The organism is Pseudomonas sp. M30-35, assembly GCF_002163625.1.
GTDB lineage: Bacteria > Pseudomonadota > Gammaproteobacteria > Pseudomonadales > Pseudomonadaceae > Aquipseudomonas.
Genome location: NZ_CP020892.1, coordinates 4,367,291 through 4,597,976 on the forward strand (window position 1 = coordinate 4,367,291; position 230,686 = coordinate 4,597,976).

Genomic DNA, 230,686 nt, shown 5'->3' on the forward strand with positions numbered 1-230,686 from the left:
ACTTCAGCAAGCCACCTTGCTGGATCGGCTTGCGGTTACTCCAGGCTTCATTAGCCAGCAGTTTTTGTTCGGCTTCGATATCAACAAAGCGCGCACCCTTGATGCGACTGGCAACGCCGCGGAAGCTCATGTTGACCACTTCATCGGACAAGCCAACCGCTTCAAACAACTGCGCACCGCGATACGAGGCAACCGTCGAAATACCCATCTTCGAGAGGATCTTCAACAGGCCTTTGGAGATGCCTTTACGGTAGTGTTTGAACACTTCATAAAGATCGCCGAGGACTTCACCGGTGCGGATCAGATCACCCAGCACTTCGTAAGCCAGGAACGGATAAACCGCCGAAGCACCGAAGCCGAGCAACACCGCATAGTGGTGCGGGTCACGTGCGGTGGCTGTCTCGACCAGTATGTTGCAGTCGCAACGCAGGCCTTTCTCGGTCAGACGATGGTGCACCGCACCAACGACTAAAGAGGCATGCGCCGGCAATTTACCCGGTGCAATGTTGCGGTCACTGAGCACCAGCAACACTTTACCTGAGCGCACGGCTTCTTCTGCCTGGTCAGCCATATTGCTGACAGCAGCCTCTAAGCCGATGCTTTCGTCATAGTTCATGTCGATGAAATGACGTTCAAAACCTGGGCTATCCAGGTTCATCAAGGTGCGCCACTTGGCTGGCGAGATGACTGGCGAGCTAAGGATTACGCGAGTGGCGTGCTCTGGCGACTCTTCGAAGATATTACGCTCGGCACCGAGGCAAATCTCCAGCGACATCACAATCGCTTCGCGCAGTGGATCAATCGGCGGATTGGTGACCTGCGCGAACTGCTGACGGAAGTAGTCATACGTCGAGCGTACGCGCTGCGACAATACCGCCATTGGCGTGTCATCGCCCATCGAGCCAACAGCTTCCTGGCCTTGCTCACCGAGCGGGCGCAGGACTTGGTCGCGCTCCTCAAAGGTCACCTGATACATTTTCATGTATTGCTTCAGGCGATCCGCCGAATAGAAGTCTGAACCATGGTCGTGGTCGTCCATGGTTGCTTGAACCCGCAAACCGCTCTTACGCAACCATTGCTTGTATGGGTGACGTGATTTCAAGCGATTGTCGATGTCTTCGGCATTAAGCACCTGACCGGTCTCGGTATCGACCGCCAGAACCTGGCCCGGGCCGACACGCCCTTTGGCAATGACGTCTTCAGGTTTGTAATCCCACACACCGATTTCCGATGCGAGGGTGATATAGCCATTCGAGGTGGTCACCCACCGAGCCGGACGCAGACCATTACGGTCAAGCAAGCACACGGCATAGCGGCCATCGGTCAGCACCACGCCAGCCGGGCCATCCCAGGGTTCCATGTGCATGGAGTTGTATTCATAGAACGCGCGCAAATCGGCGTCCATGGTTTCAACGTTCTGCCACGCAGGTGGAATAATCATGCGCACGCCGCGGAACAGGTCAATGCCGCCGGTGACCATCAACTCGAGCATGTTGTCCATGCTCGACGAGTCCGAGCCGACGCGGTTGACCAGCGGGCCCAACTCATCAAGGTCAGGAATCAACCCATTGGCGAACTTGGTACGACGCGCCTGCGCCCAGTTACGGTTGCCGGTAATGGTGTTGATTTCGCCGTTGTGCGCCAAGAAGCGGAACGGCTGCGCCAATGGCCATTTCGGCAGCGTGTTGGTTGAGAAACGCTGGTGGAAGACGCAGATAGCCGTCTGCAAACGCTCATCACCCAGGTCTGGGTAGAACTGTTGCAGGTCAGCGGGCATCATCAAACCTTTATAGATGATGGTCTTGTGCGAGAAGCTGCAGATGTAGTGCTCGCTATCATTCGCGTTGCTGACCGAGGAGCGGCGGCGTGCGCAGAACAGCTTGATCGCAAACTGTTGATCGCTGAACCCCTCACCGCCAATGAACACCTGCTCGATCTGCGGCAGGCGCTCAAGAGCCAGCCTGCCCAATACGCTGGTGTCGACCGGCACTTTGCGCCAGCCAATCAGACTCAGGCCTGCGGCCAGAATCTCTTTATTCATATTCTCGCGAGCAGCGTCGGCTTTAGCCGAGTCTTGGTTTAGAAAAACCATGCCGACGGCGTACTGCTCAGGCAGCTCAACAGACAACTGCTCCTGGGCAATAGCCCGCAGGAACGCGTCAGGCTTCTGCATCAACAGACCACAGCCATCGCCAGTCTTACCGTCAGCGTTGATCCCACCACGGTGGGTCATGCATGTCAGGGCTTCGATAGCAGTCTGGAGCAGGTGATGGCTAGCCTCGCCCTGCATATGGGCAATCAGGCCGAAGCCGCAGTTATCCTTGAACTCATCAGGACGGTACAAACCTGCTTTCATAGGGACTCTCACCAGGCGGCCTCCTTTTTTAGGGAGGTAATTGCTTTCTAATTCAACAACTTACCGTACGCACAGGGCATTGCTCCAGCTTTGCGCAGGCAAAAGGGTGGTCATTGTACATAGCCGATCGGATCGTCACAAATTTTAGTGACGATCTAATGCAATCATATGTCGCGAAAACGATGTTTTAGACCAGACAGTCGTGCTAACGACTGTCTGGTCATACCGATCTAAGCCGCGTGACTAACGAGCTTGAGCGATTTCCAGCTTGATACTGGCAAACGTACGCGGCCAGGGTTTACCCGCCTGTACCTTCGCCGACATTTTACTAATGGCGGCTTTTGCTGCGTCCGCTGTGGCAAAACTACCATAGGTTACGACGTACAGTGGCTTCCCCTGGTAGAGTTTCTTGAAGTAGTGATACTCGCTGCCATTCTCACTGACAAAAGCCTTAGCATTGCTTTCAGCACTGGTTCCCACTACTTGCAAGGTGTAGCGCGACCCGGCCTGATCGGCATACCAACCCGTAACATTTGCCGGTTTTGCTGCAGGCGTTGCCGCTTCTGGCTTAGGTGCAGGCTTGGCGGCCTCTGCTGTTTTCACCGGGGTAACAGGTACAGCAGGGGGCACTTGCTCACGGGTATCGACTAATAAGCGCGGATTAGCTTCCGGGGTTGGCGTGGCGACCGCTTCATCTTTCGGCTCTGCCGGTGTCTCAGCCTCTTGCGCCTGGTTATTGCTCACAGCATCAGCCGATTGTGCCTCGCCACCGAGAGGCAATGGTTTTGGTTCGCCTGAACCGGCAAATTCAATGGCCGGTGCGCCAGGGTCACCGCTCTGTGTAGCAGTCTCAGTTGCTGGCTCGGTCACCGGCGACTGTGGCTGAACATTTTCTGCTGGCGCCTGGGCCTGACCCTCTGGCATTGCAGGCTTGTCACGCCCTTGCATCATCCAGGCAACCAATACACCAACAACAACGACAGCCAATGCCAACATGTGCTTACGCGGCATGTTGAACGAGAACCCAGAGCTCTTGCCTGCAGTACGCTTGGCCTGCATGGCATCGACCAGTACTTCACGCGCGGCCAGATTAATCGCACCCGGCCAGCCTTCGGATTGCTCATAAATAGTCGTGAGCTGCTCCTCCGTGAAGACCTCTAGCCCTTGCGCTGCACCTTCCAAGCGCAGTGCAAGGTACTCGCGCGTTTCTTCTTCGGTGTAAGGCTGCAATTCAATGACGTGGAAGCACTCTTCGCCATCCGCAACCTGATCAAAGCGTGGCAGCATTGCAGTTTCAGCGAACAGAAACACATGCGGGCGCCCTTCTGGACCGCCAGCAGCCAAGGTCACCAAGTTGCGCAAGTCGCCGTCACTGAGCTGCTCAGCATCATCAACCAGCACATAGACTTCTTGACCGGTGATGGCCAACTGGCCGATTTGCGCCAAAATAGACTGCATATCAGGCTGGGCAACTTGCAGGCCTTGAGCGACCTGACGTAACACGCCCATGCCTTCACCGGCATTTTGCGTGACAACTACGCTCAGCACCGCCTGCTTATTGGTGCTGGCAACCAGCGCTTGACGCAAAAGCGTCTTACCACTGCCTTCCGGGCCACTGACGGCGAGCAGCAACTGGCTATAACGCGCCAAATGATGCAACTGCCCGAGCACGGGCTTGCGCTGCGCCGGGAAGAACTTGAAGCCTGGCACCCGCGCTGCAAATGGGTCATGGCTAAATTGGTAATGGTCGAGGAACGCCTCGTCAGCGTGCAAACTAGTCATGGGGGGCACTCTTTAATTTTTTAGCTGTTCAGCCATCGCTGCATAATCGGCGCTTAGCGTGGCACTTAAAATTTCACGTGGATACTCACTGGTAATCACGGCGTCACCCATCTTCCGGAGCAACACTAACCTCAGCTGACCATCGAGTACTTTCTTATCGACAGCCATATGTTCAAGAAAGTGCTCCGGCGTCATAACTTTCGGCGGCACTACTGGTAAGCCAGCGGCCTGAAACAAGCGAATGGCTCGATCACGCTCTGCAGGCTCGATCCAGCCTAAACGCGTCGACATCTCCAGCGCCATGACAGTGCCCGCTGCAACAGCTTCACCATGCAGCCACACACCATAGCCCATGTGCGTCTCGATCGCATGGCCGAAGGTATGCCCCAAATTTAGCGTCGCTCGTAACCCAGACTCACGTTCATCGGCGGCGACTATACGCGCCTTTGCAGCACAAGAGCGCTGAATTGCTTCGGTCAAAGCGGTTTGATCCAACTCACGCAGCGCAGGCATGTTCACTTCCAGCCACTGCAGGAACGGCTCATCGCAAATCAGCCCGTACTTGATCACTTCAGCCAAGCCCGCGGAAAGTTCTCGCGGCGGCAAGGTAAGCAGGCTTTTGGTGTCAATAAGCACCGCTTGCGGCTGATAAAACGCGCCAACCATATTCTTGCCCATCGGGTGGTTGATTCCGGTTTTACCGCCCACCGACGAATCCACTTGGGACAACAAAGTGGTTGGCACCTGGATAAAGTTAACCCCACGCTGATAGCACGCTGCAGCAAAGCCTGCCATATCACCAACAACCCCGCCGCCCAGCGCAATAATCGTCGTGCGTCGATCATGCCGAGCCGTTAGCAGTCCATCGAAAATCTGTTGCAGCACTTCCCAGGTTTTGAAGGCTTCGCCATCCGGCAGAACAACCGAGGTCACGCTAAAGCCATTGAGCGCAGTTTCCAACGCCTGTAGATACAGGGGCGCGATGGTCTCATTGGTGACGATCGCCACCTGGCGACCAGCAATATGCTGGGCCAGCAATTGCGGCTGCGCAAGCAGATCTGCGCCTATATAAATAGGGTAACTACGCTCACCGAGCTCGACTTGAAGAATTTGCATGCAGCCCCCTGTCAGGAAAGGGCTCTAGGATAGCGCAGTTCTTGCTGCGCTTTAACGGGGAGGAAGCGCTTCTAGTCGCTCAAGTATCTCTTGTACGACCATTCGCGGGGGGCGTTCATCGGTTTCGATGACGATATCCGCGATTTCCCGGTACAGAGGATCACGTAAAGCGAGCAAATCGCGCAGCACTTTACCCGGATCAAGAGTACGCAACAGCGGTCGATTACGATCTCGCGCGGTCCGATTGATTTGCTGCTCAACTGAGGCATGCAAATAAACCACCCTGCCACCCTGGTGCAAAGCAGCACGATTCTCAGGACGCATGACTGCACCACCACCGGTGGCCAGCACCATGCCCTGAGACTCGCACAGTTCAACGATTACCGACTGCTCACGCTCACGAAAACCTTGCTCACCTTCAACATCAAAGATCCAGGGAATATCTGCTCCAGTGCGGTGCTCGATTTCTTTATCAGAATCTTTAAACGGTAAACGAAGCTCTTTAGCTAGCAAACGCCCGATGGTGCTTTTTCCAGCGCCCATCGGGCCAACAAGTATCAGATTTTGCACTTAATCAACGGCTCACCGCGACAGCTTGGGTGTTCATGATGCGCGGGGTGAGGAAGATCAGCAACTCAGATTTTGAGTCCTCAACGATATCACGACGGAACAGGCGGCCCAGATAAGGCAGATCGCCCAAGAAAGGTACCTTATCAACACCTTTACGCTGCTCGTTGGAGAACACACCACCAATCACAATGGTTTCGCCATCGTTAACCAAGACCTTGGCATTGACCTCATTCTTACGAATGGTTGGCGTACCGTTTACCTGGTTGGCGAAGTCCGGCTCATCCTTGTTCACTTTGACTTCCATGATAATCCGGTTGTCAGGTGTGATCTGCGGAGTCACTTCGAGCGACAGAGCAGCCTCAACGAAAGTGGTCGAGGTCGCACCGCTTGAGGAAGCTTCCTGGTATGGGATATCCGCACCCTTGAGGATTTTCGCGGTTTCTTTATCCGAGGTCACGACCTTCGGCTGCGATACAACCTCACCGTTACCGGTTTTTTCCATCGCCGAAAGCTCAAGATCAAGAATGGTGTTGTCGGTGACAAAGCCGATGCCCAGCGAGGAAGTTGCGTTAGCCACCCCCATATCGACGAAGTTACCTAACGCAGTAGCTGGGTTGCCACCCGAGCCGACGCGGTCACCACCGCTCCCGCCAACAATGAAGTTACCGTTGCCAACCTGCGCACCACGCCAGTTAACACCCAGCGATTTGTCATAGTCGACGTTCGCCTCAACAATTCGCGCTTCAATCATCACCTGACGCACAGCGACATCCAGCTGAGCGACCACACGGCGCAACTCATCGAGACGGTCTTGTGTTTGGTAGGCGATGATGCTGTTGGTGCGGTCGTCGACTGTAATAGAACCACGATCGTCAGCACTGCCGTCAGCACTGGTCACGGATTGGAACAGCTTGGCCATATCCGAGGCTTTGGCGTAGTTAACCTGAATCAACTCACGGCGCAGTGGGGCCAGCTCAGCAATTTGCTTTTGCGACTCCAACTCTTGACGCTCACGAGCAGCGATTTCATCCGCCGGAGCGACCAGCAAAACGTTACCCACTTTGCGCTTGTCCAAACCTTTGGTTTTCAGCACCAGATCCAGCGCTTGGTCCCAAGGCACATTCTGCAAGCGCAGCGTGATGTTACCGGCAACGGTGTCACTGGCAACCAAGTTGAGGTCGGTAAAGTCAGCAATCAGCTGCAGCACCGAACGCACGTCGATATCTTGGAAATTCAGCGAGAGCTTTTCACCACTGTAAGCAAACCGCTCAGTCTTACGCTTTTCCGCATCGTCTTTGGTCAACGGCTTGATACTCAGCGTCAGTTTGTTATCAGTTTGAAAAGCCAGGTAGTCATAAAAGCCGGTTGGCTCAATGACGATACTGGCTTTGTTGGCCGAAGCGGTGGCGCTGACAAACTGCACAGGGGTTGCGAAGTCTTTAACATCCAGGCGCACACGGAGCGCTTCAGGCAGCTGGGTCTTAGCAAAATCCAAACGGATTTTCCCGCCCTGCTCTTGAATATCCGGGCTCACCGAAGGGTCGGACAAGGTGATAACCACATTCCCCTCACCTTGCTCGCCACGCTGGAAGTCGATATTGCTGATAGCCTTCGACTGAGCAATATAACTTCTTGTTTGTGGCTTTTTATAAGTAGAAGCCGCTGGCGCAGGCGCTGCCGAGGCCACTGCTGAGCCCGCATTGGCACCGACCAGGACAAACAGGTTATTGCCTTCTACACGAGTGCTGTATGGCGCCAGGTTAGACAGGTTGATGATCAGACGCGTGCGATCTTTAGCCTCTACCACCGTCACGCTGCGAGCATTACCTACACCCAGCTCACGGTTTTTAGTCCCTAGCTGGTTAGACACCCCTGGAAGGTCAAGCGCAATACGCGCTGGCTGCTCGATCGTGTAACCACGCGGCGCAGCAACTGGCTCGTCGAACGTCATTTTCAGTTCAACTCGATCACCCGGCATCGCAGCTACGTCGAGCGATTCTAGATTAGCTGCCATCAGCACAGGCGAAAGCAGAACCCCCAACAAGGAGATACTTAGTCGTGTAAGGGAGCAATTCATTCTCAGGTTCCGTTTGGCAGACCGATTATTTTTTTTCATGTTCTCTCCGCTCATTTAAGAGCGCTCCTTGAGGGAGAGGCTTCGCGGCCGTTCAAGCCAGCCACCTTCACCATCGGGAACGATTTCAATCACATCGACTTTCGACTCATTGATAGCAATGATGCGTCCGTTATTTCGACCCAGGTAATCCCCGACCTTGATCCGATGAACGCCTCCTGCACCACTAACCAAGGCAAAAGTGCCGCGATCGTTGGACAACGTACCGACCATCTCGAAGACTTCAATATTGAACCCTTCAAGGAATTGTTTAACCCGCGTTTCATCAGGCTTGATTTCTTTCGAGCCTTTGGCGCGTTGAATCATTTCTATCTTCACTGGCGGCTGGAATGGGTTTCTCAGAGCCGCGGCGCTATAGGTAAAACTTTCATAGGGCTGAAACTTAGGCAGCGGCTCAATTGACCCTTTAGGTCGAGCACGCACATCATCCATATAAGCCTGCAAGTCAGAGAAATCACTGCTTGAGCCACAACCGCTAAGCGTTAATACCGTTAGTGCAACTGCTAAATGGGCGCGTTTCATTTTTGCACCCCCTTATCGTTATAACGGTAGGTTTTAGCGAGAATCGACATACGCAACTTGCTCGTTGTGTCTTTATTCGCCGGTACCAGATCAAAATCATGCAACGTGACAATACGCGGCAAACTGGCCACACCGCTGACAAACGTCGCTAAGTCGTGATACGTACCAACAACTTTAATCTGTATCGGCAACTCGATATAAAACTGTTGCGCAACTTCAGGCAGAAGTTTGATCTCTTCGAATTCAAGACCACTGCCTAAACCGGTGCGAGTAATATCTTCAAGCAAGCCAGGTACTTCAGTGTCACTTGGCAACTGTTTAAGCAGTGCGCCAAATGAGACCTCCATTTCCTTCATCTGATCTTTATATGCCTCCAGGTTTGCAGCCTGAAAAGCCTTGGATGAAAACTGCTCTTTTAGCGTGACCTCTTCTTGCTGCTTGCCGGTGAGCTGCGTTTGCAGGTCTTCCAGGTGGAATTTATAACCAAGCGCGAGTACCAAAACCATCAACAAGGCACCTGCAATCACTTTGACTGCTGCAGGCCAAGAGCCAAGGTTGTTGAGGTCAAGGTCGTTAATATCGATCTGCTTCAAACCGTCCAGCGATTCTCTCAGGCTCATTTTTTAACTTCCTCGCCATCAAGCTTCGGTTGGGTTTGCTGCACCGTCAGCTGAAACACATTCGCCTGATCAACCGCACCCGCAGTCACCGCTTTAACTTCAGTTAAATTCGGTTCGGTTAACCATTCGGAAGAATCGAGGTTGCGCATTAAATTCGAAACACGGTTATTGGATTCAGCGGCACCGACAATTGCGATGTTCTTGCCGGTCATTTTAAGCCCGGTAAAGAAAACGCCATCGGGCAGAGTTCTCACTAACTGATCAAAAACCCGTCCAATAATCGGTCGATTGCCTTGCAAGTCTTGAATGATTTTCATCCGTTCAAGTAATTGCTCGCGGCGTTTTTTCAACTCGCTGATTTCTTTGATCCGGGTGTCGAGCACAGCAATTTCTTTACGCACGAATTCATTACGCGCATTTTGCTGCTTGATAGCACCACTAAAGTACTGGTCCCCCAGAAACACCAGAGCTGCAGATACTGCCAACACACCGCCGAGAGCAACGAGGAAGCGCTGCTTGCGCTCCTCACGTAACTGCTCTCGCCACGGAAGTAAGTTGATCCGTGCCATTAGTCGAAACTCCTCATCGCCAGACCACAAGCAATCATCAGTGCAGGTGCATCACTCGCGAGCGCCCCAGCATTGACCTTGCTACTTAACGCCATATCAGCGAACGGATTGGCGACCAATGTCTGGGTGCCGATTTTCTGCTGAATCAAGCGATCGAGATCAGGAATGGAAGCCGTACCTCCGGCCAACAGGATGTAATCAACGTCGTTGTACTGACCCGCCGCGAAGAAGAATTGCAGCGAGCGAGAAACCTGCTGCACAACCGCTTGTTTGAACGGTTGCAAAACCTCGCTGTCGTAGTCATCTGGAAGACCGCCTTGTTTTTTCGCAAGACCGGCTTCTTCAACAGATAAGCCATAACGGCGCTGAATCTCTTCAGTCAGTTGCTTGCCGCCGAACATTTGCTCGCGGGTATAGATAGTCTTGCCATTATGCAGAACGCTCAACGTGGTCATCGTTGCGCCGATATCAACAACCGCTACGGTCAGGTCATCAGCGCCAGAACCGAGCTGTTCTGCGAGCAACGCAAAAGAGCGTTCGAGCGCATACGCCTCAACATCAACCACTTTGGCGGTCAGGCCTGCAAGCGCCAACGCGGCCTCACGAACCTCGACATTCTCTTTGCGGCACGCCGCGAGTAATACCTCAACACGTTCGGCATTACGCGCAGACAATCCCTGCACCTCGAAGTCAATCGCAACTTCTTCGAGCGGGTAAGGAATGTATTGATCCGCTTCGATCTTCAATTGATTCTCAAGATCATCATCAGAAAGCCCGGCTTCCATTTCGATGGTCTTGGTAATCACCGCAGACCCTGCCACTGCAACAGCAACAGTTTTAACGCCTGTCTTGGCTTTGGAAAGCACACGCGTGAGCGCTTGGCCGACCCCTTCCATCTCGGCGATGTTTTTCTCAACTACAGCATTAGGTGGGAGCGGCTCAACAGCGTAGGCCTCTACTTTGTAGCGGCCTCCTGAGCAACTCAACTCGAGGAGCTTTACCGAAGTCGAACTTATGTCGATCCCCAGCAGCGTATTCGCTTTCTTATTGAAGAGCCCTAGCACGACCGATTTCCTATTGGCATCCGTTACTTACGGACTATTTATGTTTTTCTACATTAAATAACAGTCTTGACAGAAGCGCAAATGGCTCCCAGTGGAAAAAAACGCTTATAATGTGATCGGTTTTTTCCTTTTTGCTTTGTCTTGTTCTTAACTCATTCTTTTATCTGGAAATCCAAAAATCTTGATGCGTTTGCTGAAATTCTTTGTTTGGTCCTGCGTCGCCATTTTTTGTGGCCTGTTACTCAGTTTAAGTGGGGCTTTCCTCTACCTAAGCCCGAGCCTGCCTTCTGTCGACTCTTTGCGCAGCATCCAACTGCAAATACCTTTAAGGGTATTTAGCAGTGACGGGAAGCTGATCGCTGAGTTTGGTGAAATGCGACGCTCGCCAATCGAATTTAAAGATATTCCGCCTGACTTTATTAATGCATTACTGGCTGCCGAGGACGACAACTTCGAGCACCATTATGGCGTCGACCCGAGCAGCTTGATGCGCGCTGCCACGCAAATTTTGAAAAGTGGTCAAATTCAAACCGGTGGTAGCACTATCACCATGCAGGTTGCCAAGAACTACTTTTTAACCAACGAAAGAAGCTTTTCACGGAAAATCAACGAAATCCTGCTAGCCCTGCAGATAGAACGTGAACTGAGCAAAGACGAAATTCTCGAGCTTTACGTCAACAAGATTTACCTCGGTCAGCGAGCGTACGGTATAGAAGCAGCATCACAGGTTTATTACGGCAAACCCATTGGTGAACTTAACCTTGCGCAACTGGCGATGATCGCAGGCCTGCCCAAAGCCCCGTCGCGCTACAACCCTTTAGTCAACCCGACTCGCGCCAAAGAACGCCGCGACTGGATTCTTGGCCGCCTGCACCTACTTGGCAAAATCGATGAGGAGCGCTATCAAGCCGCACTCGCCGAACCCGTCGACGCCAGTTATCACGTCGCCACGCCCGAACTTGCCGCACCTTATATTGCTGAGATGGCCCGCGCCGAAATGGTCGGCCTTTATGGCAGCGATGCCTACACAGAAGGTTTCAACGTTTTCACCACCGTTCCCAGCACCCTGCAAAATACAGCCAATGATGCGCTGCGCAGCGGGCTGCTGACCTACGACCAGCGTCACGGCTATCGCGGCCCAGAAAGCCGCCTGCCTGGCATGACCAAAGAAACCTGGCTGGCAGAACTGGCGAAAAAATCACAGTTCAGCGGGCTTGAGCCTGCAATCGTCACTCAAGTTGAGAAAAGCGGGATCCTGGTACTCACCCGCGACGGCAAAGAAGAAGCCGTCAACTGGGAAAGCATGAAGTGGGCACGCCCTTTTCTCAATACCAACAGCATGGGCCCTCGCCCTAAACAGCCAAGCGACGTTGCCCAGATCGGCGACCTTATCCGCGTACAACGCCAGGAAGATGGCAGCCTCAACTTTGTGCAAACACCTACTGCTCAAGGCGCACTGGTGTCGCTCGACCCGAAAAACGGCGCAATCCTCGCATTGGTCGGCGGCTTCTCATTCGAGCAAAGCAACTACAACCGCGCAATACAGGCGAAACGTCAACCAGGCTCAAGCTTCAAGCCTTTCGTTTACAGTGCTGCACTGGACAAAGGCTACACCGCCGCAACGCTGGTGAACGATGCACCGATTGTCTTCGCCAACAGTAGCACCGATGAAGTCTGGCGACCCAAGAACGACAACAACACCTTCCTGGGCCCAATACGCTTACGCGTCGCACTGTATAAATCGCGCAACCTGGTTTCGATCCGCCTGCTCCAAGCGATTGGCATTGAGTACGCCCGCGACTACGCAACCAAGTTCGGTTTCAACAAACAGGATCTGCCACCCAACCTGTCCCTGGCCCTCGGCACAGCCGACTTAACCCCGATGGAAATCGCTACTGGCTGGTCGGTATTTGCCAATGGCGGCTACAAGACCCAGCCGTACCTGATCCAGAAAATTGATGACCGCCACGGTAAGACCGTGTTCACCGCCAACCCGCCAACAGTGCCAAGCGTTGAACCAACTGAAGCCGAGCAAAAACAACAGCTCGCCGAGGACAATGCTGGCCAGGCAGCACCTGAAGCCCCCGCACTGGAAACAGGCATCGCGGCTCCAACCGAACTAGTCGACCCGGCGACCCCTGTCGAGCCTGCGGTTGCCAAGCGCATTATTGATGCACGCACCGCTTACATCATGACCGACATGCTTCAGGACGTGATCAAACGCGGCACTGGACGTCGCGCATTGGCGCTGGGTCGCGATGACCTGGCTGGCAAAACCGGCACCACCAATGAATCGAAAGACAGTTGGTTCTCTGGCTATAACGCGGACTATGTAACGACCGTATGGACCGGTTTTGACCAACCAGAAAGCCTGGGTCGACACGAGTTTGGCGGCACCGTTGCCCTGCCAATCTGGATGAAGTACATGGGCACCGTACTCAAAGACAAGCCAAGCAACCCACCGAAAGAGCCGCCTGGCATACTGACGCTACGCATTGATCCATTCAGTGGGCGCACTGCTTCACCGGGCACACCTGGCGCATACTTCGAGCTGTTCAAGAATGAAGATACGCCACCGTCAATGGGTGAGATCGACCCTAACCTCGGCGTTCCTGGCAGCCCCCTGCCCGCTGACGACTCAGCCCCTATAGACCTGTTCTAAACCGTCGAGCTTGCGCAAGCGAGCTCTGACATAGCCGAACAGCAGCCATTAAAAAACCCGCCGAAGCGGGTTTTTTAATGCAGAAAACTTAACCTTTAAACACATCATCCACTGACTGCAGCGGATAGTGTGCAGGATATGGCAGCGTAGCCACACCGCTTTCGATAGCCGCTTTTGCTACTGCATCAGAGATCAGGGTGATCAGGCGAGCATCCATTGGCTTCGGAATGATGTACTCGCGACCAAACGACAACTCAATACCACCATAGGCGTCGCATACGTCCTTAGGCACCGGCAGCTTGGCCAGATCACGCAGCGCAATGGCTGCGGCAATCTTCATCTCTTCGTTGATGCGTGTGGCGCGAACGTCCAGAGCGCCGCGGAAGATGAATGGGAAGCCGAGTACGTTGTTGACCTGGTTTGGATAATCAGAACGACCAGTCGCCATGATTACATCGCTGCGTGTAGCGTGTGCCAGTTCTGGCTTGATCTCTGGATCAGGGTTTGAACAAGCGAAGACGATTGGGTTTGCCGCCATACGCAGCAGGCCTTCAGGGCTGAGCAGGTTTGCACCCGACAGACCAACAAATACGTCAGCGCCATCCAGTGCGTCATCCAGCGTGCGCCTGTCAGTTTCACTAGCGAAAACTGATTTGTACTGATTAAGGTCGTCACGGCCAGCGTGGATAACACCTTTGCGGTCGATCATGTAAATGTTTTCGACCTTGGCGCCCATGCTCACCAACAGCTTCATGCATGAAATCGCAGCGGCACCAGCGCCGAGACAAACAATTTTTGCCTCTTCGACTTTCTTGCCAGCAATTTCCAGCGCATTGAGCATGCCCGCAGCCGTTACGATCGCGGTGCCGTGCTGGTCATCGTGGAAAACCGGAATATCACACTGCTCGATCAGCGCACGCTCAATTTCAAAGCACTCAGGGGCTTTGATATCTTCGAGGTTGATGCCGCCAAAGGTAATAGAGATACGCTTGACCGTATCGATAAATGCCTGCGGGCTTTCAGAGTCGACTTCAATATCGAATACGTCGATACCGGCAAAACGCTTGAACAACACACCCTTGCCTTCCATGACCGGCTTGGAAGCCAATGGACCAAGGTTACCCAAACCAAGAATTGCGGTGCCATCAGAGATTACCGCGACCAGATTACCTTTACCGGTGTACTGGTATGCCAACTCAGGATCGCGGGCAATTTCACGCACAGGCTCGGCAACACCGGGGCTGTAGGCTAGGGACAAATCACGGGCAGTTGCAGTTGGCTTGGTCAGCTCTACGCTCAGCTTACCCGGACGTGGCTGGGCATGATATTCGAGAGCGGCAGTTTTCAAATCAGACATATTGGCGTTCCGCTTTTTTGGACTGTTAAGGCAGACCGTCGAGGATACTCAAATTGTATACAGCTGCACAAGACTGTTCGGTCAGACCTAGCACTCAATACCCACACCTGCCTATCGAAGCCGTACTTGCAAGCGGTAAAAACAGACCTTTAGTCAGGACTGAAGACGCAATCAAGGCAGTACCTGCAGCATCGACTCATGCCCCAGCGTTAGCATCCAGCGAGCGTATTTATTGCTAGAAGTCGAACGCCGAGCACGATCGACCACCCAGCCACGCGCCTCAACCGCACGCCCGACCAGATCCTGCCCCTGTGCTTTGCTAAAGGCATCCGCCTGATCAACCGGCACGCGCAGCACCAGTGAGCCACCCATTTCAAGCCAAATACCACCGCGATTACGCTGTACCCGCCTAACCGTCCCACGCACTAATGCGAAGCCACCAGCGTTCAGCGCCTCAGGTGTAATAAACGGGGGATTGCGCCAGATACCGAGCTTGGCTACACGGGCTGTTTGTTCTGCTACCTGCAAACATTGGCGCTGCTCAAGGTTAGGCGCCACGGCCACCCAATAACCCAGCCCTTCGGCCAGTAACTGGGCTTCAAGGCTACGGCCTTGAGTATCGTAGACGTGCGCAAGTGTGCGTCCATAACGATCTTTGGGCTCGACGCCTACCTGCAACGCTATGCGTCCGTCGCTGGCGGCAACCAACGCACTCAGACGCCGCTTGGCCTGCTCAGCATAAGGCTCGACAGTTCGGCCCTTACCGGCCATCTCAGGTGTATTGATGCCGATCAAACGCACACTACGCCCATCAGCCAGACGCAGCGTGTCGCCATCCACCACTCGACTGACAGACACAACCGGGGCCTCACCAGCAGTAGGGCAAAGCGCCAGCGCTGGCGAAAGGTAAATCGCAAAAACAAAAAAGGCGCCCACTAGGGACGCCTTTTTTAGTTTCGAGAAGAGGACCATCTCTGGTCGCCCTTGACGATTCGGCTGCTTACTTAGCGCCGAAAACACCGAAACGCTGCTTGAAGCGGTCGATACGGCCACCAGCGTCAAGAACTTTCTGCTTACCGGTGTAGAACGGGTGGCACTCAGAGCAAACGTCGAGGCTCAGTGGCTTAGCCAGAGTCGAACGAGTTTGGATAACGTTACCGCAGCTGCAAGTAGCTTCGATAGCGACGTATTCTGGATGGATATCGGCTTTCATCGGGTATTCCTCAATAATGTGTGCCGCCACCTAACCGGATGTCAGGTACCGCACGGAACGGGTTGCGGACTATACCAGACCCTGAAACCCACGCAAGCAGTGTAAAGCACCGGCTGTCGCCTGATCACATGCTAATATTCGGCACCTTCTCACCGGGAGCCTGTGTGTGACCGACGCTATTTTGCGCCTTGCATTGCCTTCGCCACTGCGCCGGCTATTCGACTATCTACCGCCTGCTGGTGTCCCGCTGAGCACCTTGCAGCCGGGCGCACGGCTGCGCGTGCCATTTGGCAGGCGCGAGATGGTCGGCATTCTGGTTGAGGTCTGTGAGCATAGCGACATACCAGCCGACAAACTGAAACCGGCGCTGGAGCTGCTCGATCCACAATCGCCACTGCCAAGCGCATTTTTTAAGTTTTGCCTGTGGACTGCACAGTATTACCAACACAGCTTGGGCGATACCTTTAGCTGGGCACTGCCGATTTTACTGCGCCAGGGCGAGCCCGCGCAGGCGCGCCAGGAGCGTTTTTGGCTGGCGAATGACGGCGCCAGCGTCGACGACCCACGCCTCAGCCGTGCCCCGCGCCAGCGAGATGCGTTAAAAACCATCGCGCAGCACCCGCATGGAGTCGCGCACGGCTTACTCAGCCAGCTGCAACTCAATAAAGACAGCCTTGAGCTATTGCGCGAAAAAAACCTGGTCCGCGTGGAGGTGCGCCGCCATGCCGCACACCCGCGCCCGACTAACTGGCTGGCGCAGCCTGAACTGACTTTAAATGCAGAACAAAACGCAGCCACCACGGCGATTCGTTCAGGGCTCGGTAGCTTCAATACCTATTTGCTTGCAGGCGTAACCGGCAGTGGCAAAACAGAAGTCTATTTGCAGCTAATTCGCGAAACGCTGGAGGCTGGCAAACAAGCATTGATCCTGATTCCCGAGATCAACTTAGGCCCGCAAACATTGGAGCGCTTCGAGCGGCGCTTCAATGCCCGGATCGCGTTGCTGCACTCGGCCGTCAACGACCGCGACCGCCTCGATGCCTGGCTGGCGGCGCGCGATGGCGAGGCCGATATCATCATCGGCACCCGCTCAGCGTTATTCACCCCAATGAAAAATCCGGGTCTGATCATCATCGACGAAGAGCACGACGCTTCCTATAAGCAACAGGAAGGCTTGCGCTACCACGCCCGCGACTTGGCCATTGTTCGCGCTCATCAAGAAAACATCCCGATTGTGCTTGGCTCAGCCACGCCATCCCTGGAAAGCCTGCACAACGCCAATATGGGGCGCTACGCCCTGCTGCGTCTCAACCAGCGCGCGGGCAGCGCCAAGGCCCCGAAGTTTTTACGCCTCGATGTGAAGAGCTTGCCGCTCGACTCGGGAATTTCCGGCCCCATGCAGCAAGCTATTCGCAAAACCCTGGAGGCAGGCCAACAAGTTCTGGTGTTTCTCAACCGCCGCGGTTTTGCGCCGACTTTACTGTGTCATGACTGTGGCTGGTTATCCGAATGCCCACGCTGCGACGCCCGCATGACCGTGCACCAACGCACCCGTGAGTTGCGCTGCCATCACTGCGGCCACGCAGAACGCCAGCCGCACAACTGCCCGAAATGCAAAAGCGTTGACCTTCGCCCAGTTGGCGCAGGCACCGAGCGAGCTGAAGAGCGTTTGCAAATTCTTTTCCCGGACGTTCCGGTATTACGGGTCGACCGTGATAGCACTTCACGCAAAGACGCCATGACCAACCTGTTCAATACCGTCCAAAAAGGCGAGCCGTGCATCTTGGTCGGCACCCAAATGCTCGCCAAAGGTCACCACTTTCCACGGGTGACGCTAGTGGCAATCCTCGATGCGGATGGGGGGTTGTTCTCTGCGGATTTTCGCGCCAGCGAGCGCATGGCCCAGTTGATTGTTCAGGTCGCCGGGCGCGCCGGGCGTGCCGAAGAGCCGGGTAAGGTAATCATCCAAAGTCACTTGGCCGATCATCCGTTACTGGTGCAACTCACCGAGCAAGGTTACTTTGCATTCGCCGAGCAAGCCTTGAGTGAACGGCGCAGCGCGGGCTTACCGCCATTTTGTCACCTTGCCCTGCTACGCGCCGAGGCGCATAAGCCGGGTCAGGCTGAAGGTTTTCTCGATCAGGCCTGCACCGAGGCCGAGCTACAGCTTGAAGAGCTGCAGCTCAGCGGTATCGAACTATTGGGACCAGTGCCCGCGCCGATGGAGCGTCGGGCTGGGCGTTATCGTGCGCAACTACTGATTCAAAGTAATGCCCGCGCACCGCTGCACCGCCTGCTTAATAGCTGGCTCAACGCACTAGAACAAATGCCCAGCGGCCGAGCGGTGCGCTGGTCGCTGGATGTCGATCCAATAGACCTGTTCTAATCGACAAAGCTAGATTACCAGCACCAACACGCTAGGCTTTACTGGCAAGCGATCAGGGTTTTAACCACCGCTGAGTGCTTTGCCCTTGATGCGAGCCCCCCAAGCTGTCGATAATGTACAGTTTTCAACCAGTGCCTCACGCGCAGCCGCGCCAGATCGGCCGACAGAGCAGACCATGAAAGACAGCATTCGCCACCTGATCCAACAAGCCCTGACCGCCCTTATCGCTGAAGGCGTGCTGCCTGAAGGCTTGACCCCGACGATTCAGGTGGAGAACACCAAAGACAAGAGCAACGGCGACTTCGCCAGCAACATCGCCATGATGCTGGCCAAGCCTGCGCGGATGAAACCGCGTGATCTCGCTGAAAAGCTGGTTGCTGCACTCCCCGCCGACCCGCAAATCACCAAGGTCGAGATTGCCGGCCCCGGCTTTCTCAATTTTTATCAGAACAGCGCTGCACTGGCTCAGCGCCTTGAAGCCGCACTGGCAGACTCGCACCTGAATGTACGCAAAGCCGGTGCAAAGCAACGGGTTATCGTCGACTTGTCCTCGCCGAACCTGGCCAAAGAGATGCACGTGGGTCACTTGCGCTCGACCATCATTGGTGACGCGGTTGCCCGGGTGCTCGAATACCTCGGTGATGAAGTCATCCGTCAAAACCATGTGGGCGACTGGGGCACCCAGTTCGGCATGCTGCTGGCCTACATGGAAGAAAACCCTGAGGCTGCAAAAAGCGAACTGGCTGACCTTGAAGTCTTCTACCGCGCCGCGAAAAAGCGTTTCGATGATTCTGAAACCTTTGCCCATCGCGCTCGCGAGCTGGTGGTTCAACTGCAAGCCGGTGAGCCTGAATGCATGCGCCTGTGGAACCGCTTCAATGAAATCTCGCTGAGCCACTGTCAGAAAGCCTATGACCGCCTCAACGTCAAACTGACACCAGCCGATGTCCGCGGCGAAAGCGCCTACAACGACGACCTTGCCAACGTAGTCGCAGACTTGCAAAGCAAGGGCCTGCTCAGCGAAAGCGAAGGCGCCAAATGCGTTTTCCTCGACGAATTCAAAAATGCTGAAGGCAACCCACTGCCGGTGATCGTGCAGAAAGCCGGTGGCGGTTATCTGTACTCGACCACCGATCTTGCGGCCATGCGTTATCGCAGCCAGACACTGAAAGCCGATCGCGCCTTATACTTTGTCGATCAACGCCAGGCTCTGCACTTCCAGATGGCATTTGAAGTCGCGCGCCGCGCTGAGTTTGTCGCCAAAGACATGCAGCTCGAACACATGGGCTTCGGCACCATGAACGGCGCAGACGGGCGTCCCTTCAAAACCCGCGATGGCGGCACGGTAAAACTGATCGACCTGCTGGATGAGGCGGAAGAACGCGCCTACCAACTGGTCAAGACGAAAAACCCTGACACCGCCGAAGATGAACTGCGCGCGATTGCTCACGCCGTTGGGATTGGTGCAGTTAAATACGCCGACCTGTCAAAACACCGCACCAGCGACTACAGCTTCAACTTCGAATTGATGCTCAGCTTTGAAGGCAACACCGCACCTTATTTACTCTACGCCTACACCCGGGTCGCCAGCGTACTGCGCAAGCTCGGCAAATCCTTCGACGAAATCAACGGTCCACTCGACCTCCAAGCGCCACAAGAAATCGACCTGGCAGGCAAACTTGCCCAGTTTGGCGAAGTGCTCAACAGCGTCGCAGAAAAAGGCACGCCACATATTCTCTGCACCTACCTTTACGATGTTGCCGGCCTGTTCTCAAGCTTCTACGAGCACTGCCCTATCATCAACGCCGAAAGCCCTGAAACTCAACAAAGCCGCCTACGTCTGGCTGCGTTGAGCGGTCGCACACTCAAGCAAGGTCTGCAATTGCTCGGCCTCGAAACATTGGAGCGCATGTAAGTGGCAGCCCGTAAAAAACCGGCCCCTAAACGCGGAGCCAGTCGCTATAAAGCACCTGCTAAAAAACCTATTCCGGGATGGATCTGGCTCGCCTGTGGCCTGGCAATTGGCGTGTTTGTGATGTTGCTGATGAATCTCAAGCCCGGCAGTGGCGAGGTGCAACGTGACCGTGCCGAGCAGGCGCGCAATGCACAGGCAAAACAGACCAAGCCAACAACCAAACCAGAACCGGCAAAGCCCAAGTACGATTTCTACACCTTGCTGCCCGAGTCAGAAGTCATTGTGCCGTCCGAAGCTTTACCGCAAAGCAAGCCTGAACAGAAGCCGGTCACACCTGCAGAAGCGGCGAAGATTGATGCTGCACGTGCTGAGGCGGCGCTAAAAGGTGAAACGCCGCCACCGCCACCGGTGGTCGCACAAGTTGCACCGGTGACCACTCAGTTCTTCCTGCAGGCGGGTTCATTCCGACGTAAAGACGATGCTGAGAGTGTGCGCGCACAAATTACTCTGCTCGGTCAGAGCGTGCGGGTAGAGGCTGGCACCGTCAAAGACGAAACCTGGCACCGCGTTTTAGTCGGTCCATTCGCGACGCGTGAGCAACTCTCGCAGTCGCAAAAAACCTTGGCCGCCAATGGCTTCGGCAACCTGTTGTTGCAGCAGCGTAAAGCTAACTAAGCCCTTTCCATGACCGGCTCAACCTGAGCCGGTCAGCAATTTTCTGTTACGCCCTCAGCAACCATTAAGGCGAAAATCGGTGCGCCTCGGTTGAAAAGCACGATTCGCCCCCCCATTTGTTTCTACACTGGGCATTTTCGCCCTCAGCGTGGAGACTCACCCCTTGACCACAATCGTATCAGTGCGCCGCCACGGCAAAGTCGTCATGGGCGGCGACGGCCAGGTTTCTTTGGGCAACACCGTGATGAAAGGCAACGCGAAGAAAGTTCGCCGCCTGTACCACGGCCAAGTACTCGCAGGTTTTGCTGGCGCAACTGCAGACGCCTTCACCCTGTTTGAACGTTTTGAAGGCAAGTTGGAAAAACATCAGGGCCATTTGGTCCGCGCCGCTGTTGAGCTGGCGAAAGACTGGCGTACCGACCGCTCACTGAGCCGCCTCGAAGCCATGCTCGCGGTCGCTAACAAAGATGCTTCGCTGATCATTACTGGCAACGGCGATGTCGTTGAACCGGAACACGGCTTGATCGCCATGGGTTCTGGCGGTGGCTTCGCCCAAGCCGCGGCAATCGCTTTGCTGCAAAACACCGAAGACATGAGCGCTCGCGAAGTGGCCGAAAGCGCACTCAATATCGCCGCCTCAATTTGTGTATTCACCAATCAGAATTTGACTATCGAGGAACTGGACTCGGCGATTTAATCCGCCTGAGCGCCATTCGGAGCCCTTATCCATGTCCATGACACCCCGTGAAATTGTCCACGAACTGAATCGCCATATTATTGGCCAGGATGACGCCAAGCGTGCTGTTGCGATTGCCTTGCGTAACCGCTGGAGACGCATGCAGCTGCCTGCTGAGTTGCGTGCTGAAGTCACGCCCAAGAACATCTTGATGATTGGCCCGACCGGGGTCGGTAAAACAGAAATAGCCCGACGTCTGGCTAAGCTGGCTAACGCGCCATTCCTCAAGGTCGAAGCGACCAAATTCACCGAAGTGGGCTATGTCGGCCGCGATGTTGAATCGATCATTCGCGATCTGGCAGATGCCGCACTAAAAATGCTTCGCGAGCAGGAAATCATCCGCGTGCGCCACCGCGCCGAAGATGCTGCCGAAGATCGCATTCTCGATGCCCTGCTCCCACCTGCGCGTTCGGGTTTCCAAGAGGAAGCCGCTCCAGCCACTGATTCCAACACTCGCCAACTGTTTCGCAAGCGCTTGCGTGAAGGCGAGCTGGATGACAAAGAAATCGAAATCGAAATCGCAGACAGCCCAGCCGGTATCGAAATCATGACCCCTCCGGGCATGGAAGAAATGACCAACCAGCTGCAAAACCTGTTCTCGAACATGGGTAAAGGCAAAACCAAGAGCCGTAAGCTCAAAGTTAAAGATGCTTTGAAGATGGTTCGCGACGAAGAAGCGGCGCGCCTGGTTAATGAAGAAGAGCTCAAGACTCGTGCGCTGGAAGCCGTTGAACAGCACGGTATTGTTTTCATCGACGAAATCGACAAAGTCGCCAAGCGCGGCAACACCGGCGGTGCTGATGTATCGCGCGAAGGTGTGCAACGTGACTTGCTACCACTGATCGAAGGCTGCACCGTCAACACTAAACTGGGCATGGTCAAGACCGACCACATCCTGTTTATTGCCTCCGGCGCCTTCCACCTGAGCAAGCCGAGTGATCTGGTGCCAGAGCTGCAGGGTCGCCTGCCCATTCGCGTCGAACTGAAAGCCTTGAGCCCAGAAGACTTCGAGCGAATTCTCACCGAACCCCATGCATCACTGACCGAGCAATACGCAGCCCTTCTCAACACCGAAGGGCTGGGTATCGAGTTTGTCGGCGATGGTATTAAGCGTATTGCTGAGATTGCCTGGCAGGTCAACGAAAAGACCGAAAACATTGGGGCTCGTCGCCTGCACACCTTGCTTGAGCGCCTGCTCGAAGAAGTGTCGTTCAGCGCTGGCGATATAGCGGCCGAGCATACTGGCAAGCCAATCCAGATCGACGCGGCTTACGTCAACAACCACTTGGGCGAACTGGCCGAAGACGAAGATCTGTCGCGCTATATTCTCTAACTATGTCGTAGGATGGGTAATGCTTTTTTACCCACCAAACTGGCTAGACTGTAAGGGTGGATGATGCTTTTCATCCACCCTTTTGCCGACAGACAATCGAGTAAGTAACTAACACTTGGATGTTTTGATCTTGAGCACATGGTGGACAAGCTTCGCGTTGTCGCACCCTGCGCAAGACCAACGACTGCCTTTAACCATCAGCACGGCGTAAGCAATGACCATGGCGAAAATTCCCAGCGCAATCGAACTGCACAAAGCATCGAAAACCCTGACGCTGAAATACGCCGAGGACAGCTACACCTTGTCTGCCGAGTTTTTACGCGTCCATTCGCCTTCTGCAGAGGTGCAGGGACACGGCAATCCAATCCTGCAAACCGGTAAGATTAACGTCGGTTTGAGCAGCATCGAACCCGCAGGCAACTACGCACTAAAACTGTGCTTCGATGACGGCCATGACAGCGGGCTTTTCAGCTGGGACTACCTTTACCAGCTTGCCACTCGTCAGGATCAGCTCTGGTCAGACTACCTCGCAGAGCTGCAAGCCGCTGGCAAGTCACGCGACCCCAACGAGTCGATTGTGCGGCTCATGCAGTAATACCTCAGGGTACGATTTTCTGCGGCATGCTCTATATCAAGATGCCGCGCACCAAATCTGTCACTCCAGCGCCCGCAGTCAGCTATCGCTGCACAGTTAGAACGCATTTTCTAATCTCTGAAGGCATACTGCTTTTCACCCAAAGCAGTGCACGTGTGTCTTGCGCAAACGTAAAAACTCGGGTAACCAAGTAACTGGCAAGTTACCTGCATCTGGAGCATCCAGCGGCATACAGTCGTCATGTTGATTGCATACGGTAACTCGAGTCATGCCAAGCTCTTCATTATGGCCACGTGCATAATGCAATTGAGGTAGGTGTCTTAGGACAATGGAGCGTCAAATGGTTGATAAAAATAATGATGCGCTGAAGCATCAAGCTTCAGAGAACACCCTTGGGCTCAATCCCGTTGTTGGAATCCGCGGTAAAGACCTGCTCACATCGGCGCGGATGGTCCTGTCCCTTGCGCTAAAACAACCCTTACACAGTGCCAAGCATGCCGCGCACTTTGGCCTTGAGCTTAAGAACGTTATGTTTGGCCAGTCTGACTTACAGGCCGACCCCACTGACCGCCGTTTCAGCGACCCAGCCTGGAGCCAGAACCCACTCTACAAACGCTACCTGCAGACCTATTTGGCGTGGCGCAAAGAACTGCACCACTGGATCGACGAAAGTACCTTATCGCCACAAGATGCCAGCCGCGGCCATTTCGTGGTCAACCTCATGACTGAAGCCATGGCGCCAAGCAACACGCTGGCGAATCCAATGGCGGTCAAACGTTTCTTTGAGACGGGCGGCAAAAGCCTGCTCGACGGTCTCTCACACCTCGCCAAAGACATCGTCAATAACGGCGGTATGCCCAGCCAAGTTAATATGTCTGCCTTCGAGGTCGGTAAAAATCTGGCCACCACAGAAGGCGCTGTGGTCTTTCGTAATGACTTGCTCGAACTGATTCAATACTCGCCCGTCACCGAGCAAGTTCACGAGCGGCCACTGCTGGTCGTTCCGCCGCAAATCAACAAGTTCTATGTATTCGACTTGTCGACAGAAAAAAGCGTTGCGCTGTTTCTTTTGCGCAACGGCGTGCAGACCTTCGTCGTCAGTTGGCGCAACCCGACTAAAGCCCAGCGCGAGTGGGGCCTGAGCACCTATATCGAAGCGCTTAAAGAAGCGATTGATGTGGTCAGCGCCATTACCGGCAGTAAAGATATCAACATGCTTGGCGCCTGTTCTGGCGGCTTGACCACCACCTCGTTACTCGGCCATTACGCCGCATTGGGCGAGCAGAAAGTCCATGCCCTGACCTTACTGGTGAGTGTGCTCGACACCCAGCTAGATTCTCAGGTCGCGCTGTTCGCCGATGAAAAAACCCTGGAGGCCGCAAAACGTCGCTCATACCAAGCAGGCGTGCTTGAGGGCAGCGACATGGCGAAAGTATTTGCCTGGATGCGCCCCAATGACTTGATCTGGAATTATTGGGTCAACAATTACTTACTGGGTAACGAGCCGCCTGTTTTCGATATCCTGTACTGGAACAATGACACTACACGCTTGCCAGCGGCCTTGCATGGCGAGTTCATTGATATGTTCGTCACCAATCCGCTGACACGCGCGGGCGCACTTGAAGTCTGCGGCACGCCGATTGACCTTAAACAGGTTAAAAGTGATCTGTTTTGCGTTGCAGGTAGCGCTGACCACATCACTCCTTGGGAGTCTTGCTACAAGTCAGCCAAGTTATTTGGTGGCAATTGTGAGTTTGTGCTTTCGAGCAGCGGCCACATCCAGAGCATTCTCAACCCGCCTGGCAACCCCAAGTCACGCTACATGACCAATACCGAAATGCCGGATGAGGCCAAAGACTGGCAGGCAAGCGCCACCAAACACACCGACTCCTGGTGGCTGCACTGGCAACAATGGCTAGCTGAACGCTCAGGGAAGACCAAACCGGCAAAAGCCCAGCTTGGCAATAAAAAATACCCAGCGGGTGAAGCCGCACCGGGTACCTACGTACACGAACGTTAACTAACTGCGCACTGCGCACTGATGCCCGCAGCGCTATATAGCGCTGCTCATTGAAACTCAGCGAACCAGAATGATCTGGTGGCTATGAATACAGCCAGAACCGTCTTTGCCGACGGTTTAACTGATAGGGCTATGCGTATGTCGCTACCATTTGTATTTCGCACCATCGAACTGGATGGCCAGACAATCCGTACCGCGGTTCGCCCCGGTAATAGCAAGATAGCGCCGCTGCTGATCTTCAACGGCATCGGCGCCAACCTTGAGTTGGTCATGCCGTTCGTTAAAGCACTCGACCCCGAACTCGAAGTCATCGCTTTCGATGTGCCTGGGGTTGGTGGTTCATCAACACCCAGCACACCGTATCGCTTTCCCGGGCTCGCCAAACTGGCAGCGCGGATGCTCGACTACCTCGATTACGGTCAGGTCAATGTCATCGGCGTATCCTGGGGGGGCGCGCTAGCTCAGCAGTTTGCTCACGACTACCCCGAACGTTGCAAAAAACTGGTTTTGGCAGCGACGGCAGCGGGCGCAGTAATGGTTCCGGGAAAACCTAAAGTATTGCTGCGCATGGCCAGTCCTCGTCGCTATATCCAGCCCTCATACGGCGTACAAATTGCGCCAACCATCTACGGCGGTGCATTTCGCCGTGACCCGAAGCTGGCTATGGCCCATGCCAGTAAAGTGCGCTCATCAGGCAAAGTCGGTTACTACTGGCAACTGTTCGCAGGCCTGGGTTGGACCAGCATTCACTGGCTGCACAAGATTCGTCAACCCACACTGGTGCTGGCCGGTGATGACGACCCCATTATTCCGTTGATCAATATGCGGCTGCTGGCTTGGCGTATTCCAAATGCTGAGTTGCATGTGATCGATGACGGTCATCTATTTCTCGTGACCCGCGCTGAAACTGTTGCGCCGATCATCATGAAATTCCTCGACGAAGAGCGTCAACGCGCAGTCATGCATCCCGTCCCTGTTGCGACCTCAACCCATTAATCAGGTAAGCGGCAGTCATGAGACTGTCGCACTCTTGTAGTGCTTGCTGCCTATAGTTGACTCATTTAAGCGCTAGATGGTTTTTTGCCTGCAGAACTCACAGGCTCTGCAATGCAGGTTTAGCCACATTGGTACAAGCCTTGCTGCTCAATATAAAACAATGAGTCCTGGCGTCCTTGTATGCACTCATCTACTGCTTTGAAGTTGCTCAACCCAGCTCAATAGCACAGAAAAGCACACAAGGATTCGCAGCAAAATAACGACGGAGTGTTATTTCATGCCTGATAAAATTAGCAAAAGCAGCTTGCCAAGTTCGGCCAGAGCCATGAATGCGCAAAACGCTATTTCTGGCCTTCGCGGTCGCGATGTTATCTCTACATTCCGTGTTCTAGCGCTGCAAGGACTTAAACAGCCAGTACACAGTGCCAAGCATTTGCTAGCATTTGGCAGTCAGCTAGGTCGCGTGCTGGTCGGCGATACGCCGCACAAGGTCAACCCACACGACAGCCGTTTCAGTGACCCGACCTGGCACCTCAACCCCTTCTACCGCCGCAGCTTGCAAGCCTATCTGGCATGGCAAAAACAGCTGAACAGCTGGATAGATGAAAGCGCGCTGTCGGCCGATGACCGCACTCGCGCGCGCTTTGTTTCGTCGTTGTTGAGCGATGCGCTATCACCGTCCAATAGCTTGCTCAACCCACTGGCCCTGAAAGAGCTTTTCAACAGTGGCGGCAGCAGCGTTTTCAAAGGACTCAACCATCTGCTTGATGATTTGCTGAACAACGGCGGCATGCCCAGCCAAGTCAGCAAGCATGCATTTGAGGTCGGTCGGAACCTGGCAACGACGCCCGGTTCGGTGGTGTTTCGCAACGAAATGCTGGAGTTGATCCAGTACAAACCGATGAGCGAAAAGCAGTACGCCAAACCACTGCTTATCGTGCCGCCGCAGATCAACAAGTTCTATATTTTTGACCTGTCGCCTGAGAAGAGCTTCATCCAGTACGCCCTGAAAAACAACCTGCAAACCTTTGTTGTCAGCTGGCGCAACCCTGACCCACAACATCGCGAGTGGGGCCTTTCAAGCTATGTGCAAGCACTTGAAGAGGCGCTTGATGCCTGCCGCGCCATTACCGGCAGCAAAGACGTTAACCTGCTCGGTGCCTGTGCTGGTGGCTTGACCATTGCCGCGCTGCAAGGGCATTTGCAGGCTAAACGCCAACTGCGAAAAATCTCCAGCTCAACCTATATGGTCAGCCTGCTCGACAGCCAGATCGAAAGCCCGGCAATGTTATTTGCCGACGAGAAGACGCTTGAAGCAGCCAAGCGGCGCTCCTATCAACAAGGTGTACTCGATGGCCGTGACATGGCCAAGGTATTTGCCTGGATGCGGCCCAATGACTTGATCTGGAATTACTGGGTCAATAACTACTTGATGGGCAAGTTACCGCCCGCCTTCGACATCCTTTACTGGAATAACGACAACACGCGTCTGCCAGCAGCGCTGCATGGCGATTTGATCGAGTTCTTCAAGTACAACCCGTTGACCCGAGCCGGCGCCCTGGAGATTTGCGGCACGCCGATTGATATGCAGAAGGTCAACGTCGACAGCTTTAACGTCGCGGGGATCAATGACCACATCACCCCGTGGGATGCTGTCTATCGCTCGACCCTGCTGCTCGGTGGCGACCGACGCTTCATTTTGTCGAACAGCGGGCATATCCAAAGCATTCTTAACCCGCCAGGCAATCCTAAGGCTAACTTCTTCGAGAACCCCAAACTCACCTCGGACCCTCGCGCCTGGTATTACGATGCAAAAAACCAGCAAGGCAGTTGGTGGCCTCTATGGTTGGAGTGGATTCAAGCGCGCTCGGGCACTCAGCGCGAAACCATTATGGCCATTGGTGATCAGAACCACCCACTGTTGGCAGACGCGCCCGGTAATTACGTGCATGTGCGCTAGGGAGTTTCCTGGCGCACCCAGGCAACTCGCAATGCGAGCACAACCTGCTACTGGTCGAAACCGCGTGACACAGTTATCTTGAGGCCATGAGCATCAACAATAAGAAACCAGCATGAAAACTCGTGAACGGATTCTCGAATGCGCCCTGATGTTGTTCAACCAAGAGGGCGAGCCTAATGTTTCAACCCTTGAAATCGCTAACGAGCTCGGCATTAGCCCGGGCAACCTGTATTACCACTTCCACGGAAAAGAACCTTTAATCAACGAGCTCTTTGAGCGTTTTCAAGCTGAACTTGCACCTTTGCTTGACCCACCCGAAGACGCACAACTGGATGTTGAGGATTACTGGCTGTTCCTGCACTTGATTGTCGAGCGCATGGCCAACTACCGTTTTCTATTCCAGGATTTATCCAACCTGACCGGACGCCTGCCGAAAATTGCCCGCGGCATGCGCCACTGGCTTAACGCGCTCAAGCGCACGCTAGCAGCTTTGCTTGGGCGGCTCAAAGCTGAAGATCAACTGCTCAGCGACACCCAATCCCTTGGCCAACTTGTTGAGCAGATAACCCTGACACTGCTGTTCTCACTCGACTACCAACGCATCGTCGGCAATGAAGGCGAAAGCCGTTTAGTGGTCTACCAGGTGATGATGCTGGTTGCACCGCACTTGAACGCCGAGTCACGGTTTGCCGCCGAGCACCTTGCCCAGCGCTACTTGGAAAACTAGTTCGCAGATAGCAAAAAGCCCGGCACAAATGCCGGGCTTTTTGTTTAATCGCTAAACGCTTACGACTGTGTAGTAGGCGTCGCTGGAGTTGCTGCCGGTGTAGCCGCTGCTGGCGCAGCAGGTGTGGCCGGTGTAGCGGTAGCTGCGGGTTTAGCTGCAGTTGGTTTGGCTGCTGGCTTAGCCGCTGGCTTGCGCACTGCTGGCTTCTTTGCCGCTGGTTTGGCAACCGGCTTAGCAGCAGGTTTTGCAGCGGTTTTAACCGCAGGCTTAGGCGCAGGTTTCGCAGCTGCTTTAACGGCCGGTTTAGCAGCAGGCTTAGCCACAGCTTTTGCCGCAGGCTTGGCTGCCGCCTTGGCGACTGGCTTTTTCGCCGCAGGTTTAGCCGCTGCTTTTGGTGCTGGCTTAGCCGCAGTTTTAGGCGCAGGTTTGGCCGCAGGCTTAACCGATTTAACCGAAACGCCGGTGAGCTTTTCGATTTGCTTGGTCAGGCTTTCAACTTTTGCGTTAAGCGCTTTCACTTCATTGCGGCTCGGAACACCAAGACGCGAAATAGCATTGTTCAAACGCTTGTCAAAAGCCTCTTCCAGCTCGCCCCACTTGCCAATTGCCCGGCCACGTACTTCGTCGACTTTCGACTTGGCAGAACCTACACGTGAGTCAACGGAAGATTTAGCAGCACCCACTTGTTTGTCGACTTCGGTCTTGGCTTGCTTCTCAGCTTTCTCGCCATCCTTGACCAACGTATCGAACAGCTTAGTGCCGTCCTTGCTGACTTTGGAGTAGGCGCCCAAACCGGCCAGCCAAATTTGACGAGAGTAACGCTCTACGCCACCGATCCACGAACTAGCTTCTTTTTCGACTTTCTTTTTAACAGCCATCCGACTCTCCTTATTTGGTACGCGAGACGTGATCAAGCAAAGCACTCAGCTCATCCAGCTTAGCAGAGAGAACATCGATGTCCTGCTTTGACGGAATACCAATACGGTTCAGAGCGGAGGCAACACGAGTGTCGAACGCCTTCTCGATTTTGTCGAGTTGCAATTCAACTTTGCCTTTAACGCTGCTGACATTACTGCGCACATTGCTTTTCACGCTGTCGATTTGACTGTTAGCCGCATCAACTTGTTCATCCACAATTTTTTTGCCTTTCTGCTCAACACCTTCACCGGTCTTGATCAGTTCTTTCAAATACTCAACGCCTTCCTGACCGGCTTTGGCGTATGCGCCCAAACCAGCAAGCCAGATTTTACGCGCATAGATTTTGGCGTCGGTCAGCACAGTGGCGCTGTCTTCGACAACAACTTTCTTTTTGATAGCAACTTTTGACATGGTGCACCTCACTCAAAATATTTAGAGGAAACGCCCACAAAGTGCAGGCTTGAGACACACCATATCGATGAAAATTAGAAACTACATACTAAGAGCTGCAATTAATGCGCAACCCCAAACGGCTAGGCGAGATGCTTGTCCAGCACCTGCTCAATCTCGCGCTTGATCGTGCCGCTCAATGCCGAGAGCATTAAACCAAGGCTGAGTTGCACGCGGACCTGGTCCTCGCCAACCTCAATTCGACCGTCAGCGCCGCTGCGCTTGAATTCGAGCACATCACCGTTCCATTGATAACGCACGCCATATTCGTTGGATAAGCGCTCTGCAAGATATTCAGCCTTCTCCCGGGCGCCATCGCGACCCAGTGAATGTGGCCGTTGAATGTCAATTTTAGCCATTGGCTTCCTCGTGACTTTGACCCTAATGGGCCTGACTATAGCAGGCCAATTGGTCGCTCTGCTCGCGGCCATATAGCGCATGCCAAGACATAAACCATGTCGCGGGTTTAGAATGGCGCTCACTATGATTCAAGTGAGCGCAACATGAACGATCCGCGCAAGAACAGCGACAGCGAACCGACCACACACTTTGGCTTTAAAGACGTGCCGGAAAGCCAAAAGGCTGAAAAAGTCGCAGAAGTGTTCCACTCGGTGGCAGCAAAATACGACGTCATGAATGACCTGCTTTCTGGCGGCATGCACCGCCTGTGGAAGCGCTTTACCATTGAACTGTCCGGCGTTCGTGTCGGCAACAAGGTGCTCGACATCGCGGGCGGCACTGGCGACCTCACGCGCCAGTTCTCACGCTTGGTCGGCCCTACTGGCGAAGTGGTCCTGGCGGACATCAATGACTCGATGCTTAAAGTCGGCCGTGACCGCCTGCTTGATCGCGGCGTTGCTGGCAACGTCAAATTTGTTCAGGCGGACGCCGAAAAACTGCCATTCCCGGATAACCACTTTGACTGCGTGACCATCGCCTTTGGCCTGCGCAACGTGACCCATAAAGAGGACGCTCTGCGTTCGATGTTGCGGGTGCTCAAGCCGGGTGGACGCTTGTTGATTCTGGAGTTCTCCAAGCCATCAAGCGCCATGCTCTCGAAAATCTACGATCGTTACTCATTCACCTTTATGCCGCTGATGGGCAAGCTGATCACCAATGACTCGGAAAGCTACCGCTATCTGGCTGAGTCGATCCGCATGCATCCCGATCAAGACACGTTGAAGGCGATGATGGTCGATGCCGGTTTTGAGCGCACCACGTACCACAACATGACCGGTGGTATTGTCGCGCTGCACCGGGGTATCAAACCCTGATGTTGCTGAGTGGGCTACTGGCTGGTGTTGAAGCCGGCCTCAACCGGGTGCTGGCGCTGGACAGCACTGCTCTGCCGCGTCTTGAGCCTCTGGCTGGCAAGGTGATCGCAGTTGACTGTCAGGCGCCAGCATTGAGCCTGTTCATCATGCCCGACGGTGAAGGACTGATGCTTGCCGCCCACTGGGAAGGTGACGTTGATTGCCGGTTACGTGCGCCCGCATCCAGTTTGATTCGCCTGGCCACCAGCAGCGATAAAACAGCGGTGCTGCACAGCCCGGAAGTTGAGCTCGAAGGCGACAGCGCAGTATTGCTCGACCTTAGCGCCGTACTTCAAGACCTCGAACTCGACTGGGAATACGAACTGTCACGCTGGCTCGGTCCAGTCGGCAGCCAACTCCTGGGTAGCCACCTGCGCAGCCGCGCTAGCTGGACTTCGCAAACACTCGATACCTTGCGTTTGAACCTCGCCGATTATCTCAGCGAAGAATCACGCACCCTGGTTGGACAACGTGAAGCCAATGCACGCTTCACTGAACTGGATGACCTCAAGTTAGCCCTCGACCGTCTCGATGCGCGCATCGAACGTCTCGCCCAACGTAGTAAGCCCAAAGAATGAAGCTGCTCGCCGTACGTCGCTTGTTTCGAATTCTGCGTGTAATCATCCGCTATCAGCTTGATGACTTACTCTTTGCCTTACCGTTGCCGCTGTGGCTGCGCGTGCTCAGCTATGCCCTGCCGTGGCGATGGTTACCGCGCAAGGACTTGGGTCTAAGCCGCGGTGAGCGCTTACGCTTATCCCTTGAAGAACTCGGGCCAATTTTCATCAAGTTTGGCCAGCTGCTCTCCACCCGCCGCGACCTGATGCCGCTCGACGTCGCCGATGAGCTGACCAAGCTGCAAGATCAAGTACCACCGTTCGATCCTGCGCATTCCCTGGCACTTATCGAAGAGCAGCTCGGCGCCAAGGTAGCCGACACCTTTGCCCGTTTTGATCCACAGCCACTGGCATCCGCTTCAGTGGCTCAGGTTCACGCAGCTCGGCTGAAAACCGGTGAAGAAGTGGTGATCAAGGTAATCCGCCCCGGCCTCAAACCGGTGATTCGCCAAGATATCGCCTGGTTGTTCATCATCGCCAAGGTTGCTGAGAAAGCGTCTGCTGATGCTCGACGCTTGCGCCCGGTAGAAGTGGTTAGCGATTACGAGAAAACTATTTACGACGAATTGGATCTGCTGCGCGAAGCCGCGAATGCGAGTCAGCTGCGACGTAACTTTGAAGGTTCGCCCCTGCTTTATGTGCCGCAAATCTACTGGGATTATTGCCGCCCGAAAGTGCTGGTCATGGAGCGCATATACGGCATCCCTGTGACCGACCTGGCGACGTTGGCTGACCAACGCACGGACATGAAGCTTCTGGCTGAGCGTGGGGTAGAGATTTTCTTTACTCAGGTGTTCGACCACAGTTTTTTCCACGCCGACATGCACCCCGGCAATATCTTCGTCAGCACCAGCCAACCCTGGAACCCAAAGTACATTGCTATCGATTGCGGCATCATTGGCAGCCTGACCCCAGAGGATCAGGACTATTTGGCGCGTAATCTGCTGGCATTCTTCAAGCGTGACTATCGCCGCGTCGCACAATTGCACATCGACTCAGGCTGGGTTCCCGCGCAAACCAAGGTCAATGATTTCGAGGCGGCAATCCGCACCGTCTGCGAGCCTATTTTCGAGCGACCACTCAAGGATATTTCCTTCGGTCAGCTGTTGATGCGCCTGTTCCAGACCGCACGACGCTTCAATATGGAAGTCCAGCCGCAGTTGGTGCTGCTGCAAAAGACCTTGCTCAACATTGAAGGTCTCGGTCGCCAGCTTTACCCAGACCTTGACTTGTGGAGCACCGCCCAGCCATTTTTAGAGCGCTGGATGCGTGAGCGAATCAGCCCGCTGCATTTGCTACGCAATCTGCAACAACAAGCAGAGCAGGTGCCGCACCTGTCGCAGATTGCCCGCGATACACTGGAGAAGCTCAACCAGCAGCAACTTACCGTTAAAACGGTCGAGCCAAGCCATACGTGGCCCACTCGTCTGCTCGGTGGCGTACTGATTGCTGGCGCGGTTAACCAGGGTTTGCTGCTTGATCTGATCGCATGGCCGGTCTGGACAATGCTCGTGGCAGGTATTTATCTGGTACTGCGCCGATAGCCACGCCCGAGCCGTACTGGCAAACTAGAGACTCGAAAAGCCCGAATTGGGCGGAATCTGCAATGAACGATTGGCTTGATGAAATAAATTGGAACAGCGATGGTTTGGTTCCGGCGATTGCTCAGGATCATCAAAGTGGCCGTATCCTGATGATGGCCTGGATGAACCGTGAGGCACTGGCTCTGACCGCCAGCGAGAACCGCGCCATTTACTGGTCACGCTCGCGTGGCAAACTGTGGCGCAAAGGCGAGGAATCCGGTCACGTACAAAAGCTCCATGAGCTGCGTCTGGATTGCGATGCCGATGTGATCATTCTCAAAGTCGAGCAGCTCGGCGGAATCGCTTGCCATACTGGGCGTGAAAGCTGCTTCTATCGCGTATTTGAAAATGGCGCGTGGAAAACAGTCGACGCGGTCATCAAAGACCCAAAAGCAATCTATGCCGAAGGACACAGCCATGACTGACACCCTGACCCGCCTGGCTGAAGTACTTGAGTCGCGCAAAGGCGCGGCGGCAGATTCCTCGTATGTAGCAAGCCTGTATGACAAAGGTTTAAACAAGATTTTAGAGAAAGTCGGCGAAGAATCAGTTGAAACCATCCTCGCCGCGAAGGATGCTGCCATCAGTGGCGATTGCAGCGACGTAATTTACGAAACAGCCGATCTGTGGTTTCACAGCATGGTTATGCTTGCCGCCCTTGGGCAACACCCTCAAGCTGTGCTGGACGAATTGGATCGACGCTTTGGATTGTCTGGACACGCAGAAAAAGCTGCACGTTCAGAGTCCTAAACCTTATTTAAATCGGAGTAAACATCATGGGTTTCGGTGGAATTAGCATTTGGCAGCTTCTGATTATCCTGCTGATCGTAGTCATGTTGTTCGGCACCAAGCGCTTGAAAGGTGTCGGTTCTGACCTCGGCGATGCAATCAAAGGGTTCCGTAAGTCGATGGGCAATGAAGACGCGGACAAACCGCCGGTTGAGGACGAAAAAGGCCAGACCTTTGACGCTCAGGCGCGCAAGGTTGAAGACCCAACCAAGAAAGACTAAGTATTCTTTAGTCAGCTCGCTTGATCCAAACGGCCCGCCCGGATGCCGCGCAGCACTAATGCGTAGCATCTGCTGGCTGCTCACCCGCTCTCCAGCAGGTCCTGTGTTACAGGTCCAAAGAGTCAGCTCTCATGTTTGATATCGGTTTCACTGAACTGCTTTTGTGCGGACTTGTTGCACTGGTCGTGCTCGGCCCCGAGCGTTTGCCGGGCGCAGTACGTACAGCGGGCTTATGGATTGGCCGGATCAAACGCAGCTTCAACGCAATCAAAGCTGATGTTGAGCGCGAAATTGGCGCGGATGAAATTCGTCGCCAATTACACAATGAGCAGATTCTCGAGCTTGAGCGCGAAATGAAGGCGATGAAGAACGACATTCTCGCCCCAGGCAAAAGCTCAACTAAACCCACCGCCGAAACACCGCAAACGGCCACTGCCGTTGAGCCAAGCGACGCGGCTCCAGCACCCTTTGGCGAGACCCCGAGCGCAGCGCCCGAGCCAAGTTCGCCGAGTGAACCCTTGCCCGCAGCCACTCCCTCAGCCACAGAGCCCAGCACTGCTGCCAGCCAGGATAAAGCCCAACAACCATGAGCCGATTACCTGATCAAGACGATGAGATGCCACTCGTCTCGCACCTGACCGAACTGCGCACTCGCCTCCTGCGCTGCGTGGTTGCGATATTCATCCTTTTCGCTGGACTGTTTTACTTCTCGCAAGATATCTACGCGCTGGTGGCCGCACCGCTGCGCACCTACTTACCAGTTGGCGCGACGATGATCGCAACTGGGGTGGCGTCGCCGTTCCTGACACCGTTCAAGCTGACCCTGATGGTCGCACTGTTCCTCGCGATCCCGGTGATCCTGCATCAGATTTGGGGCTTTATTGCGCCCGGTCTGTACAAGCACGAAAAACGCATTGCTGTGCCGTTGCTGATTTCCAGCATCTTACTGTTCTACGGCGGTATGGCGTTCGCCTACTTCGTGGTCTTCCCGATCATGTTTGGCTTCTTCGCCAGCGTCACCCCGGAAGGGGTCGAGATGATGACGGACATAGGCCAGTACCTCGACTTTGTATTGACCCTGTTCTTCGCTTTCGGCGTAGCCTTCGAGATTCCGGTCGCGACCTTCCTGCTGATCTGGGTTGGCATTGTTGATGTGCCGACCCTGCGCAAAGGGCGGCCCTATGTGGTGGTCGGCTGCTTTGCTATCGGCATGGTTCTGACGCCGCCCGACATTTTCTCGCAAACCTTGCTCGCCGTGCCCATGTGGATGCTGTTTGAAGCAGGCCTGCTCTGCGGCGCGATGGTTAAGCGCCGCGGGGAACAAGAAGCCGAAGAACAAGCCCCCAGCGAAGCAAACGATGAAGCGGACCAGCCGCCTGCTACCAAACCGTGAACCTGCTGCTACTCGAAGACAGCGATTGTATTAGCGCCGACCAGGCCATTCTCAGCGGCCGGCGACTCAAGCACATGCAGGAAGTGCATCGCGCCGAGGCCGGTGACACGCTGCGTGTGGGGCGCATCAATGGGCTGATGGGCAATGCCCAGATTCTGCAGATGGACACGCAGCAAGCGCATATCCAGTTCGAGCTTGATCAAGCGCCGCCAGCGAAGCTGCCACTGACGCTATTGCTCGCGCTACCCCGTCCGAAAATGTTGCGCCGTGTGCTACAAACCATCAGTTCCATGGGCGTTGCCCACGTAGTGCTACTCAATAGCTACCGGGTTGAGAAAAGCTTTTGGCAGACGCCATTCCTGCAGCCAGAGGCGATTCGCGAGCAATTGATTTTAGGATTGGAACAAGCCCGCGATACGGTGCTGCCTGAGATCCGCATCGAAAAACGCTTCAAACCCTTTGTCGAAGACCATCTGGTACAGATCGTTGGCGACAGCCTGGGGCTGGTCGGACACCCCGGTGATTACCCCGCGTGCCCACGGGCGGTGGAGCGCCCAGTCACCCTCGCGATTGGCCCTGAAGGCGGCTGGATTCCTTATGAGGTCGAAAAGCTGCATGAGGCAGGCCTTGCCCCGGTGCAGCTTGGCGAGCGTATCCTGCGCGTCGAGACAGCCGTTACCGCCCTGCTCGCTCGCCTCTTTTAAGGTTGAGAGACACTTCAGTCGCCAGCCTGCGCACTGACCAATGCGCAGGCAGCAGCTTGCCGCGATACTTTGGCGATTCCTCCAATTGCACGTCTTGCGCCCGCAACGGCTCAGCACAGTGCGAGCAGACCATCAGCCCGTGCATCTGCTCGCCGCAAGCAGTATGACGATGGCGAATTGGCGCTTCATCCTCCTCGCTCATGTGCACATCACCCCAATGCACCAGCGCCATAATCGCGGGATACAGATCGCGTCCTTTAGCTGTTAGCCGATATTCCTCGCGCACAGGCCGCTGTTGATAGGCCTGTTTGCTCAACACCTGCGCTTCAACCAGCTTCTTTAGACGATCAGACAATAGATGCCGCGTCACGCCAAGGCGCTGTTCAAAGTCGTCAAAACGGCGAATGCCCATAAAACATTCGCGCAGCACCAGCAACGTCCAGCGATCGCCGACTACCGATAAGGTGCGGGCCAAGGAGCATGGTTGTTGATCAAGTTCTTCCCAGCGCATGTATTGCCTCCACCAATCCGTTACTAAGAATAGCTTGACAGGTTCCAAAATGGAACCGACTATCAAGGCAAGTTCCAAAACAGAACCCGAAGGCGGAATAACAATGACAACTCAACGCAAAGCAGTTTTGGTGGTAGGCGCTGGCGACGCGACCGGTGGCGAGATCGCTAAACGGTTTGCCCGTGAGGGCTTCGTCACCTGCGTGGCCCGACGCAATGCTGAAAAGCTGCAGCCCTTGGTCGAGAGCATTGAGCAGGCTGGCGGCACTGCCCGGGCGTTTGGCTGTGACGCCCGGATTGAAGAACAAGTGATTGAGATGTTCGCCACGATTGAGCGTGAAATAGGCCCGCTGCACGCGGTGATCTTCAACATCGGCGCCAACGTAAACTTCTCAATCACTGAAACCACCGAACGCGTCTACCGCAAGGTCTGGGAGATGGCCACGCTAGCCGGTTTTTTAACCGGCCGTGAAGCAGCCAAAGTGATGCTGCCACGCGGACAAGGCACCATCATCTTCACTGGTGCGACGGCCTCTTTACGCGGCGGCAAAGGATTCTGTGCTTTCGCCGGGGCTAAGTTTGCTTTGCGTGCACTGGCTCAAAGCATGGCCCGCGAACTCGGACCGCAAGGTATCCATGTGGCCCACCCAATTATCGACGGCGCCATCGACACTGCATTTATTCGTGAGAATTTCCCGGAGCACTACGCGCGCAAAGAGCAAGACGGCATTCTCAACCCCGAACACATCGCCGACAGCTACTGGCAATTGCATTGCCAACCGCGCGATAGCTGGACGCATGAGCTGGATTTACGGCCGTGGATGGAAACCTTTTAAAGCCGCGCGCAACAGAAAAACAATAGGAGTTACCCGATGAGTAAACAGGTTGAATTTTTCTTCGACTTTGGCAGCCCCGCGAGCTATCTAGCCTGGACCCAGTTACCGCAGATTGCAGCGCAAGCAGGTGCGCAAATTAACTGGCGGCCAATGTTACTGGGCGGCGTGTTCAAAGCCACTGGCAACAGTTCACCGATACAAGTGCCAGCCAAAGGTCGCTATATGCTGCAAGACCTCGGCCGCTTCGCTAAACGCTACGACGTCCCGCTGACGTTCAACCCAAACTTTCCGATCAACACCTTGACCTTGATGCGCGGTGCAGCCGGTTATTTGGAGGACGAGCGCTTTGAGCTGTATGTAAAAACCGTGTTTGAAGCGATGTGGGTGCAAAGAAAGGATCTTGCCGATCCGCAACAAATCGCACAGGCGTTGACCGCCGCAGGGTTCGACCCTGAAGAGTTCGTGCGACTGGTAGCCGACGAAGCAGTCAAGGAACGCTTGAAAGCCAATACCGAGGAAGCCGTCAAACGCGGCGTATTTGGTGCACCGAGCTTTTTTGTTGGCGATGAATTGTACTTCGGTCAAGACCGCCTCGACTTTGTCGCCGAGGCGTTGGCGCGCGAGCCAATCGCGACACATAGCGGCTCGTGATTGAGTTGAATTGCGCAGCGCAAAGGTATGGTCAGGCCGCCCTAGCTCAAGGGGTAAGGGCGGTCATCTAGCTTGACCGCAGGCCAGTTCGCCACAGCAATAACCTTCACTTTACAACAATGCAGTTACGAGAGATGGCCAGCATAGCAGCATCAGCAAAGCAAAAACCTGAATGGCAATGAAGGGCACGAAACTACGGAAAATTTGCTGCAGGGTAATTCCTGCTGGAGCCACAGACTTCAGGAAAAAAGCAGCGGGACCAAAGGGTGGTGACAAGAAGCTGACCTGCATGTTCATGCAAAACAGCACACCGAACCACACCGCAACATGCTGCGGATCTATGCCGCCAATCAAACCAATACCCTCGGCAGGTAGCTTCAGTACCACGGGCAGGAATACCGGCATAACCAACAGCACGATACCAACCCAGTCCATCAGCGCGCCAAGCAGCAGAAAGATCAGCATCATCACCAGAATCACACCCATGGGTGACAGCGAAAGATCAACGATGCTACTGGCAATAAAGGCCGGTCCACCGGCAATGGTATAAGCCCCAGCCAAGGTTGTTGCACCTATTGTTACCCACAAGATGCTCCCGGTGGCACGAATGGTCCGCATCAGACTGTCCCATACATGCTCCCAAGTCAGGCTGCGACGGATAATCCCCAGCAGCAGGACGGCCACAACGCCCATGCAGGCTGCCTCGGTAATACCGGTGATGCCACCATATATAGAACCCAGCACCACTCCAATGACAACCATTGGCGCGACCAGCCCGCTCCCCATTTTCCATGCCAAACGCTGTCGCTCTGCACCCATAACAAAGCGCGACAGCAACCACGACAATAGCAACAGACCAGCGGCCACAATAGTTCCGCGAGTGAGTCCTGACAGCAAAGCGGCATCGACACCGGTCGTGACACTACGCCTCGTGGCCCAGCCCAGGGCACGCCACAGCAAAAACAACCCGCTCACTACTGTGGTGAGTTTTAACAAAAAGGTCAGGAACAGCAGCCCCGTTTCTCGTCCCGGTATAGTGTCGGCAGTCACTTCCGGGAGTGGTGCCTCCTCTGGCCGCAGGCGAGTACGCACGAGGATATAAACAATGTACAGGCCCGCCAGCAAAAAACCCGGCAGAAAACTCGCAGTAAACAGCGCCTTGATTGAGGTTTCGGTGACCAGTCCATACATGATTAGGACGATTGAAGGCGGGATCATGGTACCGAGTGAACCACCAGCACAAATGGTTCCCACTGCAAGGTTCTGGTTATAACCAAGGCGCAGCATTTGCGGTAAGGCAATCAGCCCTAACAGCACGATCTCGCCACCGATAATACCTGACATAGCCGCCATAATGACGGCCATGATGCAGGTCACAACAGCAATCCCGCCACGTGTTCGGCTGAGCCATGCGTTCAATGAGCTGTACATTTCCGAGGCAATTCCGGTTCGCTCAAACAGGTTCGCCATGAATATGAACAGGGGGATCGATATCAATACATAGTCTGTTAACAAGCCATAAATACGCTGACTCAGAATGTTCAGCGGACCACTGCCAAAATGCATAAAGACGCTGTCACCGAACTTGAGAAACAGCACCAGTACAGCCAGTGAGGCTGATGCAAAACCCAGTGGCATACCAATGGCCAACAGAATAAATATACCTGCCAGCAAAATCAGGGAAATCGTCTGGATATCCAACATACGCTATCTCTCCAGGCTCTGGTTGCTATCAACAGCACGGCCAGGACCCGGTGCATTCCAGTCAACCACAAGGTTGATAAATGACTGAACTGCAATCAGCACAATAATGAGCGCAAGCAAAGGCAATAGTGTTGCGGGAATCGGTGGATTGAAGCTGGTACCGAAGCGTTCCCAGTTGGAGAGTTTGCGTTGCACGTCGTTAAAACATCCCCAGACAAATGCACTGGCAAATAACCCCAAGCACAGACTGCTCACGATGTCACAGCACCTGCGCAACGATGGACGCAAGGCGCTGTGCAGGATGTCAATACGGATATGAATTCGCTGTTGCTGAGCGTAGAAGCCCACCAGTAGAAACACCAACCCAGCGATCCACAGGGACAACTCATTGGCCCATAAAGTAGGTGCGGCAAAGATATAACGCACTACCACTTCATATGCCATGACCACAGCCAGAGTCATGATAAGAACCATCGAGATCCTGCCAGCAAACAGGCCGATACGATCAAACCAAGTCTGCACAGGTAACTCGCCCTCGATCGGGGTAACGAACAGCACCCCAAGTACAAAACCAAGACAGGCTAAAATAAGAACTGAAACGTCAAACCAACCTGCAGCTTGATATGTATTACCAAGCCCTAGTCCTGCAAGGTTGAACAGAAGCAGGTAACTGGGAAAATTCCAGACACAATAGCTGGCTGCAGAAACAAAACTCAATGGCCAGAAAACAGCATTGAACACGGGCAACTCCTTGTCATTTTTATAATTAGCGTCGCGCTTAACGGTGCCATTTGGCCCATACAGGATTACCCCGAACCAGCACACCACCTTGTTAGCGCATACATATCCACTGCACAGACCACTCCTTACTTCCGTTCCTTGTTTAAGCAAAGAGCGGCGCCACAATCCGCAAATACCAGTAGTCGTACCAAAGCATGATTAATCAGGTACCCATTGGCTGACCTTGTCCCTTTAGGCGTACGCTGGTACGCAAATGGATTGCTAGAATTTCCCGTAGCGCAGGTAGGCTTGTTGCGGATCAGTGCCATCCATAATTGCTGTTCGCACTTTGTTCTCGGTCTGCATCGCAGCTACCGAAGCCTCGGTAACCTGTGCAATCTGGTTTTTTGGCACGCGTACCAAACCATCAACATCACCAAGCAGGTAATCACCAGGCTGTATCGTCACATCACCGATAATTACTGGGACATCAAAGCCTGCTGGTAACCAACGGCCAACCACATCGCGAGGGGTGTGGAATCGGCGCCAGACCTGAAATTCGATCTTCTCCAGAAAACTGCTATCGCGAATCCCGCCATCGATCACGCACCCCAGAACGCCGTTTTTCTGCAACGTCTCGGCGGAAAGTTCACCCATATGGGACACCTCATTGTCATTCGGTTGAGACACCCAAATGTGTCCCGGCTTTGCTTTGGATAGCAAACCGGTCCATTGCAGCAAGGTCTCATGCGCATCGGCGGTTTCATCAACCCGCCCCTCGATCGTGAAGACTGGCCCACACAGAACCTGGCCTTTAATCAACGGACGCAAGGTACGCGGTAAAGTGAAATTTCGCAGTCCCATCGCACGCATCACATCGTGCACAACTCCCGTGTAGCAAGTCGCCAATTGTTTTGTGTAGTGCTCCATATGCCCCTCTTTAGCTCTGCCTCCGGCTCTAAGCCGATCTGTATTTTTTATAACACCTATTTTTTATTTACGAAATCTTTTTTCACCAGTAAGATAATTTGCTAATACGAATTGCACCTGTCCAGCTCAAGGATTGCGTTAGGAGCAACTGATGACTGAGAAAAAACCGCAGCAAGAAAAACCCAAAACCGACCGCTATTCAGCTCCCGCGCTGGATAAGGGTCTCGACATTATTGAATTGCTAGCGGTGTCTGACGGCCCAATTAGTCAAACCGAAATAGCGAGGACCTTGGGCAGGGGCGTTAACGAGATTTACCGCATGCTCGACACCCTGGTTCGGCGCCGATACATCGTCACGACGGGCTCAGGAGATCGTTATCAGCTCAGTTTAAAAATGCTGACGCTGGTCAATGCCTATCCACCCATGCAGCGGTTAAAGACAATTGCCGAGCCGATCATGCGCAGTTTCGCGCGCGAGGCTTATCAATCATGTCATCTGGCGGTGTGGGATGACGGCAATGTCGTGGTCGAAAACCCTGTCATATCACCGGGGGTCTGGCAGTGGTCGCTGCGCAATGGCGCACATATTGGGCTGTACAACAGTGGCTCGGGCAAAGTGCTCGCGGCGTTTCAGCCCGAGGATGTTCAGCGGCAAATGATCGAAAAGTACTGCTTAGTGGCTGGGGAGCAGCCACTCGCCACGGATGAGTTTCTGGCCAAGCTTGAGGTAATCAGGCGCCAGGGGTTTGTCCGGGAAGCCAGTATTACCGCCGAGGGAATTGTGAACATGAGCTATCCAATCCTGGACTTTTCTGGCCGGGTGATTTGCAGTCTTACCTGCCCCTTCGTCAGGCATATCGATACCACCGACGCCCCCGATGAAGACCATGTATTCGCCCTGTTTACTCGCGCTGCACAAGCGCTCACCGACCAACTAATTGGAGAACGATCCGCTTCTGAGTGAAGGAGCGTGTCAGTCAACATACCCGACTAACAACAAAAACGAAGCCGGAGTACCTATGAAGCTAAAACATACACTTGCCAGTGCCGCAACACTTATGGCCCTCGCCGGAGCGGCTCTGGCACAAACCACATTGAGCATTCAGACAGCCCAATCCGAAAGCAGTCCTACGGGTGAACTGATCGGCCAATTCAAGTCTGATATCGAGACCATGTCAGGCGGCAGCCTGAAGGTCGACATGTACTACTCGAGCGCATTGGTTGATACTGCCAGCTCATTTGATTCGGCAGCCAATGGCGTACTCAGCTGCGACTTCACTAACGCCAGCTATTTGACCGGAAAAAACCCTGCGTTTCAGTTTGCCTCAGACATGATGGGTGGCTACGACACGCCCTACCAGCAACTCTCATGGCTGTATTACGGTGGCGGAAAACAAGTACTGAACAAGCTGTACCAGAAATACGGCATGACCTTCGTCGGTTGGCACACTGGCGGTCAGGAGTCACTCAGTTCAACTCGTCCAATCAAAACCATCAAGGACTTGAAAGAGTTCAAGTTCCGCTCCCCACCGGGCATGGAGTCCGACATTTTTGCCAAACTGGGCGCCAAACCCGTGGTCATGGACTTCACCGAAATTTTCTCGGCCCTTGAAACCGGCATTATCGATGGTGCCGACGCATCCTACCTGGCGAATAACAAGAGCCTGGGCATATATGACATTGCCAAATACACGACCTTCCCTGGCTTCCATTCCATGTCGGCTGACCATCTCGCCTGCAATAGCGGTGTCTGGAACTCGCTGACCGATACCCAGCGCGCAATTATCGACACTGCCATGCAGAAACTGGCCCTGCAAGTTGCCATGCGCTCTGAGGTCGAAAACCGCAAAGTCCTCGATTCACTCACAGCCAGTGGCGTCACGGTATATGACTGGAGCACCGAAGACAGGGCAGCCTTTCGCAAGGCTGCACGTGAAACCTGGGAAGAGTGGGCGAAAAAATCACCGGAAACCAAGGCCCTGGTCGACAGTCACATTGCCCATCTCAAGCGCCTGAGACTGATAAAAGAACAATAGCGGAGCTCCGACGCATCGCATCCGTTTACCGAACAACCCTGTGGAATCAAGAATAATGAAAATCACTGCTATAGAGCATATTCTGCTCTCTGTCCCTCTCGCTCCCAACAAGACCGCTCGTTGGTCGGGCGGCGAAATGCAGGTCGCCAATGCATCGCTGGTACGCATACAAACTGACGAAGGCATTTACGGCATCGGCGACACCTACTCAGGAGGTTGGTTTTACCCCGAAGCCTCTGGCGCGGTCATTCGTCAATTCGAAACAGTCCTGATCGGTTGCGACCCGCGTAACGTTGCCCTGCTAACACGGAAGATGACTTCAGCATGCAAGTACTGGGGACGAGTAGGCGCGTCGATCAATGCCATCAGCGCAATTGAAAACGCTTTGTGGGATATCTCCGGGAAGGCTGCCGGTTTGCCGGTCTGGAAACTCATTGGCGGACTTGCCAATGAAAGCCTGAGCTATTACGCCTCAGCCGGTCTGGAGCTTCCGCAGGAATTGATGGAGGAAGAAATGCGCGGCTATGTGGCTGCCGGCATGCCTGGCGTCAAAATCCGCGTACCGACGAATATTCACCAAGCTGTAGACAAAGTCGCGAAATGCCGCGAGTTACTTGGCCCGGACATTAACCTGATGGTCGACGCCGTAATGGGCTCGCACCCTGCTCCATGGGATGTCAAAACAGCCATTAACTTCGCCAAAGCCATCGATGAATTCAACATCAGTTGGCTGGAAGAGCCCTGCGCCGCGGATGACTACGAGGGTATGGCCAGGGTCCGTTCGGCAGCCCCAATGCCTATCAGTGGTGGTGAAACACTGTTCGGGGCAACTGAATTCGGTCACCTGATGAAACATGCCAGCGTAGACATTATTCAACCGGATGCCTGCACTTCCGGGGGCATTCTTGAATGCATGCGCATCGCAGCTAATGCACAACTTTTCGGCATGGGCGTTGTTCCCCATGCTTGGGGGTCAGCGGCAACATTAATGGCCAACCTTCACTGGGCGTTTGCCGCACCCAATGTGACACTGCAGGAATACCCGACCTGGGGCTTTTCTCTGCGCGACGAGATGCTCGCCGAGCCGCTGCAGTTCAGTAATGGGCGCATCCTGCCGCCGAGTGCTCCTGGCCTTGGCGTCCAGCTATCCGACGCGCTCATGGATAAGTACCGCTGGGCCGGAGGCACTGGCGCGCACGTACGCTCAGCCTAAATCTGCTCAACCCAGCCCCCTGGTAGCTTGGAGTCACGGTTGATGGGGTATGACCATAGAAGGCGCGACCTTCAGCTTCACCCCATCGCCCCCTGATTGGGCACCCGCGACGAAGTCGAAGACCCACAGAGCCTAGCCATGTGGCTCGAGGCTGGAGGTCGACGGTCACCGCTACCAACTGGGGTCAAGCAAAACCATGATTTTCGGCGTGACCCACCAGGCTTCCTACTTGCCCCAACTTATGAGATTGCAGCCTGGAGACATCAGCAGCGCAAGCCCTCATCAGGCGGGTGTCTGGCATACGAACAGAACCAGAAAACTTATTTGGCTTAGCCGATAGCAGAATCGGCCAGGACACCAATTGGGTTGGGGTTCCAGGAAAAATCGCGTGTTTGGCCGAACAGTCCGATTTAGCGCTACAGCAGAATGAGCAGATTGTGACGTTCTGCTACAGAGCAGCAAGCGCTGAAACCGGCCTCAGGTCTCTAGCAGGAAAGTGACCGGTCCATCGTTGATCAACTGCACCTGCATATCAGCGCCAAAGCGCCCGGTGGCGACAACCGGGTGCTGGCGGCGTGCCTGCTCGAGCAACAGATCAAACAGCTCCGTAGCCATCGCTGGCGGCGCAGCAGTAGAAAAGCTCGGGCGCAGGCCGCTTTTAGTATCTGCCGCCAAGGTGAACTGCGATACCAGCAGCAAGCCGCCAGCAACATCACTCACCGAGCAGTTCATCTTGCCATCGGCATCACTAAAGACCCGGTACTTGAGCAGTTTGTGCAACATTTTGCTGACACTGGCGGGCGTATCGTGTGGCTCCACACCAACGAGTACCAGCAAACCTTGTTCAATCGCGCCAACAACTTCGCCCTCAACCGTCACTTGCGCACTGCTTACCCGCTGAATCAGTGCCTTCATGCTTCATCCGGCGCCAAATCAAGGATACGTCGTGCAACCTGATCTGTTGCCCGGACCAATGCATCGGCGATTCCGACTTCAGAGGCGGAATGGCCAGCGTCGCGGATAATCTGCAACTCACTGTTTGGCCAGTTCTGGTGCAGCTCCCAAGCGTTGTCCAGCGGGCAGATCACATCATAGCGACCGTGCACGATAACACCGGGCAGATGGGCAATCTTGTGCATGTCACGGATCAGTTGATCAGGCTCAAGGAAGCCATTGTTAACAAAGTAATGGCACTCAATGCGGGCAATTGATAAGGCCCGATGTGAGTCGCAAAAGCGGTCTACCACTTGCGGGTTTGGTCGCAGTGTCGCGGTGCGGCCCTCCCAGGTAGACCATGCCTTAGCCGCATGCATCTGGGCGATCTGGTCACTACCGGTCAGGCGCTTATGAAATGCGCGCATGAGGTCACCACGCTCCTCCTGCGGAATCGGCGCAACGTAATCCTGCCAGTAATCCGGAAACAGGCGGCTGGCACCTTCCTGATAGAACCACTGCAGTTCTTGCGGACGGCAGAGGAATATCCCGCGCAGAATTAAAGCGTGGACTCGCTCGGGATGCGCTTGAGCATAAGCCAAACCGAGAGTCGAACCCCACGAGCCACCGAATACCACCCACTTATCGATGCCCAAATGCTGGCGAATAACTTCGAGGTCAGCGACTAGATCCCAAGTGGTATTGTTCTCCACACTTGCATGCGGGGTTGAGCGCCCGCAGCCACGCTGGTCGAAGGTGACAATGCGGTACAGGTTCGGGTCAAAGAAGCGCCGACTCAGCGCATCACACCCGGCTCCCGGACCGCCATGAACAAACACTACAGGCAAACCATCCGGCGATCCGCTTTCATCCACGTAAAGCACATGCGGCGCATCCACTGCCAGCTCGTGGCGGGCGTAGGGTTTAATCTCCGGATACAACGTTTGCATGGTTAGCTCCTGAAATATTTTTTACAGTGTCATCGGCACTGGTAACAACCTTTCTGCCGAGCATCATAACCATGGAGTAGGCATCGCGTATGTCAGTAAAACTATTTGCTTTACCGCTACTGCTGGGTTTCGCCCTGCTCTTGGGTTGTGGCGCCAAAGATAGCCCACAGGCTGCACTAGACAAGGCTGTACAGCAACTACAGGACGACCTTGAAGCGAAAAAAACCAACGCGGTGCTGGACCAGTTACACCCTGAATTCGCCGCCCAGCAGCAGTTTGATCACGACTGGGCCAAGCGCACCATGACTTTATTGTTTCTACGTTACAAGAACGTCAAAGTCATGGCCCTGAGTAAAGACAGTCGAATCGATCCAACTTACAGCTCTAAAGGCTACACCGAAGCCCAAGTAGCCCTGACCGGGGCTGAAGGATTGATCCCGGATAGCGCGCGTCATTACGCAGTGAAACTTGAGTGGTGGCTTGAAGGCGATACCTGGAAGTTGGCTCGGCTGAACTGGCAATAACGCGCCCGGCGTTACGGCGGGCGCATTGTGCTTATTGTTTTGGCATCTCTGCATCCGGCGTGCGCCAGATCAGTTCCTCGGTGTCATAACCACGGTCATGCGCCACTTCAAGCAGTTTGGCGCGCTGCTCTGTGCTTAGCTCAGTGCTGCGTGACAGCAGCCACAGGTACCTGTGATTAGGGCTGCCAACCAGCGCATGCTGGTAGTCATCATCCAGATACAGCACCCAGTAATCACCCTTGGCCACACCCGGTAAGAGATCGCTAAACCAATTATCGAAGCTCACCCAGAGTTTATCGGTCTTACCCTCAACCTGAGGCACTGCTTGGCCCACGGCCTCCTGCCATTTACCTTCGGCGTCGCGGCACTTGTTAACCACGCTGACACTGCCATCAGCCTGCAGCGCGTATTCCGCCTGCGACTGCTCACAGTTGCGCTGGAAGAACATCGGCAAGCGTGCTTGCTCATACCAAGTTCCTTGGTAGCGCTCCAGGTCAACTTTATCGACGGTCTTAGGCGGCACTGCTCCAGTGCCGGAATTGGCACAGCCAGCCAACATTGCAGCCGCGCATACGCCTATAAGAATTCGCTTCATAGCTTCCTCAGTTCAGGCCTTCGCCTGAAAACATCATGACTTTATCGCCGGCGTATTGAACGCTGATAAATTGCTTTCTATCGCCCCACGTACAGCTCGACAAACCCATAGCACCCGCGCAATCAGTCGGATCACCGAGCAATGCTTCAACCTCGGCTTTAGTCATCCCAGATTTGAGTTTTGAATAGTTTTCTTGCGTGACCTTGCTGCATGCAGCAAGCAATACACAAAAACCCAGCAACGCGATATTACGCAGCGACATAACTAAAGCTCCCTATTTTCAGTGAGCTAAGATTGGCACACTCGCTCACCGTCTGTCGCATATGACGTCAGAAACGCGAGCCAGGTTCCTGCAAAAATAACTGTTCCTGTTCAGTCGAGGGACGACCCAGAACGGTGTTGCGATGGGGGAAGCGTTGAAAGCGCGCAATTATTCGCTGATGACGCTCGGCATAGTCGAGATAATCAGCGAACAATGCCTGTTCAGATGGGCTGGCCTGGGCGCGCAGTTGGGTAAATGCCGCAACCGCTTGGTCTTGTAAGCAAAGATCTTCGGCGTGTTCCAGGACCAAATAAATAAACACCCGTTGGATAGGTGCTAATTGCAGGTCAGAGCCTTGCGCAATGCCTGCTTGAACATACTGCTGAGCAAGCGCATCACCGGAATACCCTCGTGGATCATCACGAAAGATCATTCGCGGCAATTGATCAAGCAACAGAATCAGCGCCAGCCAGCCCTCGGGCTGTTTTTGCCATTCAAGCAACTGACCCGCCAATGCCTGCTCGACCCAGTCACCGAAGCGCTCTCGCGCCTCGGCATCTTGGCTGTCGCGCTTACCAAACCAAAGTTTGGAGCGCGCAGCAGCAGCCTCGACGGCACTTGTCGATGGACCAAACCACCACTCAAGCAATTCCTGCCAAGGCTGATTCACGGTTTACTTCTTATGGTAAGAGGTAACGCGCTCAACTTCTTCTTTCGAACCCAGGTAAACCGCAACACGCTGGTGTAAGGAAGTCGGCTGGATATCCATGATGCGCTGTTCGCCGTTGGTTGAGACGCCGCCAGCCTGTTCGATAATGAACGACATCGGGTTAGCTTCGTACATCAAGCGCAACTTGCCTGGTTTCTCAGGTTCACGCCCATCACGCGGGTACATAAACAAACCACCACGGGTGAGAATGCGGTGAACGTCAGCCACCATGGCCGCAATCCAACGCATGTTGTAATTCTTCTTCAACGGACCCTCTTCACCGGCCAGCAGTTCGCCCACGTAACGCTTAACCGGTTCTTCCCAGTGGCGTTGGTTGGACATATTGATGGCAAATTCCTGGGTGGTTTCAGGCACCTTGATATTGTCATGGGTCAGCACAAAGCTGCCCAGTTCGCGGTCCAGAGTGAAGCCTTTAACGCCGTTGCCCAGCGTCAGCATCAACATGGTCTGCGGGCCGTAGATCGCGTAACCGGCGGCAACCTGCTCAGTTCCCGGCTGAAGGAATGCGTCTTCGCCCAAATCGCCCTCGTCACCGTTACGCTCAGGACAACGCAGAACGGAGAAGATGGTTCCAACAGAGACGTTTACATCGATATTCGAACTGCCATCGAGCGGGTCGAAAACCAGCAAGTACGCGCCCTTCGGATAACGTCCCGGAATTTGGTAAGCGTTGTCCATTTCTTCAGATGCCATGCCCGCCAGGTGGCCGCCCCACTCGTTGGCTTCAAGCAGAATCTCGTTGGAAATAACATCGAGCTTCTTTTGCACTTCACCTTGGACGTTCTCGGTTTCCATGCTGCCTAGCACGCCGCCAAGCGCACCCTTGGACACTTGATGGCTGATCGCCTTACAAGCCCGTGCAACAACTTCAATCAGGAAGCGAAGATCAGCCGGAGTGTTGTGGCTGCGGGTTTGCTCGATCAGATAGCGACTCAGGGTAACGCGGGACATGTCAGGCTCCGAAGATAGGAAATCGCGCGCAGTTTAACCGTTTATGGGCGCCAGCGTCTTCTGCTGCCGCCCATCGGTAGTTACCAGTCCCAGGCCAGTGACAGCGCAACACCTTGCTGCTTGTTGTCGTCACTCTTGCTCAGGCTGTAAACCCCGCGCAGTGCAAGGTCGCTAGCCAGTTGCTGGCTAAAACCCAGGCTGGCACGATCGAGATTGTCGTCTGGAGTGTAGCCCTGCAATTTGTAGTCAATTCCGGGCAGGCTGTTGAGAGAAACCCGCACATCTGTACTGTCATCGTCGTACTCGGCTTCATGGGCAACTTCAGCAAACACCTGAGTCGCTTGAGTGATTGCCCAGCGGCCCTGCATACCGATGCCTAGACGCTTGGAAGTGCGGTCCTGATCACCGAAATTAAGGGCTGTGGAGCTAGCACCACTTTCGTCATAGCCATCGACCTCAATTTTTGCATAGTCCGCGCTCACAAATGGACTCAGGTGCCAGTTGCTGCCAGGCTGCGCGATGTCATAGCCGACCCGTCCCGAAAGCGCCCACAAGGTGCCGTCGGTATCGCCTTTTTCTGATCGCTCAACGCGCCCCAGTTCAATTTTGCGCTTGAGGTCGTGATAATCCAGATAACCGGCCGACACGGAAGCATCCGCCCACCAGCGGTTATGTTGATACTGAGCAAATGCGCTGCCTAGGTAACTGCGCATGTCGTAGTCGGAATCTGCGCTGCCCACCTCAAGGTTTTGCTCGTAAAGCCCCATCATCAGGCCAAAGCGCCAGCTATCATTGACTCGATAGCTGCCGCCGACGTTGAGGCTGTAGCCGTCTCCATCACCACTTGGCGAAGCCGCCTGGCTGTCAAAGTCGAGATGCTGGCCTGCGCCAGAAACAATTGCACGCCACTGCCCCACTGGCTGCCAGGCTTCCCAGTCCGCAATGTACTGGTTACGCAACTGGTCCTGGTGAGCGCGCAAGGTGCCGTGGGCCATTTCTGGCAACAGGCTGAGTTCCCAAGGCGCCGCAAGCAGCGAGTAGGCGTAATCGGCGAAGATTTCCTGAATGGCAGTGGTCGGGTGCACGCTGTCGTTGTAAATCAGCTTGCTCGGGTCCGGTGTAGCGCTATTGATGCCCCACGTCGCGTTGACATCGCCGCAATCGGCAAAGCAACTGCCGGTCAGATTTTGCGTGCTATCGAAGCCATACGCAGCAGCATTCTGCAGCACTTCGTTAAACAGTACGGGTACGTTAAGCGGAATGATTTGCGCATCGATTTGTGACAGCTGGCTGACCAACTCAGTGTTGAAATCCTGGCCAATCGCGGTAATGGTCGGCGCTAAGGCGGTGCCTGAGATAGCTGGCGTTGTGCCAACATCTGGCAGCAGCGAAACCATGATATAGCGCGCACCTGCACCTTGTAGGGCGCGCACGCTGTCGGCCAACTGAGTCGCAGCCACCTGCGGGCCAGAGCTAAAGATAGTGCCCTGTAGAAAATCGTTGCCGCCGCCATTGACGTAGAACAGCGCGTTGCGGTCGAGACTCAAGCCACGGTTTGCCAGGTCAACCAAGTAACCATCGCGAGTGCGAGTGCCTGCTACCGAGCCGCCAGCCTGGGTAATTGAGTCGTAAATTTGATCAGTGCGGTAACCGCCTACAGCCCAGTTATTGCCGTCGGCCAGACCTTGATCAGCATAAACCTGTGAAGTGGAAGGTGCTTGCGGCCCCAGACCTAACTGCTCCCCCAGCAACATAGGTGAGGTCGAGCCGTAGATTTCACCGCTGCCATTTTGATAGGTAGGACCCACCCGGTTGGTGAAGCGACGAGTCGCGCCAGCGGGGCCATCTGTATCAGCAAACTGCCCGGCATCACTTAAACTGTCACCGAATACAATCAAGTTGCTGAAGGGACCAGCACTGGTAAACGTTGAATAGCTGGCAAGCATGCACGCCACAGCGAGCGGAGTTAGGATGCGTTTCACTGGGTATTCCTTTATTTATTGTTATAGGCAGTACCAACAGCTCAAATTTAGCCAGTTTTTGCAGTGATTGCACTACTTGGTCTGACTGAATGATCCTCGCCAGTCATTATGCAAACGTCACTCACAGAAACGCGACCACTCGGTTTCGCCCCGCGCGCTTGGCTTGATACAGGGCAGCGTCAGCGACATCGAGCAACTCATCCAGACTGGAACCCTGCATCGGCCAGCATGCAATACCTGCCGACAAGGTCACCTGACGTAAACCACCACGGGTTTCCAACGGCTGCCCTGCCAGCTGTTTACAGATGATATTCAAGCGCTTAGAAGCCTCTTCAAGATCCGCCCCCGGCAACACGATAAGAAACTCTTCACCGCCGATACGAAACGCTGCATCCGAACTGCGCACGTTAAGCCGCAGGTTATCAGCCAGCGCTTTAAGCACATCATCGCCCTCAAGGTGGCCATGTTTATCGTTAAGCAGCTTGAAGTGATCGAGATCTATCAGCGCCAGTGATAATGGTTTTTGCTCACGCTGTACGCGGTCGATCTCCAGCGTAAAAAACTCTTCCAGATAGCGCCGGTTGTAGAGCCCGGTCAACGGGTCGCAAAGTGCTTGCTCACGCAGCTGTTCGTGCAAATTCGAGATAGTAAGCAACCGCTGCTCACTGACCGCCAGGGCTTCAGCCAACTGCAGCTCACTCATATGGCGCTGGGAGACATCACGCAGATAAAGCATTTGCCCCAATAGCGCGACTTCATGGCGCGTGGTGCGTTCGACCGGGCGAATGTTCAGCTCGAAATAGCGATTCAATGACGGTAAAGACAGCAACTGATTGGGTTCGCAACCCTGCGCCTGATTAAGCACCTCAGATAACTTTGCCCCTACCACTGGCCAATCCTGCAAATAACGCCCCTGCCAATCACGCTCAAGCCCTGAAAGCCTTAGCGCTGACGGATTCGCCTCAACGACTCGCAACTGCGAATCGACCACCAACACCGGATCAAACAGCGCCTCAAGTAATAAATTGCGTGCAACCGGCAACAGGTCAAACAGGCGCACCCCAACAATTAGCCAGGCAAAGGCCATCAGGGTGAACGCGAAACTGAATGGCGTCGGGTCAAAACCAAAAAGCGACATCCCCAGAAACACGTGGCTGGCGTTTGTCGCCCAAGGCACCAAAGTGAGCAATAAAAAAGCCAGGTAGTGACGTCGATAAAGGCCATTACTGTTGAGCACCGCACGGATGACAATGCCGGAGCAGAACGCCATGCAAAGATAACCGTAAGCTGTGGCCAGATAATAAACGCTGCCATGCACGTACTTGATTGGCGAACCGAACTCACTGCTGAACGGCGCTGTTTGCTCGACGTACATCAAGTGATGCCACGGATTAGTCAGCGCCAAAGCCCAGCACAGAGTGGGCACCAGAGTGAGCACCAACAGCAGCCGATTGCTCAGGCGTTGATGATTACTGTAAATGTACTGCCAGAGAAACACCGCCCAGAACGTCGGCGTCATGAGAATTCCGGGCCAGGCCATACTCGCCCAAAACATTTTGCACTCAGCGCCTTGCGCAGCCATCTCAAGGCTTGCTGCAAACATCCACCAGAGGCTGGCCAAGTGCAGCCAGATAAAACTGCTCTGCCCTGGGAAGTAGCGCTGCTGCGAAACCCAGCGTGACAGCAAGATCACCCCGAAGCACACAACACTGGTGATCAACAACTGCACAGAAAAAGACCAGTCAGACTGGTTACATGAGCTGAAAAGACTCAACGGTGCGCACTCCCAAGAGCCGGCCACGCACCGATAAACGTGCAATGAGAACAATTACGGCTAAAGACCGAGCATGCCCCACAACCGAAGATGCACAAAAGATCACCCTGAGCTAAACCAGAAGAAAATGTGGGCTACTGCTAGCCGTAAAATACTGCCTATCGCCTAGTTCAAAATCGCGCAGCAAACCGCTGAAACGCAATGCTGGGCGCAGTTTAGCAGCTAGATTAAACACCAACACGGCAGGCGCTGCTAAACTTGCACAAGACGATAATCAACCGGTCAGCAGATGTTACTTCACAAAACTGCTGACATCGCTATTATCGCCCGCCGCAACTCCCTCCTACGCTTAGCAGACCAATGAAAAACAACCTGATTGCCGCCGCCGAAATCGACCGCCTGGATACTTGGGCCAAATACACCAGTGACATGTGCCACAGCTGCAACTCCAGCTGCTGCCAACTGCCCGTCGAGGTGCGCCTCAATGACCTGATTCGCATGGGTGTGGCTGATGAGTTTGAAAAAGGCGACCCGCCACGAAACGTCGCTAAGCGCTTGCAAAAAGAAGGCATTATTGAACGCTTCAACCAGAAATCAGGCATCTTCACCCTGACACGCCTGTCAAATAATGACTGCATGTACCTGGATCGCAAATCGCGCCTGTGCACCATCTATGATGTGCGCCCGGAGACCTGCCGTAATCACCCTAAAATTGGCCCGCGCCCCGGTTACTGCGCCTATATCCCCAAGTATCACAAAACCTGAAGGGTAGCTCGTGGTACTGCAGCAATAGCAGGCCACCACAATTGAGTGGCGTCGCATCAACAGCGAGCGCACTCAGTCGGCCATCGGGCCCTTCTGGTATTCCAGTCGCTGCATGTAAACCCTAGAGTACTGAGCCAACAGGCGTCTGAGGTTCTTATCGCCGTGCTTGCTGATCCCCAATAGATTGGCTTTACCGCCTGTGCTGTCTGGACACCAAGCCAACAGACGCCGCAAAGTCACGACTGCATCCGTACGGCTTGCCATCGCCCATTTCCACCGCGAGCAGGCTGATGCCAAACTCCAGCAGAAATGGCAAGCTGACAATAGTCTCACCTGATGTTCTGGCTGGCAAAGCGATTTGGGACGGGAAACAGGCGGTATACTGGGTTACAGCATCAAAGATGGTAAATAAGATCGATCAGCCGAAGGGGTGATCTGATAAAAGCTGGTGAATACCCTGGAAGTGCCCTGATTCATTCCTATGGACTGGTAACCGTTCTGGCAAAACTCTGAAATAACATCCGGGCCTTCTGCTTTTCAACCGCGTAAAAAAATGCCGGTCACTTATGTGACCGGCATTTTGCTTTTTACAGCAGACTGCTCTGCATGTTACGACGCGGCCTGAAGCTCCAGACCTTGCTGTACCAGCAGTTCAGTGTTGCTGCCCGCAACCGTGTAGACATCATACGTCATGCCACCACTGGTTACCGAGCCCTGCTGTGCCAGGCTGCTTTCCGTCACACCTGTCAGTTCAACGTGCTCACCTGCTTCACCCGTCACCGCGAACTGCGCACTGCCGTCGTTGATGAACAGGTTCTGCTCTGCTTGGCTTATTACATCGTCCAAGGACAGCGTCAGTTTACCTTCCGCAGACTCATGCACATTGACCGAAGCCTGTGCCGCATCAGCTACTTGGGACAACAACGCAACATCTGCCGCATCCTGCACATCCATACCGGCCAGAGAATAGCTCACCGGAGCCGGAACTTCTGCACCCTGAACCTGTGTATCACCCCAAGAGAAGTTATCCACACGGATCAGGGAGTCACCGCTTTCCGGGCCGACGTTGATGGTGACATACGAGATGAACTCACCTTCAGGGGCTGTCCACGCGACGGTATTCACTTCTTTGCCTTCTGAAGCTGGAAGTTCCAGCCTGTTCAGCTCGTTACCGTCTGCATCGTAGTAATGCACAAAGCCACCCGCACCGGAGACCGCTGATGTGTCAAAGCTCACGGTATTGGTCACACCACCGAAGTCCAGACGGGTCACAGAGTCTGCCAGTAAGGCCAGCGCCTGCGTGCCGTATGATTCCGGTGCAAAGAACACGATACCTTTGCTGGTGATTTCGTTCAGATACGACCCTGCGTCACGACCACTGTCGAGGCTGGTCAGCACTAGACCGGAGGCCAACACCAGTGGCTCACCGACGATTAGTGCTGCTTTTGCTGCCGTTTCAAAGTTGTCGCTGCCCTCTGTTACCACAGAGAACTCGATCGGCGTGCTTGGTGCGCTTTCACCACCGGTTACCGGATCCACCACCACGGTGTCAATGGAGTGTGAACCGCCATCCAGCGGTGTCTCCGGTGTGAAGCTCCAAGTGCCATCAGGCTCTACCACCACAGAACCAATGGCTTCGCCATTATCGTTGATGATGACAGTGCTACCCGGCTCGGCATTACCGTCAATGGTCGGGGAGGTGTCATCAGTAGAACCGCCCGGAACAATCACACCTTTTTCCGCGCCCGCATCATCGTTAATAACGATGTCGGTCGCGGCATCAGGTACCGCTGCCGCGATGGTGAAATCAAAAGCCGCAGACGGCTCACTGCTGTTGCCGGCCGGGTCGGTGGCAACCAAGGTGATTGAATGCGCACCGTCAGCCATGGCTTCCGTCGGGGTGAACTCCCAGCTGCCGTCAGCTTTAACGACTGCAGAACCCAGTGCCACACCGCCATCGAGGATGGTGATGATGTCATTCGCGGTCTGGTTCTTACCGGAGAAGGTTGGCAGGTTATCGTCAGTCACGCCGTTCTGCTCAACAGCGCCGACCAGCGGACCGAAATCATCGGTAACCAACAGGTTGTCCGGCACGGTGACGTCAATCACGGCCGGCGGTGCGGTGTCGATGGTGAAGTCAAAGGCTGCAGACGGCTCACTGCTGTTGCCCGCCGGATCGGTGGCAACCAAGGTGATTGAATGCGCACCGTCAGCCATGGCTTCCGTCGGGGTGAACTCCCAGCTGCCGTCAGCTTTAACGACTGCAGAACCCAGTGCCACACCGCCATCGAGGATGGTGATGATGTCGCCTGTGGTCTGGTTCTTACCAGAGAAGGTTGGCAGGTTATCGTCAGTCACGCCGTTCTGCTCAACAGCGCCGACCAGCGGACCGACATCATCGGTAACCAGCAGGTTGTCCGGCACAGTGACGTCAATCACGGCCGGCGGTGCGGTGTCGATGGTGAAGTCAAAGGCTGCAGACGGCTCACTGCTGTTGCCCACTGGATCAGTGGCAACCAGGGTGATTGAATGCGCACCGTCAGCCATGGCTTCCGTCGGGGTGAACTCCCAGCTGCCGTCAGCTTTAACGACTGCAGTACCCAGCGCCACACCGCCATCGAGGATGGTGATGATGTCGCCTGCGGTCTGGTTCTTACCGGAGAAGGTTGGCAGGTTATCGTCAGTCACGCCGTTCTGCTCAACAGCGCCGACCTGCGTACCGACATCATCGGTAACCAACAGGTTGTCCGGCACGGTGACGTCAATCACGGCCGGCGGAGTGGTGTCAACGGTAAAATCGATCGAATTAGATGGCTCGCTCATATTACCGGCACTGTCCTTGACTATGGTCGAGAAGCTGTGCTCGCCATCGGGCAGCGGAGTAGCCGGCGTGAAGCTCCATTGACCACTGTCATTAGCCACAACCGAGCCAATTGCCTTGCCGTTGTCGCTGATAATTACAATAGCGCCAGGTTCAGCATCACCGGTATAAGTTGGCGTTGCATCATCTGTTGTATCGCCACTGGCGATCGGACCGACATGATCGCCCTGATTATCGTCCAACTGCTGGTTAATCGCAGTATCAGGCGGCGTGACATCATCCATATTGCTGCGGACAATCGTGATTACATAACCATCGCTGGTACTGGTATTACCTGCAGCATCGGTAGAAATCACATTAAACGTCCGGGTACCAGTAGTGTATTGACCCGGCAGGTTTGCTGTTGCCTGGTATTCCCAGAGACCATTTTCATCAGCAACTACTGAACCAATGACATGCTTATAACCATTTGCACCCGTAACACGGATAACAACAGTGCTGTTGGCCTCTGCTGTGCCACTCAGCAATGGCCTGCTGTCATCAGATACACCGCGATGTACAACATTGCCTGTTGTCAGCCCTACGTCATCTTCAACCCCGGTAATGACTGGCTTTTCAATCACGGTATCCAGGTTCAGATTGAAATCACCTGAATGAGCCGACTCGCTGGTACCGTCGGTCGTTGTGGCAGATATAAAGTGTGGACCTTCGCCACTCAGTGGTGATTCCGGGGTAAATGTCCAGACGCCATTTTCATTTGTCAGCGCTGAACCTAACAGGGTGTCGCCATCATAAATATTAACCACCGCGTTTGCATCAGCCGTACCATTGATGGTTGGAAGATCATCGTTGGTTGGTTGTTCCTCAGCTAATGGCCCTTGGACACTACCGGTATTATCAACAACCGATGTAATGATCGGTGCCGGTACGTCAAAACCAGTATTGAAGACAAATGGCAGGGCAACAATGGCAGCACCTGAACCCGGATCAGTCAGTATCACCTGAATGTTGTACTGCGCATTGTCTTCCAGACCTGTGATATCAAACGTCCAGCGACCGGTGTCGTCAACCAGTGTTGTCCCCAGGAAAAGCGTGTTTGCCCAGACTTTCAGCACCAGACCTTCACCACCAAATACTGTACCTTCAATGGTCGGAGCCAGATCGTCAGTCACACCATTGTTACCGGTGTTGCCCTGATGAACGCCAACGTCATCAACCAGATGGTCAATAACAATCAGATCTTCATTGCCGGTGTGCGGCAGTGAGTCGGACGGTGTTGCGTCTGCTGATAATGTAAAGCTGAACGGCAGTGCAATGAAAATATCGGAGCCACCCGGATCTTTCAGCAGGGTCTGGAACGTATAGTTTGTATCGTAGGCAAACTGGCCTTCTGCAGGGGTGAAAAACCATGAGCCATCGTCTGCCACAACAACCGATCCCATCTCCACGGTGTTAGCATAAATGGTTAATACCAGCCCACCACCGTTAATGACCATGCCTTGCAGCGTAGGTGTCAGGTCATCCGTCCCGCCATTATTGGGAATTTCACCCTGATCAATACCAAAATCATCGTTGACACTCACATTGCTGATGTAACCATCAGACCATGGAAGATAAGGGGGTTCCGCAAGCAGGGATACAGAAACCGGCGTCTCCTGAACATCAGCCACGTTCAACGTCTGAACAATATTATTGGTTGCTGGCACAGTCAGTAACGCAGGTGAGTTGTAGTAGTCAGCAATGATCGCAGAAGGCGTAACAGAGGCCTCTGTATGAATACGCAGATCATTGTTATGACGGCTGAGAGAGACACCGTCGGTGATTTGATTACCGGATTCATTTTCAAGTAAATAACGACCATCCTGAATGGCCGGAACAGCAATAATGTCTTCTGCAGAAGTCACTTCGCTCAGGTTGAATACCTGTGGAGCCTGACTTTCATCCCAGTTAATAACTGTAATCTTATTCATACGATTCCCATTATCCATATAAGCCGCAGAAAGTGGCGGGAAATCAGAGTATCGTCATGAACCGTGACTAATAAACCATAAATTTTAGAATAAAGAATATGGAAAAACAAAAAACAACGGCACTCCCTGACACTCCCCTGCTGGATCAAGGGGATTAACGAAAGCCATCATTTAATTTCATAAATTAATTTGAGCTTTTTTGTTTTTTTAAAGCAGAGAGAGATCAACAAGTCCTTGGACCAGAGCCATCCCCATGTAACACCCCGGCAACTTTTAGTTCCTGAGAACACAACCTAAACATTGTTTTTATTTTTACCGATTGATTTGTGAACTCTATACTTAGCCGGACTCATTAGTAACTATCATGAAGAACAAACGCCGCAATTAATAAACAAAACAACACCACAAGCTAAATAGCAACATGCTTACCCAAACATCATCAAACACCCCACCACTAATATAAACAAACTGAGAATCCTCCATACCACCTGAATGCATATAGCAAGAAAACAACACAACTGATGCCATCAAGGATAAACACCACGTAATGTTAATCTTTAATTCACCGCAAGTTAAATCAGTAGACGTTATGATCCACCCTTGTATCTCAACTACTGCTTATTTTAGAGCGATAGTTCCCGATTGATCCTCAAGGGATCGACATAGCCAAACACACCTTCGATATCGCCACTCTGCAAGACAACGGCAAGTACCGCACCAAAGCCAAGCTGAGTAATAACGCTGCGGGCTTTGAGGTCTTTCGGCAGTGGTTGCTTAAGCACGCTGAAGCCGATGCCTGGGTCGTAATGGAGGCCACTGGCATCTATCACGAAGCTTTGGCTGAGTGGCTGTTTAAGCTGGGTTACCGTGTTTGCGTCCTTAACCCCGCACAAATGGCCTATTACGCTCGCAGCCAGCTGCAGCGGGTAAAGACGGATAAAGTCGATGCCAAACTTATCGCTGACTATGGCGCCAGGCATCAGCCTGAACTCCGTGCCTGGCAACCTGAGCAGCCTTCTATTCGCCGCTTGAAAGCATTGGTGCGTCGTTTGAAGGACTTGCAGGAACTCGAACAAATCGAGCAAAACCGTCTAGATGTAACAAGCGAGCAGAAGGTCAGGACGTCAATTGAATCGGTGCTTGAGCACTTGCGTCAACAAATCGATGAAACGCTAAAGGCGATCAAACAGCACTTCGATGACAACGACGATCTACGCGGCCAGCGAGACCTGCTAACCAGTATCGACGGTATCGCAGACAGAACAGCAGCGCTTGTACTGGCGGAGTTGGGCGATATCGAACGCTTCGAAAGTAGCCGTGCGATCACGGCCTTTGCCGGACTTAATCCCAGGTTACAAGAATCAGGAATGCTCAAAGGACATGTGCAGATATCGCGCATGAGTTCAGCCAGGTTACGCGCCAGGCTTTATATGCCAGGTATCGTATCCATCACTCGTAACCCCGCTATTCGGGTACTGACTGAGCGAATGAGAGCCAATGGCAAAACGGGTAAACAGATTATCTGCGCAGCTATGTGCAAGCTGCTCTGCATTGCCTACGGAGTACTAATATCCGGAAAACCATTTGATCCTCATCTCGCTATTGCAAGATGATAGTCAAGACAGTATCTAAAATTAACAGAGCGAGCATCCATATCAAGACAAAACTCCTCTATTGCGAGACTTAAACAAGCATACTACTTCACTACAAACAACAAATAACCCAGCAACAAGAGAACACTGCTGGAAATAGCAGAGGCTACGCCAGAACAGTTCTGGCGCAGCAGTTAAAGCAATAGATATCGCATGAGCAATTTAATCACAATACGGCTTAACCTCTTCTCCATAAACAAAAGAAGTGGCCATGGCTCACCGTCCAAGAGTTCAGTTGCAGATCACACCGGCATAGCCCGTCCTGGTTTCACGCTGTGAAAAGCTGGTTTGCAAAACTGGAAGGGCGAGCGCTGTACCGGGGTATCCTCAGATATAAAGGCAACTGTCTGCCAATATATCGAGGCCCACAATGAGTTTTCAGCCAAGCCGCTTAAATTCCGCATACAGTTGAAGCCATTATCAGTTCGACACAAGCCGAAGCTGAACGTGACACGAATAAATTAATGAATTAACCGCTCAGGCCAGGCCGCTAGCGGGAAGAGGCTACAGACAACAAAGCCACCATTAAGGTGACTTTGAAAGTTTGGCATCAGTAAGTAGCACCCTACTCATTTGAATTCTGAAGCATGAATCGATAGATTAGCCCACCGAGAATGCCGCCGATAATCGGCATTACCCAGAATAACCATAACTGTTGCAATGCCCAAGTACCCTGGAATATCGCAACGGCTGTACTGCGCGCAGGATTGACAGAGGTATTAGTTACGGGAATGCTGATCAAATGAATTAGCGTTAATCCAAGACCAATCGCAATCGGAGCACACGCTGCAGGTGCTCGTGAATCCGTGGCCCCCATAATGATCAGCAAGAAGAAGCAGGTTAATGTGATTTCCGCTATGATTGCTGCGGTCATTGAATATTGGCCTGGAGAATGTTCTCCAAACCCATTCGCGGCAAATCCACTGTCGACAACATTAAAACCAACTTGCCCACTGGCAACCCAGTATAGAGTCATTGCTGCGGCGATCCCGCCAGCTACTTGAGCGATGATATAGAAAGGCACAATTTTGAAAGAAACTCGCCCTCCAAACCATAAACCTAAAGTGACGGCGGGATTGAAATGACCACCAGATATATGCCCTACAGCATAGGCCATTGTCATTACAGTAAAGCCGAAAGCCAGAGATACGCCAATAAAGCCAATACCGCTAACAGGGAAGTTCGCCGCAAGAACTGCGCTTCCACAGCCGCCAAAGACTAACCAAAAAGTCCCAAAGAACTCGGCATATAATTTTCGATTCATAAAAAACACCTGATAATATTTTATTTACATAGCTTACGATATAGAAACAGAACGATCAGCGCTCCGACAACAGCGACAATCATACTTGGAATATTAAACCCAGAAATACTGCCAATGCCTACAAGTGAGGCTAAACAACCACCAACAACTGCGCCAACAATACCAAGCACTGTAGTCATAATAAATCCACCCCCACCTTCACCCGGCGCGATGAATTTAGCGACAATACCAGCGATCAAACCAAACACTACCCATAACAAAACGTCCATTATATTACTCCAATAACATCGTTTTATTTTGCATAAAAAAATGAAATGACTTTTCACACCAAGAATATTATATCTCCGCCCTTATTGAGACAATGCAATTGTAATTTTTAAAATTATAAATCAGGCATTTTGCTTCGCGCCATACCCCTGCATTGCTGACGCCTTGTCGGCTGTTCGTATTTTTCAAGTTCCATTTCCATATAACACAAACTTTTAAAATGCATTGCATTATGACTACAATACAAATATGAATTATATTTTAATGGGTGCATGCGCACTCATTTGATGCGGGATAACTGAAATCAAGCTCTTCAGGAAGCCTTGCGTCAGCTTATTTATCTATTCTGCAAAATCAAGTACCGTCGCACTGCCGACTCAACGGGTGAGTAAGAATCTGCATGCGCAATCAAACAAGATTAATTCCACACACCTCAGGTATCTGCCCGGCAAGATAGAATTAGTATAAAACCTTCTTAGTTACTTCCTTACAGACCCAAAGACGACCATTTAAAATTATGACTTCAAATTTTCATGGCGATTAAATGATACACCGCCAAGACGTGCGGCCGCTTGTATAAAATATATAAAAATTCTGGAACCTGAAGAATACCGGTTCCAGAACTGATGCATATCGTCAGATGTACAGGAGTCAGATAAATTTAAATAATCTGTACTTTCTTAGTTTACGCCTAACCACTGATTCAGTAATCCCGCATTGGCATAGCTGGTAAATATCGAAGTGTACGCGTTGAAGCGTGTCGTCACTTCGTTCACCTGATTGTTGTAGTAGTCGCTCTCTGCCGTGAGAACATCCAGTAAAGTACGGGTACTTAACTGGCGCCATTGCTCGAAAAAGTCTTTTCTAACGCGGTCCGTTGCTGTAACCAAGCGGTGGTACTGATCAGACTGATCCAGCTGCGTTTCAGCATTATGAATTGCGGTACGGACTTTACTACGCAAGTCGATTGTTTGTTCTTCGACCTGTTGCTGTGCAGAAGAAGCACGTAATGCAGCAGCTCTCTCTTGTGCTGTTCCAGCCCCCCCCTGATACAACGCCCAACTTACATTCAAGTAGGTTTGCCAGGCCTGATCATACGCGCCGCTATTAACAGGGAAAGTTTTACTCACAACCCAGTCAAGCTTTGGAAGATTGTTTGCTTTGACTGCTTTTGACTGCTCAAGCGCAGATAATGCCTGGTTTTTTGCCTGAACAATCACGGGGTGACGACCGATAGCCCTGAACAACCTATTGGGATCATCAATACGGATACTCCATGCCGGCCCTGTCGGTAACCCTTCGAATGATGTACGCCCTGTTAGTTTTCTCAGCGCAATTTCCGCGTCACGAACTCTTGATTCAGCCGCATCCCTCGCTGTCTGCGCCTGTAAAAGCCTAGCCTGAGCCTGGGTAAGTTCACCCACACGCCCGGAATCCATTTTACTGATGTCTCCAATCATGTTAACCAATCGTGACATACGCTCTACATATGCCTGGCTAAGTTGAGTGATCAGTTTTTGTTTCGCCAGTTCTGCAAGCTGTGAGCACACTTGATATGACGTGTCTTCGTATTGAGCGTAATAATTCGCCTCTGTCGCTTTCGCTGTGTACTCTTTGCTTTCAATATTTTTGCGGTTATAGCCCCAGTCAAAAACAGAGGTTGTGGCATTAATACTCACGCCATTGGTTAGGTCCCGCTTATCAATACGTTGCCCCGATCCGAACTGCGCCGGATTTGACTGCACTCCAACACTGATTTGCGGTAGACGCTGGCCTTCCGCCTGATCAACATCGGCTTCCGCTGCTTCATGGTTAGTCATCGCCTCTTTGATTTGCGGCGTATAATCTTTTGCCGCCCGTACCATTTTAACGAGATAGCTTTTAATAAGCGGCTCAGGCGCTGAACGCGAGAGACTCTCAGATAAAATTTTTGAGGCCTGATCATCAGCAATATGGTACATGGTGCCTATTGTCGGCGGTTCAGGTTCCAGATTCTTAAACCCCACATCAGAACTTCCTTCCTCTGCAGGAGAGATAAGAGGAATACCAACATCTCTCTTTTGCTTGGAATGCTGCTCTTGTGAATAACCAGATAGCGGAAATATCAATCCAGACGTTACAATAACAGCAAGGCAACTCAGCTTATATTTAGAACTATTTCCCATGTTCTTCATCTATCGTTCCCTGAATGCTTCACGTGCTTTGTAAATCGGCTTGAGGAGATAATCCAGAATGGTTTTTTCTCCGGTTTTAATTTCAACTCTGGCTATCATGCCTGGAATGATTGGTAGGACTTTGTCTTTGACATGTAGGCTGCTTGAGTCAGTCAGCACCATCACTTGGTAATACGTATCATCCGGACGGCCACGAGCCTGTTTGTCTTCATCCTTCATAGTTCCGGGACTGATTTGTTGCACGATGCCTTTCAGGCCGCCATAGATACTAAAATCGTATGCCGTGATTTTCACAGTTGCAGGCAGTCCTGGATGCAAGAACGCTACATCTGAAGGTTTAATCTTGGCCTGAACCAGAAGCTGATCTTCCAACGGGACGATATTCATGATCGGTTCACCCGGCTGGATAACCCCACCGCGAGTATTAACGCGAATATCTTTAATTGTTCCTTTTACAGGGGCATAGATAGTGGTTCGAGACAAGACATCCTTTCTGCCAATCAGGCTTTCCTGAGCTTGAGATAACTCGAGCTGTAAATTGGCCAGCTGGCTATTGGCATCAGCTCTAAATTTGCTTTCTCTTTCCACAACTTGAGATAAAAGGTCGGTTGCCTGACGGCGGGTCCTTAACAGTTCAACTTCCGACATCAATCCTTTCTTAACTAACGGTGACGCGAGGTTGACTTCTTTCATGATCAACTGGTAGCTCTGTTTAAGAGCTTTTATACTCTCGTCCAGATCGTGTTTACGTGAGTTATAAGCATCCGTCTCCTGCTTGATAATGTCTTCATCAGTTATAGATTTACTGAATATTAAAGGCTTGTTGTAGGACTCAGCAGTTAGTCTATCGATAGCCGCCTGAAGGCCTGTCACCTTAGAGAGCGTTTCTTTATAGTTTGAGCTGGAGCGGGTGGGATCCAGTTTCAGCAGGACCTGACCCTTCTCCACAACTTCGCCTTCGCTGACATCCATTTCCGCCAGAATCCCGCCCTCTAGGTTCTGAATAACCTGTTCACGGCTTTTGGAAATGACCTTGGCTTCGCCTTGGGTAATCTCTTCTACGCGGGCAAAATATGCCCAGACCATCATCGAGACAAAAAGAACTCCAATAAGCTGTAGCACTAGTTTTGACTTTGGGGTTTTCTGTGCCAACAAAGATGCTCTGACATCGTTCATAAACGCTGCGTCAGCAGGCGTCAGATTACTTGCTTTTTTCTGTCTTCCTAACACTGTGCAGCCTCTTCAGATTCCCTTGGCGCAGTGGCGCTCCCTTCTTTTACCAGCGACACGGCTACCTCCTTTTTGGCTACCGGTTTTACTGCCTGCCTTGCTGCTGAGGCAGACCGAGGTGGCTTGCCAGCTAGCGATGCCAAAACATGATCTTTTGGCCCGTCAGCGACCACGTTGCCGTCATCGATGACAATGATTCGGTCAACGAGAGAAAGCATCGATGGACGGTGGGTGACGACGACCAAAGTCTGATCATCTGTTGCGGTTTTCAGATGCTCAATGAACTTGTTTTCGGTTTGCATATCCATCGAACTGGTTGGCTCGTCGAGTAAAAGTATGGCCGGGCGGGCAATCAGGCTACGGGCTAACGAAACGAGTTGGCGCTGACCACCAGACAAACCATCCCCCATTTCACCGATTGGTAAGTTGATGCCCAGTGGGTGCTTAGCCGCTATCTGATCAAGGCCGGTAAGCTTTAGAACACGAAGGAACTCTTTGCTTGTGGCGTCAGGTGTGCCAATCATGATGTTTTCACGCAGAGAGCCGTAAAAAAGACGTGAGTCCTGGCTGACGAAACCGACGTGTTTACGCCAGTCTGCCGGGTCGATTTGTGTGACATCCAGCCCGTCGGCAAAAATCTGCCCGGCCGTAGGGGTGAAAAGACGCGCCAGCACGCGCAATAGTGTGGATTTGCCGCTACCGATTTTACCGAGGATCGCCACACGCTCCCCTCTATTAATAGTGATGTTAATCTTCTTCAGCACGGGTATTGCTGGCTGCATTGGTGGGGCCGGATAAGCAAACTCAATCTCACTCATCGCGACATTACCGCTCAACTCAGGGGAAGGCAGGTAATCAATACGCTCGTCACGGTCTAACGGTTTCTCCATCAGGCCATTAAGTGATTCAAGAGCTGCTTTTGCCTGCTGAAAGCGAACCGCCAGACCAACAATTTGTCCCAATGGAGCCGTTGCGCGACTGGCCAGCATAACCGTGCCTATCAGCGCCCCCTGGGTCATGTCTCCTGCACTAATGAGATAAACACCAACAATGACGATGATGACCGTCTGGATCTGCTGGAAGAATGCAAAGCAGCCAGTTGCCATAGCGGAAAGGCGGCGTGATTTCATGCTGGTTTCTGATGCCAAGGCGCTGAAATTCTCCCAGCGACGTTGCATATAGGAGTCTCCTCCTACAGCCTTCAGCGTTTCCATTCCTTCAATAGACTCAATAAGTACGCCCTGTTTAAGCGAGGACTCACGCAGGTTCTCTTTCATTGTCTTGGCGAGCGGCCATTGAATGATGAGACTGATGGCTAGGATGATGGGCAGCAGGATCAGCGGAACCAAACCTAGGTACCCGCCAATGGTAAAAATAATGCCGATAAAGAACAGGACAAATGGTATATCGGCAATCGCTGACAAAGTGGCTGATGCAGCGAAGTCGCGAACTGACTCGAACTCCCTCAACTGATTGGCAAAAGAGCCAGAAGATGATGGTTTGTGCTCCATTTTTATTGAAAGCATCTGACGAAACAGCAACGTTCCGAGAACCAAATCTGCTTTTTTACCGGCAACATCAATCAGATGAGCACGGATATAACGGGCAAAGGCTTCGAACAGCATCGCCGTAATAACACCGATGGCCAGCGACCATAAGGTTACAAACGCTTGGTTTGGTACAACACGGTCATACACGTTCATAGTGAAGAAGATACTGGCCAAGGTCAGAATGTTTACCAGTAATGTTGCTATTGCCGCACTTCGGTAATAGCGGCGATAGCGCCACAACGTACCCAGTAACCAGTGACCAGAAGGCTTCAATTCCGTTTCGTCTACACGTCTATCGACTTTAGCTTTTGGCTTAAGAAAAATGGCAAAGCCAGAATATATCTCACGTATTTCTTTATCGGAAATTACAACCGATTCTTGACTGATCTCAGGTAGGATGACCCGGTAAGCAGTGGCTTTTCTTTTATCCTCGGTTTCTACTGTTTCTGTGCCTAAAAACAGGCAGCCACCAGCATTGCTTTTCCGCAAAAGAATGACGGGGGCTAACTGCTCTGGAATTTCAGTAATGTCTCTTTCAACTAGGCCAGTTGAAAAGCCGGCATTCTGCAAAGCAATTAAGGATTGTGAGGAAGTAAGAAACCTCCCTTTTGGGATACCTGCCATCAGAGCATCATCGGATGCGCCAAGATTATAATACTTGCAAACCCATGAAACGGTCATGAGAAGTGAATCATCTACGGTAATTTTTTTGTTCAGATATTCCTGACTCTCATTTTCAACACTGCTCATTACAATTTAATTCCGGAAAATGGCATTTTCATTAAGTGGACTTACCCCGCCGCTTACAATGCCTGAGAGTCGATTTTAAATTCAAATAGACCTTTTTTTAATTATCAAAAAAACAGCCTGATGCCTCTTAAGGTATTGATACACAGGTGTTACTAGCTTTTTTTTAAAAAGCCGAATAAACAATTTAAATGGATTACTGTAGTCAGTTCTGAATCTTGGACTACGCTTTAGAAGTACATTACGCACAACGTAAAGTGACGCACTCAGATAACGGAGTGGATTGATAGCCGTAGACATCAATCAAATCCAGAAGATGAGTGAGAAAATAATGGTATCGGGATAAAACGCTTTCTTATTGCTTATCAAGGACATATAAAAAACAGACAAACAAGAGGAAAAATATTACACCGATAATGAGTGCCCGCATATAAACTTCAGTATGAAGCTAGGTTCTTTATTCAGCATACTGCTTTCGTTACCGACACCTGGCTTATCTCAGAATATTGTCAGATTTGAACTGATCACGTACCTGAATACAAGCATGGCATTTAAACATATGACCGTCGCTAGAATATTTTCTTGACATACAAACATTTAGCCTCTCTTCGAGAGAAATATCATTATCACTCAGAACATTAAGTTAATGACAAACATCAGCTTTATATTTGACAGCAAACTAGCAACATCAGAAAACCCATATTGAATACTAAGCAGTATTATTGGGTCGCACTTGAGATACTTATTGATTTTTTATACAAGTAATCACTCACTATTACTAATTATCTTTTCCGCCTCACTGTTTGACATCGTAGCCAACCTCATTCACTCTGCACTTTAAAGAAAGCAATTAAATACTCATCGGGGCAGGTGATAGTTACGCAGAATACTGAACAATAATGAAGTGTCTAAAAAAACAAGCCCTTATACCAGATAATGGAGAAATCTCACTACAGTTGAAACGGTGCTTACAAGCTCATCAGACCGACCTAGCTGAATTATCAGTACTCGTTGCGTGTATCGGACCATTAGCTGTCGGAACAATACCAAACAATGCCAGACTGACGCTCTAATTACGATCACCTATAAACGGCGCTATTTCATCTACAAATTCTTTGCGCACCCTGCTTTTCGATGGATAACTATCCTTACTCATGAATACCATGCTACCTCAAAATAAAAATTACAGGAAACCATTAAAAAACATAGAGACTTAAATTGTTATAGGCGTTAGTTATTAAATGCAATAACCAATATAAATCTTATTACTATAAACCAACCTGGTGCTTTACTGTCTTAATGACGAGCTAGATAATCAGCGACATTCAAAACTTGGGCACCACCTCAGTCCGCAGGGCACGGGAAACAATCAAAATTAAATGCAGGGAATTCAAACCAATGCTAAAGCACACTTCTTATGACACTCTTAACCATATCAATTACACATGCATGATTAATTGACGCCAATTTAATGACGAAACCCTCTGTACACTATTGATTTTTACATTCGCCTCCAAGTTGATTTCGATGTACCTTGCGAAGACTTATAGTATAATCACTTAATTTTTTTGCATTCTTAAAATACGAGTTATATATGATGCACAATGGTTATTACTGGATAGAGTATAACGGAGTAGCAGAAATTGCTTACTACTCTGATGAAGAAATTGAAGAAATTGAAAGCGGTAATATCATTTCCGGCGTATGGCATGGGGTTGGAGAGTTCCAGACCATTTATCTTGCTGGCGAAGTTGTCGTTCTGGACGGACCTCTCTCTCCTCCTCCTCCGACCTCAAAACCACATCCTTTTTCATAACAGTCTTGCTGGCTGAAGGATAAAAAAATAACGCCGGCTGTTCGCCGGCGTTATTTTACTTGGCGTAACTTCGAACCACCACACGCCTGTCAGGTGCATAACAGCTGATTTTGTTGCTGCGAGATAAATTTTCACAATTTGATGCCACAGGTTCACTACTGCCTACGGTGCTGACATCTACACTATTTTCATTGACACCAGCGTTCAGCAGTAAAGAACGAACTGTTTCAGCACGCTTGAGACCAAGAGCCAGATTGCTTTTTGTCGAACCAATCGGATCGGTATGACCAATTACAACCACTTTTGAACTAGCACCTTGGTTCAGATCTTTAGCAATTTCAGCAAGGGCTTCACGGCCATCCCCACTGATACTATTGATACCTGATTTACCAAACTCGAACATTACGTCACTGGCAAGAACATAATCTTTGTACTGATACTGACATTCTGTTACAGCAGATGCTCGGGAAAATAAAAGGTCCTGTAAACGTGTCTTCATTAACAGTGGTGTAGCTTCACGCTCCTGAGTCACATTGAGGGTATTTTGATTACTTTCGGCGGCACGAAGATAATACGTTTTCCCGCCTTCTAAGGTAATAGTGTTTTTCTTATCCTGCTTTCCCTGATACAGCGGAGCATCACCCAGCCATGAGCCAATAATATGACTTCCTGGCTTTACACAGAAAGCAGTGTAGCTTCCTGGGATCAATGCAGTATGAAATTCACCATCCACATAAATATTGGAATTTTGTTTTGCAGCTTCAGTGCTATTAGTTCGAAAATAAACAATCTGCGCCTGATTTTTGTCCACATCAGGAACCATTTGATAATCGTTTTTTAAAACAGTGTTTTCAGCTGCAACAGCCACTTGGCAGACTAAACCTGTCGCCAGCATCAGAAACAAGTTCTTTTGACGTAATTTCAACATCCTACACCCCACTCTAATTTTACTATTAGAGGCTTAAATTAAATATTATTAAAACCCTGCTGTTTCCTGCAGGGTCATTTGTATTATGCGTGCTGGATCAGCAGTTCAAGGTCGCTTTCATGCTGCTGGTATACATCGTAAACTACGCCGCCTGCAGTAACCTGGCCCTCGGTATCCCAACCCTGATTGCCTGAGAAAGAAGCGATATCAAAGTCCACATTGCTTCCGGTTTCATCACCGATCACAATCTGCTCTTTACCATCATCAATAAACAGATTCTTGGTAGCAGCGGACAGTAATTCATCGATACTCAGGTTTACGGCGTCGTGGATGTCGATAATCCCCTGTTGAGCAGCATGAGACTCAGTATCAGCTTGCAACTGGTTGTCTAACGAGTAGTCAAAACCTGTATCAGTCATAAATTGGTGAGTAAGTGACTGAACCTCTGGCGTGACTTCATGCGTTGCTTCTACTGTTTCTGTAGATGAAGTTCCCCACACAAAGTTGTCGAAACGTGTAATTACGTTACTGCCGCTACCCGCTCCAGTATCGATGGCTATTGAGGCAATGCTCTGCCCTTCTGGAGCCGTCCACGTCATGGTCTGTACCGCACCGTCAGTCTGAACAGGCAGATACTGGGTCTGCATGACTTCGCCGTTGGCATCGTAGTAACTCACTGTGCTGCCCGGGAAGCTGGAAGCATTCACGTCAAAACTGACTGAATTAGTTGTACCGCCAAAATCAATTCTCACTTCTGAGTTCTGCACCACCATCAAAGCTTGCTTGCCAAGCTCTTCCGGAGCAAACAGCACGAGACCTTTTGAAGAAATTTCGGTATAGGCGTTCTGACCCTGGCCATCTGTCGGACCACTTACTAGGGTCATTGTTACGCCGCTTGCAAGCGTCACGCTGTCACCATCTGCGGCAAACTGGAATTTGTCTGTCGTTTCAAAGTTCTCAGTGCCTGACGCAACAGAAGGCGTGAGAGTTGATGTGTCAACGGTAAAGTCGAATGCAGGAGAGGAGGCGCTCTGGTTACCGGCACTATCTTTAACGACAGTCGTGAAGCTGTGGTCTCCATCGGCCAGTGCAGTTTCAGGCGTAAAGTCCCACGTACCATCTTCTTTCACCTGTACGCTGCCAATAACGTCACCGTGATCAGAAATGGTGACAACAGCATTAGGTTCAGCGCTTCCACTAAAGGTTGGCAGCGCATCATCTGTAACACCGTTTTCGCTGATCAATCCTTGTTCTTCACCAACGTCATCGTTGAGAGCCAGTCCGGTTGCAACGTCTGGTGCTAGCGTATCAACGGTGAACGGTATGTCGTCTGTTGGTTGGCTTTTGTTTCCAGCATCATCAACGACGACCACATCAATGATATGTTCACCGTCAGCAATTGGGTCGGTTGGCGTAAAATTCCACTTACCATTTTCATCGACCTGTACGCTGCCAATCTCTTCTCCGTTATCGGAAACGATGACGACAGAACCGGCTTCAGCGTCACCAGAAATTACTGGCGTATTATCGTTGGTTTCACCGTTATTGATCGGATTACCGGCATCATCTGCGATGGTCACGTTCTCAGCGGGGGACGGGGCGAGAGCATCACTACCACCACCATTGTCATTACCACCGCCATTGTCAGGAGCGATGGTGACAGGAACATCCGCTTCAGGGCTGACATTGCCTGCATCATCTTCAACAACGACAGAGATATCATGGTCACCATCGGCCAGTGGCGTTTCTGGTGTAAAGCTCCACTTACCGTTTTCATCGACTTGGGCGCTGCCAATCTCTTTACCGTTATCGGAAATGATAACCACGGTGCCAGCTTCTGCATCCCCAGTAATTGTTGGTGTATTAGTCCCTTCTTCTACAACGATACTTCCCGCTGCAGCTGGCGCTACGGTATCAACAATGACGTTAATGGCATTTGAAGGCTCGGAAGCATTTCCACCACTATCAACGGCAACAACTGTAATTGCATGCTCTCCATCTGTCAGCGCTGTATCAGGCGTAAATGACCAAGTACCATCTGCCTGCGCCGTTGCGGTACCCAATTGATTATTACCATTGTCGATAATCACAACAATATCGCCTGGCGTCACGCCGCTGCCCGCAAAGGTAGGCCTGCTGTCATCGGTTACGCTACCATCGGCTATCACGCCACGAGTACTACCAACATCATCGGTTGCAGAATCCAGAGTACCTGAACTCACCGTAACGACAGGGGCGGAAGTGGCGCTGGATGAGTGGTGGCCACCACCATCATTATTATTTGCGATTGCAATCCCGCCCCCCACCAAAGCCAGAGCACCTAGGCCCAGCAATGCCCATAGCATGGTATCGTCATCATTCTCGGCAATTAAACCTTCCGCAAAATCAGGAATGCTATCTTTACCCAAAGCCAAAGGCTCTGCGGTGTCAGCAGTAACTACTGCACTATCCTGCCCCAGTGAAGTGACATAGCTGTAATATGCTCCATCTTCACCTTTACCAATCAATTCGCTTTCGTTCAGATAATAGTCGGAAATAATGACCTGAGGATTGTCTGTATCCTCACCTTCAAGGCTGATATATAAGTCATCCCCAACGCGCTTGACAGTAATGTTCTCAGGTGCAACACCTGAACCTTGCTCCGCAAGAAGATACTTCCCATCTTCAACTGCTTCGATGGTTACCGGACCACTCATATCGCCATGAGTTAATTCAACAGTCTTGCTAATTTTCTTTCCATCGACAACAACAAGATTTATAGCTTTGCTTTCCACTTGATTACACTCCTTGTAGAAACCCTTATAAATTTAGTCATAGCAGACAAATCCCTGCAGACAAATCCCTTATGAGAGCCATATAGCTATCGAAACATGAAAAAGTCACCACACACACATTAAGATTAAATTAAAAATACTGTGGTTTATTCAATCTCGAAACCAAGATGACTTTCCTTTTATATTCTCGCCTTTTGGTTCAGATTATTGCGGCGACACCAACCTTCTCAGCAACGACGATCATAAAATATTTTTGACTTTACTTACATTAAAATCTAAAAATACAAAACAACATAACTCATTGATTTTTCTCATGAATTTTCAATTTCTATTTTCTTTAATTTACTATTCTGAATGCATGTTTACGCATTTTTTACAAAATAGAAAAACAAAATTTATTTTTAGCGCTATTCGTGGCCGCATTATTAATTTTATAATAAGACTATTCTATAATTTAGATCAGGTACTAAAGATGCTTTTCAAAGTAATAATAATAGGCATTTACTAGCCTCCTTTGGAGCATGCGTGATGACACTTGGCAAGACCAAGCAAGGAGGAATATTTAAAATACCTTTTTTAACAAAATCAAATATTCAGACGAAACATAAATTGTAAAGCTATATATTGAAGCTCATAGCAATGAAGTAACGAAAGGATGCGCTTCTTCTGGCTACGTTGTACCGACAAGTACGAAGCACCGCAGAGGAGGTATATGAATCAGGTAGGATTAAAATGAACTCAAAAGACTTTGACCTCAATTCACTGTTAATACTTAATGCTGTTATCGAATGTAGAAGTGTGACAGCGGCTGCAAGAAAACTTGCCATGTCGCCTTCATCCGTAACTTATGCCATCAACAAAATCAGGAAGACAACTTCTAACCCTATTTTTACCCGATCTAAAAATGGCATTACTCCTACCACTTTAGCGCACGAACTAAACCATCGATATGTCAAGGCTATATCGTTGATTACCGATGGTCTCAACTTTTCCTTCCATTCTGATAACCCTGATATTTATCGCAACATCACGGTCAGCACCTACACATTTTTTGAGCTTTGGTTTTCGCACTTTACACATCAGAATCAAGACTTAATGGATGGGTTGTGCCTTAACTTTGTTAATATTCCTATCTCCAATGAACAGCGCATCATGAAAATCAGGAATCACGAGGTGGATCTGGATATTGGAGGACTGTTGCCTAATGATACCTCTATCATTTCTCAGCGACTCTTCTCTTCGAAATTCAAGGCATTAGTCAGCGCCAATCACCCAACCATCAAGGATTGCCTTACTCTTGATGACTGGAACAGTAATAAGCATATTAAATGGGCGCAATTCCCGGATGAAACATTAATTCAGGAAGGTGATGCAAATCAAATAGAGGAGATTTATAGCAGGCGCATCGGTATGTGCTCTGAAAACTCTCTTAACTCGATGATGATTTGCGGCATGTCTGACTACATCATGCTGATTCCCGAATACCTAGAGAGATTCCTGGTAAATTATTTCCCGCTAAAAGTTTATGATTTACCTTTTGAAACCACAATGACTTCAACTCTTTATGCACACTTTCATAGTTCAGCTAAGCGTAAAGGTTTCATTAGTCTATGCCTTGATGCTATTAAGGCTATGGAACCAGAGCAAGAAAGCTCTGACCTCGATTCGTAAATACTCAGTGAGTCTACGCAAACAGATGACTGACTGGTTCAGTCACCTGTTTTACCCGCCATGTAACTTATCCTCTTTGTGCGGTAATCTTTAACTCTCCCTTCTGGTAGTCATCTACTAAAAAGAAAGGCAAAGGTAATGTCCATCTTCCATTCTGAACATTCACTTCATAATCCACATAATGCTTCCTAGTCTCTAGTCTGACCGTTATCTTTGACCCATCTGCGCTATCAGCTGTTCCTCCAATACTGGAGTAACTGGTATTACTCCCTATATGAAAATGCTCGGTTTGCCAGCGAACCGGGGCATGTGTAGGGTAGCGTTGCGCATGATGAAAAAGAAAAATTTCGTCATGGTTAAGGATGCTCTGACGCACAGTCGGCCAGACCTCAGATCGCAGAAATTGCTGGTCAGTAAAACGCGCACTTCCGTTGTACTGCCGGACAAATTTCACCATCAACTCTTTAACGCAAGGGAAGCCACCCCGACACCCTCCCCATAACCCGGCCAATAACAGCTCGGTATGGGTAAAGTAATCTCGCATATGATGGAACCAGTATGGAGAAGCAAGCCATTCGTTTACAGCAGCTACTTCTTTTTCGGAAAACAAAGAGTCAGCATCGCGAAGCAGATAACGGGTTACAGAAGGATCATCCATTACAAGGAAGCGCCACATCGTTGGTGTGATCTCGGATTCTCCGGTCATATCGAATAACTGAACGGCAAGCTCGCGCAAACGGTTTATGACGGTTTCGGGCACCGAATCGTTGTAATACACACGGCAGGCCCATGCAGGGTAAAGTTCGGTAGCGATTTCAGCATTTTTGATCATCGTTTCACAATATTTTGGGCTGGCGCCGTAAAGACTGAACGAGATGACATTCTGCGTTTTATCGCTGGGATCAAATTGCGGGGGCGCTTCTGAAGGTAGTTCGTAACGAGCCCCATTGCTGCAAGCCTGGTCGGAAAGCGTCAGAGAATAGTGCCCATACTTCTGCAGCTCTTCCGTTTTGCCCAGCCATCCGCAAACCTCAGCAAGGCCATCCAGCCAGTTGCCAGGGAACTGCTTCTGCTCCTTACTCATAAACATTTTCATGTAGATGTCGTATGCCATGAGATGATCGCCGGTACGCATCAGTGTCAAAGCATAATCATTGAGAACTGAAGGATTATCAGGGCTCAGCGCCAGCACAGATTCGCAGCATTTTCTGGCTTCAAAGTAATCGCCCATCGACATAGACTTTTTGAACGTCTCGGCCAATCGCAGCATTTTGTTTTGAATATTCTTTCTACTATGTGCTAGCGGAATAAATTTACGTGAAGATCTCATACTGATCCTTTTTATTGATACTTTGCAATCAGTATAACAACTACATGGTAACAATATTCCGACCTTCAGATTGTTTTATTAAAATACCCTCTTTGGTATTTTAAAAATTTATACACTGATGCAGTTATAAACCCACGCACTCATAACCCCATGCTTTATTTAAATCATTACTTATAAAGCAGAGAGTTACACTGCACATTAATTATTGAAATTTCACTTTACACTTAACTCGACTATTCCAATAATTAAAACCCCTGCTGCCATTATATAGCTTACTAATAATAAACAGCTTGCTTGCCTTATGATTTTGGTATTTATGAGTATTAGAAGCATAGGGAAGTCCATTACTGGGTTTAGCATCTAAATGAGACTCCATGAGTCGACTTACCATTACCACCCTCGAACAAAGCCGCCCCTCGCCCATACAGGTATTCAACACGAACGAGGTGACTTCTGCTGAACTGCCCTCAGAATCCTGGAGACTAAACTTTCAATGAAAGGAGACCTGACTAGCACAACCGGCGCCATCGGCACCCGGGAACACACAGCCAGCGCTGGCAGCGTGACGAATATTTGGAAGGCAGAGATACAGCGTGTGTACGATGAAAACTACAGTGTCTATGGCGCGCGCCCGTATGATCTAGCGCTAGCTGCAGCGAGAAGGCATCCATATGGCTGGTATACGTACAACGGAGGGGCTGATGAAAACAATGGAACTGGCGGGTGTCATCATCAATGGAGACCTCGCTCGTGGTGAACGCGCAGGTACAGCCGCGGCAGGCAAGACGCCCTTCAGGGCACCATCCATCTATGACAAAGGTTCTCAGTACGTATCACTGACGTATACACAACGGCTGCAGGATGCAGAACTGCCAACCACCGGGTGAGGAACAGGCATTCTATGCCTCAGGCTGCACCTTTCCGTCAAGTCTAGCCAGCTGCAGGGCAATCAGGTCAGATTGCCCGCATTGTCAAGTCATAAATTCAGTTTCGGCCATTGTCCATAAGCGCAACATTTGCATAACGGTGTCTTCTGAAAAAAACACCCTGTCAGCATACGCTTCCAGGGTGGGGGGACCATCTCATTAGCCCCGACCGAAGCCGGGGGAGTTGTCAAAGTCAGATAATACTTTTCAAGTTATGAAACCTGTTGCAGCTCCACGCCCTGCTGCACCAGCAGCTCAACGTTCAGGTCTGCGTGTTGGTAGACTTCATACTGCACACCGCCTGCGGTGACCTGTCCTGCATCCTGCCAGTCGTTGGTCATATCCTCAACCTTAAGCTCAATCACATCACCCGCATCGCCAGTGACTGCCAGCTGCTTATTGCCGTCCTGAATAAACAGGTTGTCATGGGCTTCGCTCAGAATGTCATTCAGCGTCAGTTGCAGGGTGTTCTGCTGATGGTCGGTGATGTCTATATACGACTTAGCTTCGACCTGTGACAAAAGTACTGCATCGTCGCCGCTATCTACAGAATTCGCATTACTTGCTTCCTGCATCATGGTGTTAGGAGTTGTCGTTGTCGACCCCCATTCTACCCCTGCCACAAAAGATGCATCGTGTAGGGTGAATGAAGCAATTGCTTCGCCATTGGCTGCGGTAGCAGTCATAAGATCCATGCTAAGGTTATGGCCATAATTTGAATCTGTGAAGGCAGTGACTTCGATAACATTGCCTTCCGCATTATAAAAGGTCACCGAGTCTGTACCTGCGCCACTAATGGTGACTGTGTCTGCAATACCGGGCAATCTGACATGCACTTCTCCAGTCTTCTGCTTCTGGTCATCAAAGGCTGTATACACATAAGTGTCGCCACCTAAACGATTCGTAAAGCCTTTTGGCGCGCTACCCTGAAACATTTCGACAGTGCTGGTTACTTTCACGCCCTGAGCGGTAATGAACGAGTAGCCCTGCTCATTACCGGCATCGCCAAACTGTTCAATGCCGGAGGTGTACGGCGCATCCTGATTACTGGCAACAAAATTCACCACATATTCAGCGCTGGAAGCACTGATATTACCTGCGGCATCCTTCGCTGTGGCGGTAATAACACGGTTACCGTACACATTAGACCTGAACTCATCAGTCATCTGGAATGTCCAGTTACCCTGGGCATCTGCTACTACTGAACCGTCGATATAGCGCTGTCCATTTGCCTCGATAACATGGCTGATAGTAACGATGCTGTTCGCCTCAGCGGTGCCCGATATCTTCACCAGAGAGTCATCCGTGAGGTCGCCGTTTGCCACCTCACCCTTCATTACGCCTATGTCGTCATAGACACTGGTAATAACCGGTGCATCCGGTGCCGTGGTGTCAGGCACATCAATATTCACCACAAAGCCGCCGGATTTACCACTGGTATTGCCAGCCGCATCAGTCGCAGTGGCCGTAAAGGTATGGCTGCCTTCGCTGCGTGCAGGTGGCGTGTAGCTCCAGGTGCCGCTGCTGCCTGCCGTGACGGAGCCAATTGCCTGACCGTTATCGTAGATCATCACGATGCTGCTGGCTTCTGCCGTACCGAACAGAATTGGCATCGTGTCGTCGGTGGTGTCGCCTGACTGAATATAACCGGTCTGATCTAGATGATCGTAGACACTGGTAATAACCGGTGCATCCGGTGCCGTGGTGTCATCCTGGTTGGTGCCGACATACTTCACCGAATAAGCAGCGCTTTTGGCACTGCCATTTCCTGCTTCATCAGTGGCTGTGGCCGTAAAGCTGTAGTTGCCTTTAAAGCGAAAACCTTTATTGGAGTCCGGTACAATGAAGCTCCAGTCGCCATTACTGTCAGCCTGTGTGCTGCCCATAGCATAGGTGACGCCGTTAGGCCCTTTACGACTCAGTACGACAATGCTGCTGGCTTCTGCGGTACCAAAGAGTTCCGGTGTTTTATCATCCGTTTTTCCGCCATATCCCACATCACCCTGCTGACTGCCAGCGTTGTCCTGAATGCTGGTGATAACCGGACGGGTGATAACGGTGTCAACGGTAATATCGAAACTGGCAGTCTGCGCGCTTTCACCGGCTGCGTTTACGGCTGCCGCGGTCAGGCTGTGAGCCCCGTCTGTCAGGTTAGTAGCAGGGGTGAATGCCCAAGTACCGTTATCTGTGGCCGTAACAGAGCCCAGCAGCTTTCCGTTGTCATAAATATTAACGATGCTGCCAGCATCGGCATAACCGGATAACGCCGGGCGCGCATCATTGGTCAGGCCACCATCTTTCAGTTCACCGGTGAAGCCTTTAACATCGTCCATAACGCTGTCAATCACTGGCGCCGCAGGTGGGCCACCCACATCCTGGTTGGCCTCTGTAGTGGTGAGGTTGTACTCATTGGAAAGCCACACCGTGTTGCCGTTACCCGGGTCAATCAGGCTTACCTGAAACGCATTTTCGGTTCCCGCGATTAACGGCGTCTCTGGCGTGTACGACCACTTGCCGCTATCCTCTACCACGGTATAACCCACAACGGAACCGTTAAGGAAAACGCGGATGCTAAGCCCTTCAGCTCCCGGCAGATAACCGGAGAGGGTGGGCTGCAGGTCATCGGTCAGACCACCATCGGCAATCACCCCCTGATGGGTTCCGATGTTATCAGTAATGCTGTCAATGTGAATGAGGGTAGAAAAATCTGTGGCCAGTGCCGCAAGGTTATTTTCTGTTTTTTTAGTTACATCAGACATAATGTCCGGCTCTCCGTTATTTAATGACTGCAGAAACAACACCCGAAAATGAGAGCTGTTTCCCTGATGGCATCGACGACAACAATAAATATTACTGCCATGCAGAATAATGGAGGCCGTTGCACAACGGAACCAACGGTATTTAAAAAGTATAATTTATAAAACAGAATAACCATAAAAGCAGGTGATTATGGTATATCGCGATTTCACAAATCACTGAGAAAACAAAAAATTAACGCATCGCCATAAGATATTACAAGCAAACCAAATTTGTTATTTTAAAAACCATAACAATAAATAATAAAAAATCCGCACAACATGTGCAACTCGAATTTAACTTAACCTTATGTAAGCTCTCAAGAAAAGGGTATGGCACTATCGCTAGTGCATGTCCGTTAAAAAGATATCACGAGAGATATTTCATGACATTTTCATGGTGGGGTCTTCATGGAAAAAACACCCTGTCAGCATACGCTTCCAGGGTGGGGGGACCATCTCATTAGCCCCGACCGAAGCCGGGGGAGTTGTCAAAGTCAGATAATACTTTTCAAGTTATGAAACCTGCTGCAGCTCCACGCCCTGCTGCACCAGCAGCTCAACGTTCAGGTCTGCGTGTTGGTAGACTTCATACTGCACGCCGCCTGCGGTGACCTGCCCTGCATCCTGCCAGTCGCGGGCCATATCTTCCACCTTCAGCTCAACCACGTCCCCGGCATCACCGGTAATGGCCAGCTGCTGCTTGCCATCCTGAATAAACAGGTTGTCATGTGCTTCGCTCAGAATGTCGGTCAGCGTCAGTTGCAGGGTGTTCTGCTGCTGATCGGTAATATCTGCTGTAGCCCCCTGCAGCCCCTGCTGCTCATTCACTTCGGACAGGGTCATCACTGAAGGCTGTGCGTTATGGAGCTCATCTCCAACCAGTTGCACGTCCACATCAGATGAGTACATTAAGCTTTGCCCCTGCAGGTTTACACTTTTTTGCACCATAGTGATGTTATCCAGCCAGAAATCATTGCCAACTGCATTTGCAGTTTTGTCATTGAACGCTAGAACCACTTCACCGCTCGTTTCTGCGGTCCAGCTCCCCTTCACATAGGTGACACCATCCTGCGCAGTTTCATAGGATGTCACCGCTTGGCCGTTCACCGTCATAGCAACAGAGGCTCGCTGTCCCTCATCAACAGCTTGCTCATTGCGCCCATAAGCAAACTCGAAGTTATAGCTCTGACCGGCTCTCACCAAGATAGTGGTACTCATAACATCGCCAGAATAGTCAGTTCCAAGCTCGGAATTGGTGTTGAAATAAATACGTCCATCCCGGAAGCTCACATTCCCCGGCTTAGCATTTTCATCTACCAGCGTCCAGCCCTGAGTTGTCTTATCATTGAAATTCCAGCTGTACGTCTCAGGCAAATCAAAGTTATCAGCTACGCGCTGAAAGGAGTAATCCTCTACAGCACTCTTGTTACCTGCTGCGTCAATAGCATATACACTGAAATTATGGATACCGTGCTGAAGTACACCAAAATTGTATTCCCACTTTCCGTCACTGTTTGTCTGAACGCTAGCGTTATACGAGTAGCCTGTTGATGGTACTGTTTCAGAAATGTAAACCGTACTGCCTGGCTCAGCTGTACCTGTAAGCGTCGGATACAAGTCATCTGATTTACCGCCATCAGGCACTAGGCCCGTCTTCACGCCAGAGTCATCTATCAGGCCATCAATGGTTACTGAAGTGTGCGTATCCACATTCACCACAAAGCCCGCAGACTTGCCGCTGACATTACCTGCCGCATCCGTTGCCGTTGCCGTAAAGGTGTGCTTCCCTTCGCTGCGGGCTGACGGAGTGAAACTCCAGTTGCCGCTGCTGTCTGCTGTGACAGAACCTGTCACTGAGCCATTATCGTAAATCTTCACGATACTGTTGGCTTCAGCCTTACCGTTCAGCGCTGGCGCGGTGTCATCGGTGCTGGCACCGTTTGACAAGTTACCTTTTGATGCTCCCACATCGTCGTAAACACTAGTAATAACGGGTGCATCAGGTGCAGTGGTGTCTTTGTCTTCAGCATAATAAATCAGCCAGCTATTACTGTTTTCACTGATATTTCCAGAGGCATCAGTTGCAACCGCATAATAATTATACCCGCCTCCTGATGTCGCACTGTAGCTGAGCTCCACAGACCAACTGCCGTCTTCACCGGCGATGGTCTGCCCTCTCACGCTGTTGTTAAAATCATAAATGGTGATCTGTGCCCCGGCCTCCGCCGTACCGTGCATAACCGGTCGGGTATCATCCGTTGCATCTCCATTAGCGATGTCTCCCTGATATTCGCCCACGTTATCGTACGCACCAGTGATAACCGGGGCGTCAGGTGCAGTGGTGTCAGTATCAATGTTCAGTACAAACTGCGCTGAGGCTCCACTGACATTGCCTGCGGCATCTGTTGCAGTGGCGGTGAAAGTATGTAAGCCCTCGCTGAGAGGCAGGCCGTAAATAGCCCAGCTCCCGGTAATGGTTGTGATCGTGGAGCCCACCACACTACCGTTTTCATAAACTGTTATCAGGCTGCCCACTTCGGCGGTGCCGAGTAAATCAGGCCTGGTATCGTCCGTGGTGCCGCCGTTATACACGGGTCCCTGAATCTCACCGACATTATCCTTGGCCAGTAGAAATTCCGGAGCATCCGGTGGCGAGGTATCCGGAAGAGCAATGTTCAACTCAAAGCCCATAGAGCTTGCGCTGGTATTACCGGACGCATCCGTTGCGGTAACAGTGAAGGTGTGCTCACCTACACTGCGTACGGGCAGCGTGAAGTCCCAGGCTCCGCCGCTGCCTGCTGTGGTTGAGCCAATCGCCTTGCCGTTATCGTAAATCGTCACGACACTATTGGCTTCAGCATTCCCGGCTAGTTGCGGCGTGGTATCTTCGGTAGTTTCGCCGGCGTCGAGTCCATTCAGTGAGCTGCCAGTGTCGTCAATAGCGAAAGTGATTTCCGGAACATCAGGTGCAGTGGTGTCGTCCTGGTTTTCACCAACAAACTGGATTGAATATTTGTCACCGTAGTCATACCAGGCGTTCCCGGCTTTATCCACGCCGCTGATGCCAAACGAGTAAGTCCCCTGACTGGTGAACGCTTTTGGCTGATAGCTCCAGGTGCCGTCTGCACCGGCAGTCACGCTCTGGTAATACAGCTCTTTGCCGTTCGGGCCAAAGACGTGAATGTCTACACGACTGTTAGCTTCCGCATGGCCGGTCAGTACCGGGCGGCTGTCATCGGTCAGTCCACCATCAGCAACGTTGCCCTGCGCACCCCCTTGGTTATCGGTAACCGTGTCGATTACTGGTTTGATGATTGTTGTGTCAACGGTAATGTCGAAGCTGGCAGTCTGCGCGCTTTCGCCGGCTGCGTTTACGGCAGCAACGGTTAGACCGTGAGCGCCGTCTGTCAAGTCAGTGGCAGGAGTGAATGTCCATTTGCCGTCGGCGGCAGCCGTCGTGGAGCCGAGCAGTACGCCGTTGTCATAGATGTTGATAACCGCGCCAGCCTCAGCATGGCCGGACAGCGCCGGGCGCGCATCATTGGTCAGGCCACCGTCCTGCAGCTCACCTGTGAAGCCTTTATAACCCTTAACGTCATCCACCACGCTGTCAATCACTGGCGCCGCCGGGGTGGCCACATCCTGGTTTGCACCAACAAACTGGATTGAATATTTGTCACCGTAGTCATACCAGGCGTTCCCGGCTTTATCCACGCCGCTGATGCCAAACGAGTACGTTCCCTGCGTGGTGAACGCTTTCGGTTGGTAGCTCCAGGTGCCGTCTGCACCGGCAGTCACACTCTGGTAATACAGCTCTTTGCCATTCGGGCCGAAGACGTGAATATCCACACGGCTGTTGGCTTCCGCATGACCGGTCAGTACCGGTCGGCTGTCATCGGTCAGGCCGCCGTCAGCTACGACACCCCGTGCAGCACCCTGGTCGTCGGTGACCGCATCCAATACCGGCTTGCTGATAACGGTGTCAACGGTAATGTCGAAACTGGCAGTCTGCGCGCTTTCGCCGGCTGCGTTTACAGCTGCCGCGGTCAGGCTGTGAGCCCCGTCTGCCAGGTTAGTAGCAGGGGTGAATGTCCAAGTACCGTTATCTGTGGCCGTAACAGAGCCCAGCAGTTTTCCGTTGTCATAAATATTAACGATGCTGCCAGCATCGGCACGACCGGACAACGCCGGACGCGCATCATTGGTCAGGCCACCGTCCTGCAGTTCACCTGTGAAACCTTTATAACCCTTAACGTCATCCACCACGCTGTCAATAATCGGCGCCGCAGGTGGGCCACCCACATCCTGGTTGGCTTCTGTGGTAGTGATGTTGTACTCGTTGGAGAGCCACTGCGTGTTGCCGTTAGCCGGGTCAATCAGGCTTACCTGAAACGCATTTTCGGTTCCCGCGATTAACGGCGTCTCTGGCGTGTACGACCACTTGCCGTCATCCTCTACCACGGTATAACCCACAACGGAACCGTTAAGGAAAACGCGGATGCTAAGCCCTTCAGCTCCCGGCAGATAACCGGAGAGGGTGGGCTGCAGGTCATCGGTCAGACCACCATCGGCAATCACCCCCTGATGGCTGCCGATGTTATCAGCAATGCTGTCAATGTGAATGAGGGTAGAAAAATCTATGGCCAGTGCCGCAAGGTTATTTTCTGTTTTTTTAGTTACATCAGACATAATATCCGGTTCTCCGTTATTTAATAACTGCATAAACAACACTCAAAAACGAGAGCTGTTTCCCTGATGGGTATTCTCGATAACAGTAAATATTACCGCTACGCAGAATAATGGAGGCCGTTACACAACGGAATCGACGGCATTTAAAAAGTATAATTTATAAAACAGAATAACCATAAAAGCAGGTGATCAGGATATATCGCGACTTCACAAATCACTGGAAAAACAAAAATCAGCGCATCGCCATAAGATATTACAAACAAACCAAATTCGTTATTTTGAAAAGCACAATAATAAATAACCGCATAACGTGGCGACTCGAATTTAATTTAACTTTATGTAAAAGCTCAAGAAAAAGGTATGACACTATTAAATCTGACGGGTGAGTGTAACTGGCTAAACGATAAAAGCTGGCTGAAGTAGAAGGCTTTTTCAGTAAAAACAGGAAAGCAGTTCGCCACCATGCTTGTTTTGCAGGATAAGGCCACGGGGAATGTCAGCTTTGAATTCTCTACAAACACAATAGTATTTTATCCATTAGAATCTTAGGTTATTTAATGGCTAGTAACACTTACGGCGAAGTTATGCGCGTTTTATCTAACGTGCGCAACATCCGTGCATTTGTCCGTGACAATTGAAAGTGAAGGATTTGACCCTTGGCAATTGGCGGGTGATGAATTTCAACCTAGAACTCGAACAAACTGGTGGAACCACTAGTTCCAACACTTAAACAGCATGTAGACCACGACTTGAGTGCCAACGTTATCCGCAAAGCTCTAGGTGATGGGCAGCGTCCGATCTTTGACTGATCACGCCACCGTCAAACCCCGTTGATCCTGGGCTTTTCGAGGGGTGAAGTCCAACGGAACGAAAACGTACACTAAATGTGTATTCCGACGATTCTGACACCCAGTTCCAGCGATTGCACCCGGCATATCCTTAGAGCTGTTCTGGCACAATGTTCGTAAATAGGAGCCAATTGGCCGATATCTTGAAAAAGGTACACTCTTGCCTGATTCGACAATACAAGGAGATTTTCATGGCGACGGACAGCTTTAAAGACCAGACTTACCCGTTCGATCAGAGTTCGGATCTGGACACCGGCTGGCTGGCGGACAGCACCGGCACCCGCGACTCCAGTTGGGGAACTAATCACGGCTGGGGCCGTCAGGCCGAGTTGCCGAAGACCAAGCCAGCTAACGGCGGCGCATCCTTTGCCGCATGGGAGCAGAAAGCTGAAGCCATCCCCGAGCTTTCGGACTGGCCACCACCGGACATGCCCAAGTTCCCCGTCCCACTGCCGCCCGGTTTTTATGTCGTACCACGCAGCATGTCCGGCGAGCAGGTACTCGCCAAGTTGTTTGCCGATACGCCCTACAAAGATCTGGTCAGCCGCATCAAGTCGCTGAATCCCACCTTCGCCCAAGGTTTCAAGGCTGGGGAAATGTTGGTCTTGGGTAACCTCATCAACCCAACCGCCTGCCTGCGTGAAGAGGCCGACCTGATGGCGGCTGCCGCCAAGGTACGTACCGCCCTGGAGCCGTTGAGCGAAGGCGAAGCCGACTTCATGGCAAGGCATCAGGCTGAAATTGCCTTGATGGTGGGTGGCGCCAGCAAGTCGCTAGGGATTAGCACCGACATGCTGGGAAAGGGCTTGAAGCAGATCGAGGAGACGCTTCGCGACATCGAGTTTCTCCACCAACGCGAATTTGCCACACATGGCCATCTGCAAAGTTCGCAATTCTTTGCCACCCGCCAGCAGTTGTACCGCCAGCTCGACAAGCAGTTGAAGGCCACCTTCCTCGGCAAGCAGCTAGGCTTGGGAAGCTATTCAACCCTGCGCCGTGACCTCGGCATTTCTACCCGCAGCCTGGTACACCATTGGAGCAATGGCGGTGCACCGGGCCAGATTCCCGGCTACGCCACCCATATGGACGAGGTCGCCAAAGCGGCCAAATACCTCAAGTACGGCGGCTATATTGGCATCGCCTTGGGCGGCACGGCCTCTACCTTGAAGGTTAAGGAGGTGTGCGAGGCGGGGGAAACCCAGGCGTGCCAGAAAATCCGCTTCACTGAGACGGGCAGCTTTGCTGGGGGGGTAGGTGGTGGATCAGCAGGAATATGGGCTGGTGGGCTTGCTATTCCGACAGTTTGCCCGGCTATCGGACTAGCTTCGGGCGGCTTAGGTGGAATCGTTTGCGGCCTAGTTGTAATCGCCGGGGCTTCGGTTGCTGGCAGTGCTGGTGGTGGGTGGGCTGGAGGTTTGGTGGGAGAGAAAATCTACGAGAGGAGCCAGCAATGAACTTCAACGTTTGGTTTGAAACTTGGCCCTTGGATTTGCAGATTGCCTTTCTTTTGGCACCCTTCGTGATTGCGCTGTCTGGCGTTGCGATTGGCGTCTATATCGCTTGTAGCCGCCACTTCGATAGCATGATCTCGGCGTTTCCCAAAAGCGCTTGGGCTAGACAGCGGGACATCTTGGGAACAAGCAGTCTGGCCTCGCGGTGCTACTTGGTCAGCTCGCTCAGCGGTGCCTTGCTCTTTCCGCAGCACCTTGTTCGCAAAGGAGTGATCGATGCCGACGATGTCAGCGATTTCCCCCCTTCGCTGAGGCGTCTGATGGCAGTATCCGCTTGGCTGGTAATTGTCGGCATGGCCTGGTTATTCCTGGCTGTTGGCCTGCTCAAGCTTAGCGGTGCCACATAACCCTCTGATTGTAATCGCCAGGGCTTCGGTTGCTGGCAGTGTTGGCGGGGGGGTGGGCTGGTGGGCTAGCGGGAGAAGAAATCTATAAGGTGTTGCAATGATTGACTTTTATAGTTGGCACCCATACTTACGAATCACTTTCCTTCTCGCACCTTTCGTGATTGCGCTGTCTGGCTTGGCTGTTCAGGTATACATCACCCATCGTTACTATGATCAAGTTATTTCGGCGTTTCCAAATAGCCTTGGCGTACGGAATTATCAACGGATGTGGGCAGGATTCGATTTCATATCGCGCTGCATGCAGGTTGGTAGCACCGGAGGTTTCGTACTCTGGCCAAATATCCATATTCGGCAAGGCACACTTGACCCGGAGGAAGTCCGCAACTTCCCCCCCGAAATAAAACGGCTTATGGTCATTGCTTGGCGACTCGGCTTTGTCGGCATGGCCTGGCTGTTCCTGGCTGTTGGCCTGCTCAAGCTTAGCGGTGCCACATAACCCTCTGGTTGTAATCGCCAGGGCTTCGCTTACTGGCAGTGCTGTTTTTCAGCAGCGCCTTAGTGTCGACTAGTTGGTCGCCACGTCATCCTTGCTCAACTGTATTTTCTTTGGCTTGATCAAGCTGAAATCAATCAACGACTTCGGTTTATACGGATCGCCAATGATTTGCGGACGGACGATGAATGTGTTGCTCACCAAGCTCTTGCTCTTATCCAACTCGCCAAAGCTCAGCCCAGCCAAATCAGCCCAGGTATGGATCAGGTTCGAGCTGCTGTAAGGCCGTTCAAGCATGCTGCTGAAGTCAAAAGAGTTGTGTGCTTTCCACTTATCCGACGCCCAGACCATAAACGGGATGGTATACATCGGCGAAGTTGGCTTACCTTCGTTACGACCAATCACACCACCTTTCGGAGTGTCGAACACGGCCTCGCCATGATCCGACAGATACAACAGGAAACCATCCGGCTTGGTCGCTGAGAACTGCTTGATCAGGCTAGATACGACGAAGTCGTTGTACAGCACCGCATTGTCGTAGCTGTTGTAGGTTGCTAACTGGTCCTCAGTCACCCACTTTGGCGCGCCTTTATTATCGGTAAACTTGTCAAAGTCTTCCGGATAACGGTACTTGTAGCGCATGTGCGTACCCAGCAAGTGCACCACAATCAGCTTGCGCGGCGCTTTGTCAGCCAACACTTTGGCAAAGGGCTCAAGTACATCACCGTCGTATTGGCGAGCATTCTGATTGAGGTTGTTGTTCAGGTAATACTGCTCATCCGTCTGCTCAGAGAATGTGGTGAGCATGGTATTGCGCTTGGTCATGGTCTGCTGATTGGTGATCCAGAAGGTCTTGTAACCGGCCTGTTTCATCATGTTGACCAACGATGGCGTCGTCAGATAACCGTCTGGATTCTTCTCATCGGCAAAGGTCAGAACCTGCTGCAGTGCCTCGATCGTGTAAGGGCGCGGCGTTACTACATTGTCGAATACCTGCAACTGATCACGCAGCTTATCCAGCTCCGGTGTAGTTTCACGCGGGTAGCCATAAAGGCTCATTCGCTGACGGTTGGTTGATTCACCAATTACCAACACCAAGGTTGTCGGCTTGTCAGCACGCACATCCTTCATATTCTCGAGCGGCGCAAGCTTGGCGTTGCCCGCCAGAAGCTTTTCCATGTTGTCGAGTTGCTGGCGGTATTTACCAAAGCCCACAACCAACTGCCAAGGCACTGCTGGCTCGATGCGCTCTGCAAACTGCTCGAGTGCCAGACCCAGCGTTGCACGCTTGCTGATCTCTTTAGCCAACGGGTAGCCAATCAAACTAAGCAGCAGCACAACACTGAGCACCCGAGCCTGGGTAACGCCAAACTCGAGCGGTCGGATTTTGCGCCACAGTAACCAAGCAACAACGGTATAAACGAGATAGACCGGAATCATCCACCACACGAAGTAGTGGCCAAAATATTCCATGCTTTCTGCCATGTTCGATTCGAACATGATGAAAATAACGCTTTGTGAAAATTGCTGGCCATAAATACAGAAGTAGCCCAACCCCACTAAAGAGCACGCCCATAAAACCACGCCAACCACAGCGGCGATGTTTTTGGTTTGCTTGGGGAATAACAAGACCGGGATCAGCCACATACCACTGACCAAAAACGCTTGGCGGAAACTGACAAAACCCGTGGTGTCTGTCAGTTGAATCAATAACTGTGTAACGCCGGAGAAATACCAGAAAAACAGGAACAACCAACCGAGCCCTGCCCAATCCCAACGTTTTTCATCCTTGGCGGCTGCCGCTACTTGCATGTCCAACTCCTACTCAATACCGATACACTCAACGGCCCCGAACATGTGCACTTAAAACGGGACGAGCGATTAAAGCCGGGCAAAATAGCAGAAACATTGTGAAAAGAATGTCGATTATTTTTGTCATTACACGCCAAAAACGGACACAAAAAAGCCCCTGACAGCCAAGCTGCCAGGGGCTTTTTAGGTGTAGCTAAAACTAATGCTTAGTTTTTGCTAGCACGCTTACGGTCAGTCTCAAGCAGGAACTTCTTACGCAGACGGATCGACTTAGGCGTGATTTCAGCCAATTCGTCGTCTTCGATGAATTCCAGAGCTTGTTCCAAGGTGTAACGGATTGGCGGAACCAGAGCGATGGTTTCGTCTTTACCGGAAGCACGCATGTTATCGAGCTTCTTACCCTTGGTTGGGTTAACAACCAGATCGTTATCACGGCTGTTGATACCAACCAGCATGCCTTCGTATACGTCGTCGCCGTGGCCGAGGAACAACTTACCGCGAGCCTGCAGCGTTTCCAGCGAGTAAGTCAGAGCCTTACCAGTGGCGCTGGAAACCAGAACGCCCTGAATACGACCGCCCATATCGCCCGACTTCATCGGACCATAGTGGCTGAAGATGCTGGTCAGGATGCCCGAACCCGAAGTCAGGGTCAGGAACTGGTTACGGAAGCCGATCAGGCCACGCGCAGGAATGGTGTACTCAAGACGTACACGACCCTTGCCGTCTGGAACCATGTTGGTCAGGTCACCTTTACGGTTACCCATCTGCTCCATCATCGGACCCTGGTGCTGCTCTTCCAGGTCGATGGTGACGTTTTCGAATGGTTCGTGCTTAGCGCCGTCAACCATGCGGATGATAACTTCCGGACGACCTACAGCCAGCTCGAAGCCTTCGCGGCGCATGGTTTCGATCAGTACCGAGAGGTGCAATTCACCACGGCCAGAAACCTTGAACTTGTCAGCGCTGTCGCCTTCTTCAACGCGCAGGGCAACGTTGTACAGCAACTCTTTGTCGAGACGCTCTTTGATATTACGGCTGGTGACGAACTTGCCTTCCTTACCGCAGAACGGCGAGTCGTTAACCTGGAAGGTCATGCTCACGGTTGGCTCGTCAACGGTCAACGGCTCAAGCGCTTCAACATTCAGCGGATCACACAGAGTGTCGGAAATGAACAGCTCGTCCATGCCGCTTACGCAAACGATATCACCGGCTTGCGCTTCGTTGACTTCAACGCGCTGCAGACCCGAGTGACCCATGATCTTGAGGATACGGCCGTTACGCTTCTTGCCGTCAGTACCAATAGCGGTCACTGGAGTGTTGGTCTTGACCTTACCGCGAGCGATACGACCGATACCGATAACACCGAGGAAGCTGTTGTAGTCCAGTTGCGAGATTTGCATCTGGAACGGGCCATCAACGTCTACGGCTGGAGCCGGTACGTGGTCGATGATCGCCTGGAACAGCGGGTCCATGGTTTCTTCGAGCTTATCGTGCTCAAGACCTGCAATCCCGTTCAGGGCGCTGCAATAAACGATTGGGAAATCGAGTTGCTCTTCGGTTGCACCCAAGTTATCGAACAGGTCGAAAATCTGGTCAACAACCCAGTCAGGACGTGCGCCCGGACGGTCGATCTTGTTGATTACAACGATAGGACGCAAGCCAGCTTTAAACGCTTTCTGAGTTACGAAGCGAGTCTGTGGCATCGGGCCGTCTTGGGCGTCAACCACCAGCAGCACGGAGTCAACCATGCTCATTACACGCTCAACTTCACCACCGAAGTCGGCGTGGCCCGGGGTGTCTACGATGTTGATGTCGTAGTCATGCCATTTCAGAGCGGTGTTTTTAGCCAGAATGGTAATGCCACGCTCTTTTTCCTGGTCGTTGCTGTCCATCACGCGCTCGTTTTCAAGCTCTTTACGGTCAAGCGTGCCGGACTGGCGCAGGAGTTTGTCTACCAGGGTGGTTTTACCATGGTCAACGTGGGCAATGATTGCGATGTTACGTAGATTATCGATCACTTGTGTATCTCGATCAGAGGATTCGGTCTGCCGCATAGTTTAGGCGGCGAGTATTAAGTAATTATAAATTCTGCCAGACGGCGTAAAAACGCATCGAGCGATGGCCAAAGCGCCTCGCTCAGCAGCTTTTACGCCGCCTGTATGTCGGGAGGGCGATGGCGGATGCTGCCGCCATTCAACCCGGGCGTCTTATGTCGGACGATAAACGCGCACATTCGCATGCCCCTCATTTAATAAGTGGTGAGCATGCAAGCGACTCATGACACCCTTGTCGCAATACAACAAATACTGGCGACTAGGATCCAACTCTTTAAAGCGACTGTTGAGTGCGTAGAACGGCAGCGTTTGCACCTCAGTGCCGGGCAGCTGTAATGGCTCGTCCTCGGCGCTGTCCGGATGGCGGATATCAATAATGACATGTCCGGCAAGGGCTTCGCTGACTTCCTCAACCTGAATATCTTTGCCCAGCTCATCAATGACCTTGTCGATCGGTAGCTGGGTTGCGCTCTGAACTGCACGCTCAAGCACCGTCATATCGAACTGCTTTTCTTCATAAGCAATGCGATCGGGCTTGGCTTTGGTGGTCGGGTTGATCGAAATCACACCGCAGTATTCAGGCATATGCTTGGCAAAGTCGGCGGTGCCGATCTGCGTCGCGGTATTAATAATGTCTTGCTTATGGCTGGCCAATAGCGGGCGCAGCACCAGCTTCTCAGTGGCGGCGTCGATCACCGACAAGTTGGGCAGGGTCTGGCTCGACACCTGCGAGATAGCTTCGCCGGTCACCAGAGCGTCGATCTGCAAGCGATCACTGATCTGCGTAGCGGCGCGCAACATCATGCGCTTCAACACCACACCCATCTGGCTGTTATCCACCTTGCCGAGGATTTCGCCGAGCACTTCCTCAAACGGAACGCTAATAAACAGTACGCGTTGCGAGCTGCCGAATTTCTTCCACAGATAATGCGCAACTTCCATCACGCCCAACTCGTGGGCGCGGCCACCGAGATTGAAGAAGCAAAAGTGAGTCACCAGGCCACGACGCATCATTTGATAGGCGGCGACGGTTGAGTCAAAGCCGCCCGACATCAATACCAGCGTCTGCTCCAGCGAACCCAGTGGATAACCGCCAAGGCCTTCATGCTGGTGATGGATGACGAACAGCCGTTGGTCACGGATTTCCATGCGCACGACAACGTCAGGATATTTCAGAGAGATACCGGCAGCGCCACACTGCTGACGCAACTGACTGCCTACATAACGCTCAACATCCATCGAGCTGAAGGGGTGCTTGCCCGCACGCTTGCAGCGCACAGAAAAAATCTTGCCCGGCAATTGGTCAGCGAAATGCAGCTTGCACTTTTCCAGTACATCGTCGAAATCACCCAGTGGGTATTCGTTGACTTCCAGGAAATGAGTGATCCCCGGCGTGCAGCTAAGACGATTAGTCAGCTCGCCGAGAAGCTTGGCATCAGTTAGGGTTGTCTCCACTTCCAGATTATCCCAGACACCGGTAACCGAGAGCTGCGGATCGAGATCGCGCAACACGGAGCGGATGTTCTTGGCCAATTGCCGGATGAAGTTCTTGCGAACGGGCCGACTCTTGATGGTGATTTCTGGGAAAACTTTTACGATCAGTTTCATGGAAGCAACGCGCGCCAAGCTCGCGAAAAAACAGGGGCGCGGATTATAGCGGAAATTGTGCAAGGTTTGATCAAAAACCTTACTCAAACATTTTAGCGCACTAAAGTGGTGCCAAATTACTTTGCGCAGCACTTATTTGGTGCGCGGATCAATTTATAAATTGCGATCAACCCCCGCCGCTCCTGCGTTTGCGGGTTTTAGTCCATCACAGTGCACTGGCATGCAAATTGCTCCCTTGTGAGGCAGGTAGTACTGGCGGAGTATCCGCCGAGCTTTTCCGAATTTTGTGGGCTCAACAGATTGAGCCTAATCCGCCTGGAGGACAGCATGTCGAAGTCGATTCAACTTATTAAAGAACACGACGTGAAGTGGGTAGACCTGCGCTTCACTGACACCAAGGGTAAGCAGCACCACGTAACCATGCCCGCACGCGACGCGCTGGATGAAGACTTCTTCGAACATGGCAAAATGTTCGACGGTTCCTCTATTCATGGCTGGAAAGGTATCGAAGCTTCCGACATGATCCTGATGCCGGTTGATGAAACCGCCGTGCTGGACCCGTTCACCGAAGAGCCAACCCTGATTCTGGTTTGCGACATCGTTGAGCCAAGCACCATGCAAGGCTACGACCGCGACCCACGTTCCATCGCCAAGCGCGCTGAAGAATTCCTTAAGTCGACCGGCATCGGTGACACTGTATTCGTTGGCCCGGAGCCTGAGTTCTTCATCTTCGACGAAGTAAAGTTCAAGTCGGACATCTCCGGCTCGATGTTCAAAATCTACTCCGAGCAAGGTTCCTGGAACACTGACGGCGACATCGAAGGCGGCAACAAAGGCCACCGTCCAGCCGTTAAAGGTGGTTATTTCCCAGTTCCGCCATGCGACCACGATCATGAAATCCGTACCGCCATGTGTAATGCCATGGAAGATATGGGTCTGGTCATCGAAGTTCACCACCACGAAGTGGCGACTGCCGGCCAGAACGAAATCGGCGTTAAGTTCAACACCCTGGTAGCCAAGGCTGACGAAGTTCAGACCCTGAAGTACTGCGTGCACAACGTTGCTGACGCCTACGGCAAAACCGCTACCTTTATGCCTAAGCCACTGTACGGCGATAACGGCTCGGGTATGCACGTTCACATGTCGATCTCCAAAGACGGCAAGAACACCTTCTCCGGCGAAGGCTATGCCGGCCTGTCTGACATCGCTCTGTACTTCATCGGCGGTATCATCAAGCACGGTAAGGCACTGAACGGCTTCACCAACCCATCGACCAACTCCTACAAGCGTTTGGTCCCTGGCTTCGAAGCTCCAGTAATGCTGGCTTACTCGGCTCGCAACCGTTCTGCCTCGATCCGTATTCCTTACGTTGCCAGCCCTAAAGCTCGCCGTATCGAAGCGCGCTTCCCGGATCCAGCAGCCAACCCATACCTAGCCTTCGCAGCATTGCTGATGGCTGGTATCGACGGTATCCAGAACAAGATCCACCCTGGCGATGCAGCTGACAAAAACCTGTACGACCTGCCACCAGAAGAAGGCAAGTTGATCCCACAGGTTTGCGGCAGCCTGAAAGAAGCCCTGGAAGAGCTCGACAAAGGTCGTGCGTTCCTGACCAAAGGCGGCGTATTCAGCGACGACTTCATCGATGCTTATCTCGAACTCAAGCACGAAGAAGAAATCAAAGTACGCACCTTCGTACACCCACTGGAATACGACCTGTACTACAGCGTCTAATCCAGCCGGTATGACAAAAGGCCACCCTCGGGTGGCCTTTTGTTTTTATAAGACTGCAACCCGGACCAAACCCGCGTAGATTGTCCGCCAGCGCCCTCACCCCCTTGTTTTATGCGCCCGCACACACTGCAACATGCCGACACTTGCCAGCAGCGCTGAGCAGTGCAATCTTTATTAGCAAACTCAATTGAGAGATCGGCCATGCGCACCCTAATTGCCTGCCTTTTACTCGCCGCCGCCCTGCCGGCCAGCGCGCAAATCTATAAATACACAGACGCCAACGGCAACACGGTTTTCACCAATGAGCCACCTGATGGCGCCAAGACAGAAGTCATCGAGCTACCCAAAACCAACACAGTAGAGATGCAAACACCGAAAGCGCCAATCAGCGATGACAGCACAGAGGCCCCTGCCGAAGCTCAGGCGTCTTATCAAGTGCTTGAGCTAACAGGCATACCCGATGAAGCAGCGCTGCGTGCAAACAACGGCACATTCAGCGTCGGCGTTAATATTCAGCCACGTCTATCGCCAGCCCATCGCCTGCAACTCGTGCTCGACGGCCAGCCTTATGGCGAGCCGTCTAACGTACCGCGCCTACAACTGAACAATATTGATCGCGGCGAGCACTCACTGGCAGTGCAAGTGATCAGCGCCACCAACACCGTGCAACAAAGCGAAACCAGCTTCTTTACCGTGCAACGGGTCAACACCAACAACAGCCCCGCATTCGTTCCTAAACCTAAACCTAAGCCAGCCCCTTAATGCGCGCACTTTTAATCTGTTTATTGCTGCTCAGTAGCCTGCCCGCCTCGGCGCAGGTCTACACCTATATAGATGCGGAAGGGAATCGGGTGTTTACCGACCAACCCAGAGGTGGTGATGCCAAGCCGGTCAAAATGGCACCCACCAACGGCATGACTCCCACCATCAAGCTAAAACCGGAAGTTGAACAAACCCAACCGGTGGTTTTGTCCTATCAACTTCTGCGCATTTTGGTGCCACAACCCGATGCAACGATTCGCGACAACGCAGGCAATCTGATTGTCAGCGCCACCAGTGAACCGGAACTGCTACCCGGCCATCGTTTTCGTTTGATCCTCGATGGCGATGTGATCGGCGAGACCGGCCGCAGCCCGGTTTTCCCACTTGAAAATATTGATCGCGGCACGCACCAATTGGCCGTTGAAATCATTGATGAGCATGAGCGCATCATTGAGCGAACGCCAAGTCAGCCATTCCACCTGCTGCGCACGTCGCTGGCGCAAAAGCGCCAGGTTAATCCCTGCAAAATAAAAGACTTTGGTGTGCGCCCGGAATGCCCGCTGAAGGATAAACCTGAAGAAGAAAGCGACATTCCTTTCGTTCCTTTTATGTAGCCCATCACGCACTCGCACCACTTTAGTGCGCGCGCGAGCAACGACTTCTATACTCTCCCTGTTTTGGGTCGCCCTGCGCACGGCGATCTACACCTATTTATGGGCGTTGTCGCTATTTATGCGGGTTAAACGCTACTTTTCAGGGCTTTGGTTTGCTTCTTGCATTTTCATAACCACTGCCGGAAGCCGATGCCTATGATCATTAACGACGCACTGCACCGCCTGCTACTCGACAACCTGACAACCGCTACATTATTGCTCGACGCAGAACTGTGTCTTGAATACATGAACCCGGCTGCCGAAATGCTCTTAGCCGTAAGCGGCCAACGCAGCCACGGCCAATTTATCAGTGAGCTTTTCACTGAGTCCGCTGAAGCACTCAGCTCATTGCGCCAAGCGGTTGATGAAGCCCATCCATTCAACAAGCGTGAAGCGGTACTGACCTCGATAACCGGGCAAAACCTCACCGTAGACTATGCTGTTACACCGGTGATTAGTCGCGGCAAAACCTTGCTCCTGCTCGAAGTCTTCCCTCGCGACCGCATGCTGCGCATCACCAAAGAAGAAGCGCAGCTTTCCAAGCAAGAGACCACCAAACTGCTGGTTCGCGGCTTAGCTCACGAGATCAAAAACCCACTGGGTGGCATTCGTGGTGCAGCGCAACTGCTGGCCCGTGAACTCCCCGAAGACAACCTCAAGGATTACACCAACGTGATCATTGAAGAAGCTGATCGCCTGCGTAATTTGGTTGACCGCATGCTTGGCTCGAACAAGCTGCCGTCGCTATCGATGACCAACGTGCATGAAGTGCTCGAGCGCGTCAGCAGCCTGGTTGAAGCCGAAAGCCAAGGCTGCATCACCTTGGTGCGTGACTACGATCCGAGCATCCCGGATGTACTGATCGACCGCGAACAAATGATCCAGGCCATGCTCAATATCGTGCGCAACGCCATGCAGGCGCTGAGCCCATTGAGCGATATGCGCTTGGGTCGCATTACCCTGCGCACTCGGGCATTGCGCCAGTTCACCATTGGTCATGTGCGTCATCGCCTGGTCACCAAGATTGAAATTATCGACAACGGCCCCGGCATCCCTCCAGAGCTGCAAGAAACCATTTTCTTCCCAATGGTCAGTGGCCGTGCCGACGGCACCGGACTTGGCCTTGCAATCACGCAGAACATTATTAGTCAGCACCAAGGTCTGATCGAGTGCGAAAGCCATCCAGGCCACACCGTATTCACGATCTTTCTGCCGCTGGAACAAGGAGCAACTCAGCCATGAGCCGTAGTGAAACCGTCTGGATTGTCGACGACGACCGTTCTATCCGCTGGGTACTGGAAAAAGCCTTGCAGCAAGAAGGTATGATCACTCAAACCTTCGACAACGCCGATGGCCTGCTTACCCGCCTGACGCGCCAACAGCCTGATGTGATTATTTCTGATATTCGCATGCCGGGCGTTAGCGGGCTGGACCTGCTTGCCCGCATTCAAGACCTGCATCCGCGCCTACCGGTCATCATCATGACTGCACATTCCGACCTCGACAGTGCGGTAGCCTCTTATCAAGGTGGCGCATTCGAATATTTGCCCAAGCCGTTTGACGTGGATGAGGCGATTTCGCTGGTCAAGCGCGCTAATCAGCATGCGCAAGAACAGCAAAACCTCAGCGTTCCAGTTGCTGAAGCACAAACACCCGAAATCATCGGTGAAGCGCCAGCGATGCAGGAAGTGTTTCGCGCCATCGGCCGCTTATCGCACTCCAATATCACGGTTTTGATTAACGGCGAGTCAGGCACAGGTAAAGAGCTGGTTGCCCACGCACTGCATCGCCACAGCCCACGCGCCGCATCACCGTTCATTGCGCTGAACATGGCGGCCATTCCTAAAGACTTGATGGAATCCGAGCTGTTTGGTCATGAAAAAGGCGCGTTCACCGGGGCAGCCAATCAGCGTCGCGGCCGCTTCGAGCAAGCTGATGGCGGCACCCTTTTTCTCGATGAAATCGGCGACATGCCCGCCGACACCCAGACTCGCCTGCTGCGGGTACTGGCTGATGGCGAGTTCTATCGCGTGGGCGGGCATACGCCAGTCAAGGTTGACGTGCGGATTATTGCCGCCACTCACCAGAATCTTGAAAGCCTGGTGCATGCGGGCAAATTCCGCGAAGACTTGTTCCATCGCCTCAACGTCATTCGCATTCACATTCCGCGTTTGTCAGACCGCCGTGAAGACATTCCAACCTTGGCCCGGCACTTCCTCAGCCGCGCTGCACTTGAACTGTCGGTCGAACCCAAGCTACTGAAAAGCGAAACCGAAGATTACCTGCAACAACTGCAGTGGCCGGGCAATGTGCGTCAGCTGGAAAACACCTGTCGCTGGATCACCGTCATGGCCTCTGGCCGTGAAGTGCATATCGATGACCTGCCGCCTGAGCTGCTCTCGCAACCACAAGACAGCACTCCCGTCAGCAATTGGGAACAAGCATTGCGTCAATGGGCGGATCAATCATTGGCCCGCGGCCAGTCAAATCTACTCGACAGTGCCGTCCCCGCATTTGAGCGCATCATGATTGAAACAGCACTCAAACATACCGCTGGCCGGCGCCGCGATGCCTCGATCTTGCTCGGCTGGGGTCGCAACACCCTCACCCGCAAAATCAAAGAACTGGGCATGAACATCGACGGCAGCGATGACGACGACGGCGATGACAACTGAGTTTGCTGTAAGCGTATAAGCAACACAAAAACGGGCCTTGCATTAAGGCCCGTTTTTTATGCGCAGGACATAGACATAAGCACGCTTATTGAGAGTGCCAGCGTTTGAACTAAGCTGGATAGGTTGGGTGCGGCCTGCCACTGGCGGCTGCGCACAGTTGACCTATTCGCAGGAGAATGCGATGCCTACCGGTACAGTGCAACTACACCGTGTGCTACGGGCACCGCCTGAGCGCATTTATAAAGCCTTTACCGATAAAGGCGCTTTGGAACGCTGGCTACCCCCGTATGGTTTCATCGGGACAATCCACGCAATGGATGTTCGCGTCGGTGGCGGTTACCAGATGTCCTTCACCAACTTCGGCAGTGCAAGCAGCCATTCTTTCAGCGCTGAATACGTTGAGTTAGTCCCTCACAAGCGAATTCAACATATAGACCGCTTTGACAGCAAACACCTTCCCGGTGAAATGATGGTATCGATCGATCTAAAAGCCGTTTCCTGCGGAACCGACGTCCGCATTGTTCAAGAAGGCATTCCTTCTGTGATTCCAGAAGAAATGTGCTACTTGGGCTGGCAAGAGTCTCTCGAGCAGCTAGCGCGGCTTGTAGAACCGGATATTCCAGAGCATGAATAAGCAATCAATTGGCAGCGGCTGGTTAATGACCTCAACCAAGCAGCTTTCGCAATAAACCTGCCATCACCGAGAATAAGCCATGCCCAAAAACGGCGCTCAAATGGAGCGTATGCACTCATGAGAGACACTTTTTGGGATTCAAAGTCCGTTGCAATAAGCTTTCTATGGCGCAAACAGCCCGTCTTTCCTGACATCAAGGCGCAATACAAAAGTTGGCATACTGCCTGCATATACCTAAGCAACTCCAGTTTTGGGGGCCTTGGTACAGGCAGGCCGGGGATTCCCCTCTTTTATTGCTCTTGCAGGCTGACGCTCAGCCGCCATTGCCCGTCTACCTCTTCAGCGCGCCATTCGCCGCGCAGAGGGCGGGCCGCAATAACCGTTAACACCATATCCCGCTCATCTCTTTGCAACCGCCAGTTAACCGCTCGCCCATTGAGCTGTAACTGGCCTTGCTGCTCGCGCCCCAGCGTTCGCAAACGCAGCACATAAGCGCCGTTGTACTCGCCGCTTTGCGGGGCTGGTTGCTCGTTGAACCACAGCTGCAGCCCAGCCTCCCGCACCTCGATACGATCAAGACGCAAGGCATCCGGGCGAAACAAATCACCAAACATTAAACCGATTAAAAAGCCAAAAATGGCCAAGGAGCCAATCACTTGTAACCAAGGACGAGGCCGATCACCCGTATCGGGAGTAGAATACTGCCCGCCTTCACGCTCGGAGCCGCGCATGTTTCACGTCATCCTTTTTCAACCAGAAATACCACCCAATACCGGCAACATTATCAGGCTCTGCGCCAATAGCGGATGCAGCCTGCATTTAATCGAGCCAATCGGCTTTGAGTTGGATGATAAACGTCTGCGGCGCGCAGGGTTGGATTACCACGAGTACGCCACGCTACAGCGCCATACAGACCTTGAGAGCTGCCTGGCCAGCCTCGGCCAGCCACGGGTGTTCGCTTTCACCACCAAAGGCACGCAAGGCTTCCACGAAGTGAGTTATCAAGCAGGTGACGCATTTCTATTTGGTCCGGAAAGTCGCGGCTTGCCGCAGGAGGTGCGTGACGCGCTGCCCGTTGAGCAGTGTGTGCGCTTGCCGATGCGTGAAGGCTGTCGCAGCCTGAACCTGTCGAATACCGTAGCCGTTGCGGTTTACGAGGCATGGCGCCAACAAGGTTTTGCCATGCCGCCAACGAACCAGGCCAAGCCCGCTAATTAAGCTGCAGTCATAAAAAACGCCCCGAGGGGCGTTTTTTATGAGCAACTCAACTCAGGCTGATGCCTTATTAAGCTGTGGTTTCTGGTGCCGCTTGCTGCAGACGCTGTAGCTCCTGGGCGTACAGTGCATCGAAGTTCACCGGCGCCAGCATCAACGCAGGGAACGAGCCGCGGACAACCAAGCTGTCCAGGGTTTCGCGGGCGTATGGGAACAAGATGTTCGGGCAGAAAGCGCCAAGGGTGTGGCTCATCGATGCGCCATCCAGACCTTTGATCAGGAAGATACCCGCCTGCTGAACTTCAGCAATGAAGGCAACTTCTTCACCGTTCTTAACGGTCACAGACAAAGTCAGCACGATTTCATGGAAGTCACCGTCCAGAGGTTTCTGTCGAGTGTTCAGATCCATCTCGACCGTAGGCGTCCATTCCTTACGGAAAATCTCTGGGCTTTTCGGTGCTTCGAAGGAAAGGTCACGTACGTAGATACGCTGCAGCGAGAACTGTGGAGTTTGTTCTTCAGTTGCGCCCGCACCATTGTTTGCTTGTTCAGTCATACCAATGCCTTCTTATTAGTTAAAGCAGAATTTAAAGTCTTACCGTTATGCCTTGAGCAAGGCGTCGAGCTTGCCGGCGCGCTCCAAGGCATGAAGTTCGTCGCTACCACCCACATGGGTTTCGCCGATCCAAATCTGTGGAACCGAAGTTCTACCTGCTTTACGTGTCATTTCTGCACGCAGTGCAGAATTACCATCGACGCGCATTTCAGTGAAGGCCACCCCTTTGTTCACCAGCAATTGCTTGGCACGCACGCAGTAGGGGCAATAGTCGCTTGAGTAGATGACGACTTCCATCTCACTTCACCACAGGTAAGTTATCACCACGCCAAGTGGACATCCCACCCGACAATTTTGCTGCGGTGAAGCCCGCTTTTTGCAGATCACGCGCAGCTGTACCCGCATGTTGACCGGCAGCATCAATTACAACAATGGTTTTAGCCTTGTGTTTTTCTAGTTCTGCCATACGAGTCGCGACCTTGTCGTAGGGAATGTGCAGCGCACCCACAATATGGCCAGCGGAGAAATCTTTTTGCGAGCGCACATCCAGTGCGACCCCTTGCTCGCTATTAAGCAACGCGGTCAGCTCACGGCTGCTCAAGCTCTTGCCGCCCTTTCGCAGCTCAGTAACCAGCAACAACACAAGCAGGATTACGAAAGTGCCGACAAGCAAATAGTGGTTAGTGACAAATTCAATGGCGTTGGCAAGCATCAGGAAATTCCAGGACGGTAAAATGCCGGCCAGTATACACAGCCCCACAAGTCGGCCAAACCCCGTCCAGCGGTGACTTGATAGCCGCTAGGCCTTAAAATGGTCAATCTTTATGCCTACAACAGAGTGAGCCAGCTTTATGAGCGCCACGCCAAAACCTTTGGTACTGATCATTCTTGATGGTTTCGGGCACAGTGACAGCCCCGAACACAACGCCATTTTTGCCGCCAATACACCGGTCTACGATCACTTGCGTGCGACACAACCGCACGGTTTGATCTCCGGCAGTGGCATGGACGTTGGCCTGCCAGACGGTCAAATGGGCAATTCAGAAGTAGGCCACATGAACCTCGGCGCTGGCCGGGTGGTGTACCAAGACTTTACCCGCGTGACCAAAGCCATTCGTGATGGCGAGTTTTTCGACAACCCAGTCATCAACCAAGCAGTTGATGACGCGGTAAATAACGCTAAAGCCGTGCATATTCTCGGCCTGCTCTCCGACGGCGGCGTACATAGCCACCAAGATCACATTGCCGCCATGGTTGAACTGGCGGTAAAGCGCGGCGCTGAAAAAATTTATCTGCATGCTTTTCTTGATGGTCGCGATACGCCGCCAAAGAGCGCGCAAACATCGATCGATCTACTCGACAGCACTTTCGCCAAGCTCGGCAAAGGGCGTATCGCCAGCATCATCGGCCGCTACTTCGCCATGGACCGCGACAATCGTTGGGACCGTGTCGAGCAAGCCTATAGCCTGATTGCCAATGGTCAAGGCCAGTTCAACGCAGCAAACGCCAGCGCGGGCCTTGAAGCAGCCTACGCACGTGGTGAAAGCGATGAATTCGTTAAAGCGACCACTATTGGCGACGCGGTATCGGTTGCAGACGGCGATGCCGTCATTTTCATGAACTTTCGCGCAGACCGTGCGCGTGAACTGACGCGCAGCTTCGTCGAGCCAGACTTCAGTGAGTTCAGCCGTGCCCGCGTTCCCCAGCTCGCTGGTTTCATCATGCTCACACAGTACGCAGCCAGCATCGATACACCGAGCGCATTCAAACCGACGCCATTGACCAATGTGCTCGGCGAGTACCTGGCCAACAACGGCAAGACGCAACTGCGCATCGCCGAAACCGAAAAATACGCCCACGTGACGTTCTTTTTCTCAGGCGGCCGTGAAGAGCCATTTGCCGGTGAAGAGCGCATCCTGATTCCATCGCCGAATGTCGCCACCTATGACTTGCAGCCGCAAATGAGCGCGCCGGAAGTCACTGACAAAATCGTCGATGCCATTGAGAACCAACGTTACGACGTCATCGTGGTCAATTATGCCAACGGCGACATGGTCGGCCATACCGGCGTATTCGCCGCCGCAGTGGCCGCAGTGGAATGCCTGGACAGCTGTGTCGGGCGCATTGTCAGCGCGCTCGATAAAGTAGGTGGTGAAGCGTTGATTACCGCCGACCACGGCAATGTTGAGCAAATGGAAGATGAATCAACTGGCCAAGCGCACACTGCGCATACCTGTGAGCCGGTGCCATTTATTTATGTTGGCAAGCGCGACACCCAAGTCCGTGATGGCGCTGTACTGGCAGATATCGCCCCAACCATGCTTACGTTGCTGGGTTTGCCGGTGCCAAGCGAGATGACCGGCACCAGCATTCTGACCTTCGATAAGTGAGGATTGGTCGATAAAATCCACAAATGCCTCAGCCCGCTGGTCTGGGGCATTTTTTTTGCTCCAGACCACGGGCATACTAGAGCCACTTTATGCACAGGTATGCCCCGCCCCATGTTTCGCGCCCTAATTCTGATATTGATGACGTGCTTACTCTCCCCTGCATTCGCAGACGAGAAAACTGACGCGCAAAAAAAACTTAATGCCGCCCAGTCAGATGTCGTCGAGCTGAAGAAGCTGCTGCAAAAAATTCAGCAGGAAAAATCTGGCATACAGAAATCGCTGAAACAGACGGAAACCGAGATGGGCGAGCTGGAAAAGCAGGTCAAAGGCCTGCAAGAACAGCTCGACGACGGTGCAGAAGAGATCAAGCGCCTCGAAACAGAGAAAAAAAAACTCCAGAGCGCACGAATTGAACAGCAACGCCTGATCGGGATTCAAGCCAGAGCGGCCTACCAAAGCGGTCGCCAGGAGTACATCAAGCTGCTGCTCAACCAGCAAAATCCCGAGAAATTCTCGCGCACCATGACTTATTACGACTATGTCAGTAAGGCGCGCATGGAGCAGTTGAATACCTTCAACGAAACCCTGCGCCAATTGGCTAACGTCGAAAATGACATCACCGCCCAGCAGCACCAGCTACTTGAGCAAAAAAACACGCTAGACACCCAGACTGAAAAGCTTGCTCAGGTGCGCAAGGAACGTCAGGTTGCTCTGGCCAAACTGAACAAAGACTACTCGGCGCGCGACAAAAAGCTCAAAGCCCGTCAGCGCGATCAGGCGCAGTTGGCCAAAGTCATCAAAACCATCGATGAAACTCTCGCTCGGCAGGCCCGTGAAGCCGAAGCAGCACGGCAAAGAGCATTGGCCGCCGCCAACCAGGCAAAACAACAGAACAGTTCTTCAGGCTCACCCGCCGCTAGCGCGAGCGGGCCAGTTGTCAGCGCTGGCGCGGTCTACGGCGGTAAATTCGCCAACGCCCGCGGCAAGCTACCTTGGCCAGTTAATGGCCGTTTACTAGCACGCTACGGAACCCCGCGTGGTGGAGACGCTCGAACCAAGTGGGATGGCGTACTAATCAGCGCAACCGCTGGTAGCCAGGTCCGCGCCGTACATGGCGGTCGTGTAGTTTTCGCTGACTGGTTGCGTGGAGCCGGACTTCTGGTCATTCTCGATCACGGCAATGGTTATTTGAGCCTGTACGGGCACAATCAGAGCTTACTCAGGGACGCTGGAGAAGTGGTTAAAGCTGGCGATCCTATAGCAACAGTAGGCACCAGTGGCGGGCAAAGTACGCCTGCATTGTATTTTGCAATTCGCCAGAAGGGTCGCCCTAGCGATCCGGCACAATGGTGCCGCGCGCAAGGATAAGCGCTTATTTATTCCGTAGGAGTCCGTTCGACATGCCGCATTTGTCCCGCCTTACCTCTCTGGCCTTAGCGATCGCCCTGCTGAGCGGCGTATCACTGTCACATGCTGCAGAGATCATTGCTCCAGCAACGGCTACGGCCAGTGATAAGGCGCCATTGCCCCTTGATGAGCTGCGCACCTTCGTTGAGGTGATGGACCGCATCAAGAGTTCTTACGTTGAGCCGGTGACCGATAAGGAACTGCTGGAAAACGCCATTAAAGGCATGATCAGCAACCTCGACCCGCACTCCGCTTACCTCGGGCCAGAGGATTTCGCTGATCTGCAAGAAAGCACCAGCGGCGAATTCGGTGGGCTCGGCATTGAAGTGGGCATGGAAGATGGCTTCGTTAAAGTCGTCTCACCGATTGATGACACTCCAGCTTCAAGAGCTGGCATTCAACCGGGCGACCTGATTATCAAAATCGACGACCAGCCTACCAAAGGCCTGTCGATGCTCGATGCTGTCGACAAGATGCGCGGCAAGGCTGGCAGTAAAATCAAATTGACGATCGTTCGTGACGGCGGCAAACCGTTCGTGGTTGAGTTGGTGCGCGCCGCGATCAAGGTGAAAAGCGTCAAGAGCCAGATGCTGGAGACTGGCTACGGCTACATTCGCATTTCTCAGTTCCAGGTCAACACCGGTGAAGAAGTCGGCAAAGCCCTGAACAAGCTGCGCAAAGACAATGGCAAGAAACTCAGCGGCCTGGTTCTCGACCTGCGTAACAACCCAGGCGGTGTGTTACAGGCGGCGGTTGAAGTAACCGATAACTTCCTCAAGAAGGGTTTGATCGTTTACACCAAAGGTCGCATCGCCAATTCTGAGCTGCGCTTCTCCGCAGACCCAGCTGACGCCAGTGAAGGTGTACCGCTGGTGGTATTGATCAACGGCGGCAGCGCTTCGGCATCTGAAATTGTCGCCGGCGCCCTGCAAGACCACAAGCGTGGCGTGCTAATGGGCACTGACAGCTTCGGTAAAGGTTCAGTACAAACCGTGCTTCCTCTCAACAACGACCGCGCGCTGAAACTGACCACCGCGCTTTACTTCACCCCCAATGGCCGCTCGATCCAGGCTCAGGGCATTGTTCCGGACATTGAAGTCAATCGTGCCAAGCTCACCCGCGAAGGCCCAGCATCAAGCCTCAACTATAAAGAGGCAGACCTGCAAGGTCACTTGGGCAACGGTAACGGCGGCGCTGACAAACCAAGCAGCAGCGCTAAAGCAGCTCAAGCGCGCCCACAAGATGATGACTTCCAGTTGAGCCAGGCATTAAGCCTGCTCAAAGGCCTGAACATCACTCGTAACTAAGCAAACCCTCGAACACCAAGGGCAAACACGTTGCTGTTTGAACCTTGGTGGACAAGCTTCGCGTTGTCGCACCCTACAGTAGGTCGGCAGCTACGCAGGGTGAATGGCGCGGTTTTCATTCACCCTTGATGCCAATAAATATCTGAGTTGTTAGCCCAAACTGCAGCCACAAAAAAACCGGCTTGGCTTATCGCCAGACCGGTTTTTATTGTGCACAGTTATAGGTAACTGTTGGTCATGTCATCAATGAAACCTTCGGTACGCAACTCATCCAGTGCTTTCTGCAGACGCTGCACGACTTCATCCGGGGTGTCTTTGTTCAATGCCAGATACAGCTCAGCTTCCTTGAAGCGCAGCACTGTATTAAGCCCACTGACACCCCCTTGCTTGGCGATATAACGCCCCACAGGATCGGTCGTTGCCCAGAGGTCAATCTTGCCGGAGATCAATTTCTTGACGTTTTCCTGATCGCGCAACGCATTGATTGGCTTCAGCCCTTCGCTCTCTAACGCCTGACTCACTGCGTCGTTCTTGTAGGCACCGACTTTGTACTGCGCCGAGTCCTTGAGATTGGCAACCTTGATGTCATTGCCAGGCGCTGCAAGCAACACCCAGCCGGTCTTAGCCAGTGGCCCAACCCACTTGAACAGTGGTTTACGCTCTTCGGTGTAGGTGGTCGAGAACAGGCCGTAGTTGGGTTTATCCAAGGTCAGGCGATACAAGCGATCCCATGGAAAGCGCAGCGTCAGCGTGTACTTGATCCCCGCACGCTTAAACATCTCCCGCACTATGTCAGCGCTAATGCCGTCGATCCCATCATCGCGAGCAAAGTTTTTATCGTCCACCGCCATGTTAAAGGGTGGAAAGTTCTCAGTCAGTAACACTACTTTGTAGTCTTCTGGTAACTCTGCATGTGCCGCGCTTGCCATCAGCGCCAGCCCGAACAACAGACCGCTCTTCACTAACTTCAGCATCTTGCTTACCCCGCCCTTATGTATTGTGATTATTGGCTAGCAACGCCTATGCCCGCAGGGCTGCGGCGCAACCCTCATACTCCCCTTAAACAAACGGGCCTTAAAAGGCCCGTTTGGTTTCACAGATAGCTATTGAGGGTGTCGTCGACAAAGCCCTCTTCGCGCATCTTGTCCAACTCAGCCTGCAGCTTCTGTACCACCTCATCCGGCACTTGGTTATTGAGTGCCAGATATAGCTCAGCCGTGTCAAAACGCAGGATTGTCTTCAAGCCAGAAACTCCTTCTTGCTTAGCGAGATAACGCCCGGCTGGATCCCCGGTGGCCCAGAGGTCAATCTGCCCAGCCATCAACTTAGTAGCATTGAGCTGATCGCGCAATGCAGTGATTGGAGACAACCCCTGCTCTTCCAGGTGCTGGGCAATCGCATCACCCTTATACGCGCCAATTTTGTACTGCTTGGCTTCTTCGAGATTCTTTACGGTAATGTTGCTATCGCCACGGGCTAAAAGAACCCAGTCATCGGGACCGATTGGCCCAACCCACTTGAACAGCTTCTCACGCTCAGGCAAACGCGCGGTCACGAAGACACCGTAGTTCGGCTTCTCTAGCGCCAATTTGTAGATACGGTCCCAAGGAAAGCGCAGTGTCAGGCTGTACTGAATACCTGCACGCTTGAACATTTCACGCACGATATCCACGGCAATACCGTCGAGATTATCTTCCTGAGCGAAGTTTTTACCGTTGATCGCCATGTTGTATGGCGGGAAGTTTTCGGTCAGTAAGACCATGCGGTAGTTTTCATCAATCTCGGCTCTCGCCACCGCAGACATCAATAGCAGTGCCCCAGCACTTGCCAACAACAGACGCTTCAACATCAATCACAACCCTAATTCAGAACTTATAATTTTAGGCGGGCTAGACTAGCCCTGTTTTTATGCAGACAACAATTGGATGTGTATAGCTGCGACTCAGGTCACCTCCCCGTGACCCGAGATAGAGCATTGGAAAGACTAACGCACAACAATGCCGCGGCTGGCCATGTAGGCTTTAGCTTCAGGCACGGTGTATTCACCGAAGTGAAAAATACTGGCCGCAAGAACCGCAGCCGCTTTGCCCTCAATAATCCCGTCAGCTAAATGCTCGAGATTACCCACGCCACCGGACGCAATAACCGGAATCCCCACGCTCTCGCTGATCGCCCGGGTAACGCCCAGATCAAAGCCGCTCTTCATGCCGTCTTGATCCATGCTGGTCAGGAGAATTTCGCCAGCGCCGAGGTCCTCCATCTTTTTCGCCCACAGCACCGCATCCAGCCCAGTTGGCTTGCGCCCGCCATGAGTGAAAATTTCCCAGCGCGGGGTTTCGCCTGGGCCAGAAACCCGCTTGGCGTCAATCGCGACAACAATGCACTGCGACCCAAAGCGCTGCGCAGCCTCACCCACAAACTCGGGGTTAAACACCGCAGCGGTGTTGATCGAGACTTTGTCAGCGCCGGCATTGAGCAGGTTACGAATATCCATCACCGTGCGCACCCCGCCACCAACGGTCAGCGGGATAAACACCTGGCTGGCCATGCGTTCAACGGTATGCAAAGTGGTGTCGCGGCCATCAACGCTTGCGGTGATGTCGAGAAAGGTAATCTCGTCAGCGCCCTGCTCATCATAACGACGGGCAATTTCTACCGGGTCACCGGCATCGCGGATGTTCTCGAATTTAACCCCTTTAACCACGCGGCCATTGTCGACGTCGAGGCAGGGAATAATACGTTTTGCCAGTGCCATGATGAAATCCTGTTTAGGGTGGACAACGCACGGGTTGCCCACCTACCGAAGCGAGTCGCTCAACCCGTGTAGCTGTCGCAAAATGCCTGCGCTTCAGCAACGTCCAAGGTGCCTTCGTAAATCGCCCGACCGGTGATTGCACCAATAATGCCCGGGGCTTTAGCGGCCAGCAGGCTTTTGATATCACCGAGGTTGTGGATACCGCCAGAAGCAATGACCGGAATCGAAGTCGCCGCCGCCAATGCCGCAGTGAAAGGTACGTTGCAACCTTGCATCATGCCGTCTTTGGCGATATCGGTATAAACGATGGCCGAGACGCCATCAGCTTCAAAGCGCTTGGCCAGGTCAATCACCTGGACGCTGCTGACTTCAGCCCAACCGTCGGTGGCGACAAAACCGTCTTTGGCATCCAGGCCGACAATGACTTTACCCGGAAAGGCTTTGCAGGCCTCAGCCACAAACTCTGGTTGCTTGACCGCCTTGGTGCCGATGATCACGTAGCTGACGCCCGCTTTAACGTAGTGCTCGATGGTTTCCAGCGAGCGAATACCGCCACCGATCTGGATCGGCAGATTTGGGTAGCGCTTGGCGATTGCAGTGACCACATCGCCATTGACCGGCTGGCCTTCGAATGCGCCATTCAGATCGACCAGATGCAAGCGACGGCAGCCACCGTCTACCCACTTGGCAGCCATGCTCACCGGGTCATCGGAAAACACCGTTGAGTCTTCCATACGGCCTTGGCGCAGACGCACACAGGCGCCGTCTTTGAGGTCAATCGCGGGGATAATCAGCATCGGTTGAACCTATTCAAGTCTTATCATTAATCCAAGAGAGCCGCTGAATGCCTCAAGCCTGTGCGGGGCGGTTCAGCGGTTCGTTAACTTTTTTCGAGTGCCCACAAGTCGCTTTCGATGCTCTCAAACCGGTCTCTAAGCACGGTTTGCACATCATCAACAGCCTTGTTGTAGTAAAGCGGCGCGATCTCGCGGTTGAACAGCTCGAGAATCTCCTGCACTTCAAACGAGCCCAACTCAAGTTCGAAGCGCTGATCGAGAAACTTCTGCAGGCTGGCCACGGCAGCCGCCTCCTGAGCAGGCTCAAGGGCCAGAATAGCGGCTTTATCCTTGGCCCGAGCCATTTACCAGCGACCGTCCCATGCCGCGAAGTTCTGCAGCAATTGCAGGCCATGGGTGTGGCTTTTTTCTGGATGGAACTGCACGGCAAAGCGCGAGCCATCAGCCAGCGCTGCGGCAAAATCGTTGCCGTAATGCCCGCGACCAACCACTTGCTTAGGATTGCCCGCTTCGATGTAGTAGCTGTGCACGAAGTAGAAGCGCGCCATGTCAGGGATGTTGTGCCACAGCGGGTGCTTGACCGTTTGCGCGACTTCATTCCAGCCCATGTGCGGTACTTTCAGCGCTTCGCCATCTTCAACCTGGCCCTTGCCAAAGAAACGCACGGAGCCGGGAAACTGGCCAATGCAATCTATGCCGCCATTCTCTTCGCTGCGATCCATCAACGCCTGCATACCCACGCAAATGCCAAGGAACGGGCGATCCTGACTGACTTCACGCACTAGCTGGTCGAAACCCAAACGACGGATTTCAGCCATGCAGTCACGAATCGCACCGACGCCGGGAAACACTACGCGGTCAGCTTCGCGAATCACCTGAGCATCGCTGGTCACTAGCACGCGGCCTGCGCCAACGTGCTCAAGCGCCTTGGACACCGAGTGCAGGTTGCCCATGCCGTAGTCAATCACGGCGACTGTCTGCATCAGAGCACGCCCTTGGTCGACGGCATCTGACCAGCCATACGCGGATCAAGCTCAACCGCCATACGCAACGCGCGACCGAATGCCTTGAACACGGTTTCGATCTGGTGGTGCGTATTGGTGCCGCGCAGATTGTCGATGTGCAGACTCACCAGTGCGTGGTTAACGAAGCCTTGGAAAAACTCCTGAAACAGGTCAACGTCAAAACCGCCAACGACCGCACGGGTGAATGGCACATGCATCTGCAAGCCAGGACGACCCGAGAAGTCGATGACCACTCGCGACAGCGCTTCGTCCAACGGCACATAAGAGTGGCCGTAACGAGTCATGCCTTTTTTGTCGCCGATGGCTTTGGTAAACGCCTGGCCGAGGGTAATGCCAACATCTTCGACGGTGTGGTGGTCGTCAATGTGCAGGTCGCCTTTACACTCGATATCGAGATCAATCAGGCCGTGGCGAGCGATCTGGTCAAGCATATGCTCAAGAAATGGCACGCCGATGTCGAATCGCGCCTTGCCAGTACCATCTAGGTTGATCGAGACCTTGATTTGGGTCTCCAGTGTGTTGCGCTCGACGAATGCCGTACGTTCGGCCATCACCTGCTCCACTCAATCGTTGTGCAAAAGGGTAGCCATTATAGGCAGCCTTATCCGCAGCGGCTACCGGCGATGACCAATGCTGACGCCCACGAATCACCATTAGTAAGAAATTCATCCTAACAAAGCACCTGCACTGGATTTTTAAGCGCCCGATCCATCTCTAAGGAACCTCTGAAAAAGGTAGCGAGCGACGATAGTACAAGGCAAAAAAGTGCGAAAAAGCGACCGGGGTCGCGCTCGACTTTAGTTGGCCTAAATGAGTATTTTGAGCAGTTTTTTAACGCAGCAAGGGCTGCCCCAGTAATATCTAGCGCAGTAGTTTTTCAGAGGCTCCCTAAAAGCTGCCGCGCAGGTTCGTACATATTCACGATGCCATCCAACTGAGCTTTGCGGCACTGGCGCTAATAACGCTATAACGACTGACTATGCTTACTTTGAAGACTGCCCATCATGGACAAAATTGACCGTTTGATCATCGGCGCCGGCGCCCTGGGCCTTGCCTGCGCAGCCCGCCTCGCCAAACCCGGCGAAAGCACCTTGATTGTGGATAACGAAAAACTCATCGGCAGCCATACATCAAGTCGTAACTCCGAAGTGATTCACGCAGGTATTTACTACGCCGCAGATTCACTCAAAGCACAGTTATGCCTTGAAGGTCGCGACCGACTGTATGCGTGGTGTGAGAAGTATCACGTGCCACATCAGCGCATCGGCAAGCTATTGGTTGCGGTCAATGATGCTGAGCGTAGCAACCTTGCAGCCATCGCCGAAAACGCTAAAGCCTGCGACGTTAATGATTTACAAAGCATCAGCCAGCAACAACTTCACAGCCTCGAACCCGCAGTGCGCGGCGTGGAGGCGCTGTTATCTCCGAGCACCGGCATCATCGACAGCCATACTTATTTACAATCTCTGCTTGCCCGCGCCGAACACAATGGCGCGCAACTGGTGCTCGACACACGCATAGAGCGGCTCGAACCGACCTCTGACGGCTGGCTTGCACATGGCTCAAGTGGCGGCGAACCCTTTAGCCTCCATACCCAGCAAGTGCTAAACGCTGGCGGCCTGTTTGCTCAGCAACTGGCGCACAACACCCACGGCCTTAGCGCTGATTTGATCCCAACGCTGCACCTGTGCCAAGGTCGCTACTTCAGTTACAGCGGGCGCTCACCGTTTAGCCACTTGATCTACCCAATGCCGGAGGCCAACGCAACCGGACTGGGCATTCATGCCACGCTAGACCTCGCTGGCCAGTTACGTTTCGGCCCAGACACTCGCTACGTTGAGCAAGTTGATTACAGCGTTGATCCCGGCTTGCTTGAGCCTTTTGCACAAGCAATCCGCCGATATTTTCCGAAACTCGACAGCTCTCGCCTTGTGCCGGGTTACAGTGGCGTCCGTCCAAAGCTGTCCAGGCTAGGGGAACCGGCTGCAGACTTCGTCATCCAAACCAGCACAGACCACGGTTTGCAGGGGCTGATCAACCTATTTGGAATCGAGTCGCCGGGTCTTACTGCCAGCCTGGCAATTGCCGAACGAGTTGCGGGCGTTAATTTGTAACCCACGCAACGCTATACTTGCCTGTTTATATTCAAGTTAATGCATACAAGGAATCGATCATGAAATCGCTCGGCAAAATCCTGGGTTTATTCTTCCTCGGACTGCTGCTGATCATTGTGGCGCTGGGCTTTGCCCTGACCCACTTGTTCGATCCCAACGACTATAAAGACGAGATCCGCGATCTTGCCCGCGAGAAAGCCAACCTTGAGCTAACACTCAACGGCGATATTGGCTGGAGCCTGTTCCCATGGCTAGGTCTTGAGCTGACCGACGCAACCCTGGCCAGCGCCGACACCCCGGATAAGCCGTTTGCAGACCTGCGCTTGCTCGGGTTATCCGTGCGTGTATTGCCGTTGCTGCGCAAAGAAGTGCAGATGAGCGACATCCGCGTTGATGGCCTTAATCTCAACCTCGACATCGATGATAAAGGTCACAGCAACTGGGAAAACGTCGGCCACCCAAAAAAGACTGCCAGCACAACTGATGACTCTGCTGCCAAGCCTGAACAAAGCGCCCCGGCGACAACAACCCAGACCAGTGAACCGGTCAAGCTGGATATTGATAGCTTGATCGTCAACAGCGCCCGGGTTAATTATCACAACGCCCAGAAAGGCCAACAGTTCAGCGCTGAAAGCATCCAACTGACCACCGGCGCGATCCAGGAAGGCGCCAGCGTACCGGTCAAGCTCAGCGCTTTCTTTGGCATCAACAAACCGGTAATGCGCGCCCGCACTGAGCTGCAAGGCGATCTGCGCTTTGACCGAGTCTTGCAGCGTTATGAACTTGAAAACGCAAAAATCTCCGGCGAAGCATCCGGCGAACCCCTTAACGGTCAAACACTGACTTATGCCCTGCAAGGCCAGTTGACCGTTGATATGGCGGCCAACATTGCACGATGGAGCAGCTTGAAGCTCTCTGCCAACCAGCTTCGCGCGATTGGCGATATCGAGGTTACCGACCTGCGCAACAAGCCCAAGCTCAGTGGCGGCTTGTCTATTGCGGAAGTTAACCTGCTCCAGTTCCTGAAAGGCATTGGTCAGGAAATTCCTGCCAGAAACGACGAAAACACCTTGGCCAAGTTTGAACTGGTGACCCGCCTTAGCGGCGGCCCAGCCAGCATCAAACTCAATGAAATGACGCTCAAGCTCGACGACACCACCTTCACCGGCGAGCTGGCGGTTGACGATTTCGCCAAACAGGCACTGCGCGTAAACCTTAAAGGCGACAAACTAGACCTTGACCGTTACCTGCCGCCAAAGTCGAAAGAAGCCAGTGCACGTGATGCCGAAGTCAAGCAAAGCGTAGCCAGCGCCGGTGCTTCAGGCACTTCAGCGCTGCCTAAGGCACCGACCCAGCAAGCATGGAGCACCGACCAGGTACTCCCAATCGATCGCCTGCGCAAACTCGACATGCAAGTTGCACTGAAGCTTGATCATTTAACGGCAGACAAACAAAACTTCAGCGATGTCGACCTGCAAGCCAAAAGCGCAGGCGGCCTGCTCACTCTCGACAACGCCAGCGGCAAACTCGGCAGCGGCAGCTTTGTAGCCAAGGCACGAGTCGACGTGCGCCCAGCTACGCCTGTACTTAGCCTGCAAAGCACCATCAAAAGCCTGCAAGTCGAACCGTTTCTGACTACCGCTAAAAACAAAGCACCGGTCAAAGGCCTGCTCGACCTGCAAGCTAATCTGACCACTAATGGCAACAGTCAAAAAGCCTGGATCGAAGCACTCAATGGCACCAGCAGCTTTGCTCTGGAAAACGGCGTGCTGGTCGATGCCAACCTCGAGCAGCAAATCTGCCAAGGCATTGCCACGCTTAACCGCAAGCAACTGACCCGCGAGGTCAGCGGCAAGGACACTCCGTTTAAAACCCTGAACGGTAATCTGACCTTCCGTAATGGCGTTGCCAGTAATCCCGACTTGAAGGTCGAGGTACCCGGCCTGGATGTGACGGGTGACGGCGACCTCGATCTGCGCGTGCTGGGCCTGGACTATCGCATCGGCGTCACCCTGATCGGTGACACCCGTGCAATGCCAGACCCGGCCTGCCAGGTTAACGAACGCTACGTCGGCCTTGAATGGCCAATTCGCTGCCGTGGTCCGCTTGAACTTGGCGCTAAAGCTTGCCGTCTCGATAAAGATGGCCTGGGTAAGATTGCAGCCAAATTAGCGGGCGAAAAACTCACCGAGAAGCTCGAAGAAAAACTCGGCGACAAAGTCAGCCCGGAACTAAAAGACGCACTCAAGGGCCTGTTCAAGCGATGAGTCCAGAGCAGTTTTCAACAGCTGTTCTGCAATGGTATGACCTGCACGGCCGCAAAGACTTGCCCTGGCAACAGGGCATAACACCCTATCGCGTCTGGGTGTCTGAAATCATGCTCCAGCAGACCCAAGTCAGCACTGTCCTGGGTTACTTCGACCGGTTTATGGATGCGCTGCCAACGGTGCGCGACTTGGCCGAAGCAGCAGAAGATGAAGTGCTGCATTTATGGACCGGGCTGGGGTATTACACTCGCGCCCGCAACCTGCAAAAAACCGCCAAACTGGTGATGAGCGAGCACGGTGGAGAGTTTCCACGCGACCTTGAAGCACTGATCGCCCTGCCCGGCATTGGTCGCTCTACAGCGGGCGCTATCGCCAGCTTGAGCATGAACCTGCGCGCGCCGATTCTCGACGGCAACGTCAAACGCGTTCTGGCTCGTTATGTCGCGCAAGAGGGATATCCCGGCGAACCCAAAGTTGCCAAGCAATTGTGGGATGTCGCTGAACGCTTCACTCCGCAGCAGCGCGTGAATAACTACACCCAAGCGATGATGGACCTCGGCGCGACGCTCTGCACTCGCAGCAAGCCAAGCTGCCTGCTTTGCCCGCTTAAAACGGGTTGTCAGGCGCACCTGCTGGGTCTGGAAATCCGCTACCCGATCCCAAAACCGCGCAAAACGCTGCCGCAAAAACGCACACTGATGCCGATACTGGCCAACCGTGAAGGCGATATTCTGCTTTATCGCAGGCCGTCCAGCGGTCTTTGGGGCGGTTTATGGAGCTTGCCGGAGCTATCTGACCTGCAAGAGCTAGAATTACTCGCCAATAGCCATCAGCTGAATTTAGGCGCGCGCCAACAACTCGCCGACCTCACTCATACCTTTAGCCACTTCCAACTGGCTATTGAGCCATGGTTAATCAACGTCACCACAGCTCCGGCTAGCGTGGCCGAGGCCGACTGGCTCTGGTATAACCTCGCCCAACCGCCGCGCCTGGGCCTTGCTGCCCCGGTCAAAAAGTTACTGAAACGCGCGGCAGATGCCTTGAATGCAGGAGAATTGTCATGACTCGTACCGTGATGTGCCGCAAGCACAAGCAAGAACTTCCAGGCCTTGAGCGCCCGCCATACCCAGGCGCCAAAGGTGAAGACATCTTCAACAACGTCTCCAAGCAAGCGTGGGATGAGTGGCAAAAACACCAAACCCTGCTGATCAACGAGCGTCGCTTGAACATGATGAACGCCGAGGACCGCAAATTCCTCCAGGCCGAGATGGACAAGTTCTTGTCTGGCGAAGATTACGCACAAGCCGAAGGTTATGTGCCTCCCAGCGAGTAAATTCGACCGAGGGTGAAACTGATCAAAACTTGATCGATTTAACCCGAATTCACCGTAAGCGCCCGTTATCTTTAAATATTTTTCATACCGGCGCTTGACATGCCCTCGTCAAATCCGTCTAATACGCCCCGTTGCCCAGATAGCTCAGTCGGTAGAGCAGGGGATTGAAAATCCCCGTGTCGGCGGTTCGATTCCGTCTCTGGGCACCACTAATTGATTTCAGGTGGTGTCAACAGCATCTGAAAGCCCACAAGAAACCCGCCTAGTGCGGGTTTTTTGTTGCCTGAGTTTCACCTTGCTACCTAAAGCCGCCAACCCCCACTGAAGCACTGCATGTGTTGCCAGGCATTCGACGTATCCAATCAGAAAGCGGGCAGACCAAGGATTGCTTGTTCCTATCAGTGAGGGCGCAAAGCATATTCCCGAGCATGCCATGCAAGCCCGTCGCCTATCGCTAGCATTGAGAGCTGTTGCTCGGGCATAATTTATCTAATTTTGCAGCGTATTCAGCTCTTTAGCGCACATTTGCGCGCAGTACTCAGCAAATTGTTTTAGCGTAGACTCGAACAACCCTGTTTTAGCCAGTTGGATAAAACGTCAGGCACGCATGGCGTTTTTTGTATCTGCGCGACAGGCAACTGCAGTGATGCGACACCCTCGCGCACTCAGACCCGATACCGGCTCTGGCCCGCTTGGCGCTCCATAAGACGCTGTGCTAGCTTGGCGCTTTAATAGGATGGCCAATTGATACTTGGCGCAAATCCAATAACAAGAGGACAACCCATGGCCGATGCAGCTGCCGCGCTGGAAATCCGCAACCTGCACAAGCGCTACGGCGACCTCGAAGTGCTTAAAGGCATTTCCCTCACCGCCCGTGATGGCGATGTGATCTCTATTCTGGGTTCCTCCGGTTCAGGCAAATCAACCTTTCTGCGTTGCATCAACCTGCTGGAAAACCCACACAAGGGACAAATCATTGTCTCGGGTGAAGAACTCAAACTGAAATCCGCAAAAAATGGCGAACTGATTGCTGCTGATGGCAAACAGATAAATCGCCTGCGCAGCGAAATCGGTTTTGTATTCCAGAACTTCAATTTGTGGCCGCACATGAGCGTGCTCGATAACATCATCGAAGCACCGCGCCGCGTACTGGGCCAGAGCAAAGCCGAGGCGATTGAAACCGCTGAAGCATTGCTGGCAAAAGTGGGTATTGCCGACAAACGCCACGTTTACCCCAACCAACTTTCTGGCGGACAGCAACAGCGCGCAGCCATCGCTCGTACACTGGCGATGCAGCCAAAAGTTATTCTCTTCGATGAACCTACTTCGGCACTCGACCCGGAGATGGTACAAGAAGTGCTTAATGTGATCCGCGCACTCGCAGATGAAGGCCGCACCATGTTACTGGTCACCCACGAGATGAATTTCGCTCGTCAGGTTTCCAGTGAAGTGGTTTTCCTGCATCAGGGCCTGGTAGAAGAACAAGGAACGCCCGAGCAGGTGTTTGATAACCCTGACTCGGTGCGTTGCAAACAATTCATGTCAAGCAATAGCTAACACGGAGCAACATTGGAATGCAAAACTACAAAAAGATCTTACTGGTTGCAGCCGCCACTCTGGCTTTCGGCACCAGCGCAGTCGCCGCAGACAAACTGAAACTCGGTACAGAGGGTGCTTACCCTCCGTTCAACCTGATTGACGCAAGCGGCAAAGTTGGCGGCTTCGACGTCGAAATTGGTCAAGCACTTTGCGCCAAGATGAAAACCGAATGTGAAGTCGTGACTTCCGACTGGGACGGTATCATTCCAGCACTGAACGCTAAGAAGTTCGACTTCCTGATCGCCTCGATGTCGATCACCGAAGAGCGTAAGCAAGCAGTTGATTTCACCGATCCGTACTACACCAACAAGCTGCAGTTCATTGCACCAAAAGACAAAACCTTCACCACTGACAAAGCCAGCCTCGATGGCAAAGTGATTGGTGCTCAGCGCGCGACCATCGCCGGTACGTGGCTGGAAGACAACCTGGATGGCGTTGTCGACATCAAGCTGTACGACACCCAGGAAAACGCTTACCTAGACCTGTCGTCTGGCCGTCTTGATGGCGTACTGGCTGACACCTTCGTCAACTGGGAATGGCTGAAAAGCGATGCGGGCAAGAGCTTTGAATTCAAAGGCGACCCGGTATTCGACAACGACAAGATCGGTATTGCCGTGCGTAAGAACGACCCTCTGCGCGAGAAGCTCAATGCTGCTCTGAAAGAGATCGTTGCTGACGGTACTTACAAGAAGATCAACGACAAGTACTTCCCTTTCAGCATTTACTAAGCTGCTAGCTTTGCGCCGCCCTTTACTGGGCGGCGCAAACATCTGAGCCCCCATGAATTTCGACCTCTACGGATTCGGCCCCGCACTCGCTGCCGGTACCTTGATGACCATTAAGCTGGCGCTTTCTGCGCTGGTATTGGGTTTGGTACTTGGGCTGCTTGGCGCACTGGCCAAAACATCGCCTTACAAGCCAGTGCAGTGGCTGGGCGGGACCTATTCAACGATTGTGCGCGGCATCCCCGAACTGCTTTGGGTACTGCTGATTTATTTCGGCACCGTTAGCATGATGCGCACACTGGCTGACTTTCTAGGCATTGAAAGCCTGGAGCTGAGCCCCTTTGCTGCTGGTGTAATCGCACTCGGCATCTGCTTCGGCGCGTACGCGACTGAAGTTTTTCGTGGCGCTATTTTGGCCATTCCCAAAGGCCACCGCGAAGCGGGTCAGGCGCTGGGCATGTCTAAACCACGTATTTTCTGGCGTTTGATTCTGCCACAAATGTGGCGCATCGCCCTGCCCGGCCTTGGCAACCTGTTCATGATTTTGATGAAAGACACAGCCTTGGTTTCGGTGATCGGCCTGAATGAAATCATGCGTCGCTCGCAAATTGCTGTTACCGCGAGCAAAGAACCTTTCACCTTCTTCCTGGTTGCCGCATTTATTTATCTTGGCCTGACCGTCATTGCCATGACTGGCATGTACTTCCTTGAAAAACGCGCGGGTCGCGGATTTAGCAGGAGCGCCGCATGAACTGGGAAGTCATCATCAAGTGGCTGCCACGCCTGGCTGAAGGCGCGGTACTGACCCTGGAGCTAGTCGCAATCGCGGTGGTTGCCGGGTTGATTCTAGCGATACCAATGGGCATCGCCCGCTCCTCAAAGAACCTGCTGGTTCGCGGCATCCCTTACGGCTACATATTTTTCTTTCGCGGCACACCGCTGCTGGTTCAGCTGTTTTTGGTGTATTACGGCCTCGCCCAGTTTGATGCAGTGCGTAATGGGCCGCTATGGCCGATCTTGCGCGACCCGTTTTGGTGCGCAGTGATCACCATGACGCTGCACACCACCGCGTATATTGCCGAGATTCTGCGCGGCGCAATTCAGGCAGTCCCCCAGGGTGAAGTAGAAGCTGCGCGAGCACTTGGCATGTCACAAACCCAAGCCATGCTGCGTATTATTCTGCCGCGCGCGGCACGTATCGGCCTACCCGCGTACAGCAACGAAGTCATCCTGATGCTCAAGGCCAGCGCGCTTGCCAGCACCGTGACCTTACTCGAACTTACTGGCATGGCGCGGACGATCATCGCCCGGACTTACCTGCCAGTGGAGATTTTCTTTGCTGCCGGTCTGTTCTATCTGGTGATTGCCTTCATCCTCGTTCAAGCATTCAAATTGCTTGAACGCTGGTTGCGCGTAGACGCCTGCCAAGGCCGTTAAATGCCGCAGGCCGCAAAGGCCTGCGGCCTTCATGAAGACACCGCAAATGCCATCACCCAACGATTTAGCCAAACACTTCGAGGCGCTAAATCGTTTTCTTAGCGAGCATCAAGCACTCTGGCGACCGCGCCCATTCAGCGATCGCCCCATGGCGTGGGAACAAACCCACCCGCAATTAGCGATCTGGCTGAAAGCACGTAGTCTTGCCGATGCTGAACAGGCTCAAGCTGAACCGCACAAACTAAAGGCGCCTGAGCCCTTTATCAGCTTGGCCGAACAGGCCCAGGCGCTGTGCCAGATTGCTCCGCTGCCACACATAAATGGCCCTCAATTGCCCAGCCGTTTGAGCAATGACATCCCGGGGCGTAAATGGCTGCAAATTCAGGCATTCGCCAACAGCTTGAGCTTTGAAAAACCAACGCGGCACTGGCTCGACTGGTGCTCAGGCAAGGGCCACCTTGGGCGATTATTAGCCCGACAAGGCCAGCCATTGAGCTGTTTTGAATATGACCCCCAGCTTGTGGATAAAGGTGCACAGCTAAGCCAAAAGCTGGGCATCAATGCGCAACATATTGAGCAGGATGTACTGGCAACAGACGCTGGGAAATGGCTCAAAACCGAGCACACACCAGTGGCGCTACATGCCTGTGGCGACCTGCATGTTCGACTGATGCGACTGGCAAGCGAGGCTGGCTGCGAGCAACTGGCAATCGCCCCTTGCTGCTACAACCGCATCAGCAGCAGCCACTATCAGCCGCTGTCAAAAATCGCTCAAGCAAGCAAACTTCAACTGTCGATCCAGGACCTCGGCCTGCCCCTCAGCGAGACCGTAACCGCCGGTAGCCGGGTGCGTAAACAACGCGACATTTCCATGGCCCGACGCTTGGCCTTTGACTGCCTACAGCGCGAATTACGTGGGCTAGACGAATATTTACCAACGCCTTCACTGGCGTCCGCCTGGCTTAACAAACCCTTCGCCGAGTTCTGTATCGATCTCGCCAAGCTGAAAGATATTGCGCCTCCGCCCACCACAACCGACTGGGCCAAACTTGAAGCCAAAGGCTGGCAACTATTAGCACAGGTGCGCAATCTCGAGTTACTACGCGGCTTGTTTCGCCGACCGCTAGAAGTCTGGTTACTGCTCGACCGCGCCCTGTATTTGTGCGAACGCGGCTACACCGTTCAGCTCGGCAGCTTCTGTTCGCGCGAGCTAACCCCGCGCAACCTTATGCTGGTCGCTGAGCGTATCGCTTCTGCCACTGAAGCTGTGGATAACTTTGTTGATAGATTCTGCAAAAGCCGCTCTAAAGCCGCTGCGATCTCACTGACAAAAAACCGACTATTTTCGGCCAATAATTAATAACCAACAAAAACATAAGCTTGCATGACAGAGTGATGACAAGCACCTCAGGCTAATACAAATTGATTAATTACTAACCAATTGTGCATAAGAAATTCGCTGCTCATAGCTAGACGAACAAAAAACTCCACTAAAAGCCCTTGTCAGCCAGAAACTTATCTATATAATGCGCCCCACAAATGCCGGTATAGCTCAGTTGGTAGAGCAACTGACTTGTAATCAGTAGGTCCCGAGTTCGACTCTTGGTGCCGGCACCATACAAAACAAAGACTGCATGCAATTTGCTGTTTTTGACGCCGTAATCAGATGTTCCCGAGGTACAGTTCCAGCACAGTCCCGTACTGAGCACACCTCGGAGAGCGTATGGCAACCCTAGTAAAAACTCCCCAAGGCACATGGAAAGCGGTAATCCGCAAGTCCGGTTGACCTCCAGCATCAAAAGCCTTCAGAACCAAACGTAATGCCGAAGATTGGGCGCGTCGCACCGAAGATGAATTAGTGCTCAGTGCCTACATCGAACGCAGCGCATCTGAGCGGCTAACGCTGGAATCTGCATTGCATTTGAGTCGTACCGCCTTTTGAGTCCAGCGTTGAGATGTCCTTACCCTTGATCAGGTACACCTCCGGAGATTAGCCCCAACTGTCCGCACCGCTTTTGTTCATGACTGGAAGGAAAGCGCGTTTGGTACTCATCGGGGTTCTGGAGTGATCGCAACTCTCGCGTCGTCAGCATCCTCGACTCTATGATCGGACCACCTTAGTCGCTGCGAAGTGGCCCTTGAGGTTTCAACGCCACGCAACGACTCGACGCTCGCAACGATCATCGAACAATCGCCGGTGCGGTAAATGTATAGCCGACGCCATAGACCACCTTGATGGGAGCTTGCAGGTTGGTGTGTTCATCTACCTTGCGACGAAGTCGGCTGACGACGGCATCGAGATACCGGTTGTCGAAATGAGCCCTTGGTCGGGCAATCGTCTCCACCAGTTTCTCTCGATCACAAACGCCCCCCTCGGAGTCGCAAAGCGTACTCAAGAGAGTAAACTCGGTCGCGGTCAGCTTGAGCGAATGCTGGTTTGGTGCTGTTAGCGTCCAGTTTCTGCTGTCCAATACCCAGTGTTCTCCGGTGTTGTCCGTTGCATCGGCCAGGCCACCTGTCCGCCGCAACAGGCTGCGGATTGCCGCTTCGATCTCCCGCAACGTACTGTGCTTGACGAGATAGATGTCAGCGCCACTTTCAAAGCCTCGTATACGGTCGTCACTATCGCTTAGTGCCGTAAGCATGATGATGCCGCAGCGATGGGCCGCGCGAATTTCGCTGGCGAGCTCAAACCCGTTTCCGTCTGGCAGCCCGACATCAAGAATGATGATGTCAGGTAGCTCGCTATCCAACAGCGTCTGACGCAGGCCTTCAGCCGTCGCGACACCTTCAGCCGTAAAGCCGCACAGTTTGAGGAAGTCAACGAGATCCTTTCGGAGTCGCAGTTCGTCTTCAACAATCAATACGTGCGTCAAGTCATCGCCTCCTATGGCTTCGCCGACTGGGTTGCTTCGTTTGGCAGCGGCACGCGCAAGACGGCCACCGTCCCCCTCCCCTCATTGGCGAGTAACTCCAGTGTGCCACCATGGTAGGCCAGTAGTTTGCGGGACGCGTAGAGGCCGAGCCCGGTGCCGGTCGCGGCCTTGGTGTTGGAGGCCCGATAGAAACGTCGTCCGATCTTGGGCAATTCGTTTTTCGGTATGCCGATGCCGTGATCACGCACCCGGATATTGAAGAAACCGACTTCGACCCAGAAATCGATATAAACGGGCTGGCCCTCTGGCGAGTATTTGAGCGCATTGTCAATAAGATTGATAACGATCGTCGCCATCATGCCTGGATCGACGAATATCGATGCTGCCTCGTGCTCTGTCTGGAAATACAAACGTTCACTGCGGCCGCCCATTTCGAAATGCAATTGCACATCGGCGATAAGAGATGCCATAGGCATTGATTCGGGCTGAAAGCCATTTTCTCGGTCGTTCGACATAAAGCGATCGATCAGGGAGAACAGTCGGTCCAACGCCTCACCAATGCCGGAGAGGCGTTCCTTCGTTGCCTCATGAGATCTATCGCCGACAAGGCCAATCATATCGACCGCATTACGGATGATCGCCAACGGGGTGCGAAACTCGTGACTGACAACGCGCATGAAGTCAGCCTGCTCCTCACGAAGCGCACGTTCAGACTCAAGACTGGTGTTCAACTGGTCTTGTAACTTACGCCGTTCCAGCACTTCCCGTGACAGGGCGTCATTCTTCTCGCGCAGATCAGCTGAGAGCCGTGAACTGACCATGAAGAGCAGGCAGGCGAACAAGGCGATCTGGAACAGAATACCTTGCAGCAGATACCAGGTGTTGCGGTCGTTCATAACAGTGACATCCTGCGAAGTGGCCGGAAACCAGAATTCGATGGCACTGTGAATGATGCTCGCTGCCATGTAATAGGCAAGCACGCCAAGCGTCATCCAACGCAAAAGCCAGGGTTGTGTCCGGTCTCGCAGCAGCACCAGCGACATGGCCGACATAGCGATCACGGTGAAGAGAGTGGATGTGTGGATGCGGATCGCGATGCTGCTTGGGTCAACGACCATCGCGATGCTCCAGATCACGACATAGCAAATGAGCAGACAGATGCCAACCCAGGTGTAGCGCGACTGCCCCAGAAAACGTGCCAGGCCTACTGCAAGCAGAACCAACCCCAGCTTGATAACGGCATTGGACAGGACGATGGACCAGACTGCTGGCTGCTCCTCTCGCAGGAGCAATAGGAGAAGCCCTATGGCAATTGCCTTAAACCCTACCGCGAGAAACTTGAGCTCGTAGAGATGACGCCACGCCAACCAGACAAAGAGCCAAGCAACCGCCTGCAGACTGGCGGTGGCCAGGCTGACGATCAGCACTGTCTTGAGATCAAGCATCGCTGAGCATTTTCACAGTCCCTCGCCACATACCCGTTGTTACGGTTCTTATAGTTGGCAGGTGATGAAGGATAGCGCAAGTACAATCGTGCCCTGCAAGAATTGAATGGAATTCACTGGAGGTGATGAATTGATATTTCGATTAGAAGACCAATCGATTCACCCCTCGGATCTTGAATCACAGAAGGCGCGCCATCAGGCAAGTTTTAATCAGCACTGAATCGTTCTGACCCGTAAAACCTATGATGTAAACGACCCTATCCTCGGTAAAGGCGTGGCTTGATGTCACTACCAAGGCCATGCATCGCGACCTGTGTCCATTAGATCGAAACTGCATGGTCCACGTTGAATAACCTCTGTTGGACGAGGTTGTCATGTTATCTGCCGCAATCTCAGCACATGAGCATGTGCCTGCGGCGCACTGGCCGCCAGTGCCATACCTTGACCCACTGAATAGCCCGGTTTACTGGGCAATTTTCTCCGATTTCAACCGAGATGCTTTCCCAGTAGTACGGCACGACCGACTAACGACCAGTACTTACTTGGGGTCAAGCATTCTTGAGCATTTATACGGGCTCCCCTGTGGTACCACCCCTGCGCATCATGCCGTTTATATGGCAGGGGTTGAGTGTTGCCCAAGTACAACTGTGCCGGGAAAGAAGGCGTTGGAAAGGTCGACGGATGTAGCTGTGGTCGATTGATCAGTTAGCTCTTCACCTTGATTCGACCCGAACGCCGAGGCGCAAGATTTAGTCAGAATTCAATTGTTTTGAGCAGTAGAAATGATGACTGCAATGGTCCTAAATCCTTATCAGACGCTGGAAAGCCCATCATAGATTGCCGCCCAGTCAATCAAAAACTCCAAACCGTTGGATTTGTAGACATGAATAACAAAGACAAAGACTCATCCAGGCGCGGCAGTCATTCTGAAAACCCACTCAATCCGAACACCCTGCGTGTACTGACCGCATCGGCTGTAGGCCTGTGCAGTTTGGCCATGTTAAGCCATGCGCGTGCAGACTGCGATGGATCTGCAAGCCAGTCACTGGGTTCAGGCGATTTTGGATATACATGGTCGATTTGCAACGGCAACGACGGTAGCCCCGGAGAGGCCATAACGCTTGAAACCCAAGGATCGTATACGGCTGGCAGCAGTCTCCCTTACACCTCACAGAGGACAGACCAGAACGGTATCATCCTGGCACACACACGTGGTGGCGATGGCGTCGACGATGGGGCTGCCGGGAACGGCGCCAGCGTTACGATCAAAAATTCTGGCCCTGTAACCCTGACCAGTGAGAACGATCCGGGCTCGATCGGCAATTTGATTTCGGCATTGAGCATCAGCGGCGACGGGGATACGGATAATGATAATTACAAGTCGAGTGGCGGGAATGGTGCGTGGGGTGGGGCCGTCACCATCAACAACACTGGAACGCTGACCGTAGAATCGGTTGCCGCCGCTCAAGGCAGAGGCATGTCCGGCATCCTTGGCTGGAGCCAGGGTGGCAAGGGCGGTAATCAGAACGACGGTGTGGTGGGCGACCAACAGGGCGGCACCGGCGGCAACGGCAACACCATCCGCATCACCAACAACGGGCAAGTGAATCTAGGTAGTGAGAGCAGCCTGCTGAACGGGCTGGACTATACCTGGGGCATCGTCGGCAAATCCCTTGGCGGTCAGGGTGGCGACGACAACGGTTCCGGTGGTACGGGTGGCGCCATCGATATTCTCAATGGAGCATCAGCACCAGGTCGTGCCCCAATCAATATCTACTCGAACAGCTCTGGCAGCGTGCGCGGCATCTATGCGCTGAGCCAGGGCGCTAACGGCACGGCTTCTTATGACAGCACCGATAATGGCGGCAACGGCGCGCGCGGCAGCACCATTTTAGTCGATACATATTCCGATATTACTGTCGTCAATACCGCCGATGTCAGCGAGCTATCGGGCGGTATCGTTGCCATCAATCAGGGGGGGAACGGGGGCACCGGCTATGGCTCGTCGGACGGCGGTGTTGGTGGAGACGCCAGCAACGATACGATGACCCTGAGCGTCGAAGGCGCTACGGTGTCGACATCCGGCGATGATGTCATGGGCGTGGTCGGACTGACCCGGGGCGGGCGCGGCGGCGATGGAAAAGATGGCGAGAAGGACAGTTCCGGTGGACGTGGTGGTGGTGGCAGTCAGATCCAAATAAATGTTGGTGGCGGCACCATCGAGACGAACGGCAGCTATGCCTACGGAGTGTTGGGTGGGAGCATCGGTGGCCAGGGCGGTAATGGCGGCGATGACACGGCGATTGTCGGTACAAGTGGTGGTGGTGGCTACGGCGGTAACGCTGGCAGCGTCGGTGCCTATATGACAGGTGGTTCCGAGATCACAACGTCGGGGGATTTCTCGGCTGCAGTAACCTTGCATTCGATCGGTGGCGGCGGCGGCACAGGCGGTGACTTTACCGACGTGCTTGGCGGCAGCGGCGGCAATGGTGGCAATGGTGGTAATGGCGGCAAGGCCATCATCACTAACGTTGACGGGGCAATCACCACCGCTGGCGATCATTCCTATGGCCTTCTGGTGCAATCGATCGGCGGTAGCGGCGGCACTGGCGGCATCACCAACGGATTGACGCTGGAATTGGGTGGCGATGGTGGCAATGGTGGATCGGCGGAAACGGCAAATGCTCAGAACGCAGGTGCAATCCGTACATCAGGCTATTCGGCGCATGGCATCCTGGCGCAATCGATCAGCGGTGGTGGCGGCGCGGCGGGCACAGCCGGGGGCATTCTGTCGATTGGCGGCAGCGGTGGCGACTCCAACCCGTCCGGTGACGCCATGGTTTCGAACTCGGGTGACATCAGCACTGGTGGCGATGCAGCGGTCGGCATCATGGTCCAGTCGGTCGGTGGCGGCGGCGGCACTGGCGGTGGTGCGAAAGGTATCGTGACAGTTGGTGGCCAGGGCAGCGCCGGCGGCAACGCCGCACATGCCAGCGCCATTTTGACCGGTGGATCGATCACCACGCTGGGAGAGATGGCACACGCGATCATGGCGCAATCGATCGGCGGCGGTGGCGGCAATGGCGGGAATGTGATCGATATGTCGGTCGGAGTTCCAGCGATTGGCGTCGGAGGCACCGCTTCGGGTGGCGGTAGCGGCGGATGGGCCTGCGTCACCAATAAAAATGCTGGCGGCGATTGTTCTGCAGGCTCGGACGCGCCACAGGCGGTTGCCATCTCGACCTCGGGCTCCGGTGCGCTTGGTATCCTCGCGCAATCGGTCGGCGGTGGCGGCGGCAATGGTGGCAATGCCACGGGTGCGGCTGCCGGGATTGCCAGTTTCCAGGTCGGTGGCGGTGGTGGTGGTGGCGGCTACGCAAATACCGTAAACGTCGGCTTTCAGGGCTTGACCATGACAACCCAGGGCTCGCACGCTGCGGGCATCGTGGCACAGTCGGTGGGCGGCGGTGGCGGCACAGGCGGGTCTGCCAGTTCCTATTCCGCAGATATCGGCTTCACGGCGTCGGTAGCGGTGGGTGGCACGGGTGCTTCTGGAGGCGCCGGTGGCAAGGTTTTCGTGGATCTGACTGACAGCACTATCAAAACCGGCCAGGACGGTGGCGACGTAACCGATGCCATTGGCGTGCTCGCGCAGTCGATCAGCGGCGGTGGCGGCAGCGGCGGGTCCTCAGTCGCCGACGCGCTCACCGTAGCGATTCCCACCAGCGAAGGCGTCTCGCTCGCGATGAGCGTCACGACCGCCGTCGGTGGCAGCGGTGGATCATCCCATAACGCCGACGCGGTATCGCTGAGCCTCGACGGCAGCACCACGGTCGCCACAAAAGGTACGTCTTCGCATGGTCTGGTGGCGCAATCCATCGGTGGCGGTGGCGGCAACGGCGGCTCGGCATCCTCAATGGCCTCGACAGCGGGGATCGAGGACACGGTCAGCGCGGATATCGGAGTTTCTGTCGGTGGCGCGGGCGCTGGTGGAGGCAATGGTGGTGCCGTGACTGTGGCGCTCTCCGACAGCGCGTCCGTAGCTACGGCCGACGATTACGCCAACGCTATCGTGGCGCAATCGATCGGCGGCGGCGGCGGCAATGGTGGTGTTGGCAGCGTGAATAGCAAGCAGATCGGCGGCGGTTTCAACCTGACGGCCAATATTGGTGTCGGCGGCGCCGGTAGCGGTGGTGCCAACGGCGGAACAGCGAATGTGGATCTCGATGATGGCACCAGCGTGCAGACCACTGGATCAGGATCGCGTGGCGTTCTGGTTCAGTCGATCGGCGGCGGCGGCGGTACTTCGCAAGGTGCCAGCGTCGGGCTTTCGGCCAGTGACAGCATAGCTGGCGGTGGCGGGGAAGACGGGGGCAGCGGCGCATTCTCCGCATCTGTCGGCGTTGGCCTCGGCCGTACCGGCGGCAGCGGTGGTTCGGCTGGCACCGTCAACGTCACCACCGCGGGTAAAATCAATACCTTCGGGGCGGATGCTGACGGGGTTCTGGCGCAGTCGATTGGCGGCGGCGGCGGGCTCGGTGGTTCGGTAGGCCAGGCGACCTCTGACGATTCCGAGTCGCATGACGACAGTGGTGAGAGTGATTGTTCCAGCGATGATGGCGACGGCGAATCCGGTTACTGTTTCAGTGTTAGTGTCGGAGCATCAATCGATGACGGCGGCGCAGGCGGCACGGCTGCCGATGGCAACACGGTCGAGTTGACGCATGCCGGTGTGGTGACCACCACCGGTGACTGGGCAGACGGAATCGTCGCGCAGTCGATCGGCGGCGGCGGCGGTTCAGGAGGCACATCCACTGCATCCGGCAGCCAGGCAACGGCCAACATCACCGTCGGCGTCGGCGGGCGCGGTGGTGCCGGTGGTAGTGGCGGCAAGGTCAACGTCACTTTCGATGACAACGGTGATGGCAACAGCATCATTACCTCGGGTTTCAGCGCCTATGGTGCTCTGCTTCAGTCTATTGGGGGTGGCGGTGGCCAGGGCGGCGATGGGTCCGACCAGGCGACCGGCAAGATCACCGTCGGTGCCGCCGCAGGAGGCTCGGGCGGCTCGGGTGGCGATGGTGGAACTGTATCTGCCGGAGGATGGATCAACCTGACGACGAACGGCGACGACGCACATGGCCTCGTCGCGCAGTCGATCGGCGGTGGCGGCGGCATCGGTGGCGCCGGTAGTTCCAAGGCGGCAGACGATGACGACAGTCATCAGATTGATCTGGTCGTCGGTGGCGCCGGGAGCGCCGGAGGCAGCGGCGGCAGGGTCGATCTCGACCTTGGCACATGGCTGATTACCTATGGCGATCGTGCGTTTGGCGTCGTCGCACAGTCGATCGGCGGTGGCGGCGGCATCGGTGGCGCCGGAGAGGCAGACAGCATTGCTTCGCTGGTGGTCGGTGGCTCGGCCGGCGGCGTGATCAACGGCGGTGACGTATCGGTCGATATCACAACGAAGAGTGGCCTGTACACCCGTGGCCTTGCCGCCCATGGCGTCATTGCCCAATCGATCGGCGGTGGCGGCGGAATTGGTGGCTCCGCGTCTGGAGCGCCGCTTTCCTTCAAGGGTGACGACGCGGGTAGCTATGGCGACGGTGGTGACGTTGCCGTGACACTCGACAACGCGCATATCGAAACCGACGGGGATCACTCCTTTGGAGTCATCGCACAGTCGATCGGCGGCGGTGGCGGCTTTGGAGGCAACGGATCCAGTGCCTTTATGGGGTCGAACAAGAACGCAAGCACGGTCGGCAGGAGCGGCCAGGTGACCGTCAATGTCATCAACGATGGATCCGTCCGAGCGAATGGTGAGGACTCGGTCGCCATCTTCGCGCAAAGCGACTCGCGCCAGACCAACGGCGGCGTAGAAGTGAACATCGCCGGCACAGTCGTGGGTGGCTCGGGTAGCCAGGGCGCAGGGATGGTCGTCGCTGGCGGCACTGATCAGGGCGACCGCGCCAATACCGTCACGGTTAATGAAGGTGGTTCGCTCAGCGCCGCCTCAGGCGTCGCGATCCGTTATCACGGCAGCGATAACTCCAATAACGATAATCCCAATGCCGGTGGCCTGGCGATCACCAATGAAAGTCTCGGCCGGATCGATGGCAGTATCGAGGCCTATGATGTAGACGGGAATCTTCTGTCTCGCTCTCAGGGAACCGGTACCGCGATGCTCAGCAAGGCAATCTTCGCCGCCCCGTATGCCGCCGTTAGCGCCGTGCCGGCGCATCCCGTGACGGTGCTCAACAAGGAAGGCGGCACGCTGACCGGGGCAACGCGTTACCAGGCGGATGTCACCAACGAGGGGCGTCTGGATGTTGGTCATCCGGGCAGAAGCGATACGCTGACTGTCGCCGGGGACTTTGCTCAGTCCGACAGTGGCGACACTCATGCTGCAGTCGATTTCGCCGGTAACGAGGGCGATCTGATGGCGATCGACGGGGCCACAACGCTGGACGGTACCTTGACACTTGAGCCACTGTCGATCCTCAACGGCGCAGAGATGACGATATTGACCGCCGAGGAAGGCATCGTCGGGAGATTCGACGATGACGCATCCGAACTCTTCACCTTCGAGCATGTGGTTACCGAGAATAGGTACACGGTAGCCGTGTCGGGGGAGACTTTAAGCGACGCTCGTCACGGCCTGAACGAGCAGCAGGAGAATGTCGCAGACTACCTTGGCGATGTATTCCGGGCGGGCGACATCAACACCGCTGAGGCCATGGCGGCGTTGGAGATCGCCGCGCGCGACGGTGGCTACCGAGAGGCCCTGTCGAAGCTCTCGCCCGGGGCAAGTCTGGCTGCGGAATCGGCAAGTTTTGAACTTGCACGAAACCGGTTCTCGACTGTTCTCGACTGTTCGGCCCACGCTGGAGCCTGGTCCGACAGCCAGAATTGCCTGCAAATCCTAGGCTCGGGGCAGTATATCGATCAGGGAGGCGGCGATGACGCCTTCGGCTATGACGGGCATGTTGATACTGTCGGCTTGGCCGGTGCGACGATGCTGAACTCCGACTGGCGGATCGGCGGGGCAATCGGCTACGAGAGCGCTGACTTCGACGGTGAGGACGGCTATGGCGCGGCCGAGGGCGAGACGGTATTCGCTGGTATTTCGGTCACGCGCACGATCGGCCCAATAACCCTCGCCGCAGCCGGGGTGGTCAGCCGCGGCAATTTCGACACGACCCGCCAGCCCGGTCTTACCGCCGGCGCTGACACAGCACGCGGCGATCACGACGTGACCAGCGTGGCGACACGCTTGCGGGCAAGCTATCGCACGGATTTCGGGTCATCCTACGTGACGCCGATGATGGATCTTGACGTCATCTGGACCGATTCCGAGGGTTACACCGAGGATGGTGCAGGCGAACTGGCGCTGGAGGTGGACGACAGCGAGCAAACAGCCTTTGTGGCGACACCGGCGATCGAAGCGGGACACAATTTTACCCTCGACAACGGTGCAGATCTGCGGGTTTACAGCCGCGTGGGGGTCAGCCTTTCGTCGCTCGACCATTACCGGACCAGCGCGCGCTTTGCTGGCACCGATCCGGCGGCAGGTTCCTTCGACAGTGACGTGGCCATGCCCGACGTTGTTGGCCGGATCAGCGCGGGAGCGGAGATTTTGAGCTCACAAAACCTGGGGCTGGGCGTACGCTACGACGGCGCTTTTGGTAGCGACCTGACCAACCATGTAGGAAGCCTGAGTCTGATCTACAGGTTCTGATTACCACGACAGGGATCGTTATTCGCGAGGATGGTTTCGAAATGAGAAAGCCTATGTATCGACACCAACCGCTAACGACCGTGAAACCGGACACTCATTTAGGCGGGAATGCTCGCCATTGAGTTCAAGCATGCAGCTGCCGACCTCGTGCTCAAACAAAATTACAGCTTTATCGAGACCAGTTCCCACTCGGGATTGGTGAAACGGCGCTGCACCGCTTGGTTAGTCGGCTTCAGCAGGGGAACGGGGACAGACCACGGTATTGATCCTGAGCAATCCAAGCCGATAAGTGCCTTACGCACTCTTGACCGGGTTTTCTCTCGCAAAAGGCTCTTATCGGCTCCAAAACACCCCTTCAACAAGCGAAGCGGTGGACGAGCCTTCGCCCTCCTCCAAACAACAACGTTGACCTATTGCCTTTCATGTAATAACGTAAGTTACATGAAAAGAGACAGTAGGCTTTCCGGTGTTCTTCACGTCCTTCTGCACATGGCTGAAGTAGACGCCCCAATCACGTCTGATGCATTGGCCAAGATCATGCAAACGAACCCCGTAGTTATTCGACGAATCATGGCGGGGTTACGTGAACAGGGTTTTGTCAGTTCTGAAAAAGGCCACGGTGGCGGCTGGAGGATTTCCTGTGACTTTGCCGCCATCACTTTGGCGGATATCTACAGCGCTTTGGGCTCTCCCCAGCTCCTTGCCATGGGCAATCGCACGGAGGCGCCGGGTTGCCTTGTTGAGGAAGCCGTCAATGCCGCATTGAGCAGTGCCTTTGAAGCTGCCGAAGCGCTGTTGATGGCTCGACTTTGCCAAGTAACGTTGGCCAGCCTCAGTAAGGACTTCCATGCTCGCCTGCATAGGCACGGCGATGCGTTTGATTTGGAGAATATCCATGAACTCTGACGCTATTGTCATCGGCGGTAGTTTCGCCGGATTATCCGCAGCCATCTATATTGCACGCGCACGCCGCACAGTCTGCGTGATCGACAGTGGTGCACCGCGCAACCGCTTCGCAGGGGCATCTCACGGTTTCTTTGGCCAAGATGGGCAACCACCACAGGCAATGATTTCCGCTGCCAAGCAACAGTTGGCCAATTACCCGAATGCGAGGCTCATCAATGGCTATGCAACTGCTGCAGAGCAGATGAGCGAAAGGTTTACTGTGCAACTCGCATCCGGTGAAGTGCTTAGAGCCACTAAGTTGGTGCTGGCTTTCGGCGTCTCCGACGTACTGCCAGAAATTCCCGGCTTGGCATCCTGCTGGGGTGTCAGCTTGTTGCATTGCCCGTACTGCCACGGCTACGAGTTTGCAAACAAACGCCTGGGCGTACTTTACGCAGGCCCCGGCTCCTATCGCCATGCCACATTAATCTCTGAGTGGGGGCCAACCACGCTGTACTTGAATGGCCAGCGCATCCTGACCAGGATGCGCTGGCCGAGCTTACCAAGCGAGGTATTGCGATCGAACCTGCAGGAATTGCTGCGGCCATTGCTGAACATGGGCATCTTTCAGCACTGCAACTCGAAGAGGGTCGCCACAGCACCATAGACGCGTTGTACATCCACACTCATACCCAACTCTCCAACTCGCTCGCGGAGCAACTGGGCTGTGCTCTGGAAGATGGACCATTCGGCCCGCTGATCCGCACCGATGCCAACAAACTAACCTCGGTTCCCGGCGTCTACGCAGCCGGTGACATCGCCCGGGCACCGCATAACGCAACTTGGGCCGCAGCTGACGGAGTCACAGCTGGTACAGCATTGCATCAGGCTTTGGTCTTCAGCTGAACAGACACCCTGCTCGCTAGGCGCGTCAACTCTCAACTGGGCTCGCACGCCCGCGTATTGAGCGCTTGCGATATTGGTTGCTGAGTTGCTGCGCCAACTCGATAAAATTAATGATGGGTGGCGATTGGTTGAAACTTCGGCACAGCAGCGTAATAGGCGCGACAAGTCGAGGTTTGGCGTCGCGCAGGTGGCAGTAGACGACGCTGCCTTGATGAAAGCCCTTCATTGAAGCGGGCACCACCGAGATTCCTGCTCCTGCCGCCACCAAGCTGACATTGGTCAGCATTCGCTCTACCTCAAAGGCGATTGTTGGTTCAAAACCGGCGTTACGACAAGCCTGCACGAGATTGGCATACATACCGGGGGCGCCCGGACGCCGAACCAGAATGAAGCGCTCATTAACCAGTTCTGCTAATGACACACTAATTTCACTGGTAGGCGACTGGCCGTTGAGTAGCGGGTGACCGTCAGGAAGGGCCAGCAACAATTCTTCATTCAGCAAGTGATGGTACTGAGCCGTCTTAGGGTGCGCTACCGGGGCGCGGAGAATGCCAATATCGGTATGCTCGGCCAGCACATTTTCGGTCAGCTCGCTGGCGTTGCCTTCATGCAGGCTGATATCCACGCCAGGGTAACGCTCGCGATAGCTGCGGATAATCTGCGGGATCAGCGAGTGTGAGGCGGCCGAACTAGTGAAACCAACACTCAAAGTGCCTTCGATACCTTGAGCTGTTCGTGCAGCCTTGAGTGAACCAAGTTCTACCTTGCGTAGAATCTCTTTGGCTTCACTCAGAAAAACTTTACCGCCCGCCGTTAGCACAACGCCCTTGGGATGACGGACAAACAGATCAAAGCCAAGCTCCTGCTCCAATGCGCGAACCTGCTGACTTAACGGCGGCTGTTGCATGTTGAGCCGGGCAGCGGCGCGGGTGAAGTGCTGCTCTTCTGCGACCATGACGAAGTAACGAAGATGACGCAATTCCATGACGAGTTCACCCTGTGTCGAGTAAGTAGCTGCGCTGCACGATACCGAATCCACTGGGGATGGGATAGGATGTTAGGCCCCGGACGGCACAGGGGATCAAACCAATAATAATTAAGAATTACTGATGCTCAGAGTTGTTCGATCTGGTCTTGCTCAGTTAGTGCTGGCTGTATTGCTCGGCAGCCTTCTGGGTGTCTGGAAGCCCACGCTGGCAATCGAGATGAAGGTTTTCAGTGACCTGTTTATTGCCGTTGTGCGGCTCATCACACCCGTAGTGATGTTCGTACTCATTGCTTCAAGCGTTGCGGGCTTGCGTGGTTACGGCACGACCCTGAGGTTAAGTCTAAGCACCCTGGGCTATTGGCAGTTAATGTCGCTGCTCTCACTTATCTGTGGCTTATCGGTCGCCTTACTGCTGCAGCCTGGTGTTGATATGCCAATGGCTGAGCAAAGCAGGCCGCATGCGACTGTAATCGTTAATAGCATCTCGGTTACCCAGGTTCCAGGCTTGCTGGCGATCGCTTTCGAACACAGTATTATCTTTAAGGTGCTGCTCGCAGCCTTGGTTGCAGGGCTACTGCTGGGGCTCGCAGGCGACAAAGGCAGCCAGCTCAGGCACGCGCTGAAGGATTCTGTTGGGCTGGTTTTCCGGACCATGCAATTTGTTATTCGCTTTGCTCCTCTGGCTGCATTTGGCGCCATCGCATTTACCATCAGCGCATACGGTGCCGGAGCGACAATTCCTCTCGTAAAATTCGTCGCCACAGCCTACGCCGCCAGCCTGCTTTACATTCTATCAATGCTGACGATAGCGCTTAGAGTGAGCGGCATCAGCTTGTGGAAACTGCTTGGCTATATCAAGGAAGAACTATTTTTGGTCGCATCCACCGGCTCATCGGTGGCGGCTCTGCCTCGTTTGATCGACAAGCTCGAAGCTGCGGGATGCAATAGCAAGCTTGCACGTCTGACGCTTACCACTGGCTATAGCTTCAATCTCAACGGCTCCAATATATATCTGATGGTCGCGGTGATATTTCTCGCGCAGTCAGCCCATATTGAGCTAAACGGGCAGCTACTGCTCACCGTGCTTCTTGTCAGTTTGCTGACCTCATTAAGCGCCACCAGCGTCGCCGGTTCGGCATTTATTACCCTGACCGCAACCCTCAGCGTGCTGCAGATAGTGCCGCTGGAAAGCATCGGTGTACTCATCGGTGTAGAGCGGATGATGAAGTGCCGGTCACTGACCAATGTGCTGGGTAACTGCGTAGCCTGTTTGACTATAGCCAGCTGGCACAAAGAGATAGATCGAGACAAATTAGCGCAGGTATTGGGCTAGCGGTTGGCGTTATGCCGGAGAAGTTTTAACACGTGTTTTGCGGGAAGGCATTGCGGCTTGCAACGTGCTTGAAGATGTTTATCCAGCCCGTGACGCAAAAGCGACCGGCACTTAGCCGGTCGCATGCGAGGTTAGTTAGATGCTTTCACCAGCTTGCCAAAGGCCTTGTCCAATTCAGCGTCAGCATCCAGCAAATGCTGACGGTGCTCAGTCATCCAGTTGCGATCAGCCTTCAAGCTTTTCTGCGCTTCAGCCAGCATGCGTTTAACCTCTTTTGGCTGAGGCCCGCCCGTGCCTTTACGTGATTCAACCATTGCGCGTGGCGATAATGTCGCCCGGAAAGCTGCTTCATCCAAAGGCAGTTTTTCCAGCTCCCACTTGTACTTCTTGGCCGCTTGGGTGAACAGCTTTTGTGCTTCGGCGTAGGGGAAGTTCTTCGGAAAGTAACCCTCTTGGCGCGCTGCACCAACTACCAGCGAAGCAAAGCTGTGGCCAATGCGAAACGGCACCTTGTACTCACGCTCGAGGGTGTCAGCCAGCTCCATTGAGGTGGTCCAGTCGGCGTCCAACTCTTCCATTGCACGCTCTGGATTGATCACCAATGCGGCCAGCACCTTGTCCAATCGCTTGAACATCTGAGTGGCCGAAGTAAACACTCCAAGCGAGTCGAATGCAGCCTTATAGTCAGTCATACCGGTGGTCACGTTGTGCGCCCGGATAGTCGTGGCGTTAGCCAGCCCAACGACGTCGGATGCAGACTCACGGGTGCGCATAAGCAGGCCCGGATTACGTTTCTGTGGCATGGCGCTACTGCTGTAGGTCGCCCCTTCCTCAAGCAGAAGCCACGGACGAGTCTGGTGATATTGGGTGTGAATATCACCGATCATGGCGCCGACACGGATAGCTGATGATGAAGCAATGCCAGCAGCTTCCAGCGGAATATCGAAGGTAGACACCTGGCCTGCATCGAGCGAGTTTTCGCGCAATCCATCAAAGCCCAATAGCTCGGCCAAACGCTCACGGTTCAGCGGCCATCCCGAGTTAGCCAATACAGCGGTGCCCATCGGGCTTAGGTTCAAACGCGCATAGAGCTCATGGATGCGTTGAGCATCTCGCTCGAACGAGGCTTCAAATGCCAACAAGTAATGTGCATAGCTGATCGGCATCGCTTGCACACCGTTGGTATATGCCGGGACCAGCGTATCGACGTTCTTCTCAGCAATTTTCAGCACGCGCTCGCGGACCTTATTCAAGGCATCGCTGTAGTCCAGCACCTGAGCACGCAGCACGGCCAAACGGTAGGTCGCGTACATATCCTGACGACTACGGCCAGAGTGAATCAAGGAAGCCTCTGGGCCGATTTTGTCGACCATGATCTTTTCAACCTGCAACACATCACTCGGTCGTTTGCCGTTTGGTTGCTTGGCTTGATCGATCACATGCTGCACACCACCAGCGATAAGGTGGCCGAGCTTGGGGGTAACAACACCTTCTTCCGTGAGCATCACGATTGAGGCTTTGTTGATGCGGTTCATCCAACTGAACTGCTCCTCATAAGCGCCACCCTTACCGCTGCGCTTATCAACGGTTGCACCGATTTTCTCAGCTTGCGCCGCGCATTCAGCCGTCGTTCGGCAAGGCAGGTCAGCGGTGTTGGCCGCCTGAGCGCTGTATGAGAAAAAAAGAGAATAAGCGACAGCAAGGTGGATCAGGTTCTTTCTGAATTTCATGTTGCGTTCCTTCCGAACAGATCAGATTTGGTCATCGCCAACTGGCTGGTGACGATTGAACAAAGCAGCAGCAGAGCGCCTAGGCTTAAAGCAGCGCGAGGGTGTAGCTGAAGATCAAACGGTTCTGATCAATATCGTTGCCGCCGTTGCTGCGATAGGTGCCGTTGCGCCACTTGATCCCGAAATCTTTGAGCGGCCCGCTCTGCACGACATAACCGATATCAGTGTTGCGTTCCCACTCTTTGCCCTCGCGACCAGGCGAGCGAACGAAGTTGTCACCACAGGTGTAACGGGTCATGAAGGTCAGGCCCGGGATACCAACCGCAGCAAAGTTGTAGTCGTAACGCGCCTGCCAGGACCGCTCTTCAGGGCTGGCAAAGTCGGCGGAGATCATCACGTAGTTGACCAGATATGAGTTGGTACCTTCGATGTGCGGAAAGCCGGTTTCGCCATTCATCTCCTGATAATTGACACCGAACGAATGGCCGCCAAGGTTGTAGATCAACTTGGCGCCGAAGGCTTTGTTATCGATATTGGTTTTGCCGTCATTGCTGGAGTAGGCATAGCGAATATCAGTTTCTATAGACTGGTCATCACCGAGCGGATACTTGTATTTGATATTGGTGATGTGCTGCCGGTAGTTTTTGTCGAGATGTGCATAGTTGTAGCCAGTGGTCAGGTTTTTGCCCCACTTGTAATTGGCACCGGCAAAGTTAAATTCGTCACTCTCCTGCCCGCCACGGATGCCTTTACCGGCGACGGCCATATCATCGTTAGAGCTGGAGTTACGCAGGCTGTTTTGCGTCAGGCGACCGAGATCCACAGTCAGATTGTCGATCTCTTTTGACTGCAACTGCGCACCCTGGAAAGTCTGGGGTAACAGGCGCGAATCATTAGGCAGCACCGTTGGCAGCTTTGGTATCAGAGTACCGACGCGCAAAACATTCTCAGAAATACGCATCTTCGCTGCGGCGCCGAACTGACTGTATTCATCGGGCGCTTTATCGTCACCGACAGGCAACAAGCCGGTATTTTGCCGGTCCGGCCCGGAATCCAATTTAACCCCGAGCAAACCGATAGCATCCACTCCGAAGCCTACCGTGCCCTCGGTAAATCCCGAGCTGTAATTGAAGATGAAACCTTGAGCCCACTCTTCGCGCAGCGACTGCCTCGCATCGGGTTGATGGTAATCGCTGTTGAGGTAGAAGTTGCGCAGCTCGACTGAAGCCTTGCTGTCTTCAAAAAAGGCTGCATTGGCAGTCAGCGGAATGGATAAGACTGTGCTGGCGGCGAGCACAGTTTGGACACGCAAGTGGCATATCGTCATGATTGTTGCCTCGTTTAATTGTTTTTATTTGAGCTGTCAGGCAAGTGGCAGCAAACGAGATGCTAGAGGCTAACGATCAAGATTAAAAATATATGTAAGATATGTAATCAATACTTTAAAAGTATCGATTTAATTGCTCCGGGCCCCTCACATTCGCCCGTCTTGGCTAAACGAGCAGGCGTAAAGGTACAAGTAACCGAAGGGGGCAGGGCTCAAACCAGCCGATAAGCGTCAATTAGATTGGCTATATCATCGGCAAGCGCCTCGACTTGAGCGTCAGGTACATCGCGCTCGGCAAACACCCGCAAGCCAATCATTTGTGCTTGAAGCAAACGCGCCAGCCTTGAGCAATCGACGTCAGGGTGTAACTCAGCTGCAGCTTTGGCCTGCTCTAATGCCTTGCAAATTCTTTGCTCAACCAGCGCCAATACAGCGTCAGCCTTAGCCAGTAGCTCAGCATCCTCTGGATTGATTTCAAGCAAGGTCTTAACCAACATGCAGGCTTGCGCTGGCATTTGAGTTTTAGCTGCGCATGGCCGCACAAATGAACGCAAGTAGCCTTTCAATCCATCGACAACGGTCGGTGATCCCTCCAGCAACAAACGAAAGTTTTCACCCGTGCGCGCCACATAGGCATCCAGCGCTTCCATAAACAAACCGCTTTTACTGCCGAAGGTCGCATAGAGACTGCCGGGACGCATATCCAGTGCCTGCTCGATATGCTTCATCGAAGACGCGTAATAGCCCCTCGACCAAAATAGCTCGACAGCGCGTTCCAGAGCGACTTGACGATCAAAGCAGGCTGCGCGAGGCATAGCGGTCCTTGGGAATGACAATGGATTGATTTTGAGCGATCACTCAATTATAGCTTGATTGACTGAAAACTCTCAATTAACGTAAGCCCATATTTGAACGATCCTTCAAAAATCATTTTGCAAAAGGATGTCCAATGCCAGAGCACAGAACAACACCGATTATCGTGTTTGATGTGAACGAAACTCTGCTTGATATCACCACGCTAAACCCGCTGTTTAAGCGGGTCTTTGCTGACGCTGCGGTACTGCGTGAATGGTTTGCACAGCTGATTCTGTACTCACAAACCATGACCCTCAGCGGCCTTTACCGCCCTTTCGGCGAGCTGGCCGCTGGTTCACTGAAGATGCTTGCCTCGATTCATGGCAAAACTATCATCGACGCCGATATCGACGAACTCAAGCAACGCATGAGCACGATGCCCGCCCACGCCGACGTGGTGCCAGCACTCAAGCGCTTCCGCGATGCCGGCTTTCGCCTCGTGACGCTGACCAACTCAGCCAGCAGCGCATCGCCTACAGCGCTTGAACTCGCGGGCCTGAGCGAGTTCTTTGAACACTCATTCAGCGTTGAATCAGTAAAAAAATTCAAACCCGCCCCTGAAACCTACCAACTGGTGGCTGATCAGATGGCCGTAGAGCGCAGCGAATTAATCATGGTCGCCTGCCATCTATGGGACACGATTGGCGCCCAGGCTGCAGGCTGTAAAGGCGCACTACTGCTGCGCCCATACAACGCGATGCTGCCGACAGCTGGCGTGCCTGAGCCGGACTATATCGCCAGCGAATTAAGCGAGCTCGCGGAGCAGATCATTGCTTAAGCATATGACGTACCTCAACCCACTTATTGCTCAATAGAGGAACCCGAAATGGACGATAACGCTGCGTACACCCCACCTGCCGTCTGGACCTGGGAGAAAGAAAGTGGTGGCAAGTTTGCGAGCATCAACCGACCGATTGCCGGCCCAACTCACGACAAAGTATTGCCCGTGGGTAAACACCCGCTCCAGCTCTACTCGCTTGCAACACCCAACGGCGTAAAAGTCACGGTGATGCTTGAGGAGCTGTTGGCGCTTGGGCATTCGGGTGCGGAATACGACGCCTGGCTGATCGATATTTCCGAAGGCGATCAGTTCTCCAGCGGCTTTGTCGCCGTTAACCCGAACTCGAAGATTCCTGCGTTGATTGATAACAGTGACGCAACCTCAACCCGGCTATTTGAGTCCGGCTCGATTTTGCTGCATCTGGCCGAAAAGTTTGGTGCGTTGCTGCCAACAGAACCGAAAGCCCGCACCGAAGCGCTTAACTGGTTGTTTTGGCAGATGGGCAGCGCGCCATATCTGGGCGGCGGCTTTGGTCATTTCTATGCCTATGCGCCAAGCAAATTCGAGTACCCAATCGACCGCTTTGCCATGGAAGTTAAACGTCAACTCGACGTACTTGACCGCCAACTCGCCAACAACCGTTACATCGCTGGCGATCAATACAGCATTGCCGATATCGCCATTTGGCCGTGGTACGGCTTACTAGCTCTGGGAGGTATTTACGATGCAGGTGAGTTCCTGCAAGTGCAAAGCTACGAGAATGTGCAGCGCTGGGCGAAAGAAATTGCCAGCCGTCCTGCGGTAAAACGCGGGCGCATGGTCAACCGCACCTGGGGTGAGCCGCACGAGCAACTGCGCGAACGCCATGCTGCCAGCGACTTCGAAAACATCGCTTAAACACAACCAGCGTTGAGTCACTCAGGCGGGTACCAACGCCAGCCTGAGTGACCAACACGACGCTCGAGCAAGCGCTTTTATTTCGCTCTGTGCATAATGCGCAGCATGAGTCGCGCAACCCACCCAACTGTCCCCCGTCGTCTACGCTGGCGCAGCTTGCTCCTGCTCGGGCTTGTGCTCGCGCCGTTGCTGTGGCCGCTACAAATTGTTATCGAGCGTTATTACCGCGAACAGTTGGCTGAGCAGAGGCAACAGATTCTCGACCTCTATGTCGCCAACCTGCTTGGCACCCTCAATCGCTATGAGGTTTTGCCGCCGATTCTGGGTCAATTGCCAACCCTGCGCCAACTATTAGGTCAACCCGGCTCGGGGGTTAAGCGCGATAACGCAAACCGCTTACTCAATGACTTGAAAGAGCAAACTGGCGCCGATGTTATTTACTTGATGGCACCCAACGGACAAACCCTGGCGGCCTCCAACTGGCAGCAAGACGACTCATTTGTCGATCGTAATTTCTCTTACCGACCGTATTTTCGTGAAGCATTGCAGGGTCGCCCCGGGCGCTTTTTTGGTTTAGGCACAACATCGGGCAAGCGCGGTTACTTCTTTGCTGCAGCAGTACGCGATACAACTGGGGTGATTGGCGTACTGGTGGTGAAGGTCGATCTCGACCACACCGAAACACTGTGGGGTGACCGCCCAGAACGCTTGCTGGTGACCGACAATTACGGCGTAGTGATTCTGACCTCGCATCCAGGCTGGCGCTTCCACGCAACCCGAGCACTGGACAACGCCGAACGCGCAGCGATTACCGACACGCAGCCCTATCAAATCCAATCACCGCCACCGTTGAAGCTTCAGCCCGATGCGTGGATGCAGCAATCGCGCGAGCTCGACAACATCGGCTGGACAGTGAGTATTCTGGCGCCACGCGCCCTACTCGACCGCCCTGTGCGGAGTGCAGTCGCCGTCGGCGGTGCCGCATTATTAATGCTGATATTACTGCTCGGTTTGCTGATGCAACGGCGTCGCCACTATCTGGAGCGTATCGCGCTCGACGCTTATGCTCGTCAGCAACTGGAGCAACGCGTACTTGAGCGCACACAAGATCTTGAGCAACTCAACAGCCGTCTGCGCCTGGAAGTGCTTGAGCGTGAAAACGCCCAACAGGAGTTGGTCCGAGCACAGGATGAACTGGTTCAGGCAAGTAAATTGTCGGCGCTGGGCACCATGTCCGCGAGCATCAGCCACGAGCTAAATCAACCACTCGCAGCCATCCGCAGTTACGCAGAAAATGCAGGCGTATTGCTTGATCATCAACGCAACGATGAGGCCCGCAGCAACCTCAAGCTGATCAGCCAGTTAACTGAACGCATGGCCTCGATCATCTTGCACTTGCGCGCCTTTGCCCGACGTGACCGGCATGCGCCTGAAAGGGTCGCCCTGCAACCCGCTATCGATGACGCCCTGGCTTTACTGGCCAAGCGTCGTCGCGCCATGGATGTAGAGTTGATTCGCGACCTGCCCGATGCAACATTGTGGGTCCAGGCTGGCGAGACCCGCTTGCGCCAACTGCTCGGCAATCTATTGGCTAACGCCTTGGATGCATTGAGCGAACGCCCACAGCCACGCCGCATCTGGATCAGCGCAGAAATGACCGAAACAACGCTGGACCTGCACCTGCGCGATAATGGCCCCGGTTTCAGCCCTGAAGCCATGCAGCGTGCGCTGGAACCATTTTTCACCACTAAAACCAGCGCTCAGGGTTTGGGCCTCGGTTTAGCTATTTGCGAAACCTTGATGCGCGCCTTGGGTGGTGAGTTACGCTTCGCCAATCATAAAGACGGCGGCGCCGTGCTGACCCTGCATTTGCTGCGTAGCGACAGCAGCATGAGTAGTCAGTACCGATTCGATAACGAAAGCTAAAAGCCCATAAAAATTTTATCTGCCAATTAACACGGACTGTTATTGCCCAACCCTGAGGTTTAGCTCCATGACCACCCTCGACGCCCGTACTCAGGTTTTGCTGATTGATGATGACCCCCTCCTGCGCCAAGCCTTAAGCCAGACGCTTGAGCTCGCGGGTTTACAGGTCACCAGTCTGGCCAATGCTCAGGACATCGCCACGCATATCGCTCGCGACTGGCCGGGCGTTGTGGTCAGTGACATCCGCATGCCGGGCATCGACGGGCTGCAACTGCTCAAGCAATTGCAAGAGCAGGACCCAGAGCTGCCAATTCTGCTGATTACCGGTCACGGTGACGTGCCGCTCGCCGTACAAGCCATGCGCGCAGGCGCTTATGACTTCCTCGAAAAGCCATTCGCCAGCGAAGACCTGCTCGACAGCGTGCGGCGTGCGTTGGCCCTGCGCCGTTTGGTGCTGGATAACCGTAGCCTGCGCTTGGCCCTGACTGACCAACACCAGCTAACGGCGCGTTTAGTCGGCCAATCAACAGCCATGCAACGGCTGCGCGAGCAGATCGGCGCACTCGCCAGCATCAGTACTGACGTGTTGATTCTGGGTGAAACCGGCGCAGGTAAAGAAGTGGTCGCGCGCGCCCTGCATGATTTGTCTAACCGCCGCGACGGGCCATTTGTGGCAATCAACGCTGGCGCGCTGGCCGAGTCAGTGGTGGAAAGCGAGCTGTTTGGCCACGAGCTCGGCGCTTTCACTGGCGCGCAGAAGCGCCGGATCGGCAAGTTTGAGTTTGCCAATGGCGGCACGCTGTTTCTTGATGAAATCGAAAGCATGAGTTTGGATGTACAGGTCAAACTCCTACGCTTGCTGCAAGAGCGAGTGGTTGAACGTTTGGGTGGCAACCAGTTGATCCCACTGGATATCCGCATCATTGCCGCGACCAAGGAAGACCTGCGTCAAGCGGCCGATCAAGGGCGTTTTCGCGCCGACCTCTATTACCGCCTCAACGTCGCGCCACTGAGTATTCCGCCGCTGCGCGAACGAGGCGACGATACCCTGATGCTGTTCCAGTATTTTGCCGACAACGCCAGCGCACGCCACTCGCTGCCCAGTCGTCCGCTGCAACCAACACAGTCGGCGCAGTTGTTGCGTCACAGCTGGCCGGGCAACGTGCGCGAACTGCAAAACGCCGCCGAGCGCTTTGCCTTGGGTCTGGGTCTTGGCCTTGAACAGGTGTTTGACGAGTCGCCAGCACTGGACTCACAAAATGACTCGCTCAGCGACCAGGTCGAGCGGTTTGAACGCTCAATCATCGCCGCCGAACTCAATCGCACGCACAGTTCGATGCGCAGCCTGGCCGAAGCCTTGGGCGTACCGCGCAAGACCCTGCACGACAAGTTACGCAAGCATGGCCTGAGCTTTGCTGACACTGGCGAAAGCTCGCCAGATCACGCGGACTAACTGGCGGAAAACCGCCACCTCTAATACACAATCATTTGTTGCTGTGCATATCTCGCACAGCAACAAATTACCCGCGCCAATCAAAAACGCCATGAAAGCCACTGTTTACGGTGAACTTTCAAATTAACCGGCTAATCTGCTAACTGTTTCTCGCATAAACACAACACTGGCATGAGCGTTGCTCTAACCTTCGTAGGCGATACAACAAATACAAGCCAGGCAAACTCTGCCATGCGCCCGTCATTTTCTGACAAGCAGCCTAGACTTGTTGTTGTTCGCCCGTTTTTCGCGCTACGGCGCTCAACGCTATAAACACAACAAGAGGAAGTATTCGCATGTTCAAAATGACTGCCAAGGCGCTCGCATGTGCCCTGTCGCTGAGCATCGCTGGTATGGCCCAAGCGGCCGACCCGATCGTGATCAAATTCTCCCACGTCGTAGCCGACAACACGCCTAAAGGCCAAGGCGCCAACCTGTTCAAGAAACTGGCTGAAGAGCGTCTGCCAGGCAAAGTAAAGGTAGAGGTTTACCCGAACTCGTCGCTGTTCGGCGACGGCAAGGAAATGGAAGCGCTGTTGCTCGGTGACGTGCAGCTGATCGCTCCATCGCTGGCCAAGTTCGAGCAATACACCAAAAAACTGCAGATTTTCGACCTTCCATTCCTGTTTAACGATATTCACGCAGTCGACAAGTTCCAGCAAAGCCCACAAGGCCAGGAACTGCTGACTTCGATGGAATCAAAAAACATCACAGGCCTGGGTTACTGGCACAACGGCATGAAGCAGCTGTCGGCGAACAAGGCTCTGTACGAGCCAAAAGACGCTCGCGGCTTGAAGTTCCGCGTACAGGCATCTGCAGTGCTTGAAGAGCAATTCAAAGCAGTACGTGCCAACCCACGTAAGATGAGCTTTGCCGAGGTTTACCAAGGCCTGCAAACTGGCGTTGTAAACGGTGCGGAAAACCCGTACTCGAACATCTACAGCCAGAAGTTCAACGAAGTTCAGAAGTACATCACCGAATCCAACCACGGTGTACTGGACTACATGCTGATCACCAACACCAAGTTCTGGAACGGCCTGCCTGCAGATGTACGCACCGAGCTGGATAAGATCCTGGTTGAAGTAACAGCTGAAGTGAACAAGCAAGCTGAGATCCTCAACGAAGGTGACAAGCAGCGCATCATCGACGCTAAAACTAGCGAAATCATCACCCTGACTCCAGAGCAGCGTGCAGAGTGGCGCGATGCCATGAAGCCTGTTTGGAAGAAGTTTGAAGGCGACATCGGCGCTGACTTGATCAAGGCCGCTGAAGCATCCAACCAGTAAGGTGATTTAGCCGCGACAGCGGCTTGAAACCCAGTAGTGCACATGTAAGAACGCATGCGCTACTGGGTCTTTACGCAAGACCGCGGGTTGCCACGGTCTTCGCCCCTCACCTTTGGAGATCTTATTGATGAACGCCTTGCGGCGCGTTTGGGACCACTTCGAAGAAGGCTTCATAGCCTTTCTATTAGGGTCGATGACGCTAGTAACCTTTACCTACGTAATCCTTAACAACCTCTACACCTTCTTCTACAGCTGGGCTGACAAGTGGGAAGGCGGTAGCGAAACCTTGTTTTGGATCGGTGACCACATCCTCGACATGGCGCAGTCCATGACCTGGAGTATTGCCCTGACCAAGGCGCTGTTTGCCTGGTTAATATTTTTCGGTCTGGCCTACGGTGTCCGCACTGCAGGGCATATCGGTGTGGATGCGCTGGTCAAGCTGGCCCCACGTCCAATTCAGCGAATCATTGGCCTGATCGCTTGCGTTGCCTGCCTGACTTACGCCGGAATGATCGCGGCTGGCAGCTTTGACTGGGTCAAAACCCTGTTCACTGCGGGCATCGGTGCTGAAGACCTTGGCCACTACGGCATCCAGCAATGGCACATCACCGCCATCGTGCCATTTGGCTATGCCATGGTGTTTATCCGTTTTCTGGAAATTTTCGTGCGCATTCTGAGCAACAAGCAAACCGGCCTGGGCTTGGCTGATGAAGCAGCAGATGCATTGAAACTGAAAGAGCACGGGGAGCATAACCAATGACCATTCTGTTCCTCTTCGTCGCACTCTTTGTGCTGATGTTTATCGGCGTGCCGATTGCGGTATCGCTGGGCCTTGCAGGTTCGGTGACGATCATGTTGTTCAGCCCGGACTCGGTCCGTTCGCTGGCGATCAAGTTGTTTGAAACGTCCGAGCATTACACGCTGCTGGCGATTCCGTTCTTCCTGCTCTCCGGTGCGTTTATGACCACCGGTGGCGTGGCCAAGCGTCTGATCGACTTCGCCAACGCCTGCGTCGGTCACATCCGTGGCGGTCTGGCGATCTCGGCGGTAATGGCTTGCATGCTGTTTGCCGCGCTGTCGGGCTCATCGCCAGCCACCGTTGCCGCCGTGGGTTCGATTGCCATCGCGGGCATGGTGCGCTCGGGTTATCCGCAAGCGTTCGGCGCCGGTATCGTGTGTAACGCCGGTACGCTGGGGATCTTGATTCCGCCTTCAATCGTCATGGTTGTCTACGCAGCGGCGACTGAACAATCGGTCGGCAAACTGTTTATGGCTGGGGTTGTTCCGGGCCTGCTGCTGGGCTTTGCGTTGATGCTGGCGATCTACATCGTCGCGCGCAAAATGAACCTGCCTGCACAGCCACGTGCAACCTTCCGCGAGTTCCTCACCGCCGCACGTAAAGCGATTTGGGGCCTGCTGCTGATGGTGGTTATTCTCGGCGGTATCTACTCGGGCATGTTCACCCCAACCGAAGCCGCTGCGGTGGCCGCGGTGTACGCCGGTTTTGTCGCGCTGTTTGTCTATAAAGACCTGACTTTCCGCGACTGCCCGAAAGTGCTGCTCGACTCGGGCAAGCTGACCATCATGCTGATGTTCATCATCGCCAACGCCATGCTGTTTGCTCACGTACTGACGACCGAGCAAATCCCGCAGACCATCACCGCCTGGGTGATTGAAGCTGGCTTGCAGCCTTGGCAGTTCTTGCTGGTGGTCAACATCGTGCTGCTGGTCGCCGGTGCGTTCATGGAGCCGTCGGCCATCATCCTGATTCTGGCACCAATCCTGTTCCCGATTGCTGTGCAACTGGGCATCGACCCGATCCACCTGGGTATCATCATGGTGGTCAACATGGAGATCGGATTGATAACCCCGCCGGTGGGTCTGAACCTGTTCGTGACTTCGGCGGTGACCGGTATGCCGCTGACTCAGGTGATCCGCGCCGCATGGCCTTGGCTGATGCTGCTACTGGGCTTCCTGATGGTAATTACCTACATCCCAGCCGTTTCAATGGCACTGCCAAACTGGCTGGGCATGAACTAGGTCTAAAGTATCGATTGCAACACTTCAGCCCGGCCTTGCGCCGGGCTTTTTTTATCCCATCAATAACCTCAAGCGAGCATTGAACTACTTCGGCAAGTTGCGGGCTTGTTCGCGCAGAACAAACTTCTGCACCTTGCCGGTGGAGGTTTTTGGCAACTCACAGAACACCACTTTTCCCGGCACTTTGAAGCGTGCCATATGGGTCTGGCAAAACCGTAGCATCGACTCCTCGGTTGATTCTGTACCCGGTTTCAGGGTGATAAATGCACAAGGCGTCTCGCCCCATTTCTCACTTTCCATTGCCACCACTGCAGCCTCCAGCACATGGGGATGGCGGTACAGAATGCCTTCCAATTCAATCGAAGAGATGTTTTCACCACCGGAGATGATGATGTCTTTTGAGCGATCCTTAATCTCGACATAACCATCGCTATGCCACACGGCCAGGTCTCCCGAGTGGAACCAGCCGCCAGCAAACGCATCAGCAGTTGCTGTAGGGTTTTTTAGGTAGCCCTTCATCACCACGTTACCGCGCATAAATATCTCGCCGATGGTTTCACCATCTTTTGGCACCGGCTGCAGGGTTTCGGGGTCAGCCACCATCAATGCATCAAGCAGTGGCGCACGCACGCCTTGGCGCGATTTCAGCTTGGCTTGTTGTTCAGGTGTCTGCTCATCCCATTCGGATTTCCACTCGCAGGCAACGCTGGGTCCGTAGGTTTCGGTCAGTCCGTAGACGTGAGTTACTTTGAATTCGAGCGCTTCCATCGCCTCAATCACCGCAGCAGGTGGCGCGGCACCTGCTGTCAGCACTTTTACTGGCTGGGTTTTCAGCGCTTTTAGCTCAGGCGCGGCATTGGCGAGCATGTTCAACACAATCGGCGCGCCACAAAAATGATCAACCCCATGCTCGGCCAGCGCCGGGTAAATCGCATCGGCGCGAACGTGACGCAAACAGACACTGGTGCCGATATAGGCCGCCAACGCCCAAGGAAAACACCAACCATTGCAATGGAACATCGGCAGCGTCCACAGGTACACCGGAAAGCGTGTCATGTCCCAGCACATGGCGTTCGATAGCGAATTGAGGTGCGCACCACGGTGGTGATAAACCACACCCTTGGGATTACCCGTGGTGCCCGAGGTGTAGTTGAGGGCAATGGCCTGCCATTCATCCGCGGGCAGGCTCCAGGCATAACCCGCATCACCCTCAGCGAGCAGCGCTTCATAATCAAACTCGCCGAGCAAGGAGCCCTCAGGATACTCGACATCATCAATGCCAATAACCAGTGGCCGCTCCGCCATTTGCCCCAGCGCACGCTGCACTGTTTCGCTGAACTCCTTGTCGACCAGCAGTACTTTTGCCTCGCCATGCTGGAGGATGAACGCTATGGTTTCAGCATCAAGCCGGGTATTGATAGCGTTCAGCACTGCGCCGCACATGGGCACACCGAAGTGCGCTTCGAACATGGCTTGGCCGTTAGGCGCAATAACTGCAACCGTGTCACCAAGACCGATCCCGCGTTGTGCCAAGGCCGAAGCAAAACGTACGCAGCGAGTGTAGGTTTCACCCCAGGTTTGGCGTAGAGCGCCATTTATCAGCGCAAGCTTCTGTGGATAAACTGATGCCGCGCGCTCAAGAAAACTTAACGGGCTTAATGCTTGAAAATTAGCCGCATCGCGCGGCATACCGAACTCATAAGGGTTGCTGCTGTTCATTATTGTTCTCCAGCGAAACCTGAAATAGCGTCTGTTTACACAACGCCTAGCCACACCGACAGAGCGGTCAATATCGCATGCGTATCACTCGAGTATTAACCCTAACAGGGGTAAGGTGCTGATGAACCGCTACATTGGTCGAAAACAGTGACTTACAAGTCAGCAAATGCGTCAGCATAGGCAGCCTAAAATTTAAACACCACTGCGCGTTCTCCGCGCATTCAAGACAGACTTCATTTCTTCAACTGTGTCGGTCTTGGTTTACCTATTCAAGGAGTTACCTGCGCATGTCTCGTTTACCCGTTATTGTTGGTTTTGGTGGTTATAACGCAGCAGGACGCAGCTCGTTTCACCACGGGTTTCGTCGTACCGTGATCGAGTCGATGGACCTTGCTAGCCGCCAGGCGACTATCGCTGGGCTGGCGGTGCTGATGAAGCTGATCAAAGTGGTTGATGGCCACTACCAGTCCCTGGAAGATGAAGCACTGAGTCTCGAGCAAATCGATGAGCAGTTCTCGGCTTACATCTTTGCCTCGACATTGGTGCGCCGCATCGAGAAAAAGTACCTCGATGTCGATGCCGCACATTGGCAAAAAAGCATCACTATTGATGCCACGGCCGGTAACCCATTGAGTTTCATCACCCTGCGCAAGCAGTTGCCAGAGCCGCTACCGTCAGACTGGGCGGTTGAAGACCTGAGCCCAAGTGAAGTTCGGGTCACGCTTTATGATAGCTGTGATTTTAAAATCGACAGCTACCGCGCATTGCCGGTGAAATCAGCCGGTCAATTGCCTAATGGCTTTGAGCCAAGCGAACTCTACAACGCGCGATTCCACCCGCGCGGCTTAGCCATGACAGTAGTCGGCGCAACCGATGCGCTGCGCTCCACCGGCATTGACTGGCAAGTAATCAGCAAGCATGTCGCGCCAGATGAAGTCGCGGTTTTCTCTGGCAGCATCATGAGCCAGCTCGATGAAAACGGCTACGGCGGCCTGATGCAGTCGCGGCTCAAGGGCGGCCGAGTCACCGCCAAACAGCTGCCGCTGGGCTTCAACAGCATGCCGACCGACTTTATCAACGCCTACGTATTGGGCAGCGTTGGCACCACCGGCAGTATTACTGGCGCCTGCGCAACCTTCCTCTACAACTTGCAGAAAGGCATCGAACACATTCAGTCGGGCAAAGCGCGGGTCGCGTTAATCGGCAACAGTGAAGCACCGATCACCCAGGAATGTATCGAAGGCTACGGCGCCATGGGCGCACTGGCCACCGAAGAAGGCTTACGTCAGATCCAAGGCTCTGACGAAGTCGACTTCCAGCGCGCCAGCCGTCCTTTTGGCAAGAACTGTGGCTTCACCCTCGCGGAGTCGTGCCAATACATCATGCTTATGGATGATGAGTTGGCAATGGAGCTGGGTGCGGATATTCATGGCGCCGTGCCAGACGTGTTTATCAATGCTGACGGTTACAAGAAATCCATTTCGGCGCCAGGTCCGGGTAATTACCTGACCATGGCCAAAGCCGTCGCCTGCGCCAACCAATTGCTCGGCAGCGAAGCGGTACAAAAGCGCAGCTTCGTCCACGCTCACGGCTCAAGCACACCAGCCAACCGCACCACTGAGTCTGACTTGCTCAACCGCATCGCCAGCGCCTTCGGCATCGAAAGCTGGCCGATCACAGCGGTTAAAGCCTTTGTTGGTCACTCGCTGGCAACCGCCAGCGGCGACCAGATGATCTCGGCGCTGGGCACCTTTAAATATGGAATCTTGCCGGGCATCAAGACCATCGATGAAGTCGCCGACGATGTGCATCAGCAGCACCTGAGCATCGCGACCCAAGACCGCAACCTCGGCCAACAGGCAATGGATGTGTGCTTTATCAACTCCAAAGGTTTTGGTGGCAACAACGCCAGCGGCGTGGTGCTGGCACCGCATATTGCTGAACGAATGATGCGCAAGCGTTATGGCGAAGCGGCCTTCAATGCCTACCTGCAACGTCGCGAGAAGACCCGCGCCGCTGCCGCCGAGTACGACCGCAAGGCCCTGCTTGGCCAGTTAGACATCATCTATAACTTCGGCAAAGACTTGATCGACGACAGCGAGATTGAGATCGGCACCGAGCAAATCATCATTCCCGGATTTGAACAGCCGTTGGTATTTCAAACCGATGATCGCTATAGCGATATGCTCGACTAGACAGCCTTGATGGGTGACAAATGGTGGATGACGCTTTTCATCCACCCTTTGTAGCGCTGCGAACACCTGGACTACGACTCAAGCTAGGCGCTTTTCTGCTTGATGGACAAGCTTGTCCTTAGCCATCCAACGAGCGGCATTCATATGCTGTGCGCTCAGCTAAGTTCGCGAGCCAGGCTCAGCAGTTGGCCGCGCCACTGCGCAGAAGCTGGCAAGGCCAGAAAGAACGGGTTGAGTAGCGACTCCCGCGCCTCGTAGGTCAGCGCATCGCCTTGCAGGGTCAGCACCTCACCTCCAGCACCTTCAAGTACGCCCTGAGCGGCCGCGGTATCCCATTGCGAGGTTGGAGCTAAGCGCGGATAACAATCGGCAACGCCCTGCGCCAGCTGGCAAAACTTCAGCGAACTGCCGACATTTACCAAATCCAGATCACCAAAGTGCTCGGCTAAACCGGCAAGCAGGTTTTCTTGCTCCGGGCTGGTGTGACGGCGGCTGGCAACCACGGTAAAGGTGCTGGTTGGCGCCACGCGTACGCGAATTGCGTGCGCTTCACCCTGAGCATCTTCACGCCAGGCACCAAGCCCCGAGCCACCGTAGAAGCAGCTGTCATTAACCGGCATGCCGACCACGCCGAAAACCACTTCACCCTTTTCGATCAGGGCGACGTTAACCGTAAACTCTTCGCTGCCAGCAATAAATTCCTTGGTACCATCGAGCGGATCAACCAACCACCAGCGGGTCCATTGCGAGCGCTCGCTGAGGGCAATATTCGCCGCTTCTTCAGACAACACCGGGATGCTCGGATCGAGCGCTAGCAAACCATCATTAAGAATGTGATGAGCCGCCAGGTCAGCTGCCGTAACTGGCGAAGCGTCAGCCTTTTGAGTGACCTCGACACCTGCGCGCCAGTACGGCAACGTGGCTTTCCCAGCCTCACGCACCAGCTTCACTACCGCGGCAATCAACGTATCACTCACTGCGGAAACTCCCCACGCTGAGTTAAAATATCCCGCGCCAAGTACAACGCAGCCAGTGCCCGCCCCTCGCTGAACAGCGGGTGCTGAACCAGGCTCGACAGCTCGCGCAGGCTGACTTTATCCACCCGCATGGGCTCAGGCTCATCGCCGGGCAGGCGCTCTTCATACAAGTCGCTGGCCAGCACCACCTGGATTTTCTGGCTCATGTAGCCCGGCGACAGGCTTAGCTCAGTGAGCAGTTCAAGTTTGTGCGCGCCATAGCCGGCTTCTTCTTTAAGCTCACGGTTGGCGGCATCAAGCACATCCTCGCCAGGCTCAATCAAGCCTTTGGGCAGCGACACCTGATAGTCATCGGTGCCGCCGCAATACTCCTCGACCAACACCGCATGCTCCTTATCAAGCATGGCCACAATCATCACTGCGCCATAGCCCACGCCTTTGCCAACCAGCCGTTCGTAAGTACGCTCGACGCCATTACTGAAACGCAGTTGCAGTTCCTCAACACGAAACAAGCGACTGCTGGCAACGATTTCGCTGGCGAGTACGGTGGGCTTCTGACGCATGAAGAGAGCTCCTTAACTGTTCTTGCGAGTTATCATACCGCGCTTGGTCGGATTATCAGCCCCGAAGATTGCGTAATCACGACTCTCGCTAGCTACGCTTGCGTGGATTACCTAGCCCACAAAACTCACCGACCGACGATGAGCCGCATATGACTGCACTGCCTTGGCACGAAATCGACACCGTTCTGCTGGATATGGACGGTACCCTGCTCGACCTGCATTTCGACAATCACTTCTGGTTGGAGCATCTGCCTCAGCGTTACGCTGAACATCACAAGATCAGTCGTGAACACGCTGACGCCGAGTTGATGCCATTGTTCAAGGAACACGCCGGGCAACTCAACTGGTATTGCACCGACTTTTGGAGCCGCGAGCTCAAGCTGTCGATTCGCGATCTTAAACGTGAAGTTGCTGAACTGATTGCCCTGCGGCCAGATGCTGATACGTTCCTGGAAGCCATTCGCGCTGCCGGTAAAAGGGTGGTGTTGATCACCAACGCACACCGTGATTCTCTGTCACTCAAGCTTGAGCGCATCGAACTGGCAGGCTATTTCGAGCGCATGATCAGTTCCCATGATTATGGCTTCGCCAAAGAGAACCAGCAGTTCTGGTTTGCGCTCAAGCAGGACCTGTTATTTGATCCTGCGCGCAGCCTGTTTATCGACGACAGTTTATCGGTCCTGCGCAGCGCCGCCCGGTTTGGTATTGCCCATCTGCTTGCCATACGCGAACCCGACAGTCGGCAAGGACCGCGTGACACAGCCGAGTTTGCAGCCGTTGAGGATTACCGGGCGATATTGCAGAATTTGTAAGCCAATCCGCTCAAGTCAGATTGCATGGATGGGCTGCTGAGCCCAACTGGCGAGAAAGCACATGCGCTTGAATGCTTGAGCAGCCAAGCGCACGCGTTATTTTGAGCTAAGCCAAGGCTGGCTGGGAAAGCCAAGCCTCAGCAACTTCGAGTGCTTATTCCTGAGGAATGCGCAGTACCTGGCCCGGATAGATTTTGTCTGGATGGCTGAGCATTGGCTTGTTGGCCTCAAAAATCTTGTTGTAGGCGTTGGCATTGCCGTATTCGGCTTTGGCAATCGCGCTCAACGTGTCGCCTTTCTTAACCGTTACAAAACGTGCTTCAGGAGCCGGCGCAGCAACAGTGATGTTGTCTTCTACTTCCGATACGCCCTCAACGTTGCCCAATGCCAAAAGAATCTTTTCTTTCTCTTCCTGACTGGCGACTTCACCGCTGGCAATCACCTTTTCACCTTCGACGCTCAGTTGAATCGCAGGATTACCCAAACCAACCTTGGCCACATGCGCTTGGAGTGACTCAGCAGCTTGCGCCTCCTGGCCAACCACTGACTCCCAGAGCTTTACCCCGGCTTCTTTGACAAAACTGAAAATACTCATCGCTATTCCTCTTAATTCCTTGGAAAAATTCCGAGCTGATAATGCCCGGAAGCTGAAGTCTAGCCTGAAATGAGCATGGGCATGACCCACTGATCTGAAGAATTATTAAGATTGCCCAGCTTCCAGCACCGACTACGCGCATTACCCAAATGATTGATTGAACTCCCTCGGCAGCGCACTAGAATCGAATTCCAAACAGAGGCCTGTGCATGGATATCAAACAACTGAAGTTTCTTATCGCGCTGGATGAAACTCGTCACTTTGGCCAGGCTGCTGCGCGCTGCCACATTACCCAGCCGACCTTATCAATGCGCCTGCGCAACCTGGAGCAAGAGCTGGGGCTTGAGTTGGTTCAACGTGGTCAACGCTTTGAGGGTTTCAGCGAGGACGGCAAGCGTATTCTGGCTTGGGCGCGTACGGTCATGGCCGCCCATGACGGACTCTATGCAGAAGCCGCGGCCTGCCGTGGCCAGTTAGTCGGCACCCTGCGTTTAGGTGTGGTACCGCTTGCAGGCTTTGACCCGATGCGCCTGGTAAAGCAGTTCGCCGAAGCCCATCCGGGGCTGCGCTTTGAGCTATTCTCACTGAGTAGCGAGCAGATACTTGAGCGTTTGAGCAGCAACCAGATTGACCTTGGTTTGTCTTATGTCGAACACCTTGATCGCCAACATTACCAAAGCCTCGAACTTGCCGAATCGCGTATGGGATTGTTGTATGACCAGCGCTATTTTCAACTCCCCAACCAGCCCCTGAACTGGGAAGACCTCGCAGAGTTACCACTGGGGCTACTTTCGAGCGGGATGCACTTTCGCCAATCCATCGACCATAACTTGCGCTCACGCGGCATCACGCCAGTGCCGAGACTCGAAACAGACGCCGTCCACCAGTTGCTGCAAGCAGTCAGCGCCGGTACCTGTTGCGCAGTGATACCACTGAACAGCGGCCTCAATGATTTCACCGAAAATCTGACACTAACGCCGATAGAGGACGCCCACACATTAGCCCCACTCGGGCTCATAATGCGTGGCTTAGGCCAACGTTCGGCACTGGCCCAAGCCTGCTTTGATCAAGCTAAAATATTGTTATTAAATGAAAAATAAGTTCTAGCAACAGCCGATAGAGCGCATCGATCAAGGCATCAAAAATAGCGATTAGACGCCCTTTGATTAAAGCAATAGGCTTACTGCAAACCAATGCGCCTCTAACCTCTCTGGGGAACCGTGTATGCCCCCTGCCAAGCCGAACAAAGACATTGCTGAAATCACAACTTCACCCACCGATTACAGCTATGCCGAACTGACCGCAGACAGTGTCACCGATGCAGTGACGCTGGCTGATGAGTGCGCGCTGGCTATCAGCTACAACGGCATCAACCATGCTGTGATGATGGTTTCACCGTCCTTCGTTGAAGACTTTATTACCGGTTTCAGCCTGAGCAATGCACTGATCGACGCCAGCGATGAGATTTATGACATCCAGCTTGAGCGCAAAGGGGATGCCCTCAACGCACAAGTGACCCTGAGTAATCGGGCATTTTGGGCGCTTAAAGAACACCGCCGGCAATTAGCTGGTACCAGCGGTTGTGGCCTCTGTGGCGTAGAAGCATTGGATCAGGCATTGCCTGCACTCAAACCATTGCCAATCAGCCCGTTACCACCCGCCGAGCACCTTATTGAGCTGCGCCAACGCATAGGTGCGCAGCAGCAACTGGGCCGCACCAGCGGCGCACTGCATGCCGCATTATTGGTGGATGCACAGGGCGAAATTCAGCTCTGCCGCGAAGATATCGGACGCCACAATGCGCTGGACAAATTGATCGGCGCCTTACAAAACAACGCAATTGATACGCAACATGGCTTCGCGGTGATCACCAGCCGTTGCAGCCTGGAACTCATCCAAAAGGCAGTTCGCGCAGGTATCCGCACGCTCGTCAGCTTGTCCGCCCCTACCGCTCTCAGCGTGCAATGGGCACGGCGCCATAACCTCAACCTGATCCATTTGCCTCACCACAGTTCTCCAAGGGTTTTCAGCCCAGCACCAACAAGGCCATCCAGTCGATGAACATGCAAGTCGTTAATCCACGCTATCAACCTTACAAAGGCCCGGCTGCGGGCTGGGGTGCGTTACGTAGCGTGACGCGATTCTGGTTGGACAGTAAGCAGCCGCTGAAGAACCTGCGCGCCCTGCTCAAGACCAACCAAAATGGCGGCTTCGATTGTCCCGGCTGTGCATGGGGTGATTCTGCGGAAAGTGGCATGGTGAAATTCTGCGAGAACGGCGCCAAGGCCGTGAACTGGGAAGCCACCAGCCGCGCAGTCAACGCAGCATTCTTTGCGCGCTACAGCCTCAGCCAGCTCCGTGAACAAAGCGATTACTGGCTGGAATATCAGGGCCGTCTGACCGAGCCAATGCGTTACGACGCAGCAACCGATCACTATGTGCCGATTGCCTGGGACGACGCCTTCAAGTTGATCGCCAAGCACCTCAATGCACTCGACAACCCGAATCAGGTGGACTTCTACACCTCGGGCCGTGCCAGTAATGAGGCGGCATATCTCTACCAGCTGTTTGGCCGTGCGTTCGGCACCAATAACTTTCCCGACTGCTCAAACATGTGCCACGAGGCCAGCGGCGTTGCCTTGGGCCAAAGCATTGGTATTGGTAAAGGCACCGTCACCTTCGATGATTTCGACATGGCCGATGCAATTTTTGTGTTGGGTCAAAACCCAGGAACCAATCACCCACGCATGCTCGAACCGCTGCGTGAAGCGGTGAAGCGCGGCGCCCAAGTGGTTTGTTTCAACCCATTGAAAGAGCGCGGGCTTGAGCGATTCCAGCACCCGCAAAACCCCATTGAGATGCTCACCAACGGCTCTGAGCCGCTTAATACCAGCTTCTTTCGCCCAGCGCTGGGCGGCGACATGGCGGCCATGCGTGCCATCGCGAAATTCCTGCTGCAGTGGGAACGCGAAGCGCAGGACAACAAGCAGCCGCGTGTCTTCGATCATGCCTTCATCGAAGCACACACCCAGGGTATCGACGACTACATACATCTGCTCGACGGCACCACTTGGCAGTCATTGACCGAGCAATCTGGTTTGACCCTGCAAGAACTGGAACACGCGGCCCTGCTCTACCGTAAGGCTGAACGCGTGATTATCTGCTGGGCCATGGGCATCACCCAGCACCACCATTCGGTGGCAATCATTCAGGAAATCACCAACCTGCAACTGCTGCGCGGCAATATAGGTCGCGTTGGCGCGGGGTTGTGCCCGGTACGCGGCCACAGCAACGTTCAGGGCGATCGCACCATGGGCATCGACGAACGTCCACCCACTGAGCTGCTTGACGCACTGGAGCAACGCTTCAAATTCCGCGCACCGCGCGAAGAAGGCCACAACGTGGTTGCAGCAATTGATTCCATGCTGGCTGGCAACACCCGAGTATTTGTCGCCTTGGGCGGCAACTTCGCCCAAGCAACACCCGACACGCCAGTCAGTCACAGAGCCCTGAAAAACTGCGAATTGACCGTGCAAATCAGCACCAAGCTCAACCGTAGCCACCTGACCATCGGCACCGATGCACTGATTCTGCCGTGTTTGGGGCGCACCGATATCGACCTGCAAGCAAGCGGCCCGCAAGCCATTACGGTTGAAGACTCATTCAGCATGATTCATGCGTCTTACGGACAATTGACTCCACTATCAGCGCAGATGCGCTCAGAACCCGCAATTATCGCAGGCATGGCCAAGGCCACATTAGGTAACACCCCGGTCAACTGGGACGATTTGATTGCCGATTACCGCGAAATTCGCCAGCTGATTGCCGACACCATCCCTGAGTTCACCGACTTCAACCAACGGCTGGAACAGCCAGGCGGCTTTTATCTCGGTAACTCAGCGGCGCAACGTCTGTGGCAAACCCGCTCAGGCAAAGCCAACTTCAGGGCTAACCCGTTACTTGATGATTTAATTCCAGAACAAGCCAAACGCAGTGGTCAAAAGGCTGATCTGATCATGCAGACGTTGCGCTCGCATGATCAGTACAACACCACCATTTATGGTTTGGATGACCGCTATCGCGGCGTCACCGGCCAGCGTGACGTGATATTTGCCAACCAAGCAGACATTATCCGCCTGGGCTTCAAGCCGGGGCAGAAAGTCGATGCAATTTCGCTCTGGGATGACAAGCTTGAACGCAAGATTAAGGGCTTCACCCTGCTCGCTTTTGACATTCCTGCGGGTCAGGCTGCGGCTTATTATCCAGAAGCCAACCCACTGGTGCCGTTACAGAGTTACGGCAGCGGCAGCTTCACTCCAACCTCAAAATTCATCGCGATTCGGCTGTTTGCAAGCGCGGTCGATGAACAAATAATTCAAAGCAAAAGCGCTTAACGCTTTGCTCTGGAACTGCTGTCGCAAAAAAGCCTGAATAGCGATTATTCAGGCTTTTTTATCTACGCGACCAGGCTAGTAAACTAGCCCGCGATAATGGCAATTCAACCTCAAAAACAGCCGTTAAATAGCCATTATCCAACCTGAGCAATCAGTCTCTGACACCCGCAAATACAACAAAGTTCTTCATTAAAAACATATATTTACAATGTATACAAAATTCGGGTTATTGGTCGGATTTAGCTTGCGCAGTTACTTGCACAACAAGAGGATCACGGCATCAACATCCATTGAGTGATTGTAGTTATGAAGTACTCCTCAATTATTTTCCTGACCCTGAGCATGAGCAGTGCCAGCGTTTTTGCCGGTGGCACTGAAGCTGGAATCGGTGGCGCGCTGGGAGGCTTATTGGGCGCAGCAGTCGGCCAACAAATGGGCGGCAGCACGGGCGCTGCAATTGGCGCGGGTGTCGGCGGTGCAGCTGGCGGTGCAGCCGGTGCAGACCGTCGCAACCGTACAGAAGCAGCCATTGGCGGCGGCCTTGGCGGTGCAGGTGGCAACGTTGCCGGACGCAGTATCGGTGGCACCAATGGTGGTTTGATTGGTGCAGCCCTTGGTGGCGGTGCAGGTGGCGCGCTAGGCAACTATTACGGCAACGAAAGTCGTTCCGATGACCGTGATGGTTATCGCCGGGATCATCATCACCGTGACCGCGACCGTCGCAGCTGGAAACGCGATAAGCACCGCCACAAAAAGCACTGGAACCGCGGCTGGCGCCGTCGCTAGAACTGTGTAGCGCAGTCTTGATGCAGTGCCCGCCAGGAACTTTTGCGGCCTTTTGCCATCAAACTGTCAAGTAATGCTGTGTGGACTGCCTAATGGATGAGACACAGCCAATGCCCTGCAGTGTTTGGGCGACTGAATTTCGAGGTTAGTTCTATGCGTACATTAATCACCGCAGTAGCGTTTAGCGCACTGACAGCCCCAATGGCTTTCGCCGATGACGGCAAGGTTGCCATCGGCAGCGGCGTTGGCGGCGCACTGGGTAATGTTATCGGCCAACAAATTGGTGGCAGCACTGGCGCAGCAGTAGGTGCTGGCGTCGGCGGTGCCGCCGGCGGTGCGATGACTTCACGCGACGGCAACAAAACTGAATCAGCACTGGGCGGCGGCTTAGGCGCTGCTGGCGGTTCAGTACTTGGTAATCAGATCGGTGGCAGCACCGGCTCAGCGATTGGCGCTGGCCTTGGCGGCGCCGCTGGTGGCGCACTAGGCAATAACCTGGCGGATGACGACCGCGACAACGACCGTCACAAGGGCCACGGTAAGAACAAACATAAGAAGCACAAAAAACATCACTAAGCCCTAATCAGGACTTAGCCCCGCATACAAAAAGCCCGCATAGTTGCGGGCTTTTTAGTGACTGTCAAAGCACTGCTTATTCGGTCAGAAGCTCCGCCAAGGCACGACGTAACTGCTCAGGAATTGGCACTGGGCGATTACTTTGACGGTCGACAAATACATGCACAAAACGTCCCGCCGCGCAGGCCAACTCTTCGCCCTGCTTGAACACAGCCAGCTCATATTGCACCGAGCTATTGCCCAGTTTACCAACTCGCAGGCCTAGCTCTATCTGATCCGGGAATGCAATTGAGGCAAAGTAGTCGCAACTTGAACTGACCACGAAACCAACCACTTCTCCGTTGTGGATATCCAAACCGCCAACCTCAATCAAGTAGCTATTCACTGCACTGTCGAAGTAGCTGTAATAAGTGACGTTGTTAACGTGGCCATAGATGTCATTGTCATGCCAGCGCGTGGTCACCACTTGTAGGTGCCGGTAATCCGTGCGCAGGTGTTGGGCTTGGTTCATGCAAAGTCCTTATCCGAAATAGCTATGTACGCGAGTCAATCAATACGCTGACTGATAAATCGCCAATGCGTGCTGTTCAGTCATCTCACGCGGGTTATTCACCAGCAAACGTTGTTGCAGCATCGCGTCACGCGCCAGTTGCTCAAGCATGTTTTGCGCAACACCTGCATCACGCAAGCGGGTTGGCAAACCGCTGCGTTCACTGAAATCTGCCAGTTCCATAATGAACTGCTCGGTTTGATCCATCGCCACGCCCGCGCGTAACTTCTCACCCAACACCAGCGGCGCCAATTCAGCATAAAGCGGCGCAGCAACGCTGGCATTGAAGCCCAGCACATGCGGGAGCACCAATGCATTGCTCAAGCCGTGAGGGATATGAAAGTGTCCGCCCAGTGGATACGCCAGCGCATGCACCGCCGCAACGGGAGAATTGGCGAACGCCTGCCCTGCCAAACATGCACCCAGCAACATTGCCTGGCGCGCTTCGCGGTTGCTGCCGTTATGCACAACTTCATCGAGGTTAGCCGCCAACAGCCGCAATGCTTCACGCGCCAACATATCTGACAGCGGGTTCTTCTTGTGCACGCTGGTGTAGGCCTCGATCGCGTGCACCATGGCATCAATGCCAGTGGCGGCGGTCACCGCTGGAGGCAAGCCCAAGGTCAACTCCGCATCCAGAAGGGCCAAATCCGGAAGTAGCAGCGGCGACACCGCACCCATCTTGGTGGTTTCGCCGGTGGTAACAATCGCTACAGGGGTGACTTCTGAGCCGGTGCCGGCGGTGGTTGGTACCTGAATCAGCGGCAAGCGCTGGCCAGTCGCATTACTGACGCCGTAGATCTCCGACAGTTGCTGTGTGCTATGCGGATGAGCAAGCAAGGCGACCAATTTGGCGACATCCATCGAGCTGCCGCCACCAAAACCAACAATCAGTTCGGCTTCCAACTCACGCGCTTGGCCGACTGCGGCCGCAACGATTGCTTCGGGCGGATCAGCAACCACCTGATCAAATACCTCGAATGCAACCTGCTCAGTGGCAAAGCCCGGTAGCACCGAGCTCAACAAGCCGAGCTTGGTGATGCCAGGGTCCGTCACGATCAATACACGTTTGGCGCCACGCTCGCGGCATAGCTCCGCTAGACGATTGGAAGAACCTGACTCGCAGATAATCTGTGCGGTTGTCGCAAAGCTGAATGGGCGCATGATCGATGTCCTCTTATTATCTGTACTGGGCGTGCAGCACCGTGGAGCGGCGCTGCCTAGCGTTAGCCATTAAAACGCAAAACTGGTCTCAGGCATGGCCATCAGACAGTCGGCACCGCCCAATAACGCTTCACGGTGCATGCTCGCGCGCGGCAACACGCGCTGCAGGTAAAAATCCGCACTGTGCAATTTGGCCTGATAGAACTCAGCATCCGTATCACCGGCATCGAGCCGGTCTTGCGCGCGTGCGGCTGCCTGCAACCAAAAGCCAGCCAACAACACATAGGCCGAATACTGCAAGAAGTCCACTGAGCACGCACCAATCTCCTGTGGGTCGCGCTGGCATGCGCCAATCACTTCGCCGGTCAGTTCACGCCATTGCTCAAACCGCGCCTGAACGGTTGCAGCCATGGCTTGCAGTGCCGGGCGCTGCGCCTGCACAGCACACAACTGGCTGAACTCATCGCACAGTTCGGCCAACTGCTGGCCGCCGTCACCCAACAGCTTACGACGGATGTAGTCCAACGCCTGAATACCGTTGGTGCCCTCATAAAGCTGAGTGATACGACTGTCGCGCATCAACTGCTCAATGCCCCACTCACGAATATAGCCGTGTCCGCCATACACCTGCACCGCGTGACTGGCGACCTCTTGCCCCATATCGGTGAAGAATGCCTTGACGATAGGAATCAGCAGCGCCACCCGCTTACCCGCAGCTTTGCGTTCGGCGGCATCCGGGTGAGCATGCTCCAGATCGAGCAAGCGCGCCGTGTAGGCAGCCAACATGCGCGAGCCTTCGACTAAAGTTTTCTGGGTCAACAACATGCGCCGCACATCAGGATGGACAATGATCGGATCAGCCGCTTTTTCAGGCGCAGCTGGCCCGGTCAAGGCGCGGGACTGCAAACGTTCACGGGCGTAACTCAGCGCCCCCTGAAAAGCCGCTTCGGCAACACCCAAACCCTGCAAACCGACCTGAAAACGCGCGTCATTCATCATGGTGAACATCCCCGCCAAACCTTGATTCGCTTCACCGATCAACCAACCGGTGGCGCCATCAAAATTCATCACGCAGGTCGCCGCGCCTTTGATTCCCATCTTGTGCTCAAGCGCGCCACAACTCAGCGAGTTACGCTGACCAAGACTGCCGTCGGCGTTAGCAGTGAACTTGGGTACCAACAACAAGCTGATGCCTTTAACCCCGGCGGGTGCATCAGGCAAGCGAGCCAAGACCAAGTGGACGATATTTTCGCTGAGGTCCTGCTCGCCGCCGCTGATGAAAATCTTATTGCCGCTCACCCGATAGCTGCCATCAGCCTGTGGCTCGGCCTTGGTCCGCAGCAAGGCCAGGTCAGTACCCGCCTGAGGCTCGGTCAGGCACATGGTGCCGGTCCATTCGCCGCTGACCAACTTGTGCAGATAGGCCTGCTTCAATTCATCACTGCCGTGCGCATTAAGCGCCAGCACCGCGCCTTCGGTCAGACCCGAATAAACCCGGAACGACAAGCTCGCGCCCATCAGCATCTCGTGGAAGTTACAGGCCAGCAATTGTGGCAGTGCCTGCCCGCCAAAGTCTGCCGGGCCGGTCATGCTCGCCCAGCCGTTATCCACATATTGCTGATAAGCCTCGCTGAAGCCATCCGGCGTAGTCACCTTGCCATCAACCAGGCTGGCGCCCTGTTCATCACTGTTGCGATTAAGCGGTGCAACCACCTCGCTGGCATAGCGTGCAGCTTCTTCAAGCACACCATCAATCAGCTCACGATCGAGGCCGTTACCCAGCGTTTGGCAATGTGCGCTGATATCGAATAACTCATGCATGACAAAGCGCATATCACGCAGTGGCGCTTGATAGCTCATAGCGAGCCCTCCTGCACATCAGCGAAGCGCTTGTCGCTCGCTACCAGTTGATTAATTAACTGAGCGGGCTGCCAATGCGTGCCCCGGTTTTCCTGCAAATACTGCAGGCGTGCCTGAATATCAGCCGCGCCTTGGGTATCGGCCCAACTCATTGGCCCGTCTTTATCAGCGGGGAACCCGTAACCGTTGAGATACACCAAGTCGATATCGTGGCTGTTGGCAGCGATATTTTCCTGAAGAATTTTCGCGCCTTCGTTGACCAGCGCCAGCAAGCAACGCTCGAGGATTTCTTCTGGGTCGATATCACGGCGCGTGAAGCCAAGTGTCTCGGAAACCTTGAGCACCAGCGCATCAACCTCAGGATCATGTTCAGCCTGACGACTGCCTTCGGCGTAACGGTAATAGCCCATACCCGCCTTCTGCCCGAAACGGCCCAGCTCGCACAGGCGATTATCAACCTGGACAGCAGGCTCATCCTGGCCCTTGCCCGCCAACTCGCGGGCGCGCCATTCGAGGTCGATACCGACCACGTCGTACATACGAAACGGCCCCATGGCGAAGCCAAAACCTTGCAGCGCAGCGTCTACCTGATGCGGATACGCGCCTTCAAGCAACATCATTCGCGCCTCTCGCACGTATGTGTGAAGCATGCGGTTGCCAATAAAACCGTCGCAGTTTCCAGCCACTACACTGACCTTGCCAATGCGCTTACCCAGCGCTAAGGCAGCGTCCAGCACCGCCTTGCTGGTTTTCTCACCGCGCACAATTTCCAACAGCTTCATGATGTGCGCAGGGCTAAAGAAGTGCAGCCCCAGCACATGCTCCGGGCGCTGGGTCACAGCAGCAATTGCGTCGATATCCAACGCAGAGGTATTGCTCGCCAGAATCGCACCCGGCTTTAGCGTGCTATCCAGCGTGCGAAAGATTTGCTGTTTGAGCTCAAGGTTCTCGTACACCGCCTCGATCACCAGATCGGCATCAGCCAACGCCGCGTAATCCGCAACCGGGGTAATACAGGAGAAACGCGCAGCCGACTGTTCAGCGCTGATGCGTTCTAATTTGACGTTATGTTCGTTGGTCTTCGCGACCACTGCCAGCGCTTGCTCCAGCATTTGCGGGTTATTGTCGAGCCAAAGTACCTGGATGCCGGCATTCGCCAGACTCATGACAATCCCCCGGCCCATGGTCCCGGCGCCAATAACGGCGGCGCGCTGAATATCAAAAACACTGCTCATGGTTATCCCTCTTGTAATTGAGCCAGCTAAAGATCGCCCACCACCATAAGCAACACGCTACTATTATTGAAATTTAGTATTGTGATACATACTATTCAGCGAATGAATATACTTAGCTTCGACCTCAACCTACTGCGGGTGCTGGATGCACTCATGCGCGAGCAAAATGTATCGCGGGCCGCTGAACGCTTGGCATTGAGCCAGCCAGCGGTGAGCAATGCACTCAATCGCTTGCGGGTTTTACTCGATGACCCGCTGCTGGTTCGCACCGGCAGAACCATGCAGCCAACACCTCGCGCGCAGGCGCTTGCCGGGCCAATTCGCATGGCCTTGCAACAAATCGAGCAAAGTTTGACTGCCGGGCAAACCTTTGACCCAGCCAGCAGCAGCCAGCACTTCAACATTGCGCTGACCGACTATGTCGAATTGATTTGCATGCCACAGCTGATGCGCAAGCTGAGTGACACGGCTCCGGGCATCCGTATTGATATTCACCATCTGAATCCGCGCTTACCTGTCGAGGCGCTGGATAGCGGCGATCTGGATCTGGTACTCGGCCGCTTCCAGGATATTCCAGCGCGTTTTAGCCGCCAGCACTGGGCCAGTGAAACCTTGCAGTTAGCCGTGCGTAAAAATCACCCTCTGGTCAGCAATGGTGTTGATCTGCCGTTGTTCCTCAAGCTGCGCCAGCTGTGGGTCCACGGCGGTCAAACGCGCGGTATGGTCGATCAATGGTTAAACGAGCAAGGGTTACAGCGTGATGTGGTTTACACCACTCCGAACTACCTGCAAGCGGCGCACATTGTTGCCTCCAGCGATCTCGGCGCCGTGCTGCCAGACCAACTGGCGCAGCACTTTGCAGCACTGCTTCCGTTGCAGCTGTTCGATTTACCCTTCGAGCTAGAAGCCTTCCACCTCGAAGTGGTGAGCCTCAGCCAGCGTCAACGCGACCCGGCACTGCAATGGCTGATCGAGCAACTATTGAGTATTGCGGCTGACTAGCCAGTGGCCGCACCGAAACTTATTGGCCGCATTAAGCGTGTAACACAACACTGTAATCGCTACGCACAAGCCAGCTCCTGCGACTAGGCTTTGGGCAGGAACGCCCCCAGTCAGAAACAACGTCAATGGAGTTGCCTGAATGAAGCCGATCAAACATTTGTACCTGTACTTCCAGGACGGCCAGCGCTTGGCAATGCGCTTCCCCCAGCAAAGCTCAGACCCAGTCGAGGTTGCACGGGGAATTCGCAAGCAACTTGAGTCGCCGTTTTTATCGATCGAAGTCGATGGCGACTTGCTGATGATTCCGCGTGAGAGCATCAAATACCTGCAAATCTCACCGGCGCCGGTATCTTTACCAGACCCTGTCATCTCCGGCGCAGAGATGATTGATTAGCCCCGCTATTCGAAAGTCTTGCCGTCATGCTTGAGCCAACCATCAACATGACGGCGCCCCGGGTCACGGTGGGTCCAGTGCACGACGCCGCCTTTGTCGTTCCACTCATATTCACCATAGAACTCAACACTGTCGCCTGCACGCAGGCCGTCAATACGCGGCGCCAAGTCAATATTGTGGGCGACTAATACACTCGGCCCACCGGCAATCTTGAGGATAAACTTCTGGTGCCTTGAGCCTTTCAGGTCATCGCGCAACACTTTAACCACTTGGCCCTGACCCCCGACCTGAACATCACTCTGTTGCCTGTTGTAAGCCTGTAATAGCGCGGCATTGGAAACCTCGGCTGAGCTTTGACCGCTAAAGCCCGGGATCGAAACGCCCTGTTCTTTGGCGAAACCGTAGGCCAAGACCAGTGCAACAATCAGGTAAATAAATTTCTTCATCGTTATCTACAGTCCATGAGCTAGGCCGTCCCCGGCCACGATCCATTTGAATATTCAGCGATTCTAGCTTGCCAGCCAGATATTGCGCTGCAATTAGCCGGCAAACGCAGCTGAGCATTTATAGCGCCGCGCTGACTCTGTTACTGTTATCTGCAAAGCGAGCAGGTTAAGCCAGACACATGACCCAAGCACCGTTTATCAACCCGCTTCAATTAGACCGCAAGGATGCTGGCTCTGGCTTGCACATTGGCGGCGATTGGACGTTGGCGCATTTCGCTGCGCTAGAGCCGCAAGTCATGCGCGCCCGCGAAGCGGTGGCTGCTGATGCGACGATTGACCTCAGCGACATCAGCCAATTGGATACAGCTGGAGCCGCTTTATTAGTCGAGCTGCTCGGCGAAGCGCGGCTACAGGAGCTTGAGACCAGCTCCCCGCAATTGAGCGCCGAACGTCGGCAACTGTTGCTGAGCGTGGGTCACGCAATAACTGAGTCCAAAAGAACACCACCTGCGCCACACCCTTCATCCATTACTGAGTTTTTTGGGCACATCGGTATTGCTGTCGATGACTTCTTTTGCAAGGCCCGCGAGCTGATCGGCTTCTTTGGATTAACCGTTAGCACCATGCTCAGCGTAATGTTCAAACCCAGTCGCTGGCGCATCACCTCGCTGACAGCACACCTTCAACAAACCGGGCTTAATGCGGTGCCAATTGTGGCGCTACTGACCTTTCTGGTCGGCGCAGTCGTGGCATTTTTAGGCGCGACGATTCTGGCCGACTTCGGCGCCAGTATTTACACCATCAACCTGGTTGCGTTCTCTTTCCTGCGCGAATTTGGCGTGCTGCTCACAGCAATCCTGATGGCGGGGCGCACAGCCAGCGCCTTCACCGCGCAAATTGGCTCGATGAAGGCCAATGAGGAAATTGACGCGATCCGCACGCTAGGCCTCAGCCCGATTGAGCTGCTGGTCGTACCGCGGGTCTACGCCATGCTGATTGCCCTGCCCGTGCTGACATTCATTGCGATGATCTGCGGCATCGTTGGTGGCGCCATGGTCTGCGCCTTGACTCTGAATATCTCGGTCACCAGCTTCATCAGCATTTTCCACGAAAGCATCGAGCTGAAGCACTTTGTCGTGGGTATGGTCAAAGCGCCGATCTTTGCCTTTCTGATCGCTATTATTGGTTGCCTGGAGGGTTTCAAAGTCACCGGTAGCGCGCAGTCAGTTGGCGAGCGCACAACCTCCAGTGTAGTGCAGTCAATTTTCGTGGTGATTCTGCTCGATGCCATCTTCGCGTTATTCATGGTGGAGATGGGCTGGTGAGTAAGGAAACAGTGATTGAAGTACGCGGGCTGTGTAACCGCTTTGGCACGCAGAGTGTGCATGAAAACCTCGACCTCGATTTATACCGCGGTGAAGTGCTCGGTGTCGTCGGTGGTTCGGGTACGGGCAAGTCGGTGCTGCTGCGCTCGATTGTCGGTTTGCGCAAACCCAACGAAGGTAACGTCAATGTTTTTGGGCAAACCTTGCTGGAGCTGGACGAACACCAGCGCTCGTTGATCGAGCGTCGCTTTGGAGTGCTCTATCAACGTGGTGCTTTGTTTTCATCACTCACCGTCAGCGAGAACATCGCGCTGCCGCTGATCGAGCACGCCAAGCTCAGCCGCGCCTCGGCTGAGCGTCTGGCACGGGTCAAACTGGCGTTGGTCGGCCTGCCCTGCGTGACCGGAAACAAGTACCCGGCGGAACTATCGGGCGGTATGATCAAACGTGCAGCGTTAGCCCGTGCCTTGGCACTTGAGCCAGATATTTTGTTTCTCGACGAGCCCACCGCTGGCCTCGACCCAATTGGTGCCGCTGACTTCGATCAGTTGATTCTGACCCTGCGCGACGCACTCGGCCTCAGCGTATTTCTGGTCACCCACGATCTGGACACGCTCTATACCATTTGTGATCGTATCGCCGTGCTCTCGCAAAAACGTGTGTTGGTCGCCGACACACTGGAAAACGTCGCCGCAACTGATGATCCATGGATTCAGCAATATTTTCACGGCCCGCGTGGACGCGCGGCCAAGCAGGCAGCGGATAACGCGCCACGGAGAGCTTAATGGAACCTCGCGCACATCATGTTTTGATCGGCCTGTTTACCGTGCTAGTCGTCAGCGCTGCCCTGGTATTTGCGATCTGGCTGAGCAAGCACTCCGCCGACCAGCAGTACAACGAATACAGCGTGGTTTTCAATGAAACAGTTAACGGCCTGTCACGCGGTAGCGCCGTTCAATACAGCGGCATCACTGTCGGCGATGTTCAGCGCTTGTTCCTTGATCCCAAAGATCCGCGCAAGGTCATAGCCTGGATCCGTATCGCCAGCAACACCCCGATTAAAACTGACACCCGAGCTCGCCTGTCGATCACCGGTATTACCGGTACTGCGGTGATCCAAATGCACGGCGGCACCCCAAAAAGCCCACGCTTGCTTAGTGAAAATGGCGAACGACCTGAAATTATTGCTGATCGCTCACCCCTGTCCAAATTGCTCGCCAATGGCGATGACCTGGTAGTCAACGTCAATCACTTGATCAACCAAGCCAACCACCTGCTCAACGACGAGAACCTGACACAGGTATCCAAGACGCTGAAAAATCTTGAAGCTGTCACCGCAATGGTCGCGGAACAACGCGATACGCTGAACAAAACCGCGAAAGAAATCAGTATCGCCAGCACGGAAACAGCCACGCTGATGCGCAATGCCAATAGCCTACTGAATGATTCAGGGCGCAAGAGCTTCGACAACATCGAGCGCATCAGTGCATCGCTGGAGCGCAGCAGCAGTAATATCGAACGTATCCTCAGCGAGAACCGCGATGCTCTCAGCCAAGGTATCCAGGGCGTCAGCAACCTGGGCCCGGCGATCAATGAGCTGCGCGACACCATGAGCGCCATCCGCTCGTTCTCACGCCGCGTCGAGGACGACCCGGCTTACCTACTGCGCAGCGATACCATTAAGGAGTTTCAACCATGAGCCGGTTTATCAGCGTCAGTGCCCTCTTCTTTAGCGCGCTCATGCTCAGTGCTTGCTCGATCTTGCCGGAGCCAGAACAGCTGCATGTTTATCGCCTGCCAAGCGCTGCACCGAGCACCAGCTCAAGCGCAAACAGCAGCCCCATGACCTTGCAGATCAATCGCCCGAGCAGTAACCAGATTCTCGATAGCTCACGCATTGTAGTGCTGCCCGATGGCAATCAGATCAGTACTTATCAAGGTGTGCGCTGGAGTGATCGCGCACCGACCATATTGCGTGATCGCTTGATCGACGGCTTCGTCAACGCCAACCGCTTTGCGGCGGTGAGCAGTGACGACAACCATTTGCAAACTGACCTGCAACTGGTCAGCAGCCTCCGGGCATTTCAGAGTGAATACCGCAACGGAGCGCCGCAGGTGCAAATTCAGCTTGATGCGCAACTGGTCGGCAGCCGCCAACAGATTATCGCCAGCAAACGTTTTAGCGTCAGCCAAGCGGCGACGGACACCTCTGTCGGCAATGTGGTTGAAGCCTTTGGCAGTGCGGCTGACAGCCTATCAAGCCAAATTGTCGAGTGGACGGTCAGCCAGAGCAATAACGCGCCTGAACAACCTTAAGCGGCTATGCCGAGGTCTCAACCCACTCACGCACCTGGGCATATGGGTAATCTTGCAGCGCCGCGAATCCTGCCAGGTTGCGCGCCTTCAGCTTGGTCAGCAACGGCACGCTGATACCACAGAAAAAACGGGTTAAGCATTCGCTACTCGGCGCTCCTTCCTTCATACCTTGGTAACGCTGAATAAATTCACCGCCTAACGCGCTAACCGACTGCTGATTGAGCGGTGCTAGTACTGGCGGCTCGGGCAAGTGTGCAATCTGGCCTTGGCACACCGAACAATGACCGCACTGCAACGGCGCCTGCTCATCCCCGAAGTAACTGGCTAGCCGCTGGCTGAGGCATGTATCACTGGCAAATAAATCGAGCATGGCGTGAATACGCTTGATCTCACTGTGCTCTTGTTGCTTGAAGTAGCGGTGCAGCTCTGCGCTTAGTTGGCCGGGATCAAACGCGGGATCAAGCAATGTATAAACCTCGGTCATTTGCTTGCTCTCAAGCTCTATCCAGGCGTTTTCCTGAAAATAATCCAGCGCTTTTATCACGCGGGCACGCTCAGCCTGGTGCTGCTGGTAAAGCTGATCGAAGTCGACAGTGCACCAGGTTCGCGCGCGCTTCGATGACTCGATCAAGGCCTCAACAAAATCTCGGCGCTCACCCTCGAACTTGGCGCTTAGCTGTTCTGGCTCAATCAGGTATTTGAAGCGATATTCCGCAAAATAGGCATATTTAGGCGCGATAATGCGCCTAAGCTCTAGCTGCACCAGCAACGTCTTCAAGGCCAGCAGACGAATATTGCTCTGCTCTGAAAGCACATTAAGGGTCAGTTCCCACTGGCCATCAGTGCTACTGGCGAGCAGTTCATCAAGCACCCAACGAATCCCCTCAAGTTCCGGCGTATCGCCGTAAACGAAGTTTTCCAGCACATTAAGGCTGTCGCGGTTGGCCATGACCCAGCAATCTGAAGGTTGGCCATCACGCCCGGCGCGGCCGATTTCCTGGCTGTAGTTTTCCACCGACTTGGGTAAGTCGTAGTGCAGCACATTGCGGATATCACTTTTATCGATGCCCATGCCAAAGGCGATGGTGGCGACGATACAGTTCAATTCACCGCCCATGAACTGACGCTGGATCAACTCACGTCGCTCATGCGGCATTCCGGCGTGATAGGCACTGGCGGGAAACCCTCTGGCCGCTAGTAAATCCGCGATATGCTCAGCGGTTTTCTGCTGGGTGACATAAACAATACTCGGCTGCCCCGCCTTGGCTGATAACCACTCAACCAAGCGCCGCTGTTTGTCAGCCCCTGCAACCGGCTCGACCAGTAGATTAAGATTGGGCCGATAAAAACCAGTGGTCACCACATCCGTCTCAGCAATCTCGAACTTGCGCTGCATATCAGCGATGACCGGCGGAGTCGCTGTCGCGGTAAGCAGCAACACCTGAGCAATGTTGAACTGCCGACGGTACTCCGGCAACTTCAGGTAATCAGGCCGAAAATTATGCCCCCACTCCGATATACAGTGCGCTTCATCAACCACCAACAGCGAGATCGGCACCTGCTGGATGAAGTTGCGAAAGCGTTCATTTTTCAGACGCTCGACCGAAATCATCAGGACTTTTAACTCACCACTCTTGGCGTCGCGCATCACCTGCGCGGCCTCTTCTCGACTCTGCGCAGAATCGATACTCGCCGCCTTAATCGAATGCCGCTGCAAAAATGCCAGCTGGTCCTGCATCAAGGCCAGCAGCGGTGAGATCACCAGCGTCAAGTGCGGCAAATGCATGGCTGGCAACTGGTAACACATCGACTTACCAGAGCCCGTTGGAAAGATTGCCGCGACTGAACGCCCTGCCATAACCGCATTGATTGCAGCCTCCTGACCGGGGCGGAATTGCTGGTAACCAAAGGTGCGTTGCAAGCTGTCGTAAATCAACAATCTGTCCTCTTTTGTATATCTTCAGTCGGTTGAGCGCTAAGTACGTGCACACGGCGAATGTGACAGCTGCTGGTTCGGGCGAATACCCATACGACGATCGGTCACTTGCAAATACGCGCCTGAACTCAAGCAAACCGACCGTATTCACTGGGCTCGACAGCACGCTCAGTTGATAAAGAAATATTAATTTTCTGGGTATGACTAAACCATCTAACGGCGAACTCCGCCATGGAGTAGATTGAGGTCATGAACAGTTGCACAGGAGCTTTATATGAAGGAATCGGTTTTTGCGGCAGCTTGACTGCTTTGAACTGAACCATCAACAAAGCGGGCCGAATGACCCTACGCACCTCATGCTCTTGCCTGGCTTGAGCCGGTACACGAGGCCAACGACCTTGCCACTGGTTGAGTATTGAAACCCTCGAGTTAGCCGACAACTGAGCCTGAAAACTCCACGTAATGTGGTCATATCAATGTTCAGCACCAACAGTTTGTAGCGTCAAACCGGCATCTTGATGATGATTATCAGCAAATTTTAAGCCGGCAGTGCACAGACGAGTTGGGCCCACTGCGGAGCAGCGAATGACGACGCTACTAAGTCTTCAGAGCACAGCACATAGGCAACACTTATAGCCGTGATGAGCGGCCCCTGTTTCACGTGTATCTCCATAGTTTCATCGCGTAACGTGTAAGTACTGTATCAGCAGTCACACACAAAAAGCCGCCTTAAGGCGGCTTTTCCGCGTCTGGTGATGCTGAAAAAGCACGGCGCTTGAAACGACGTTGAAGCAGGCCGTTTAGAGAAGCAGGTCGTTCAGATCAGGGCCTGTAAAACAAAACACCCTGCGAAGTTGAGCCTCGCAGGGTGTCGGATGAACCGCTTAAACCTATAAGTTACCCGAGAACTAATTAGTTACCCGAACGACGCAGCGCTTGCGGGGTGAAGTCACGTGGTGTCAGGCCAACTTTAAAGTTATACATGGGCTCATTGTTATCGAGGCCATCGACAAAGTAACGCTCACCTTTGAAATCATAGATCGTTTCCAGCGTGCTGCCAAACATCGGCACATCGTAGTAACTGATCGGGTGGCTTTCTTGCAGGCCGCTCAGCTCGCCATCTTTGTTGTAGAGATCGACCGCTAAAATTTGCCAGCTGTCTTCATCGATGTAAAAGCGACGCTTGGCATAAGGGTGGCTAAAGCCCTTACGCAGGTCTGCTTCAACGATCCATACACGGTGCAACTCATAACGCAGCAACGCGGGGTTGATGGTATTGCGCTTGAGGATGGTTTCGTAAGGAATTCCCTTTTGATGCACCGCATAGCTGTTGTAAGGCACCAGCATTTCCTGCTTGCCCAACAACTTCCATTCATAGCGGTTTGGCGCGCCGTTGTAGGAATCGACAACGTCTGCTGTGGCCATGCCATTGGTATCTGGCTGCAAGGTGTCATACGCCAGCATTGGCAGGCGACGCACACGGCGCTCGCCACGGTTGAAGCGCCAGGCTTTGCGAATCGCCAACACTTGGTCAAGCGTTTCCTGCACGACCAGCGCCGAACCTGCCAGCTTGGATGGCGCAATGACCTTGTATTTGTAATAGAACAAGGTGTTATCCAGATCTTTCGGCGTTACACCCTCACGGCCGTATAGAAAGTACACATCTCGCTCAAGCTTGAGCAGGTTGTATGCGCCGTTGGAGAGCACCGCAGCCTGGTTAGTCACAAAACTGATCTGGTCGCCACGGTAACGCATGATGTGGTTCCAGATGGCCTCCTGGCCATTTTGCGGCAACGGGAATGGAACCCCAGAGGCAACCCCTTGCACACCGTTGCCGCCAGAGATCAGCTCCGCGTTTACCGCGTTGTAACGCGTGGCATCGTAAATACGCTGTGGCGCAGCCGCGCTACGATGAGTCGGGAAAACACGTAGGTAGTAATCCGGATTTTTTTCCAGCAAGACTTTCAGGCCCGCTGGCAGCTGGGCTTGATACTGGTTCATGTTTTGACTATTGACCTGATACAACGGCTGCTCGCCAGCGTATGGGTCCGGGTGATGCATGCCCGACACATAGTTGGCTGGCGGCGTTGCTAACCCACCTTCCCAGCGCGGGATGGAGCCAGCGACATTACCGGCCACTTCCCCACCCAGCGGGGTCAAGTCCTGGCCAAGCCGAACAGCCTGAGCATTATCAACTTTAGCTTGCGCCTGCAGCGCCACTCCAGCCAACAACAAAATCGAAAGTTTTCGCAACACAGTACTCTCTCCCACAGCGCAAACTTCTTTCATGCACCGCTGTTTTTATGCACAAGCAATAGCTTGGCTTTATTGGTCAGTCTTGGTGAGAAGCCATCCTGGCGCCGAGTCCTCCCGGCTTAGTATTTCGTCCTTGAAATTGGTGTTTTAGCTTTTTGATTAACACCCAATCGCTCGTGCTAAAGGCAGGCACATGCGACTCACGGCTAAAAGTCGGGCGCAGTCTACCCTTTCAAACAAGCATTTGCTTCGGATGACCCGTAAATTTATGGGACACCCACTGCGCGACCCTACGCGCATGGCCAGCAAGGCTTGAATCACGGGGGACTCGCGCAGGCAAGTGCAATTGCAATTTTTTGTAAACGATACGGTTTAGCTGGGTTGCTGAGGATTAAGCACGGCGCCTTGCTGAGACTGGTGAACAGCAAGGCTGCGCTTGAGACAGCTTAGTTCTGGCGCTCGAACTTGAGGTCCCAGACGCCGTGACCAAGCCGCTCACCACGACGCTCAAATTTGGTGATTGGACGCTCTGCCGGGCGCGGAACGTATAGGCCATCATCCGCCATGTTTTTGTAGCCAGGCGCCACGTTCATCACTTCCAGCATGTACTCAGCATAAGGTTCCCAGTCGGTGGCCATATGCAGCACGCCGCCGACTTTGAGTTTTTGCCGCACCAGTTCGGCAAACTCGGGCTGAACAATACGCCGCTTGTGATGCCGCGCCTTGTGCCATGGGTCAGGGAAAAACAACATCAGTCGGTCAAGGCTGTTGTCAGCGATGCAGTTACGCAGCACCTCCAAAGCATCGCAGCTATAGACCCGCACATTATTCAGATTTTGAGTCAGCAAACCGTTGAGCAAAGCACCGACACCGGGACGGTGCACCTCAACCCCGATAAAGTCATGCTCAGGCGCAGCGCTGGCCATCTCAAGCAATGAGTGGCCCATGCCGAAGCCGATTTCAAAGGTCCGTGGCGCTTGGCGGCCAAATAAAGCATCGAAATCTTGCGGGCCGTCTTCAAGCTTTAAACCGAACTTGCTCAAGCCCTGATCAAGGCCCCGCTGCTGCCCTTCGGTCATGCGGCCAGCGCGCATAACAAAGCTCTTGATGGTGCGCAGCTTGGGCGAAGTTTCAGGCGTGGCCTGCGGGGAATCAGTCATTTCGTACTCTTTAACTCGGTCATAATGCGTCTATCAGCGCCAAGACTATGGCTGGCGCGGATAGGCAGTTAAGGAAAAACAGGCCTTAGGGGCCTTCTGAAAAAGGTAGCGAGCGACGAGAGTACAAGGCAAAAAACTGCGAAAAAGTGACCGAGGTCGCGCTCGACTTTACGAGCTGTAAATGAGCATTTTGAGCAGTTTTTTAACGCAGCACGGGCTGCCCCAGTAATATCGAGCGCAGTAGTTTTTCAGAGGTGCCTTAGCGAATCATACCTTCAAGTGGCGACGATGCACTCGCATAAAGCTTCTTCGGCATGCGCCCAGCCAAGTACGCCAGGCGGCCAGCTTCAATGGCGTACTTCATGGCTTCAGCCATCATCACCGGGTTTTGCGCATGAGCAATAGCGCTGTTCATCAGCACGGCTTCGCAGCCAAGCTCCATGGCAATGGTGGCATCAGATGCCGTGCCGACACCGGCATCAACCAGCACTGGCACGGTGGCTTCTTCAAGAATGATGCGCAGGTTATACGGGTTACAGATGCCCAGGCCGGTACCAATCAAACCGGCCAGCGGCATTACTGCGATACAACCCATCTCGGCCAATAGACGGGCGATAATTGGATCGTCGCTGGTATAAACCATCACGTCAAAGCCATCTTTGACCAGAATTTCGGCGGCCTTGATCGTTTCGATCACGTTAGGGAACAAGGTTTTCTGATCAGCCAGTACTTCAAGCTTGACCAGATTGTGACCATCGAGCAGTTCGCGGGCCAAACGACAGGTGCGCACAGCTTCGGCAGCGTCATAGCAACCGGCGGTATTCGGCAAGATGGTGTAACGGTCTGGCGAGATCACGTCGAGCAGATTTGGCTCGCCCGGATTTTGGCCGATATTTGTGCGCCGCACCGCTACGGTGACAATTTCCGCACCAGAGGCCTCGATGGCGACGCGGGTTTGTTCCAGGTCCTGATACTTACCGGTACCCACCAGCAAACGCGATTGGTAGGTACGGCCGGCGAGCGTGAAAGGCTTGTCGTTACGAACTTGGCTCATCGAAAACTCCTCGTGCGGGTTGCGCTCTTTGCAGCCAGTCAATACGTGCTGATGGCTTGCCTTTGAGCACCTGACAAAAATTGGCTGGGTGCGGACACTCACGTAGTAGCAAGGAAGTACTTAGCCGCCACCAATCGCATGAACGACTTCAATCCGATCACCTTCAGATAACACCGTGCTGGCGTGCTGACTGCGAGGCACAATATCCAGATTGAGCTCGACCGCAACGCGGCGGCCCGTCAGATCCAGCTGAGCAATCAGCCCAGCGACAGTCTGGCCATCGGCAAGCTCAAGCGGCTCACCATTCAATTGAATGCGCATGACGTAGCGGTCACAAATTTAGAGGGGTCAGCATTCTAGCCCGATCAACCGCTATGACCAAGGCCAAACAGTATCATTCGCCCTCTTTTCTGACGTGCGAGTCAGCTTACAGTCATGTCCAGCTTTCTCAGTTCGGCGTTAATCGCCAGGCAGCCAGGCCCAGGCATAGCCAACCAAGCAGAAAGGCCAAGCCGCCAAATGGGGTGATGATACCCAGCTTGCTGATTCCGCTCAGGCTCAACAGATACAAACTGCCGGAAAACAGCACGATACCGGCGGTAAAGAATGCACCCGCCAACGTAACCCAACGCCCAGGTACATAAAGCGCAAGCAGCCCAACACCGAATAATGCCAATGCATGAATCAACTGGTAATGGGTGCCGGTTTGAAATACCGCTAAATACTCAGCGCTGAGGGTTTTCTTCAAGCCATGGGCGGCAAACGCACCAAGGCCCACACCGCTAAAACCAGCAACCGCTGACAAGATTAACCACAAACGAGCCATCGAACACTCCAGACAAGACCACTACGATCGTTATAATGGCCCGCAAACTCAGCCGGGCCAAGCACGCATGTTGCAAACCATCCGCCGTATCCTGATTAAATCCCTGCTCTGGTTCACGGTCGGCTCGGCCTTGCTGGTCTTGGTCCTGCGCTGGGTGCCACCGCCGGGTAGCGCACTCATGGTCGAGCGCAAAGTGCAATCGTGGATGGATGGCAAACCCATTGATCTGCAGCGCACATGGCGGCCGTGGCAAGAACTGCCTGATGACTTGAAGATTGCAGTGATTGCTGGCGAAGACCAGAAATTCGCGGATCACTGGGGCTTTGATTTAGCCGCGATCCGCGCCGCCATCGAGCACAACCAGGAAGGTGGCAGCGTGCGCGGCGCCAGCACATTGAGCCAGCAAGTGGCGAAGAACCTGTTTCTGTGGTCAGGCCGCAGCTGGTTGCGCAAAGGCATCGAAGTTTGGTTCACCGGGCTAATTGAATTGCTCTGGCCAAAACAACGAATTCTCGAAGTGTATCTAAACAGCGTCGAGTGGGGCGATGGCGTATTTGGTGCGCAGGCAGCAGCAGAGCATCACTTTGGAATTGGAGCGCCCTACTTGTCAGCCCATCAGGCGAGTTTGCTGGCGGCAGTGCTACCAAACCCGCGCCAATGGAGCGCCAGCCGACCCACAGCGTATATCAACCGCCGGGCAAACTGGATTCGCCGACAAATGCGTCAGCTCGGCGGTAGCCATTACCTCAATCAGCTCAGTACAGCGCAGCCGCAATGGTTAAAAGCCATGCTGGACAACTAACCCCGTTCAGGGCTATCACTCAAGTAAACGCCGCGGCACAGCAAATAGCAGGCCAACCTCATCATCAAGCGTATGCACGGTCAAACCTCGCTCTGGATAAACCAGGGCTTGGCCGCCCTCTTGCAACTCAAGGCTCAGTTTAGGCTGGCCCAAACTACTGATGATTCGCTGCGTGGCGACAGCCTCCAACGGCTTGAGACTTAGGTAGATGACCTCGTAATGACCGAGCTGCCTGACCAACTGCGCACTGAGTGGCTGCTCCTCACCTTTTTCATCGACGCCGACTGCGGCCATCAGGCTGACCAACTCATCATCGCTCAAGGCAATTCGGGCCTCGACAGCCCACGCTTGGTCATCAGCCTGCAGCTCACTGCGATAGAGCAACCGAGAGCCGTCAAGACGCGGCTGCAGCCAAAGCTCACCGTCTTCCTCGACCTCACTGCTAAGGCGCATCAGCGTTAGTTGATCAGCGGCCAATGGGTCAAAAATATCGGTCTGCCATTTCTGTAACCATGCCAGTGGTTCGACCATTTGCGGGCCGCGCATCAGCCACGCGCCCCAACTAAAAAAGATAAACGCAACACCTGCAAAAATTAACCAGTGCTGGGCTCGCAACGGCGGCAACTTCATACTTTTCCTCAGACAGAAAAAAGCCGCACTGATGTGCGGCTTCCTGAATCGCTATGCTTATGCGGCAATCGAGCCTTTAAGCTTGCTCATCGCATTCTTCTCTAGCTGGCGAATTCGCTCAGCAGAGACATTGTACTTCGCAGCCAGATCATGCAGCGTGGCCTTCTCTTCAGACAACCAGCGCTGATAGAGAATATCGCGACTACGCTCATCCAAACCGTCCAACGCTTCATGCAAGTTGGCTGTAGAGCTGTCACTCCAGTCAGCGTTCTCAAGTTGTACCGCAGGATCGTAGCGGTGATCCTCAAGGTACTGCGCTGGCGTCTGGAATGCGCGGTCGTCGTCATCGTCCGCCGCAGGATCAAAGGCCATGTCATGGCCAGTCAGGCGGCTTTCCATTTCACGCACTTCACGGGGTTCAACACCCAGGCTTTCAGCTACTGCGTTGACTTCATCATTGTTCAGCCAGGCCAGACGCTTCTTTTGGCTACGCAGGTTAAAGAACAGCTTACGCTGAGCTTTAGTGGTTGCCACTTTAACAATGCGCCAGTTGCGCAGGATGAACTCGTGAATTTCTGCACGAATCCAATGCACCGCGAACGATACAAGGCGCACGCCCATTTCTGGGTTGAAGCGTTTTACTGCTTTCATAAGGCCGACGTTGCCTTCCTGGATCAGGTCAGCTTGCGCCAGACCGTAACCCGAGTAGCTACGCGCGATATGCACGACAAAGCGCAGGTGAGCGAGCACCATTTGCCGTGCAGCCTCTAAATTCTGGTGGTAGAAGAGACTTTCGGCCAGCTCGCGCTCCTGCTCTGGAGTCAGCAGCGGGATGCTGTTGACCGCATGCACATAAGCCTCCAGGTTGGCGCCTGGAACTAACGCATGAACAGGTTGCAAGGAAGTGGACATTTGAATCCTCCGAACGACTTAACACGTGCAGTCTAACACTGCTCGATATGACTTATAACGTCTCTACAAGTTCAGTTACTAATAGTCAATATCAATCAAATCAATAGCTTGTTACTTAGGAGCCAGCTCGCGCAAATGGCGCGCTACCGCAATCCAGGCGCCAATATAACCGAGCAATACCGCGCCGAGTAGTAGTGACAGACCATCGGCGATGGTGACGCCGCCCAAACTGAAGTCGCTGCCGTACAAACCGGCTAGACGCACTACCGAGCCATCGAGCCAGTTCAAGCCATAAGCAAGCACCATCCAGGCAAGAACCCCGGCACCTAAACCATAGAGCGCGCCCATATACAGAAAAGGCCTGCGCACATAGCTGTCAGTGCCGCCGACCAGCTTGATAACCTCAATTTCCGTTCGGCGGTTCTCGATATGCAGGCGGATGGTGTTACCGATCACCAGCAGCAGCGCCATGATCAACAGCAACGTAAGGCCGAAGATAAAACGCTCGCCGAGCTTAAGAATCGCAGTCAAGCGCTCCACCCAGAGCAAATCCAACTGCGCCTGCTGCACTTTGGGTAACGCAGCCAGACGCGTGCGTAGCGCCTCAAGGCCAACCTTGTCGACCTCTTTCGGCGTTACCAGCACCACACCAGGCAGCGGGTTTTCAGGCAGTTCCTTCAGCGCTTGGCCTAATCCTGATTGCTCCTGAAACTCCGTCAGGGCTTGCTCGCGGCTGACCCAATCGGTCTGCGCCACATCATCCATTTTGTCGATTTGCTCGCGCAGCTCCTGACCATCTGCGTCAGTCGCATCAATCTGTAGAAATAGCGAGATCTGCGCCGCACGCTGCCACGAACCGCCCAAGCGCTCTACATTGTTGAGCAACAACGACAACCCCATCGGCAAGCTCAGCGCGACCGCCATCACCAGACAGGTGAAGAAGCTACCAATTGGCTGCTTGCCCAGACGGCGCAGGCTGTCAGCCAGGCTGGCACGATGATTTTCCAGCCAGGAATGCAGCTGGGTCTTGAAGTCCGGGCCGTCCTCAAGACTGTTATGTTCGGCTTTTTTAGGTGCAGCACCGACACGTTGTGCAGGCTGCGGGGGTGGCATACGGGTCGCACTCATTAGACGGCGTCTCCATCACCAATCAAACGGCCGCGCTGCAATGTCAGCATGCGGTGGCGCATGCGTGCGATCAGCGCCAAATCGTGACTGGCAATCAGCACACTGGTGCCCAGCCGGTTAATGTCTTCAAACACACCCATGATTTCTGCGGCCAGACGCGGGTCGAGGTTACCGGTTGGCTCATCCGCCAAGAGTAACGCCGGGCGATGAACAATGGCCCGGGCAATGCCGACCCGCTGCTGCTGACCAGTTGAAAGATCACCCGGGAACTGCTCGGCTTTATCCGACAGCGCCACACGCTCCAGCGCAGAGCCAACACGCTCACCAATCTCGGCCTTGGACAAGCCGAGAATCTGCAGCGGCAAGGCAACGTTATCGAAAACGCTACGATCGAACAGCAATTGGTGATTCTGGAACACCACGCCAATCTGGCGGCGCAAGAACGGGATCTGTGTATTGGTAATCTGGCCCAGATCCTGGCCCGCCAACAACAGCTTGCCGCTGGTTGGCCTTTCCATCGCCAAGATCAGACGCAACAAGGTACTTTTGCCCGCGCCGGAGTGGCCGGTGACGAATAAAAACTCACCCCGACGCACACGAAAGCTGAGTTCGTGTAGCCCGACATGTCCATTCGGATAACGCTTACCGACCTGCTCGAATCGAATCATCGAGGGAGTGTCCTAGTCAAAAACAATTGTGAATCCTTGGTATAACGACTGCGCTTGTCGAATGACCCTAGGCAGTGAACTAACGTTCGGCAAATAGCGCCTTAACGAAGTCATCGGCGACAAAGGTACGCAAATCATCAATCCCTTCGCCAACGCCGATATAACGAATCGGCAGACCAAACTGCTTGGCCAGGGCGAAAATCACACCACCTTTAGCTGTGCCATCCAGCTTGGTCAAAACTAAACCGCTCAAGTTCACGGTCTGATTGAATTGTTTCGCCTGATTGATCGCGTTCTGCCCGGTTCCGGCATCCAGCACCAGCAAGACCTCGTGCGGGGCAGTGTCATCAAGCTTGCCCATCACCCGGCGAACCTTCTTCAACTCTTCCATCAGGTTGTCTTTGGTGTGTAGACGCCCGGCGGTATCTGCGATCAACACATCCATACCCCGCGACTTGGCAGCCTGCACCGCATCGAAAATCACCGAGGCAGAGTCAGCGCCAGTATGCTGAGCAATAACCGGGATGTTGTTGCGCTCACCCCAAACCTGTAGCTGCTCAACAGCGGCTGCACGGAAGGTGTCGCCCGCAGCCAGCATGACTTTTTTGCCCTCTTGCTGCAGTTTTTTCGCCATCTTGCCAATGGTCGTGGTTTTACCCGCGCCATTAACCCCGACCACCAAAATCACGTAAGGCGTTTTGCTGCTGTCGACTTTTAGCGGCTGCTCAACCGGCTTAAGCAGTGCTGCCAGCTCGTCTTGCAGTGACTTATAAAGCGCGTTGACATTGGTGAGCTGTTTACGTGCAACCTTTTGGGTCAGGTTCTCGATAATCAGCGTAGTGGCTTCAACACCAACGTCTGCCACCAGCAAACGCGTCTCAATTTCGTCGATCAGGTCGTCATCGATGGTCTTCTGACCGAGAAACAAACCGGCCATACCTTCGCCAAGACCTGCGCTGGTCTTCGACAAGCCTTGCTTGAGGCGATTGAACCAACTGCTCTGGTTGCCCGACTTCTCCTGCTCGACAGCGATCACTGGCGGCGTGGCAACAGGCTCAGTTGCAGGCGCGGCAACGCTCGGCTGGGCTGGAGCAGGCATGACAGTTGGCGCAGGTGGCGCAGGTGGCGTAACCACCTCGCGAGTCTCTGACTCCAATGCAGCGGGCTTGTCAGCGACTGGCTCAGCAGCGGGCGCAACCGATTCAGCGGGCGCAGGTTTCTGCACCTCGGGTTCAGCCGGAACGGGGGCTGGCTCTTGCGGTTTTTTACGCAACCAGCCAAACAGACCTTTCTTCTCGGCAGTTTTATCAGCAGCTTGCACGGAAATGTTCGCGTCAGACGCTGCTGGAGTCTTCTTATCTTCGTTGGAACCAAACATGGAGGCCGACTATCTCAAAGAAGCAACGCGCCAGTATCAGCACTAAAACCCCAACAATTGCAGGACAAATAGTCGCAGCTAACTGTTCAGCGGTGGTTTTTAGTCACTTTTACAGGCATGGTCGCCAGTAAAACGGATGAGTATCCTAGCACCTCAAGACCTGCCGACGCTAAGACCTCGCGCATCTGACTGACCAGTCGCTGCTCGCAGCTGTTTAACCAGTGCGTGGTGTGTGATGATCGGCCCAGGCGCAGAATTAAGCTGGATATGAAACACTTGCAGGCTGAACATCAACCTCAAACGCTTCAGACTCGCACATTTGCGCCCCAGTCATCCTTGTTTGGTAAACCTTTATCTTCGGTGACCCCCTTCTTATGAATACGATTGCCCGCCGCGCTACCGGCCTGCTGATTGGCATGCTTTGCATTCCTCTCTCTGCATTCGCAGCCGTCCCCCAAGCCACTCATGAATTCAGCCTCGACAATGGCCTCAAAGTGATTGTCCGTGAAGACCACCGTGCGCCAGTGGTGGTCTCCCAGCTCTGGTACAAAGTGGGCTCCAGCTTTGAAACGCCTGGCCGCACCGGGCTGTCACACGCCCTTGAACATATGATGTTCAAAGGCAGCAGCAAGCTCGGTCCGGGCGAGGCCTCGCACGTTCTGCGCGACCTCGGCGCTGAAGAAAACGCCTTCACCAGCGATGACTACACCGCCTATTACCAAGTACTCGCACGCGACCGCCTGAGTGTCGCGATGGAGCTTGAAGCAGACCGCATGGCCACATTGAAATTGCCCGCTGAGGAGTTCAAGCGCGAGATCGAAGTCATCAAAGAAGAACGTCGCCTGCGTACCGACGACAAGCCAACCAGCTTGGCGTATGAGCGCTTCAAGGCGATGGCTTACCCCGCCAGCGGTTATCACAATCCGACGATAGGCTGGATGGCTGACCTGCAGCGCATGAGTATCGATGAGCTGCGCCAGTGGTACGAGGCGTGGTACGCACCGAATAACGCCACATTAGTGGTGGTGGGCGATGTCAGCGAAGCTGAAGTCAAAACGCTTGCTCAGAAATACTTTGGCGCAATTCCCAAGCGCGAAGTGCCTGCGGTCAAAATCCCCAAGGACCTTGATCAGCCAGGCGAACGTCGCCTGACGCTGCACCTCAAAACCCAACTGCCAAGCCTGATGATGGGCTTTAACGTACCGGGACTGGCCACCGCAGAAAAACCGCGCAGCGTACACGCCCTGCGTTTGATCGCAGCCTTGCTTGACGGCGGCTACAGCGCACGCTTGTCAACAAACCTTGAGCGTGCGCAAGAACTGGTGTCGGGCGCATCTGCTTGGTATGACCCCTACCCGCGCGGCGATAGCTTGTTCATGCTGACGGCAACACCCAACACGCAAAAGGGTAAAACCATCGAGGAAACTGAAGCGGGCCTGTGGGAAGAACTGCAAAACCTGCAGAACAATCCGCCATCAACTGCAGAAGTTGCCCGCGTACGTGCGCAAGTGATCGCTGGCTTGGTGTACGAGCGCGACTCAATCACCAGCCAAGCCACTTCAATTGGCAAACTGGAAACAGTCGGTTTGTCTTGGAAGCTGATGGATAAAGAGCTCAGCGAGCTTGAAGCCGTCACGCCTGCGGATATCCAGGATGCAGCCAAGAAATTCTTCACTCGCGATCGCCTCAGCGTCGCTTACATTCTGCCAGAGGAGAAGAGCGATGAATAAGCGCACCCCCTTGCGTCCGGGCTTGTTGAGCCTGGCCCTGCTGTCGGTCCTCTCGATCACCAGCCTCGGCGCCAGCGCTGAAGCCACTAACGTTAAAAGCGGCAATAAACTGCAATCACTCAGCGAAATGAGCGAGACCGTCAGCCATCGCAAGCTGGATATCCAAACCTGGAAAACCAGCGAAGGCGCAAAAGTTTTGTTCGTCGAAGCTCACGAACTACCGATGTTCGACCTGCACCTGACCTATGCCGCAGGCAGCAGCCAGGATGGCGATGTTCAAGGCCTGGCAATGTTAACCAACGCCATGCTCAATGAAGGCGTGCCGGGGAAAGATGTTGGCCAAATTGCAGCAGGCTTTGAAGACCTCGGCGCTGAGTTCAGCAACGGCTCATACCGAGATATGGCGGTTACAGGCCTGCGTAGCCTGAGCGCGAAAAAAGAACGTGAACCCGCTCTGGCGCTGTTCAATCAGGTCATTGGTCAACCGACATTCCCAGAAGACTCCTTCATTCGAATCAAGAACCAGGTGCTCGCTGGTTTCGAATATCAAAAGCAGAACCCTGGCAGCCTTGCCGGTATCGAACTGTTCAAGAAGCTTTATGGCAAACACCCGTACGCGCACCCAAGTGACGGCACCGAGAAATCAATCCCGCCGATTACTATCGAGCAACTCAAAGCCTTCCACGCCAAAGCCTACAGTGCCGGTAACACGGTTATTGCACTGGTCGGTGACCTGACTCGCAGTGAAGCAGAGGCGATCACTGCAAAAGTCTCGGCAGCACTACCGAAAGGCCCGGCATTGCCCGCTATTGTTGAGCCGCAACAGCCAGCCGCAAGCAGTAATCATATTGAGTTCCCCTCCAAGCAGACTCACCTGATGCTAGCTCAGCTGGGAATCGATCGTGCAGACCCGGATTACGCAGCGCTGTACATGGGCAACCAAATTTTTGGTGGCGGTGGCTTCGGTACACGCCTGATGGAAGAGGTTCGCGAGAAACGCGGGCTAACCTATGGTGTTTACTCCGGTTTCACCGCCATGCAGGTTCGTGGCCCATTTATGATCAACCTGCAAACGCGGGCAGAACTCAGCGAAGGCACGCTACAACTGGTCAAGGACCTGCTACGCGAATACTTGAAAAACGGCCCAACCGAGAAAGAACTGGATAATGCCAAGCGCGAAATGGCGGGTAGCTTTCCGTTATCGACTGCGAGCAACTCGGCGATTGTTGGCCAATTGGGCGCTATAGGCTTTTATAATCTGCCACTCGATTACCTCGAAACCTTTATGCAGCAGGTTCAGGGTCTAACCGTCGAGCAAGTTAAAACAGCCATGGCCAAACACCTCGACCCAGATGCAATGGTCATCGTCACAGCGGGCCCGACAGTTACTCAACAAGAGTTGCCGCCACCCACTGAAAACCCTGCCGAGCAACCGCTGGGCGTTCCGGAGCATTAATGAGTAAACAAGCTAGCAGAACAGGCGCCCACGGCGGGTTAGGTCATGTTCGAATTATCGGTGGCGAGTGGGGCTCACGGCGCTTCACTTTCCCTGATGCACAAGGTCTGCGCCCCACCCCAGACCGGGTGCGTGAAACCCTGTTCAACTGGTTAGCTCCGTACGTTGAAGGCGCACGCGTGCTCGACCCGTTTACCGGCAGCGGCGCGCTGTATCTGGAAGCACTGTCTCGCGGAGCTGCCAGTGCATTAGCGCTGGACCTGAACCCTGACTCAGTTGCATCACTGCGCGGCCACCTGCAGACCCTACGCTGTGAGAATGGCCAGCTACTGCAAAGCAATGCCATTACCTATCTGCAAACCCAACCTGCAACTGCGTTCGATCTAGTATTTCTAGACCCGCCATTTCATCAAGATCTACTGGTTCCAACCTGCGAGCTGCTTGAGTCCCGCGGCTGGCTAAGTGACGCCGCCTGGATCTACTGTGAGAGCGAAAAGGCGCCTTCAAAGCTGGGATTACCGAGCAACTGGCGCTTACATCGCGAGAAAAAATCCGGGCAGGTGTATTACTCTTTGTGGGAACGCAGCACCTAAGAAACCTCTGATAAACAGACCCAGCCTCGTATTCGAAAGAACGAGGCTGAACCACACATGCCCACTGGCAACACCGATGAATAATTCCTTTAAGCCTGCATGGTGGCTTCCAAGCGCGCATTTACAGACGCTCTGGAACTCAATGTGCCGCACCTCTCCAACGCTCGAGCGGCGGCGCGAGCGCATGTGGCTTAACGATGGCGACTTTCTGGATATGGACTGGTATGGGCCGCATCAAGCAGACACACCATTGGTCCTCCTGCTGCACGGCTTAACCGGCTCATCCAACTCGCTATACATCCTTGGCGTCCAACAAACGCTTGCCGCTCAAGGCTGGGCCAGTGTTGCTCTGAATTGGCGCGGCTGCTCCGGCGAGCCCAATCTATTACCGCGCGGCTATCACTCCGGCGCCAGTGAAGATCTGGCTGAAACGGTCTGTCATCTGCGCGCGCAGCGTCCTATGGCACCCCTTTACGCGGCGGGTTATTCACTCGGCGGCAATGTACTGCTCAAGTATCTTGGAGAAACGGGCAAAGACAGTCAGTTGCAAGGCGCTGTCGCAGTTTCGGTGCCGTTCAGGCTCGACCAATGCGCTGACCGCATCGGCATGGGTTTCTCAAAGGTGTATCAGGCGCACTTTATGCGCGAGATGGTCGCTTACGTTAGAGACAAACAACGCCTGTTCAGCCACAGCGGCCAGGCTGACCAGTTGTCGATACTCGAAAAGCTCGGCCCGCTCGACGGCATGCGTACCTTCTGGGACTTCGATGGCAAAGTCACCGCTCCGCTCCACGGTTTCAGCGATGCGCAGGATTATTACAAGCGCTCTTCAAGCCGCTACTTCCTCGGCAAAATTTGCACGCCAACCCTGCTAATCCAGGCCAAGGATGACCCGTTTGTATTTGAGCACAGCCTTCCAGAACCGGATGAGCTGGCAAGTTGCATCGAGTTTGAGTTGCACCCCAAAGGCGGCCATGTCGGCTTTATCGAGGGCACACCACAGCGCCCGGGCTACTACCTTGAACGGCGTATTCCGCAATGGCTTAGCCAGAGCGCTGGGCGCCTCTAAACCAAGGCCTCGAGCGGCACATAGTACGTCTGATGCAAGGCTTCGATCTCAGCACGAGCTGCAGGGGCTATCAGCCCGACTTCTAGCGCAAGCACCTGATAAATGCCGCGCCGCAGCATCTCCTCACTGAGATCGCCAGACTTATGCTGTGATGTGCATAAAAAACGCACCCATGAAGTCAGAATGATCCAGCTATTAAGAGTGAGCGCCTCGATCTGCAGAGCCGTCATCACCAGAATACCGGCATCGCAGAAGCCTTGATAAATAGTTTGCGCGCCCTGCAGGCAGCGCTCAGAGAACAGTTGGTAACGTTCAGCCAACGATGGGTCATTGTCGAGCAAATGCTCAAGGTCACGGTGTAAAAACCGATAGCGCCACATCGCTTCAAGCAGCGATTCCAGATAGAAATTTTTGTCTGCAATGCTTGGCTCACGACCTTCTGGCAGCCGTAAAAAACCGTCGACATCACTTTCATAACGAATGAACAGCTCGGCGATGATCGCCTGCTTATTACTGAAGTGGTAATACAGGTTACCGGGTGAGATGCGCAAATATTCAGCGATATGGTTAGTCGTAACGCTACGCTCACCCTGACTGTTAAACAGCTCAAGGCTTGCTTGGATAATACGTTCGCGGGTTTTCAGCGGAGCTGCCATATACAACAGGATCTCACTACGTAGTCAGGATTGAATGCATCAAGCACGGTGCGGCCCGAACAAAAGGTACACGCTGACGCCGCAAAAGTGTTACTGCACGGTCTCTTTCCAGTAAACCTGCGATATCACCCAACTTTTGACATAGCCACATTTGCAAGCAAAAACCCTATGCTATTTGACATCTTAGAGTAATTGCTCTAAAAATTCATCTCAACGTTTTTTAGCCTTGTGCTATTGCCCAGCAAGGTCCACACCGAATCGTAGAGAGCATAAACATGGTCGCCAACGTCGCTTACCTAGAAAAAAACCAAGAGCAGATTGATCAGTTGGACAGCACCTTAGCCCTGCAACGCCAGGCCTATCAGGCAAACCCTATGCCGCCTGCTGAACAGCGTATTCAGTGGTTGAATGCGTTGTGCGACCTGTTAAAAAACGAGCAGCAAGCCCTGATCACGGCAATATCTACAGATTTCAGCAACCGCTCAGCAGATGAAACGCTGCTCGCCGAAATCATGCCCAGCTTGCACAACATTCACTACGCAACTAAACGCATCAAAAAGTGGATGAAGCCTTCACGGCGCAGTGTCGGCATGCAATTTATGCCCGCATCGGCCAAAGTCATCTACCAGCCAGTAGGCGTGGTCGGCGTGATCGTGCCGTGGAACTATCCTCTGTTCCTGACCATAGGCCCACTGGTCGGAGCATTGTCTGCTGGCAATCGGGTCATGATCAAAATGAGCGAGTCGACTCCGGCCACCTCGCAACTGGTCAAAGACCTGCTAGGCAGAATATTTCCAGAAGACCTGGTCAGCGTTGCGCTGGGTGAAGCCGAAGTGGGCATGGCCTTCTCCAAGCTACCTTTCGATCACTTGCTGTTCACCGGCGCGACCAGCATCGGCAAACATGTAATGCGCGCCGCCGCAGAAAACCTGACCCCAGTCACCCTGGAGCTGGGCGGCAAATCACCGGCAATCATCAGCAAAGACGCGTCACTGGACGATGCCGCTGAACGCATCGCCTTCGGTAAAACCATGAATGCTGGCCAAACCTGCGTAGCACCTGACTACATACTGGTGCCTAAAGGCCAGGTTGAGGGCTTTGTCGAGGCGTATCGCAAAGTGGTATTGAAGTTTTATCCGAAGCTTGAAGACAACCCTGATTACACAGCGATCATCAATGACCGCCAGCAAGCTCGTCTCAATGGCTACCTCAGTGACGCCGAAAGCAAAGGCGCCAAACTGATTCCGCTGTTTGCCAACGCGCAAGACCGACGCATGCCGCACACACTGCTGCTCAACGTTAATGACGACATGAAAATCATGCAGGACGAAATCTTCGGCCCACTGCTGCCTATCGTGCCGTATGAGCGCATCGAAGATGCTTTCGCTTACGTCAACCAACGCCCGCGGCCATTGGCCCTGTACTACTTTGGTTATCACAAGGGCGAACAGCAGCGAGTGCTGCATGAGACCCACTCAGGCGGTGTCTGCATTAACGACACCCTGCTCCACGTGGCTCAAGACGACATGCCGTTTGGCGGTATCGGACCCTCAGGTATGGGCCAATATCACGGCCACGAAGGCTTCCTGACATTCAGTAAAGCCAAAGGCGTATTCATCAAGCAACGTCTTAACGCTGCAAAAACCATCTATCCGCCTTATGGCACGTCGATTCAGAAGATGATCTACAAGTTATTTGTGCGCTAAACCAATCGCCGCTGACAGCACGTGCTGTCAGCGGCGCATGCAATCACGACGGTAACAATAAAAATGACAAAAGCCCCCCCGAATACTGTTGAAATGAGCCGCCGAGGCTTTTTAAAAACAGGGCTGATTGGCACCGCTTTTTTAGCAACAGCAGGACTTACTGCAACGCTCAGTGGCTGCTCGGCCAGCACGCCAGCTGATGGTTTTCGAGTGATTCGCGCATCAGATATGGCGCTGCTTTCTGCAATCATTCCAGTGATTATCGAAGGCGCGGTGCCTCCAGCACAAATGCAGCAAGCCGTGACAGGCACGATTCAAAGCCTCGATAAAAGTCTCGCCCACCTTTCACCAGAATTACTCAAGCTCACCGTACAACTATTCGATGTGCTCGCATTACCGGTTACCCGGGGTCCGTTAACGGGCATCTGGGGCAGCTGGGAAAATGCCAGTGCAGAAGATATTCGCCACTTTCTGGAGCGTTGGCAGAACAGCTCGCTTAGCCTGCTGAAAATGGGTTACGACTCATTAATAAAGCTGGTGCTGATGAGTTGGTACAGCCGCCCCGAGTCCTGGGCTCACTGCGGCTACCCAGGACCGCCTACCTTTTAAGTAAACGTCTTGCTCAGTTGGGCCAAAGCGCCCACTTCTAATAAGAGTTAACCAGAGAACTGCCTAATATGCCTGTACCTGATCTATTTGCCGAAGGCTTGGCCCGCGGCTGGAAAACCTACAACGGTTCACGCCTTGAGCAAGACTTAACGCTAGAAGCCGATATTGTGATTGTCGGTACTGGCGCAGGCGGCGGCACCAGCGCTGAAGTTCTCAGTGCTGCTGGCTATAAGGTCCTGCTGATTGAAGAAGGACCACTTAAAACCAGCAGCGACTTCAAAATGCAGGAAGCCGAAGCCTACCCAACGCTCTACCAAGAAGGCATCGGGCGTATGAGCAAGGACGGCGCCATCATAATTCTTCAGGGCCGCGCAGTCGGCGGTACAACCCTGGTCAACTGGACATCCAGCTTTCGCACGCCACACCAAACCCTTGAGCACTGGGCCAAAGAGCACAATGTCAAAGGCCACAGCGAGAGCGAAATGGCCCCTTGGTTTGAGCAGATGGAACAGCGCTTAGGTATTGCGCCATGGGCTATTGAGCCTAACGCCAACAATGATGTGATTCGCAGCGGCTGCGAAAAGCTTGGCTACAGCTGGAAGGTTATCCCACGCAATGTCCGCGGCTGCTGGAACCTGGGTTATTGCGGCATGGGTTGCCCAACCAACGCCAAGCAGTCAATGCTAGTGACGACGATCCCGGCGACGCTGGAAAAAGGCGGGGAGCTGCTGTACCTGGCACGCGCCGAACGCTTGATACATGACGGCAACAGTGTCAGCGGGCTTGAATGTGTCGCGCTGGATGAGCGCTGCGTAGCACCGACTGGACGCAAGATCAGGGTTAAGGCACGTCACTACATTCTCGCTGGCGGCGGCATCAACACCCCAGCCATTCTTAAGCGATCTGATGCCCCAGACCCGCATGATCGCGCAGGCAAACGCACCTTTATCCACCCGGTCAACTTCTCGGCTGCGCTATTCGATAAAGTCATCAATCCGTTCTACGGCGCTCCGCAATCGATCTATTCCGACAACTTCCAATGGGACCAGGGCACCACTGGCCCACTCTCTTATAAACTTGAAGTACCGCCACTACAGCCAGCCCTTACCACGACGCTGGTGGGTAAATTTGGCGTCGACAATGCTTTGCGTATGGAACAGCTGCCACACACCAATATGATGCTGGCCCTGATGCGTGACGGCTTCCACCCCGAAAGTGCTGAAGGCACGGTTGAGCTGCGCGATGACGGTAGCCCGGTACTCGACTACAAGATGACCGATTACACCTGGGATGGGATTCGCCGTGCATTTCATAGCATGGCTGAAATCCAATTTGCTGCGGGTGCGAAATCGGTAATGCCATTACACGCCGACGCCCAATACGCAAAGACGCCGGCACAAGTGCGCAGTCAAATCGACAACCTGAGCCTGGAGCTGTACCGCACTCGCTTGGGCAGTGCGCACGTCATGGGCGGGTGCGCAATGGGCGAAGATCCTAAGCTGGCGGTAACCGATAGCCTCGGCCGTCATCATCAACTTAACAATCTTTCAATCCATGACGGCTCACTGTTTCCGACCAGCATTGGCGCCAATCCACAGCTGTCTGTTTACGGGCTTACCGCAAAACTTTCGAGCCTACTGGCTGAGCGTCTAAAAACGGCCTAAAGCCTTATATGGGCTCTGCCTGCAAAGTTTTTTAAGCGCAGCAGGCCCTCTAGGATAAGGTTTTGCCACAACAACCGCGTACCCAGACTTGGCCGTTGCGGACTGCTGCGCTACCATCCGACTCCCAAACGGACTCGCCAGGACGTCACGATGAATCGAGTGTTATACCCGGGCACCTTCGACCCAATCACCAAAGGTCACGGTGATTTGGTTGAGCGCGCCTCGAAGTTGTTCGACAGCGTGATCATTGCCGTCGCGGCCAGCCCAAAGAAAAACCCGCTGTTTCCGCTTGAGCAACGCGTAGCCCTCGCTCAGGAAGTCACCAAGCACCTGCCAAATGTCGAAGTGGTTGGATTTTCCAGCCTGCTTGCACATTTTGCCAAAGAGCAAGGCGCCAACGTGCTCCTGCGTGGCCTGCGCGCGGTGTCGGATTTTGAGTACGAGTTTCAGCTGGCCAATATGAACCGCCAACTGGCTCCGGATGTCGAAAGCTTGTTCCTCACGCCGTCTGAAAAATACTCGTTCATTTCTTCGACACTGGTTCGCGAGATTGCCGCTTTGGATGGTGATATCAGCAAGTTTGTTCATCCAGCCGTGGCCGAAGCACTAAACGAGCGTTTCAAGAAGTAAGCGGCTACTGAGCTACACTTGACTGGACACGGCGATTTTAAGCTAGCAGCTCTGAACAGCACTGGCTTGGCGTGAACAATGGCGCATATCGCGACAATCCGGCACAATTCGCGTCTCGAAGTTAGAAATCGTCGAAGCCACGCGCTTCGACAGGAGCCGTACTGCATGTCCCTGATCATCACCGACGACTGCATCAACTGCGACGTCTGCGAACCTGAGTGCCCGAACGCAGCGATCTCTCAAGGAGAAGAGATCTACGTTATCGACCCGAATTTGTGTACCGAATGCGTCGGCCATTACGACGAACCGCAGTGCCAGCAAGTATGCCCGGTTGACTGCATTCCTCTGGACGAAAGCCACGTCGAGAGCAAAGATGAACTGATGCAGAAATACATGATCATTACCGGTAAGGCGTGATTGATCGCGGTATCTTGTCGCCCTGCCCCGCAACGGCTGATCACAGGCAATGATGCCTGAGACCCCAGTCAGACCCTCGCTGCGACAACAACCGACGGTTACCATGACTCGACAGCTTTTTCTCTGCGCACTACTACTCCTCAGCACTTTCAACCTGCAAGCAGCCTCCCGTCCCGGACAGGCTGCAGTCGCTAGCGCGCACCCTGCTGCGACTGTTGCGGGCGAAGAAACCCTGGCCCATGGCGGCAACGCTTTTGACGCGGCGGTCGCGGTAAGTGCCGCGCTCGCAGTGGTTGAGCCCTATAGCTCAGGCTTAGGCGGCGGCGGTTTCTTTCTGTTGCGCCAAGCCGCTGAACAACCCACTTACCGCTTTCTCGATGCCCGCGAACGCGCACCGCTCGCCGCGCATTCGGATCTATACCGGCGCGACGGAAAAATCCAGCCTGAGCTTTCCCTCAATGGCCCGCTGGCGGCTGCAATCCCCGGCTTGCCTGCAGCGCTGGTCGAGCTTGCTCAACGCTATGGCCGCCTCCCCCTGAAAGACTCGCTGTTGCCAGCGATTCGCTTGGCGCGCGACGGCGTTTCGTACGACCGGGTTTATCGCGAGCGAGCCCGCTGGCGCCTCGCGGCGATGCGTGACGACCCAGAAACAGCGCGAATTTTCCTGCACAACGGTGAGGTTCCAAGCGAGTTTGGCTTGCTCCGTCAGCCCGATTTGGTACGCACCCTTGAACGTATTGCCCGTGACGGCAAAGCTGGCTTCTACGGCGGCGAAACCGCGAGTAAGCTGGTCAATGGTGTGCGTAAGGCTGGCGGCATCTGGACCCTGCGTGACCTCAGTGAATACAAGGTGGTCGAGCGTACTCCGCTGCGCTTCCAACTGGCCAACGGCAAAGAACTGATCACTGCGCCACCACCGTCTGCGGGCGGCATTGCTATCGCGCAAAGCTTGGCGATGTTGCAACAACTGCCGTGGCAAAAAGCCGAGCCGGTGCAGCGGGCACATTTTGTAGTCGAAGCACTTCGCCGTGCTTACCGTGACCGCGGCCTGATCGGCGATCCCGACTTTGTCAGAAACCCGGCCCCACAATTGCTCGACCGCAGCTATCTGAAAAAACTAGCCGAAGGTATCGATCCACAGCGCGCCACACCAAGCTCCAGCCTACCTCCTGCCGGCAAGCTGCATGAGGGCAATCACACCACCCATTTCACTGTGCTCGATGCGGATGGCAATGCTGTGTCAGCCACGCTGTCGATCAACCTGCCCTTCGGTGCAGCATTCGTTGCACCCGGTACAGGGGTGCTGCTCAACGATGAAATGGACGACTTTGCCGCTGACATTGACGGCTCAAACACCTACGGCTTAACCGGCAGCCGCGCCAATGCGGTAGATGCAGGCAAGCGCCCTTTGTCGAGCATGAGCCCAACATTTATCGAAAGCCGTGACGACTTCGCCAGTTTCGGCACTCCGGGCGGCAGCCGGATCCCGAGCATGGTGTTGTTATCTATCTTGCAGTACCTCGATGGCCAACCGATCGCGACCTGGCCGAGCGTGGCACGCTACCACCACCAGTATTTGCCTGACGTAATCGAGCACGAACCAAATACGTTTAGCGCCAAGCAAATCGCTGAACTACAGGGCCGTGGCTATCAACTGAAAGCGCTAGACCGCCAGTATGGCAATCAACAGGTATTGTTTTGGCACAAGCAAAGTAACCTGGTTGAAGCGGCCAGCGACCCCCGCGGCATTGGCACCGCGCAAGTGACCAAAAAGGTGGAAGACGCTAAGCCCGAATAACCCCGGCGTCCAAACGGTATACGACCGGGTTTGTAGGGGTGGGTGACACTTTTTTCACCCACCATTTGCGGCTGCAAACAGCTGAGCTGACTGCCTGCTGAACCTAGATGGACAAGCTTCGCGTTGTCGCACCCTACGAGTCGCGCCTCCACTCCACATATAGCCCCCGCTCTGAGCGACCAGTAGGGTGGATGACGCTTTTTTCACCCACCATTTGCGGCTGCAAACAGCTGAGCTGACTGCCTGCTGAAACTTGGTGGACAAGCTTCGCGTTGTCGCAACCTACGGGAGTGTTTCCACCTACGGTAGCCCAGTTTCAAGCGCGGCAGGAGCTGCTTAGCGGAATGCCAAGTCACGCAAGAACAAGGTGATCGGCGGGAACATGATCAGCAATACCGACATCAACATAAGAATGGCGAAGAACGGCAGGCTGCCCCGAATTACCTCTAGGTAAGGTCGCCTGAACACGGCGATGGCAGTGAAAATATCGCAGCCAAACGGTGGTGTTGCCGAACCAATAGCGGCTTGCAAGGTGACGATAGTCCCTACCAGCACCGGGTCGAGACCCGAGATGCGCACCGCCGGGGCAAAGATTGGTACCAGGATCAGCATGACCACAATCGGGTCAACAAACATGCAGCCGATGAAGAAGGCGACCGAGATAATCACCAGCAACTCTGTCGGTGACGCACTCATGATGCCGATGCCGCTGAGGATCTGCTGAGGGATCTGGGCAAACGAGATCACCCAAGAAAACGCCGAGCCAGCCGCCACCAGAATAAATACAACCGCCGTGATCAAGCCGGTAGACAAGGCGATCGACGATAGCTCACTGAGCTTCACCCGGCGGAAAATCAGCACCTCAAGAATCAGTGCATACAACACTGAAACGGCGGCCGCTTCAGTCGGGCTGAACACGCCAGTATAAATACCGCCGATGGTCAGCACCGGCAGCAGCAAAGGCAGTATTGCTCGGCGACAAGTTACCAAACGCTGGATCCAGCTGAACTTCTCGCCAGATGGAATACCGGTAATCCGTGCATAGATGTAGCAATAGCCACACAACAACAACATCAGCAGCAAGCCGGGGCCGATACCTGCGATGAACAACTCGGCGACAGAAGTGCCTGAAACCACACCATAGATGATCATGCCGATGCTAGGCGGAATCAGCAGAGCGATGTCTGAGGCATTGATGATCAAGGCCATCGCAAAGCTATCTTTGTAGCCTTGCTGCAACATCTTGGGGCGCATGATGCTGCCAACCCCAACCACTGTCGCCTGAGTTGAACCAGACAACGCGCCAAACAGAGCACAACTCAAAGCAGTGGTGACCGCCATGCCGCCGCGCACATGCCCAACAAATGCCATTGCCACATCGAGCAGACGGTTCGCCGTTGCGCCGCGCGTAATGATGTCTGCCGCCAGGATAAACATCGGCACTGCCACCAATGCGGCTGGACGTATACCGGCAATCATCTGCTGCACGATAAACTCTGGGCCCATGGTGAAAAACAAGGTAAAGCCTGCCGCCGAAGCAGCCAGCAAAGTAGTCATCATCGGGAAACCGCAAAGCAGCAACACCAGCATGATAATTAACAGCGTGGTCGTCATATCCATGGGTGCGGGCTCAGTGTTGCGAAGGGACGGTGGCGTCGACGTGCCGCTCTGGAGCCTCACGGCGCCCAAGCAGAACCTGCAGCTGGACATAAGCGTGGCGTGCAAACTGCAGCCCAGTCATGCCCAACCCCAAAGGAATCACCAGATAAATGTAATGCAGTGGCACCTGTAGCGCCGATGATGAGCGCCCCACTCGCGCAGCGGATTCGACATAGCCCACCGAGGCCCAGGTCAACCACAGCATTAAGCCAGCGGTGCATGTATTGATGATTAACAGGGCTGCTGCGGCAGGTTTGCCGGTGAGTTGCTCAACCAATGCGCTCATGCTGATGTGCCGACTGTGACGCGCGGCATAACTACAACCAACGAATGTGACGAAGATGAGCAGAAACTGATTGAGCTCTTCGGAAAAGTAGATGCTCTGGTTGAACACATAACGTCCAATCACGTTACCGACCGAATTCAGCGCCATGAGCAAAATGCCGCTCGCGAGGATGAAGGCTTCAAGCTTCTCCAGCATCCAGTCCAACTTGCGCAGCCAAGTCATAGCTACCTCCAATCCGGCTCTTGTGAGCGGACGCTTTCTTGTTGTGGAGGCCAAACCTTATCGCCGACAAAAAACCATGTCAATTGATTATTTGAATCATTACAAATGCCCACAAGTTGGGCGCTTGTAATGATTATGCTCTGTTTTAGAACACAAAATGCATTGGCACCGGAGCCTCAAGCATCAGCCCATTTAAGATGCTCAGCCCCGCCTCAACCCGCGAGCGGCTCTGTTCGGCGCCCAAACTGAAGCGCACGTGTTGGTTGGTTCGATCAGGAGTCGCTAGGAAGGGTTCTGCCGGAAAGATCATCACCCCTTCCTGGCGCGCACGACGGGCGAACTTTTCTGGCGACCAATGCCCAGGCAGTTCAGCCCAGATATGCATGCCGTTGGGATCGGCCTTGAACTGACACGCCGTCAAGTGCTCACGTGCCAGCGCCTGGCGCGCGGCCAACTCCTGCTGCTGGAAGCTCACCATACGGTCGAGGGTGCCGTCCTGCATCCACCAACTGGCAATTTCAAAGGGCATCAAGGTTGCCATCCAAGTGGTGCTGCGCAACCGACCAATCGCCTGATGCACCATGTTTGGTGGAGTCACCAAGTAGCCGGCACGCATGCCCGGTAGCGTGATCTTGGTCAGACTGGTCGCATAAAAACTGCGCTCAGGAATGAACGCGGATAACGGCGGATGGCGATCAGGCTGCAGGGCTCCGTAGACATCATCTTCAACCACAGTGAGGTCGTACTTTCGCGCCAGGTCAGCAATCGCCTGACGCCGTTCAAGGCCCATGGTGTCAGTAGTCGGATTGTTCATCGTTGGCGTACAGAACAGCACGCGAGCCCCGCCCTGCTTGCATGCGGCCTCCAGCGCTTCTGGCAATAAGCCCTGATCGTCGATGGCCAGCCCCTTGAGTTTAAAGTGCAGGGTCTGCGCCAAAGCCATTAACAACATGCCGGTTTCCTGCTCACACAGCACGGTATCACCGGGCTTGAGCACCGTTGCCATGGCAATCGTCAGGGCATGGGCGGCACCATTGCAAAACAATAGATTGTCGGGATTAGCCGGTAGCTTCTGCTGCGCCAGCCAGGTGCAGACCACCTCGCGGTGCAGGGTCAAACCCTGGGTGGGATGGAATGAGGTAATGAAGTCGTCCCGCCCCTCACGCGCCAGTCGCTCAAGGCTTTCGCGATAGAGCTTGACGTGACGCGGGGTGCACACCGGATGCGCAGTGGACAGATCAATACCGCGGCTAGGGTCTTCGTGCTCGTCAATCGACAGGTAATCGGACTCATGGCTGACATGCCGGCTACGGACAAAGGTGCCGCTGCCTACCTGGGCATAAATTGCGCCCTGTTTTTCGGCATGGGCATACGCATTGCTTACCGTCTGCACGCTTACACCGAGTGTCTCCGCCAACTCGCGATGAGTTGGCAGTTTACTGCCAGGCACCAGCGCACCGGTATTGATTGCCTCTGTCAGCGCATTACCAATAGCTAAGTATTTCGGCAGACCTGTGCGAATAAACGGCTTTAGGTCAATTGTCATAGGTCAATAAATTCCTTGACGATAATTGTAATGGTCATGATATTGAGTCTTTAAAGGTATTGACCTGCATTCTTCACGATCACTTTAGCAGGCTTCAGTACAATTTCTCCACTGAGTGCTCATCCGTATAAAAACAATTGAGCACGCCGCGGGGGGCTCCATCGAATGATTCTCAGCGGTTTATCGATGGCGCGCAGCACAGGTGTTCGTCAGGCACTGCCAACGAACTGATTGAATTCTGAACGTTTTATACGTTCGTTATCGAGATGCTGTCATGAGTGAAATTGCGTTGAGTTTCAGCCGTGCAGAGTACGCCCAGCGTCTGGCCAAGGTGCGCGCCGCCATGGTCGCAAAAGGGATCAATACTCTAATTGTTCACGATCCATCAAACATGTCTTGGCTGACAGGCTATGACGGCTGGTCGTTTTACACCCCGCAGTGTGTGGTGGTTGGCGAGCACGGCGAGCCGTTGTGGTTCGGCCGCGGCATTGACGCCAACGGCGCTCGACGCACAGTTTATCTGGCTGAAGAGAACATCACGTCATACAGCGACAACTATGTGATGAATCCGCCGCATCACGCCCTCGATTATCTGTGCGAGCAAGTCCTGCCCGCTCGCGGTTGGACCTCAGGCGTAATCGGCGTCGAGATGGACAACTATTACTACAGCGCCACCTCTCATCAGGCGCTACAGCGAGGTTTGGCAAAGGCGCAGTTGGTCGACAGCACAGGCCTGGTCAACTGGTGCCGGGCGATCAAGTCCGATCAAGAAATCGAATACATGAGCGTGGCCGCACGGATTGTTGAAAACATGCACCGTGCCATTCTCGAGATGATCGAACCCGGCTTACCCAAAAACATTCTAGTGGCTGAAATCTATCGCGTTGCCTGCACCGGCCACGACGGTAAATTCGGCGACTATCCAGCAATAGTGCCGATGCTGCCATCAGGCAAAGATGCCTCAGCGCCGCATCTGACGTGGGACGACCGCCCGTTTGTAAAAGGCGAAGGCACATTCTTTGAGATTGCCGGTTGCCACAGGCGCTACCACTGCCCCTTGTCACGCACGGTTTATCTGGGCGAGCCATCGGCAGCATTTCGCAAGGCTGAAGAAGCCATTAACGCCGGGCTGGAAGCGGGCCTGGCGATGGCTAAACCCGGCAATACCTGCGGTGATATAGCCCGCGAATTAAATAGCACGCTGCGCCGCTACGGTTATGACCGTGGTGACAATCGCTGTGGCTACCCAATCGGTCTGAGCTACCCGCCAGACTGGGGCGAGCGAACCATGAGCTTGCGTGAAAGTGACACCACAGTGTTGCAACCAGGCATGACCTTTCACTTTATGCCCGGCCTGTGGCTGGACGACTGGGGCCTGGAAACCACCGAAAGCATTCTGATTAGCGAAACAGGTGCTGACACCTTTTGCGATTATTCGCGCCAACTGTTTGTGAAGCCCTAACATGAGTATTGCAGCAATGAACATTTCAGCTGATGCCGAGCAGCGGTCTGTCAGCGGTGCAGGACAGGTCGCGGCAAGCACCATCAGCGCGACCGTAGATTTTGATCGTGACGGCGTACAGCACGGCTATCTCAAGCTGCCCTACTCCCATGATTTGTCGGCGTGGGGCTGCATCATGATCCCAATCACCGTGGTGAAAAATGGTGACGGTCCGACCGCGCTGATGACCGGTGGTAACCACGGTGATGAATATGAGGGCATCACCGCCTTACTCAAGCTGGCCAGCGAGTTGCGTGCTGATGAGGTTAAAGGTCGGGTGATCATCGTTCCGGCGATGAACTACCCAGCCGTACAAAGCGCTAGTCGTACCTCGCCGATCGACAAAGGCAATATGAATCGTGCGTTTCCCGGTAATCCCCACGGCAGCATGACGGAGCGGATTGCTGACTATTTTCAACGCACGCTAATACCGCTCTGCGACTACGCGCTGGATATCCACTCCGGCGGCAAGACGCTCGATATTCTGCCGTTCTCGGCAGCCCATCGCCTGCAAGATCCGCAGCAAGAGGCCAAATGTATTGAAGGGGCTAAAGTCTTCGGTACAGCGGCCAGCATGATCTTGTTTGAGCTTGATGCCGCCTCGTTGTACGACACCGCGGTCGAGTCGCAGGGCAAGGTATTCGTCACCACGGAATTGGGTGGCGGCGGCACCAGCACGCCAAAAACCATGGCACTGGCGGACCGTGGCGTACGTAATTTCCTCAAATTCGCAGGCATCACCGAAGGCCAGTTCGAGCCTGCGGACGAACCGCTGATGTTATTGGATATGCCCGATGCAAGCTGCTACGTACAGAGTCTGCATCGCGGCATTCTCGAACTTAATTTAAGCATTGGCGATCGGGTTAAAAACGGTGATTTGATCGCTCGCGTACACAGTTTTGAACGCACCGGTACTCCAGCAGTTGAATACCGCGCCGAGCGTGATGGCTTGCTCGTTGCAAGACGCTTTCCAGCGTTGGTCGACATAGGCGATACCCTCGCAGTAATAGCCGACATAGTGGATAACTGACACAACCCTGCACACAAAAAAATAAATGGAGAACTAACCATGAGAAATTTCAGCACACTGAAGAAAGTAGCCTTAGCTACTGCAATGGGCTTAGTTTTAGCGGGTCAGGCAGCGGCAGAAGAATGGAAATTCGCACTCGAAGAAATCAGTGGCAGCGTGCAAGACGCTTATGCGCAAAAATTCAAACAACTGGTTGAAGAAAAAAGCGACGGCAAAATCACCGTCACGGTTTATCCCTACGGCTCACTGGGCGAATCGGAAGACCTGACCGAACTGGTTGCCAACGGCGTCCTTCAATTCACCCACGGCTCAACCGGAATTCTAGGTTCGACCGCTCCATCAATGCAGGTGTTCTCTGTGCCTTACCTGTTGTCACAAGACAACAAGGTAAATCTCAAGGTACTCACCGAAAGCCCAACCATCTACGGGCCAATGGCTGACAAGCTGAAGACTCGCAACCTACGTCTTCTGAGCATGTACCCGGAAGGTGAAATGGTCTGGACGACCAACAAGGAAATCCACAAGCCTGCGGATTTCGAAAACGTAAAAATGCGCGTCATGGCCTCACCTATGCTGGTTGAAGCCTACAAAGCCTTCGGCGCAGTGCCTACACCACTGCCTTACTCCGAAGTCTATGGTGCACTGCAACTGAAGATGGTCGACGGTCAGGAAAACCCGATCTTTGCCATCGAAGAGATGAAATTCTACGAGGTCAACGACGTACTGACCTGGTCCGGCCAACAGCAATTCACGGTCGCCGTATTATCGGGTGAATCGTGGTATCAGGGCCTGCCTGCTGACGAGCAGAAGATTATCGATGAAACCATAACCGAGCTCGGCCCGTACATCTTCGATAAGCAAGAGGAATACAGCAAAACCCGCTTGGAAAAAATCAAAAAGGCCAAGCCGGATATCAAAATCGTACACCTGACTCCAGCCGAGAAAGATGTCTTCCGCAAAGCCAGCCTGCCACTGCGTGAAAAACTGGTCGAACTGGCCGGCCCAGATGCCGGTGCAGCGCTTAAAGCGCTGGAAAAAGAAATTGCTGACTTAGAAAAACAGTAAGCACAAGCCCTCAAGGGAGCCCCTGAAAAGCATCAGGAGCTCCCTCGCTGGCAAGACCTCTCGCCAGCTTTGTTACATCAGGTGCGCAGGTGCTCTGCGCCGGAGCAGAAGTATGCGTCTGGACAGTTACGACCTGAAGATTCTGCAAATCCTGCAGAACAATGGCCGCATCACCAAATCCAGTTTGGCCGAAGCGATCAACCTGTCGATAAGCCCTTGCTGGGAACGGGTTAAGCGCCTTGAAGAAGCAGGGATTATTCGTGGCTATGGCGCCCAACTAAACCCCGAAGTGTTGATCAAGCGAGCTCCGGTTATGGTTGAAATCAGCCTCAAACAACACAACCGCGAAGCCTTCCAACGTTTTGAGCGCGCCATCAACGAATGCGCTGAAGTCACCGAATGCTACGCCACCGGCGGCGGTATCGACTACATCATCAAAGTCATGGCCCGCGATATCGACCAATACCAGCGCCTGATCGACCGCTGGTTAATGGCCGACCTCGGTATTGAACGCTACTTCACCTACATAGTGACCAAAACCATCAAACACTGCGAAACACCACTGGAAATCAACGACGACCTTGCCTGAAACGCTGGCCACAATCGTCGCGCTGAGCCAGCCCAAAAAAACACCACCTTAAGTGCCTGCAAAACAAAAAAACCTCGGATAGAACCCGCACGAAGAGAAAAAAACGACAGCCAATCCCTCTTAAAGTGGAAGCCATGATTAGCACCATGCTCGCTGCAATGCGAGCCAGTAGAGAGGATGCACTGCATGCACAATTTCGAAGATCCACGCTTGATACGCCAGCTGGCTTATATCAATGGCAAATGGACCGCAGGCAGCTCCGGTCGCGATGAAGCGGTGATCAACCCCGCGACCGAAGAAATCATTGGCCGTTGCACTCAGCTCGATGAACCGCAAGTGGTACAAGCCATTGAGGCAGCCTCATCAGCGTTTCCTGCTTGGCGTGCATTGTCACTTGAAGCTCGTGGTGAAATCCTCAAGAAATGGCACGACCTGTTGCTCGCGCACAAACAAGACCTGGCCCGACTCATGACCCTGGAGCAAGGTAAGCCACTGTTTGAAGCGTTGGGCGAGATTGACTATGCAGCCTCGTTTATCACCTGGTTCGCAGAAGAGGCACGCCGCAGTTATGGCGAAACAATTCCGAGCCATATCAGCAATGCGCAACTCGGCAGCGTCCGCGAACCTATTGGCGTTGCGGCACTGATTACGCCGTGGAACTTCCCCTGCGCGATGATCACTCGCAAAGCTGCAGCGGCATTGGCCGCTGGCTGCACCGTAGTGATTAAGCCCGCAGGGGAAACACCCTTTTCGGCACTGGCCTTGGCCGAACTGGCTGAGCGTGCGGGTTTCCCGGCGGGTGTATTCAACGTCATCGTCGGTGAGCCTGAGATGATTTCGCGGGTGCTCTGTGCCAGCGACAAGGTTAAGGCCTTGTCATTCACCGGCTCGACCCGCGTTGGCCGCTTACTGCTCGAACAATCAGCGGCGACGGTGAAAAAGTGCTCAATGGAGCTAGGTGGTAACGCACCCTTTATCGTCTTGCCCGACATGGATGTGGAGCAGGCTGCGCAGGCGGCTATCGATGCAAAGTTCCAGACCACTGGCCAGGATTGTCTCGCCGCTAACCGGATTTTCGTTCACCGCTCACTGTACCAGCCATTCCTTGAAAGCTTCGCCCGGCGCATGGGCGAACTGACGCTGGGTAACGGCCTGGTTCGGGGCGTCAATCAAGGTCCGCTGATCAACCAAAAAGCCGTCAGCAAAGCTCAAGAGCTGGTCGACGATGCCGTGGCCAAAGGCGCACGCCTGCTGATGGGCGAGCAAGACCAGGCACCGGGCCGCAACTTCTTTGTACCCACCCTGCTGGCTGACGTAACCGCTGAAATGCGTGTGTACCGCGAAGAGAATTTTGCGCCGATTGCAGGCGTGCTGCCGTGGGACGACCTGGAGCAAGTGATTAGCCAGGCCAACGACACCGAATACGGCCTCGCGGCCTATGTGTACGGCTATGACATCCGCCAGATCTGGCAACTGCTGCGCGGTTTGGAATTCGGCATGGTCAGCGTCAATTCGGTGAAGATGACCGGACCACCGGTGCCATTCGGCGGCGTTAAACAGTCAGGTCTAGGCCGTGAAGGCTCAAGCCATGGCCTCGATGAGTACACCCAAATCAAATACTACTGCCTGGGTAATTTGCCCAGTGTCAGCGGCTGTTAATTGCGTTGAGTCACTTGAACGCCAACCTATCAACCAAGGACATAATCATGACCCTCGACACCCAGAAAATCATCGAGATTGATCGCCAGAACGTCTTCCACGCCTCGACTCACCTCAAGCAACATGCCCATGGCGAAAGCCCGGCGCGCATCATCACCGGCGCCCAAGGCATTCGTATTCAGGACTCGCTTGGCAACGAATTTATCGACGGTTTTGCCGGTCTGTATTGCGTCAACATTGGCTACGGCCGCACTGAAATGGCCGAAGCCATTTATGAGCAGGCCAAGCAATTGGCGTATTACCACACCTACGTTGGCCACACGACCGAAGGCATGGCGCAACTGTCAGAACGCATCGTCAAACTCGCCGGTCAAGGCATGAGCAAAGTCTATTACGGCATGTCCGGCTCGGATGCCAACGAAACCCAGCTCAAACTGGTTTGGTACTACAACAATATCCTCGGCCGTAAGGACAAAAAGAAAGTTATCTCGCGTGATCGTGGCTATCACGGCTCAAGCATCGCCTCCGGTTCGATGACCGGCCTGCCGGTATTCCACGCACACTTCGACCTGCCACTTGAGCGGATCAAGCACACAGTCGCGCCGGTTTACTATCGCCGCGAAGATGACGCAATGAGCGAGCAGGAATTCTCGGTTTACTGCGCGCAAAAACTTGAAGAAATGATCCTCGCTGAAGGCCCCGATACAGTCGCCGCAATGATCGGTGAACCGGTGCTTGGCACCGGCGGTATCGTGCCACCGCCAAAAGGCTACTGGACTGAAATCCGCAAGGTGCTGGATAAGTACGACATCCTGCTGATCGCCGACGAAGTGGTCTGTGGCTTTGGCCGTTTGGGTGTGGATTTCGGCTCGCAGTACTACGAAATGAAACCAGATCTGATCACCGTAGCCAAAGGCTTGACCTCGGCCTACCAGCCACTTTCCGGCGTAATCGTTGGTGAGCGCGTCTGGCAAGTGCTTGAACAAGGCACCGACACCTACGGCGCAATCGGCCATGGTTACACCTACTCCGGTCACCCAATGGGGATCGCCTCGGCAATCGCCAACCTGAACATTATCGACCGTGAAAACCTCACCGGTAATGCCCGCGATACCGGTGCTTATTTGCAACAACGGATGCAGCAAACCTTCGGCGATCATCCGTTGGTCGGTGAGACGCGGGGCATTGGCCTGCTGGCTGCGCTGGAGTTCTCCAGCGACCGCAGCAAGCGTCAGCATTTCGACCCGAACCTGAAAGTCGGTGCGCAGATTTCTGCAGCCTGTCTGGAAGAAGGCTTGATCGCCCGCGCCATGCCGCACGGTGACATTCTAGGTTTTGCGCCACCCCTGATTGTCAGCCGTGACGAAGTGGATGACATCGTCGCTCGCGCAGAACGCGCAGTGAACAAAGTCACCGACAAGTTGATCAGCAGCGGTGCCTGGCAAGCCAAGTAACACCCGCCAGCTAACCCGGCCGGACGCCTTCAGCCTCCGGCCTTTTAATTGTTGGGACGGGAAATAACATGCACACCGAACTAACCCTGAAAGACATTTATCTCGCGCAGCAACGAATTGCCGGGCTGGCTGAACGCACACCTTTGCTGCGCAGCGAATCGCTTTCTCGGCGCTGGGACTGCGATGTCTGGCTCAAACTCGACAACCTACAACCCACCGGCGCGTTCAAGCTGCGCGGTGCAGTCAACGCACTGCTCGGCCTGGATGACGCCCAACGTGAGCGCGGTGTGGTGACCATGTCGACCGGCAACTTTGGTCGCGCCTTAGCTTACGCCGGGAAGCATCTGGCGATTGCCGTAACGGTATGCATCTCCAAGCTGGTGCCGGACAACAAGGTTGCCGCCTTACGCGAAAGTGGCGCACAGGTGGTGATTGTCGGTGACACCCAAGATGATGCAGACATCGAAGCGCGGCGCCTGCAACAAGAACAAGGCCTGGCCTACATTTCCCCGTTTGATGACCCATTAGTGATCGCCGGCCAAGGTACTTGCGGGCTAGAGATCATGGAACAACAACCGCAGATTGATACGGTCTTTGCTGGGCTTTCGGGCGGCGGCTTGATCGCCGGAATTGGCTTGGCGGTCAAGTCCATCAATCCCAACGCCGAGGTGATTGGCGTGAGCATGAATCAAGGCGCAGCAATGCTTGAGAGCCTGGCCGCTGGCAAGCCGGTGCAAGTTCAGGAAGTCGCCTCGCTGGCAGACAGTCTGGGCGGCGGCATCGGTCTTGAAAATGCGTGGACCTTCGCCATGACCCAGCGCTATATGGACCGTGGTTTTCGGGTCGACGAAGAGCAAATTGCTCGCGCCATGTTGCATCTGTTCAACCATCAACGCTTGGTGGTTGAAGGTGCAGCGGCGGTTGGCATCGCGGCAGTTGAACAGCACCAAATAAACCTGCGCGGTCGGCAGGTGGCGCTGGTGATCAGCGGCCAGAATCTATCCAACAACACCTTTGCCCAAGCCTGCCAACTGGCTGGAGAGGCCAACTATGCACATCTATAACCGTGAGCAGATTAGCGCGGTGGTCAAGCTCGACCCAGCCGCACTGGAGGTCGTGGAAGCAGGCTTTGCTGCGCTTGGCCGTGGCGAAGTTGAAATGCCACCGATACTCAGCATGAATATTGCCGAAAGCAACGGCGAGGTAGACGTCAAAACCGCGCATATTCGCGGTTGGCCACGCTTCGCGATCAAGATCAGCCCCGGCTTTTTCGACAACCCGGCCCTCGGCCTGCCCAGCCTCAACGGCTTGATGCTGCTGTTCTCAGCCAAGACCGGGCTGGTCGATGCGGTACTGTTTGACGAAGGCTACCTGACCGATATTCGCACCGCTCTGGCCGGCGCGATTGCCGCTAAGCATTTGTCACGCAGCAATTCACAACGGGTTGCGGTAATCGGCGCGGGCCTACAGGCCGAACTGCAAGTCGCGGCTCTGCAACTGGTGCGTGATATCCGCGAGGTCCATGTCTACACCCGTGACCGCAGCAAGGCGCAAGCGTATGCGGCGCATATGCAGGAGCAATACGCTCTCAGTGTGAGCATCCATGACAGCGCTGCCAGTGCCTGCGCACAGGCTGACATCGTGGTAACAACCACGCCAGCGCGGGAGCCAGTTTTGAACTGGGCTGATCTGCCCAAAGGTGTTCACGTCACAGCCATGGGCTCGGACAATCCGCATAAAAATGAATTGCACCCGACCATTCTGGCCAGCGCCGATGTGTTGGTGGTTGACCGTCTCAGCCAGTCTCGCGCGCTCGGCGAACTGCATCACGCGCCTGCATTGCAACGCGAAGTATTCGAACTCGGCAGTTTGATCAGCCAGCAGCAAAAAGCACGCAGCAGTGACCAACAAATCACAGTGTGCGACCTGACCGGCACCGGCGTGCAAGATACGGCCATCGCCAACTATGCAGCACGCCTGCTCGAAGGTGCTTGAAATGATCGAAACCTTCGCCGAGTTTCAAGCGCTGCAACAACGCTTCGAGCATCAGAGTTCGAGTGATAATGGCTGCGTATGCATTGGCCTGGTGCAACTGGCCAGCGATTTCACTCTGGAGAATGAATGGCGCCAGTTGCTCGGCGAACGTGTTGAGCTGTACAGCACGCGCACCCCCTGCAGCCCGACGGTTACCCCAGAAGGCTTGCGTAAAATGGCGCAGAGTTTGACGCAGTCCAGCACCTTGCTGGTACCGGGAATGCCACTCGATGTAATCGCGTTCGGTTGCACCTCGGGCAGCATACTGATTGGCGAGCAGGAGGTCAGTCGGCTGATTAATGAGGCTCACCCGGGCATACCGGTGACCAATCCGTGGAGCGCGGTTAAAGCCGCACTGCGTGAACTGAACGCAAAGAAAGTGGCGGTACTCACGCCCTACATTGGCGAGGTCAATTACCCGATATACCTCGGTTTGCAACAAGCGGGGTTGGAGATCAGCGCATTCGGCACCTTTGCCGTGCTCGATGACGCCTTGATCCCACGGATTCCAGCAGATGCCATTGCCCACGCCGCCGAGCAGCTGTTGCTAGGCAGCAAAGCAGATGCATTGTTCTTGTCATGCACCAACCTGCGCACCCTTGAGCTGCTTGATGAGCTGGAGCGACGTTTAGGTTTACCGGTTATTTCCAGCAACCAGGCATTGCTGTGGCACGCACTGCAACTGACCGACTGCATCCACCGCCCGCAAAACTTTGGCAGCCTGCTTCGTCAACAGACATTGCCTACGCACTCACCTGAGCAGCAACGCGAAGCTTAGCGCTGAAAGCACCTGAAGATAGGCCGACCATCACCAATGGCGAACACCAGGTGAGCGGCCGATGGTGCATCCTGAGCTGAAAATGTAGCATTGGCGCAGAGTCATCATGGAGACGCACATGGAGCTTGCGACGTTAGCGTTATTCCTGCCCGCGTGCTTTGCACTGAATATGGCACCTGGGCCTAACAATCTGCTCTCTATCAGCAACGCCACCCGATATGGATTCCGCTCATCCTGTATGGCGGGTGCCGGTCGTCTGCTTGCCTTCGCGATCATGATTGCACTGGCGTCAGCAGGCTTGGCTGTCGTGCTACAAACGTCAGAACTGGTCTTCTATGGGATCAAGATAGTTGGCGCTGGCTACCTATTCTACTTGGCATACCAGCTATGGGGCGCTGCCGCGAAAGCCGAGGCTGAGCCAGCAAGCACCCACGTGGGTTTATGGACTCTGGCACGACAAGAGTTCCTCGTCGCGGCAGGTAACCCCAAAGCCATTCTGATATTTACCGCATTCCTACCGCAGTTTATTGATCCGACTGCAGACATTGGCGCTCAATTTACGGTGCTTGGGTTATGTTTCCTGGCATTGGAATGGATTGCTATCGGGATCTACGCATACATTGGATTGCATATGCGCCGCTGGTTTGCCCAGCCTCGAGGTCAGAGGATTTTCAATCGATGCTGTGCCGGATTATTGTCCGCTGCCGCCTCGCTGCTATTGATGGCTCGCCGAGCCTGACCCGCATCAGGTTGCCCAGGTCGCGCTTCACCGGGCTCACCAGATGCTCAGGACAAAAAGCGGTGTTCGCCCTACGTACTTCAGGCACAAAAAAACCGGCGTTCAGAGTATGAATCCGCCGGTTTTTTGTTCTGAGTAGAACTCAGTTATTGCCTTTGTAACCCACGCTGGTGCAACCCAGACAACGCTGAAAAGCCTCGCGACCCGGCTCTTGGATCAGCGCGGTTGCGGCCTCATCAATGTTACCGCCGAGCGCGGTAAATGGCAGGCTGACGATAAATGCAGCAGTACCAATGATGGTCGCCCCGATAAGCAGTGGACGTGCAATAAGCAAGTCACCAATCATCGAATACGCCTTGGGTGCATTGGCGGTGTAAATTGGGTCACCACTGGTATTGTCGTCCCGCTGAACCACTTCAGCCGACGCCGGTAGTGCCAGCAGGCCAGAGGAAAGCGCCAGGACAACAGCGATCGAGCGAAACAGATTCATGGAATAATCCTTCAACGATACAGAGTCAGTTCATATAACTATATCAGCGCAATGCCAATTGTCAGCGTGATTGGCTTCAATATCCGTGAACAAGCACCGTTCAACTGACTTTTTGACGTGAGAACGCAGACTGCATCACTCTTTAACCGCATTCAGCGCCCTCTGAAAAGCCAGCAACCACCAGTGATGGACTCGCTAGCGCTGGCACTGCGCACAATAAACGCTGGCGCGCTGCCCCAGTTTTAGCTCACGCAATGTACTGCCGCACACTTTGCAAAACTCACCGCCACGGCCATAGGCGAACAGTTCTTGCTGGAAGTAGCCGGGCTGGCCGTCACCGCCGATAAAATCCCGCAAGGTAGTGCCGCCACGCTCGATGGCATGGGCCAGAATGCGTTTAATCTCCACCGCCAGCTTGGCGTAACGCGCCTTGGAAATGCTTCCGGCTTCGCGGCGAGGGTCAATCCCTGCGGCAAACAGCGCTTCAGTCGCGTAGATATTGCCCACACCGACCACCACGGCGTTATCCATGATGAACGGTTTGACCGCCATCGAACGCCCTCGCGACTTCTCGTACAAGCGCTCGCCGGAAAACGCATCGGTCAGGGGTTCGGGCCCCAGCTTGCTCAGCAGCACATGCTCAAGTGGCGTGTTACTCCAGAGCAGCGCACCGAAACGACGCGGGTCGGTGTAGCGCAGCGCCATGCCCGATTCCAGCTCGATATCGACATGCTCGTGTTTTGCCGCAGGCGTGCCACATGGCACTAACCGCAGATTGCCAGACATACCCAAGTGGCTGATCAAACTGCCGGTTTCGAGCTTGATCAGCAAATACTTGGCGCGGCGCTCGACGCATTCGATACGCTGGCCTGAGACCAGAATATCGAGGTCCTCCGGGATCGGCCAACGCAAGCGGCGGTCACGCACAATCACCCGGCTGATACGTTGGCCAACTAAATGAGGCGCAATGCCGCGGCGGGTGGTTTCGACTTCAGGGAGTTCGGGCATAGGTCGCCAATTCGGTAGATATTTCAGCGATTAATTTTCACATTATCCTGTCGCTAAAACCAGCAAGCACAGCCCTAAGAAGCCTGTGCTGCGCTATAATTTCGCTCTTTTTTCGGAGAGCACCCAATGTCCCTGCCCAGCCTGCGCCTGAAAGCCAATGCCGACCGACGCCTGCGCGCCGGCCATCTTTGGGTCTACAGCAACGAAATTGATGTCGCCGCCACGCCACTCAACGGTTTTGCCGCCGGTGATCAAGCGATTCTTGAGGCCGCAGGCGGTAAGCCGCTTGGCGTTGTCGCGCTCAGCCCGAACAACCTGATCTGCGCTCGCCTGCTGTCGCGTGACGTCAAGCATGTGCTGGACAAATCATTGCTGGTGCATCGCATTAACGTTGCCTTGAGCCTGCGCGAGCGCCTGTTCGACAAGCCTTGCTACCGCTTGGTCTATGGCGATTCTGATCTGCTGCCAGGCCTGGTGGTTGATCGTTTCTTCGATATTTTGGTCGTGCAACTGGCTTCTGCGACCATGGAGCGGCACAAGGATGACGTGCTTGCAGCGCTGATTCAAACCATCAAACCCAGCGGGATTTTGCTCAAGAATGATTCCGCAGCGCGCGACGCTGAAGGCCTTGAGCGTTATGTCGATACCGCCTTTGGCGTGGTGCCTGAATGGGTCGCGCTGGAAGAAAACGGCGTTAAGTTCGAAGCGCCGGTCATCGAAGGTCAAAAGACTGGCTGGTTCTATGATCACCGCATGAACCGCGCTCGCCTGGCTCCGTATGTTAAAGGCAAGCGAGTGCTGGACCTGTTCAGCTACATCGGCGGCTGGGGCGTGCAAGCCGCTGCATTTGGCGCCACTGAAGTCATGTGTGTCGATGCCTCAAGCTTTGCTTTGGACGGTGTTGAGCGCAACGCAACGCTCAATGGTTTGTCTGAGCAAGTGGTCTGTGTTGAAGGCGATGCCTTCGCCGCGCTGAAAGAGTTGAAGTCGGCCGAAGAGCGCTTCGATGTGGTGATTGTTGATCCACCTGCGTTCATCAAGCGCAAAAAAGACATGAAAAACGGTGAAGCCGCTTACCGCCGCCTCAATGAACAGGCGATGCGTCTGCTTAATAAAGACGGAATCCTGGTCAGCGCCTCGTGCTCCATGCACCTGCCCGAAGATGACTTGCAGAATATCCTGCTGACCAGCGCACGCCACCTCGATCGCAATATCCAGTTGCTTGAGCGCGGCGCGCAAGGTCCTGATCACCCGGTGCATCCAGCTATCGTTGAGACTCGCTATATCAAGAGCCTGACTTGCCGGCTGCTGCCAAACAGCTAAAAGCAGTTAGCGGCGGCCACACCTGATTTTAGGATGTGGCCGCGCTCGCCAACGCCCCCGCCCAATACACCTGCAACAGCTACGCACTAATACCGTGCGGGTATTCGGGTGTCTGCTGCATAGCGTTTTGCTGTGTAGTTGTTACAAGTCCCCACACCCAAAGTGGCCAATAGCCCAGAGCCAACTAGTCTTATCGACAAAGCGACGCGTCAAATAGGCCATCTGTTTTGTTTGGCGTGGTAATTGCTTTGTTGTTCAGCATAAAACGTATCAATAACAGCAGATCGCAGATGAGCAGGCGCTACTGCTGGTAAAAAATATACAAGGACTGGTCATGAGCCAGTGCTTGTTTTTGTTTTCGGGCGGGGAGATGTATGGCTGATCAAGCTGGGGACAAACCGTTCCTGCAATTCACCAACGTAAAAAAGACCTATGACAACAAGAGCCTTGTAGTCAAAGACTTCAACCTCGATGTAGCCAAGGGCGAATTTATCACCCTGCTCGGCCCGTCAGGCTCAGGCAAAACCACCTGCTTAATGATGCTCGCCGGTTTCGAGGATGTTACCAGCGGCGAAATCCTCATCAATGGCCGCTCGGTCACTAGCATTGCGCCTTACCAGCGCAACATCGGCATGGTCTTCCAGCAATACGCCCTGTTCCCGCACTTAACCCTGCGCGAAAATTTGGCGTACCCGTTGAAAGTTCGCAAAATGGGCAAGGATGAAATCAACGCCAAGGTCGATGAATACCTGGCGCTGGTTGAGCTGCAAGACTTTGGCAATCGGCATCCCGGCCAGCTTTCCGGCGGCCAGCGCCAGCGCGTGGCCTTAGCCCGCGCGCTGATTTTCGCCCCGGATATCGTGCTGATGGACGAACCGCTTGGCGCTCTCGACAAAAAACTGCGCGAGCAAATGCAGTTCGAAATCAAACGCCTGCACGAGCAGCTCGGTTTCACCGTGATTTATGTCACCCATGATCAGACTGAAGCGCTGACCATGAGCGACCGCATTGCCGTATTCAACAACGGTATCGTCCAGCAATGCGCGGCGCCACACGTGCTGTATGAGCGCCCGGCCAACCTATTCGTTGCGGGTTTTATCGGCGAGAGCAACACGCTTAAAGGCACCATTGCCTCAGTCGAATCAGACACCGTCACCGTACGCCTCGAAGACGGCGCGCAAGTCAGTTGCCTGAAAGCCAACTGCACAGAGGTTGGCGCGCCAACCACCATTTCGGTACGCCCCGAGAAGCTGACCTTTACCGATCGCCTTGGCACCACAGGCAACCAGATCAAGGCCCGCTTCGTCGCTCGCCACTATGTCGGCGAATACATTCGCTACCAGTTCGAAGCCGCAGACGGCACTGAGTTGGTAGTCAAGAATCTGAACGACAGTTCAGCTCCGCAATTCAGCGCCAAAGATGAAGTCGCCTTGGCCTGGCTTGCCCAAGACAGTCAGGCGCTTGACCGGCCTGCACCACAGACAACAACACAGGTTCCGTAGCCGTGGAAAAGGCAGCGCATTAATTTGCATAGACTTCCCAAAGCGGCTTAGCAACACACATAAAAACAGGCAATGGAGCACGGATATGGCTAGATCACTATGCACCAGTATTTCCGCTTTCACTCTGACGGCTGCCTTGGGCTTGGCGTCGTTTGGCGCGCACGCTGAAGACAGTTTGACTGTTGTATCCTGGGGTGGCGCTTACGGCACAGCCCAAAAGAATCACATGATTGACCCGTTCCAAAAGGATACCGGCGTCAAGGTGCTGTTCGAGGACTACTCCGGCGGTGTGGCCGAAATGAAGGCTCAAGTTGAGTCCGGCAATATCCAGTGGGACGTGGTCGACGTAGAAGTAATCGACCTTGAGCGCGCCTGTTCCGAGGGGCTACTCGAAACCATCCCGCGTGACATTCTGCCACCAGGTGTGGACGGCACACCGGCTGAGGAAGACTTCATCCCGGATGCCCTGTCCAGCGAGTGTGCGATCGGCAACATTGTCTGGTCGGTGGTGTTTGCCTACAACGAAAAAACCATTGGCGACACCAAGGCGAGCAGCATTGGCGACTTCTTCGACACTGCAAAAATCCCGGGCAAGCGCGCCATGCGCAAACGTCCGCAGGTAAATATGGAGTGGGCATTGCTGGCTGATGGTGTTGCCCCTAAAGATGTCTATGAAGTTCTGGCAACGCCTGAAGGTCAGGAACGCGCTTTCAAAAAGCTCGACACCATCAAGAACGACATCGTCTGGTTTGACTCCTGGTCGCAAGCTCCACAACTGCTGAATGATGGCGGTGCGGTGTTGGTGCAATCGGCTAACGGTCGCTTCTATGACTCGATCCGTAAAGAAGGCAAACCTTTCGTTATCGTCTGGGACGGCCACGTCTACGACCTCGACGCCTGGGCAGTACTGAAAGGCTCGCCGAAAAAAGACCTGGCATTCAAGTTCATCGCTTACGCCACCCAATCCAAGCCACTGGCGGGGATGAGTGACGTGGCTTACGGCCCAACCCGTAAGTCTTCAACGCCGATGATGGACCCTGCCGCAGCACCGCATCTGCCAACTGCGCACCTGGATGAAGGTATCCGTGCCGGTTCTGAGTTCTGGGCAGACTACGGCGAGTCGCTCGGTGAGAAGTTCAACGAGTGGTTGCTCAAGTAACTTAACGCCCCATCAGCTGGGCGACGACTAAGTCGCCCAGCTGGATTTACGACTGACCCCTGATCTACGGAGTTCACGCTTGTCATCGTTAACCACCACTGAAGCCAGACAAGCAGCCAGCGCGCAACGCAAAAAACGTCTCACCGCGTTTATGTTTGTGGTGCCACTGCTGGTGTTTATATTACTGACCTTCGTTGCCCCCATCGCCAGCATGCTCTGGCGCAGCGTGCATCACCCGACAGTGGCCGAGCTGATTCCGCACACCCTGATTGCGCTGAAAGACTGGGACGGCAAAGCTGTGCCCGATCAACAGACCCTGCAAATTTTTGCCGTAGAGCTTAATGGCCTGGCCAAGGAGCGTCTGTCCGGCAAGCTCGCTGAAGAGATCAACCGTGCCTACGCGGGCATGTCTAGCGTGGTCAAATCCACAGCGCGTAAAGTCACCAAACTGAAAGGTGACGACCTCACAGAAAAAGGCGCCGAAACCCTGCTCGCCGCCAACCCCAAGTGGCAACGTACTGACCTGTGGTTCGCGATTCAGCGTGCTGGTAAGAGGTACACTTACGATTATTACCTGACCGCACTCGACCTCGAACTGAAACCCGACACGGGTATTCAAGTGCGCGAAGAAACTCAGATTTACCTGCAGCTTTACAGCAAAACGCTGACCATGGCGCTGGTGATCACCCTGCTCTGCGCCGCACTTGGCTATCCGCTGTCCTATTACCTTGCCAGGCTCCCGGCGAACCGCGCGAACCTGCTGCTGGTGTTGGTACTGCTGCCATTCTGGACATCGTTACTGGTGCGCACGACTGCGTGGATTGCGCTGTTGCAGACCAACGGGGTGATTAACTCATTCCTGATGGGCGTCGGACTAACCGATGAGCCGTTCGAGATGCTCTATACCTCGTTCGCCACCGTGGTCGCGATGACCCACATTCTGTTGCCATTCATGATTCTGCCGCTGTACAGCGTGATGCGCGGCATTGACCCCAGCTACATGCGCGCCGCATTGTCACTGGGAGATAAACCGATCCCGGCGTTCGCCAAGATTTACTTTCCCATGACCCTACCCGGCCTTAGCGCTGGCGCCTTGCTGGTCTTCATCATCTCAGTGGGTTACTACATCACCCCAGCGCTGGTGGGTGGCACCGACGGCCAGATGATCAGCAACATCATTGCCTTCCACATGCAGCGCTCGAACAACTGGGAGCTGGCCGCTGCGCTGGGCTCACTGCTGCTCGCGCTGATTCTGTTGCTCTACTGGCTGTACGACCGTTTCGTCGGCGCCAGCAATATCAAGTTGGGTTAAACCATGGCCAAAACTCCTGCATATTTCGGCTTCTGGTATCACATTGGCACCTGGCTGCTGAAAAGCACCTCGTGGCTGGTGCTGTTTTTCCTGATCATGCCGATCCTGGTGATTATTCCGCTGTCGTTTAACGTCGAGCCGTTCTTTAGCTTTACCAAAGGCATGCTGACGTTCCAACCCGAGGCGTACTCACTGCGCTGGTACAGTGCAATTTTCAGTGATCCAAAGTGGGTTCTGGCAATCAAGAACAGCTTCTTTATCGGCATCTGCGCCACGATCATCGCCACCCTCTTGGGCACCTGCGCGGCGGTTGGGCTAGCGCGCGACGATATGCCTGCACGGCGCTTAATCACCGCATTGCTGCTATCACCGATGATCGTGCCGCTGATCATCACCGCCGCGGGCATGTTCTTCTTCTACTCGGACCTAGGTTTAGCGGGCAATTATCTTGGGGTGATTCTGGCCCACGCCGCGCTCGGCACACCGTTCGTCATCATCACCGTGACGGCGACACTGACTGGCTTCGACTACTCGCTGGTGCGCGCGGGGTTAAACCTGGGCGCACGGCCGGTGCGAGTGTTCTGGGACATCATCATGCCGCTGATTCGCCCCGGCGTTATTTCCGGCGCGTTATTCGCCTTTATTACCTCGTTCGATGAAGTGGTGGTGATTCTGTTTATGGCCGGGCCGCAGCAACGCACCATTCCCCGGCAAATGTTCTCGGGCCTGCGTGAACAGATCAATCCGAGCATTCTGGCGATTGCCACACTGCTGATCATCCTCTCAATCATCATGCTGGTGACCATCGAACTGCTGCGCCGACGCTCAGCCCGTTTACGCGGCGTCGAGGCTTAATTGCAGGATTAAGCCAGCAGTAAAGCGGCGAGCAAACCAGAGTGAAGCGACGAGCAAGCCGTCCATCAGTCGCCACAACCCTTTCGCCAAACCGCTCGCAGGGATTAGAATCAGAAGTCTCCTGCCACACCTCGGCGGAGCTGGTCACTGCCGCGCTAACCCTGCGCCGCAAGTGACCTCAGACCAACCCGCGGACATTTCCGTTTGCGTTGTGCCTGAACCCGGCTCACCCTACGTATATAAGGGCGCTTGTAAAAACCACTGCGTTACCCACCACAGTTGTTTTTACAGGCTCCCGCCAACCGTTATTAGCTGCAGGAACCTGTCATGCCTGATTATCGCTCGAAAACCTCCACCCACGGCCGCAACATGGCTGGCGCCCGTGCCCTTTGGCGTGCCACTGGCATGAAGGATGAGGATTTCAAGAAGCCAATTATTGCCATTGCCAACTCCTTCACCCAGTTCGTGCCAGGCCACGTACACCTGAAAGACATGGGCCAGTTGGTCGCCCGTGAAATCGAAAAAGCTGGCGGCGTGGCGAAAGAATTCAACACCATCGCAGTCGATGACGGCATCGCCATGGGCCACGACGGCATGCTTTATTCGCTGCCAAGCCGCGAGATCATCGCCGACTCCGTGGAATACATGGTCAACGCCCACTGCGCCGACGCCATTGTCTGTATCTCCAACTGCGACAAAATCACCCCCGGCATGTTGATGGCCGCTTTGCGCCTGAACATTCCGGTTGTATTCGTCTCGGGCGGGCCGATGGAAGCGGGCAAAACCAAGCTCGCCAGCCACGGTCTGGACTTGGTTGACGCCATGGTGATTGCCGCTGACGAAAGCGCGTCGGATGAAAAAGTTGCCGAATACGAGCGCAGCGCCTGTCCAACATGCGGCAGCTGCTCGGGCATGTTTACCGCCAACTCGATGAACTGCCTGATGGAAGCCTTGGGTCTGGCATTGCCAGGCAACGGCTCAACGTTGGCCACTCACTCTGACCGTGAGCAATTATTCCTGCGCGCCGGTCGTTTGGCGGTTGAACTGTGCCAACGCTACTACGGCGAAAATGATGATTCAGTGCTGCCGCGCAATGTCGCCAACTTCAAGGCGTTCGAGAATGCTATGAGCCTGGACATCGCCATGGGCGGCTCGACCAACACAATCCTGCACTTGCTGGCCGCAGCGCAAGAAGGCGAAATTGCCTTCGACCTGCGCGACATCGACCGCCTGTCACGCAAGATCCCGCAGTTGTGCAAAGTGGCGCCGAACATTCAGAAATACCATATGGAAGACGTACACCGTGCTGGCGGGATCTTCTCGATCCTCGGCGAACTGGCACGCGGCGGCTTGCTGCACACCGATGTATCGACCATTCACAGCCCGAACATGGCTGAGGCGATCGCCCAGTGGGATATCACCCAGACGCAAGATGAAGCGGTGCACACCTTCTTCCGCGCAGGCCCTGCTGGCATCCCAACGCAAACTGCATTCAGCCAGTCGACCCGCTGGGACACCGTGGATGACGACCGCGAGAACGGCTGCATCCGCAGCGTAGCCAACGCCTATTCACAGGAAGGCGGCTTGGCGGTGCTGTACGGCAACATCGCACTGGATGGTTGCGTAGTGAAAACCGCAGGAGTCGATGAGTCGATCCACGTGTTTGAAGGCAGCGCCAAAATCTTCGAAAGCCAGGACAGCGCGGTAAAGGGCATCCTCAATGACGAAGTCAAAGAAGGCGACATCGTTATCATCCGCTACGAAGGCCCGAAAGGCGGCCCGGGTATGCAGGAAATGCTTTACCCAACCAGCTACCTGAAATCCAAAGGTCTGGGTAAAGCCTGCGCATTACTCACCGACGGTCGCTTCTCCGGTGGCACCTCCGGTTTGTCCATCGGTCACGCTTCGCCTGAAGCGGCTGCCGGGGGCGCGATTGGCCTGGTCCAAGAAGGCGATAAAGTGCTTATCGACATTCATCAGCGCAGCATCAACCTGTTGATCAGCGATGAGGAAATGGCCGCTCGCCGCGCCGAGCAAGACAAAAAAGGCTGGAAGCCCGTAGCACCGCGTACGCGCAAGGTGACCACGGCGCTCAGAGCCTACGCCTTGCTCGCCACCAGCGCCGACAAAGGGGCGGTGCGCGACAAAGAATTGCTCGACAAGTTGGTGCCGTAAGCCATACCGGAAGCCGCTTTATAGCGGCTTCCTATATTTTATCCACAGCCATATGCGCTTCATTCACTGCATCAGTGCATTGCCTGAGCACATTGCATGAGCAACAACGCACGCCTAACCGGCTGTTCACCTAAAGTCAGCTAAGCATCGTCCGATTAAGCGCAATTCTGTAGAATCGCGGCTTTTTTGCGGACGGCTGTATGAATTCCCCAGTAGATTTGACTTCCCCGCCAGCTAATCAGAGCGAACTGGTCTACGGTCCCGATGCCCGGCCCAAGCCGTTTATTGCCCTGGTTGCCGCACTTCAGCATTTGCTCGCAATCATCGTCCCAATCGTCACTCCCGGTCTGTTGATTTGCCAGGCGCTGGGCGTGTCTGCCCGTGATACCAATCTGATTGTATCGATGTCGCTGGTGATTTCCGGCATTGCCACCTTTGTCCAATGCAAACGCTTCGGCCCCTTTGGTGCTGGCTTGCTGATTGTGCAGGGCACCAGCTTCAACTTCGTCGGGCCGTTAATTGCAGGCGGCGCGCTGATGGTCAAACAAGGCACGCCGGTAGAAGCGGTAATGGCGGCGATTTTCGGTGTGGTTATCGCCGGTTCTTTTGTTGAAATGGGTGTGTCGCGCATCCTGCCATTTGTGAAGCGTCTGATTACCCCATTGGTGACGGGTATCGTGGTGCTGATGATTGGCCTGACGCTGATCAAGGTGGGCTTGATCAGCATGGGCGGTGGTTTTTCGGCGATGGCCAATGGCACCTTCGCCAATGCTGAGAACCTGATGCTGTCCGGCACCGTGCTGGCGATCATCGTCATACTCAATCGCATCCCGGTGGTATGGATGCGCAGTTGCGCGATCGTTATCGCCTTGGCCGCGGGTTACGCAATGGCGGCGTATATGGGCCGCCTGGACTTCAGCGGCATGCATCAGGCGGCCCTGTTCCAGCTGCCAGTACCGCTGCATTTCGGTCTGGGCTTTTCCTGGGCGTTGTTTATTCCGATGCTGGTGATTTATTTGGTCACCTCGCTCGAAGCGATTGGCGATATCACCGCCACCAGCAAAATATCCGGCAAGCCGGTGGACGGCCCGCAGTGGATGCAGCGCATCAAGGGCGGCGTGCTGGTTAATGGTGCCAACTCATTGCTCGCGGGGGTATTCAACACCTTCCCCAGCTCGGTATTTGCGCAGAACAACGGGGTGATTCAACTGACCGGTGTTGCCAGTCGGCATGTCGGCCTGTGGATTGCTGCAATGTTGATATTGCTTGGCCTGTTCCCCAGCGTTGCGGGGGTTCTGCAAGCCGTGCCGGAACCCGTTCTCGGCGGCGCCGCATTGGTCATGTTTGGCGCGGTTGCCGCTTCAGGTATCAACATTCTCGCCAGCATCCAGCTTGACCGCCGTGCCCTGCTGATTATTTCAGTGTCGCTGGCGCTCGGATTGGGCGTGTCACAAGTGCCAGAGTTCCTGGCGCACATGCCGGAAGCGCTACGTAATGTATTGGAATCTGGGGTGGCCACTGGCGGCATCAGCGCGCTGCTGCTCAACTGGTTCTTGCCTGAGCAGCCGCCACAAAAATAGCGCTGCACCGAGAGGGCAAGCGCTTTGTGGCCTAAGCCTTGGAAGGTGGGCAAGCTTCGCGTTGCCCACCCTACAAGAGTCAATCCTCGTCGGGTGGATGACGCTTTATCCATCCACCATTGCAACCGACGCTGCGGTGCCTACGGCTGACCGGCACAGCTTCACAGCGGCTTGAACCAAGGTGGGCAAGCTTCGCGTTGCCCACCCTACAAGAGTCAAGCCTTGTAGGGTGGATGACGCTTTACCCATCCACCATTGCAACCGACGCAGCGGTGCCAACGGCTAACCGGCACACCTTCACAGCGGCCTGAACCAAGGTGGGCAAGCTTCGCGTTGCCCACCCTACAAGAATCAATCCTCGTCGGGTGGATGACGCTTTATCCATCCACCATTGCAACCGACGCAGCGGTGCCAACGGCTAACCGGCACAGCTTCACAGCGGCTTTTCAAATACCTTGGAATTGCGCTGGAAGTTATACAGCGACGCCCTTGCCGCTGGCAGGCGCTCGACACCGCTGGGGCTGAAACCTCGTTCACGGAACCAATGAGCGGTGCGGGTGGTGAGGACCATCAGGTTTTTCAAGCCCAGTGCCCGGGCACGCTCTTCAATGCGCTCAAGCAACTCATCGCCGCGACCACCGTGGCGATAAGACGGATTAACCGCCAAGCACGCCAGCTCGCCGTAATCAGAATCTGCAATGGGGTACAACGCGGCGCAGGCGATGATCAACCCTTCGCGCTCAACGATACTGAACTGCTCGATTTCACGCTCAAGCACCTCACGCGAACGGCGCACCAGAATGCCCTGATCCTCCAACGGGCTGATCAACTCAATCAGGCCGCCGACATCTTCAATGGTCGCCTCACGAATTGACTCAAACTGCTCCTGCGCAACCAGCGTGCCGTTACCCGTCCGGGTGAACAGCTCATTGAGCAGCGCACCGTCTTCGATATAACTCACGATGTGCGTACGCCGCACACCGTCGCGGCACGCTTGAGCTGCAGCATCGAGCAATTCAGCCTGATAATTACTGCCCAGGCGCTGCACATAAGCGGGTACCTGTTGTGGCAGCAGTTCACGCACCAGCTTGCCGTTTTCATCGAGCAGGCCTTGTTCCGGGCTGTACAGAATCAGCTTGTCAGCCGACAGCTCGATCGCCGCGCGGGTGGCAACGTCTTCACAGGCCAGATTGAAGATTTCACCGGTCGGTGAATAGCCCAGCGACGACAGCAAAACAATGCTCCGCTCATCCAGCAAGCGACCAATGCCCTTGCGGTCGATACGACGGACTTCGCCGGTGTGGTGATAGTCCACGCCATCAACCACGCCAATCGGCCGGGCCGTGACGAAGTTACCGCTGGCAATGCGCAAGCGGGCGCCCTGCATCGGTGAGGCGGCCATGTCCATCGACAAGCGTGCCTCGATCGCAATGCGCAGCTGACCAACCGCATCGATCACACATTCCAGCGTCGGGCTGTCAGTGATGCGCATGTCGCGATGAAAGTGCGGCGTCAGCCCGCGAGCGTTAAGCCGCGTTTCAATTTGCGGACGCGAGCCATGTACCAGCACCAGCCGCACACCCAAGCTGTGCAGCAGCACCAGGTCGTGGACGATATTGCCGAAATTCGTATGAGCAACGCCGTCGCCGGGTAGCATCACAACGAATGTACAGTCCCGGTGAGCGTTGATATAGGGTGAAGCGTGACGCAACCAATTAACGTAATCGTGCATTCCCAAAAAACCTGTGAGTCGAGTACATGACGCAGAACACGGCGCTCTCCAAGTAGAGTTTCAGCGCCAGACAGATGAAAAAGCAAAGCCTTGCCGTTTTATCGTCGCAGTTGAGACTTCGTCACGCGTACGCTCCTCCTAAACAGGTTTACAGCAGCACCTCGGTTCCCTATGGCTTCGGTTGCTCGCTGGATGAGTTAAGACAATAGCTTTTAATCAATTCACGTAACAGACGTACTGTCGGCTCAATACGTGACATTTCCAAGAACTCACCCGGCTGGTGAGCGCAATCAATATCACCTGGACCCAACACCAGCGTCTCACAGCCAAGCTGTTGAAGATAAGGTGCTTCGGTGCCAAACGCTACTGCTGCAGCTTGATGCCCGGTTAGTCGTTCGGCCAAGCGTACCAGTTCGGCATCAGCCGATTGCTCGAATGGCGGCACACTGGGGAATAACGGCGCGTAATCAATTTTGACCTGATGCTGCTCGGCTAACGGTTTTAGCCGTTGCTTGATTGCTGCGCGCAACACTTCCGGCTGCATACCGGGCAGCGGGCGCAGGTCGAACTCCAGCGAACACTGACCGCAAATGCGGTTGGGGTTGTCGCCGCCGTGGATGCAGCCCAAGTTGAGCGTGGGCTGCGGCACAGTGAATTGCGGGTTGAGGTACTCGGTCTGCCACTGCTTGCGCAATTGTTGCAGTTCGCCCATTACCGCCTGCATGGCCTCCAGTGCGCTGTGACCAAGGCTTGGGTCTGATGAATGACCGCTCTGCCCGAGGATATCAATGCGCTCCATCATGATGCCTTTGTGCATGCGGATCGGCTTCAAGCCGGTCGGCTCCCCAATCACAGCGGCGCGTCCCAGCGGTCGGCCCGCATCGGCCAAGGCACGGGCTCCCGACATCGAGCTTTCTTCATCGCATGTGGCCAGAATCAACAAAGGCTGCTTGAACGGCTGATCGAGCAATGGCTGCACAGCCTCGATGATCAGCGCGAAAAAACCTTTCATGTCGCACGTGCCAAGCCCCAGCCAACGACCATCGATTTCCGTCAGTTTCAGCGGGTCGGTCTGCCACAGAGCCGCGTCAAACGGCACGGTGTCACTGTGTCCAGCCAACACCAAGCCGCCTGGGCCAGAACCATAACTGGCGAGCAGATTATATTTACCGGGGGTGATCTCCTGCGTCTCGCAGGTAAACCCAAGGCTTTCCAGCCAACTCGATAACAGCTCGATAACCGGGCGATTGGTCTGGTCCCAATGGGCTTGGGTACAACTCACGGACGGCGCGGCAATCAGCGCGGCGAATTGTTCTTTAAAGCTGGGTAGATTCATGACCAGTCTCCGCTTGCGTGGCCCCATCATAGAGGCAACGCTTACCGAGATTAAACCACCGAATTGATTTCACGGTGCAAAGCAAAACCAACGTGGTCAATAACGGCAGCCGTCACGCGCGCCCCGTGGGGTGGATGACGCTGTTTTCATCCACCCCCTCCAAAATCGCGACTGCATGGATGAGTCAGCCAGCTTGAACAGTGGTGGACAAGCTTCGCGTTGTCACACCCTACGGGCCGTGCGGGTTGCTGCTGGGCAGCAAAAAACTTCGCCCAACAAAAAACCGCTGACGGCGACGACTGTTTAAAAGCAGTCGTGCCGTCAGCGGTTCTTATCAACCATTAACCCGCGCTAGCAGGTTAATGGCGGGTCCTTATCAAGCCCCGCCGAAAATCGCGCGCAGGATATAGAAAAAGACAATCGACAACGCAGCGCCAACCGGCAGGGTGATCAACCACGACATGAAGATCTTGCCGATCACGCCCAGGTTCAATGCACCGATACCCCGGGCAATACCAACACCCAGTACCGCACCGACCAGCGTATGCGTGGTTGATACTGGCAAGCCTATCGCCGAAGCCCCCACCACAGTGGTCGCGGTTGCCAACTCAGCAGCAAAGCCACGGCTCGGCGTCAGTTCGGTGATTTCTTTACCGATGGTGGCGATAACCTTGTAACCGTAGGTCGCCAAACCAATAACGATACCCACCGCGCCCAGCAGCAACACCCAGCTTGGCAAGGCGGCTTTGGCGCCGACCATTTCACCGCCGGAATTAATCACCCCGACGACTGCGGCCAGCGGGCCAACGGCGTTAGCAACGTCGTTGGAGCCGTGGGCGAATGCCATCGAACAGGCGGTGAAAATCATCAACACCGCAAAAACCTTCTCAACACTGGCGAAGTGGAAGTCTTTATCGGCTTCAACGTCAATTTTGATCCGGCTGAGCAAGATGATACCCAAGATCATTACCACGGCGCCGACAGCAACCGAAAGCATAAAGCCTTCAGCGCCAGTGAGGTCCAGACCAATATGTTTCAGGCCTTTGGTCATGGTCATGATCGAAACCATGAAACCGGTGGCGAACATATACAGCGGTACAAAGCGCTTGGCGTTGGCAAAGGGTTCATCGGTGTCGATGATCAGCTTCTGTACGCTCATGAACACGCCGAATGCGATCACACCGGACAACACCGGAGAAATCACCCAGCTCGCCACAATCGGCATCACGCCAGACCAATGCACCGCATCAAACGACACACCTACTGCGGCAAAACCAATAACCGCGCCGACGATCGAGTGCGTCGTCGAGACTGGCCAGCCCTTGGTGGAGGCCACCAACAGCCAGGTTCCCGCTGCCAACAATGCCGACATCATCCCGAGCACCATCAACCCGGGACTGATCATCGAAGCATCGACAATCCCGCTTTTGATGGTTTCAGTCACCTGTCCACCGGCCAGATAGGCACCCGCGAACTCGAAAATCATAGCGACAAAAATCGCTTGTTTAATGGTCAAAGCACGTGAGCCAACCGAGGTCCCCATGGCATTGGCAACATCGTTCGCACCGACGCCCCAAGCCATGAAAAAACCGAAAAGACAGGCAAGGACAAGTAGCACGAAGCCGTAGTCCGCAATCAAAGACATAAATTAATTTCCGTCATTCCTAGAAAGAGTACTAACGCTTAGCGCGCCAGCAGTTGTTCCAGTCGGTTACCTACACGCTCAGCGCGGTCGGCTACATCGCCGAGCCATTCGATGATCTTGTAGAGAAACATTACATCGACCGCAGGAAGGTCCTTTTCCAGTTTGAACAGCGCACGACGAACAGACACCTGCATGACGTCTGTTTCGCGCTCAATTTCTTCAAGTTCCATGACCATCGACTCAACCAGCGTCGCCTCGCGGCCACCAAAACCGGCCTCGAGCAACGAATCGAGTTCTTTCATCGCTTTAAGCGCCTGAGCACTGGCATCGACACAGCGCTGCACATAAATGCGCATCTCGGCCTGCAGCGATGCGGCAATGGTCATACGCCGGCCAAGCATCAAGCCTGCAATGTCCTTGGCCCGGTTAGCGATTTTGTCCTGTACACTGAGCAGTTCAAGCAGATCCGAACGGGGCACCGGCAGGAACAAGTTTTTCGGCAAGTGCAAGCGCACGCTCTTTTTGAGCTTGTCGGCTTCGTTTTCAAGCCGAGCCATTTCCTGTTGTACCTGTTCTACCTTGTCCCAATCTTCAGCCATAACGGCTTCGAAAAAAGGTACGAGGTTCGCCGCGCATTCGTGGGCTTTGGCGATATGTTGCTGCATAGGGCCGATGGGTGAACGACCGAACAGGCTTACAAACGGATTGATTGGCATAGGGTGGACCCCTGATTAAAGAAGGCGGCAAGTATACGGATCGCACCTTATGCTCGCCAGCACGGTCATCGGACTGTCACAAATTATACTAGGCGTAAAACGCACCATCATGCTCAAAGAAACAGAAATTAAGTTACGCGTCAGCCGCGAAACCCTAGAAGCCCTGCGGGCTCACCCCTTGCTGAAAAAGCGCAATAAAGCAGGCTGGGAGCAGCACGAGCTATTAAATCAATATTTTGATACACCTGATCGTGATCTGGCTCAAGCAAAAGTCGCTTTGCGCCTGCGCCGCGACGGTGAAACATTTATTCAAACACTGAAGACCCGCGGCCAAAGTGTAGCCGGTCTCTCAGAACGCAATGAGTGGGACTGGCACCTGCCCAAAGCCAAGCTTGATGTGAAGAAGCTCGATGACAACTGCTGGCCAGTTGCTCTGGCTGACCTCGACAAAAAACAGCTGAAACCCATTTTCACCACTGACTTTACTCGCCAGAAAGCGGATATCGCCTGGGGCCGGGGCAAAAGCAAAGTGATCATCGAGGCCGCTCTGGACCTCGGCAAAGTGATTGCCGACGGTAAAGAAGAAGAAATCTGCGAGCTGGAACTCGAGCTACGCCAAGGCGAGCCAGAAGCGCTGCTCGAACTGGCAGCAGAGCTCGCGGCTGACTTGCCCTTAATGCCATGCGACATCAGCAAAGCCGAGCGCGGCTATCGTTTGTTCGATGCCAGCAGCTACTCGCTGAGCCTGCCAGCCCCTGAGCTGAATGGCGAG

General features: G+C 54.1%; 194 protein-coding genes, 2 tRNA genes and 3 pseudogenes (2 of these 199 cut by a window edge). 110 read left to right on the forward strand and 89 right to left on the reverse strand.

Features of this window, described 5'->3' with window-relative positions; all coding sequences use genetic code 11:
• The 9 genes from gltB to B9K09_RS20100 all read right to left on the reverse strand — a co-directional run.
• Nucleotides 1-2,356: the 5' portion of a glutamate synthase large subunit gene (gene gltB, locus B9K09_RS20060; RefSeq protein ID WP_087518460.1), read on the reverse strand. 2,093 nt of this gene lie to the left of the window's left edge; 2,356 of the gene's 4,449 nt are visible here — the first part of the coding sequence; its start codon is at nucleotides 2,354-2,356; the stop codon falls past the left edge of the window.
• Between the two features lie 243 nt (nucleotides 2,357-2,599).
• Nucleotides 2,600-4,138: an SPOR domain-containing protein gene (locus B9K09_RS20065; protein ID WP_087518461.1), complete on the reverse strand. Its 1,539-nt coding sequence runs from the start codon at nucleotides 4,136-4,138 to the stop codon at nucleotides 2,600-2,602.
• A gap of 12 nt (nucleotides 4,139-4,150) precedes the next feature.
• A complete protein-coding gene (gene aroB / locus B9K09_RS20070) occupies nucleotides 4,151-5,254 on the reverse strand; it encodes a 3-dehydroquinate synthase (RefSeq protein WP_087518462.1) in 1,104 nt (367 codons plus the stop codon).
• A 51-nt stretch (nucleotides 5,255-5,305) separates the two neighbouring features.
• Nucleotides 5,306-5,824 carry a shikimate kinase AroK gene (aroK, locus tag B9K09_RS20075; protein WP_087518463.1) on the reverse strand — a complete coding sequence of 173 codons (519 nt, stop codon included), beginning with the start codon at nucleotides 5,822-5,824 and terminating at the stop codon, nucleotides 5,306-5,308.
• Nucleotides 5,825-5,828: 4 nt separating this feature from the next.
• Nucleotides 5,829-7,901: a type IV pilus secretin PilQ gene (pilQ, locus tag B9K09_RS20080; RefSeq protein ID WP_087518464.1), complete on the reverse strand. Its 2,073-nt coding sequence runs from the start codon at nucleotides 7,899-7,901 to the stop codon at nucleotides 5,829-5,831.
• Nucleotides 7,902-7,955: 54 nt separating this feature from the next.
• Nucleotides 7,956-8,480 (reverse strand): type 4a pilus biogenesis lipoprotein PilP, encoded by a 525-nt coding sequence (gene pilP, locus B9K09_RS20085; protein ID WP_087518465.1) that lies wholly within the window; start codon nucleotides 8,478-8,480, stop codon nucleotides 7,956-7,958.
• The gene (gene pilO, locus B9K09_RS20090) at nucleotides 8,477-9,100 is read right to left on the reverse strand and encodes a type 4a pilus biogenesis protein PilO (RefSeq protein WP_087518466.1); all 624 of its coding nucleotides are present in this window, start codon (nucleotides 9,098-9,100) and stop codon (nucleotides 8,477-8,479) included. The genes pilP and pilO overlap by 4 nt, the downstream gene beginning before the upstream one ends.
• Nucleotides 9,097-9,669 carry a type 4a pilus biogenesis protein PilN gene (gene pilN, locus B9K09_RS20095; protein ID WP_087518467.1) on the reverse strand — a complete coding sequence of 191 codons (573 nt, stop codon included), beginning with the start codon at nucleotides 9,667-9,669 and terminating at the stop codon, nucleotides 9,097-9,099. Before pilN ends, pilO begins: the two co-directional genes overlap by 4 nt.
• On the reverse strand, nucleotides 9,669-10,733 hold the full coding sequence (locus tag B9K09_RS20100) for a pilus assembly protein PilM (protein ID WP_087518468.1): 1,065 nt from the start codon (nucleotides 10,731-10,733) through the stop codon (nucleotides 9,669-9,671). Before B9K09_RS20100 ends, pilN begins: the two co-directional genes overlap by 1 nt.
• 181 nt (nucleotides 10,734-10,914) lie before the next feature.
• Here B9K09_RS20100 and B9K09_RS20105 point away from each other — a divergent pair, with 181 nt between their 5' ends.
• Complete coding sequence (locus B9K09_RS20105) at nucleotides 10,915-13,395, forward strand: penicillin-binding protein 1A (RefSeq protein WP_087518469.1); 2,481 nt, start codon at nucleotides 10,915-10,917, stop codon at nucleotides 13,393-13,395.
• Nucleotides 13,396-13,483: 88 nt separating this feature from the next.
• Here the strand turns inward: B9K09_RS20105 and B9K09_RS20110 are convergent, their stop codons facing one another.
• The 3 genes from B9K09_RS20110 to rpmE all read right to left on the reverse strand — a co-directional run bounded on the left by B9K09_RS20110 (nucleotide 13,484) and on the right by rpmE (nucleotide 15,965).
• On the reverse strand, nucleotides 13,484-14,752 hold the full coding sequence (locus B9K09_RS20110; protein WP_087518470.1) for a malic enzyme-like NAD(P)-binding protein: 1,269 nt from the start codon (nucleotides 14,750-14,752) through the stop codon (nucleotides 13,484-13,486).
• Nucleotides 14,753-14,923: 171 nt separating this feature from the next.
• Nucleotides 14,924-15,724: a thermonuclease family protein gene (locus B9K09_RS20115; protein WP_087518471.1), complete on the reverse strand. Its 801-nt coding sequence runs from the start codon at nucleotides 15,722-15,724 to the stop codon at nucleotides 14,924-14,926.
• 28 nt (nucleotides 15,725-15,752) lie between these two features.
• Nucleotides 15,753-15,965, reverse strand: a complete 213-nt coding sequence (gene rpmE / locus B9K09_RS20120) for a 50S ribosomal protein L31 (protein ID WP_087518472.1) — start codon at nucleotides 15,963-15,965, stop codon at nucleotides 15,753-15,755.
• A 166-nt stretch (nucleotides 15,966-16,131) separates the two neighbouring features.
• Here rpmE and B9K09_RS20125 point away from each other — a divergent pair, with 166 nt between their 5' ends.
• The 10 genes from B9K09_RS20125 (at nucleotide 16,132) to B9K09_RS20170 (ending at nucleotide 29,308) form a co-directional block, all read left to right on the forward strand.
• A complete protein-coding gene (locus tag B9K09_RS20125; RefSeq protein WP_087518473.1) occupies nucleotides 16,132-18,351 on the forward strand; it encodes a primosomal protein N' in 2,220 nt (739 codons plus the stop codon).
• 175 nt (nucleotides 18,352-18,526) lie between these two features.
• Nucleotides 18,527-20,266 (forward strand): arginine--tRNA ligase, encoded by a 1,740-nt coding sequence (gene argS, locus B9K09_RS20130; RefSeq protein ID WP_087518474.1) that lies wholly within the window; start codon nucleotides 18,527-18,529, stop codon nucleotides 20,264-20,266.
• Nucleotides 20,267-20,941, forward strand: a complete 675-nt coding sequence (locus tag B9K09_RS20135) for an SPOR domain-containing protein (RefSeq protein WP_087518475.1) — start codon at nucleotides 20,267-20,269, stop codon at nucleotides 20,939-20,941.
• A gap of 163 nt (nucleotides 20,942-21,104) precedes the next feature.
• Entirely contained in the window at nucleotides 21,105-21,638 is a 534-nt protein-coding gene (hslV, locus tag B9K09_RS20140) for an ATP-dependent protease subunit HslV (protein ID WP_087518476.1), read from the forward strand.
• A gap of 31 nt (nucleotides 21,639-21,669) precedes the next feature.
• A complete protein-coding gene (gene hslU, locus B9K09_RS20145) occupies nucleotides 21,670-23,010 on the forward strand; it encodes an ATP-dependent protease ATPase subunit HslU (protein WP_087518477.1) in 1,341 nt (446 codons plus the stop codon).
• Between the two features lie 220 nt (nucleotides 23,011-23,230).
• The gene (locus B9K09_RS20150; RefSeq protein ID WP_087519201.1) at nucleotides 23,231-23,605 is read left to right on the forward strand and encodes a gamma-butyrobetaine hydroxylase-like domain-containing protein; all 375 of its coding nucleotides are present in this window, start codon (nucleotides 23,231-23,233) and stop codon (nucleotides 23,603-23,605) included.
• A 340-nt stretch (nucleotides 23,606-23,945) separates the two neighbouring features.
• A complete protein-coding gene (gene phaC / locus B9K09_RS20155; protein WP_087518478.1) occupies nucleotides 23,946-25,625 on the forward strand; it encodes a class II poly(R)-hydroxyalkanoic acid synthase in 1,680 nt (559 codons plus the stop codon).
• 138 nt (nucleotides 25,626-25,763) lie between these two features.
• Complete coding sequence (phaZ, locus tag B9K09_RS20160) at nucleotides 25,764-26,621, forward strand: poly(3-hydroxyalkanoate) depolymerase (protein WP_087519203.1); 858 nt, start codon at nucleotides 25,764-25,766, stop codon at nucleotides 26,619-26,621.
• A gap of 277 nt (nucleotides 26,622-26,898) precedes the next feature.
• Nucleotides 26,899-28,581, forward strand: a complete 1,683-nt coding sequence (phaC, locus tag B9K09_RS20165) for a class II poly(R)-hydroxyalkanoic acid synthase (RefSeq protein WP_087518479.1) — start codon at nucleotides 26,899-26,901, stop codon at nucleotides 28,579-28,581.
• A 112-nt stretch (nucleotides 28,582-28,693) separates the two neighbouring features.
• The gene (locus B9K09_RS20170; protein WP_087518480.1) at nucleotides 28,694-29,308 is read left to right on the forward strand and encodes a TetR/AcrR family transcriptional regulator; all 615 of its coding nucleotides are present in this window, start codon (nucleotides 28,694-28,696) and stop codon (nucleotides 29,306-29,308) included.
• 59 nt (nucleotides 29,309-29,367) lie between these two features.
• Here the strand turns inward: B9K09_RS20170 and B9K09_RS20175 are convergent, their stop codons facing one another.
• The 3 genes from B9K09_RS20175 to B9K09_RS20185 all read right to left on the reverse strand — a co-directional run bounded on the left by B9K09_RS20175 (nucleotide 29,368) and on the right by B9K09_RS20185 (nucleotide 31,035).
• The gene (locus tag B9K09_RS20175; RefSeq protein ID WP_087518481.1) at nucleotides 29,368-30,186 is read right to left on the reverse strand and encodes a phasin family protein; all 819 of its coding nucleotides are present in this window, start codon (nucleotides 30,184-30,186) and stop codon (nucleotides 29,368-29,370) included.
• 10 nt (nucleotides 30,187-30,196) lie between these two features.
• The gene (locus B9K09_RS20180) at nucleotides 30,197-30,637 is read right to left on the reverse strand and encodes a phasin family protein (RefSeq protein WP_087518482.1); all 441 of its coding nucleotides are present in this window, start codon (nucleotides 30,635-30,637) and stop codon (nucleotides 30,197-30,199) included.
• Between the two features lie 122 nt (nucleotides 30,638-30,759).
• On the reverse strand, nucleotides 30,760-31,035 hold the full coding sequence (locus tag B9K09_RS20185; RefSeq protein WP_087518483.1) for a polyhydroxyalkanoic acid system family protein: 276 nt from the start codon (nucleotides 31,033-31,035) through the stop codon (nucleotides 30,760-30,762).
• Nucleotides 31,036-31,179: 144 nt separating this feature from the next.
• Between B9K09_RS20185 and ubiE the strand changes: the two genes are divergently transcribed.
• From ubiE to B9K09_RS20230, 9 genes are all read left to right on the forward strand, one after another.
• Nucleotides 31,180-31,950, forward strand: a complete 771-nt coding sequence (gene ubiE / locus B9K09_RS20190; RefSeq protein ID WP_087518484.1) for a bifunctional demethylmenaquinone methyltransferase/2-methoxy-6-polyprenyl-1,4-benzoquinol methylase UbiE — start codon at nucleotides 31,180-31,182, stop codon at nucleotides 31,948-31,950.
• Nucleotides 31,950-32,567 carry an SCP2 domain-containing protein gene (locus B9K09_RS20195; RefSeq protein ID WP_087518485.1) on the forward strand — a complete coding sequence of 206 codons (618 nt, stop codon included), beginning with the start codon at nucleotides 31,950-31,952 and terminating at the stop codon, nucleotides 32,565-32,567. Before ubiE ends, B9K09_RS20195 begins: the two co-directional genes overlap by 1 nt.
• Entirely contained in the window at nucleotides 32,564-34,150 is a 1,587-nt protein-coding gene (gene ubiB / locus B9K09_RS20200; RefSeq protein WP_087518486.1) for a ubiquinone biosynthesis regulatory protein kinase UbiB, read from the forward strand. Before B9K09_RS20195 ends, ubiB begins: the two co-directional genes overlap by 4 nt.
• Nucleotides 34,151-34,212: 62 nt before the next feature.
• Nucleotides 34,213-34,614: a phosphoribosyl-AMP cyclohydrolase gene (gene hisI / locus B9K09_RS20205; RefSeq protein ID WP_087518487.1), complete on the forward strand. Its 402-nt coding sequence runs from the start codon at nucleotides 34,213-34,215 to the stop codon at nucleotides 34,612-34,614.
• Nucleotides 34,607-34,939 (forward strand): phosphoribosyl-ATP diphosphatase, encoded by a 333-nt coding sequence (locus B9K09_RS20210; RefSeq protein ID WP_087518488.1) that lies wholly within the window; start codon nucleotides 34,607-34,609, stop codon nucleotides 34,937-34,939. The genes hisI and B9K09_RS20210 overlap by 8 nt, the downstream gene beginning before the upstream one ends.
• Nucleotides 34,940-34,965: 26 nt before the next feature.
• The gene (tatA, locus tag B9K09_RS20215; RefSeq protein WP_087518489.1) at nucleotides 34,966-35,199 is read left to right on the forward strand and encodes a twin-arginine translocase TatA/TatE family subunit; all 234 of its coding nucleotides are present in this window, start codon (nucleotides 34,966-34,968) and stop codon (nucleotides 35,197-35,199) included.
• Between the two features lie 131 nt (nucleotides 35,200-35,330).
• Nucleotides 35,331-35,789: a Sec-independent protein translocase protein TatB gene (tatB, locus tag B9K09_RS20220; RefSeq protein ID WP_087518490.1), complete on the forward strand. Its 459-nt coding sequence runs from the start codon at nucleotides 35,331-35,333 to the stop codon at nucleotides 35,787-35,789.
• Nucleotides 35,786-36,592 carry a twin-arginine translocase subunit TatC gene (gene tatC / locus B9K09_RS20225; RefSeq protein ID WP_087518491.1) on the forward strand — a complete coding sequence of 269 codons (807 nt, stop codon included), beginning with the start codon at nucleotides 35,786-35,788 and terminating at the stop codon, nucleotides 36,590-36,592. The genes tatB and tatC overlap by 4 nt, the downstream gene beginning before the upstream one ends.
• Nucleotides 36,589-37,296 (forward strand): 16S rRNA (uracil(1498)-N(3))-methyltransferase, encoded by a 708-nt coding sequence (locus B9K09_RS20230; protein WP_087518492.1) that lies wholly within the window; start codon nucleotides 36,589-36,591, stop codon nucleotides 37,294-37,296. Before tatC ends, B9K09_RS20230 begins: the two co-directional genes overlap by 4 nt.
• Here B9K09_RS20230 and B9K09_RS20235 read toward each other — a convergent pair.
• Complete coding sequence (locus B9K09_RS20235) at nucleotides 37,268-37,807, reverse strand: helix-turn-helix domain-containing protein (protein WP_087518493.1); 540 nt, start codon at nucleotides 37,805-37,807, stop codon at nucleotides 37,268-37,270. The genes B9K09_RS20230 and B9K09_RS20235 overlap by 29 nt on opposite strands.
• Before the next feature lie 103 nt (nucleotides 37,808-37,910).
• Here B9K09_RS20235 and B9K09_RS20240 point away from each other — a divergent pair, with 103 nt between their 5' ends.
• Both B9K09_RS20240 and B9K09_RS20245 read left to right on the forward strand, forming a co-directional pair.
• A complete protein-coding gene (locus B9K09_RS20240; protein ID WP_087518494.1) occupies nucleotides 37,911-38,642 on the forward strand; it encodes an SDR family oxidoreductase in 732 nt (243 codons plus the stop codon).
• 36 nt (nucleotides 38,643-38,678) lie between these two features.
• A complete protein-coding gene (locus tag B9K09_RS20245) occupies nucleotides 38,679-39,293 on the forward strand; it encodes a 2-hydroxychromene-2-carboxylate isomerase (protein ID WP_087518495.1) in 615 nt (204 codons plus the stop codon).
• Between the two features lie 111 nt (nucleotides 39,294-39,404).
• Here the strand turns inward: B9K09_RS20245 and B9K09_RS20250 are convergent, their stop codons facing one another.
• From B9K09_RS20250 to B9K09_RS20260, 3 genes are all read right to left on the reverse strand, one after another.
• Nucleotides 39,405-40,997 carry a TRAP transporter large permease subunit gene (locus B9K09_RS20250; RefSeq protein ID WP_218191973.1) on the reverse strand — a complete coding sequence of 531 codons (1,593 nt, stop codon included), beginning with the start codon at nucleotides 40,995-40,997 and terminating at the stop codon, nucleotides 39,405-39,407.
• Nucleotides 40,998-41,000: 3 nt separating this feature from the next.
• Nucleotides 41,001-41,738, reverse strand: coding sequence for a TRAP transporter small permease subunit (locus B9K09_RS20255; protein ID WP_157699377.1), 738 nt, complete (start codon nucleotides 41,736-41,738; stop codon nucleotides 41,001-41,003).
• Nucleotides 41,739-41,999: 261 nt separating this feature from the next.
• On the reverse strand, nucleotides 42,000-42,647 hold the full coding sequence (locus tag B9K09_RS20260; protein ID WP_087518497.1) for an RraA family protein: 648 nt from the start codon (nucleotides 42,645-42,647) through the stop codon (nucleotides 42,000-42,002).
• Between the two features lie 151 nt (nucleotides 42,648-42,798).
• On the opposite strand from B9K09_RS20260, the gene B9K09_RS20265 reads away from it, so the two are divergent.
• The 3 genes from B9K09_RS20265 to B9K09_RS20275 are packed head-to-tail and all read left to right on the forward strand — an operon-like array spanning nucleotide 42,799 to nucleotide 45,896.
• Nucleotides 42,799-43,611 carry an IclR family transcriptional regulator gene (locus tag B9K09_RS20265; RefSeq protein ID WP_087518498.1) on the forward strand — a complete coding sequence of 271 codons (813 nt, stop codon included), beginning with the start codon at nucleotides 42,799-42,801 and terminating at the stop codon, nucleotides 43,609-43,611.
• Nucleotides 43,612-43,666: 55 nt separating this feature from the next.
• Complete coding sequence (locus tag B9K09_RS20270; protein ID WP_087518499.1) at nucleotides 43,667-44,683, forward strand: TRAP transporter substrate-binding protein; 1,017 nt, start codon at nucleotides 43,667-43,669, stop codon at nucleotides 44,681-44,683.
• A 55-nt stretch (nucleotides 44,684-44,738) separates the two neighbouring features.
• Nucleotides 44,739-45,896 carry a mandelate racemase/muconate lactonizing enzyme family protein gene (locus tag B9K09_RS20275; protein ID WP_087518500.1) on the forward strand — a complete coding sequence of 386 codons (1,158 nt, stop codon included), beginning with the start codon at nucleotides 44,739-44,741 and terminating at the stop codon, nucleotides 45,894-45,896.
• A 477-nt stretch (nucleotides 45,897-46,373) separates the two neighbouring features.
• On the opposite strand, the gene dtd is transcribed toward B9K09_RS20275, so the two are convergent.
• Both dtd and pip read right to left on the reverse strand, forming a co-directional pair.
• The gene (dtd, locus tag B9K09_RS20285) at nucleotides 46,374-46,811 is read right to left on the reverse strand and encodes a D-aminoacyl-tRNA deacylase (protein WP_087518501.1); all 438 of its coding nucleotides are present in this window, start codon (nucleotides 46,809-46,811) and stop codon (nucleotides 46,374-46,376) included.
• Nucleotides 46,808-47,779 carry a prolyl aminopeptidase gene (gene pip / locus B9K09_RS20290; RefSeq protein ID WP_087518502.1) on the reverse strand — a complete coding sequence of 324 codons (972 nt, stop codon included), beginning with the start codon at nucleotides 47,777-47,779 and terminating at the stop codon, nucleotides 46,808-46,810. The genes dtd and pip overlap by 4 nt, the downstream gene beginning before the upstream one ends.
• Before the next feature lie 89 nt (nucleotides 47,780-47,868).
• On the opposite strand from pip, the gene B9K09_RS20295 reads away from it, so the two are divergent.
• Nucleotides 47,869-48,303, forward strand: a complete 435-nt coding sequence (locus tag B9K09_RS20295) for a hypothetical protein (protein ID WP_087518503.1) — start codon at nucleotides 47,869-47,871, stop codon at nucleotides 48,301-48,303.
• Nucleotides 48,304-48,334: 31 nt separating this feature from the next.
• Here the strand turns inward: B9K09_RS20295 and B9K09_RS20300 are convergent, their stop codons facing one another.
• The 6 genes from B9K09_RS20300 to B9K09_RS20325 all read right to left on the reverse strand — a co-directional run bounded on the left by B9K09_RS20300 (nucleotide 48,335) and on the right by B9K09_RS20325 (nucleotide 54,552).
• Nucleotides 48,335-48,898, reverse strand: coding sequence for a lipocalin family protein (locus B9K09_RS20300; protein WP_087518504.1), 564 nt, complete (start codon nucleotides 48,896-48,898; stop codon nucleotides 48,335-48,337).
• A gap of 7 nt (nucleotides 48,899-48,905) precedes the next feature.
• Nucleotides 48,906-49,160, reverse strand: coding sequence for an outer membrane protein assembly factor BamE (bamE, locus tag B9K09_RS20305; protein ID WP_087518505.1), 255 nt, complete (start codon nucleotides 49,158-49,160; stop codon nucleotides 48,906-48,908).
• A 67-nt stretch (nucleotides 49,161-49,227) separates the two neighbouring features.
• Nucleotides 49,228-49,830, reverse strand: a complete 603-nt coding sequence (locus B9K09_RS20310; protein WP_087518506.1) for a DUF924 family protein — start codon at nucleotides 49,828-49,830, stop codon at nucleotides 49,228-49,230.
• Nucleotides 49,831-49,833: 3 nt separating this feature from the next.
• On the reverse strand, nucleotides 49,834-50,841 hold the full coding sequence (locus B9K09_RS20315; RefSeq protein WP_087518507.1) for a class 1 fructose-bisphosphatase: 1,008 nt from the start codon (nucleotides 50,839-50,841) through the stop codon (nucleotides 49,834-49,836).
• 80 nt (nucleotides 50,842-50,921) lie between these two features.
• Nucleotides 50,922-52,823: an esterase EstP gene (gene estP, locus B9K09_RS20320; protein WP_305882858.1), complete on the reverse strand. Its 1,902-nt coding sequence runs from the start codon at nucleotides 52,821-52,823 to the stop codon at nucleotides 50,922-50,924.
• A 121-nt stretch (nucleotides 52,824-52,944) separates the two neighbouring features.
• On the reverse strand, nucleotides 52,945-54,552 hold the full coding sequence (locus B9K09_RS20325; protein WP_256574129.1) for a histidine kinase N-terminal 7TM domain-containing protein: 1,608 nt from the start codon (nucleotides 54,550-54,552) through the stop codon (nucleotides 52,945-52,947).
• Nucleotides 54,553-54,957: 405 nt separating this feature from the next.
• Here B9K09_RS20325 and B9K09_RS20330 point away from each other — a divergent pair, with 405 nt between their 5' ends.
• A complete protein-coding gene (locus B9K09_RS20330) occupies nucleotides 54,958-55,362 on the forward strand; it encodes a YkgJ family cysteine cluster protein (protein WP_087518509.1) in 405 nt (134 codons plus the stop codon).
• Nucleotides 55,363-55,437: 75 nt separating this feature from the next.
• Here B9K09_RS20330 and B9K09_RS20335 read toward each other — a convergent pair.
• A pseudogene (locus tag B9K09_RS20335) lies at nucleotides 55,438-55,651 on the reverse strand (transposase); the annotation flags it as partial.
• A 320-nt stretch (nucleotides 55,652-55,971) separates the two neighbouring features.
• Nucleotides 55,972-60,153 (reverse strand): Ig-like domain-containing protein, encoded by a 4,182-nt coding sequence (locus B9K09_RS20340; RefSeq protein WP_087518510.1) that lies wholly within the window; start codon nucleotides 60,151-60,153, stop codon nucleotides 55,972-55,974.
• A gap of 692 nt (nucleotides 60,154-60,845) precedes the next feature.
• Here B9K09_RS20340 and B9K09_RS20345 point away from each other — a divergent pair.
• The gene (locus B9K09_RS20345; RefSeq protein ID WP_256574329.1) at nucleotides 60,846-61,766 is read left to right on the forward strand and encodes an IS110 family transposase; all 921 of its coding nucleotides are present in this window, start codon (nucleotides 60,846-60,848) and stop codon (nucleotides 61,764-61,766) included.
• Between the two features lie 604 nt (nucleotides 61,767-62,370).
• On the opposite strand, the gene aqpZ is transcribed toward B9K09_RS20345, so the two are convergent.
• The 5 genes from aqpZ to B9K09_RS20370 all read right to left on the reverse strand — a co-directional run bounded on the left by aqpZ (nucleotide 62,371) and on the right by B9K09_RS20370 (nucleotide 69,040).
• Nucleotides 62,371-63,069 (reverse strand): aquaporin Z, encoded by a 699-nt coding sequence (gene aqpZ, locus B9K09_RS20350; protein WP_087518512.1) that lies wholly within the window; start codon nucleotides 63,067-63,069, stop codon nucleotides 62,371-62,373.
• Nucleotides 63,070-63,089: 20 nt separating this feature from the next.
• Nucleotides 63,090-63,338, reverse strand: a complete 249-nt coding sequence (locus B9K09_RS20355; RefSeq protein ID WP_087518513.1) for a GlsB/YeaQ/YmgE family stress response membrane protein — start codon at nucleotides 63,336-63,338, stop codon at nucleotides 63,090-63,092.
• A 678-nt stretch (nucleotides 63,339-64,016) separates the two neighbouring features.
• Entirely contained in the window at nucleotides 64,017-65,510 is a 1,494-nt protein-coding gene (locus tag B9K09_RS20360) for a TolC family protein (protein WP_087518514.1), read from the reverse strand.
• Nucleotides 65,511-66,740, reverse strand: coding sequence for an HlyD family type I secretion periplasmic adaptor subunit (locus tag B9K09_RS20365; protein ID WP_371917422.1), 1,230 nt, complete (start codon nucleotides 66,738-66,740; stop codon nucleotides 65,511-65,513).
• Nucleotides 66,734-69,040, reverse strand: coding sequence for a type I secretion system permease/ATPase (locus B9K09_RS20370; protein WP_087518515.1), 2,307 nt, complete (start codon nucleotides 69,038-69,040; stop codon nucleotides 66,734-66,736). The genes B9K09_RS20365 and B9K09_RS20370 overlap by 7 nt, the downstream gene beginning before the upstream one ends.
• Before the next feature lie 1,591 nt (nucleotides 69,041-70,631).
• Here B9K09_RS20370 and B9K09_RS22620 point away from each other — a divergent pair.
• Entirely contained in the window at nucleotides 70,632-70,853 is a 222-nt protein-coding gene (locus B9K09_RS22620) for a hypothetical protein (protein ID WP_157699379.1), read from the forward strand.
• Nucleotides 70,854-70,908: 55 nt separating this feature from the next.
• Here B9K09_RS22620 and B9K09_RS20375 read toward each other — a convergent pair whose 3' ends face one another.
• Nucleotides 70,909-71,781, reverse strand: coding sequence for an OmpA family protein (locus B9K09_RS20375; RefSeq protein ID WP_087518516.1), 873 nt, complete (start codon nucleotides 71,779-71,781; stop codon nucleotides 70,909-70,911).
• Between the two features lie 83 nt (nucleotides 71,782-71,864).
• Nucleotides 71,865-74,555: an Ig-like domain-containing protein gene (locus tag B9K09_RS20380; protein WP_087518517.1), complete on the reverse strand. Its 2,691-nt coding sequence runs from the start codon at nucleotides 74,553-74,555 to the stop codon at nucleotides 71,865-71,867.
• 732 nt (nucleotides 74,556-75,287) lie between these two features.
• On the opposite strand from B9K09_RS20380, the gene B9K09_RS20385 reads away from it, so the two are divergent.
• On the forward strand, nucleotides 75,288-76,226 hold the full coding sequence (locus B9K09_RS20385) for a LysR family transcriptional regulator (RefSeq protein WP_087518518.1): 939 nt from the start codon (nucleotides 75,288-75,290) through the stop codon (nucleotides 76,224-76,226).
• A 67-nt stretch (nucleotides 76,227-76,293) separates the two neighbouring features.
• Here B9K09_RS20385 and B9K09_RS20390 read toward each other — a convergent pair whose 3' ends face one another.
• Nucleotides 76,294-77,556, reverse strand: coding sequence for a tetratricopeptide repeat protein (locus B9K09_RS20390; RefSeq protein WP_087518519.1), 1,263 nt, complete (start codon nucleotides 77,554-77,556; stop codon nucleotides 76,294-76,296).
• 717 nt (nucleotides 77,557-78,273) lie between these two features.
• On the opposite strand from B9K09_RS20390, the pseudogene B9K09_RS23020 reads away from it, so the two are divergent.
• Nucleotides 78,274-78,428, forward strand: a pseudogene (locus tag B9K09_RS23020) (IS3 family transposase); the annotation flags it as partial.
• Nucleotides 78,429-78,694: 266 nt separating this feature from the next.
• Here B9K09_RS23020 and B9K09_RS20400 read toward each other — a convergent pair.
• Both B9K09_RS20400 and B9K09_RS20405 read right to left on the reverse strand, forming a co-directional pair.
• Nucleotides 78,695-81,241: an Ig-like domain-containing protein gene (locus B9K09_RS20400; RefSeq protein ID WP_087518521.1), complete on the reverse strand. Its 2,547-nt coding sequence runs from the start codon at nucleotides 81,239-81,241 to the stop codon at nucleotides 78,695-78,697.
• A 552-nt stretch (nucleotides 81,242-81,793) separates the two neighbouring features.
• Nucleotides 81,794-85,969, reverse strand: a complete 4,176-nt coding sequence (locus B9K09_RS20405; protein ID WP_177408685.1) for an Ig-like domain-containing protein — start codon at nucleotides 85,967-85,969, stop codon at nucleotides 81,794-81,796.
• Between the two features lie 1,039 nt (nucleotides 85,970-87,008).
• Here B9K09_RS20405 and B9K09_RS20410 point away from each other — a divergent pair.
• The 3 genes from B9K09_RS20410 (at nucleotide 87,009) to B9K09_RS20420 (ending at nucleotide 89,171) form a co-directional block, all read left to right on the forward strand.
• On the forward strand, nucleotides 87,009-88,271 hold the full coding sequence (locus B9K09_RS20410) for a hypothetical protein (RefSeq protein ID WP_087518523.1): 1,263 nt from the start codon (nucleotides 87,009-87,011) through the stop codon (nucleotides 88,269-88,271).
• Nucleotides 88,268-88,675, forward strand: a complete 408-nt coding sequence (locus B9K09_RS20415; RefSeq protein WP_087518524.1) for a hypothetical protein — start codon at nucleotides 88,268-88,270, stop codon at nucleotides 88,673-88,675. Before B9K09_RS20410 ends, B9K09_RS20415 begins: the two co-directional genes overlap by 4 nt.
• Before the next feature lie 97 nt (nucleotides 88,676-88,772).
• The gene (locus B9K09_RS20420) at nucleotides 88,773-89,171 is read left to right on the forward strand and encodes a hypothetical protein (protein WP_087518525.1); all 399 of its coding nucleotides are present in this window, start codon (nucleotides 88,773-88,775) and stop codon (nucleotides 89,169-89,171) included.
• A gap of 69 nt (nucleotides 89,172-89,240) precedes the next feature.
• Here B9K09_RS20420 and cptA read toward each other — a convergent pair whose 3' ends face one another.
• From cptA to thiI, 3 genes are all read right to left on the reverse strand, one after another.
• Nucleotides 89,241-90,980 (reverse strand): phosphoethanolamine transferase CptA, encoded by a 1,740-nt coding sequence (gene cptA / locus B9K09_RS20425; protein ID WP_087518526.1) that lies wholly within the window; start codon nucleotides 90,978-90,980, stop codon nucleotides 89,241-89,243.
• 206 nt (nucleotides 90,981-91,186) lie between these two features.
• Complete coding sequence (gene typA, locus B9K09_RS20430) at nucleotides 91,187-92,998, reverse strand: translational GTPase TypA (RefSeq protein WP_087518527.1); 1,812 nt, start codon at nucleotides 92,996-92,998, stop codon at nucleotides 91,187-91,189.
• Between the two features lie 189 nt (nucleotides 92,999-93,187).
• A complete protein-coding gene (gene thiI / locus B9K09_RS20435; RefSeq protein ID WP_087519211.1) occupies nucleotides 93,188-94,642 on the reverse strand; it encodes a tRNA uracil 4-sulfurtransferase ThiI in 1,455 nt (484 codons plus the stop codon).
• A gap of 327 nt (nucleotides 94,643-94,969) precedes the next feature.
• Here thiI and glnA point away from each other — a divergent pair, with 327 nt between their 5' ends.
• From glnA to B9K09_RS20465, 6 genes are all read left to right on the forward strand, one after another.
• Nucleotides 94,970-96,376: a glutamate--ammonia ligase gene (glnA, locus tag B9K09_RS20440; protein WP_087518528.1), complete on the forward strand. Its 1,407-nt coding sequence runs from the start codon at nucleotides 94,970-94,972 to the stop codon at nucleotides 96,374-96,376.
• A 201-nt stretch (nucleotides 96,377-96,577) separates the two neighbouring features.
• Nucleotides 96,578-97,138 (forward strand): DUF4124 domain-containing protein, encoded by a 561-nt coding sequence (locus tag B9K09_RS20445; RefSeq protein WP_087518529.1) that lies wholly within the window; start codon nucleotides 96,578-96,580, stop codon nucleotides 97,136-97,138.
• Nucleotides 97,138-97,752: a DUF4124 domain-containing protein gene (locus B9K09_RS20450; RefSeq protein ID WP_087518530.1), complete on the forward strand. Its 615-nt coding sequence runs from the start codon at nucleotides 97,138-97,140 to the stop codon at nucleotides 97,750-97,752. Before B9K09_RS20445 ends, B9K09_RS20450 begins: the two co-directional genes overlap by 1 nt.
• Before the next feature lie 195 nt (nucleotides 97,753-97,947).
• On the forward strand, nucleotides 97,948-99,033 hold the full coding sequence (glnL, locus tag B9K09_RS20455) for a nitrogen regulation protein NR(II) (RefSeq protein WP_087518531.1): 1,086 nt from the start codon (nucleotides 97,948-97,950) through the stop codon (nucleotides 99,031-99,033).
• Nucleotides 99,030-100,466 carry a nitrogen regulation protein NR(I) gene (gene ntrC / locus B9K09_RS20460; RefSeq protein ID WP_087518532.1) on the forward strand — a complete coding sequence of 479 codons (1,437 nt, stop codon included), beginning with the start codon at nucleotides 99,030-99,032 and terminating at the stop codon, nucleotides 100,464-100,466. The genes glnL and ntrC overlap by 4 nt, the downstream gene beginning before the upstream one ends.
• 181 nt (nucleotides 100,467-100,647) lie before the next feature.
• The gene (locus B9K09_RS20465) at nucleotides 100,648-101,100 is read left to right on the forward strand and encodes an SRPBCC family protein (protein ID WP_087518533.1); all 453 of its coding nucleotides are present in this window, start codon (nucleotides 100,648-100,650) and stop codon (nucleotides 101,098-101,100) included.
• A gap of 290 nt (nucleotides 101,101-101,390) precedes the next feature.
• Here the strand turns inward: B9K09_RS20465 and B9K09_RS20470 are convergent, their stop codons facing one another.
• Nucleotides 101,391-101,831 (reverse strand): hypothetical protein, encoded by a 441-nt coding sequence (locus B9K09_RS20470; protein WP_087518534.1) that lies wholly within the window; start codon nucleotides 101,829-101,831, stop codon nucleotides 101,391-101,393.
• Here B9K09_RS20470 and trmL point away from each other — a divergent pair.
• A complete protein-coding gene (trmL, locus tag B9K09_RS20475) occupies nucleotides 101,830-102,318 on the forward strand; it encodes a tRNA (uridine(34)/cytosine(34)/5-carboxymethylaminomethyluridine(34)-2'-O)-methyltransferase TrmL (protein ID WP_087518535.1) in 489 nt (162 codons plus the stop codon). The two genes, B9K09_RS20470 and trmL, sit on opposite strands and share 2 nt — an antisense overlap.
• Before the next feature lie 67 nt (nucleotides 102,319-102,385).
• Here the strand turns inward: trmL and secB are convergent, their stop codons facing one another.
• From secB to B9K09_RS20490, 3 genes are read right to left on the reverse strand one after another with little or no spacing between them, the layout of a single operon-like run.
• On the reverse strand, nucleotides 102,386-102,871 hold the full coding sequence (gene secB, locus B9K09_RS20480) for a protein-export chaperone SecB (protein ID WP_087518536.1): 486 nt from the start codon (nucleotides 102,869-102,871) through the stop codon (nucleotides 102,386-102,388).
• 45 nt (nucleotides 102,872-102,916) lie between these two features.
• The gene (gene grxC, locus B9K09_RS20485; RefSeq protein ID WP_087518537.1) at nucleotides 102,917-103,168 is read right to left on the reverse strand and encodes a glutaredoxin 3; all 252 of its coding nucleotides are present in this window, start codon (nucleotides 103,166-103,168) and stop codon (nucleotides 102,917-102,919) included.
• A gap of 1 nt (nucleotide 103,169) precedes the next feature.
• Nucleotides 103,170-103,583 (reverse strand): rhodanese-like domain-containing protein, encoded by a 414-nt coding sequence (locus tag B9K09_RS20490; RefSeq protein ID WP_087518538.1) that lies wholly within the window; start codon nucleotides 103,581-103,583, stop codon nucleotides 103,170-103,172.
• Nucleotides 103,584-103,722: 139 nt separating this feature from the next.
• Between B9K09_RS20490 and gpmI the strand changes: the two genes are divergently transcribed.
• The 3 genes from gpmI to B9K09_RS20505 all read left to right on the forward strand — a co-directional run bounded on the left by gpmI (nucleotide 103,723) and on the right by B9K09_RS20505 (nucleotide 107,975).
• Nucleotides 103,723-105,261, forward strand: a complete 1,539-nt coding sequence (gpmI, locus tag B9K09_RS20495) for a 2,3-bisphosphoglycerate-independent phosphoglycerate mutase (RefSeq protein WP_087518539.1) — start codon at nucleotides 103,723-103,725, stop codon at nucleotides 105,259-105,261.
• Nucleotides 105,262-105,372: 111 nt separating this feature from the next.
• Nucleotides 105,373-106,629 (forward strand): murein hydrolase activator EnvC, encoded by a 1,257-nt coding sequence (locus B9K09_RS20500; protein WP_087518540.1) that lies wholly within the window; start codon nucleotides 105,373-105,375, stop codon nucleotides 106,627-106,629.
• Between the two features lie 32 nt (nucleotides 106,630-106,661).
• Nucleotides 106,662-107,975: a S41 family peptidase gene (locus B9K09_RS20505; protein ID WP_087518541.1), complete on the forward strand. Its 1,314-nt coding sequence runs from the start codon at nucleotides 106,662-106,664 to the stop codon at nucleotides 107,973-107,975.
• 218 nt (nucleotides 107,976-108,193) lie between these two features.
• On the opposite strand, the gene B9K09_RS20510 is transcribed toward B9K09_RS20505, so the two are convergent.
• The 7 genes from B9K09_RS20510 to hisB form a co-directional block, all read right to left on the reverse strand.
• Nucleotides 108,194-108,949: an ABC transporter substrate-binding protein gene (locus tag B9K09_RS20510; protein WP_087518542.1), complete on the reverse strand. Its 756-nt coding sequence runs from the start codon at nucleotides 108,947-108,949 to the stop codon at nucleotides 108,194-108,196.
• 119 nt (nucleotides 108,950-109,068) lie between these two features.
• A complete protein-coding gene (locus B9K09_RS20515) occupies nucleotides 109,069-109,824 on the reverse strand; it encodes a substrate-binding periplasmic protein (protein ID WP_371917423.1) in 756 nt (251 codons plus the stop codon).
• Nucleotides 109,825-109,959: 135 nt separating this feature from the next.
• Nucleotides 109,960-110,730 carry an imidazole glycerol phosphate synthase subunit HisF gene (gene hisF, locus B9K09_RS20520; protein WP_087518543.1) on the reverse strand — a complete coding sequence of 257 codons (771 nt, stop codon included), beginning with the start codon at nucleotides 110,728-110,730 and terminating at the stop codon, nucleotides 109,960-109,962.
• A gap of 59 nt (nucleotides 110,731-110,789) precedes the next feature.
• Complete coding sequence (hisA, locus tag B9K09_RS20525) at nucleotides 110,790-111,527, reverse strand: 1-(5-phosphoribosyl)-5-[(5-phosphoribosylamino)methylideneamino]imidazole-4-carboxamide isomerase (protein ID WP_087518544.1); 738 nt, start codon at nucleotides 111,525-111,527, stop codon at nucleotides 110,790-110,792.
• Nucleotides 111,528-111,610: 83 nt separating this feature from the next.
• Nucleotides 111,611-111,871 carry a DUF2164 domain-containing protein gene (locus B9K09_RS20530; protein WP_087518545.1) on the reverse strand — a complete coding sequence of 87 codons (261 nt, stop codon included), beginning with the start codon at nucleotides 111,869-111,871 and terminating at the stop codon, nucleotides 111,611-111,613.
• Nucleotides 111,872-112,510, reverse strand: coding sequence for an imidazole glycerol phosphate synthase subunit HisH (hisH, locus tag B9K09_RS20535; RefSeq protein ID WP_087518546.1), 639 nt, complete (start codon nucleotides 112,508-112,510; stop codon nucleotides 111,872-111,874).
• A complete protein-coding gene (hisB, locus tag B9K09_RS20540; protein WP_010488624.1) occupies nucleotides 112,510-113,103 on the reverse strand; it encodes an imidazoleglycerol-phosphate dehydratase HisB in 594 nt (197 codons plus the stop codon). Before hisB ends, hisH begins: the two co-directional genes overlap by 1 nt.
• Nucleotides 113,104-113,556: 453 nt before the next feature.
• On the opposite strand from hisB, the gene B9K09_RS20545 reads away from it, so the two are divergent.
• The 12 genes and pseudogenes from B9K09_RS20545 to B9K09_RS22875 all read left to right on the forward strand — a co-directional run.
• Complete coding sequence (locus B9K09_RS20545; protein ID WP_087518547.1) at nucleotides 113,557-114,666, forward strand: NAD(P)/FAD-dependent oxidoreductase; 1,110 nt, start codon at nucleotides 113,557-113,559, stop codon at nucleotides 114,664-114,666.
• 59 nt (nucleotides 114,667-114,725) lie between these two features.
• Nucleotides 114,726-116,933, forward strand: a complete 2,208-nt coding sequence (locus B9K09_RS20550) for an AsmA family protein (protein WP_087518548.1) — start codon at nucleotides 114,726-114,728, stop codon at nucleotides 116,931-116,933.
• Nucleotides 116,930-117,997 carry an A/G-specific adenine glycosylase gene (gene mutY / locus B9K09_RS20555; protein ID WP_087518549.1) on the forward strand — a complete coding sequence of 356 codons (1,068 nt, stop codon included), beginning with the start codon at nucleotides 116,930-116,932 and terminating at the stop codon, nucleotides 117,995-117,997. The genes B9K09_RS20550 and mutY overlap by 4 nt, the downstream gene beginning before the upstream one ends.
• Entirely contained in the window at nucleotides 117,994-118,266 is a 273-nt protein-coding gene (locus B9K09_RS20560) for an oxidative damage protection protein (protein WP_087518550.1), read from the forward strand. The genes mutY and B9K09_RS20560 overlap by 4 nt, the downstream gene beginning before the upstream one ends.
• Before the next feature lie 133 nt (nucleotides 118,267-118,399).
• Nucleotides 118,400-118,475 (forward strand) — tRNA-Phe (locus tag B9K09_RS20565).
• A 574-nt stretch (nucleotides 118,476-119,049) separates the two neighbouring features.
• The gene (locus B9K09_RS20570; protein WP_087518551.1) at nucleotides 119,050-119,823 is read left to right on the forward strand and encodes an ABC transporter ATP-binding protein; all 774 of its coding nucleotides are present in this window, start codon (nucleotides 119,050-119,052) and stop codon (nucleotides 119,821-119,823) included.
• A 17-nt stretch (nucleotides 119,824-119,840) separates the two neighbouring features.
• On the forward strand, nucleotides 119,841-120,593 hold the full coding sequence (locus tag B9K09_RS20575) for an ABC transporter substrate-binding protein (protein ID WP_087518552.1): 753 nt from the start codon (nucleotides 119,841-119,843) through the stop codon (nucleotides 120,591-120,593).
• A gap of 52 nt (nucleotides 120,594-120,645) precedes the next feature.
• The gene (locus B9K09_RS20580; RefSeq protein WP_087518553.1) at nucleotides 120,646-121,341 is read left to right on the forward strand and encodes an ABC transporter permease; all 696 of its coding nucleotides are present in this window, start codon (nucleotides 120,646-120,648) and stop codon (nucleotides 121,339-121,341) included.
• Nucleotides 121,338-122,027: an ABC transporter permease gene (locus B9K09_RS20585; RefSeq protein WP_087518554.1), complete on the forward strand. Its 690-nt coding sequence runs from the start codon at nucleotides 121,338-121,340 to the stop codon at nucleotides 122,025-122,027. The genes B9K09_RS20580 and B9K09_RS20585 overlap by 4 nt, the downstream gene beginning before the upstream one ends.
• A 31-nt stretch (nucleotides 122,028-122,058) precedes the next feature.
• Entirely contained in the window at nucleotides 122,059-123,387 is a 1,329-nt protein-coding gene (locus tag B9K09_RS20590) for a methyltransferase (RefSeq protein WP_087518555.1), read from the forward strand.
• 181 nt (nucleotides 123,388-123,568) lie between these two features.
• A tRNA-Thr gene (locus B9K09_RS20595) sits at nucleotides 123,569-123,644 on the forward strand.
• Between the two features lie 106 nt (nucleotides 123,645-123,750).
• A pseudogene (locus tag B9K09_RS22875) lies at nucleotides 123,751-123,945 on the forward strand (site-specific integrase); the annotation flags it as partial.
• Between the two features lie 262 nt (nucleotides 123,946-124,207).
• Here B9K09_RS22875 and B9K09_RS20605 read toward each other — a convergent pair.
• Together B9K09_RS20605 and B9K09_RS20610 are read right to left on the reverse strand one after the other, a co-directional pair.
• Nucleotides 124,208-124,903, reverse strand: coding sequence for a response regulator transcription factor (locus B9K09_RS20605; protein ID WP_087518556.1), 696 nt, complete (start codon nucleotides 124,901-124,903; stop codon nucleotides 124,208-124,210).
• Nucleotides 124,904-124,914: 11 nt separating this feature from the next.
• A complete protein-coding gene (locus tag B9K09_RS20610) occupies nucleotides 124,915-126,348 on the reverse strand; it encodes a sensor histidine kinase KdpD (RefSeq protein WP_087518557.1) in 1,434 nt (477 codons plus the stop codon).
• A 769-nt stretch (nucleotides 126,349-127,117) separates the two neighbouring features.
• On the opposite strand from B9K09_RS20610, the gene B9K09_RS20615 reads away from it, so the two are divergent.
• From B9K09_RS20615 to B9K09_RS22730, 4 genes are all read left to right on the forward strand, one after another.
• A complete protein-coding gene (locus B9K09_RS20615; RefSeq protein ID WP_218191974.1) occupies nucleotides 127,118-134,086 on the forward strand; it encodes an autotransporter outer membrane beta-barrel domain-containing protein in 6,969 nt (2,322 codons plus the stop codon).
• A 441-nt stretch (nucleotides 134,087-134,527) separates the two neighbouring features.
• Nucleotides 134,528-134,992 (forward strand): Rrf2 family transcriptional regulator, encoded by a 465-nt coding sequence (locus tag B9K09_RS20620; RefSeq protein ID WP_087519218.1) that lies wholly within the window; start codon nucleotides 134,528-134,530, stop codon nucleotides 134,990-134,992.
• Complete coding sequence (locus B9K09_RS20625; protein WP_218191975.1) at nucleotides 134,982-135,638, forward strand: NAD(P)/FAD-dependent oxidoreductase; 657 nt, start codon at nucleotides 134,982-134,984, stop codon at nucleotides 135,636-135,638. Before B9K09_RS20620 ends, B9K09_RS20625 begins: the two co-directional genes overlap by 11 nt.
• Nucleotides 135,578-135,877, forward strand: a complete 300-nt coding sequence (locus B9K09_RS22730) for an FAD-dependent oxidoreductase (RefSeq protein ID WP_256574330.1) — start codon at nucleotides 135,578-135,580, stop codon at nucleotides 135,875-135,877. Before B9K09_RS20625 ends, B9K09_RS22730 begins: the two co-directional genes overlap by 61 nt.
• 25 nt (nucleotides 135,878-135,902) lie before the next feature.
• Here the strand turns inward: B9K09_RS22730 and B9K09_RS20630 are convergent, their stop codons facing one another.
• On the reverse strand, nucleotides 135,903-136,862 hold the full coding sequence (locus B9K09_RS20630; protein ID WP_087518558.1) for a LysR family transcriptional regulator: 960 nt from the start codon (nucleotides 136,860-136,862) through the stop codon (nucleotides 135,903-135,905).
• Nucleotides 136,863-136,986: 124 nt separating this feature from the next.
• On the opposite strand from B9K09_RS20630, the gene B9K09_RS20635 reads away from it, so the two are divergent.
• The gene (locus B9K09_RS20635) at nucleotides 136,987-138,198 is read left to right on the forward strand and encodes a cation:dicarboxylate symporter family transporter (RefSeq protein ID WP_177408686.1); all 1,212 of its coding nucleotides are present in this window, start codon (nucleotides 136,987-136,989) and stop codon (nucleotides 138,196-138,198) included.
• Nucleotides 138,199-138,329: 131 nt separating this feature from the next.
• Here B9K09_RS20635 and B9K09_RS20640 read toward each other — a convergent pair whose 3' ends face one another.
• The 3 genes from B9K09_RS20640 to B9K09_RS20650 all read right to left on the reverse strand — a co-directional run bounded on the left by B9K09_RS20640 (nucleotide 138,330) and on the right by B9K09_RS20650 (nucleotide 142,070).
• A complete protein-coding gene (locus tag B9K09_RS20640; protein ID WP_087518560.1) occupies nucleotides 138,330-139,928 on the reverse strand; it encodes an argininosuccinate lyase in 1,599 nt (532 codons plus the stop codon).
• Between the two features lie 85 nt (nucleotides 139,929-140,013).
• Complete coding sequence (locus B9K09_RS20645; protein WP_087518561.1) at nucleotides 140,014-141,255, reverse strand: OprD family porin; 1,242 nt, start codon at nucleotides 141,253-141,255, stop codon at nucleotides 140,014-140,016.
• A 212-nt stretch (nucleotides 141,256-141,467) separates the two neighbouring features.
• Nucleotides 141,468-142,070, reverse strand: coding sequence for a TetR/AcrR family transcriptional regulator (locus B9K09_RS20650; RefSeq protein WP_087518562.1), 603 nt, complete (start codon nucleotides 142,068-142,070; stop codon nucleotides 141,468-141,470).
• A 134-nt stretch (nucleotides 142,071-142,204) separates the two neighbouring features.
• Between B9K09_RS20650 and B9K09_RS20655 the strand changes: the two genes are divergently transcribed.
• From B9K09_RS20655 to dctM, 7 genes are all read left to right on the forward strand, one after another.
• Nucleotides 142,205-142,888, forward strand: coding sequence for a haloacid dehalogenase type II (locus B9K09_RS20655; RefSeq protein ID WP_087518563.1), 684 nt, complete (start codon nucleotides 142,205-142,207; stop codon nucleotides 142,886-142,888).
• Nucleotides 142,889-142,936: 48 nt separating this feature from the next.
• Nucleotides 142,937-143,788 carry a glutathione-dependent disulfide-bond oxidoreductase gene (yghU, locus tag B9K09_RS20660; protein WP_087518564.1) on the forward strand — a complete coding sequence of 284 codons (852 nt, stop codon included), beginning with the start codon at nucleotides 142,937-142,939 and terminating at the stop codon, nucleotides 143,786-143,788.
• Nucleotides 143,789-143,893: 105 nt separating this feature from the next.
• The gene (locus B9K09_RS20665) at nucleotides 143,894-145,714 is read left to right on the forward strand and encodes an ATP-binding protein (protein ID WP_087518565.1); all 1,821 of its coding nucleotides are present in this window, start codon (nucleotides 143,894-143,896) and stop codon (nucleotides 145,712-145,714) included.
• A 67-nt stretch (nucleotides 145,715-145,781) separates the two neighbouring features.
• Nucleotides 145,782-147,167: a sigma-54 dependent transcriptional regulator gene (locus B9K09_RS20670; RefSeq protein ID WP_087518566.1), complete on the forward strand. Its 1,386-nt coding sequence runs from the start codon at nucleotides 145,782-145,784 to the stop codon at nucleotides 147,165-147,167.
• Nucleotides 147,168-147,502: 335 nt separating this feature from the next.
• Complete coding sequence (dctP, locus tag B9K09_RS20675; protein ID WP_087518567.1) at nucleotides 147,503-148,492, forward strand: C4-dicarboxylate TRAP substrate-binding protein DctP; 990 nt, start codon at nucleotides 147,503-147,505, stop codon at nucleotides 148,490-148,492.
• A gap of 127 nt (nucleotides 148,493-148,619) precedes the next feature.
• Nucleotides 148,620-149,252, forward strand: coding sequence for a TRAP transporter small permease (locus B9K09_RS20680; protein WP_087518568.1), 633 nt, complete (start codon nucleotides 148,620-148,622; stop codon nucleotides 149,250-149,252).
• Complete coding sequence (gene dctM, locus B9K09_RS20685; protein ID WP_087518569.1) at nucleotides 149,249-150,532, forward strand: C4-dicarboxylate TRAP transporter large permease protein DctM; 1,284 nt, start codon at nucleotides 149,249-149,251, stop codon at nucleotides 150,530-150,532. The genes B9K09_RS20680 and dctM overlap by 4 nt, the downstream gene beginning before the upstream one ends.
• Nucleotides 150,533-150,616: 84 nt before the next feature.
• Here dctM and B9K09_RS20690 read toward each other — a convergent pair whose 3' ends face one another.
• On the reverse strand, nucleotides 150,617-152,251 hold the full coding sequence (locus B9K09_RS20690; RefSeq protein ID WP_087518570.1) for an acyl-CoA synthetase: 1,635 nt from the start codon (nucleotides 152,249-152,251) through the stop codon (nucleotides 150,617-150,619).
• Between the two features lie 287 nt (nucleotides 152,252-152,538).
• Between B9K09_RS20690 and B9K09_RS20695 the strand changes: the two genes are divergently transcribed.
• On the forward strand, nucleotides 152,539-154,446 hold the full coding sequence (locus B9K09_RS20695; RefSeq protein WP_087518571.1) for a beta-ketoacyl synthase: 1,908 nt from the start codon (nucleotides 152,539-152,541) through the stop codon (nucleotides 154,444-154,446).
• Nucleotides 154,447-154,601: 155 nt separating this feature from the next.
• Here the strand turns inward: B9K09_RS20695 and cysQ are convergent, their stop codons facing one another.
• Nucleotides 154,602-155,423 (reverse strand): 3'(2'),5'-bisphosphate nucleotidase CysQ, encoded by an 822-nt coding sequence (cysQ, locus tag B9K09_RS20700; protein WP_087518572.1) that lies wholly within the window; start codon nucleotides 155,421-155,423, stop codon nucleotides 154,602-154,604.
• A complete protein-coding gene (nudE, locus tag B9K09_RS20705) occupies nucleotides 155,420-155,986 on the reverse strand; it encodes an ADP compounds hydrolase NudE (RefSeq protein WP_087518573.1) in 567 nt (188 codons plus the stop codon). The genes cysQ and nudE overlap by 4 nt, the downstream gene beginning before the upstream one ends.
• A 149-nt stretch (nucleotides 155,987-156,135) precedes the next feature.
• Between nudE and yrfG the strand changes: the two genes are divergently transcribed.
• Nucleotides 156,136-156,798 carry a GMP/IMP nucleotidase gene (gene yrfG, locus B9K09_RS20710; RefSeq protein WP_087518574.1) on the forward strand — a complete coding sequence of 221 codons (663 nt, stop codon included), beginning with the start codon at nucleotides 156,136-156,138 and terminating at the stop codon, nucleotides 156,796-156,798.
• Between the two features lie 154 nt (nucleotides 156,799-156,952).
• On the opposite strand, the gene lysM is transcribed toward yrfG, so the two are convergent.
• Entirely contained in the window at nucleotides 156,953-157,393 is a 441-nt protein-coding gene (gene lysM, locus B9K09_RS20715) for a peptidoglycan-binding protein LysM (RefSeq protein ID WP_087518575.1), read from the reverse strand.
• A gap of 209 nt (nucleotides 157,394-157,602) precedes the next feature.
• Between lysM and B9K09_RS20720 the strand changes: the two genes are divergently transcribed.
• The 5 genes from B9K09_RS20720 to B9K09_RS20740 all read left to right on the forward strand — a co-directional run bounded on the left by B9K09_RS20720 (nucleotide 157,603) and on the right by B9K09_RS20740 (nucleotide 163,149).
• The gene (locus B9K09_RS20720) at nucleotides 157,603-158,493 is read left to right on the forward strand and encodes a LysR family transcriptional regulator (protein ID WP_087518576.1); all 891 of its coding nucleotides are present in this window, start codon (nucleotides 157,603-157,605) and stop codon (nucleotides 158,491-158,493) included.
• 124 nt (nucleotides 158,494-158,617) lie between these two features.
• Complete coding sequence (fdhD, locus tag B9K09_RS20725) at nucleotides 158,618-159,454, forward strand: formate dehydrogenase accessory sulfurtransferase FdhD (protein WP_087518577.1); 837 nt, start codon at nucleotides 158,618-158,620, stop codon at nucleotides 159,452-159,454.
• Nucleotides 159,451-161,787 (forward strand): FdhF/YdeP family oxidoreductase, encoded by a 2,337-nt coding sequence (locus tag B9K09_RS20730; protein WP_087518578.1) that lies wholly within the window; start codon nucleotides 159,451-159,453, stop codon nucleotides 161,785-161,787. Before fdhD ends, B9K09_RS20730 begins: the two co-directional genes overlap by 4 nt.
• Nucleotides 161,788-162,093: 306 nt before the next feature.
• Nucleotides 162,094-162,573, forward strand: a complete 480-nt coding sequence (locus B9K09_RS20735; RefSeq protein ID WP_087518579.1) for a hypothetical protein — start codon at nucleotides 162,094-162,096, stop codon at nucleotides 162,571-162,573.
• Between the two features lie 153 nt (nucleotides 162,574-162,726).
• A complete protein-coding gene (locus B9K09_RS20740; protein ID WP_087518580.1) occupies nucleotides 162,727-163,149 on the forward strand; it encodes a glycine zipper domain-containing protein in 423 nt (140 codons plus the stop codon).
• Between the two features lie 76 nt (nucleotides 163,150-163,225).
• Here B9K09_RS20740 and B9K09_RS20745 read toward each other — a convergent pair whose 3' ends face one another.
• The 4 genes from B9K09_RS20745 to B9K09_RS20760 all read right to left on the reverse strand — a co-directional run bounded on the left by B9K09_RS20745 (nucleotide 163,226) and on the right by B9K09_RS20760 (nucleotide 167,958).
• The gene (locus B9K09_RS20745) at nucleotides 163,226-163,660 is read right to left on the reverse strand and encodes a thioesterase family protein (protein ID WP_087518581.1); all 435 of its coding nucleotides are present in this window, start codon (nucleotides 163,658-163,660) and stop codon (nucleotides 163,226-163,228) included.
• 39 nt (nucleotides 163,661-163,699) lie between these two features.
• Nucleotides 163,700-164,863 carry an iron-containing alcohol dehydrogenase gene (locus B9K09_RS20750; RefSeq protein ID WP_087518582.1) on the reverse strand — a complete coding sequence of 388 codons (1,164 nt, stop codon included), beginning with the start codon at nucleotides 164,861-164,863 and terminating at the stop codon, nucleotides 163,700-163,702.
• A gap of 69 nt (nucleotides 164,864-164,932) precedes the next feature.
• Nucleotides 164,933-166,723 (reverse strand): acyl-CoA dehydrogenase C-terminal domain-containing protein, encoded by a 1,791-nt coding sequence (locus B9K09_RS20755; protein ID WP_087518583.1) that lies wholly within the window; start codon nucleotides 166,721-166,723, stop codon nucleotides 164,933-164,935.
• A complete protein-coding gene (locus B9K09_RS20760) occupies nucleotides 166,720-167,958 on the reverse strand; it encodes a 3-hydroxyacyl-CoA dehydrogenase (RefSeq protein WP_087518584.1) in 1,239 nt (412 codons plus the stop codon). The genes B9K09_RS20755 and B9K09_RS20760 overlap by 4 nt, the downstream gene beginning before the upstream one ends.
• Before the next feature lie 102 nt (nucleotides 167,959-168,060).
• On the opposite strand from B9K09_RS20760, the gene B9K09_RS20765 reads away from it, so the two are divergent.
• Both B9K09_RS20765 and B9K09_RS20770 read left to right on the forward strand, forming a co-directional pair.
• Nucleotides 168,061-168,960: a LysR family transcriptional regulator gene (locus B9K09_RS20765; protein ID WP_087518585.1), complete on the forward strand. Its 900-nt coding sequence runs from the start codon at nucleotides 168,061-168,063 to the stop codon at nucleotides 168,958-168,960.
• A 139-nt stretch (nucleotides 168,961-169,099) separates the two neighbouring features.
• The gene (locus B9K09_RS20770; protein ID WP_087518586.1) at nucleotides 169,100-169,354 is read left to right on the forward strand and encodes a hypothetical protein; all 255 of its coding nucleotides are present in this window, start codon (nucleotides 169,100-169,102) and stop codon (nucleotides 169,352-169,354) included.
• Between the two features lie 5 nt (nucleotides 169,355-169,359).
• On the opposite strand, the gene B9K09_RS20775 is transcribed toward B9K09_RS20770, so the two are convergent.
• Nucleotides 169,360-169,800, reverse strand: coding sequence for a DUF3465 domain-containing protein (locus tag B9K09_RS20775; protein ID WP_087518587.1), 441 nt, complete (start codon nucleotides 169,798-169,800; stop codon nucleotides 169,360-169,362).
• Between the two features lie 179 nt (nucleotides 169,801-169,979).
• Between B9K09_RS20775 and B9K09_RS20780 the strand changes: the two genes are divergently transcribed.
• The 4 genes from B9K09_RS20780 to B9K09_RS20795 are packed head-to-tail and all read left to right on the forward strand — an operon-like array spanning nucleotide 169,980 to nucleotide 173,441.
• Nucleotides 169,980-171,125: an ABC transporter permease gene (locus B9K09_RS20780; protein WP_087518588.1), complete on the forward strand. Its 1,146-nt coding sequence runs from the start codon at nucleotides 169,980-169,982 to the stop codon at nucleotides 171,123-171,125.
• Nucleotides 171,122-171,910 (forward strand): ABC transporter ATP-binding protein, encoded by a 789-nt coding sequence (locus tag B9K09_RS20785; RefSeq protein ID WP_087518589.1) that lies wholly within the window; start codon nucleotides 171,122-171,124, stop codon nucleotides 171,908-171,910. Before B9K09_RS20780 ends, B9K09_RS20785 begins: the two co-directional genes overlap by 4 nt.
• Nucleotides 171,910-172,824 (forward strand): MlaD family protein, encoded by a 915-nt coding sequence (locus B9K09_RS20790; protein WP_087518590.1) that lies wholly within the window; start codon nucleotides 171,910-171,912, stop codon nucleotides 172,822-172,824. The genes B9K09_RS20785 and B9K09_RS20790 overlap by 1 nt, the downstream gene beginning before the upstream one ends.
• Nucleotides 172,821-173,441 (forward strand): ABC-type transport auxiliary lipoprotein family protein, encoded by a 621-nt coding sequence (locus B9K09_RS20795; protein ID WP_087518591.1) that lies wholly within the window; start codon nucleotides 172,821-172,823, stop codon nucleotides 173,439-173,441. The genes B9K09_RS20790 and B9K09_RS20795 overlap by 4 nt, the downstream gene beginning before the upstream one ends.
• A 4-nt stretch (nucleotides 173,442-173,445) precedes the next feature.
• On the opposite strand, the gene B9K09_RS20800 is transcribed toward B9K09_RS20795, so the two are convergent.
• From B9K09_RS20800 to B9K09_RS20830, 6 genes are all read right to left on the reverse strand, one after another.
• Nucleotides 173,446-175,377, reverse strand: a complete 1,932-nt coding sequence (locus tag B9K09_RS20800) for an ATP-dependent DNA helicase RecQ (protein WP_087519220.1) — start codon at nucleotides 175,375-175,377, stop codon at nucleotides 173,446-173,448.
• 912 nt (nucleotides 175,378-176,289) lie between these two features.
• Nucleotides 176,290-177,633, reverse strand: coding sequence for a DUF1329 domain-containing protein (locus B9K09_RS20810; protein ID WP_087519222.1), 1,344 nt, complete (start codon nucleotides 177,631-177,633; stop codon nucleotides 176,290-176,292).
• A gap of 446 nt (nucleotides 177,634-178,079) precedes the next feature.
• Nucleotides 178,080-178,751: a tRNA (guanosine(46)-N7)-methyltransferase TrmB gene (gene trmB, locus B9K09_RS20815; protein WP_218192008.1), complete on the reverse strand. Its 672-nt coding sequence runs from the start codon at nucleotides 178,749-178,751 to the stop codon at nucleotides 178,080-178,082.
• Between the two features lie 301 nt (nucleotides 178,752-179,052).
• The gene (locus B9K09_RS20820; protein WP_087518594.1) at nucleotides 179,053-179,847 is read right to left on the reverse strand and encodes a thiazole synthase; all 795 of its coding nucleotides are present in this window, start codon (nucleotides 179,845-179,847) and stop codon (nucleotides 179,053-179,055) included.
• A 120-nt stretch (nucleotides 179,848-179,967) separates the two neighbouring features.
• Nucleotides 179,968-180,168 carry a sulfur carrier protein ThiS gene (thiS, locus tag B9K09_RS20825; protein ID WP_087518595.1) on the reverse strand — a complete coding sequence of 67 codons (201 nt, stop codon included), beginning with the start codon at nucleotides 180,166-180,168 and terminating at the stop codon, nucleotides 179,968-179,970.
• 127 nt (nucleotides 180,169-180,295) lie between these two features.
• On the reverse strand, nucleotides 180,296-180,673 hold the full coding sequence (locus B9K09_RS20830; protein WP_087518596.1) for a DUF423 domain-containing protein: 378 nt from the start codon (nucleotides 180,671-180,673) through the stop codon (nucleotides 180,296-180,298).
• A gap of 67 nt (nucleotides 180,674-180,740) precedes the next feature.
• Here B9K09_RS20830 and mtgA point away from each other — a divergent pair, with 67 nt between their 5' ends.
• The gene (gene mtgA, locus B9K09_RS20835) at nucleotides 180,741-181,475 is read left to right on the forward strand and encodes a monofunctional biosynthetic peptidoglycan transglycosylase (protein WP_087518597.1); all 735 of its coding nucleotides are present in this window, start codon (nucleotides 180,741-180,743) and stop codon (nucleotides 181,473-181,475) included.
• 15 nt (nucleotides 181,476-181,490) lie between these two features.
• Here the strand turns inward: mtgA and B9K09_RS20840 are convergent, their stop codons facing one another.
• The 5 genes from B9K09_RS20840 to ftsY all read right to left on the reverse strand — a co-directional run bounded on the left by B9K09_RS20840 (nucleotide 181,491) and on the right by ftsY (nucleotide 186,191).
• A complete protein-coding gene (locus B9K09_RS20840; protein ID WP_087518598.1) occupies nucleotides 181,491-182,105 on the reverse strand; it encodes a hypothetical protein in 615 nt (204 codons plus the stop codon).
• A 57-nt stretch (nucleotides 182,106-182,162) separates the two neighbouring features.
• Nucleotides 182,163-183,017, reverse strand: a complete 855-nt coding sequence (gene rpoH, locus B9K09_RS20845; protein ID WP_087518599.1) for an RNA polymerase sigma factor RpoH — start codon at nucleotides 183,015-183,017, stop codon at nucleotides 182,163-182,165.
• 111 nt (nucleotides 183,018-183,128) lie between these two features.
• Nucleotides 183,129-184,145: a permease-like cell division protein FtsX gene (gene ftsX / locus B9K09_RS20850; RefSeq protein WP_087518600.1), complete on the reverse strand. Its 1,017-nt coding sequence runs from the start codon at nucleotides 184,143-184,145 to the stop codon at nucleotides 183,129-183,131.
• Nucleotides 184,145-184,813: a cell division ATP-binding protein FtsE gene (ftsE, locus tag B9K09_RS20855; RefSeq protein ID WP_087518601.1), complete on the reverse strand. Its 669-nt coding sequence runs from the start codon at nucleotides 184,811-184,813 to the stop codon at nucleotides 184,145-184,147. The genes ftsX and ftsE overlap by 1 nt, the downstream gene beginning before the upstream one ends.
• A gap of 79 nt (nucleotides 184,814-184,892) precedes the next feature.
• Complete coding sequence (gene ftsY / locus B9K09_RS20860) at nucleotides 184,893-186,191, reverse strand: signal recognition particle-docking protein FtsY (RefSeq protein ID WP_087518602.1); 1,299 nt, start codon at nucleotides 186,189-186,191, stop codon at nucleotides 184,893-184,895.
• A 374-nt stretch (nucleotides 186,192-186,565) separates the two neighbouring features.
• Between ftsY and B9K09_RS20865 the strand changes: the two genes are divergently transcribed.
• From B9K09_RS20865 to B9K09_RS20880, 4 genes are all read left to right on the forward strand, one after another.
• A complete protein-coding gene (locus B9K09_RS20865; RefSeq protein WP_087518603.1) occupies nucleotides 186,566-187,921 on the forward strand; it encodes a pitrilysin family protein in 1,356 nt (451 codons plus the stop codon).
• Nucleotides 187,914-189,377, forward strand: a complete 1,464-nt coding sequence (locus tag B9K09_RS20870) for a pitrilysin family protein (RefSeq protein WP_087518604.1) — start codon at nucleotides 187,914-187,916, stop codon at nucleotides 189,375-189,377. The genes B9K09_RS20865 and B9K09_RS20870 overlap by 8 nt, the downstream gene beginning before the upstream one ends.
• Nucleotides 189,377-189,970, forward strand: a complete 594-nt coding sequence (gene rsmD / locus B9K09_RS20875; RefSeq protein WP_087518605.1) for a 16S rRNA (guanine(966)-N(2))-methyltransferase RsmD — start codon at nucleotides 189,377-189,379, stop codon at nucleotides 189,968-189,970. The genes B9K09_RS20870 and rsmD overlap by 1 nt, the downstream gene beginning before the upstream one ends.
• A gap of 76 nt (nucleotides 189,971-190,046) precedes the next feature.
• Nucleotides 190,047-191,039 carry a hydrolase gene (locus B9K09_RS20880; RefSeq protein WP_087518606.1) on the forward strand — a complete coding sequence of 331 codons (993 nt, stop codon included), beginning with the start codon at nucleotides 190,047-190,049 and terminating at the stop codon, nucleotides 191,037-191,039.
• Here B9K09_RS20880 and B9K09_RS20885 read toward each other — a convergent pair.
• Nucleotides 191,036-191,695: a TetR/AcrR family transcriptional regulator gene (locus B9K09_RS20885; RefSeq protein WP_087518607.1), complete on the reverse strand. Its 660-nt coding sequence runs from the start codon at nucleotides 191,693-191,695 to the stop codon at nucleotides 191,036-191,038. The genes B9K09_RS20880 and B9K09_RS20885 overlap by 4 nt on opposite strands.
• 269 nt (nucleotides 191,696-191,964) lie before the next feature.
• Between B9K09_RS20885 and B9K09_RS20890 the strand changes: the two genes are divergently transcribed.
• The 6 genes from B9K09_RS20890 to ggt all read left to right on the forward strand — a co-directional run bounded on the left by B9K09_RS20890 (nucleotide 191,965) and on the right by ggt (nucleotide 198,519).
• The gene (locus B9K09_RS20890; RefSeq protein WP_371917472.1) at nucleotides 191,965-193,401 is read left to right on the forward strand and encodes a coniferyl aldehyde dehydrogenase; all 1,437 of its coding nucleotides are present in this window, start codon (nucleotides 191,965-191,967) and stop codon (nucleotides 193,399-193,401) included.
• A gap of 63 nt (nucleotides 193,402-193,464) precedes the next feature.
• The gene (locus B9K09_RS20895) at nucleotides 193,465-194,010 is read left to right on the forward strand and encodes a twin-arginine translocation pathway signal protein (RefSeq protein ID WP_087518609.1); all 546 of its coding nucleotides are present in this window, start codon (nucleotides 193,465-193,467) and stop codon (nucleotides 194,008-194,010) included.
• Between the two features lie 68 nt (nucleotides 194,011-194,078).
• The gene (locus B9K09_RS20900; RefSeq protein WP_087518610.1) at nucleotides 194,079-195,674 is read left to right on the forward strand and encodes a GMC family oxidoreductase; all 1,596 of its coding nucleotides are present in this window, start codon (nucleotides 194,079-194,081) and stop codon (nucleotides 195,672-195,674) included.
• 150 nt (nucleotides 195,675-195,824) lie between these two features.
• Nucleotides 195,825-196,304 carry a pantetheine-phosphate adenylyltransferase gene (gene coaD, locus B9K09_RS20905; protein ID WP_087518611.1) on the forward strand — a complete coding sequence of 160 codons (480 nt, stop codon included), beginning with the start codon at nucleotides 195,825-195,827 and terminating at the stop codon, nucleotides 196,302-196,304.
• Nucleotides 196,305-196,469: 165 nt separating this feature from the next.
• The gene (locus B9K09_RS20910; protein ID WP_087518612.1) at nucleotides 196,470-196,721 is read left to right on the forward strand and encodes a YfhL family 4Fe-4S dicluster ferredoxin; all 252 of its coding nucleotides are present in this window, start codon (nucleotides 196,470-196,472) and stop codon (nucleotides 196,719-196,721) included.
• 103 nt (nucleotides 196,722-196,824) lie between these two features.
• Entirely contained in the window at nucleotides 196,825-198,519 is a 1,695-nt protein-coding gene (ggt, locus tag B9K09_RS20915) for a gamma-glutamyltransferase (RefSeq protein ID WP_087518613.1), read from the forward strand.
• A gap of 336 nt (nucleotides 198,520-198,855) precedes the next feature.
• On the opposite strand, the gene B9K09_RS20920 is transcribed toward ggt, so the two are convergent.
• The 3 genes from B9K09_RS20920 to B9K09_RS20930 all read right to left on the reverse strand — a co-directional run bounded on the left by B9K09_RS20920 (nucleotide 198,856) and on the right by B9K09_RS20930 (nucleotide 202,232).
• The gene (locus tag B9K09_RS20920; RefSeq protein WP_087519224.1) at nucleotides 198,856-200,133 is read right to left on the reverse strand and encodes a TRAP transporter large permease; all 1,278 of its coding nucleotides are present in this window, start codon (nucleotides 200,131-200,133) and stop codon (nucleotides 198,856-198,858) included.
• Between the two features lie 16 nt (nucleotides 200,134-200,149).
• The gene (locus tag B9K09_RS20925; protein WP_087518614.1) at nucleotides 200,150-200,686 is read right to left on the reverse strand and encodes a TRAP transporter small permease; all 537 of its coding nucleotides are present in this window, start codon (nucleotides 200,684-200,686) and stop codon (nucleotides 200,150-200,152) included.
• A 145-nt stretch (nucleotides 200,687-200,831) separates the two neighbouring features.
• Complete coding sequence (locus B9K09_RS20930; protein ID WP_087518615.1) at nucleotides 200,832-202,232, reverse strand: PLP-dependent aminotransferase family protein; 1,401 nt, start codon at nucleotides 202,230-202,232, stop codon at nucleotides 200,832-200,834.
• 274 nt (nucleotides 202,233-202,506) lie between these two features.
• Here B9K09_RS20930 and doeA point away from each other — a divergent pair, with 274 nt between their 5' ends.
• From doeA to B9K09_RS20980, 10 genes are all read left to right on the forward strand, one after another.
• Nucleotides 202,507-203,694 carry an ectoine hydrolase DoeA gene (gene doeA / locus B9K09_RS20935; protein WP_087518616.1) on the forward strand — a complete coding sequence of 396 codons (1,188 nt, stop codon included), beginning with the start codon at nucleotides 202,507-202,509 and terminating at the stop codon, nucleotides 203,692-203,694.
• A gap of 16 nt (nucleotides 203,695-203,710) precedes the next feature.
• On the forward strand, nucleotides 203,711-204,763 hold the full coding sequence (gene doeB, locus B9K09_RS20940; protein WP_087518617.1) for a N(2)-acetyl-L-2,4-diaminobutanoate deacetylase DoeB: 1,053 nt from the start codon (nucleotides 203,711-203,713) through the stop codon (nucleotides 204,761-204,763).
• Nucleotides 204,764-204,802: 39 nt separating this feature from the next.
• Nucleotides 204,803-205,828 carry a DctP family TRAP transporter solute-binding subunit gene (locus tag B9K09_RS20945; RefSeq protein ID WP_087518618.1) on the forward strand — a complete coding sequence of 342 codons (1,026 nt, stop codon included), beginning with the start codon at nucleotides 204,803-204,805 and terminating at the stop codon, nucleotides 205,826-205,828.
• 112 nt (nucleotides 205,829-205,940) lie between these two features.
• A complete protein-coding gene (locus B9K09_RS20950; RefSeq protein WP_087518619.1) occupies nucleotides 205,941-206,417 on the forward strand; it encodes an Lrp/AsnC family transcriptional regulator in 477 nt (158 codons plus the stop codon).
• Between the two features lie 186 nt (nucleotides 206,418-206,603).
• Nucleotides 206,604-208,076, forward strand: coding sequence for an NAD-dependent succinate-semialdehyde dehydrogenase (locus B9K09_RS20955; RefSeq protein WP_256574134.1), 1,473 nt, complete (start codon nucleotides 206,604-206,606; stop codon nucleotides 208,074-208,076).
• Between the two features lie 47 nt (nucleotides 208,077-208,123).
• Nucleotides 208,124-209,530, forward strand: a complete 1,407-nt coding sequence (locus tag B9K09_RS20960) for an aspartate aminotransferase family protein (protein ID WP_087518621.1) — start codon at nucleotides 208,124-208,126, stop codon at nucleotides 209,528-209,530.
• 68 nt (nucleotides 209,531-209,598) lie between these two features.
• Nucleotides 209,599-210,594, forward strand: a complete 996-nt coding sequence (eutB, locus tag B9K09_RS20965; RefSeq protein ID WP_087518622.1) for a hydroxyectoine utilization dehydratase EutB — start codon at nucleotides 209,599-209,601, stop codon at nucleotides 210,592-210,594.
• Nucleotides 210,581-211,525, forward strand: a complete 945-nt coding sequence (locus tag B9K09_RS20970; RefSeq protein ID WP_087518623.1) for a cyclodeaminase — start codon at nucleotides 210,581-210,583, stop codon at nucleotides 211,523-211,525. Before eutB ends, B9K09_RS20970 begins: the two co-directional genes overlap by 14 nt.
• A gap of 1 nt (nucleotide 211,526) precedes the next feature.
• Nucleotides 211,527-212,342, forward strand: coding sequence for an aspartate/glutamate racemase family protein (locus B9K09_RS20975; RefSeq protein ID WP_087518624.1), 816 nt, complete (start codon nucleotides 211,527-211,529; stop codon nucleotides 212,340-212,342).
• A gap of 118 nt (nucleotides 212,343-212,460) precedes the next feature.
• Nucleotides 212,461-213,081: a LysE family translocator gene (locus B9K09_RS20980; RefSeq protein ID WP_087518625.1), complete on the forward strand. Its 621-nt coding sequence runs from the start codon at nucleotides 212,461-212,463 to the stop codon at nucleotides 213,079-213,081.
• Between the two features lie 142 nt (nucleotides 213,082-213,223).
• On the opposite strand, the gene B9K09_RS20985 is transcribed toward B9K09_RS20980, so the two are convergent.
• Nucleotides 213,224-213,571, reverse strand: coding sequence for a multidrug transporter (locus B9K09_RS20985; protein WP_087518626.1), 348 nt, complete (start codon nucleotides 213,569-213,571; stop codon nucleotides 213,224-213,226).
• A gap of 195 nt (nucleotides 213,572-213,766) precedes the next feature.
• On the reverse strand, nucleotides 213,767-214,579 hold the full coding sequence (gene mutM, locus B9K09_RS20990; RefSeq protein ID WP_087518627.1) for a bifunctional DNA-formamidopyrimidine glycosylase/DNA-(apurinic or apyrimidinic site) lyase: 813 nt from the start codon (nucleotides 214,577-214,579) through the stop codon (nucleotides 213,767-213,769).
• Nucleotides 214,580-214,705: 126 nt separating this feature from the next.
• On the opposite strand from mutM, the gene B9K09_RS20995 reads away from it, so the two are divergent.
• From B9K09_RS20995 to B9K09_RS21025, 7 genes are all read left to right on the forward strand, one after another.
• Complete coding sequence (locus tag B9K09_RS20995; RefSeq protein WP_087518628.1) at nucleotides 214,706-215,902, forward strand: class I SAM-dependent rRNA methyltransferase; 1,197 nt, start codon at nucleotides 214,706-214,708, stop codon at nucleotides 215,900-215,902.
• Nucleotides 215,903-216,276: 374 nt separating this feature from the next.
• Nucleotides 216,277-217,404, forward strand: a complete 1,128-nt coding sequence (locus B9K09_RS21000; protein ID WP_087518629.1) for an ABC transporter ATP-binding protein — start codon at nucleotides 216,277-216,279, stop codon at nucleotides 217,402-217,404.
• Nucleotides 217,405-217,489: 85 nt separating this feature from the next.
• Complete coding sequence (locus tag B9K09_RS21005) at nucleotides 217,490-218,563, forward strand: ABC transporter substrate-binding protein (protein WP_087518630.1); 1,074 nt, start codon at nucleotides 217,490-217,492, stop codon at nucleotides 218,561-218,563.
• A 79-nt stretch (nucleotides 218,564-218,642) separates the two neighbouring features.
• Nucleotides 218,643-219,875 carry an ABC transporter permease gene (locus B9K09_RS21010; RefSeq protein ID WP_087518631.1) on the forward strand — a complete coding sequence of 411 codons (1,233 nt, stop codon included), beginning with the start codon at nucleotides 218,643-218,645 and terminating at the stop codon, nucleotides 219,873-219,875.
• Between the two features lie 3 nt (nucleotides 219,876-219,878).
• Nucleotides 219,879-220,730, forward strand: coding sequence for an ABC transporter permease (locus B9K09_RS21015; protein WP_087518632.1), 852 nt, complete (start codon nucleotides 219,879-219,881; stop codon nucleotides 220,728-220,730).
• Nucleotides 220,731-221,057: 327 nt separating this feature from the next.
• Entirely contained in the window at nucleotides 221,058-222,905 is a 1,848-nt protein-coding gene (gene ilvD / locus B9K09_RS21020; RefSeq protein WP_087518633.1) for a dihydroxy-acid dehydratase, read from the forward strand.
• 200 nt (nucleotides 222,906-223,105) lie between these two features.
• The gene (locus B9K09_RS21025) at nucleotides 223,106-224,485 is read left to right on the forward strand and encodes a nucleobase:cation symporter-2 family protein (RefSeq protein ID WP_087518634.1); all 1,380 of its coding nucleotides are present in this window, start codon (nucleotides 223,106-223,108) and stop codon (nucleotides 224,483-224,485) included.
• Nucleotides 224,486-224,918: 433 nt separating this feature from the next.
• On the opposite strand, the gene argA is transcribed toward B9K09_RS21025, so the two are convergent.
• The 4 genes from argA to B9K09_RS21045 form a co-directional block, all read right to left on the reverse strand.
• Nucleotides 224,919-226,217 carry an amino-acid N-acetyltransferase gene (gene argA, locus B9K09_RS21030; protein ID WP_087518635.1) on the reverse strand — a complete coding sequence of 433 codons (1,299 nt, stop codon included), beginning with the start codon at nucleotides 226,215-226,217 and terminating at the stop codon, nucleotides 224,919-224,921.
• Between the two features lie 169 nt (nucleotides 226,218-226,386).
• Nucleotides 226,387-227,553, reverse strand: a complete 1,167-nt coding sequence (gene argE / locus B9K09_RS21035; RefSeq protein ID WP_087518636.1) for an acetylornithine deacetylase — start codon at nucleotides 227,551-227,553, stop codon at nucleotides 226,387-226,389.
• 376 nt (nucleotides 227,554-227,929) lie between these two features.
• The gene (locus B9K09_RS21040) at nucleotides 227,930-229,198 is read right to left on the reverse strand and encodes an inorganic phosphate transporter (RefSeq protein ID WP_087518637.1); all 1,269 of its coding nucleotides are present in this window, start codon (nucleotides 229,196-229,198) and stop codon (nucleotides 227,930-227,932) included.
• A 38-nt stretch (nucleotides 229,199-229,236) separates the two neighbouring features.
• A complete protein-coding gene (locus B9K09_RS21045) occupies nucleotides 229,237-229,914 on the reverse strand; it encodes a TIGR00153 family protein (RefSeq protein WP_087518638.1) in 678 nt (225 codons plus the stop codon).
• Nucleotides 229,915-230,023: 109 nt separating this feature from the next.
• On the opposite strand from B9K09_RS21045, the gene B9K09_RS21050 reads away from it, so the two are divergent.
• Nucleotides 230,024-230,686 carry the 5' portion of an inorganic triphosphatase gene (locus B9K09_RS21050; RefSeq protein WP_087519227.1) on the forward strand. 702 nt of this gene lie beyond the right edge of the window, so the window shows 663 of its 1,365 coding nt (coding positions 1-663); its start codon is at nucleotides 230,024-230,026; its stop codon lies off the right edge, out of view.

Excerpts from the sequence above, each read along its gene's own strand:
- B9K09_RS20065 (WP_087518461.1), bottom strand. The coding sequence starts at position 4,138 with ATGACTAGTTTGCACGCTGACGAGGCGTTCCTCGACCATTACCAATTT.
- aroB (WP_087518462.1), bottom strand. The coding sequence starts at position 5,254 with ATGCAAATTCTTCAAGTCGAGCTCGGTGAGCGTAGTTACCCTATTTAT.
- pilQ (WP_087518464.1), bottom strand. The coding sequence starts at position 7,901 with ATGAATTGCTCCCTTACACGACTAAGTATCTCCTTGTTGGGGGTTCTG.
- pilP (WP_087518465.1), bottom strand. The coding sequence starts at position 8,480 with ATGAAACGCGCCCATTTAGCAGTTGCACTAACGGTATTAACGCTTAGC.
- pilO (WP_087518466.1), bottom strand. The coding sequence starts at position 9,100 with ATGAGCCTGAGAGAATCGCTGGACGGTTTGAAGCAGATCGATATTAAC.
- pilN (WP_087518467.1), bottom strand. The coding sequence starts at position 9,669 with ATGGCACGGATCAACTTACTTCCGTGGCGAGAGCAGTTACGTGAGGAG.
- B9K09_RS20110 (WP_087518470.1), bottom strand. The coding sequence starts at position 14,752 with ATGTCTGATTTGAAAACTGCCGCTCTCGAATATCATGCCCAGCCACGT.
- B9K09_RS20115 (WP_087518471.1), bottom strand. The coding sequence starts at position 15,724 with ATGGTCCTCTTCTCGAAACTAAAAAAGGCGTCCCTAGTGGGCGCCTTT.
- rpmE (WP_087518472.1), bottom strand. The coding sequence starts at position 15,965 with ATGAAAGCCGATATCCATCCAGAATACGTCGCTATCGAAGCTACTTGC.
- argS (WP_087518474.1), top strand. The coding sequence starts at position 18,527 with ATGAAAGACAGCATTCGCCACCTGATCCAACAAGCCCTGACCGCCCTT.
- hslU (WP_087518477.1), top strand. The coding sequence starts at position 21,670 with ATGTCCATGACACCCCGTGAAATTGTCCACGAACTGAATCGCCATATT.
- B9K09_RS20150 (WP_087519201.1), top strand. The coding sequence starts at position 23,231 with ATGGCGAAAATTCCCAGCGCAATCGAACTGCACAAAGCATCGAAAACC.
- phaC (WP_087518478.1), top strand. The coding sequence starts at position 23,946 with ATGGTTGATAAAAATAATGATGCGCTGAAGCATCAAGCTTCAGAGAAC.
- phaZ (WP_087519203.1), top strand. The coding sequence starts at position 25,764 with ATGTCGCTACCATTTGTATTTCGCACCATCGAACTGGATGGCCAGACA.
- phaC (WP_087518479.1), top strand. The coding sequence starts at position 26,899 with ATGCCTGATAAAATTAGCAAAAGCAGCTTGCCAAGTTCGGCCAGAGCC.
- B9K09_RS20170 (WP_087518480.1), top strand. The coding sequence starts at position 28,694 with ATGAAAACTCGTGAACGGATTCTCGAATGCGCCCTGATGTTGTTCAAC.
- B9K09_RS20175 (WP_087518481.1), bottom strand. The coding sequence starts at position 30,186 with ATGGCTGTTAAAAAGAAAGTCGAAAAAGAAGCTAGTTCGTGGATCGGT.
- B9K09_RS20180 (WP_087518482.1), bottom strand. The coding sequence starts at position 30,637 with ATGTCAAAAGTTGCTATCAAAAAGAAAGTTGTTGTCGAAGACAGCGCC.
- B9K09_RS20185 (WP_087518483.1), bottom strand. The coding sequence starts at position 31,035 with ATGGCTAAAATTGACATTCAACGGCCACATTCACTGGGTCGCGATGGC.
- ubiE (WP_087518484.1), top strand. The coding sequence starts at position 31,180 with ATGAACGATCCGCGCAAGAACAGCGACAGCGAACCGACCACACACTTT.
- B9K09_RS20195 (WP_087518485.1), top strand. The coding sequence starts at position 31,950 with ATGTTGCTGAGTGGGCTACTGGCTGGTGTTGAAGCCGGCCTCAACCGG.
- ubiB (WP_087518486.1), top strand. The coding sequence starts at position 32,564 with ATGAAGCTGCTCGCCGTACGTCGCTTGTTTCGAATTCTGCGTGTAATC.
- hisI (WP_087518487.1), top strand. The coding sequence starts at position 34,213 with ATGAACGATTGGCTTGATGAAATAAATTGGAACAGCGATGGTTTGGTT.
- B9K09_RS20210 (WP_087518488.1), top strand. The coding sequence starts at position 34,607 with ATGACTGACACCCTGACCCGCCTGGCTGAAGTACTTGAGTCGCGCAAA.
- tatA (WP_087518489.1), top strand. The coding sequence starts at position 34,966 with ATGGGTTTCGGTGGAATTAGCATTTGGCAGCTTCTGATTATCCTGCTG.
- tatB (WP_087518490.1), top strand. The coding sequence starts at position 35,331 with ATGTTTGATATCGGTTTCACTGAACTGCTTTTGTGCGGACTTGTTGCA.
- tatC (WP_087518491.1), top strand. The coding sequence starts at position 35,786 with ATGAGCCGATTACCTGATCAAGACGATGAGATGCCACTCGTCTCGCAC.
- B9K09_RS20235 (WP_087518493.1), bottom strand. The coding sequence starts at position 37,807 with ATGCGCTGGGAAGAACTTGATCAACAACCATGCTCCTTGGCCCGCACC.
- B9K09_RS20240 (WP_087518494.1), top strand. The coding sequence starts at position 37,911 with ATGACAACTCAACGCAAAGCAGTTTTGGTGGTAGGCGCTGGCGACGCG.
- B9K09_RS20245 (WP_087518495.1), top strand. The coding sequence starts at position 38,679 with ATGAGTAAACAGGTTGAATTTTTCTTCGACTTTGGCAGCCCCGCGAGC.
- B9K09_RS20250 (WP_218191973.1), bottom strand. The coding sequence starts at position 40,997 with ATGTTGGATATCCAGACGATTTCCCTGATTTTGCTGGCAGGTATATTT.
- B9K09_RS20260 (WP_087518497.1), bottom strand. The coding sequence starts at position 42,647 with ATGGAGCACTACACAAAACAATTGGCGACTTGCTACACGGGAGTTGTG.
- B9K09_RS20265 (WP_087518498.1), top strand. The coding sequence starts at position 42,799 with ATGACTGAGAAAAAACCGCAGCAAGAAAAACCCAAAACCGACCGCTAT.
- B9K09_RS20270 (WP_087518499.1), top strand. The coding sequence starts at position 43,667 with ATGAAGCTAAAACATACACTTGCCAGTGCCGCAACACTTATGGCCCTC.
- B9K09_RS20275 (WP_087518500.1), top strand. The coding sequence starts at position 44,739 with ATGAAAATCACTGCTATAGAGCATATTCTGCTCTCTGTCCCTCTCGCT.
- dtd (WP_087518501.1), bottom strand. The coding sequence starts at position 46,811 with ATGAAGGCACTGATTCAGCGGGTAAGCAGTGCGCAAGTGACGGTTGAG.
- pip (WP_087518502.1), bottom strand. The coding sequence starts at position 47,779 with ATGCAAACGTTGTATCCGGAGATTAAACCCTACGCCCGCCACGAGCTG.
- B9K09_RS20295 (WP_087518503.1), top strand. The coding sequence starts at position 47,869 with ATGTCAGTAAAACTATTTGCTTTACCGCTACTGCTGGGTTTCGCCCTG.
- B9K09_RS20300 (WP_087518504.1), bottom strand. The coding sequence starts at position 48,898 with ATGAAGCGAATTCTTATAGGCGTATGCGCGGCTGCAATGTTGGCTGGC.
- bamE (WP_087518505.1), bottom strand. The coding sequence starts at position 49,160 with ATGTCGCTGCGTAATATCGCGTTGCTGGGTTTTTGTGTATTGCTTGCT.
- B9K09_RS20315 (WP_087518507.1), bottom strand. The coding sequence starts at position 50,841 with ATGTCCCGCGTTACCCTGAGTCGCTATCTGATCGAGCAAACCCGCAGC.
- B9K09_RS20330 (WP_087518509.1), top strand. The coding sequence starts at position 54,958 with ATGAAAAACAACCTGATTGCCGCCGCCGAAATCGACCGCCTGGATACT.
- B9K09_RS20340 (WP_087518510.1), bottom strand. The coding sequence starts at position 60,153 with ATGAATAAGATTACAGTTATTAACTGGGATGAAAGTCAGGCTCCACAG.
- aqpZ (WP_087518512.1), bottom strand. The coding sequence starts at position 63,069 with ATGAATCGAAAATTATATGCCGAGTTCTTTGGGACTTTTTGGTTAGTC.
- B9K09_RS20355 (WP_087518513.1), bottom strand. The coding sequence starts at position 63,338 with ATGGACGTTTTGTTATGGGTAGTGTTTGGTTTGATCGCTGGTATTGTC.
- B9K09_RS20360 (WP_087518514.1), bottom strand. The coding sequence starts at position 65,510 with ATGAAGAACATGGGAAATAGTTCTAAATATAAGCTGAGTTGCCTTGCT.
- B9K09_RS20370 (WP_087518515.1), bottom strand. The coding sequence starts at position 69,040 with ATGAGCAGTGTTGAAAATGAGAGTCAGGAATATCTGAACAAAAAAATT.
- B9K09_RS22620 (WP_157699379.1), top strand. The coding sequence starts at position 70,632 with ATGATGCACAATGGTTATTACTGGATAGAGTATAACGGAGTAGCAGAA.
- B9K09_RS20375 (WP_087518516.1), bottom strand. The coding sequence starts at position 71,781 with ATGTTGAAATTACGTCAAAAGAACTTGTTTCTGATGCTGGCGACAGGT.
- B9K09_RS20385 (WP_087518518.1), top strand. The coding sequence starts at position 75,288 with ATGAACTCAAAAGACTTTGACCTCAATTCACTGTTAATACTTAATGCT.
- B9K09_RS20390 (WP_087518519.1), bottom strand. The coding sequence starts at position 77,556 with ATGAGATCTTCACGTAAATTTATTCCGCTAGCACATAGTAGAAAGAAT.
- B9K09_RS20400 (WP_087518521.1), bottom strand. The coding sequence starts at position 81,241 with ATGTCTGATGTAACTAAAAAAACAGAAAATAACCTTGCGGCACTGGCC.
- B9K09_RS20405 (WP_177408685.1), bottom strand. The coding sequence starts at position 85,969 with ATGTCTGATGTAACTAAAAAAACAGAAAATAACCTTGCGGCACTGGCC.
- B9K09_RS20410 (WP_087518523.1), top strand. The coding sequence starts at position 87,009 with ATGGCGACGGACAGCTTTAAAGACCAGACTTACCCGTTCGATCAGAGT.
- B9K09_RS20415 (WP_087518524.1), top strand. The coding sequence starts at position 88,268 with ATGAACTTCAACGTTTGGTTTGAAACTTGGCCCTTGGATTTGCAGATT.
- B9K09_RS20420 (WP_087518525.1), top strand. The coding sequence starts at position 88,773 with ATGATTGACTTTTATAGTTGGCACCCATACTTACGAATCACTTTCCTT.
- cptA (WP_087518526.1), bottom strand. The coding sequence starts at position 90,980 with ATGCAAGTAGCGGCAGCCGCCAAGGATGAAAAACGTTGGGATTGGGCA.
- thiI (WP_087519211.1), bottom strand. The coding sequence starts at position 94,642 with ATGAAACTGATCGTAAAAGTTTTCCCAGAAATCACCATCAAGAGTCGG.
- glnA (WP_087518528.1), top strand. The coding sequence starts at position 94,970 with ATGTCGAAGTCGATTCAACTTATTAAAGAACACGACGTGAAGTGGGTA.
- B9K09_RS20445 (WP_087518529.1), top strand. The coding sequence starts at position 96,578 with ATGCGCACCCTAATTGCCTGCCTTTTACTCGCCGCCGCCCTGCCGGCC.
- B9K09_RS20450 (WP_087518530.1), top strand. The coding sequence starts at position 97,138 with ATGCGCGCACTTTTAATCTGTTTATTGCTGCTCAGTAGCCTGCCCGCC.
- glnL (WP_087518531.1), top strand. The coding sequence starts at position 97,948 with ATGATCATTAACGACGCACTGCACCGCCTGCTACTCGACAACCTGACA.
- ntrC (WP_087518532.1), top strand. The coding sequence starts at position 99,030 with ATGAGCCGTAGTGAAACCGTCTGGATTGTCGACGACGACCGTTCTATC.
- B9K09_RS20465 (WP_087518533.1), top strand. The coding sequence starts at position 100,648 with ATGCCTACCGGTACAGTGCAACTACACCGTGTGCTACGGGCACCGCCT.
- trmL (WP_087518535.1), top strand. The coding sequence starts at position 101,830 with ATGTTTCACGTCATCCTTTTTCAACCAGAAATACCACCCAATACCGGC.
- B9K09_RS20470 (WP_087518534.1), bottom strand. The coding sequence starts at position 101,831 with ATGCGCGGCTCCGAGCGTGAAGGCGGGCAGTATTCTACTCCCGATACG.
- secB (WP_087518536.1), bottom strand. The coding sequence starts at position 102,871 with ATGACTGAACAAGCAAACAATGGTGCGGGCGCAACTGAAGAACAAACT.
- grxC (WP_087518537.1), bottom strand. The coding sequence starts at position 103,168 with ATGGAAGTCGTCATCTACTCAAGCGACTATTGCCCCTACTGCGTGCGT.
- B9K09_RS20490 (WP_087518538.1), bottom strand. The coding sequence starts at position 103,583 with ATGCTTGCCAACGCCATTGAATTTGTCACTAACCACTATTTGCTTGTC.
- gpmI (WP_087518539.1), top strand. The coding sequence starts at position 103,723 with ATGAGCGCCACGCCAAAACCTTTGGTACTGATCATTCTTGATGGTTTC.
- B9K09_RS20500 (WP_087518540.1), top strand. The coding sequence starts at position 105,373 with ATGTTTCGCGCCCTAATTCTGATATTGATGACGTGCTTACTCTCCCCT.
- B9K09_RS20505 (WP_087518541.1), top strand. The coding sequence starts at position 106,662 with ATGCCGCATTTGTCCCGCCTTACCTCTCTGGCCTTAGCGATCGCCCTG.
- B9K09_RS20510 (WP_087518542.1), bottom strand. The coding sequence starts at position 108,949 with ATGCTGAAGTTAGTGAAGAGCGGTCTGTTGTTCGGGCTGGCGCTGATG.
- B9K09_RS20515 (WP_371917423.1), bottom strand. The coding sequence starts at position 109,824 with ATGTTGAAGCGTCTGTTGTTGGCAAGTGCTGGGGCACTGCTATTGATG.
- hisF (WP_087518543.1), bottom strand. The coding sequence starts at position 110,730 with ATGGCACTGGCAAAACGTATTATTCCCTGCCTCGACGTCGACAATGGC.
- hisA (WP_087518544.1), bottom strand. The coding sequence starts at position 111,527 with ATGCTGATTATCCCCGCGATTGACCTCAAAGACGGCGCCTGTGTGCGT.
- B9K09_RS20530 (WP_087518545.1), bottom strand. The coding sequence starts at position 111,871 with ATGGCTCGGGCCAAGGATAAAGCCGCTATTCTGGCCCTTGAGCCTGCT.
- hisH (WP_087518546.1), bottom strand. The coding sequence starts at position 112,510 with ATGCAGACAGTCGCCGTGATTGACTACGGCATGGGCAACCTGCACTCG.
- hisB (WP_010488624.1), bottom strand. The coding sequence starts at position 113,103 with ATGGCCGAACGTACGGCATTCGTCGAGCGCAACACACTGGAGACCCAA.
- B9K09_RS20545 (WP_087518547.1), top strand. The coding sequence starts at position 113,557 with ATGGACAAAATTGACCGTTTGATCATCGGCGCCGGCGCCCTGGGCCTT.
- B9K09_RS20550 (WP_087518548.1), top strand. The coding sequence starts at position 114,726 with ATGAAATCGCTCGGCAAAATCCTGGGTTTATTCTTCCTCGGACTGCTG.
- mutY (WP_087518549.1), top strand. The coding sequence starts at position 116,930 with ATGAGTCCAGAGCAGTTTTCAACAGCTGTTCTGCAATGGTATGACCTG.
- B9K09_RS20560 (WP_087518550.1), top strand. The coding sequence starts at position 117,994 with ATGACTCGTACCGTGATGTGCCGCAAGCACAAGCAAGAACTTCCAGGC.
- B9K09_RS20570 (WP_087518551.1), top strand. The coding sequence starts at position 119,050 with ATGGCCGATGCAGCTGCCGCGCTGGAAATCCGCAACCTGCACAAGCGC.
- B9K09_RS20575 (WP_087518552.1), top strand. The coding sequence starts at position 119,841 with ATGCAAAACTACAAAAAGATCTTACTGGTTGCAGCCGCCACTCTGGCT.
- B9K09_RS20580 (WP_087518553.1), top strand. The coding sequence starts at position 120,646 with ATGAATTTCGACCTCTACGGATTCGGCCCCGCACTCGCTGCCGGTACC.
- B9K09_RS20585 (WP_087518554.1), top strand. The coding sequence starts at position 121,338 with ATGAACTGGGAAGTCATCATCAAGTGGCTGCCACGCCTGGCTGAAGGC.
- B9K09_RS20590 (WP_087518555.1), top strand. The coding sequence starts at position 122,059 with ATGAAGACACCGCAAATGCCATCACCCAACGATTTAGCCAAACACTTC.
- B9K09_RS20610 (WP_087518557.1), bottom strand. The coding sequence starts at position 126,348 with ATGCTTGATCTCAAGACAGTGCTGATCGTCAGCCTGGCCACCGCCAGT.
- B9K09_RS20620 (WP_087519218.1), top strand. The coding sequence starts at position 134,528 with ATGAAAAGAGACAGTAGGCTTTCCGGTGTTCTTCACGTCCTTCTGCAC.
- B9K09_RS20625 (WP_218191975.1), top strand. The coding sequence starts at position 134,982 with ATGAACTCTGACGCTATTGTCATCGGCGGTAGTTTCGCCGGATTATCC.
- B9K09_RS20630 (WP_087518558.1), bottom strand. The coding sequence starts at position 136,862 with ATGGAATTGCGTCATCTTCGTTACTTCGTCATGGTCGCAGAAGAGCAG.
- B9K09_RS20635 (WP_177408686.1), top strand. The coding sequence starts at position 136,987 with ATGCTCAGAGTTGTTCGATCTGGTCTTGCTCAGTTAGTGCTGGCTGTA.
- B9K09_RS20640 (WP_087518560.1), bottom strand. The coding sequence starts at position 139,928 with ATGAAATTCAGAAAGAACCTGATCCACCTTGCTGTCGCTTATTCTCTT.
- B9K09_RS20645 (WP_087518561.1), bottom strand. The coding sequence starts at position 141,255 with ATGACGATATGCCACTTGCGTGTCCAAACTGTGCTCGCCGCCAGCACA.
- B9K09_RS20650 (WP_087518562.1), bottom strand. The coding sequence starts at position 142,070 with ATGCCTCGCGCAGCCTGCTTTGATCGTCAAGTCGCTCTGGAACGCGCT.
- B9K09_RS20655 (WP_087518563.1), top strand. The coding sequence starts at position 142,205 with ATGCCAGAGCACAGAACAACACCGATTATCGTGTTTGATGTGAACGAA.
- yghU (WP_087518564.1), top strand. The coding sequence starts at position 142,937 with ATGGACGATAACGCTGCGTACACCCCACCTGCCGTCTGGACCTGGGAG.
- B9K09_RS20665 (WP_087518565.1), top strand. The coding sequence starts at position 143,894 with ATGAGTCGCGCAACCCACCCAACTGTCCCCCGTCGTCTACGCTGGCGC.
- B9K09_RS20670 (WP_087518566.1), top strand. The coding sequence starts at position 145,782 with ATGACCACCCTCGACGCCCGTACTCAGGTTTTGCTGATTGATGATGAC.
- dctP (WP_087518567.1), top strand. The coding sequence starts at position 147,503 with ATGTTCAAAATGACTGCCAAGGCGCTCGCATGTGCCCTGTCGCTGAGC.
- B9K09_RS20680 (WP_087518568.1), top strand. The coding sequence starts at position 148,620 with ATGAACGCCTTGCGGCGCGTTTGGGACCACTTCGAAGAAGGCTTCATA.
- dctM (WP_087518569.1), top strand. The coding sequence starts at position 149,249 with ATGACCATTCTGTTCCTCTTCGTCGCACTCTTTGTGCTGATGTTTATC.
- B9K09_RS20690 (WP_087518570.1), bottom strand. The coding sequence starts at position 152,251 with ATGAACAGCAGCAACCCTTATGAGTTCGGTATGCCGCGCGATGCGGCT.
- B9K09_RS20695 (WP_087518571.1), top strand. The coding sequence starts at position 152,539 with ATGTCTCGTTTACCCGTTATTGTTGGTTTTGGTGGTTATAACGCAGCA.
- nudE (WP_087518573.1), bottom strand. The coding sequence starts at position 155,986 with ATGCGTCAGAAGCCCACCGTACTCGCCAGCGAAATCGTTGCCAGCAGT.
- yrfG (WP_087518574.1), top strand. The coding sequence starts at position 156,136 with ATGACTGCACTGCCTTGGCACGAAATCGACACCGTTCTGCTGGATATG.
- lysM (WP_087518575.1), bottom strand. The coding sequence starts at position 157,393 with ATGAGTATTTTCAGTTTTGTCAAAGAAGCCGGGGTAAAGCTCTGGGAG.
- B9K09_RS20720 (WP_087518576.1), top strand. The coding sequence starts at position 157,603 with ATGGATATCAAACAACTGAAGTTTCTTATCGCGCTGGATGAAACTCGT.
- fdhD (WP_087518577.1), top strand. The coding sequence starts at position 158,618 with ATGCCCCCTGCCAAGCCGAACAAAGACATTGCTGAAATCACAACTTCA.
- B9K09_RS20730 (WP_087518578.1), top strand. The coding sequence starts at position 159,451 with ATGAACATGCAAGTCGTTAATCCACGCTATCAACCTTACAAAGGCCCG.
- B9K09_RS20735 (WP_087518579.1), top strand. The coding sequence starts at position 162,094 with ATGAAGTACTCCTCAATTATTTTCCTGACCCTGAGCATGAGCAGTGCC.
- B9K09_RS20740 (WP_087518580.1), top strand. The coding sequence starts at position 162,727 with ATGCGTACATTAATCACCGCAGTAGCGTTTAGCGCACTGACAGCCCCA.
- B9K09_RS20745 (WP_087518581.1), bottom strand. The coding sequence starts at position 163,660 with ATGAACCAAGCCCAACACCTGCGCACGGATTACCGGCACCTACAAGTG.
- B9K09_RS20750 (WP_087518582.1), bottom strand. The coding sequence starts at position 164,863 with ATGCGCCCATTCAGCTTTGCGACAACCGCACAGATTATCTGCGAGTCA.
- B9K09_RS20755 (WP_087518583.1), bottom strand. The coding sequence starts at position 166,723 with ATGAGCTATCAAGCGCCACTGCGTGATATGCGCTTTGTCATGCATGAG.
- B9K09_RS20760 (WP_087518584.1), bottom strand. The coding sequence starts at position 167,958 with ATGAGCAGTGTTTTTGATATTCAGCGCGCCGCCGTTATTGGCGCCGGG.
- B9K09_RS20765 (WP_087518585.1), top strand. The coding sequence starts at position 168,061 with ATGAATATACTTAGCTTCGACCTCAACCTACTGCGGGTGCTGGATGCA.
- B9K09_RS20770 (WP_087518586.1), top strand. The coding sequence starts at position 169,100 with ATGAAGCCGATCAAACATTTGTACCTGTACTTCCAGGACGGCCAGCGC.
- B9K09_RS20775 (WP_087518587.1), bottom strand. The coding sequence starts at position 169,800 with ATGAAGAAATTTATTTACCTGATTGTTGCACTGGTCTTGGCCTACGGT.
- B9K09_RS20780 (WP_087518588.1), top strand. The coding sequence starts at position 169,980 with ATGACCCAAGCACCGTTTATCAACCCGCTTCAATTAGACCGCAAGGAT.
- B9K09_RS20790 (WP_087518590.1), top strand. The coding sequence starts at position 171,910 with ATGGAACCTCGCGCACATCATGTTTTGATCGGCCTGTTTACCGTGCTA.
- B9K09_RS20795 (WP_087518591.1), top strand. The coding sequence starts at position 172,821 with ATGAGCCGGTTTATCAGCGTCAGTGCCCTCTTCTTTAGCGCGCTCATG.
- B9K09_RS20820 (WP_087518594.1), bottom strand. The coding sequence starts at position 179,847 with ATGAGCCAAGTTCGTAACGACAAGCCTTTCACGCTCGCCGGCCGTACC.
- thiS (WP_087518595.1), bottom strand. The coding sequence starts at position 180,168 with ATGCGCATTCAATTGAATGGTGAGCCGCTTGAGCTTGCCGATGGCCAG.
- B9K09_RS20830 (WP_087518596.1), bottom strand. The coding sequence starts at position 180,673 with ATGGCTCGTTTGTGGTTAATCTTGTCAGCGGTTGCTGGTTTTAGCGGT.
- mtgA (WP_087518597.1), top strand. The coding sequence starts at position 180,741 with ATGTTGCAAACCATCCGCCGTATCCTGATTAAATCCCTGCTCTGGTTC.
- B9K09_RS20840 (WP_087518598.1), bottom strand. The coding sequence starts at position 182,105 with ATGAAGTTGCCGCCGTTGCGAGCCCAGCACTGGTTAATTTTTGCAGGT.
- rpoH (WP_087518599.1), bottom strand. The coding sequence starts at position 183,017 with ATGTCCACTTCCTTGCAACCTGTTCATGCGTTAGTTCCAGGCGCCAAC.
- ftsX (WP_087518600.1), bottom strand. The coding sequence starts at position 184,145 with ATGAGTGCGACCCGTATGCCACCCCCGCAGCCTGCACAACGTGTCGGT.
- ftsE (WP_087518601.1), bottom strand. The coding sequence starts at position 184,813 with ATGATTCGATTCGAGCAGGTCGGTAAGCGTTATCCGAATGGACATGTC.
- ftsY (WP_087518602.1), bottom strand. The coding sequence starts at position 186,191 with ATGTTTGGTTCCAACGAAGATAAGAAGACTCCAGCAGCGTCTGACGCG.
- B9K09_RS20865 (WP_087518603.1), top strand. The coding sequence starts at position 186,566 with ATGAATACGATTGCCCGCCGCGCTACCGGCCTGCTGATTGGCATGCTT.
- B9K09_RS20870 (WP_087518604.1), top strand. The coding sequence starts at position 187,914 with ATGAATAAGCGCACCCCCTTGCGTCCGGGCTTGTTGAGCCTGGCCCTG.
- rsmD (WP_087518605.1), top strand. The coding sequence starts at position 189,377 with ATGAGTAAACAAGCTAGCAGAACAGGCGCCCACGGCGGGTTAGGTCAT.
- B9K09_RS20880 (WP_087518606.1), top strand. The coding sequence starts at position 190,047 with ATGAATAATTCCTTTAAGCCTGCATGGTGGCTTCCAAGCGCGCATTTA.
- B9K09_RS20885 (WP_087518607.1), bottom strand. The coding sequence starts at position 191,695 with ATGGCAGCTCCGCTGAAAACCCGCGAACGTATTATCCAAGCAAGCCTT.
- B9K09_RS20895 (WP_087518609.1), top strand. The coding sequence starts at position 193,465 with ATGACAAAAGCCCCCCCGAATACTGTTGAAATGAGCCGCCGAGGCTTT.
- B9K09_RS20900 (WP_087518610.1), top strand. The coding sequence starts at position 194,079 with ATGCCTGTACCTGATCTATTTGCCGAAGGCTTGGCCCGCGGCTGGAAA.
- coaD (WP_087518611.1), top strand. The coding sequence starts at position 195,825 with ATGAATCGAGTGTTATACCCGGGCACCTTCGACCCAATCACCAAAGGT.
- B9K09_RS20910 (WP_087518612.1), top strand. The coding sequence starts at position 196,470 with ATGTCCCTGATCATCACCGACGACTGCATCAACTGCGACGTCTGCGAA.
- ggt (WP_087518613.1), top strand. The coding sequence starts at position 196,825 with ATGACTCGACAGCTTTTTCTCTGCGCACTACTACTCCTCAGCACTTTC.
- B9K09_RS20920 (WP_087519224.1), bottom strand. The coding sequence starts at position 200,133 with ATGACGACCACGCTGTTAATTATCATGCTGGTGTTGCTGCTTTGCGGT.
- B9K09_RS20925 (WP_087518614.1), bottom strand. The coding sequence starts at position 200,686 with ATGACTTGGCTGCGCAAGTTGGACTGGATGCTGGAGAAGCTTGAAGCC.
- B9K09_RS20930 (WP_087518615.1), bottom strand. The coding sequence starts at position 202,232 with ATGACAATTGACCTAAAGCCGTTTATTCGCACAGGTCTGCCGAAATAC.
- doeA (WP_087518616.1), top strand. The coding sequence starts at position 202,507 with ATGAGTGAAATTGCGTTGAGTTTCAGCCGTGCAGAGTACGCCCAGCGT.
- doeB (WP_087518617.1), top strand. The coding sequence starts at position 203,711 with ATGAACATTTCAGCTGATGCCGAGCAGCGGTCTGTCAGCGGTGCAGGA.
- B9K09_RS20945 (WP_087518618.1), top strand. The coding sequence starts at position 204,803 with ATGAGAAATTTCAGCACACTGAAGAAAGTAGCCTTAGCTACTGCAATG.
- B9K09_RS20950 (WP_087518619.1), top strand. The coding sequence starts at position 205,941 with ATGCGTCTGGACAGTTACGACCTGAAGATTCTGCAAATCCTGCAGAAC.
- B9K09_RS20955 (WP_256574134.1), top strand. The coding sequence starts at position 206,604 with ATGCACAATTTCGAAGATCCACGCTTGATACGCCAGCTGGCTTATATC.
- B9K09_RS20960 (WP_087518621.1), top strand. The coding sequence starts at position 208,124 with ATGACCCTCGACACCCAGAAAATCATCGAGATTGATCGCCAGAACGTC.
- eutB (WP_087518622.1), top strand. The coding sequence starts at position 209,599 with ATGCACACCGAACTAACCCTGAAAGACATTTATCTCGCGCAGCAACGA.
- B9K09_RS20970 (WP_087518623.1), top strand. The coding sequence starts at position 210,581 with ATGCACATCTATAACCGTGAGCAGATTAGCGCGGTGGTCAAGCTCGAC.
- B9K09_RS20975 (WP_087518624.1), top strand. The coding sequence starts at position 211,527 with ATGATCGAAACCTTCGCCGAGTTTCAAGCGCTGCAACAACGCTTCGAG.
- B9K09_RS20980 (WP_087518625.1), top strand. The coding sequence starts at position 212,461 with ATGGAGCTTGCGACGTTAGCGTTATTCCTGCCCGCGTGCTTTGCACTG.
- B9K09_RS20985 (WP_087518626.1), bottom strand. The coding sequence starts at position 213,571 with ATGAATCTGTTTCGCTCGATCGCTGTTGTCCTGGCGCTTTCCTCTGGC.
- mutM (WP_087518627.1), bottom strand. The coding sequence starts at position 214,579 with ATGCCCGAACTCCCTGAAGTCGAAACCACCCGCCGCGGCATTGCGCCT.
- B9K09_RS20995 (WP_087518628.1), top strand. The coding sequence starts at position 214,706 with ATGTCCCTGCCCAGCCTGCGCCTGAAAGCCAATGCCGACCGACGCCTG.
- B9K09_RS21000 (WP_087518629.1), top strand. The coding sequence starts at position 216,277 with ATGGCTGATCAAGCTGGGGACAAACCGTTCCTGCAATTCACCAACGTA.
- B9K09_RS21005 (WP_087518630.1), top strand. The coding sequence starts at position 217,490 with ATGGCTAGATCACTATGCACCAGTATTTCCGCTTTCACTCTGACGGCT.
- B9K09_RS21015 (WP_087518632.1), top strand. The coding sequence starts at position 219,879 with ATGGCCAAAACTCCTGCATATTTCGGCTTCTGGTATCACATTGGCACC.
- ilvD (WP_087518633.1), top strand. The coding sequence starts at position 221,058 with ATGCCTGATTATCGCTCGAAAACCTCCACCCACGGCCGCAACATGGCT.
- B9K09_RS21025 (WP_087518634.1), top strand. The coding sequence starts at position 223,106 with ATGAATTCCCCAGTAGATTTGACTTCCCCGCCAGCTAATCAGAGCGAA.
- argA (WP_087518635.1), bottom strand. The coding sequence starts at position 226,217 with ATGCACGATTACGTTAATTGGTTGCGTCACGCTTCACCCTATATCAAC.
- argE (WP_087518636.1), bottom strand. The coding sequence starts at position 227,553 with ATGAATCTACCCAGCTTTAAAGAACAATTCGCCGCGCTGATTGCCGCG.
- B9K09_RS21040 (WP_087518637.1), bottom strand. The coding sequence starts at position 229,198 with ATGTCTTTGATTGCGGACTACGGCTTCGTGCTACTTGTCCTTGCCTGT.
- B9K09_RS21045 (WP_087518638.1), bottom strand. The coding sequence starts at position 229,914 with ATGCCAATCAATCCGTTTGTAAGCCTGTTCGGTCGTTCACCCATCGGC.